Origin of the sequence: Thalassospira sp. GO-4 (assembly GCF_023588965.1) — a bacterium.
In the GTDB taxonomy this organism is placed as follows: domain Bacteria; phylum Pseudomonadota; class Alphaproteobacteria; order Rhodospirillales; family Thalassospiraceae; genus Thalassospira; species Thalassospira povalilytica.
Genome location: NZ_CP097807.1, coordinates 115343 through 346028, shown reverse-complemented (window position 1 = coordinate 346028; position 230686 = coordinate 115343). Strand labels below are relative to the sequence as shown.

The window sequence follows — 230686 nt, the reverse complement described above, 5'->3', positions numbered from 1 at the left end:
GCGAAGCATCGGTAATGCTTCCAGCGCTGCCTTGCGGCCGGTTTGGCCGAGAACGTCGCCAAGATGAAGTAAACGCATATTCTTTCCTGTGTTTTTTTACATACCTCAACTTGCAGGCATGATTTTAGCAATGCTCCCTGATCCGGGACGCACCGCATACTGCATTACGCAAAGGAGAAGGGATTTGTTCAATAAGATAAGCGGGAGCCGCCGCTGCCGTTGGCCATGTGGTAATTCCTCGTGACCTGCAGGTGCAGGTGGGCGCCGTATAACCAGACCACGGCCTGGCAAGGGACAGCTCCCTAGAGAAATGAGCATCGGCCCCGGGAATTAGCGAACCTGACGAACAGGGCAGCCCCCTTATGCTGGGTTCTTGATCGCCGCGTACGGCGCATCGCAAACGGTCAGCGACGGGAACTTAGTCCCCGGTCATTGGAATTTCAAGTGGATTACACGCATTTGTCAGCGTCCCCACCCCGCATCTGACCATCGTACGATCACGGATCGCAGATAATCGGCAATCAGCTTTGTGCAAGCTTGTCGGCGATGGCTTCGACCCGGGCGGCCATTGTTTCGATATTTTCAGCCAGCTCATCACTTTGCGCATCGGACAAACCGACCGGTTGTGGCTGTTGCGGGGTCTGGTTTGCGAGCTGTTCCTGCGCATTGCCAAGTTCATCGGCAATCAGCAGGCTGGTCATGACCAGCAAACGCTGTTCCCCGATCTGGCCGACCGCATCGGCAATTTCCTTAACACGGTCATTCACATAACCCGCAAGGGCGTGAATGCGATCTTCCTGCCCGTCATCACATGCGATGTCGTAGCTGCGACCATTAATGCGGATGGATACCTGTGCCATGGATTACGCCTGTTTCTTTACGGGGTCTTCGGCAAGAACGAATTTAAGCTGATCTACTGCACCGTCGAGCCGGGCGGAAACCGTTTCGGTTGCCTCGGTCAGACGATCATAATCCGCGCGCATCGCCGAAAGTTGCGCACGCAACGCTTCAACTTCCTGGGTGTCTGAAACGGCGGACTGATTTTTCTGACTGATGGCCGACTCCGCTGCCAGTTCCAGACGGTCCAATGCTGATTTCAGTCGATCACTTGCCTGTTGCAACCGCGACATGGATTATTACCCGATTGTTTGCTGTTTTTCCCTAGACCACAGAACGAATTGATCTGTGACGAATCACTATGGGCCTTATCAAGACCTGTGAAGATGTCATGATCATGGCTTTAACACCCGACACCCTGATCAACAACATTTTTGCCCGGCTGACGGCAAAAACACCGCAAGCCGACATTGGTGATAACATCAGGAAAACACGGGGTGCCAATCACAAACCGGTCAGCATGGCGATCCGCAGCCATGCACAACCGACACATCTGTTAGCCGGAATCCGGGTAACAGGCGTCGTTTTTTGACAGAAGCGGTTGACGGATGCCCCCCATAAGGGCATCTTCCGCGCGAATTCCGTTAATTATGGAATAACCGTATTTAAAGTGTTTTCATCGCCCGACCGCGAAACCCCCAGGAACCGCATCACATGACGACGCAAGTAGAACACAACCGCATGGCCAATGCCATCCGCTTCCTCTCGGCAGACGCTGTTGAGAAAGCCAACTCCGGACATCCCGGCATGCCGATGGGCATGGCAGACGTTGCGACTGTTCTTTACACCAAATTCTTGAAATTCGATCCGAAGCACCCGAACTGGCCGGACCGCGACCGTTTCATCCTGTCGGCTGGTCACGGCTCGATGCTTCTTTATTCGCTTCTGCACCTGACCGGTTACGAAGATTTCGATCTTGATCAGATCAAGAATTTCCGTCAGATGGGCTTCCGCACTGCCGGCCACCCGGAATTCGGCCATGGCGCAGGCATCGAAACCACCACCGGCCCGCTGGGTCAGGGTATTGCGACCTCGGTCGGTTTCGCACTTGGCGAACGCATCATGAATGCCCGTTTTGGCGATGATGTTGTTGATCACTACACCTATGTGATTGCGGGCGACGGTTGCCTGATGGAAGGCATCTCGCAGGAAGCCATTTCGATGGCCGGTCACATGAAACTTTCGAAACTGATCGTTCTGTTTGACGATAACGGCATTTCGATTGACGGCCCGACCTCGCTTTCGACGTCTGAAGATCACACCAAGCGCTTCGAAGCTGCTGGCTGGGATGTTCAGGAAATTGACGGCCACGACCCGGTCGCCATCGAAGCCGCCATTGCCAAGGCAAAAACCACCAACACCCCGTCGATGATCGCTTGCAAAACCCAGATCGGTTTTGGCGCACCGACCAAAGCTGGTAGTTCGGCAACGCACGGTGCTGCCCTTGGCGCCGAAGAACTTGCCGGCATGCGCAAGAAACTGAATTGGGATTACGAGCCGTTCGAAATCCCGGCCGACATTCGCGAAGCTTGGCTTGCAGCCGGTAGCCGCGGTGCGGATGATTTCAATGCCTGGGGTTCACGTTTCGAAGGTCTTGAAGCTGGTCTGAAAGACGAGTTCGAGCGCCGCGTCGAAGGCAAACTGCCGGAAAACTGGATCGAAGCGTTCAACGACTACAAAAAGCAGATCACCGCTGATCAGCCGAAAGTCGCGACCCGTAAGGCTTCGCAGAACATTCTTGAAGTTCTGACCAAAGCGATCCCGGAAATGATCGGCGGTTCTGCCGACCTGACCGGTTCGAACAACACCAAGACCGGCGTTCAGGCACCGATCACTGCCGAAGGCGGTTATGAAGGCGCGTATATCTATTACGGTATCCGTGAACACGGCATGGCAGCAGCCATGAACGGTCTGGCCCTGCATGGCGGCGTTCTGCCCTATGGCGGGACCTTCCTGGTCTTTACCGATTATTGCCGCCCGTCGATCCGCCTGTCGGCTTTGATGAACCAGCGCGTTGTTTATGTCATGACCCATGATTCCATCGGTCTTGGCGAAGACGGCCCGACCCATCAGCCGGTCGAACATGTTGCGTCGCTGCGTGCGATGCCGAACGTCACCGTGATCCGCCCGGCGGACGCAGTCGAGACGGCAGAAGCATGGGCAATGGCCATCACCAATGAAAGCGGCCCGACCGTTCTGGCACTGACCCGCCAGAACCTGCCGACGCTGCGTACCGATTATCGTGAAGACAACCTTGTCGCACGTGGCGGTTATGTGATTTCCGATTGCGATGGCGATCGTCAGGTTACCCTGATTGCGACCGGCTCCGAAGTCGAGATCGCAGTTGATGCGCAGGCCAAGCTGAAAGCAGACGGCATCAATGCCGCTGTTGTTTCGCTGCCGAGCTGGGAACTGTTTGACGCCCAGTCGCCGGAATACCGCAAGGACGTTCTGGGCAGCGCACCGCGCGTTGCCATCGAAGCCCTGTCGGTGTTTGGCTGGGAAAAATATGTTGGCGATAACGGAAAGGTTATCGGCATGCACGGTTTCGGTGCTTCGGCCCCGGCCCCGGTTCTTTACGAGCATTTCGGCATCACTGCCGACGCGCTGGTCAAAGCAGCCAAGGAACTGGTTTAATTTACAGGGCCGGATCGGTAACATGCCGATCCGGCCTTTTTTCTATGGGTTTTGAACCCTAAGCCGTGATTGATACTCCCCAGGTACCAATCATTATAATTTTGGAGGGATGAATGGCTATTCGCGTAGCGATTAATGGTTTTGGTCGTATCGGCCGTCTTGTTCTGCGTTCTATCGTTGAAAGCGGTCGCACCGACGTTGAAGTTGTTGCCATCAACGACCTGGGTGACGTCAACACCAACGCACATCTTCTGAAATATGATTCCGTTCATGGCGTTCTTGCCAACGAAGTCAAAGCCGAAGGCGATAACCTGGTCATTGACGGCAAAGCCATCAAGGTTTGCTCCGAACGTGACCCGGCGAACCTGCCGTGGGCAGCGCTGAATGTTGATATCGCATTTGAATGCACCGGTATCTTCCTTGACGAAGCCGGCGCAGGCAAGCACCTGACCGCTGGCGCAAAACGCGTTCTGATTTCGGCCCCGGCAAAGGGCGATATCAAGACCGTTGTTTACGGTGTTAACTCCGACACCCTGACGGCTGATGACGTCATCGTTTCGAACGCTTCGTGCACCACCAACTGCCTGGCACCGGTTGCAGACGTTCTGAACAAGACCGTTGGCATCACCAAAGGCTTCATGACCACTGTTCACGCCTTCACCGGCGACCAGAACACCGTGGACAGCCTGCACAAGGACCTGCGCCGTGCACGTTCGGCATCGCTTTCGATGATCCCGACCTCGACCGGTGCAGCCAAGGCTGTTGGTCTTGTTCTTCCGGAACTCAAGGGCAAACTCGATGGCACCGCCATCCGCGTTCCGACCCCGAACGTTTCCATGGTTGACCTGACCTTCGTTGCTGGCCGTGACACCACCGTTGATGAAGTCAACGCCGCCATCAAAGAAGCTGCAAACGGTCCGCTCAAAGGCGTTCTTGGCGTTTGCGAAGCACCGCTGGTTTCGGTTGATTTCAACCATAACCCGAACAGCTCGACCTTTGATGCGACCCAGACCCAGGTCATGGATGGCAACTTTGTTCGTATCCTGTCCTGGTATGACAACGAGTGGGGCTTCTCCAACCGTATGAGCGACACCGCTGTCGCCATGGCGAAGTTCCTCTAAGCTTCGTTTGATCCGAATTTGGAAAGAGCCCGAAGTATTCTGCTTCGGGCTCTTTTCTTTTGGTGGCCAATCGGTCAGTCTTGCCGTCACCCTGCCCGCCCGGTCAACGCAAAGGAACCAGACCGTGAGCCTATTGTTCAAGGAACTCGATTATCGACCGACCCCGATGGGGGTTTTGAGCCTGCGCCGACGTCGCGAGCTCAGCCTTGATATCGATGTTTATGAAATCAAGCTTGATGACGAATACCTGATGTCAAGCCTGTTTACCGATGCTGAAATCGCGCTGGCCGACCTTGGGCTGGCGGACCTTGCCGGTGACAACCTTGATGTTGTGGTTGGCGGACTGGGCCTTGGTTATACCGCAAAGGCGGCACTCGACAATCCGAAGACCGGAAAGCTTACGGTTCTTGATACCCTTCCCGAAGTCATCGAATGGCACCAGCAGGGATTGCTGCCACTTGGTGAACAGCTTTCGGGTGATCGGCGCTGCGAACTGGTTCATGCGGATTTCTTTGGCGCATCACTTTCCGGTATTGCGGGCATGAACCCGCAACGCCCCGATACCAGACATGATGCCATTCTGCTTGATGTTGATCATTCACCGGGCAATGTTTTGCATGACGATCACAAGCGCCTTTATACAAAGGACGGCTTGCAGAAACTTGCGACACATCTGGTGCCCGGCGGGGTCTTTGCACTTTGGTCCACGGAATTGCCCGAACCCTGGTTTGAAGAAAATCTGGCGGCGGCCTTTGACGACATTCGCGCCGAGGTCATTACATTCCGCCATCCGCTGATTGACCGTGAAGATATCAATACGGTCTATATCGCACGCAAAGCATCGTAAGACGGTCCTGCCGATGACGGTATTTCACGATCCGGTCATTCGCATTCATGGCATCAAAGGTGCCAAATCGGCCTGTCGTGTGTTGGCCGACCGGCCATTTGTTTTGCTGTCGCCTGAACATGCCGCCCAAATCAACGGGGCACAGTGGTTTGCCGATCTGGTCGGGCTGACACGCGATGAGTTTCCGACTGCGGCCTTTCGCGCCATTCTTGATTGTCGCGGGCGCATGTCGGGGGCTCTGGCGGCACTTGAAATCGGTCTGGATGGCGTGATCATTGATCCGCCGGGCGACAAACAAACCGAAAACCTGCGCGACATGGGTCGGCAACGCGGATGTCAGGTTTTCACAGCCCCGCCCCCGTCCGATGCGATATACGAGATGGAAGACCACCGGCTTCCCGATCATGAACTTGACCGGCGCCTTGGTGCCAGCCTTGGCTAGGCAATTGCCAAAAGCAGCGCCAGGCGTTACATAACACGCAGGAAATCATCAGGAATTATCACCGTGAACACTGACGAACTTGCCGGTCTTTATCTTTTGACCCCGCCGAAAATCGAACTTGCATCCTTTGGCGAGACGCTGAAGTCGGTTCTTGATACCGGTGCGGTTGATTGCCTGCAGCTTCGCCTGAAAGATGTCAGCGATGATGAAATCCGCAAGGCGATCGATACCATCCTGCCGATGTGTAACGACCGCGACATTCCGCTGATCCTTAATGATCGCCCCGACATTGCCAAAAAGGCCGGCTGTGACGGTGTCCATATTGGCGAAGAAGACGCCAGCTATGACGAGGCGCGCGCCATCATGGGCGAGGAACATATCGTTGGTGTATCGTGCTATGACAGCCGCCATCGCGCGATGATCCTTGGTGAAAAGGGTGCGGATTACGTTGCCTTTGGCGCGTTTTACCCGACCCAGACCAAAGAAGCCAAAACCAGCGTTACGCCGGAAATCCTTGAAATCTGGACGACCTTTACCACGGTGCCATGTGTTGCCATCGGCGGCATCACCGCGGACAATGTCGCCCCGATTGTTCTGGCCGGGGCGGATTTTGTCGCCGTGACCGGCGGGGTCTGGAACCATCCGGACGGCCCCGAAGCCGGTGCCAGGGCCATCAAGGCAGCAATTGCCGCAACCGAGGCCTGAGACAGACTGACATCGTAAAATGTCAGGGGTGGCAAAAGCTTGGCCCCAGCCATGCGGGAATGACGGGCTGTCATGCGCGATAACCCTGATCAATCTGCTTGCAGCAAAACAGCCAAACTGATAGTTAGAGCCCCTTAAATGGGGCGAGTGCCCCCTATTGCATTGTGAATCTGTGATCTGAAAGAACGGTTGGTGCCATGAAAATCAACGGCAACGAAATCCGTCCGGGTAACCTTATCGAACATAAAGGTGCCCTGTGGCGTGCAGTAAAATGCCAGGCTGTAAAGCCGGGTAAAGGCGGTGCTTTTAACCAGGTTGAACTTAAAGACATTCGTACCGGCACCAAGCTGAACGAGCGTTTCCGTGCATCGGAAACCGTCGAAAAGGTTCGCCTTGAGCAGAAAGAATACACCTACCTGTTCGCCGATGGTGACATGATCACCTTCATGGACACCGAAACCTATGATCAGATCACGATCAATTCCGACCTTGTTGGCGAACCCGCTGTTTATCTTCAGGATGGCATGGTTGTTACCATCGAATCCTTCGAAGGTGAGCCGCTTGGCGTGACCCTTCCGGAACATGTCGTCTTCCAGATTGTCGAAGCCGATGCTGTTGTCAAAGGTCAGACCCAGTCTTCTTCTTTCAAACCGGCCGTTCTTGAAAACGGTGTTCGTGTGATGGTGCCCCCGCATATTGAATCGGGTACGCGCATTGTCGTGAACACGGTTGAAGGCACCTATATCGAGCGTGCCAAGGACTAAGGGCGTTCCCTGCCCTTCGGTTTTTCTTTAATTCAAACACCGGGAGATATGCCGTGCGAGGCGCCGCCCGTCGTTCTGCGAATATCAACGTTATGTACAAGGCTGTCGAAAAGGCAGCCTATGGACTGAAACGCGACTTCGGTGAAGTCGAAAACCTTCAGGTGTCGATGAAAGGCCCGGCAGATTTCGTATCTGCGGCTGATCACCGTGCCGAGAAACGCCTGCGTGAAGAACTTGAACGTGCCCGTCCGGGTTACGGCTTCCTTCTTGAAGAAGGCGGTGAGGTCAAGGGTTCCGATCCGGAACATCGCTGGATCATTGATCCGCTTGATGGCACCACCAACTTCCTGCATGGCATTCCGCATTTTGCCATTTCGGTTGCCCTTCAGAAGGGTGACGAAATCATCGCTGGCATGATTTATGACGTTGCCAAGGATGAGTGCTTCTGGGCGGAAAAGGGCCTTGGTGCGTTTCTTGACAACCGTCGCCTGCGTGTTTCCGGCCGCCGTCGTTTGAACGAATGTGTTCTGGCTTGTGGCGTTCCGCATCTTGGTCATGGTGATCATGCTGCATTCGAAAAACAGCTGCATTCGGTCATGGACCGTTGTGCGGGTGTTCGTCGCATGGGTGCCGCATCCCTTGATCTGGCCTATGTCGCAGCCGGTCGTTATGACGGCTATTGGGAAGCACATCTCAATGCCTGGGACATTGCAGCGGGTCTTTTGATCGTGACCGAAGCTGGCGGTTATGTCCGCGACGCCAATGGCGGCACCAACATGCTTGGTACCGGCAGCGTGGTTGCAGCCAACGACTATATACAGCCGGTTCTGGCCAAAACGCTTAAGAAAGCGATCACGGACTAACATCCCGCTTTTATTACCGTTTTTTGAAAGGGGCACTTCGGAATTTACCGAAGTGCCCCTTTTGCTTTATCGGTCAAAGCGGTTGTCCATTATCTGTCTCTAAGCTATGGTGCATGGTACTGCGTAGCCATTTGACGGGCTGCCAGAAAACAGGGGTGGCATTCGATAATTTTTCCGGGTGCCTAACGATCGACACAAAACTGTGTAAAAAAGAAAAACGTTATAAGACGATTTCAAACACAGGGTATTAAGGGGCCTGCGATTTGATGAAGGGGTATTCCAAGATTTCCGTGCTTGCGATGTCGGCTGCACTGGGAACCACCGTGTTCTTTGCTGCGAACGCATCCGCACAGCAATACTCCCCCGTCTCGGTTGACAATAGCGTCCAGGTAAACTGGGACGTCGCAGACGGTTTTGGTGATCAGCCAACCGTCCCGCAATATCTTTCACCGTCCGTATCACGCGAACATATCGTGATGCCCGGTGGTGATCTGATCTTTCCGGAAACCAAACCGAAATCCGAATTTCTTGCCAGCAACCAGTTTGCCGAAACCGGCAGTGCAGGCACCTATGACAGCGACTTTGAGACGGTTGTCATTGATGGTTCGGCTGGCGGCAGCGCATTTCCGACCCAATCAGAATTTTATGGTGTTCCGGGTGTAAACCCGTCAGCCGCAATGGATGATGGTGCCAATCAGGTCATCGCCCTTGAACAGCCTGCACCGACGTCTGCGCCGCGCAGCAAGCCTGCCGCACCGGTCGCGGTTGCCAGCAGCACATCAAATGCAAATGCGCCCACACCGCTGACCAAACCGGCATCTGCCCCGGCACCGACATCGGCACCAGCCGCACCGGTCATGGCCGAAGCACCGGCTTCGAGCCCGGCACAGGCAACATCGGTGGCAGCAGCGTCCACATCTGCACCTGTATCATCACCGGCACCTGCCCCGGCGACAGAAACGGCCGAGATGGTCGAACCGCCAAAGGCCCCGCCGCTTTTGTCTGATGACAGTGGCGCATCGTCGGCACCAAGTGCACCGGTCGTCGAACCGATTGCCAAGGGCAACGAAGTTCCCCCGCCGCCGGCACCGTCACCCGACACCACACAATCAGCCGCCACCATGGCGGAAACAGCCCCAGCAGCGAAAGCAGAACCGGCACCGGCACCGGCCGCCGAGGAAGCAGCCATTCCCCCGGCAAACCAGTCCGCACCGGCCCCGATGCCGGCTGCTGGCAGTGACGAATACAGCCTTGGCTTTGCCGCAGACAGCTTTGAGCTGACCGGTCAGGCCAAAAGCGCGCTTGATCAGGTGATTTCGGCAATGAACAAGGATGACAGTCTTCGTATCCAGCTTCAGGCCTATGCCCAGGGCGATGGTGCCAATGCATCCAAGGCGCGCCGCCTGTCGCTGTCGCGCGCGCTTCAGGTTCGTTCCTATCTGATTGATCAGGGCGTGCGTTCAACGCGCATTGATGTTCGTGCCCTGGGTGCGAATGTTCCGTCCGGCCCTGCCGATCGCGTCGATATCAAAACCGTTCAACGCTAGGATTAATCCATCATGAGCAGTCAATCGGCCAATGGTGCAGGTACGCTCCTGCCCATTACCAAACCCGGAAGTTATCTGACACGTATGGCGATCTTTGTTGCCATCATCGTCGGGGTCGGCGCCCTGCTGTTCCCTGCATTGTCTGATGCCTTTATGGCCAATGCTGTTCTTAATGGCTTGATCCTTGGCGTATTTGTCGTCGGGGTGATTTACACCTTCCGCATGGCTGCCAGCCTGTCACCGGAAGTCACCTGGATCGAGGATTTCCGTCGGTCCCGCCCCGGTCTGACATCACAGGTTCCGCCGAAACTTCTGGCCCCGATGGCCAGCATGATGGCCGAACAGCGCCGCGATCGCCCGCAACTTTCGACGACATCGACCCGCACCATCCTTGATTCCATCCGGTCGCGCCTTGATGAAAGCCGCGAATTGTCGCGCTATATCGTTGGTCTTCTGGTGTTTCTTGGTCTGTTGGGTACCTTCTGGGGCCTGCTTCAGACCGTGAACTCGGTTGCCGACGTCATTGGCAATGTCAATGTCGGCAGCGGATCGAACATGGATCTGTGGTTCTCTGATCTTAAGGAAGGCCTGTCAGAGCCGCTGAGCGGCATGGGGACGGCGTTCTCGTCCTCGCTGTTTGGTCTTGCCGGTTCGCTGGCACTTGGTCTTTTGGATATGCAGGCCGGTCAGGCCCAGAACCGGTTCTTCAACGATCTTGAAGAATGGCTTTCAAGCTTCACCCGTCTGGGTTCGGGAAGCGCGCTTTCGGATGGCGAACAATCGGTTCCGGCCTATCTTTCGGCACTGATCGAACAGATGGCCGACAATATGGAAGGACTGCAAAATTCCATCCAGCGTTCGGAAAGTTCCCAAATCAAGTCGCACAATACCCTGATTGACCTGGCCGACAAATTGTCGACCCTGACCGATCAGATGAAGGCCGAACAGCAATTGATGGTCAAGCTGGCGGAAAACCAGATGCACCTGAAACCGGTGCTTGATCAACTGGCGGACTCCATGAAAATGGGCAGCTTCGGGATTGACGACAACACGCGCGCCCATATCCGTTCGCTTGATAACCAGCTTGGCCGTGTCGCCGAAGAACTGACCGTCGGCCGCCAGCAATCCACACAGGAAATCAGAAGCGAGATCAAGCTTCTGGCCCGTACCATCGCCGCCATCGCCGAGGAGGGCTGATCGCATGATCGGGCTTTCGCGCCGTCGTAACCGCGATGTGAATACCTGGCCGGGCTTCGTTGATGCGCTGGCAACGCTTTTGATGGTGATCATCTTTCTTCTGATGATCTTTGTCATTGCGCAGGTTTATCTGGGTGCCGCCCTTTCGGGACGTGACGAGGCACTGAGCGATTTGACCGCCCAGGTCAACGAGCTGACCAATCTTTTGTCGCTTGAACGTGGAAACAATCAGCGGATGGAACTGGAACTGACCCAGTTGACCACCGAGCTTTCCAATACCAGCGACCAGCGTGACGACTTGAAGTCCCGCGCAGCCGCCCTTGCGACCCAGCTTGCCGATGCCAAACTTTCGGCTGACGAGATCGAGAAGAAGCTTCTTGCTGCTTTGGCGACCCTTGAAACCAAGGAGACAGAGCTTTCGGAACTGCGCAGCAACAGCGAAGAAAAGATCGCCGATCAGGAAACCCGCATCGAAGAACTTTCTGCCCTGCTCGCCTCGCGGGCATCGGAACTTGAAACCCAGAAAAATCTGAGCGCAGAAGCACAGGCACAGGTCGCTGCCCTTAATCAGCAGATGCTTGCCCTGCGCCAGCAATTGCAAAAGATCGAAGCCGCACTTGAGGCGTCCGAACGCGAGAATGCCGACAAGGAAGCCCAGATCGTCAATCTTGGACAGCGCCTGAATGCGGCACTTGCCACCAAGGTTGCCGAGTTGCAGCGTTATCGTTCGGAGTTCTTTGGCCGCCTGCGCGAAGTTCTTGGCGACCGTCAGGATATCCGCGTTGTCGGTGACCGCTTTGTGTTCCAGTCCGAAGTTCTGTTTGGATCGGGATCAGCCGATCTTGGCGAAGAAGGTCAGGAACAGCTGGCAAAACTTGGTCAGACCCTGACGACGATTGCATCGGAAATTCCCGACGATATTGACTGGGTCATGCGTGTTGACGGTCATACGGACAAGGTTCCGATCCGTAACCTCAAATTCGCATCGAACTGGGAATTGTCATCGGCACGTGCCATATCGGTGGTCAAATTCCTGATCGATCAGGGCGTCCCGCCCAACCGGCTGGTAGCAGCAGGCTTTGGTGAATATCAACCCCTTGATAACCGCGACGATGAAATCGCCTATCGCCGCAACCGGCGTATCGAGTTCAAGATTACTGAACGCTGATATCAACCACACAGAAATCTTTGACAAGGCCCCGCGGCATATGCTTCGGGGCCTTAATTTTTCTGGTGGGATCAAGGACTTCCCGCTAGGGTCGAAAACCGCGTCACCTTGATATCAAAACATCCATATTTCGGAGCCACCATGCTGCGCGATATTTCGCCCCAGAGTATTTTCATGGGCCTGTTGGCAGGCTTTGTCGGGTCTGCCAGTTCGTTTGCTGTTGTCCTTCAGGGGCTGAGTGCGGTTGGTGCAACACCGCAACAAGCTGCATCGGGCCTGATGGCGCTTTCGATTTCCATGGGTCTGTGTGCGATTGTGCTGTCGCTCAAGACCCGTCTTCCGATCAGCATTGCCTGGTCAACGCCCGGTGCGGCTTTGCTTGCCACATCCGGTGCGATCGAAGGCGGCTTTGCGGTTGCGGTCGGTGCGTTTATCGTCTGTGCAATCCTGATCATCATAAGCGGCGTGTGGAAACCGTTGGGTCGGGCCGTTGCCGGCATTCCTGCGCCCCTTGCCAATGCAATGCTGGCCGGGGTGTTGCTGGGCCTGTGTCTGGCCCCGGTCAAGGCGGTTGCATTTGACCCGTTGCTTGGCCTGCCGATTGCGATTGCCTGGCTGGTGGTCGGGCGATTTAACCGCCTTCTGGCGGTGCCAGCGGCGTTGCTGGCTTTTATCGCCGTCATGATTTTCGGGGTCGACTTCCCGGAAAATGCGCTGTCGGATTTAAGCGGATCGATCGCCCCGCCGGTCGAATTTGTGATGCCGGTTTTCACGCTTGGTGGTCTGGTCGGCATTGCGCTTCCGTTGTTTATCGTCACCATGGCATCGCAAAACATTCCGGGCACGGCGGTCTTGCGCGCCAATGACTATGACACCCCGCCCGGCCCGCTTTTTACCGTGACGGGTATTTTTTCACTGCTTTCGGCCCCGTTCGGTGGTCATGCGGTCAATCTGGCGGCCATCACCGCGGCCCTGTGCGCTGGCAAGGATGCCCATCCTGATCCGGCCAAACGGTATTGGGCGGCGGTATCGGGCGGTGTTTTCTATATCGTGTTCGGATTGCTTGCCGGTCTTGTCACGGCCTTTATCAGCCTTGCACCGGGCATCCTGATCGAAGCGGTTGCCGGACTGGCCCTGATTGGCGCCTTTGCCGGATCAGCCGTTGCCGCCTTTCGCGAGGAAGACGCCCGCGAGGCCGCCGCCGTGACCTTTATCGTTACGGCCGCCGGACTGACATTCTATGGAATTTCCGGGGCATTCTGGGGATTGCTTGCCGGCGGTCTGATTTACCTTCTGACCCATCTCAGGAACCGCTAGACATCCTGAATTGCGAAAAGGCCCGGCATTGGATTTGCCGGGCTTTTTTTCTTTTCAGCCGGTTTTGGCAGATGAATTGTCATTCGTGTCAATCACATCAGACACCGATAATTTGCCAAGCAGCTCGCGCATGGCGTCATATTGCGACAGAAAAACCCTTCCGGTCAGATCATCAAGAAAATGGGCGCATTTCAGACGGTCCATCACCGGGCCTTTGACTTCTGACAGATGCAGGGCAATACCCATTTCATCAAGCCGGTGATTGATGGCTTCAAGCGATTCCAGTGCGCTCAGATCAATCTCGTTGATGGCCGAACACATCAGAATGACATGCCTGAGCCGGTCATCCCCGACCACACGATCAAAGATGTAATCTTCAAGAAAGCGGGCATTGGCGAAATAGAGGCTTTCGTCAATGCGGATCGTCAGGATCGATGGATCGGTAATCACCTTATGACGTTTGATGTTGCGGAAATGCTGGGTGCTTGGCACCAGTCCGACTTCCGCAATATGGGGCCGTGACGTTTTATACAGGAACAACCCGATCGACAGCACGACACCCGACGTCACCCCGACTTCAACACCGAAGCCCAGCGTCAAAAGGATCGTTGCCAGCACCGCGACGAAATCGGCCTTTGAATATTGCCAGCTGGTTTTAAGGATCGAAAAATCGACCAGCGACAGCACGGCCACAATGATCGTGGCGGCAAGCGTTGCCTTGGGCAGGAAATAGACAAGCGGCGTAAGGGCAATGGCCGCGATCGCCAAACCAATTGCGGTAAAGGCACCGGCCGCCGGGGTTTGCGCACCAGCATCAAAATTGACAACCGAACGGGCAAAGCCACCGGTCACCGGATAGCCACCGGTAAAGGCCGCCCCGATATTTGCCGCACCAAGGCCGATAAGTTCCTGATCCGGGTTGATGCGCTGGCGGCGCTTGGCCGCCAAGGTTTGCGCGACCGAGATCGATTCAACAAATCCGATTACAGAAATCAGAATGGCCGGCACCAGCAAATCCGACACCAGTCCGACCGAAAAATCGGGCATGGTCAGCGGCGGCAGACTTTGGGGCACGTCGCCGACAATTTTGACGCCACCATCGGCCAAATGAAACTGCCAAACCGCAAATGTCGTCACCATGACCGCGGCAACCGGTCCGGCCTTTGTCACGACATCGGCAAGTCGTGGCCCTATGCCGATCTTGTGCAAGGCGGGTTTAAGCCCCTTGCGCACCCAGAACAGAAACAGCGTTGCAAGCCCGCCAATCAACAGGGTCATCGGATTGGTTTGCGGAAGATGCACAACAAGGGATGTCACCATTTCCCAAAGATTATGCCCGCCGGCATCCACACCCAGAATGTGCCTGATCTGGCTTGTCGCAATCAGAATGCCCGATGCGGTGATAAATCCGGCAATCACCGGATGGGACAGAAAGTTGGCCAGGAAACCAAGCTTGAACACCCCCATCGCAAGCAGGATCGCCCCGGAAAGCGCCGCAAGTGTAAGGGCCGCCAACGCATAGCCCATCGTACCTGTCTCGGCCACATTGCCGATCGCCGCGGCCGTCATCAGCGAAACCACGGCCACCGGCCCGACGGCCAATGCGCGGCTTGTGCCGAAAATAGCATAAAGAATGATCGGGACAATCGATGCGTAAAGCCCGGCTTCCGGCGGCAATCCCGCCAGAAGCGCATAGGCCAGCGATTGCGGGATCAGCATGATCGTCACAATGATGGCGGCAACCATATCATTGCCGAACGCAGTCCGGTCATAGCTGCGGCCCCAGTCAAGGACAGGGATATATTTCCCAAGACGCGGCAAGGTCATGTTTGGCAACTTTCGATCATATTGCACAGGTTCAAGGCGCAGCCTTACAACCCGTTCAGGGGAACCTTGAGCATCAGGCGACCGCTTTGATCCTTGGGCAGTTGGCCCGCACGCATATTGACCTGCAGCGATGGCAGGATCAGACGCGGCATATCAAGCTGTGCGTCACGTTCAGTGCGGAATTTGATGAATTCTTCGCGCGTCTTGCCCGCGCCAACATGAATGTTGAACCGGCGTTCGTCGCCAACCGTGGTTTCCCAACGGATGTCACGGCCATTGGGTCCATAGTCATGGCACATGAACAGGCGCATCTCGTCGGGCAGTGACAGCACCTTTTGAATGCTGTCATACAAAACACCGGCATCCCCGCCCGGGAAATCGGCGCGCGCCGAACCGCCATCAGGCATGAACAGCGTATCGCCGACAAAGGCAGCATCCCCCATGACATGCACCATGCAGGCCGGCGTATGGCCCGGGGTAAAGATCGCAAAGCAGGTCATGGATCCAACCTGATAGGTATCGCCATCTTCAAACAGCTTGTCGAACTGGCTGCCATCACGCTGGAACTCGGTCCCTTCGTTGAAGATCTTGCCAAAGGTTTCCTGAACAACCCGGATATTGGCCCCGATGCCCAGCTTTCCGCCCAGCTGTTGCTGGATATAGGGGGCCGCAGACAGGTGATCGGCATGAACATGGGTTTCAATGATCCATTGCAGATCAAGTTCGCGTTCGCGAATGTCCTTGATGATGGCGTCTGCGTGATCAAAACTGATGCGGCCAGCGGCATAGTCGATATCCATGACGGAATCGACCACGGCACAGGCGTTACTTTCCGGGTCCTTGACCACATAGCTGATGGTGTTGGTTGCGTCGTCAAAGAATGCGCGAACGTCTGGCTTTACAGACATATTTACCGGATACGGGGACATGGTATCTCCTTCGGTCAGGCGCACAGATCCGGCGCCGTTAAACACTGTTGAGATCATCCTACCCAGTCATGGTGAAGCGCGTCTGTGACCAAGTCACCAAACACATTCAAATATTATAATTTTTTGATTTTATTGATGAAACAGAAGCCTGAAAGCAGGTGCCTTTACTGTTTAGCCAACGCCTTGATCTGATCACGGTCAAGAATATGGATGACTCCGCGCGCCTGTTCGATCCAGCCCCGACGCTGGAATTCGGCAAGCTGGCGGGAAATGACTTCGCGTGCGGTGCCAAGCTCGCCTGCAAGTTTTTGGTGGGTTGTCTGGATGGTTTGCTGTTCGGATGACAATTCGATCAGCTTTTGCGCCAGCCGGATATCAAGCCTGCGAAACGCGATTTCTTCGACCACTGCAAACAGATCGGTCATGCGGCGCGAATAGGCCATAAAGACGAACTGGCGAAATTCCGGTGAATCCGCAACCATGCGATCAAACACATCACGGGGAATGGCCACCGCCTGCAACCCGGTTTCTGCGATGCCTTCGGCGGAATAATCTTCATATGCCATCAGACAGGCTGTGGTTAACACACAGCTTTCACCGGCATGCACACGATACAGAACAATTTCACGCCCGGTTTCAGATGTTTTCTGAACCCGCACCGTACCACTTAGCAGCAACAATAACTGTTCGGGTGGCTTTCCCGGGCCAAAGATCACGGTATCGACCGGAATATCAATAACCCGGCTGTTATCGGTCAGATATTGGCGAAGCTCTGTCGACAAACGCGACAATCCGGGAAACTGCATGATCCAGTCTGCGTGCGACATATTTTATCCTGTCTGTTTCCCGCGCCATTCAAAACAACAAAAACCTTTTGTGTTTTGTCTTCTTGGCCCCGCAAATGCAAGCCCAAAGCACTGATCTGAAATCCGGGGGATGGTGGGCAGCCCCGGAACCCGCGGCCAGTTTCCGCCCTTACGGCAACCGGATACGGGGGCGCCCGTAAAATCTGATCATTCCTTGTTGGTCGGGATGATCAGATTGCCACGATCATCGATTTCCCAGAACGGGTTAAAGGCAACCTCCCAGGCATGCCCATCCGGGTCGCGGAAATATCCGGAATACCCGCCCCAGAAAACCTTTTCGGCCGGCTTCTGGATTTTGGCCCCGGCTTTCTCGGCCTCGGCCATGACATGATCGACTTCTTCTTCGCTGCGCGCGTTAAAGGCCAGGGTCAGACCGGCAAAGCTGGCGCCTGTATCATCATCGAACTTGCCGTCTTCCTTAAGCGCATCACGCCCGAACAGGCCAAGGGCAAGACCATTGGACAGTTGGTAAAACACAACCTGCCCTTCGACCATTTCGGTCATTTTCCAGCCAAGGCCGTTTTCATAGAACCGGCGCGAACGATCCAGATCGGCAACGCCCAAGGTAATCAGCGAAACACGCTGTTCCATCTTATGCCCCCACTGATTGCTGCATTAAAATCTGTCTGACCATAACACATTGTTTTTCCCGGCCAGAAGACAGACTCGATCATCGCTCGAATATCGCATCGCAACAGAGACGCAATTATATTGCGCGTAAATCGGTACCGGAATAAGTAAATAATAAGTTGACCCAACGTCAACCGATGCAATCGGGCGTTTTACGCATTGCGATGCGAGTTCATTTTGAAAAAAGGTCAGTATTCATTACCATTCTTGTATTCGGTGATGGTCCCGCAAACCGACCCGAATGAATGAGAGAACAGGTCATACCGAAACACTGCACCACATCCCATATAATAAAATGCAGTGCGTAAGACCCGAATGACCCGAATATCAGAGAGATCCCAAGGGAGACCGGTCATGGCACAATTGGCGGCAATCAGTCTGGACGACAAATATACCCTGGAAGAGGGTCGGGTTTACCTGACAGGCATTCAGGCCCTGGTGCGCCTGCCCCTGATGCAGCGCCAGCTTGACGCGCGCGCCGGGTTGAATACGGCAGGCTGTATTTCGGGATATCGCGGATCGCCGCTGGGCGGACTGGATCAGCAGCTTTGGCGGGCCAAGAAGTTCCTGACCAAACAACAGATCGAATTTCAGGCCGGAGTAAACGAAGACCTTGCCGCAACCGTCGTCTGGGGCAGCCAGCAGGTCAATATGTACAAGGACGCCAAATATGATGGCGTCTTTGGCATGTGGTACGGCAAGGGCCCGGGTGTTGACCGGTCCGGTGACGTGTTCAAACATGCCAACCATGCCGGCACATCCAAACATGGCGGTGTTCTGGTTCTGGCCGGGGATGACCATTCGTGCAAATCATCCACCCTGCCCCACCAGACCGAATATGCGTTTATTGACGCACAGATCCCGGTGCTGAACCCGTCAGGTGTGCAGGATATTCTTGATTTCGGTATTCATGGCTGGGCCATGAGCCGCTATTCCGGGTGCTGGGTGGCGATGAAAACCATTGCCGAAACGGTCGAAAGCTCGGCCGCGGTTGATGTTGCCCCGGACCGCATCACGCCCGTTATCCCGACCGATTTTGTCATGCCCGAAGGCGGGCTTCATATCCGTTGGCCCGATACGCCAAAGGAACAGGAACACCGCCTGATGAAGTACAAGCTGTATGCCGCGCTGGCATATGCGCGTGCCAACAAGCTCAATAAAACCGTGATCGACAGCCCGAATGCGCGGCTTGGCATCATTACCACCGGCAAGGCATATCTTGATGTCATGCAGGCGTTTGACGACCTTGGCATTTCCGAGGAAGACGCCGCAAAGATCGGCATCAAGGTTCTCAAGGTCGGGATGAGCTGGCCGCTCAACCGCGACGATGTGCGTGAATTCGCCATGGGTCTGGAAGAAATCATCGTTGTCGAGGAAAAGCGCGCGGTGATGGAAAACCAGGTCAAGGAACAGCTTTATAACTGGCGCGAAGATGTCCGCCCGACTGTGATCGGCAAATTCGATGAAAAAGGCGAATGGATACTGCCATCGATGGATGAACTGACCCCGGCACGTATTGCCGTGGTTCTGGCCGAACGCATCAAGCGGTTCTATGACAGTCCGGCCATTCATGAACGCATCGACTGGCTTGCCGAAAAGGAAAAGGAAATCGCCGAACCACGCCCGGATGTGGCCCGCATTCCGTGGTTCTGCCCGGGGTGTCCGCATAACAGTTCGACCAAGGTTCCCGAAGGAAGCCGTGCGATGGCCGGTATCGGGTGCCATTACATGGTCAACTGGATGGACCGTTCGACCGAAACCTTTACCCATATGGGCGGCGAAGGCGTGACCTGGATCGGTCAGGCACCCTTTACCAATGAAAAGCATGTATTCCAGAATTTGGGCGATGGGACCTATTACCATTCCGGGTCTTTGGCCGTGCGGGCCGCCGTCGCGTCGGGTGTGAATATTACCTACAAGATTCTGTTTAACGATGCGGTCGCCATGACAGGCGGACAGCCGGTTGACGGTCCGCTGACCGTACCGCAAATCACCCGGCAAATGTATGACGAGGGTGCAAAACGCATCATCGTCCTGTCGGACGAACCTGACAAATATCCGATGGGATCGGACTTTGCGCCGGGTGTTGATATTCGCCACCGCGATGAGCTTGATAATACCCAAAAAGAACTGCGTGAAATCGAAGGTGTTTCGATACTGATCTTTGATCAGACCTGTGCTGCGGAAAAACGCCGTCGTCGCAAACGCAAACTGATGGTCGATCCGCCCAAGCGCGTTTTCATCAATGATCTGGTTTGCGAAGGCTGTGGCGATTGCGGTGAAAAGTCCAACTGCCTTGCGGTTGTGCCGGTCGAAACCGAATTTGGCCGCAAACGTGCGATTGACCAGTCGGCCTGCAACAAGGATTTCTCCTGTCTGAATGGTTTCTGCCCAAGCTTTGTCACCATTGAAGGCGGATCATTGCGCAAACCCGAAGCCGCGGCCAAGGGCGATAAATCAGGTGATGCGGTATTTGCCAGCCTGCCACGTCCGACCCTGCCCGATATTGATGATCCGTGGTCGGTTCTGATCACCGGGGTTGGGGGTACGGGTGTTGTGACCATTGGCGCGTTGCTTGGCATGGCAGCCCATATCGAAGGCAAAGGTATTGTCGGGCTTGATATGGCGGGTCTGGCGCAAAAAGGCGGTGCGGTTGTCAGTCATATCCGCTTTGCCAATGACCAGAACAAACTGCATGCTGCCCGCATTCCGGCCGGTGAAGCCAATGTGGTTCTGGGCTGTGATCTTCTGGTTGCGGCAAGTTACGAAGGCCTTGCCAAGATGCGCCGCAACTTCACACAGGCGGTGATCAACACCCATGAAACCGTCACCGGTGCCTTTACCCGCAATCCGGACTTCCAGCTCAAGACCAACGAGCATATGAAAGTCATCAATGATGCGTGTGGGGCGGATGCGGTGCATTTTGTCGAAGGCAGTGACATTGCAACCCGCCTGATGGGCAATTCAATTGCGACCAACCTGTTCATGCTGGGTGTTGCCTGGCAGCGCGGTCTGATCCCGATCAGCGAAGAAGCCCTGATGCAGGCGATCGAGCTTAATGGTGTTGGTGTGGACATGAACAAGCAGTCCTTCCACTGGGGCCGCCTTTATGCTCACGATCCCAAACGGGTAATTGATGTGGTCGGCCCGAACGAAGCCGAAGCCCATCCGATCGCAACCGACCTTTCCGACATCGTTGCCAAACGTCGGGCCTTCCTGACCGACTATCAGAATGCTGCTTATGCGGATCGCTTTGTTGCGCTGGTTGACAAGGTTTCTGCTGCAGAAAAGCGGCTTGGTGGTGGTGATGAATTGTCACGCACGGTTGCCAAATATTACTTCAAACTGATGGCTTATAAGGACGAATACGAAGTCGCGCGTCTTTACACCGATCCAAGGTTCCTTGCCAAACTGGCGAAAAACTTTACCGGTGATTACAAGATCAACTTCCACCTTGCCCCGCCGGCCATTGCGACCCAGGACCCGGAAAGCGGTCAGCTGAAAAAATCGACATATGGCCCCTGGATGATGAGTGTTTTCCGCATACTTGCGAAATTCAAATTCCTGCGCGGATCATCGCTTGATCCGTTTGGCCGTACCCATGAACGCAAGATGGAACGCCAGCTGATTGCCGATTACGAGAAGCTTGTTACAGAAGTTATCGACGGCCTGACTTCGGATAACTTCCGCATTGCCAACGCATTGCTGGCGCTTCCGGAACAAATTCGCGGTTATGGACATGTCAAGGACGCCAATATCGCCAAGGTAAAGAAACGCGAAGCCGAACTGATCGAACAGTTCCGCAACCCGCCAGAGCACCTCAAGGCAGCGGAGTAAATCCCTGCAATCGACAAAAGGCCCCGGGTATTCTCCGGGGCCTTTTGTTTATGCCGCTCAGGTCACAAACACCGCGTCATTGCCCCCACCCTGAAGACGGGTCGCCGCCGTTTGACCAAACGAAATCAAAAGCTTTTTGCGCCTTGCTGCCGAAAGTGAGGATTCCTCACATTGGCGAATGATCGCGGCTTCAAATCGATCTGCGACAATCAACCCGACATCATCAGGGATCAGATCGCGCGGAAAATCCATCGGCACGGCAAAGAAAAAGCGGTCACAATAATCAAGATAGCTTTGCCATTTCTGATCAGCCCGGAAATCCTCGACCGAGGATTTGACTTCGACTGCCCACAATTCCCCCTTGGCCCCCAATGCCAAAACATCCAGCCGACGACCATTCCCCAACCGAAGCTCGGTCAGACAGGACATCTGATGATGATACAAAAGCCGACAGACACCATTGGTGACTTCGGCGGTGATTTGGGGACGGGTTTGCGTTTCCATGACGAAATCCTACAAAAACAAAAGCCCGCTCGAAAGCGGGCTTCTCGGAATCGTGAATGTCTCCTGACAGGAACTGTCAGCTCATTCCCAGTGCGCGTTTGTAAACTTCGAGGATTTCTTCCTGTTCGGTGCGCTCGTGATCTTCCATTTTGCGCAGACGGATGATCTGGCGCAGGATTTTCACATCATAGCCAAGGGCCTTGGCTTCGCCATAGACTTCCTTGATGTCGGCCATCAGGTTGGCCTTTTCTTCTTCGAGACGTTCGATACGCTCAACATAGCTCGCAAGCTGATCGGCTGCGATACCACCGACTTCGGTCATCAATTCTTCTCCGATGATGGATTGCACAGCGGATACCCGGTGCGCGAAATTTTCAATGCGGCGCGACGATACTCAATGCACTGGCCGCTGACAAGTGCCATCAGGACAGATTGCCTGATCCCGGCACGGTTCGTTCGATCAGACAATCAGCCACCGCCAGCAAGGCATCATTGACACTGGCCCCGCGTTCGATGGCGGCATTGTAGATCTCGCGCTGACGGCGTGCACTGGTGCCGCGATGGATGATTTCGCGGGCATGTTCGACCTCGGCAACACAGCCGAAATATTCAGCATCAGGGCGGATCAGTTCAAGGATTTCCTCGACCAGATCGGCATAGGGTACGATTTCCCCGCGCCCGAAATCAATCAGTCCCGCCTTGTCCCCGGCATCACTGCCATATCGGCAGGCCCGCCAGCGGTTTTCGCGCACCAGCATGTTCGAATAAATGCGCCAGCGCTGATTATTGCGCCGCAAACGATACAGCATCCGCATCACACAACGGGTAATCGATGCCACGCAAATCGCATCTTCCAGATCGGTACAAACATCGGCAATGCGCATTTCAAGCGTCGGCCAGCGATCAGAGGGACGCAAATCCCACCAAAGCTTGGTGCCATCTTCGATCACGCCTGCCTGGATCAGCATATCGACATGGCGACGATATTCCGCCCATGACCCGAAAACTTCCGGAAGGCCTGTGCGCGGCAGGTTGTCAAACACCGAAAGCCGGAAAGTCTGAAGGCCGGTATCCCTGCCCCGCCAGAACGGGGAGCTTGTCGTCAGCGCCAAAAGATGGGGCAGGAAGTAACTTGCCTGCGCCATCAATTCGATCCGAAGATCATCGTCCTCGATCCCGATATGGACATGCATCCCGCAAATCAGCAAACGATCAACCACGGTACGCAGATCACGCGCAATCGTGTTGTAGCGTTCACCGTCAGTATGTTTCTGACTGTCCCATTGCGCAAACGGATGGGTCGAGGCCGCAAGCAGCGCCATGTCATATTTCGCAGCCACCCCGGACAGGGTGGAACGCATATGGACAAGTTGCGCACGGGCCTCGGCCGCACTGTTGCAGACCGTGCTTCCGGTTTCGATCTGACAACGCATGAATTCGCTGGAAACCTGATCGCCAAGTTCTGCCTTGGCGTCTTTCAGGAAATCGGCGGGCGGGTCCTTGGCAAGATCGCGGCTTTGGCGATCAACAAGCCAGAATTCTTCTTCGATCCCGATGGAAAATCCCGGTTCGCGCGCACTGGACCCAACCAAATCAGTCTCTCCGAATCTTGTAAAGGTTCGGGTCGGCAAGAATATCGACAAAGGCATCGCCAAGGATCTTTGCCCATTTCTCGCAACCTTCGTCAGTATCAATCAGATCCTGACGGATTTCAATCGACACACAGGGAAGCCCGCCGGCTTCGCCGTGATGGTCAATGGTGTAATCGGCCATGTGTTGCCCGGAATAGGGTTCGTTATCACCAATAGTCAGATCGGGATTCTGTTCACGCAGCTTAGCCAGAAGCGGTACCGGAATACGATCATCCTGATCCCACAAAACACCGATTTCCCACGGGCGTTCAAAGCCCTGGAACACCGGGGTGAAGCTGTGGATCGCAATCAGGGCCGGGACGATTTTATGCGCGTGGAAATTGGCAATGCGTTCTTCGATGGCACCGTGATAGGGCAGGAAAATCTCGCGGATGCGTTTCATATGTTCGGTCGGCGAGACATTCTTGTTACCCGGAACAACCGTCTGATCGGCGATTTCCGGCATGCCGGTCGGATCCCAAAGTTGACGGTTGCAATCAATCACCAAACGGGAATACCCGCCAAGAACAGCCGGGCAATCGAACCGTTCAACCAGAATTTCGGTCACTTTGCGCGCACCGATATCCCAACCGATATGACGTTTGCGTTCCTCTTCGGGCAGGCCAAGGGTGCCGAGACTTTTGGGAATAGCGCGCGATGCATGGTCGCAAACAAAAAGCGAATGCCCTTTGCCATTTTCGTTGAGAACTTCAAACGGGGCCGGATCATCTTGGCCCAACAGGGCCCCTGCATGGTGAGACACGCGTATTCTCCTGAAGTCAGTATTTTGGGTAAAGGTGGCTGGTCAGGCTGAACAGTTCCAGACAGGGTGAAAACGGTACTGGCAATCGTTCAGGCACTTGTTGAACTATCAATTTATCGCCCAAGAGACAAGATAGCCCTGCAATATCGCATCACTTCACACATCGACGCTTTGCGTCGGCCCGCAACATCCCGTAAAGTGGTATGACCATTATGGTCAGAACCCGATATTCACCTGCGTTGGCGCCGAAGAACACGATTGGAGTAAACCCAACATGCCGTCTGCCAAATCAAGCCCGGCATCCGACAACCAGGACGCCAAACGTCCCAAACGGATTGCCGATCAGGTTGCTGATCAAATTCTTGAAAAGATTGCCGATGGTATCTTCCTGCCCGGGGACCGCCTGCCCGGTGAACGTCAGCTTGCCGAAAGCATGAAAGTCAGCCGGGTTTCGGTGCGTGCGGCCCTGCAAAAACTTAAGACCCGCGGCTATTTGCGCGCGGTTCAGGGGGGCGGCACCGAAATCCTGTCATCGACCGGGATCGATATGGATACGGCGATGACCGATCTTGTGCGCGATTCGATAAATAACCTGCGCGATTTGCAGGAAATTCGCTGCACGCTTGAAACATGGGCGGCACGGCGTGCGGCGATCAATGCCAGTGACGAGGATATCAAACTGTTGCGACTGGCCTTCCGTCAGGCCCATGACCCGCGACGTGCGGCCAAATATCGCGCCGATGATGACCATCGTCTCCATATGATGATCGGACGTGCCACCGGGTCGATCATTTATTATCACGTGATGAAGATGCTTCATGACGTGTTGCAGGCTGCCCTTACTGAAATCCGTTTCAATTCAATGAGCGGCCCGTCCTTTGACCGTATGGTTCAGGACCACCATCGCGACATCATCGAAGCAATCGCCGCCCGTGACCCGGATGCCGCCGAAAAGGCAATGTCCAATCACCTTCAGGCGGTGCTTGATTTCTTTAAAACGGCTTCGGACAAACAGGCGACCTGATCGCCACCCCGAAACAAGGCCGAAAACATCATAAAATACATTCAGGGAACCCCGATATGACGACGTCTCGCGAGAAACTTCTGGCTTTGATGGATGCGGCCCTTAAGGCGGCTGATCCCGGTGTTCAGATCCCCCGCAACATGCCATCCCCGCCAAAAGGAAAAACCATTGTTATTGGTGCTGGCAAGGCATCGGCCAACATGGCGCGCGCCTTTGAGCAGGAATGGAAAGCCGATCTTGAAGGACTTGTTGTCACACGTTATGGCCACGCTGTTCCCTGTGAGAAGATTGAAATCGTCGAGGCATCGCACCCTGTGCCGGATGCTGCGGGCGAAGAAGCCGCGAAACGCATTCTTGAAATCGTTCAATCGGCGGGCCCTGATGATCTGGTGGTCTGCATGATTTCGGGCGGCGGGTCGGCCCTGCTTGCCCTGCCCGGTCCGGGACTGACCCTTGATGACAAGCAATCGATCAACAAGGCATTGCTGCGCAGTGGCGCGACCATTTCGGAAATGAATTGCGTGCGCAAACATCTTTCGGCGATCAAGGGCGGACGCCTTGCCAAGGCCGCCGCACCGGCCCGCATGATTACCTATCTGGTTTCGGATGTGCCCGGCGACGATCCGGCGATCATTGCATCGGGACCGACCGTTGCCGACCCGACATCGGGTCAGGACGCGCTTGATATCATCCGCCATTACCAGATCGACATTCCCGCGGCCGCCGAAAAACTTTTGCGCAGTGCCGATGATGAAACGGTCAAACCCGATGATCCCTGCTTTGACGGGCATGAGACCGTGATGCTGTCACGCCCGCAAGACAGCCTTGAAGCCGCCGCAGAAGTGGCCCGCAAAATGGGTCTGAACCCGGTGATCCTTGGCGATGCAATCGAAGGGGAATCGCGCGAGGTCGCCATCATGCATGCCGGTATCGCCCATCAGGTCGCCAATCACGGGCAACCGGCCGCCAAGCCCTGTGTCCTGCTTTCGGGTGGGGAAACAACGGTAACAGTACGAAGCAAAGGCGGACGCGGCGGACGCAACAGCGAATTTTTGCTGTCGCTTCTGATCCAGTTGCGCGATCAGCCGGGGTTCAGCGCCATCGCCATTGACACCGACGGCATTGACGGCAGCGAAGACAATGCCGGTGCGATCATGGATGGGACAAGCTGGCAAAAGGCACAGAAAGCCGGTGTTGATTTGCGGCAATATCTTGCCAATAACGATGCCTATAGCGCCTTTGCACGGATTGATGATCTGATCATTACCGGCCCGACATTAACCAATGTCAACGACTTCCGGGCCATTCTGATCGAATAGCCAGCCTGACAAGACGGGCTCAGGCACCGGGTTTTGGCATCCATGGCCGAACCCAGCCAAGCCCGTCTTCGGTTTTGCCATGCGGCTTGTATTCGCAACCGATCCAGCCGTCATAGCCAATGCGATCAAGCATATAGAACAGGAACGGATAGTTCAGTTCCCCGCTATCAGGTTCATGACGGCCCGGCGCGCCGGCAACCTGCACATGGGCAATGCGATCAAGATGCTTGTCCAGGCGGGCTGCGATATTCCCGCCGACAATTTGTGCGTGATAGATATCAAATTGCAGCTTCAGGCGCGGATGACCCAGCTGTTCAAGGATCACGGCGGCCTGTTCGACGGAATTCAAAAGATATCCCGGCATATCAACCGGATTGATCGGTTCGATCAGGATATCGACCCCGGCCTGATCGGCAAGGTCGGCGGCATAAAGCAGGTTGTCGCAATAAAGACGCGCCAGTTCGCCGGAATTTTCGTTTTCCCCCATCACACCTGCCATGCAATGAAGCATCTTGCAGCCGGTTGCGGCCGCGTAATCAAGCGCCTTGACCACGGAATCGCGAAATTCGTCTTCGCGTCCCGGACGACAGGCAAGACCTCGGTCACCGGCTTCCCAGTTGCCGGCGGGAAGATTGAACAAGACCTGTTCAAGGCCGTTATCGGTCAGCAGTGATTTGACCGTCGATAACGGCATGTCATAGGCACCGATATATTCAACCCCGACAAATCCCGCATCGGCCGCCGCCGCAAATCGTTTTTCAAACGGAAGATCGGCAAACAGAAACGAAAGATTGGCGGCAAAACGTGGCATATCGCACCTGACGGGTGAATGGAAACGGGCACGTATGGTTTCCCAACTGCCTGATCAGGTCAATGATCAATCAGCGGATTTTCAGGATGCGGTTGGCAATTGGGCAACCTGGTTTGAAATCCAGTCGGCGAATGCATCGACCTCTGCCCGGTTGGTGCCGCGTCCGGTATGCAGGAAATGATACTGATGACCGTCCAGATGCTGATCAAAGGGCATGATCAGAAGACCGGCATCAAGTTCATCGCGTGCCATCGCCGGACTGGCAAGGACCACACCCTGCCCGGCAATTGCCGCCTGAATGGCGTGGGTATCATCGGAAAAACTGATGCCCCCCGATGTTTTAAGCCCCTTGATCCCGTTTGCCGCTGCCCAGCGTTCCCAAGTCGGCGTCACGTCATCGGGACTAAGCCAATCAAGATGCAGCAAGGTCGCATTGCAAAGATCATCACCGCTTTGAATGCCCAACATCGGGCTGCAAAGCGGGGCAAAGGTTTCACGAAACATCGTTTGGGCAACAAGCCCCGGATATGGACCACGCCCGTATCTGATCGCGGCATCCACCACCCCGCTGGCAAGATCAACTGCCGCAGCCGAGGTATGAAGACGCAGATGAATATCAGGATGGCGTTTCTGAAAATCCGGCAAACGGGGCAACAGCCATTTGGCGGCAAAAGACGGAAGAACCGAAACCGTCAAACCACGCGATGTCTTGCGATGGCGAATGGCATCAACCGCATTGGCAAAGGATACAAAACCGTCGCGCAGCACCGGGTACAGTTCCTGACCGGCCTGGGTCAATACGACCTGGCGTGGTTTGCGATCAAACAGACGCACACCCAGCGTTTCTTCCAGAAGGCGTATCTGATGGCTGATTGCCGTTGGTGTTACGGCAATCTCGCCAGCAGCTTTTTTAAAGCTTTGATGACGCGCAGCGGCTTCGAACGCGCGCAAGGCAGCAAGGGGCGGTAAAGACATATGGATGAATTTAACTCATCTATAACATGATGAATTCGATTTTGCCCGAGGCATCAAAACAAGGCAAGTCTTGGTCATCACATGATCACAGATGAAGTGATTTCATCAAGAACGGAGACCGCGATGACCAGAATTCTTCATATCGACAGCAGCGCCCGCCCCGGCCGATCCGATCAGAAACCGCACGGATCCCACAGCCGCCGTCTGAGCGCCAAATTCATCGAACATTGGCGTTCCGCGCGGCCCAATGACGAGATCATTTATCGTGATGTCGGTGCAAATCCGCCCGCACCGGTCACAGGCGACTGGGTCCATGCAGCGTTTACCAAACCCGATGATCGCGAAGACTGGATGCATGACGTTCTTCGTGAAAGTGACCTTTTGGTCGAAGAACTTTTGGGTGCCGATATTATTGTCGCGGGCGTTCCGATGTATAATTTCGGCATGCCCGCCCAGATGAAGGCATGGGTCGACAACATTGTGCGTGTCGGCAAAACATTCGGCTTTGACCGGTCCCGCGAAGGCGTTCCCTATTGGCCGATGGTGACGGACGGCAAATCGATTGTCGTTTTGTCATCGCGTGGCGATTACGGTTATGACGCGGGTGGTCGGGTCGCGCATCTGAACTTTGTCGAAGGCGGGATTTTTACCCCGCTTGAATATATCGGCATCACGGATCAATACGGAACCGCGATTGAATATGACGAGTTCGGTGATGACCGCACCCAAAAGTCGATCGCACTGGCCGAGGCCGAGACAATCGCAATTGCCGAAAAACTGATCCAAAAACACGCGACCAAAAATGACGCCTGAAACGCGCGACCGGGCACGGTTGATCGCCCTGCCCGGTCCGTTCACAAGGGGCGCTGTGCCGGATCATCCGGCTTTCTGTTTGGCAGGTGGCACGACCGCACGGGCATTGTCCTTGTCCAACCCGGTAATCAGACGCGCGCCTTTTTTGCGAAAAAGGTAGCTCCAGACCCATTGCACCATGACCAGTGCCGGGGCCCGAATACCGATCAGGAAGTAAATATGCGCAAGCCCCCAGAACCACCAGGCAAGCCAGCCTTTCAGCTTGAATCCGTTAAGGTCAATCACCGCACGGTGGCGTCCGATCGTCGCCAGATTACCGGCATGGCTGTATTTGAATGCCGGTGTTGATCGCCCATCCATCAGATCGAGAATACGACGCGCAACATACTTGCCCTGTTGCTTGGCTGCCGGGGCAATTCCCGGAACCGTCAGGCCATCCCGCCAGGGCACATGGGCCGCATCACCGATGACAAAAACATTCTGATGGCCCGGCACGGAAAGATCGGGTTCAACAATAATTCGCCCGCCACGATCAGCGGGTTTCTGTACCCAGTCCTTAAGATCGGGCACCTGAACCCCGGCCCCCCAGATCACATTGGCTGCCGGGATAAATTCGTCACCGATCTTAACCCCCTGTTCGGTGATGTCGGAAACCGGACTGCCAAGACGGACTTCAACGCCAAGACTTTCAAGGGATTGATGGGTATATTCCGACAGGCTGCGCGGAAATGCGCCAAGAAGCCGGTCGCTGCCTTCGACCAGAATGATACGGGCATCACGCGGATCAATCCGGCGAAAGTCGTCGGTCAGGGCCTTTTTCGCCAGTTCGGCAATTGCACCGGCCATTTCGACCCCGGTCGGGCCACCGCCCACGACAACGAAATTGAGAAGACGGCGTTTCTGTTCTTCATCCTCGCTGTTTTCGGCGCGTTCAAACGCCAAAAGCAGGTTTTTACGGATGTCGGTGGCCTCGGTAATGTTTTTGAGCCCCGGCGCCAAAGAAGCCCAATGGTCATTGCCGAAATAGGATGTGACCGCACCGGTCGCCAGGATCAGATAATCATATTCAAGATGATGATCCCCGGACAAAACACGTTGCCCGGCCAAATCGATCCCGGTGACCTCGCCCATGAAAACCGAAACATTCGGTGCGTGGCTGAAGATGCTTCGGGTTGGCCAGGCGATTTCAGCAGGCGAAAGGTCGGCTGTGGCGACCTGATATAACAGGGGCTGAAACAGGTGATGATTGCGCTTGTCAATCAGAACGACTTCGACATTCTTGCCCGCCAGTTTTTTGGCGGCACTCATTCCGCCAAATCCGGCCCCGACAATGACCACACGTTTCTGATCGGACATGCTGGCATACTCCGTTTTGTCCATAACCGGCCGGGCATGGCCCGGTCCCAGGCGAAAGCCTGGATCAGGACCTAGTGACAATATCGGGAAAGCGCAAGAAATCCAATGTGATCAACGGCACACGCAACCCAAGACAAGCAGGCACCTTGCCGTTATAAGAACGGTCTGTTGTCATCAAGATAGAGGCCCACATGAACAACGCCTTTTCGCTTCATCCCCAACTTGCCGCCGATACAACGCTGGTTACCGACGGCCCGCTTTCGCATGTGTTGTTGATGAATGATGCGCGTTATCCCTGGTTGATCCTTGTGCCCAAGCGCCCTGATCTTGTTAATTACGATGATCTGAGCCCAGAGGACCGCATCACGCTGGGCAATGAAGCCGCCGCTGTTTCACAGGTGATCAAACGCCGGTTTGATGCGCATAAGACAAATGTCGCGATGCTGGGCAATATGGTGCCGCAACTTCATTGTCATGTTGTCGGACGGTTCAAGGATGACCCGGCATGGCCCGGGCCGATCTGGGGCGTTGGCACGGCCGAACCCTATGACGAGGAAGCCGGGCGTGACCGGCTTGCGGCATTGCGCGCAGATCTGATTTCGGCCTTCAAGCATCTTTGATCATCGATGCTCTTTGCTTGACGCACATCAAGGCAGCGCAGATTGGAATGATGCAAAAGACGGATAGAACGAATTAATCGGGATATCCGTCATGCAGCTGGCTCTTTACGAAAAATACGATCTGCGACTGCCGCGTTACACCAGCTATCCGACAGCCCCCCATTTCCATGCCGGGATCAACGGCACCGTGTTTGAAGGCTGGCTTGGGGAACTTGACCCCGCACAGCCGCTGTCGCTGTATCTGCATGTTCCCTATTGCGAAGAAATGTGCTGGTTCTGCGGATGCAACACCAAGATCACCAAACATTACAAGCCGGTCACCAGCTATGTCGGGGCCCTGCTTGGTGAAATTGAAAGCACGCTTGGCAAGCTGCCAAAGGGTCAGCGATTTGTCGTTTCCCATATCCATTTCGGCGGCGGCAGCCCCACCATCTTAAAGGCCGATGACCTGCGCACGATCATGGCTGCGATCAGCAGCCGGCTGGATCTGTTGCCTGATGCCGAAATTGCCATTGAAATGGATCCGCGCACCGCAACGACCGACTTCATGGATGCCATGGTCGAATGCGGCTTTAACCGTGCAAGCATCGGTATTCAGGATTTTCATGACGACGTCCAACGGGCAGTCAACCGCATTCAAAGCATTGATCTGGTCCGTGATGTGATTAACGGGCTTCGGGATCGCGGGATTACGGGCATCAATGTCGATCTGATGTATGGCCTGCCCCATCAGACGATTGATACATTACGTGACACGGTTGATCAGACCGTTTCGCTGCGCCCTGACCGGCTGTCGGTTTTCGGATATGCCCATGTGCCATGGATGAAAAAGCACCAGCAACTGATCCCGACCGAAGTTCTGCCCGACACACAGGAACGCTGGGCACAGTATGAAGAAATCCAGAACCGGCTATCGGCCCATGGATATATCGCCATCGGGCTTGATCATTTCGCCCATGAAGCCGACAGCATGGCTGTTGCACTTCGCAATGGTGAATTGCACCGCAATTTTCAGGGTTACACAACTGATCGGGCCGAAGCCCTGATCGGGTTTGGTCCATCGGCGATTTCGTCGCTGCCACAAGGATATGCACAAAATGATCCGGCACTGGCGCGCTGGCAACGCAGTGTCGAGGCCGGAATGTGTGCGATTGAAAAAGGCGTGGCATTAAGCGGCGAAGACAAGCTGCGCCGCGAAATCATCAACGAATTGATGTGCAATCTTTCGGTCGATCTTGATGATATATGCGCCCGCTTTCAGACATCAGCCGACCGGTTCCGCCCGGAACTTGATCGCATCGACGCAATGAGTGCGGACAATATCGTCAAAGTTAACGGCCATAACATTATCTTGACCGAAACCGGGCGCCCGTTGGTACGTGCGATCTGTGCGGCCTTTGATACCTATCTTGACCCTGCGCATGGGCGCCATTCACAGGCTGTCTGACCGCACATTCGCGTAAAAAAAGGGGCCATTTGGCCCCTTTTTCGTTGAATGGTGCCTTGTGATCAATCCCAGTCCGGGGCCAGCCCGTCCGGGCTTACGATCCGGCCGTTTTCATCGGCAAGGTCATGGATGGCCTGCATCTGTTCACCGGTCAGTTCGAAATCAAAGATATCGAAATTCTCAACCAGGCGCTTTTCCCCGACGGTTTTTGACAGGGCGATGACGTTGTTTTGTTCAATCACCCAGCGCAACACGATCTGGGCCACGGATTTGCCCTGGTCTGCGGCAATCGCCTTAAGGGTATCGTTTTCAAACACCTTGCCATCGGCCATCGCAAAATAGCTTGTCAAAGACATGTCAAGCTTGTTCGCGGTTTCCATGACCACCGACTGATCGATGAAGGGATGATATTCGATCTGGTTGGTGACGATCGGCGCATCGGACAAGGCCACTGCTTCGTTCATCAGGGCGGTGTTAAAGTTGCTGACACCGATATGGCGCACCTTGCCGGCTTTGCGTACTTCGTTCAGCGCGCCAATCTGTTCGGCAAGTGGCACATCCTTGTTCGGCCAATGCAGCAACAACAGATCGACATAGTCGGTGCGCAGCTTTTTCAGGCTTTCATCAACCGATGCGATGAAATCATCATGGCGGTAGTTCGACACCCAGACCTTGGTCGTCAGGAAAATATCCTGACGCGGGACGGATGACAGTTCGATGGCTTCGCCAACGGCTGCTTCGTTCTCATAGATCTGGGCGGTATCGATATGACGAAAACCGGTTTCCAGTGCCTTGGGCACAATCCGCTTCACGTCATCTTCGGAAATGCGAAATGTCCCAAATCCCAGTGCCGGGATGGTGGCACCATTTGTCGTTACATCAAACATGTTTTCAAACCTCGTTGATTATGGGTCTGTCTGCGAAACATCCCGCGGATGGTTTCGTTCCGGACCCGATGAAAATTCTTTGGGAAAGGCCGATCATTCAGCCGGTTGCAAACGGGCAACGTCGCGACGGTCAAGCGACCCGCTCAGCACGGTCAGGCCAAGGGCAAGAACCACAAGAATCGCCCCGATCCACGGTGTTGCCGCCAGTCCAAGTCCGGATGCCACAACATGCCCGCCAATCCATGCGCCCAGCGCAATGCCAAGATTGAAGGCCGCAATATTGAGCGCGGATGCAACATCAACCCCACCCGGCCGGTGTTGTTTGGCAAGCTTCACGACATAAAGCTGCAAGCCCGGAACATTGGCAAATTGCAGGAAGCCAAGCGCACCAAGGGTCACAATAGTCGCAACCGGTGAAATCGCGGTAAAGCTGAACAGCACCAGCACCGCAGCCTGAAGCACGAACAGAACGGTCAGGGCGCGCACCGGGTTTCGATTGGCAAGTTTGCCCCCGGCAATATTACCGATCGCAATCGCCACACCGTAAAAGATCAGGATCAGACTGACCGAAGATTCGGTAAAACCGGTAATTTCCTGCAAGATCGCCGACAGATAGGTAAAGGCCACGAATGTGCCCCCATAGCCCAGGGCTGTCATGCCATACACAATCAGCAACCGCGAACTGCCAAGCACCCGCACCTGATCACCAAGACCGGCCGTTTCACCGCGTTTGAGGTTGCCCGGCAACAGCAACGCAATCCCGGCAAAGGAAATCACACCAAGCAGCGCAACACCCCAGAAGGTCGCGCGCCAGCCAAACATCTGCCCGATAAAGGTGCCAAGCGGCACACCGGTCACAATGGCAACGGTCAGCCCCATGAACATCATGGCAATCGCCGATGCCCGGCGGTCTTCCGGAACCAGATCGGCAGCAATGGTCGCCCCGACCGAGAAGAATACACCATGGGCAAAGGCCGAAATCACCCGCGCAACCAGAAGCAATTCATAACTCGGGCTTAGCGCGGCAACACCGTTGCCAATGATGAACAGGCCCATAAGCCCCAACATCAGGGATTTACGGTTCATGCGCCCGGTCAACGCCGTCAGGACCGGGGCACCAAAAGTCACCCCAAGGGCATAAACACTGACAATCAGCCCCGCCATCGGCAAGGTCACATCAAGATCGCTTGCAACTGTCGGCAACAGGCCGACAACCACAAACTCCGTTGTTCCGATCGCATAGGCCGCGATGGTCAACGCAAACAAGGCAAGTGGCATTCAAATTCTCCTTCCGCACTTAGCGCGGATAAACAGGTTTCATCGGGTTTTCCCCGGAATTTGGTGTGACTATGCCAATCAAAACCTTGCGCGATAATCCGGATTGCGCGACAACCATATTTGAATTCAATTCAAAGACGAGGATGCATTGGACAACCGTGCGGGCGAAATGGAGACCTTTATCAAGGTCATCGAACATGGCAGCTTTTCACAAGCCGGGCGGGATTTGCACATGTCGCCTTCCGCTGTCAGCAAGCTGGTCACACGGATCGAAGACCGGCTTGGCACCAGACTTCTTGTCCGTTCGACACGGCAATTGCAGCTTACCCCCGAAGGCGAGATGTATTTGCGCCGCGCCCGTACCATCCTTGACCAGATTGATGAAACCGAACGCCTGATTGGTGGTGGCGGTCAGGCAGCCCCGCGCGGCAAACTGAGCATCAATGCATCCGTGGCCTTTGCCCAGGTCTTTATCATCCCCTACCTGCCCGGCTTTTTGCGGCAATATCCCGATATCGAATTGGAACTGACCCAGACAGACGGCATTGTTGATCTGCTTGAAGAACGGGCCGATATCGCCATCCGTTCCGGCGGGCTTCCGGATTCCAGTTTGATGGCGCGCAAGCTTCTTGAAACCAAACGCAAGATCGTCGCATCCCCGGCCTATCTCGAACAGTTCGGGGTCCCGCAAACGCCTGCCGACCTTGCCGATCACAATTGCCTGCGTTTCAATTTTATCAAGGGACGCAATTTCTGGCCGTTTACCGATCCGCAAACCGGACGCCAGTTCGATCAGACGATCACCGGTGACTTTCTTGGCAATAATGGCCCATTGGTCAAATCGATGTGTTTGGCCGGTATCGGCATTGCACGCATTGGCAATTTCCACGTCCATAATGCGCTTGAAAAAGGGGATCTGGTGGAAATCCTGGCCGACTGGACCAAAGACGACATTGAAACCGTTCATGCCGTTTGGGCCGGTCACGACCATCTGGCGACACGCATCCGGGCCTTTATAGACTTTGTTGTCGATTGTGTGCGCAAAAGCCCGTCACGATGACTTGCGCAGGGTCAGGATCACAATCCCGCTGACCACGATCAACCCGCCCACCATCTGGATCGGGCTGATCATCTGATCAAGGATCACCCAACCAAACAACAATGTGGCAATCGGTTCAACATTCATCACCGACGCATTGCGCGCCATATCCAGACGCGGCACAGTGATGAACAGAACCGAAAAGGCACTGCCATAAAGGGCCACCAGAACGGTAAGCCCGATCCAGCCTGGTCCGGCCTGTGGCAAGGCCATTCCGCCCGGCAACACATCGCCCAATCCGGCAAAGATCATGGCGACAAACACCACCAGCATGGTGAACATTGAACGCACTGAACCGTTCAGTGCCGCCAGCTTGTGATCGGTCACCCAAAACGCAACCGACAGCGCCGTTGCCGCCGTCAGCGCAAAGGCAATGCCAAGCCACCATTCATCGGTAACCGTCACCCCGCCGCCGAGAATTCCCGGAAGATCAAGCGCCAGAACAAGCCCCGAAAGTATGAAAAGCATCAATGCTGCCGACTTTAAGGTCGGGCGTGCCCCGCCCAATCCCCAGGTCAAAAGAGCCAGAATGATCGGAAATGTGTTGGCCGTCAGCAACGCCAGTGCCACCGGCACGCGGGCAACCGCGGAATAAAGACACAGGCTTTGCACCGTGATCATCACCCCCAGCAATACTTGCCAGCGCCCGAGCCGCTTGGGCAGACGAATGGAATGATGCTGGAAAGTCACGATCGAAATCAGGATCAGCAAGGCAACGCCGGACCGGCACAAAACCGCCAGCAAAAGCCCCGTGCCGTTTTCAAATGCCAGTCGGGCGGCAACATGATTTCCGGCAAAGCTGCATGCCACAAGCGCAAGCACCATCACCGCAACGTGGCGGGGAAAAAGTGCGGGCGCACCATTCTGGCGTGTCGGGGACGAATTGGCGTTGGCGGCGGGCATTCGCAGACATCCTGACTGTTCGGGGCACCCCGAATAGACCTTATGGCCATAGAAGAATCAAGGCGTTATATGGAATCCTGATGTTCTGTTGCGCGAAGAAGTTCCAGACATCTTTGCGCAACCAGACGGGCTGGCTGCAAGGACGGATGGCGGAACGGCACAAGTTCGGTCCCGGTTTGCATCGGCCGGGCATAGTCGCCGTCATAAAGTGACTGGTGTAATCGTTGATGGCGCTCGGATGCCAGTCCGTCAGGGGCATAGATATACACCCCGCCCGGCGCGGCCGCGGCCTCGCAACACATGGAAACGGAATCCCCGGTAACAATCAGCACATCGGCCAGGGCCAGATACCCGAAATAGGGATTTTCATCCTGCGACGTCCAGTCATGGAGATGATAGCCAAGCCCCGACGCAGCGAGACGTTCGGCGATCAGTTCTTCGTTCTCCGGCCCGGTGCGCCGACTGGTCGTCACCAACAAACTGCCATCCACCGCGCGGGCAGCCTCAATCGCACGCGAAATCAGTTCATCGGCCATATCACGGGTAAAGGTGGTTTTCTTTGTGCTGCCCCCCACGATCACGGCAAAACGCGGCGCCGGCAATCCTTTGAAATGAGGACGCCAGGTATCAGCTTCGATCAGAAGACGCGTTTCTGTAACACGGTGCGGCGCGCCCGGAATTTCTAGGATGTTTTCACGAAGCGCCATCCGGTCATGGGCCGGAACAGCAATCAGATCAAATGCACTTTCACCACTATCGGGGCGCATGATCTGACAAATGCGGGTGTGGCCGCGGCTTTGTTTTTTGATCCATCTTGCCACCGGTGCGGTTCGACGTCCGGCCGAAATCACCAGATCAGGCCAGGGTGCCACCAGACGCATGCGCGAGGGCACATCAACCCCGATCAAACTCGCCCCGCGAATGATATTGGGCAGGCGCGCCAGTTTTGTATATCCGATATCAACACGTTTGAAGGGTTGCGCCAGTGCTTCGGCCACACCGATTGCCTGATTGATGTTTCCCGCACGGTCATCGGCCAGAACCCAGATCAGATGCGTATCTTGTTCGGACATTCAGGGAGACTTTCCTGATTTGATTATTGTTATTGGATTGCGGCCCCGAAGATCATAGTCGCTAATCCTGCATGCGTCGATGGTCTGGCATGATTGGTAGCGTCAGATCACGGCTTTATCAAGCACCGACGCCGGGTTATGAAATTGGCGCTGGGCTTCGAAACAGTTTTGTAATTTAATCTGCGCCCACCCACCTATTCTTTAGGGTGGGTTTTAACCGTCAGTGAAGTGTGGACAGAATGCTTGGGACATCCGTTTCCGTCAAAAGAACATCGCGCATTGTCCTGTGCGTCTTGCTTGCCTTGTTGCCCATTACGGTCTGGATGGTCACGGAATTCTGGCGCGAGACCAAACTTGTCGACATCACCGAAGACGGCCGCAACAAACTGGAACTGTACCGGTCCAACCTTCAGGGTGCGATCAAGGAACACGAATATCTGCCGATCACGCTGGCATCTGACAAACGTATTCTTGATCTTGCATTGTTTGCCGACCCGGCCAATGCGGCGGCGGTCAATGTCTATCTTGAAAAGCTGGCAGCCGACAGCGGCGCGTCCGACATCTATTTCATGGATCAGAACGGCACGACCATTGCCGCCAGCAACTGGAACAGTCAGGCATCCTTTATCGGGCGCAACTTTTCATTCCGTCCCTATTTTCAACAAGCCCAGGCCGGGCTGACCGGCCATTATTTCGCATTTGGCATCACATCAAACGTGCCGGGCTATTATATTTCGCATCCTGTGCGTCCGGACGGCACCACGTTTGAAGGCGCCGTGGTGGTCAAAACCCACCTTGAAACACTTGTCCAGCGCTGGGCACGCGGCAGTGAAAGCGTGCTGGTCACCGATGAAAACGGCATCGTGATCATTGCATCCCATCCCGAATGGCGTTTTCGCGATCTTGGTGGTCTGGCGGCCAAGGACCGCCCGCGAATTATCGCGTCGCGCAAATATGGGGATTACCCGCTTGCGCCGATGCCGTTGCTTTCGGGGCATTGGCCGTCCGATGATGATCTTGGCGTGTTGTCACTGGGGGGAACACCACGCAGCGCTGGGGATCGCAATACCGACCAGAATGCCCCTGCCCCGCGTGCACGCGGCGTCGCAAACACGCCATCAGGTGATAGCGCATCGGGAAAACCCGAACCGGCCAGGACGACCTATCTGGTGACAGGAAGCACGCTTCCTGTTCAGGGATGGCGAATGTATCTGTTGACCGACAAGTCATCGCTTGATCGTTCCGTGATCAGTGCAGGGTTGATGGGCGGGGCTGCGCATATCATTTTCACCGGCCTTGTCTTTATCATTTTGCAGCGCCGGCGCGCGATGCTGGAACAGCTTGAAATCCGGGACTGGTCGCAACGCGAACTGGAACGACAAGTCCGCCTGCGCACCGCCGACCTGATGAGCACCAATTTGCGCCTGGCCCAGGAAATTACCGAACGTTCGCGCACCGAAGATGCCCTGCGATCAGCACAGGCCGAACTGGTCCAGACCAGTAAACTTGCCGCCCTTGGCCAGATGTCGGCCGGGATCGCGCATGAAATAAACCAGCCGCTGACCGCCATTCGCAGCTATGCGGAAAACGCCCTTAAATTCATCGCACGCGGCAACGAGGAAACAGCGACCCGCAACCTGCAACGCATTTCGGAACTGACCGACCGCATGGGGCGGATTACCAACAACCTTAAAACGTTTTCCAGACGCCCGGAACAGGACAACCACCCGGTTGATGTTCCCAAACAGGTGCAGACGGCGATTGACCTGGTGCTTGAAACCGGTCGGGCCGGCGTTACCGACATTGCGCTGAGCCATGATGAACATGTGCGCCCGGTCATCGCCGAGGCCAATCAGCTGACACAGGTTTTCATCAACCTGATCAACAATGCTGCCGATGCCTGCCAGAATATCAGTGACCCGAAAATCGAAATTTCAATCACCGAACGCGAAGACCGCGTTCTGGTAAAGGTCAATGATAATGGCCACGGCATTCTGCCCGAAAACCTGCCAAAACTGTTTGATCCGTTCTTTACCACCAAACCGTTTGGTGACGGCCTGGGGCTGGGACTTTCGATCTGTTATGGCATCATCCGAAGCTTTGGCGGGACTATCCGTGCGGAAAACCGCCCAAATGGCGGATCCTCCTTTATCATCGAGTTGCGCCACGAAGGCATTGGCGAGGATACAGCGGAAAACAGCCTCTCGACGGCAATCGCCGGGCCTGATAGAAACTTCGGCCAAACCACGACCGTGCTTAATATGCACAGCGATCAGGCCGACCTGTGACCGGGTTTCCTGATCCCTGATCCGGGCAGAAGGATACGCCAGTGCCAACCACCGCCGATTGCGTTCTGTTTGTTGATGACGATGCCGATGTGCGTGAAGCCGCACAGCAAACGCTTGAACTTGCCGACATTCATGTCGAAGTCTTTGCCGATGCCGGATCCGCACTTGCCCGATTGCGCAAAGGCTGGCCCGGAGTGGTTGTTTCCGACATCCGCATGCCCAAGATGGATGGTCTGGAATTTCTGGGCGAAATCAAAAAGATCGATAATGACATGCCCGTCATCATGATCACCGGTCATGGCGATGTCGCGACCGCGGTCAAGGCGATGCAAAACGGCGCGTTCGATTTTATCGAAAAACCCTATTCCCCGGATCTGTTCATCGACATTACCAAACGTGCCATGGCCCACCGCAAGCTGATCCTGGAAAACAGGACGCTGCGTATCGAGTTGGCACGTCATACCAAAAATGCATCCGACTTTATCGGCCGCAATCCGGCGATGGAAAAGCTCCGCACCCTGATCGGCAATGTCGCCAGTACCAATGCCCATGTCCTGATCAATGGTGAAACCGGATCAGGCAAGGAAGTGATTGCGCGCAATCTGCATGAAATGTCGGGACGTCCCGGACCGTTTGTTGCGGTCAATTGCGGGGGCATGCCCGAAAACCTGATTGAATCGGAACTGTTCGGCCATGAAGCCGGGGCCTTTACCGGTGCGGACCATAAACGCATCGGCAAATTCGAATTTGCCGACAAGGGCACGATCTTCCTTGATGAAATAGAAAGCATGCCGCTTGCCCTTCAGATCAAGCTTTTGCGTGTCTTGCAGGAACGCGCCCTTGAACGGCTTGGCTCAAACCGGGTGCAGCCGATTGACCTGCGCGTTGTCGCCGCAACCAAGACCGACCTCAGAGAAGCATCTTCACGCGGCGAATTCCGCGAAGATCTTTATTACCGGCTTAATGTCGTGCAGCTCCATATTCCGCCACTGCGCGAACGCAAAGACGACATTCCGCTGTTGTTCGAACATTTCACCCGCGACGCCGCCAAACGGTTCGACCGTCCGGTCAAACTGGTCACCCCGGCTGAAATGGCACAATTCACCGCTTATGACTGGCCGGGCAATGTACGTGAATTGCGCAACGCCGCAGAACGGCGCGTTCTTGGCCTTGATCCGCTGGCGACCGGTAATGACATGGCCAGCCAGAACGGCATGACCCTGCCCCAACAGGTCGAAGCCTTTGAAAGAAGCCTGATTACCGAGGCCCTTCGCGAACATGGCGGCAATGTCACCGCCACGGTCAGCGCCCTTGGCGTACCGCGCAAAACCTTTTACGACAAGCTGACCAAATACGACATAACCCCCGCCGAATTCAGGCGCGCACGCAGCGCATCGGAATAATCCAAAGCCCGCCCTTCCGGCGGGCTTTTTCTTTGCCCTTTGCCCGCAAGACCAGCGCAGCCACAATGTGCGGACATCCACACATCAGACAAGATTTCATGTGTGAAATCGACAACAAAACAGCCGAATATGCTGCAGCGCAACAGCGACGAATACCGCACAAGTATATGATTTTAAGTCGTTATCCAGCATCCCTGAAAACTGGCCCGTACCTTGCTGATTACGGCACAGCGCCAAACGGCGTTTTAAAACGACGCCACAAAAGGCGCGCTTACGGGAAAACGCATAAGTTAGTAAAGGGAGACACTTTAATGCGTCCTATTACCAAGCATATCCTCGCAGCAGGCGTTGCCGCCGCAGCCCTGATGGGTGTTAATGCCGCTTCTGCACAGGAAGTCATCAAGTTCGCACACGTTGTCGCACCGAACACCCCGAAAGGTCAGGGTGCGGAATATTTCAAAAAGCGTGCGGAAGAAATCCTTGGCGACAAGGTAAAAATCGAAATTTACCCGAACTCCCAGCTGTTTGATGACGACAAGGTTCTGCCGGCCATCCTGCGTGGTGATGTTCAGTTCGGCGCACCGTCGCTTGCCAAATTCGGCAAATGGACCAAGAAACTTCAGGTCTTCGATCTGCCGTTCCTGTTCAAGGACATGGATGCTGTTTCGTGCTTCCAGGATGGCGAAAAAGGCCAGGAACTGCTGAATGCCATGTCTGGCAAAGGTCTGACCGGTGTCGGTTACTGGCACAATGGCCTGAAACAGCTTTCTGCGAACAAGCCGCTGCGCGTTCCCGAAGATGCCGCTGGCCAGAAATTCCGTATCCAGTCGTCTGACGTGATCGCAGCCCAGTTCGAAGCTGTTGATGCCGTTCCGCAGAAAATGGCGTTCTCGGAAACCTATTCCGCGCTTCAGACCGGCGTTGTTGATGGTCAGGAAAACACCTGGTCGAACATCTATTCGAAGAAATTCTTCGAAGTTCAGGATTACATCACTGAATCCAACCACGGTCTTCTCGACTATATGGTCGTGACCTCGACCAAATGGTGGGAAGGTCTGGATCCGGAAATTCGTGACGGCCTGACCCAGGCAATGAACGAAGCATCCGATTACGCAAACGGCCTGTCGGCTGAACTGACCGCAGAACAGCGTCAGGCAGTGATTGATTCGGGTGAAACCGAAATCCTTCAGCTGTCGGCAGACGATTTCGCAAAGTGGCAGACCGCAATGAAGCCGGTCTGGGATGAGTTCTCTGGCGATATCGGTCAGGACATCATCGACGCCGCTGCTGCGTGTAACTGATCCTTACTTTTTCCCAACATTATCGGAAAAGGGCCGTTTACGATGATCTCAACGGTCGTTAACCGGCTGGAGGAGGGCATTATTGCCCTCCTGCTTGCCTCCATGACTTCGCTGACCTTTGTTAACGTTGTCATGCGTTACGTCTTCAATTCCGGCCTGACCTGGGCCCTGGAAATTACCGAATTCCTGTTTGCCTGGCTGATCCTGTTTGGCATGTCATACGGGGTCAAGGTCGGCTCGCACATTGGTGTCGACGCGCTTGTGCGCCTGTTCCCGGACCGGGTTCAGCGCGTGATTGGCCTGTTCGTTGTTGCCACGGGCATCCTGTATTCAAGCTGGTTGATCATTGGTGGCTGGGAACTGGTCAGCTTCAACCACATGCTTGAAATGGAAGCCGAAGACAGCCCGATCATGCTGTGGTTCGTCTATCTGATCATGCCGGTTGGTGCTGCTTTGCTGGCGTTCCGTCTGGCACAGGTGGGCTGGCGCATCATTACCGGCAAACAGGTCGGCTTTAACCTGGCAGACGAAGCACGCGAAGCCATTGACCAGCTTAATCATGCTGGCAATGCCGCGGATGGCGACAAAACCGCCACACCGTCAAAGCCAAACGCATAAGCCGCGCGGGGGACATTTTTCATGACTATCGCATTTCTGTTTATCCTGCTGTTCGGCTTGATGGCACTGGGCGCACCGATCGCCATTTCGCTTGGTGTTTCTTCGCTTGCGACCATTCTGATGTTTGGCGAAGACAGCCTTGCCACGCTGGCCGAAAAGCTGTTTGGCGGGATGGAACATTACACCCTTCTTGCCATCCCCTACTTCATTCTGGCATCGGCATTCCTTTCGACCGGCGGGGTTGCCCGCCGTCTGATCCGGTTTGCCATTGATACCGTGGGCTGGTTCCCCGGTGGTCTGGCCATGGCATCGGTTCTGGCCTGCATGCTGTTTGCTGCTGTGTCGGGGTCAAGCCCGGCAACCGTGGTCGCCATCGGCTCGATTGTGATCGCCGGCATGGTGCGCGCAGGTTATCCGCAAAGTTTCGCCGCCGGTGTGATCTGTAACGCCGGGACGCTTGGCATCCTGATCCCGCCATCCATCGTTATGGTGGTCTATGCGGCCGCGACCGAAGTTTCGGTCGGGCGCATGTTCTTGGGCGGGGTCATTCCGGGCATCATGGTCGGCCTGATGCTGATGATTGCGATTTACATCGTTGCACGCATCAAGAAACTGCCAAGCCAGCCGCGTCCGTCACTTGCCGAATGGGGTGGTGCCCTGTTCTCGGCGTCTGGTGGGCTGTTGCTGGTGCTGCTGATTATGGGCGGCATTTATGGCGGGGTCTTCACCCCGACCGAGGCCGCGGCAGTTGCCGCCTTCTATGCCATGTTTGTCGCCGTACTGTTTTACCGTGATATGGGTCCGATCAAGGAAATGTCTTGGGTTCCGGAAAATGGCAATAAAAGCATTGGCAGCCTGATCGCCCACAACGTTCCGCAAATGGGCAAGGCACTGGCGTTGCTGCCATTTGACAAGGATGTGCGTCACGTTCTTCTGGATGCTGGCAAAGTCACCATCATGCTGATGTTCATCATCGCCAATGCGATGTTGTTTGCCCATGTCCTGACGTCTGAACGCATCCCGCACACCATTGCCGAAACCATCATCGGATGGGGACTTCCGGCATGGGGCTTCCTGATTGTGGTCAACATCGTCCTGTTGCTGGCCGGTAACTTCATGGAACCGAGCGCCATTCTTCTGATCATGGCACCGATCCTGTTCCCGATTGCCATGCAGCTGGGCATTGATCCGATCCATCTGGGCATCATCATGGTGGTCAATATGGAAATCGGCATGATCACGCCGCCGGTGGGTCTGAACCTGTTTGTGACATCCGGGATTACGGGCATGCCGTTGCTCAAGGTTGTCAAGGCAGCCCTGCCCTGGCTGATGATCCTGCTGGGCTTCCTTATCTTGATTACCTATGTCCCGGCGATATCGACCTGGCTTCCGACAACCCTTATGGGGCCGGAACGGATCATGACCCACTAGTCATCCCCGTTTCACGGCAACCGATCTTCCAAAGGGCGTCACCGAAAACCGGTGTCGCCCTTTTTGCATGCGCATGCATGGCTGCCATTCCACGCCTGACAAACTGTCGCGCTTGGAAAAAACAGCGATCTTGTGGATAATGATCTTTCTTCAATCGTTTCAGGTTGCTGTCCCTGATGGCGTGATCGACAATCGCGCAAGCCCGGACGCAAAGTTGCGCCGTTTATTTGCCTTTTCCTGTCCTGGTTCCGACCGTGACCCGCGTTCACATTTGTGCGCGGCCCTTTGCGCCCCACGCATTGGCAAATCAATGGCAACTTGCGCCGGCAATCAGGGATATGCGCCCTAAGCGCCCCTAATGAAACGGAATGCAGACATATGGCAAAGTCCATGCCCGATACCCGGCCCGATCCCAAACGTCTGGCCCTGCTTCTCGCAGCCCTGATTGCAACCGCGCCGTTTGCAATCGACACCTATTTGCCTGCGATCCCGGCCATGGCAGCCGATTTCGGTACCGCCACCCATGCGGTGGAAGTTTCAATCAGCACCTTTTTGATCGGCTTTGCACTGGGTCAGCTGATTGGCGGGCCGCTTTCCGATCGTGTCGGACGCAGACCGGTCGCCCTTGGCGGTCTTGTGATCTATATCGTGACCAGTGCGATCATTACCGGTGTCGACAGTGCGGCAACGCTGAATGTCATGCGGTTTGTTCAGGCGATTGGGGGTGGCTTTGCGCTTGTCGTGGTCGGGGCATCTGTCCGTGATCTTTACGAGGGCAAGGAAGCGGCAAAGATGTTTGCCCTGATTGCGGTGATCATGATGATCGCCCCGCTCGCCGCCCCGACGGTTGGTTCGGTGCTGCTGGTCTGGTTTAACTGGCAGGCGATCTTTGTTCTGTTGATTGTATATGGCAGCCTGATGCTGGGGGTTGTCTGGTTCAGAATGCCTGAAACCACCCGGTTCCGCCCGCATTATGCCGGCCCGACCCGGCGCGTCTGGTGGACCTATCTGGAAGTCTTGCGCACCCGGCGTGCCGTCGGTTTCATGCTGACCCATACCGGGGCAAGTGCGGTGATGTTCAGCTTTCTGACCGACAGCCCGTTCATGTATATCGATTTCTTTGGCGTCAGCCCGGCCCAGTTTCCCTACCTGTTTGGTGCCAATGTTCTGGTGATCGTTGTGTGCAACCGCTTGAACACGCCGTTGCTCAAACGTCTGGAACTCCATCAGATCCTTAAGATCGCAACCGCCATTCAGCTGGCAGCCGTCATCGGACTGTTTCTGGCGATCAATGTCTTTGAGCCAAGCCTTTATAGCGTCGTGCCGATGGTGATGATTTCGGTCGGGATGATCGGCCTGACCGCGCCCAGTGCGACCGCATCCTTCATGCAGTTTTTCCCCCATATTGGCGGGACCGCGACCGCATTGATGGGCACCATTCAGTTTGCAACCGGTGCCGTGGCGGGCATGGTGATTGGCCATTTCCACGACGGAACCCTGTTGCCGGTGACCTTGTCCATGCTGGGCTTCGGGATTTTTGCCAATGTGATGGTCCATTTCATCGCAGAGGCCCGACCATCGGAAATCACGGCGAATTTACATGAAACGCGCTCGACCGAAGCAGCGGGTTAAGACCTTTCCAAGGAGCACCATCAACCATGGCAAAGATGAATTTCAACGATTACGGGCGCTGCATGGCGACCTATAACAGTTGGCAGAATGCGGTTCTGTTTGATCTGTGCGAACAGATTGGCGACGAGGAACGCCGCCGTGATCGCAACATGTTTTTCACATCAATCCACAATACGCTGAACCATATTCTTTATATCGATCTGCGCATTCTCGACATCCTCAAGACCGGTCAGGCCGGCCCGTATGATGCACGCACCATTGTTGCCGATGATTTTGACGATCAGAAAGAACAGCGCATCCGGATTGATCGTGAAATCGGCGCCTTTGTCGATGCCAATGACCATGCCTGGCAGGACGGTATTCGCGAATTGCAGGGGCTGGACGGGATCAAGCGCAAACTGCCCCGTCAGCTTTTCCTGATGCAGCTGTTTAACCATCAAACCCATCACAGATCGCAAATCACCAGTGAATTGCACAAGATGGGCATTGATTACGGCATCACGGACGTTCCGTTAACGCCCGATCTGCCGCTGTAAAGCCGGGTCTATTTTCCGGTAAAGACAGCTTTGCGCTTTTCGAGGAAGGCGGTGTAGCCTTCCTTGAAGTCCGCACTGTCAAAGGCGCGATAGCCTTCGTCAAACTCGCGCGCATCAATAGCCCCGCCCTGACGCAGGCGATTGATCATTTTCTTGTGCAGGCGCTGGGTGATCGGCGCACCACCGGCGATACTACGGGCGGTTTTGTCGATCTCGGCATCAAAATCGGCAATCGGCACGTGACGGGCAACAAAGCCGATCTCGCGGGCGCGTTCGGCACCAAACACCTGTCCTTCAAGAAGAATTTCAAACAAGGCGGCCTCACCCAGAAGATCAAGCATGATCTCAAGCTCCGGATAGCCAAGTGTCGCGCCAAGCTTCATTGGCGGCACGGCAAATTTGGCGTTATCCGCCGCAATGCGCAGATCACAGGCCGATGCCAGGACAAACGATGCCCCCATGCACGGACCATCGATTGCCGCAATGACCGGATGAGTGCAATTCTGAATTGCTTGCAGGGCCTCGGCATGTAGCAACCCGTAATCACGGGCCTTTTCGAAACCTGCCCGTTCGCGGACAAATTCATGAATATCGGCCCCTGCGCCGAACCCGACCCCGTCGCCGCCGCGAATGACAATACAGCGCAGATCAAGATCGTCGGAAAGTTCCTGTGCGATATTGGCAAGCGTGCCCCACATCGGCTTTGTCAGCGCATTCTTGCGTTCAGGCTGACAAATGGTGACAGTCGCGATGCCATCTGCAATGGCAACATTCAATCCGGTCTGGTCGGTCATGACATTTCCTTTGGGGCTTGCTGTTTTGGCACAGCTTAAATCGGCATAACTATACCGAATAAACCGAAACAACCGATTTGCCAATATAAGACAACAACTTCATCGCAGTCGGGCATCAGGCGTGATGCTTGCCGGTCAGTTCGGTTTTTGCCGTGACCACGGGATCAAGCCGTTTGTTCAGCCAGGCGACCGCCTGATCAATATCGGCTTCATAATGTACCATTGGCGGCTTCATCCCGTGGACAAAAAGGTCACGCCGGATATCGTGTTTTGTCCCGCAAAAGACGATATTCCCGCCACGCCCGCGCACCTTCTGTACCAACCCGGCCAGCGTATTGGCTGCTGTTGAATCCAGAAATGGAACAGCGGAAAAATCGATCACAAGTGCCCGGCGCGTATCACCAATACGGTCCAGGACCGATCCGAACGCCGCCGTCGCACCAAAGAAAAATACCCCCGAAATACGAAAGACAACAATATCGGGATCGGCTGCCAAGGCGGTTCCATCCTGGGGCACTGAAACCTGACTGTCTGCGCGGTCTTCGGCAACAAATGGCGTGTCGCTTTCGACATCAGCGATATTGGACATCCGGCGGATAAACAAAACCGATCCCAGGGCAAATCCGACCACAATCGCTTCAAGCAGGTCGCGAAACACCGTCAGCAACAATGTCGTCAGCAAAACAGCCGCATCACCACGCGAAGACCGCAACAATGTGATGATCGCATGTCTTTCAATCATGTTCCAGGCAACCACCGCCAACACACCGGCAAGACATGCAAGCGGAATGAAGCTGGCCAGGGGTGCGGCAATCAGGATGAACAGCAACAGGAAAACCCCGTGCAAAATCCCGGCAACCGGTCCGTGTGCCTTCGAACGCACATTGGTTGCAGTCCGCGCAATCGTGCCGGTCACGCAGATGCCACCAAACAGGCCCGACGCAACATTGGCGACACCTTGTGCCACCAGTTCACAATTTGAACGATGCCGCCGCCCTGTCATCCCGTCCGCAACTACGGCCGAAAGCAAAGACTCAATCGCGCCCAGCAGCGCAAATGCAATGGCGTTGGGCAAAACGGCCTGTATTTTGGTTATCGAGATTTCCGGAAGCGACGGCACCGGCAATGAACCGGGAATGCCCCCAAAGACACTGCCGATCGTTGAAACCGGCAAATCAAGCATGGCGGTCGCCGTTGCCGCACAGGCCACCGCAATCAGCATCCCGGGCCAATGTGGCCGCAGATGTTTCAGACCGACAATTATCAGGATTGTAAGCCCCGACAGGACCACCGTGGTCAAATCCGTTCCGGGCAAGGCATTCCAGATGACCGGCAATTTTTCAAGAAGCGGTCCGGGCTCCGCCCCCGACAACTTCAATCCCAAAAGATCCTTGATCTGGCTTGCAAAGATAATGACAGCAATACCGGCGGTAAAACCGACCGTAACCGGATATGGAATGAACTTGATATAGGTGCCCAGACGCAGAAAACCGATCAGAACCAGCATCCCGCCAGCAAGGATTGTTGCCAGCAACAATCCATCCATTCCGTGTTGCTGAACCGTTGCCGCGACAAGCACGATGAAGGCCCCCGCAGGTCCGCCAATCTGAAAACGGCTTCCACCAAGAAGTGACACCAGAATACCGCCAATGATCGCGGTATAAAGCCCCTGGGCCGGGCTTGCCCCCGATGCGATGGCAATGGCCATCGACAAGGGCAAGGCCACGATTGCCACCGTCAATCCGGCAATCGCGTCGGCGCGCAACTGCGCAAGACCATAGCCTTCCCGTAAAACCGTGATGAGTTTCGGGGTGAAAAGCTCCACAAATCCCGGGCCGGTTGGGCGGCCCTTGTTTGGTGTTGCTGTCTTCATGGTGTCTGGCAACCTCGTGACAGTGATTGCACAAAACGGTTCCCCGTTCAGAAAACCGGGCAACCGCAATATTCGTCAATGGACTTTGGCCCTGAACAAGGGCGTCATTCTTAAACCGCGTTATCGTCGAGGGCAGGCTGTGACACGGGGTCCTTTAACCGAACGCCGCGCCCCGTGGCTGTGCTGGGTGCCTGTTCACCGATAAGTTCGATACCGGCACGATCAAGGGCCGTGACCACCTTTGACAATGTATCGACCACACCGCGAACGTTGCCCTGACTGGCTTCCATGCGCTGGATGGTAGGCACCGAGACCCCCGCCATTTCGGCAAGTGTTTTTTGATCAATCCCCAAAAGGGCACGCGCAGCCCGCATTTGTCCGGCTGTAATCATATCGGCACCTTTGTCTTCGTCGTCCTTGCACACGTCCCAAAGGACCCAATGCGCATAACTCCGATACTAAACCATAATATTGATGTTTAAAACATCAATATTGCTGCTTGTGATACCACATTATGCGCGGCATGCAGAAATCAGCACCGGTATAGACACAGGATCGGCCGGTACCACCGGTAAACCTGACCAAATGGTCAGCGGCTTTTCTTTGCGCTTTTTGGCAGAAAGCGTTAAGAGGTCGGCAAATATACGATCCGAGAAGGGTAAATTCGTCATGACCAACGCCAATCCGACCGCGCATTGCACATATGCCGCGAAAACCGTTGCCAAGATTTTGCTTGATATCGGAGCGGTGAATTTCCGCCCGGAAGAAGCCTATATCCTGACGTCCGGCTGGGCCAGCCCGGTCTATATCGATTGCCGCAAACTGATTTCATTCCCGCGTGCGCGCCGCAAGGTCATCGAACTTGCTGCCCGTCAGGTTTCTGATGCCGCCGGTTACGAGGCATTCGACGCGGTTGCCGGTGGTGAAACGGCTGGTATCCCCTATTCGGCGTGGCTGGCAGATGCCCTTGATCTTCCGATGCAGTATGTCCGCAAAAAACCCAAAGGTTTCGGGCGCAAGGCCCGCATCGAAGGGGATATTCACGAAGGTCAGCGTGTTCTTCTGGTCGAAGATCTGGCAACCGATGGCGCATCGAAAGTCAATTTCGTCAATGCGATCCGCGAAGCCGGTGCCGAGTGCAAACATGCCTTTGTCGTTTTCTTCTATGACATTTTCGAAGGCGCACTTGATGAACTGCGCAAAGACGACATCGAAATGCATTATCTGGCAACCTGGGCCGATGTTCTGGCCGTTGCCGAAGAAGGCGAATATTTCAGCAAGGAAGCCATCGAAGGTGTTCGTTCCTTCCTGAACGACCCGATCGGCTGGTCCAAGGCCAATGGCGGCAAGCACGACTAGGTCGTCCGAGCTTCCCGAATTCTTCAAAACGCCTGTCGGTTACCCGGCGGGCGTTTTGCTTTTTGCTTGATTGTCATCCCGCCTTTTCTGGACAGCGACATCAAGTCGGTTCAATATGTTCACAAGCAAAAGCAAAGTCATAGCACCAACTGTGACGGCCCCGGGACAACAGATGACGCGATGCGGGCAATCGCCCGACGGTCAAAGGAGCAACGCATGTCGACGCACAAGACGGCCAAATGCCTGACCATGATTGCAATGGGTCTTGCCTTGTCCGGGTGTTTGCTTGAGGCCAAGGAACCGGTCACTGTCACCAACGATTCCCAAACCCTTGTCACGCCATGGGGCGCACCATCCGGTGTATCCCGTGCCCCGGCGACGCCTTCGGGCATGGCGGTAAAACCGCCGGGCCAGGACAATCTGGTGATGATGGAAGACGCCAATCGCAAGGCACTTGACCAGATTCAGCAAAAACAGATCGACGAGGCACGCATAGCACTTGGCATCCTTGACCGCATGGCGCAACGCTGCGTTCAGGAAGGCGACAGTGCCGCCTGTGCAACGCTTCAGACCAATTGGGGCACCCTGTCCCAGCAGTTGCACAAAACTTTGTCGATGATGTCGGGCAACAATATGCAGATGCCCTCGCCCGGCCCGACCGGATCGTCTGCCATGCCTGCGATCGAGGACAGCGAACCCATGAAACCGGTTATGGACGCCCCGCCCGCCAACAACACCGCCCCTTCGATGGAAAAGGTCATCCCGATGACCCAGCCCGGCGTTGATGGTTGAAGATCTTTTATCCTCAATGACCTGCAATTTGAGATAGAACAAAGAAAACTTCCGATTACCCCGATATCTTGGTTGGCATGACGTTATGGCCTGTCGGGCTTGGCACCGTTCTGGTCTGCGCCACGTCTTTCACCCAACGGAGATCGCCCAATGTATCGGGATATTCTTGTTCATATCGACACCTCGCCAGCGTGCAAGGAACGTCTTTCGGTCGCATTGAAAATTGCAAAGGCACAAAACGCCCACCTTACGGGTCTGTTTCTTTTGCCCTATGCCGAAATTCCGCGCTTCATGGAAGTTCAGATCACCGAGGAAATCATCTCCCAGCAGCGCGCAGCCATGGCCGAAACCGCCAATGATGCGCGCAAGGAATTCGAAAACACCTGCAAGGAAGCCGGTATTGCCTTTAGCTGGCAGCAGACAGCCTGTGCGGCATCGGAAATTGCCGATACCGCTGCCATGTATGCCCGTCACCATGATTTGACGATCATGGGTCAGCATGATCCTGAAAGTTCAGATCCGTGTTCGGCATCGGACATGCCCGACAAGGTCATTCTGACATCGGGCGCACCGGTTCTGGTCGTACCCTATGTCGGGCGTTTCGATACGATCGGCGAACGTGTGATGGTGGCCTGGAAACCCTATCGCGAGGCCGTCCGTGCCGTGAATGACAGCATGCCGATCCTCGAAGGTGCGAAATCCGCGCTTATCCTGTGTGCCGACCCGAACAAGGGTGCACGCGATACCATGCCGGTACCCGGTGTGAATGTGACTGCGCGTCTTGAACGCCACGGCATCAAGGTGCGCCATGAAACCATGAATGCATCGGGTATCAGTGTTGGCGATCTGGTGCTGTCACGTGCGGCAGATGAAAGCATCGATCTGCTGATTTGCGGGGCCTATGGCCGCCCGCGCCTGCGTGAACTGATGATGGGTGGTGTGACCCAGCATCTTCTGCGCCACATGACGGTTCCGGTTCTGATGTCGCATTGATCCTCCATCATCACGTTTGACACAGAAACCACACAAAACCGGTCAGTCGATCTGACCGGTTTTGTCGTTTTGTGACCCGAACCGAACACGAACAGACCGGTCTGATCAGGAAAGAGTTGCGCCGCACACCGGTAAGCTTAAAGTGCGATGAACAGCTTTCGGGTTTCAGGGTCCCACATCAAGAATTAAGAGGTTCGAAATGACCATCGACGCCACCAACGTCAATCCGACCGTCCCGGGGAATTCGGATGCAAGCCGCGATGTCGCAAGCTATCTGCATCCCTATACCAATCTGGTCACGCATGAAAAAACCGGCCCGCATATCATTACCGGCGGCGACGGTATTTATGTCATCGATGACAGCGGTCGCAAGATCATCGAAGGCATGGCTGGCCTTTGGTGTGCGTCGCTCGGTTTCAGCGAAAAGCGCCTGGTCGAAGCCGCCACCAAGCAACTGAACACCCTGCCCTACTATCACACCTTTGCGTCCAAAAGCACCAACCCGGCGATTGATCTGGCCGAGAAGCTTCTGGAAATCGTCCCGGTGCCGATGTCCAAGGTCTTCTTTGCCAATAGTGGCTCGGAGGCAACGGATTCTGCGGTCAAGATGGTCTGGTACTATCACAACGCCATCGGCCAGCCCGAAAAGAAAAAGATCATCTCGCGCAAGAAAGGTTACCACGGTGTCACGGTTGCCGCGGCGTCGATGACCGGTCTTCCGGGCAACCACAAGCTGTTTGATCTTCCGATTGACCGGATTCTTCACACCGAAACGCCGCATTACTGGCGCGAAGCACAGCCCGGCGAAGAGGAAGAAGATTTCGCAACCCGCCTTGCCGAACAGCTCGAAGACCTTATTCAGGCCGAAGGCCCCGAAACCGTCGGTGCATTTATCGCCGAACCGATCATGGGGGCCGGTGGTGTCATCGTGCCGCCGCGCACCTATTTCGAAAAGATCCAGGACGTCCTGAAAAAATACGACATCCTGTTCATTGCCGATGAAGTGATCTGTGGCTTTGGCCGTACCGGTCGCATGTTCGCGACTGAAACCTTCAACCTCAAACCCGACATGATCACGGTCGCCAAACAGCTGTCATCGGCCTATCAGCCGATTTCGGCCCTGTTCATCAATGACAAGATTTATCAGGCGGTCAAAAAGGGTTCGAACGAGGTCGGAACATTCGGCCACGGATTTACCTATTCCGGTCATCCGGTGGCGGCAGCAGTCGCGCTTGAAACGCTCAGGATCTATGAAGAAGACAGCATCATCGAACATGTGCGCACCGTCATGTCGCCGTTCCAGAAACGGCTTAAAGACCTTAACAAGTTCGAACATGTTGGTGAAACCCGTGGGCGCGGCCTGATCGGAGCGTTTGAACTGGTTGCGGACAAATGCGCGAAAACGCCGTTTGAACCTTATGGCGCGGCGGGCAAGGCGGTTGCCGAGGCCTGCCTTGCACAGGGTGTGATCTTGCGTGCCTTGGGCGATACCGTTGCCTTCTGCCCGCCACTGATCATTACCGAACAGCAAGTCCACGAAATGTTTGACGCGGTCGAGGCCGGCCTGACTGCCTGGCACGCGTCCCGCTAAGCGGGTTCATCCCGCCAGAATGACATTCAAATCCCGCGCGACACGTATGGTTGCGCGGGATTTTTTGTTCCACGACTGCAAGTGACAATTTGGCGTCAGGGCGATAAATAGAAACCTATCAAGCACAATCGGACAATTGATCGATTTTATCTATATCTAAAATCAATATAATTGTGCGGCCAAATACGTTCAAATCCTTGCCAAATGAAGACAATAGGCCCAAATTGGGAACTGTATTGAGACGGGGCGCGTCCGCATTTGACGATACGGGACGCCTCTTGGGCAAGATCGACAAACGAGAGACGAAACACCTTCTCTGCTCGGACGGTTCCAAACAAAACTGGAATCGCTTTAATTTTTGACAAGGGTCAATGCCCGATCGGTTGCCATGTCCGATAAGGGAACAATCAAGCCCCGGTCAAAAGACGGATCGTCCGGATCCATGATCAGGTCGGGGCGCTGACAGAGCTTTGTGACCAGCCACCTTGGTCACACAGAGACAGGCGAAAGAACCAAAGATGAATTATAACAACTTCTTCAAAGACGCGTTGTCAGGCCTGAAAGCAGAAGGTCGCTATCGCGTGTTCGCCAACCTTGAACGTATTGTCGGCAAATTCCCCAAGGCCCTGTACCATCCGGGCAATGGTGACGCCCCGCGTGAAATTACTGTTTGGTGTTCCAACGATTACCTTGGCATGGGACAGCACCCCAAGGTGCTTGCCGCCATGCAGGATGCCATCACCGGCCAGGGCGGCGGTGCGGGCGGTACCCGAAACATTTCCGGCTCCAACCATCTTCATGTCGCGCTTGAGCAGGAGCTCGCCGATTTGCATGGCAAGGAAGCCGCACTTTTGATGACGTCGGGCTATGTTGCAAACTGGACGACGCTGTCGACACTTGGTTCCAAGCTGCCTGATTGCGTGATCATTTCGGATTCGCAAAACCACAATTCGATGATCGAAGGCATGCGCCATTCCAAGGCCGAACGCCGGATCTGGGAACATAACAATGTCGAAAATCTTGAAGCGATCCTGAAGGATATCGGCCCCGAACGCGCCAAGATCGTTGCCTTTGAATCGGTCTATTCGATGGATGGCGATATTGCCCCGATCGGGCAGATCCTTGATCTTTGTGAAAAATACAACGCCATTTCATATCTGGACGAAGTCCACGCGGTTGGCATGTATGGCCCGCGCGGCGGCGGTGTTGCCGAACGCGATGGCGTCATGGACCGTGTCGACATCATCCAGGGCACACTTGCCAAGGCCTTTGGCGTCATTGGCGGCTATATCGCGGCCAAACCCGAAATCGTTGATTTCGTGCGAAGCTTCGGCAACGGCTTTATCTTTACCAGCTCCCAGCCGCCAAGCATTGCGGCAGGTGCGCTTGCCTCTGTCCGTCATCTCAAGGAAAGCGATGCGGAACGCCAGGCCCAGAAAGAACGTGCAGAAACCCTGCGTCAGCGGATGCGTGCAGCCGGGCTTCCGGTCATGGACGCGCCAAGCCACATCGTGCCGCTGATGGTTGGCGATGCCGCCATGTGCAAGGAAGCCAGCGACCGCCTGTTGTTTGAACATGACATCTATGTTCAGCCGATCAATTACCCGACCGTGCCGCGCGGCACCGAGCGCCTGCGCTTTACCCCCGGCCCGCTTCATGATGACGAGCTGATTGATCATTTGATCGACTCGCTTCTGACGGTATGGGGACAGCTCGGTATCTCCAAGGCTGCCTGAGACTACCAGACAGACCAGATGACAAAGGCCGGTGGCATTTGCCCCGGCCTTTTTCGTGATCCGGTCAAAATGCAGGCCCGTACCGCTATGTGATTGATGTCCGACATTTGCTTTCGCACGCGTGCGTTCTATATTGAGGTCTGCATACGGGTTGCCCGTTTCGATACGGAAAATCCAACTTGCAATTAAGAACCGTTCGCGTTAACGTCGGGCCCGTTATCACACAGGGACCGCATCATGTATTCGGATAGAACCTTGCTTCCCAAAGAATGTCTGCGACTTTGCGCGCTTGGCACCCTTGCCCTTTCGGACAAACCGATCAGCTATGCCGATCTGGCCAATTCCGTGCGCCATTTCATGTCCCATATCATGGGGCCGTCGCTTGACATGATGGGAAGCTCGCTTCAGCTTCTGAAACTTGAAGGTCTGGTCAAGGAAGACACCGCGAACGGATCATTTTCCGACGCGCAACTGAGCCTGACGACAGCGGGTCATGAAAAATTCGTCGAACTGATGCAGGGCAACCTGCGCGATACATCAGGCGAACTTTCCCGTCTGATCATGGCGCTCAAAATGCGTTTTCTGCATCTTCTGGATGACGATATCCGTGCCGAGCAGATCGAGATTCTTCAGGATGTCTGCGAACTTGATCTTGACCGTGTTCTTGCCCTTCGCGAAGAGCATTCCAACGAGGCCGGAAATTTCACCGGCTGGCTTGAAATGGAAGTCAAACGACTTGAACAAAAGCGCGACTGGCTGAAAAGCCTGTTGGCCTGAGACATTTTCCCGTTATAGTCGTGACTGAAGACCAGCAGGAAGCCGGTCAAACGTCACAGGCAGGGACGGAAAATGTTGATACGTGAAGAAACCGAAAAAGACTTCGCGGCAATTAATGCGCTTTTGGCCAGTGCTTTTGAAACGGCCCCTCTTAGCCAACAAACCGAACATCTGATTGTTGATGCACTCAGAAAAAGCGGCAATCTGACACTTTCACTGATTGCCGAAGAAGACGACGAACTGGTCGGCTGCATCGCCTTTTCGCCGGTTCGCATCAACGGGGTACATTGCGATTGGTACGGCTTGGGACCGGTGGCCGTTACCCCGGACCGGCAAGGCATGGGAATCGGTTCCGAACTTGTCCAAAGCGGCATTCGTCATCTGCGTGCCAATGATGCGCGCGGCTGTGTGGTATTGGGGGAACCCAATTATTACAGCCGGTTTGGCTTTGCCCCCCTGCCCGGGTTGAAGCTTGACGGGGTGCCTGACGAATATTTCATGGCCCGGCCACTGATCAATGACGTCCCAACCGGCAATGTCGATTACGATCCGGCATTCGATATCAAACCATCTGCCTAGACACCGACGACAAGCACCAGGTCTTGCGCGCGCTGTTTGACACAGCCAACGCAGATGGGTCGTGCCTGGCCCGTTCAGACATTATGACATGATCTGAATGACTTGACCTTCCTCGCGCACCGTCATGTCAGCACCTAATAAAGGTGCTGACCGCCAGTGACAAAGATTTCGGTTCCCGTGACATAGCTGCTGTCATCGCCGACCAGATAATGTACTGCTGCGGCCACGTCTTCGGGGGTTCCCATGCGGTTCATCGGGATACGCGGCACCAGTGCCTCATATTCCGGGGAAATCATGTCGGTCTTGATTTCGCCCGGTGCCACCGCATTGACCCGCACGCCCAGTTCGGCAAATTCCACCGCCATTTCACGGGTCAGCCCGGACAGGGCGGCCTTTGACGTAGAATAGGCCGATCCGGCAAACGGATGCACATAATGCCCGGCGATCGAGGTGATGTTGCAAATCGCCCCCTTGCCACGGTGCAAAGCAGCGGCAAAACCGCGCGCCAGTGTCAGCGGCGTAAAGAAATTAAGCTCGAACACGTCGCGCCAGGCACCGATATCCCCGTTCAGGCAGCCCAAGCGTTCCTTATAGGGGGTCTTTGGTGACACCCCGGCATTATTGACCAGCGCATGCAGCGGATCATCGCCCAGAACTTCGTTGGCCTGTGCGATAAAGGATTCGACATCTTCGGGTTTGGAAAGGTCTGCCCGGATATGGATCCCCTGTGCCGGATCGCGCGGACAGCTTGGCGGCGGCGCTTCACGTGAACAGCAAATCACGCGCCAGCCACGCCGGGCAAAATATCCAACCGTGACATGACCGATGCCTCGGCTGGCACCTGTCAGGACAACTGTTTTCGGGGCGCTACTGGTCATTTATTCTGCTCACTTCGCGACTGGGGCATCTTCACCGGACCGGCCCTGATCGGGCCTGACGGGTGATTGCCTTCTTATAGCATTGCCACACCAAACCATTGAAGCAAAAGCCCGGAAAAGATCAATTTTTTAACAGCACATCGTGCATTTCGCCGCGTCACGCTGTTTGGCATGACATGCAATAGCCGTTATGATCGGGCCACGGCATCGGTGAAAAGATATGTGCAGTCGATTTGATCTTAATAGCGACATTCGGGCTTTTCAGGTTCAGCTTGGGCTGAATATGGAAGATATCCGGCGTATGGCAATGCAGGATCAAAACCGCACGGCCAATGGCAATGATGAGGTCGGAGATGACGTTTCAGATGATCTTGATGCCGCGTTTGAAGGGCTGACGGGTACACGCCGCCCGACAGACCCGATTGCCGTCATCCTGCCCGGCCAAAAAGTTGCGATACGGTCCTGGGGATTGACCGTGCCCGGCCTGAACAGTCCGATGATCAATGCGCGGGCCGAAACCCTTCGGGAAAAGCCGACCTTTCGCCCGCTGCTTGGACGGCGCTGTCTGATCCCGGCAACGGGCTGGTATGAATGGCGCAAGAATGGCACGGCCAAACACAAAAACCGGATCACCCTGCCCGATCATCAGCCGTTTCTGTTCGCAGGACTCGAAAATGGACGCGAAGCCACCATCATTACCTGCGCACCGTCACCCGCCATTGCCCATATTCATAACCGAATGCCCGCGATTATCGGCCCCAATCATATCGCACCGTGGCTGGACCCGATGATCGGTTTTGAAGATCTTGGTCACATGCTGGGCCCGTTGCCCGACCACATACTGGCCTGGCACGAAGAAACTCCGGGACCCCAAACATCCGGCCCGGATCGCAATCAGATTGATTTGTTTTCGAAATAGGATCACCCGCAAACGGGTTCGACCAGCACTTACATCCCGGCAGGATTAGTCGAGATCAACATCATTTGCCGCACAGGGCACTGCACCGCATCCACACATATCCTGTGCCAGACCGGCCTTGCCCGCAACAACGGCGCCAAGATCGGGAAGGCCGACCTTCGGGTTGTTGAGTTCATGTGCCAGATCCTCGGACATGGCTGCGAAATCAATGACATCGCGCAATGATAACATGGGAATTCCCCTGCCAGACGTTTCTCTTCCTCAATGCGAAACGCCTCGTTTATCGGGGTTTCGTCTTTGTAAGATTTCCGTAACCCTGTCGCGAATTGTTCGCGAGTGCAACAAAAAAAGGCGCATCAAGATGCGCCTTTCTTCCTTCTCGAACGCGAAACTGCCGGTTAGCGCCGCGAAATCATATGGTTAAGATGACCGTTGCGTCAGTGCATAATCCAAAGCGGCAAGGTGCATTTCGCCAGCATATCCTGGGTTACACCGCCAAGGATCATCTCCTTGAAGCGCGAATGGCTGTAAGCGCCCAGAACAATCGTATCCGCACCGCATTTTTCCGCCTCGGAAATCAAGGCATTAGCCACATTTGACGTTTCGGTATTGTCAACGACCCTGGCTTCGACTCCGTGCCAGCGGAACTGCTCGGCCAATGCTTTGCCACAGGCCCGGCCATACGGGACATCACCGATACTGACGATTGTCACTTCCTTGGCACTGCGCAAAAGCGGCATGGCCGAGGTCACGGCACGTGCGGCTTCGACCCCGCCATTCCAGGCGATCATGACTTTTTCGCCGACCGTTGCCGGGGCTGTTTCCGGCGCGACCAAGATCGGACGCCCGGTTTCCATCAGCGCGGCATCAAAGGTCAGCGACGCCGATGCTTCCTTGGGATCCCGACCGATCACCACAAGATCAAACAACCGCCCGCGGCGGGCAACGGTTTCGTCTTCGCGGCCGCTATCCTTGCGCCAGGCGCAGGTCGGCTTGGTTTCCCGGGATGGTGTATCGGATGTTTCGACACCCGATGCCTTAACAGCGGCCTCAAACGACGCCTTGCCGCTGACTTCGCGTTTTTCGGTTTCGTTTTCAGCAGCACGGATCATTTCTTCGATGATCAGACCCGACATGCCTTCGCCAACGATCGGGATGGCGTCCTGCGGTTCGGCGGCAACGAACAGCGCCTCAAGATGGGCGTCAAATCGCTTGGCCATCCGAAAGGCCGTTTCCATCACCCGTTCATCAATGGCAGTCCCTGCCACCGGTGCCAGAATTGTTCGTATTGCCATAGTACACACTCCCGCCAGTCAGTTTGATAACCGAGCGACCCGAAAGCCGAGCCCGGCCTTTTTCAGGTCTGTGTCAAGTTTGCAGCTTTTGGCCGCCCATTTCTTTGTTTAAGATCAAACTTCGGTCTATGTGATTGCCATTGTTACACATATCAAAGGCCCGATCCCGTTTTTCATTAAGCCTAACACATAAAATGATTGTATCATCTATGGTTGTGATTACGATGGCGGTTTCAATATCGAACCAAAAATTTCGTCCTTTAAAAATCGCAAAAGCACAACATCGGACGAACACACACACAGAACTTTGAATGGGTCATCTGGCGAATGGATTATGAAGCACTCCAGGAGAATGTCCGCGAAGCAGCGGAATTTCTCAAAACCCTTGGCAATGAGTGGCGCCTGATGATCCTGTGCTCACTCGGGGATCAGGAAAAGTCGGTCGGCACGCTGGAAAACGAACTGGGCATCAAACAATCCGCCCTGTCACAGCATCTGGCTCGTTTGCGCCGCGAAGGACTGGTGAAAACCCGTCGCGAAGCCCAAACGATCTATTATTCGCTGGCCAATCCCGACATCATGAAGGTGATCGTGATTTTGCAGGAAATCTTCTGCCCGCCCGAAGACAAAGCCTGACCAGACGGGACGCACAAGCTTGCCAAAGAAAAACGCACAAAGTCATCTGACCTTGTGCGTTTTGTTTTATCCGTTACAGCCCGGCTGGCTTATGGGAACAGCTTGTCGATGTCCCAGCCCGTATCGTTGGCATCACGGGTATAAAGTTTGCGATCATGCAGACGGAATTTTCCTTCGGACCAGAATTCAATTCGATCCGGGACAAGACGGAAACCGCCCCAGTGATCCGGGCGCGGCACTTTGCCAAGACCGAATTTGGCGGTGAATTCCGCCACCCGTTTTTCCAGATCAAAGCGGCCACTCATCGGGCGCGACTGGATCGATGCCCAGGCGCCAAGCTGACTGCCGCGAGGGCGGGATGCGAAATATTCATCCGATTCAGCGCCATCAACCTTCGATACCTTGCCCTCGATGCGGACGCATTTTTCAAGCGTCTTCCAGTGGAAACACAGCGCGGCATAGCTGTTTTCGGCAAGCTGGCTGCCCTTGCGGCTTTCATAGTTGGTATAGAAAACGAACCCGCGCGGATCAAACCCCTTAAGCAGGACAATCCGTGCTGATGGCCGCCCCTGTGCATCGGCAGTCGCCAGCGTCATGGCATCCGGATAGGCCTTTTCCGCAGATTTGGCCTCGTCAAACCATGACTGAAACTGTTCAAAGGGCGCTTCATGGGGTTCGTGCCCAAATTTTGGCGTATTTTTTTCGTCCATTGGGAAAAGAATTCCTTCGGCTGAGTGAATTAGTTGCCTTTCTGCGCAACTAATTCGGAACATCGGTGGCAGACGCATCGTTTGATTAACATATATACGCAAAGCATATCGGTTGGGACCGTAAAGACAAGATGGGCAAAACAAACATGAAATTCCGTCATATCGTAATTCCGGTCATCATGACCGCCTTTATCGCTGGCTGTGCCCAGGACCAGGGTCAGAAGCAGACCGCTGGCACCCTTCTTGGGGCTGTTGGCGGTGCGGTTGCCGGATCGCAGTTTGGTAAAGGCAAAGGCCAGCTGGTCGGTGTCGCACTTGGTACGCTTGCCGGTGCCTTCATCGGTAGCGAGGTCGGCCGTTCGCTTGATAACGCGGACCGGGCCATCATGGCGCAAAGCACGCAGCGGACGCTTGAAGCGACCCCGACAGGCCAGACTTCCACCTGGCAGAACCCCGATACCGGTGTTCAGGGCACGGTCACCCCGACCCGCACCTATCAGGAACCCAAAACCCAGGAATATTGCCGCGAATATCAACAGACTGTCATGATCGGCGGCCAGGAAGAAACCGCCTATGGCACGGCTTGCCGCAAACCCGATGGCAGCTGGCAGGTTGTGAACTGATCAATATCTGGCCGTCTGGCCAAAACACCGAACAAGGCGGCGCAATCAGTCTGATTGGCGTCGCCTTTTCGCATTCCGACATCTTAAAAGACACATGCAAACAGGACTTGCTGATCGCGAATAAGGTTCATATTTCACCGATCATGATCTAATAATGAACCAACGTGCTTTTTGTTTTTACAACCGGTCTGGACATGCAAGATCCCTACAAGACGCTTGGCGTTTCAAAAAACGCCAGTCAGGAAGAAATCAAGAAAGCCTATCGCAAGCTGGCGCGCGAACTCCATCCCGATGTAAATCCCGGCGACGCTAAAATCGAGGAACGCTTCAAAAAGGTATCAAGCGCCTATCACCTTTTGGGTGACGCCGAACGCCGCAAGAAGTTCGACAATGGCGAAATCGATGCCGAAGGCCGCGAAACAAGCCCGTTCGCACGTGGCGGCGGACGTTCCGGCGGCTTTGGCGGCGGCAATGGTGATCCGTTCGGCTTTTCCGGAGCCAATGCCGAGGATATCTTTGACGAGATATTCGGCAAGGGACGCGGTCGCGGTGGTGGCGGTTTCGGCGGCTTTGGCGGGGAACGCAAACCCCAGAAAGTCAAAGGCCCGAATATTTCCTATGAGCTGAGCCTTGATTTTGCCGAAGCCATTCTGGGAACGACCAAACGCATCAATCTTGCCAGTGGCAAAAGTCTTGAAGTCCGCATCCCGCCCGGAAGCGAGGATGAACAGACCTTGCGCCTCAAGGGGCAGGGCATGGCCGGCATGAATGGCGGCGAACCGGGTGATGCATTGATCAAACTGCATGTCCATCCGGACAAGACATTCCGTCGCGAAGGCAATGACATTCATTGTGATCTGGCAATCAGCCTGTCCGAAGCCATTCTTGGCGGCTCGATCGAAGTGCCGATCATTGACGGCAAGGTCAATATGAAGCTTCCCGCCAACGCCAATAGCGGCACCAAATTGCGGTTGCGCGGCAAGGGTGCGCCCTATGACCGTGGTAACAAGCGCGGTGATCAATATGTGCATCTGACGGTGAAGCTTCCCGATGAACGTGATGATGAACTGATCGATTTCATCCGGGAATGGTCAGAAAAGCATCCCTACAAGACGCGCTGAACATCATTTCAAAAGCCGGCATTTGCCGGCTTTTTTCTTGTTCCTGACCAACCGCCGGCCCTGGACCGCAATCATCTGACTGTAAATATGGTTTCGTGTTACCATATGGAATCAAAGGATTTTGGATCCCCATTCAGTTGGCAAAAGACCAAACAGCAATCAGGGCATGATGGAACAATTCACCAATCCGGACCAATACGCAAAGTGGCTTGAACAGGCTATCAACTGGCTTTCGGCCAATGTGTTGCTGATCCCGATCCTGATACAGATTGTCGCCTGTGTCACGGTGATCATTCCGGCATTGCTGTTGCGTTCGCGTCTGGAAAAGCTGTTGGCGCGGCTGCAAAAATGGAAACCGTTTTTGCAATATGCCGGCTTTCGGCGGTTCGCCAATGTTCTGCCCGATCTGGCCTTTCCCTTGTTGCTGGTGGTGTTTGTCTGGCTGCTTGATGCCATCGCGGTTCAGGCCGGATATCGTCACAATGTCATTCGACTGATTGCAAGCCTGCTGAATGCCTGGATCGTCATTCGACTGGCTGCTGCCATTGTCAATGATCCGGTGTGGTCGCGCACCATTGCCGCGGTTGCCTGGGGGCTGGCGGCATTGAACATTGTCGGATGGCTGGATCCGACGATTGAAATCCTTGACGGGCTGGCCATGCAGGTCGGCGAATTCCGGGTATCGGTTTACGGAATTATCAAGGCTGTGCTGTCACTTGCGGTATTGCTTTGGGTTGCATCATTTGCATCACGCCTGTTTGAACAGCGCATTCAGAAAGTCCACCGCCTGACCCCGTCGGTTCAGGTCCTGATGGCAAAGCTTCTGAAACTTGTGTTGCTTTCGGTTGCGGTCTTGTTTGCGCTGTCGACCATCGGGGTCGATTTAACCGCACTCGCCGTGTTTGGCGGTGCGGTTGGTGTCGGGATCGGGCTTGGCCTGCAACGGATTGTCGCCAACCTGATCAGTGGTGTGATCCTGCTTCTGGACCGGTCGATCAAACCCGGCGACGTCATTGCGATTGGCGAAACTTTCGGCTGGATCCAGTCGCTGGGTGCCCGATACACCGCCGTTCGCACCCGTGACGGGACAGAATTCCTGATCCCGAACGAAGACCTGATCACCACCCAGGTCGAAAACTGGAGCCATTCCGACGTCAAACTGCGTCTGAAAATCCCGGTTGGCATTTCCTATAACTGCGATCCGCATTTCGCGATCAAGCTGTGCAACGAAGCCGCCGCGAAGTGCCAGCGCGTTCTGGAAAACCCGGGGCCGAACACCCTTTTGCGCGGGTTTGGCGACAATTCGGTTGATCTGGAAATCCGGTTCTGGATCGATGATCCGCAAAATGGCCGGGGCAACATCATCAGTGAAATCCTGCTGAATGTCTGGGATGCCTTCAAGGAACACGATATCGAAATCCCGTTCCCGCAACGCGACCTGCATTTGCGCAGCGGCGACGCCCCGATCAAGATCGAAATGAGTTCCCCGCAATCCCCGCCGCAAACGCCAAAACCCGATGACGCGTCGCAGGACGCATAACCATAATCGTCACGGTTGGCTTGCCTTCAGGTTGCTGTCAGCTCGATCGGACAAAATGTGTCCGTACGCTGAACCATCCAACGCAAAAGCATCCAACGTAACCTGTGCGGAGCCACCGTGACCGATTTTGCCCATCTGTTTATTCCCGTGTTTATCACTCTGTCTATGACGCTGGCGCGACCGATCGGGCATCGCCATGCGGGTTGATGGCAAACGCGTCTTTCTGACCGGGGCAACCGGCGGTATTGGTCGTCCGCTTTCTGCGGTGCTGCGATCACGTGGGGCAATTGTTACGACCCATGACCATGCCGAACAGGGTGATCTGATGGAACAGATCGATACGGTCTGTAAGTCACTGCGCGAAAACACCCCGGATATTCTTGTCAATCTTGCGGCGATCAACGCGTTTGATCTTGCCGAACATCAGAATTACGACGCGTTGCTGACACTGGACCTTCTGGTGCCGATGCGCCTGTGTCAGGCGGTCTTGCCCGCCATGCGCAATCGCGGCCATGGTCAGATCGTCAATATCGGATCAATGGCCGGCCTTATCGCACCGGCACATCAAAGCGGATATGTCGCGGCCAAGGCCGGGCTTAAGGGATTTAGTGATGCCTTGCGCCGCGAAGTTGCCCGCAATGGCATCAAGGTATGCCACATCGCACCGCGCGCTACTCGCACAGGTATGAACAGTGCGAAACTTGGACTGCTTCATCGGCAAACCGCAACATCCGAAGATCGCCCGCGTGATGTCGCAATCCGGATCGCCAATGCCATTGAACGCAACCGGATCGACCTGCGCACCGGCTGGCCCGAACGGCTGCTGGCACAGATCAATGCCCTGTGCCCCGCCATCATGGATAAAATCCTGCACAGCCATACCCGAACCGGTTTGGATATTCTGCTTTCCGATCAACAAAATTCCAGGGTTGCGGATATCGCGAATACAGGCCCCGCACCGTCAGGTACAGTTACCCGCAAAACCATTGCCTAAGGCCTAAGGCCCAACGCCCAAATCCGGGCGGTCCCCAGATCAGCCGATGGTATCGGTCATGTCCTTTTGATCGATTTCGCGGGACTTTTGTTGATGCGGGTCGGCTTCGACCTGCTCGGGAACCTTGTCTTCGGGGCGCGGTGTATCAAGCAACTCACCAACACTGATATCAAGAACAGACTGGCGTTTCTTTTCCAACTCGACCAGCCGTTCGCGCATCACCACCGGCCAGCCGCCATCGGTCTGCACCAGCAACAACCGGTCATAATCAAGAAACAACCCAAGCCGCGTCATCAATTGCATCAGGCTGATCCGCGACAAATCCCCGGATAACAGCCAGCGATGGCTTTCTGATCGGTCAATCAGCTTTTCACGTCGCAGGGCGGCCAGCGCCCAGTTAAGGTCACGTCCGCCAAGCTTCAATTCCCGCATCATGCGACGATAGGTCGGCGGTTTCCCGGCTTCGTGGAAACGGTGTTGCAGATATTCCAGCACACGCAAGACCGCAATAATCCGTTCCATATGTCCCGGCACCGCCCCGCGCGGATCGGGAATCAGTCCGGCTGCGCGTGCGGCACGCCATTCCGACTGTGCGGCGGCCACCTGTGCGCCGAGCAAAATGACGATCCAGGTCAGATACATCCACAACAGGAAGATCGGCACCACCGCCACCGCCCCGTAGATCGTCTGATAGGTCGGAAAATTGGTGACGTAAAATCCGAACCCCTTTTTAAGGGCCTCGAACAGCAATGCGGCAACCATGCCCCCGACAGCCCCGTCGCGGATTTCCACAGACCGGTTTGGCATGCCGATAAACAGCAGTGAAAAGGCCGCTGCCGACAAAAAGAACGGTGCAATAAAGGTCAGTTGTCCGATCTGCTGGCCCAGTGCCTCGCCACCGACCAGATGGCGCATGGCAAAGATATAGGACGCCAATGACAGGCTAAGCCCCAAAAGCATCGGCCCGACCGTCAACAAGGTCCAGAAAACCACAAGCCGCGACAGCAATTTGCGCGGGCTGGTCACGCGGAAGACGTCATTCATCGCCCCTTCGATCGCGCCCAGCAACATCACCGCCGTCAGGCCAAGCACAATGGTGCCAACAGCGGTCATCTGACCGGTATTCTGAAGGAAACTTCCCAGATACCCGCTGACCTGTTCGCCGGTTTCAGGCAGAAAGTTATTCAGAACAACGTCCATGATCTGATCTTTGAACTGATCAAAAACCGGAAATGCCGAAAGAACCGTCAGCGCCACGGCAAGAAACGGAACCATTGCCAGAAGCGTCGTGTAAGACAGGCCCGCTGCGCGCTGCACCGATTTGTCATGGACAAAACGCATGGCGGCGTAGCGCCAGAATGCGGTCCGATCCGCGATCATTTTCTGAATTTCGACCATTAAACGCTTATCCCTACGCATTTTCCGGTTATACTGCACGTGATCAACAAGATAGCGTGCCCGCACACGTTAGGACAGGCCAGATTGACCTTGAGCCAGCTTTGTGTAGGATGCGCCGAATGTCTAATGCCTCCTGTGCCGGTCGCGGCTTTGATTGAATGCCTCCACCTGCCAGAGAGAGATCGTGGGAACGAGAGGAAAAATGAGCCTGTCCACCGAAAACATTTCGGGCCTGATGGCCGGTAAGCGTGGCCTGATTATGGGCGTCGCCAACGATAAATCCATCGCTTGGGGCATTGCACGTGCCGCTGCCGCCGCCGGTGCCGAAATTGCTTTTACCTTCCAGGGTGAGGCCCTCGAAAAACGTGTTCGTCCGCTTGCTGAATCTGTCGGCAGCGACATCGTCTTGCCATGTGACGTGTCGGACGCGGCCAGCATTGACGCTGTTTTTGACACGCTCAAGGAAAAATGGGGAAAGCTGGACTTCGTCGTCCACGCCATCGGCTATTCGGACAAGAACGAATTGCGTGGTCGCTATGTTGACACCTCGCCTGAAAACTTCGCCATGTCGATGAATATCTCGGTTTATTCGTTCACTGCTGTTGCCCAGCGTGCCGAAAAACTGATGTCTGCGGGTGGGTCGCTTCTGACCCTGTCCTATTACGGGGCAGAAAAAGTCATGCCGCATTACAACGTCATGGGCGTTGCCAAGGCAGCCCTTGAAGCCAGCGTAAAATATCTTGCCAATGACCTTGGCCCGGATGGCATTCGTGTGAATGCGATTTCGGCCGGCCCGATGAAGACCCTTGCGGCTTCGGGCATTGGCGATTTCCGCTATATCCTGAAATGGAATGAATACAATTCGCCGATGCGTCGCAACGTAACCCTTGATGATGTTGGCGGGTCCGGCCTGTACTTCCTGTCTGATCTGTCGACCGGTGTTACCGGCGAAACCCACCATGTCGATTGTGGTTATCACACGGTCGGCATGAAACAGGTTGATGCGCCTGACATCTCGGTTGTTAAAGGCTGATCAGCAAAAACGCTTATTTCCGGGCCGCCCAAAATCCTTTAAAGATCGGGCGGCCCGATTTGTCTCTGACCCTTGCATTCTGGAATTCGGATATGGCTGGCAACAGTTTTGGAACTCTTTTTCGGTTCACCACCTTTGGCGAAAGCCACGGCCCGGCAATTGGCTGTGTCGTTGATGGTGTGCCCCCCCTTCTGGAACTTTCCGAAGCCGACATTCAGGAATTCCTTGAAAAACGCAAACCCGGTCAGTCGCGCTTTACGACCCAGCGTCGCGAACCTGATCAGGTCAAAATCCTTTCGGGTGTGTTCGAAGGCAAAACCACCGGAACCCCGATCGGGCTTCTGATTGAAAACGTTGATCAGCGGTCCAAGGATTACGGCGAAATCAAAAACCAGTTCCGCCCGGGCCATGCCGATTACACCTATTGGGAAAAATACGGCACGCGTGATTATCGTGGCGGCGGCCGTTCTTCGGCCCGCGAAACGGCGATGCGTGTTGCCGCCGGTGCCATTGCCCGCAAGGTTCTTGGCGATGACATCCAGATCCGCGCTGCACTGGTCAAAATGGGCACCAAGGAAATCAATCGCGACAACTGGAACTGGAACGAAGTAGATAACAACCCGTTCTTCTGTCCCGATCCCGAAGCGGTGCCGGTATTCGAAGAATATCTTGATGACCTGCGCAAGGACGGATCATCGGTTGGCGCGGTGATCGAAGTCGTTTGTTCCGGCGTTCCGGTCGGGCTTGGGGATCCGGTTTATGACAAGCTTGATGCCGATCTGGCCAAGGCGATGATGACGATCAATGCGGTCAAGGGTGTCGAAATCGGCAACGGTTTTGAAGCCGCCGAACTGACCGGCATTGAAAATGCCGATGAAATGCGCCTTGGTAATGATGGCAAACCGGTTTTCGGCTCCAACCACGCAGGCGGCATTCTGGGCGGGATTTCATCCGGACAGGACATTGTGGTGCGTTTTGCGGTCAAACCGACCAGCTCGATCCTGACCCCGCGCAAAAGCATCGACATCTATGGCAAGGAAGTCGATGTCGTCACCAAGGGTCGCCATGACCCGTGTGTTGGCATTCGCGGCGTTCCGGTTGGCGAAGCCATGGCCGCCATCGTGCTTGCTGACCACCTTCTGCGCCACCGTGCACAATGCGAAGGCTGGAACACCAACAAACATTTCCCCAGCTGATAATTAGGGTCTTTGCCCAAGGTTTCCTGTCACAACCGGGTTGATGCCACGTCTTGATGGCATGAACCCAGTATTGCTCAAAACCCTGATCTCACTTGCTGCATCCAACAACAAGCCCGCCAAGAGCGGATCCCTTGGTGATGATGCACAACTGCGTGGCCGCACGATCCTCTATCCGGACGAGGCATTGGATCTGCCCGAATGGGGAATTGCCGGAATGCCCGGCATGGTCCTTGGCGCGGCACCGCAGACCTGTCTGTTTGTCAGTGATCTGCACATATCAGGCGCCAGTGACGATGCTCATAGCAGCGACATGGCATCTGGCGACAATGCATCCACGACAAACGACAGCAGCAATGATCAGGACAAGGACGCCGGCGAAATCGTTTCTTTCAGTCTGACGCTCAAATGCAATCCTGCACCTGAAAGCAATCTGAAATCCTGTACCATTGTCTGGAAGCTTGCCCTTCCGGTTGCCGGATATCGCGACATTCAGACCAGCAGCAACAGCGCAAGTGTACGCGCCCCGGTCATTCACACCCGGATGAAAATTGGCGGCATCGTGCGCGATGTTGAAATCGGCCTGTTGGAAATGGGCGGCCTAGAACAGCCACTGCTGATCGGACAGGACACCCTGGCTGACAAATTCCTGATCCGTCCGGACAGAACCGAAAAAGACAGGAAAGTCGCAACCCCGTCAGTCGATCTCAATCCGCAAAAACCGGTCGACAACCCCGCACCTGCGGCCAAGGACGGTTCAGCGCCGACCACACCGGCGACACCTGCTACGCCTGCGGTACCTGCTCCATCAAGCGACAGCACCGACAGCACGCCGACGCCTCAACCAGCCCCCGACGCAACACAGCAACCAGCAACGCCAGGCGCAACAGCGGATGCAACCTCGACCTCGACTACGGCAGCGTCCCCGACTACGGCGACGACCACGCCCGATACTCAGTCACCCCCCGTAACGCCGACACCAGATACAGCAGCGGCACCAGAAGCACAGCAGACCCCGGCAGCACAGCCGGACAGTATACCTGATGCATCCGGTGCGTCCGGTACATCCAGCGCACCCGGCACCAACGATCAAAGCCAGGAAACCCGGTCGGCCGACACAGCAACCAGGGCCGACGGCAACAACACACAAACCGGCCCGGCACCCGTCCCCGCGACTGGCACGGATACACCAACAACACCGGACACAACGAGCACCCCGGAAGTCACCCCGCAACCTGCAACAGATACCCCCGATACATCACAAGATGGATCCACCAATCCCGATGTATCCCCCGATCCCAAAGCCGCCCCAACGGCGGACAGCACGGAACAAACGCCCAACCCCGTCTGACGTTCCTGTGACATATCCCTGTATAAACTGCACCGTCCCGATTTGGACGGTGCTTTTGTTTTGGCAGCGATCTGGAAAACCCGGAAATCCGCCACCTTTTACCGATCAAAGGTCGATTTTTCCTTGAAATCCGGGTTTCCACCCGTTAATGTTAACTTAGTTAACATAAGAAAATCGAGATACGAGCTAATGGGGAAATACCATCACGGTGACGTCCGTAATGTTCTTTTGCAAAAAGCCGAAACCATCCTGACAGAAGAAGGCCCGACCGGGCTGTCATTGCGCCGTCTGGCCCGCATGACCGGTGTATCAGAAGCCGCACCCTATCGTCATTTTGACGGAAAGGATGGCATTTTGGCGGCAGTTGCAATTGCCGCGTTTGAACGCTTTGCCGAACAACTTGAATCTGTGGCGGCAAATGTTGCGCATCACGAAGAACGCATCATGAAGCTTGGTGCGGCCTATGTCGGCTTTGCCGTGGAAAATCCGCAACATTTCCGACTGATCTTTGGCCGTGAACGCCCGCCACTTGATCAGTATCCCGAATTGCGTGATGCCGCGGATAACGCCTTTGATGTGTTGCAACGCGCAGTGACCTCGGTCGATCGCAAGGCCGAAATGACCCTGACCGAGGCCGCAACGGCTTATAACCGTGCGCTTGCCGCTTGGAGCCGTGCGCATGGCATTGCCATGCTGGTGATTGACGGCATGATCGTGCCGCCCGCCGATCAGGAACTTGGCGATTTTGTTCTTGGCCTTCTTGCAGAAGACCTCACCGCCCCGACCGATCTGTAACCCTGCCTTTTCACCCGCCATCAAACCGGATCAACCGATGGAATATTTAACCGTTAAATTCATTCATGTTCTTGGCGTTGTGCTGTTTCTTGGCAACATCATTGTATCGGCACTGTGGAAGACACAAGCCGACAAAACCGGCAATCCCGTGATCATTGCCTTTGCCTGTCGGCTGGTGAATATGACGGATCTGGCCTTTACCGCATTGGGTGGTGCCTTGATCACCATTGGCGGGATCGGGCTTTTTCACGCGACCGGAATTGCGATTTCCGATGCGCCCCATCTGACAATCGGCATCAGCCTGTTTGGCATGGCCGCAATGCTGTGGGTGACCGGGTTGGTCCCCTTGCAAATCTATATGTCAAAGATCGCCAGCCGGACCATACAGGCGGGCGATCAAACCATGCCACCGGCCTATGAAAAATGCCGCAAACTTTGGAATATCATCGGGCTGATTGCCGTTATCTTGCCGCTGGCAACCCTGTATTTCATGATTTACCGCTAGGCAGAGCCAAGACGCTGGCATTTGGCGGGTATTGCCCATCGCATCCGCCACAGCGTGATGCCAACACCATGATTGCTAAGGTCATCACCGTCGGCCACGCCATTTGCGCCATGCCGCGCCGTATGGCGCCACATACCGGGCTTCATCACCTGCCCGACACGGCATTACCGCCCCCGCCATCAGTTGATATCAGCCTGATGGGGCGCGACCGTGCCGATCCGGTGCTACGCGAATTGGGCCTTGGTGCGATTGCCGCCTTGGTGCCTGATGACATTGCCATCAAAACGGTTCCGGCCTGATTAGCCGGGCAATCTTCCACCATGTGAAAAGACGTTTTATGTGATTGATCGGCTTTTGCGCCACCACATAAGATGCGCCAGCTTATTTCAAATCCCCGGAGACGTTCCATGCTGACCATCAAACGCCTGTCAATCGAAGACGCCTATATCCTGATTGAAGGTGCACGCAACCGCGCCAATGAAATCGGCGTTCCGATGTGCATTGCCATCACCGATGAATCCGGCGTCCTTATTGCTTTTGAGCGCATGGATGGCGGCAAGGTCACCAGCACCACCATCGCCCAGGACAAATCATTCACCGCATCGGGTGCACGCAAGGGCACGCATGAATATGCCGCCGCCGCACAGCCGGGCAAACCGGCCTATGGCATTGACAGTGAAATCGGCGGTCGCCTGTCGATTGTCGCCGGTGGTCTTCCGGTCTTTGTTGATGGTGAATGCGTTGGCGGCATCGGCGTCAGTTCCGGCACCCCGCCCCAGGATCAGGATTGCGCACAGGCCGGCATTGATTTCTTCATGAAGAAAATCGGCAAATAACGATACGGTTACAGGTTGGAAATTGGCCTGACTTCAGGCCGATTTCCGCCCGCAAATCAAAAACTCGACATTGCCTTCCGGCCCGGTGATCGGGCTTTTGGTGATGCCCAGCACTTTCCAGCCCGGCAAGTTTGCCAGCCAGTCGGAAATGGTGTCACAGACTTCCTGATGAAGTTCGGGTTCGCGGACGACACCTTTTTTGCCGACGCGTTCCTTGCCGACTTCAAATTGCGGTTTGATCAGCGCAATCAGATGCCCGCCGGGTTTCAGGCGTTCCATACTTGCCGGAAGCACGGTCCGCAACCCGATGAAGCTGGCATCGCACACCACGATATCAACAAGATCGGGAATTTGTTCATCGGTAAGATGACGGGCATTGGTCTTTTCCATGACCACGACGCGATCGTCATTGCGCAGCTTCCAGTCAAGCTGCCCCTGCCCGACATCGACGGCGTAAACCTTTGCCGCACCGTTTTGCAGCAAGACATCGGTAAAGCCACCGGTTGATGCCCCGACATCAATGCCGATAAAACCGGTCACATCAATCCCGAATTCGGCCAAGCCTTTTTCAAGCTTGAGCCCGCCGCGTGAAACCCACGGATGAGGTTGCCCGCGCAGCGTGATCGCCATGTCTTCCTTGCACTGCATGCCTGGCTTATCAAGCCGCTGCTCGCCACTAAAGACATTGCCTGCCATGATAAATGCCTGCGCCTTGGACCGGCTTTCCACCAATCCGCGTTCCACAAGCAACTGATCTAAACGTTTCTTTGCCATGGCTGCGTTTTAGCGCAACCGGACAAAAAGGTCACGCCCAATCACAGGCAAGTTTGCCCGCCGGACCAGCAGTTTTTGAAAGTCGTGAATAAGACGTCAGCTCGCCAGCGGCTCAAGATATCCGCGCGGGACGATCGCCAGAAGATCGTTCAGGGCCTCGCCCTGAACCGCAACATGCTGTTGCATCAGTTTGCCGGCAATATCGGCCTCGCCATTTGAAATGGCGCTCAGGATATCGGCATGTTCGTTGTTGGATTTTTTAACACGCCCCGGGCGATGAAGCTGCAAACGGCGATATGGCGCCAGCCGGTTGCGGACATTCTTGGTCTGGCGTTCCAGGAAACTGTTGCGGCACCCGGCATAGATCGCTTCGTGGAAACGCACATTGGCCTCGTAATAGGCATCAGCATCGGCATGTTCCTGAAGCGCGCTGCATTCATCGGCCAGTGCGATCAGGTTATCGATATCGACACGTGGCATCCGACGCGCGGCAAGGCGGGCACACATGGCTTCGAGTTCTGCCATGACTTCGAACATTTCAATCAGTTCGGCAACCGTGATCGAGGCAACAATGGTTCCGCGACGGGGCATGGTGGCAACAAGCCCGGATCCGGCCAAAGTCTGGAGCGCTTCGCGAACCGGGGTGCGTGAAACACCGAACCGTTCGCTCAGGGAACGTTCGTCAAGCTTGTCACCGGGTTTAAGAACACCGGTCACAATATCGCGTTCAAGTTTCTGCACCAGATCGGTGGCAAGCTTACCGTTTTGCGCCATAAAACGCCCTTTTCTACAATCGGCCACTGGTATACCAGAACACATAAAATGGTACTAATCAAAGCCTTTTCTGTGCTGCTGCGCAGGGTTTTCATATTGCATTGCAAAAGTTGAATGGGAAATTTCCGCGATTTTCAAGCAAACACTCACAGGCGGGTTTGTGGCACTGCAAAACGCATCTCTGGTATACAAAATTGCATAGACAGGATGCCAGAAATCTGTAACGCTTTCCTCCAATGCGAAAACCGCATCAATAAAAAGACGCGCAAAAGCCGTCACAATGCATCCAAAAACGCATGCTTCATCCGGGAGGAAAAGATGAAGATTTTTAAAAAGACCCTTTCGGCGTCTGTCGCCGCCATCACCATGTCTGTTGCCGCTTTTGGCATGTCCACATCTGCTGATGCGGAAACCCTGAAACTGTCGCACCAGTGGTCGACCAGCGACATCCGTCACAAGGTTGCACAGATTGTTGCCGACGAAGTCAAAGCGGCCAACGTCGATCTGGAAATCCAGATCTTCCCGTCCGGCTCCCTGTTCAAGGCGAAGGAACAGTGGACCCCGATGACCCGCGGGCAGCTTGACATGATTGTTTACCCGCTGGCGTATGCCGGTGGTCGTGTTCCGGCAACCAACCTTACCCTGATGCCGGCACTGGTCAAAAACCATGACCATGCAAACCGCATCAACGAATCCCCGTTCATGGCTAAAATCGAAGAGCTCCTGAACGAGGACGGTGTTGTCACCGTTGCCAAGGGCTGGCTTGCTGGCGGCTTTGCATCGACCAAAGGCTGCATTCACAAGCCTGAAGACGTAAAAGGCCTTCAGATCCGCGCTGCCGGTAAATCGTTCGAGCAGATGCTTGAAGGTGCCGGTGCCTCGATCGCTGCAATGCCGAGCTCGGAAATCTATCCGGCCATGCAGACCGGCGTTCTTGACGCAACCAACACCAGCTCGTCGAGCTTCGTTTCCTATCGTATCTACGAACAGGTCAAATGCTACACCCCGGCTGCCGGCAATGCGCTGTGGTTCATGTATCAGCCGGTTCTGATGTCGAAGAAAAGCTATGACAAGCTGAATGACGCGCAGAAAGCAGCCCTGGCTGCTGCTGCGAAGAAAGCAGAAGAATACTACACCACCGAAGGCCGCAAGCAGGATTCGGACAGCATCCAGGTCTTCAAGGATGCCGGTGTTGAAATCGCCGAACTCAGCGATGAAGATTTCGCAGCATGGCAGAAACTGGCCATGGAAACTTCTTACAAGAAGTTCGTCGAAGAGACCCCGAATGGTCAGGAACTTCTGGATATGGCACTTGCTGTAAAGTGATCCATACCTGATGTGCTGGTGGTGCCGACAAGTTCGGCACCACCCCATTTCCCAAAGAATACAAATAAACAGAACAATACGGTTCCGTCAGAGGAGTACGCGCGTGTCCAACGCCATGTCCCCGCACCCACTTCCGATTGATCTGCCCGATGATTTCGCGCAGACCCAAAGTGCGTCGCATTCCGTTAAGTCCGATATGCCGCCCCCGCCTGATGTCGAGCCGATCGACGACCACCACGCAAAGGCAGCCCGCCACCCGATGCCGCCCAAGGGGCCGCTTGATGCCTTTGTTGCGGTGATTCACTCCGCATCACGGATCTGCGGCATCGCGTCGGCAACCATGTTCGGGGTTGCCATGCTGATCATTTGCCAGCTGGTGTTCATTCGTTATGCGCTTAATGACTCCACTGTCTGGCAGACCGAGGCGGTCATTTTCCTGATGATTGGCGCAACCCTGATCGGCCTGCCTTATGTGCAGTTGCTGCGCGGGCATGTGAATGTGGATTTGCTGCCGCTCTATCTTAAAAGCGGCGCGCGCATGACGCTTGCCGTCCTGACCCTTTTGTGCGGCATGGCGATCAGTGCACTGTTTGGCTTCTATGGTCTTGAGCTCGTGCTTGAAGCCTATGATGGCGGCTGGCTGTCTGAAACCATCTGGGCGGTTCCGCTGTGGAAACCCTATTCGGCATTGCCAATCGGTTTCGGTCTTCTGTTCCTGCAGTTCCTGGCCGACTTCCTGACCCTTATCACCCGCCGGTCGACGCCATTCGACCTGCGTGACGACGCCCTTTAAGGAGGCCGCATCATGGATCCGTTGCTTCTTGCGGCCATCGTTGGCATCGCAACCACAGTTGTTCTTTTCTCCGGTATTCCGGTTGGTATCGGCCTGCTTCTGGTCAGTGTCGGCTTCATCATCATTTTTGATGGCACCGGTTCGCTGCCGCTTTTGCCGGAAATCCTGTTTGGCAAACTTGAAAGCTTTGAAGTTCTTGCCATCCCGATGTTCATCCTGATGGGGGCGGTTGTTGCGTCCTCACGCGCCGGGGGTGACCTTTATTCCGTTCTTGATCGCTGGTTGACGCGTGTGCCGGGGGGTTTGGTTATTTCCAACCTGGGGGCATGTGCGATTTTCTCTGCACTGTCGGGGTCTTCCCCGGCAACCTGTGCTGCGATCGGCAAAATGGGTATTCCGGCAATGCGCGAACGCGGTTTTCCTGACACGGTTGCCGCCGGATCGATTGCTGCGGGTGGTACGCTTGGCATTCTGATCCCGCCAAGTGTCACCATGATCGTGTATGGCATTTCGACCGAAACCTCGATTGGTCGTCTTTTCCTTGCCGGTCTTTTGCCGGGTCTTCTGGTCACCGCCCTGTTCATGGCATGGTCGCTTTATTCGACCTGGCGTCAGGGCAATGCCCAGGCTGCACTTGGCGTCGTCAAATACAGCTGGAAGGAAAAGTTTGAAATCCTTCCGCGTGTTCTGCCCTTCCTTGTGATCATCGGTGCGGTTCTGTTTGCGTTGTATGGCGGTGTTGCGACCCCGTCCGAGACGGCTGGTGTCGGGGCATTGTTCTGCCTGATCACCGCGATGATCATTTACAAGATGTGGAAACCCGGCCAGCTTTGGAATGTCTTCCGCGACACCACTAAAGAATCGGTCATGATCCTTCTGATCATCGGGGCGGCGGGTCTGTTCAGCTATATGCTGTCATCCCTGTTCATTACCCAGTCGATTGCACAGTGGATTTCAGCACTTGAGGTCAACCGTTGGGTTCTGATGGGCTTCATCAACCTGTTCCTGCTGATCAGCGGTTTCTTCCTGCCGCCGGTTGCCGTGATCCTGATGAGCGCCCCGATCCTGCTGCCTGTGATCATCAATGCCGGTTTTGACCCGTACTGGTTCGCCGTCATTCTTACGATCAACATGGAAATCGGCCTGATCACCCCGCCGGTCGGACTGAACCTGTATGTCATCAACGGCATTGCACCCGACATCCGCCTGCAAAGCATCCTTAAGGGCGCCTTTCCTTATGTCATGTGCATGATCGTGGCCATTATCATTCTTTGCTTCTTCCCTGAAATCGCCACCTGGCTTCCAGAAACGATAATCGGAGGACGCTAATGTCAGGCATCTCTGTCAGAAGCTGGATTTCAAGCATCGCCGACCGTGGGCGTGAACTGCTTGATCTGCCAATTTCCACCCCGCAGGATTCCTTCACGCAACTCGGTGCCATGTGCAAAGACCTTGTTTCGCAAAAGGGCGAAGCACGTGGCACCGCCGTTGCCCGCGAAGTGGTCCGGCTTTGGGAAAACCTGCCAGAAGAAGATCATCTGCGCTTTTTCCAGATGATGCAGAACGACTTCAGCGCAGACCGCACCAAAGTTTCAAAAGCGGCCGACGCCTTTGCCAAGGACCCGTCTGAAACCAATCTGGCGGCCCTGACCCAGGCATCGGAACCCGCACGTCAAGAACTTCTGCGCCGCATCAATATGGCACCGGGGGGCACCCGCGCCATTGTCGATATGCGTGAAACCCTGATCGGTCTTTTGAAAACCAACCGCGATCTGGAACCGCTGAATGCCGACATACAACATCTGCTGACCAGTTGGTTTAACCGCGGTTTCCTTGAACTGCGTCATATTGACTGGGATACATCGGCCGCCATCCTTGAAAAATTGATCCGCTACGAAGCGGTACATGAAATTCAGGGCTGGGATGATCTGCGTCGTCGTCTGGCAACCGATCGCAAATGCTTTGCTTTCTTCCATCCGGCGATCCCCGATGATCCGCTGATCTTTGTCGAGGTCGCCCTTGTCCATGGGCTGGCCGACAGTGTTCAGGCTCTTCTGGCGCCGGAAATCGACGAAAAGGCGCCCGAAACCGCCAAGACCGCGATCTTCTATTCGATCAGCAACTGTCAGGCAGGGCTCAAGGGGATTTCATTTGGCAACTTCCTGATCAAACAGGTTGTCGAAGAACTGAAACGTGAATTCCCGCAGCTCAAGCAGTTTGCCACCCTGTCGCCCATTCCGGGCTTCATGGGCTGGTTGCGGACACGCCAGAAAAGCAAGGCCGACGATGCTGATCTTGCCGGTCAGGTTCTTGAAGGCCTTAGTCAGGATGGCTGGATCGACGATCCGGAAAAGGTCGAAGCCCTGCGCAAACCGACTGTTGCGCTGTGTGCGACCTATCTTGCGACCTGCAAACGCGGTAAATCGCCACTCGATCCCACCGCACGGTTCCATCTTGGCAATGGCGCACAGCTCGAACGGCTTAACTGGTTGGGCGACACATCAATCAAGGGCCTGCGCCAGGCGGGCGGCATGATGGTCAATTATGCCTACCACCTTGACGATATTGAGAAAAATCACGAAGCGCTGATGAATGACGGAAAAATCGCAACATCGAAATCCGTCGCACAGCTTGCCGGCATTTAAGTAGGTATGACCATGTCCGATAATCTTTTTCAAACCTTTCTCGACCGTTTCCCGGCAGACAAATCGCGTACGTTCCTGATCGAACGCGATGGCACCGAACGCAGTTTCGCCTGGCTGCTGGACCGCACCGGTCGTTATGCCGCCGTGCTGGCATCCCATGGCGTGGTCAAGGGTGACCGCGTTGCCGCACAGGTCGACAAATCATCAGACGTGATCGCGCTTTATCTTGCTTGTCTGCAACTTGGTGCCATTCACCTGCCGCTCAATACCGCCTATACCGGTGACGAGATCGCCTATTTCCTTGGCGATGCCGCACCGCGCGTCTTTGTCTGCCGCCCGGCACATATCGATGCGGCCCAGACCCTTGGCGCGCAAAACAATGTCGGCGCGGTTCTGTCGCTTGGTGCCAACGGTGACGGCAGCCTGAATGACGAGGCCGCAACAGCCACCCCGATCACCGATATTGTCAGTGCCGACAAGGATGATGTTGCAGCAATCCTTTATACCTCGGGCACGACCGGCCGATCCAAGGGCGCGATGCTGACGCACAACAATCTGGGATCAAATGCCAAAACCCTGCATGCGGCATGGGGCTTCAAGCCCGGTGATACGCTGCTGCATGCTTTGCCGCTGTTCCATACCCATGGTCTGTTCGTTGCCATCAACATCATGCTGATGAATGGCGGCAAGGTCATCCTGCTTCCGAAATTCGATGCGGATGATGTGATCGAACGTTTGCCGCAATCAACCGTTCTGATGGGGGTTCCGACCTTCTATACCCGCCTTCTGTCACATCCGCAGTTTGACAAGGATGTTACCGCTAACATGCGGTTGTTTGTGTCGGGTTCCGCACCGCTTCTGGCCGAAACCCATGACGCGTTCTTTGAACGTACCGGGCACAAAATCCTTGAACGTTACGGCATGACCGAAACCTGCATGAACACGTCCAACCCGCTGGATGGCGAACGTCGTCCGGGTGCGGTTGGCCCGACGCTGCCGGGGATCGAAGCCCGTGTGTGCGACAAGGATGGCAATGTCCTTGGGGCCGGTGAAATCGGCGTTCTTGAAGTCCGCGGCCCGAATGTGTTCAAGGGCTACTGGCAGATGCCGGAAAAAACCGCATCCGAATTCCGCACTGATGGCTTCTTTATCACCGGTGACCTCGCCACCATTGGCGAAGACGGCTATGTCACCATTGTTGGTCGTGACAAGGACCTGATCATTTCGGGCGGCTTCAACGTCTATCCGAAGGAAGTCGAAGAAGTCATCGCCGAATATGACGAAGTCGAAGAAGTCGCGATCTTCGGCCTGCCCCATCCCGACTTTGGCGAAGCCGTTGCCGGTGTCATCGTGGCGGCAAATGGCGGTCAGGCCGACACCGACGAAATCATCAAACGCACCCAGGACAAGCTTGCAAAATTCAAGGTTCCCAAGCGCATCTGGGTGATCAAGGAACTGCCGCGCAACACCATGGGCAAAATCCAGAAAGCCCAACTGCGCAAGCAATATGCCGATACCTTTACCTCCCCAGCTGCATGATGCGATGTAGTCTGTATCTCCCGCTGTCCTGACGGGCAGCACCCAAAGGGTCTTTGACCCAACCTTCCTTCCGGTCAGAGCCGATCTGGCCGGAATTTTTTTTGCCTGAATGCAATTGGCCCTACCCCGCCCGGGCGCTATCCATGGTTGATCGTTTCCTTTTGTTATCAGCTTGTTAGGAATTGGAACGCAAAGATGCTAAATTAGACAAACAAACAACAAGCATAACGCCGGCACGTTTTCATGTGCCAATCAGGAAGTCGCTGGGATCAATGGCAGAACTTGATGAGGCCATAGACACAATAGCAGACAGCATCGCCCAGACCGGCGCGCTGACATTTGAAGCATCGCGCCGCTATGACGAGATGTTCCAGACATTTCGTCGCGTGCTTGAAGATGCCCTTGATGCGCAGCCAACCATGACGGATGCCGCGCGCGTTGCAATGTCGATGGTTGACACCGCATCCCGTGCCATCCAGTCAAGCTTCCCCAATCCCCAACATCGCGATTGCTGCGATCAATGCAGCGCCTGCTGCAACCTGTTTGTCAGCGTCCCGCCCGGGGTCACCAGCCTGATTGCCGACCATATCCGCAAAACATTCACCCACGAACAACAGGCTGATCTTTTGCAACGGCTGGCAATCGCCGCCGCAACCATTGAACAATCAACCACAACGGCCGAAGTACGGGTGCGCTGCCCGCTTCTTGGGGATGACAATCGCTGCACGATTTATGAAATCCGCCCGCTTTCATGTCGGGCCTTTACATCCTCGGATGCGCGCAAATGCCACAGGATGGTGTTCGGAACCCCCGAAGAACGCACCACCACCATTGATCAGGACCCGGGCCATTACCGCTTGCACATCGAAGCAACCGACGCCCTGCAACAGGCCGCGGCTCGGCGCAACCTGAACCCGCGCCAGAAGGGCTTTGTCCATGCCCTGCTTGATCAGCTGTCCCCGGCCACAACGTAAATTGGACCGTGATCAATCGATCATTCCGGCGGGCATGGCATTGCAATTGACGAAAAATATGCCCATTTTCCGCGTTCCGGCCCATCCGGCCACCTGAATTCATCCAACAGATACGGGGCAAATATGAACAACGCGTCTGATCAACCGGTTGCTTTTGTAACCGGCGCCGCACAGGGTTTGGGTCTTGGCATTTCAAAACACCTTCTTGATGCGGGCTGGCGGGTCACCTTGTTTGATCAGGACGCCGACGCCGGACAGGAAGCCTTCGATGACCTTTCCCCCGCCCGGCAGGATCGCGCGCTATTTATTGCCGGTGACGTCGCCAACGAAGCCGACGTCAAACTTGCCATTCAGCAAACCGTTGACCGGTTTGGCCGGATTGATGGTTTGGTCAATAATGCCGGCATTGCCGATCCCCATTCGGGCAGCATCGAAGACCTTGAATGGGATCGCTGGCAGCGGGTGATCAATGTCAATCTTGGCGGTGCCTTCCTTGCGGCCAAACACGCGGTTCAGCATCTGCGCCCGGTCAAAGGGGCGATTGTCAACATCGCCTCGACCCGCGCGTTTCAATCAGAAGCCAACACAGAATCCTATGCCGCGTCAAAGGGGGGCATTGTTGCACTTACCCATGCGCTTGCGGTCAGTCTTGGCGGTGATGTGCGGGTCAATGCAATTGCCCCGGGCTGGATCGAAGTCGGTAACTGGCAGAAATCGGACAAGCGCACCACACCATCCCACAGTGACATCGACAAATCGCAACATCCGGTCGGGCGTGTCGGCACACCAGAAGACATCGCACAGGCGGTAAGCTTCCTTCTGGACAGCACCAAATCCGGCTTCATGACCGGGGAAACCATCCGCATTGACGGCGGGATGACCCACAAGATGATTTATGCCGACTGACACCGACTGACACCAACTGACAATGCAAAACGCCGCCCCGGGGGACGGCGTTCTGTTTTAATACTGCGCGCTGGTATTTCGGCCAAATTCGATCAGGCGCGCGCCTTGCTTTCGCTAAGGCCAAGGGCACCAAGGGCCGTCTTGACGATGCTTTGCGCATCAAGACCGGCTTTCTGATACTGGATTTCCGGCTTGTCGTGGTCAATCAGTGCATCGGGCAATGCCATGGTGCGGATCTTGAGCCCGTTATCGAGCAATCCCTGCCCGGCCATATGCTGAAGAACCATGGCGCCAAAGCCATTGATCGATCCTTCTTCGATGGTGATCAGCACTTCGTGATTGCGCGCAAGATCGGCAATCAACTGATGATCAAGCGGCTTGGCAAAACGGGCATCGGCAACCGTCGCCGGAAGGCCACGCGCGGCAAGGTCTTCTGCGGCCAAAAGCGCCTCGGCCAAACGGGTGCCATAAGACAGAATGGCGATCTTGCTTCCTTCGCGCAGGATACGGCCCTTGCCGATTTCAAGAACCTGTCCTTCGGTCGGCATTTCAACACCAACGCCCTCACCCCGCGGATAGCGGAATGCGCTGGGCCGGTCATCAATCGCCCAGGCCGTCGTGGTCATATGGACCAACTCCGCCTCATCGGCGGCTGCCATCAGGACAAAGTTCGGAAGGCAGCCAAGATAGGCAATATCATAGGCCCCGGCATGGGTTGCCCCGTCCGCGCCCACCAGACCGGCACGGTCCATCGCGAAACGCACCGGAAGGTTCTGGATCGCCACATCATGAACAACCTGGTCATAACCGCGCTGAAGGAAGGTCGAATAAAGCGTGCAAAACGGTTTGTAGCCTTCGCACGCCATACCGGCGGCAAAGGTCACCGCATGCTGTTCGGCAATACCGACGTCAAACGCACGATCCGGGAAACGATCGGCAAAGATGTTTACCCCCGTGCCCGATGGCATGGCAGCCGTAATCGCCGTGACCTTTTCGTCCTTTTCGGCAATTTTGACCAGCGTTTCGCCATACACCTTGGTGTAACTCGGTGCATTCGGGGTCGGCTTGGCCTGCTTGCCGGTCACAACGTCAAACTTAGCAACGCCGTGATATTTGTCAGCGGCATTTTCCGCCGGGCCATAGCCCTTGCCCTTTTGGGTCACCGCATGGATCAGGATCGGTCCATCGACATCGGCATCGCGGACGTTTTTCAGAACCGGCAACAGATGATCCATGTTGTGGCCATCAATCGGCCCCACATAGAAAAAGCCCATTTCCTCAAACAGGGTGCCGCCCGTGACCATGCCACGGGTATATTCTTCAAGCTTGCGGGCCGCTTCTTCAATCTGGCGCGGCAGATGTTTGGTCAGCCCCTTGGCCGCATTGCGCAGGCCCTGATACCCTTTGCCCGAAATCAGACGTGACAGATACCCCGACATGGAGCCCACCGGCGGGGCAATCGACATGTCGTTATCATTCAGGATCACAATCAAACGCTGATCGGTGGCCGCGGCATTGTTCATGGCTTCATAGGCCATGCCCGCACTCATCGAACCGTCGCCAATGACCGCAATCACGTTCTTGCGCTTGTCATTTGAAAGCTGATTGGCAACCGCCATGCCCAGACCGGCCGAGATCGAGGTCGAACTGTGCCCGGCCCCGAACGGGTCATATTCGGATTCAGACCGTTTGGTGAACCCCGAAAGCCCGCCGCCCTGACGGAGCGTGCGAATACGATCCCGACGCCCGGTCAGGATTTTATGAGGATAGCACTGATGCCCGACATCCCAGATCACCCGGTCATAAGGCGTATCAAACAGGTAATGGATCGCAACGGTCAGTTCGACCACACCAAGACCGGCACCAAGATGCCCGCCTGTGACAGATACCGCATCAATCACCTCGGCGCGCAATTCATCTGCGACCTGCTTCATCTGGGCAGGCTGCAATTTGCGCAGCTCGTCTGGGGTGTTAATCGTATCCAATAGCGGTGTCTTGGAGGTCGTGCTCATACCGATCTCGATTTTCAATTTTTTATATGGCGTAGATTACAACAGAGTGACGTTTCCGGGTCGATGTTGCAAGCTGCGTAAAATAGCGGGGTTCAACCGATTTAGCGACCCTGAATTTCACCGCTTTGCACCTTCTCGAAGAAACGGTGAACAACCTGTTCGACAGTGCGGTGAATGGTGTCGCGATCCTGACCGAAATCACGGCACAAATAGCTAAAGTTTTCAGCAATATAAGGCGTGCATTTCGGCAGAAATGAATAATGTCCCGCCCCTTTGACCTTGATGAATTTCGCCCGGCCGCGCAACAGATTGCGAAAGTGGGCGGCATTAACATGGTCATGCAGAATTTCGTCTGTATCGGCCTCGACAAACAACATCGGCACCTTCACATCGGCAAGCCCGTCATCGGTTGCCGCCACCCCGAAGGCCGGGGTTACCGCAACAATGGCCGATATCCGGGGATCGTATTCCGAAACCACCGGCCCGCCATAGGTTTGATGCAGACGATCAATATGATCATCTGTCGGGGCATGCTGGCAAATGACCTTGTCGGTTTCGCCATTCACGGTGCAGTAACTTTGCCAGGCTCGGGCATCAAAATCCCACCCTGCCAGTTTAAGCACCGTGGCACCGCCCGCCGAATGGCCAAGCGCATAGATCCTGTCATGATCAATCTGCTCGGCGATGCCATCATGATCAAGCAACAGATCAAGCGCCAGCCGCATTTCGCGCGGGCGGCGTTCAATGATCGTGATCTGGCGGGCATCGGATGCATCAAGGTAGTTGTCACCTTCATGCTGCGGGGCTGCAACAATATAGCCCCGCCGTGCCAGATATTCCGCCAGCCAGAACTGATTGAAACGATGGCCTTCCGAACCGTGCGAAAACATCACGATCGGAAACGGACCATCCGTGGCAAAGGCCGCATTGCGCGCGGCACTTGATGCCACGCCCATATGGCGCACCGAACTTTCCGGCGCGGATGCGGGATACCAGATCGCCAGCGGAAACGGATCCTTGTCAAACAGCCGGTCACGAAAACCGGCTGTGTATTTGGGCTGTTCAGTCATTGTGGGGCGCTTTGACGATATCGGGCTTAACGGCCGCGTTCGACAACGAAACGCGCCACCGCGCGCAGCGGTTCGGCCTCGCCGTCAAAGCAGCTCAGATGGTTGATTGCCTGATCACACAGCATGGCGGCCTGATCACGGGCCTGATCAAGGCCCAGCAATTTGACAAAGGTCGACTTGTCCTGATCAAGGTCCTTGCCCGCTGTCTTGCCAAGCTCCTCGGAACTTGCTTCGACATCAAGCAGATCATCCTTGATCTGGAACGCCAGTCCCATGTCATGGGCATAGGATCGCAGCGCCATGCGAATGCTTTTGGGTGCCTTGCCAAGGATCGCCCCGGCTTCACAGGCAAAGGCAAACATGCGCCCGGTTTTCAGCAAATGAAGATGCGTGACCTGTGCCTGATCAAAGGACTGGCCTTCGCCCGCCAGATCAATCATCTGCCCGCCAACCATGCCATGCGGACCAGCCGCGCGGGCAAGGGCGCGAACAAGATCGGTACAGACGCGCGGATCGGGATGGGTATCTTCGTCGGCCAGAACTTCAAACGCCTGGGTCAAAAGCGCATCACCGGCAAGGATCGCGGTTGCCTCGTCAAACTGCTTGTGGCAGCTCGGCTTGCCGCGACGCAGATCATCGTCATCCATCGCGGGCAAATCATCATGGATCAGCGAATAGCTGTGGACCATCTCGACCGCCGCCGCAACCCGAAGGGCGGACTGGCGCGATACCTTGAACAATGACGCAGAACTCAACACCAGAAACGGGCGCAGACGTTTGCCTTCGCCCAAGGTGGAATAACGCATCGCCTGAAACAGGCGTTGCTCGATCTGGCCATTGGCACGCGGCAAAATATTATCCAGCGTCTCGCCAAGATCAGCAGACGCAGCACTCAGTCCGGCAAGCAGGTCGTAACTCACCATGGCCTCCGATTACTCGATTTCAGTCGGGGTTGCCGACGGGCGGCCATCCGCATTCAGGGTGATTTTTTCGATGCGTTCTTCGGCTGCACGCAATTTGTCCGCACAATGCCGTTTCAGGGCCGCACCACGCTCATAGGATGCGATTGCGTCATCAAGCCCGACCTGTCCCTGTTCGAGCTGACGAACAAGAGTCTCAAGCTGGCCCAGCGCCTCTTCGAAGCTGAGTTTTGCGATATCCTCGGGAATGGCGGAAGATGAAGTAGCCTCGGACATGTAAGCTCCATTTCTTTGATTGGCGCGGAGTTTACGCGCAAGTCCGGATCAGGGCAACCAGACAGAATGGAATTTCGTCACGCCGAAATATTCCTGTGCAACACAGATCGCCCTATCCGGTCATCAGGGTCCGGACATGTTGCAAAACACTGTCGGCAAGGGACGGCAAATCATATCCGCCCTCCAGCAACGAGACCAGCCGCCCCTGACATTGCGCATCGGCAAGCGCCATCAATTGCCGCGTCATCCAGACAAAATCGTCGGTCTCGAAACACAGCCCGGCAAGCGGATCATTCTTGTGGGCATCGAACCCCGCCGAGATGATCAGAAGTTCCGGCTTGAAGGCGGAAATTCCGGGCAAGACGGTCTGGTTAAAAGCAGCCTGCATTTCCGCAGTACCCGCCCCGGCGGTCAATCCGACATTCAGGATATTGTTGGCACAGCCGCGTTCGGTCTCGGCCCCGGTTCCGGGATAAAGCGGCCACTGATGGGTCGAACAGTAAAACAGGTCCGGATCATTATAAAAAAGATCCTGGGTGCCGTTGCCGTGATGCACATCGAAATCCATCACCGCAATGCGTTTAAGCCCATAGCGTTTCCGTGCGTGATGGGCGGCAACCGCCGCATTGTTGAACAAACAGAACCCCATTGCCCGGTCATATTCCGCATGATGCCCGGGGGGCCTGGTTGCGACAAAGGCGTTACTTTCATGCCCGTCAACAACCGCATCAACCGCAACGCATGCGCCGCCTGCTGCGCGCAAGGCCGCCTTGCCAGACTTCGCCGAAACATAGGTATCCCCGTCAAGCGACCTGATCCCGGTTTCGGGAATCGTTGCCATCACCTTGTCCACATAGGCCGGATCGTGCACCGCCTTGATCAGATCGATATCGGCAAGCGGGGCTTCCTCGCGGTGCAGGAACATGAATTCCTCGGCCTCGAATACGCGCTGGATCACGCGCAGCCGATCCGCGGACTCCGGATGTCCGGGGCCGGTATCATGTTCAATGCAATCGTGATGGGTAACGAACAAAGTCGCCATCTGTCTGGGTCGCCTTCCTGATTGGATCAGTTGTCTGATCGGTCTTGCGGGTTCATGGCCGACATGTCCCGCTTTTATGCGTGATTTTGATATTATAATCGCGATACGTGACGTCCCGCTTTGTTCTAAATCAGCATATCGGGCATGGGCGCTGCAAGTCCTTTGGTCCCGGATTCCGGACTCTTTGGTTATATAACAGTGCCAAACCTGTATAAGCGTTCACAGTTTTGCCCTTTTTTTAGTGTTATATTCTTGAAATCGGATCCATTGTTGTGCACAGAATAACAATCGAGGTTCGATGACAAATTGCCCGTAAATCGGCGCAATTTTGCCTTTAAACCCTGCGACAAGTCAGGGTAATTTGAACATGAGCTTATCGGATAAATTTCTGATATTTGGGCGAAAATCCGGAGTGACACGAAGTTTTCCAACCGATTCACATCCCGCAGAGGCACTGTTGAGAACAAACACCATCTTGACAGAAACTGCATATACTTGAGAATAAGAACGAACCAAACATTAGTGTTTGGCTGGTTCAAGAGCAACAGCCTCAAAGGTTGTAAAAGGAATGGAAAATCCGGTCACATGATCCCGTCAAAATTGTCGGAATCAAATGACAAAAAAATACGGATTTTCATTGGGACAATGGCCGCTTGCGGTCAGGCTTATAAGGAAGCCAAATGGAACTAAACCATCTAGAACAAAAGGCCCAGCAGGCGAGCACCCTGTTGAAGGCCATGAGCAATCAGAGCAGACTGCTAATCCTTTGCCAACTTAACGAAGGCGAAAAGTCCGTTGGTGAACTCGAACGTATCGTCGGGCTCAGCCAGTCCGCCCTGTCGCAGCATCTTGCACGCCTGCGTCGTGACAAACTTGTAAAAACGCGTCGCGAAGCACAGACCATCTTCTATTCGTTGCATGGTGATGAAGCACTGCGTGTTATCAAAACACTCTATGGGCTTTACTGCGATACCAGTAGCAATGCCGCTGCTGCGTGAAGATGACCAGGGTACTCCCCCACAAAAAAAGCCTGCCAATGTGGCAGGCTTTTTTTGTGGGTTGATGTACGCATCACCCGACACATTCACAAACCTCATCCGCAATCGGGTTGCGGCAACTTCGATACCTTGTCCAAAGTGCCGAACACTTCGAACTCGCCATAATCAAACCGCATGGCATGGGCCACACCGTTTTCCCCGAAATCAACCGCCATCTCGGTCGAAGGTCCGTTTTCCGCCTCGCCCAGCGGATAGAATGCCAGGCTCATGCGGTGAAACGGCGTATCGGCGATCCCGTCGGGATCATCGGCCTTGTGTTCGGGTTTCTTTTCACCGGAAATCACCACCGCAATCCGGTTGGTCGGGGTTTCCCCGCTGCCATCAAAGACCAGATCATTGCCAAATTTCTCGCCGGCAGCCGCCCGTTTTAATAGCTCGACCGAATGCTGTGTCGGGAACATGGTATCAGCCGGAAGTTCTTCGGTGACTTCGACCGGGATTTCATAGGTGACCGTCACCCCGTCGCTTTCACGCACGGCCTTGCCAACGATTTCGTCGACCTTGGTGCCATCAAGATAATCGCGCATTCTGAACCGGTATTGTGTCCCGGCGAAGTTTTCCCACTGGGTCATCGAATAGGCGGAATTGATTGACGCCCCTTCGGCCCCTTGCAGGATCATGATCTGCTGCATTTCTGTGACCCAGCCATCGCACATTTTTTCAAAGCGATAGCCCAGAACACCGGACGCATCGACCACCGAACTGCCCTGCTCGGACCGGGTCATCTTGAAATGATATTCTGCAACATGGGGCACCATCGTGCTTTCCATGGCGGAAATATTCCCCGCCTGTGCAGCACATCCGGCAAGGCCCGAACACAAGATCAGCGTTCCTGCAAAGGAACGCCGATTGACTTCAAACTTCGAAAACAAAACCGACAAAATCACTCTCCGGTGGCGCCAATCCCGACAATCCAGGGATCTTTAACACCCTTTTTGGCAGCAAGAAGGCGTAAATCATTTGCATGTTCTGCCGAAAGCGGCCCGACAGCGACCCGCATATAGGTGCGGCCACTGACAAGTGCATTCAAAAGTCGCGGCTGATATTCGTGATAAATCTCAAGCGCCTTCTGGGCACGCAGCTTGTCGGTAAAACTTGCCAGAATGACATAATCACCGGGCAGCGGCGCTGCAAGTACATCACCGGCCAATCCCTGGCCGTCTTTGGTCACATCAATCGGCGCGGAAACCGTTGTGCCATCATCGGTCATAACGGTGGTATCGACCAGGGCGGCCGTTACGGTTCCGTTCAGGGCCGGCTCGGCCGGTTTTGCATCGGGGACATATCCGGCAATTGCCGCATCGGCTTCGGCCTGGGGATCAAGCACATTCCCCTCGCGGCCATATGAATTCACATCACCAAGATCGAGTTGCTCGCTCGCAGATGCGACCTCAACCGGCTGTGCATCGGCAAGCCCGTCACTGGTTGCCATTTGATCGACCGGAACTTCATCGACCGGTGCGACAGGTGCATCAAGTGCGGCTTCGCTCACGCTTGCGCGCGGCGGAAGATCGGTTTTGATGATCGGGGTTGCCGTCATCTCGGCCGGGCGCGACCAGTTTTCAGCCGGTGCATTGACCGCATAGATTTCCGGGCGGGCGGCGCGAATTTCACGTTTGATTTCGGGCTCGCCCATCACTGCAAGGGCGGCGGCCTCTTCCTCAAGGATGGTGTCCTCATCCTTGCAAACATCCTGATCAAACAGCGGACGGTGCAAGGCGCAATCCTGCGCGGCGACGATTGAAACGGCGTGATCGGTGGTGCTTTTGCCGGTTGTGACATAACTGATCAGGTCACCTGCCAGTTTGGCGACGGTAAGTTCGATCGGCCCGCCACATGCGCCCAGCGCCAAAGGTGCCGCCACAACAAGTATCTTTTTCACAGCCCGTCCCCCGCAGGATCAAATTTGTTCTCTTGCGGGCACTTTGACGCATTGGCGGTTAATATTAGGTAACCAAAACCTGCCCGCATCATCCGGTCGGGCACAAGTTCAACGAAAAACGGCCCGGAAAACCGGGCCGCTCTTTTCGTTTGAAATCCGGGTCGGATGACCTGTCTTTCAATCAGTCTTTTTTCGCCTTCGGCGGCATCTGGACACGCAGATGCAGTTCCTTGAGCTGCTTGTCTTCGACATTCGACGGCGCATTCATCATAAGGTCCTGCGCCTGCTGGTTCAGCGGGAAGGCAATGACTTCACGAATGTTCGGCTCGTCTGCCAGCAGCATGACGATACGGTCAACACCCGGTGCGGAACCACCGTGCGGCGGGGCGCCGAATTTGAATGCGTTAAGCATGCCACCGAACTGTTCTTCGACAACATCCTTGCCGTAACCGGCGATTTCGAACGCACGATACATGATGTCCGGGCGATGGTTACGAATGGCACCCGACGACAGTTCGATACCGTTACAGACGATGTCATACTGCCACGCCTTGATATCGAGCGGGTTCATGGTCTCAAGTGCTTCAAGACCACCCTGCGGCATCGAGAACGGGTTGTGGCTGAATTCGATCTTGCCGTCGTCGTCTTCCTCATACATCGGGAAATCAACGATCCAGCAGAATTTGAACATGCCTTCTTCACGCAGTTCAAGTTCGTCACAGACCTTGTCACGGACCTTGCCGGCGAATTTGGCGGCTGCCAGTGCCTTGTCACAGACAAAGAAGACCGCGTCGCCATTGGCAACACCGGTAATTTCCTTGATCTGGGCGATACGGTCAGCGTCAAGGTTCTTGGCAATCGGGCCTTTTGCTTCGCCGTCTTCGCCATAAACGATATAGCCAAGACCAGCCGCACCTTCATCACGTGCCCACGAATTAAGCTTGTCAAAGAAGCTGCGCGGACGTGCTGCGGCACCGGTTGCCGGAATGGCACGAACGACCGAACCTTTTTCGATGTTCGACGCAAAGATGCCAAAGCTCGAACCACGGAACGGCTCGGTCACATCGGAAATGATCAGCGGGTTGCGCAGGTCCGGCTTGTCCGAACCGTATTTCGCCATCGATTCATCAAACGGAATACGCGGGAACGGGAACGGGGTCACATCGCGACCACCGCCGAACTCGACAAAGATTTCGTACAGAACCGGCTCAATCGCGGCAAACACGTCTTCCTGGGTGGCAAAGGCCATCTCGAAGTCGAGCTGATAAAACTCGCCCGGCGAACGGTCGGCACGGGCGTCTTCATCACGGAAGCACGGTGCGATCTGGAAGTAACGGTCAAAGCCCGAAACCATCAGAAGCTGTTTGAACTGCTGCGGGGCCTGCGGCAGGGCATAGAACTTGCCCGGATGCATGCGCGACGGCACCAGGAAGTCACGCGCGCCTTCCGGCGAACTTGCCGTCAGGATCGGGGTCTGGATTTCCAGGAAGCCCTGTGCGGTCATTTTCTGGCGCATGGCCGAAATGACTTTGGAACGCAGAACGATGTTGGAATGCACGCTTTCACGACGCAGGTCGAGATAACGGTGACGCAGGCGGATTTCCTCGCCATATTCGACATCGCCAAAGACCGGCATCGGCAACACTTCGGCCGAAGACTGAACTTCGACATTCGATGCGTAAACTTCGATTTCGCCGGTCGGCAGATTCGGGTTGATGGTTTCTGCGGTACGTTTGACAACCTTGCCATCCACCGTGATCACGCTTTCGGCGCGCGCTTTATCAAGCGTTTCAAACAGCGGGCTGGAAATGTCGATCACGACCTGGGTGATGCCGTAATGGTCGCGCAGGTCAACAAACAGAAGGTTGCCGTGGTCACGCTTACGGTGAATCCAGCCAGACAGACGAACTTCCGCATCTGCGTCAGTCGCGCGCAGCGCATTACAATTGTGTGAGCGATAAGGATGCATTGTCATTCCAGGTTGCTTTATATTTTGGGCCGCAAATTTGGCCGCAAAGGTGCATGCCAGACCCGCGCTGTCAAACAAAAAACGCACCACAACGTGCCCGGCCCGAACAATTCGGGACGTTTTGCTGTGATGTGTCGGTTGCCGTTCAGACGCGGCGTCAAAATTTCAGCGGTATAAAACGCTCTCGGGGGCTGCGCGTCAAGTGCTGTCACCAGAGACAGTCAAATCATTCCGATCCGATTTTGACAGCCTGCAATTCCTTGACCTTGGTAAAGCCGATCAGCCTGCCGGTGCCAAATGCAATATCGGTCCAGTTTTCAACATCAAATTCAAAATGCGCCAACGCACATGTCGGGAATTTTCGCGCCATCGCGTCGCGCGCGACCTCGTCCCCGTCGCCAAACAGTGCCTGGGCGAATTGTTCCATCCCCGGATTATGGCCGATGAACATCACGGAATTTGCGTCCTCATGGGTGTGATGCAAACTTTCAAGCAGCACCCTTTCCCCCGCCATATAAAGATCTTCGCTATAGATAACGTCCGCATTGCTGGCAAAATCACGCCCAAGAAGGCCAAGCGTCTGAACCGCACGGGCGGCTGTTGAACACCACACCAGATCAGGGATCAAAGCCTGCTCGCGCAAGTAACGCCCCATAAAGGGGGCTGCCTTCTCGCCACGGCGGTTCAATTCCCGATCATGGTCGGCCCGACCGGGATCGGCCCAGCTTGATTTGGCATGTCTGAGCAACAGCAACGTTTTCATGTCTTTGGTCTTTACGGCCATGAAGGATGATCAAACGGTGTTCTTCCATGCCATATCAACGCCCGCGATGCCATCAGAAAAACTGACACATAAATTTAAGAAAATTGCACGGGCGCAAACAGTTATCCTATACTCCATTTGCAACCGGGACCTGTCGCATAAATTCAAAGACATTCCCTCAATCCGCAGGAGGCATAGCGTGACTCACGCCGCTGCAGTTCAATCAAGCGCGATCACCATTGATTCGGAAAGCCGCTTTATCAATCGCGAACTTTCGTGGCTGGCTTTCAACAATCGTGTTCTTGAAGAAGCCCAGAACAGCGGGCACCCGCTGCTTGAACGTTTGCGCTTTCTGTCGATTTCGGCCAGCAACCTTGATGAATTCTACATGGTCCGCGTCGCGGGCCTTGTCGGGCAACTTCGTGCCGGCATGACCAAAGTCAGCCAGGATGGCATGAGCCCGTCCGAACAGCTGCGCGCCATTACCTTTGATGCCAACCAGTTGATGCAGGATCAGCAGCGCATCTGGCGTCAGCTCAGCCGTGAAATGGAACAACAGGGCATCTCGGTCATTGATCAATCCGATCTGACCCAGACCGATCGCAAATGGCTTGATGGCTATTTCATGCGGGAAATCTTCCCGACCCTGACCCCGCTTGCGATTGACCCGTCACACCCGTTCCCGTTCATTCCCAACCTTGGCTTTGCCATTGTGATGCAGCTGTTTGACCCGGCGGATGGTCACAATATGCGCGGTCTGATCCCGGTCCCGCAAAAGATCGGCCGGTTCCTGCGCCTGCCCGGCCGGACCGAACGCTATCTTCCGGTCGAACAGGCAATCTTGCTTTATCTCGGCAAGCTGTTCCCGGGCTTCGATATGATCGAACATGGCTTCTTCCGCGTCATCCGTGACTCGGATGTCGAGATCGAAGAAGAAGCAGAAGACCTGGTGCGCGTTTTCAAAACCGCCCTTAAACGCCGCCGCCGTGGCAGCATCATCCGCCTTAAGGTCAATGCCGGCATGCCCGAAGACCTTCTGGACTTTGTGATCGACGAACTTGATGTCGCGCTCGAAGAAGTCGTCAAGGTTGATGGTCTTTTGGGCGTTGTCGATGTCAAACAGCTGATCGATTCCGATCTGCATCACGACTTGCTGTTTGCGCCCTATGCCGCGCGCTATCCGGAACGGGTGCGCGACTTTGGTGGCGATTGCTTTGCCGCGATCAGCAAAAAGGACCTGGTGGTTCACCACCCGTTCGAAGATTTCGACGTGGTGGTGCAGTTCCTGCTTCAGGCAGCGCGTGATCCCGATGTCGTCACCATCAAACAGACGCTTTACCGTACGTCGGAAAACAGCCCGATCGTCAAAGCCCTGATCGCCGCGGCCGAGGCCGGAAAATCCGTTACCGCCATGGTCGAGCTCAAAGCCCGCTTTGACGAAGAAGCCAACCTGCGCTGGGCGGCCGACCTTGAACGTGCGGGCTGTCAGGTGGTTTACGGCTTCCTTGACTGGAAAACCCACGCCAAGGTGTCACTGGTTGTCCGCCGTGAAACCCACGGCCTTAAAACCTATGTCCATTTCGGGACCGGCAACTATCATCCGATCACGGCCAAATTCTATACCGATATTTCCTTCTTCTCGTGCGATCCGGCACTGGGGCGTGATGCGGCAAGCATCTTTAATTTCATGACCGGCTATGCCACGCCGCGTTCTTTGGAAAAGATCGCGATTGCCCCGCATACCTTGCGCCCGACCCTTCTGACCCACATCGATCAGGAAATCGAAAACTGCAAGGCTGGCAAACCGTCCGGCATCTGGGCCAAGATGAACAGTCTTGTCGATCCGGTGGTAATCGATGCACTTTATCGTGCAAGCCAGGCGGGCGTTCATGTCGAACTGGTGGTGCGCGGGATTTGCTGTTTGCGCCCGGGTGTGCCGGGGCTTTCGGAAAACATTCGCGTCAAATCGATTGTCGGCCGGTTCCTTGAACATTCGCGCATTGTGGTCTTTGCCAACGGGGCCAAACTTCCGTCGCGCAAGGCCAAGGCATTCATCTCCTCTGCCGACTGGATGCCACGCAATTTGAACCGCCGTGTTGAAACCCTTGTTCCGGTTGAAAATCCGACCTGTCAGCGCCAGATTGTTGAACAGATCATGATTGCCAATCTCAAGGACACTGCACAGGCCTGGTATCTTCAGCCAGATGGCTCTTACGAACGTTGTGAAGCTGATCAAAAGGCATTTTCATCCCATCAGTATTTCATGACCAACCCGTCCCTGTCAGGTCGCGGCAGCGCCCTGAATGAAGAGGACCCGAATGTCCCCGTTCTGCAACTTGATGACTGATGCCGTCAAAATGCAGACACACGACCAACAGGTGCCACCAACAGTATGCTAACTGACCAACGGGCTTCCAACCGCATCGCGATCATTGATGTTGGCTCCAACTCTGTGCGCCTTGTGATTTTCGACGGCATGACGCGTGCCCCGATCCCGATTTTCAACGAGAAAGTCATGTGCGGACTGGGGCGTGATCCGGAAGATACCGGCAAGCTCAATCCCGAAGGGGTCGAGCTTGCCGTGGTCGCCATGCACCGGTTTGCAACGCTTCTGCGGGCGATGAAAGTTACCCATGTCGATGTGCTTGCAACCGCGGCGGTCCGTGCGGCCAGTGACGGTCAGCTGTTTTGCGATCGCATCGCCAAGGAAACCGGATTGACCGTCAAGGTGATTGACGGCCTTGAAGAAGCAAGGCTTTCGGCACTTGGTATTATTTCCGGCGATCCGGTTGCGACCGGCATCATGGGCGATATTGGTGGCGGGTCGCTCGAACTGGTTCTTCTTGATCAGGGCGAAATCAAAAAACGCGTCAGCCTGCCCTTGGGGGCAATGCGCCTTCATGCGGTATTCGGGTCTGATCGCGCCCGCCTGACCAGTGAAATTACCCGCCATCTCGACAGTGTCGACTGGCTGGCAGAGGCCGCCGGGCAGCAGCTTTTTGCGGTTGGCGGATCATGGCGCTCGATCGCAAAACTGTTCATTGCGCAGGAAAACTATCCGATTTCGGTTGTCCATAACCTGGCAATGCCGCGTTCGGAAATGGATGAACTGACCCATATCATTTCCCAGCAAAGTCGCATCTCGCTTGAAAAGGTTGGCGGTGTTTCAAAACGCCGTATCGACAGCCTGCCCCATGCCGCCCTTGTCATGAATATGTTGATGGCCCGTATGCGCCCAAGCGAAGTGGTCTTTTCCGGGCACGGATTGCGCGAAGGCTGGATGTATGAAGTCCTGCCCGAAGACTTGCGTCAGCGCGATCCGGTACTTGATGCCTGTCTGAGCTTCGCCGAAGACGGCGAACGCTTCCACCAGCATGGCGAAGAACTTGCCCACTGGTGCGCCCCGATCTTTACCGCACTTCCGGTCAATATCGAACGGCTGCGTCTGGCGGCCTGCATTATCGGCGATATCGGATGGAACGAGCACCCCGACTACCGGGCCATCCAAAGCTATAACCGGATTTTGCGCCACCCCTATCTTGATCTCAATCACCATGACCGGGTGTTTCTCGCCTATACCATCGGGTCGCGCTATACCGGCAACTTCAAGGGTGATGAGTCAAGCGAACGCATCCTTGACGAGGATGACCGTTTGACCGGCCGACTGTTTGGTCATGCCATCCGTCTTGGCCATACGCTTTCGGGCGGGGTTGAGGGGATATTGCCCAAAACCCGTCTCGTCCTCGAAGCCGATAAATTGATCCTCGAATTCGACAAGCAGGTCGCCGCACTTTACGGCGAAGTGGTCGAACAAAGGCTTTCCAAACTGGCCAAGCTCATGAACCGCGAAAGTGAAGTCCGTCTGGTGTAAATCGGGAACGGTTTGCTTTCGCACCGAAAGCCGCTATGTTGGGGATGCTTCCAAGCACCCCGTCCGCGGAAAGGGCTGCGCCCGGTTTAACACATATGAAACACACGGTTTCCTTGCCTGTCTGGCGGACACAGGCGTTATGATCAGGGGAATCGTATGTCTGCATCACGCACAACGAAATCCGATAAAGCCAATTCTTCGCGCCCAAACCGCATCTTCTTTGACGGGCGCCTGAACCTTGAACAGCAACGAAAGCGCGCCAAGGACCTTTTGCGCGCCCTGCGTGCCGGAAACCAAACCGCGCAACAACGCTTTGTCGATGTAAATCATCCGATCGGGGCTGCGGGATTTGCCGATATCCGGCTTGCTGACGCCCAGCTGGTGATTGCACGGGAAAACGGCTTTGCCAGTTGGCCCAAACTGAAAAACCATATCGACCGCATCACCGAACAGAACCGTCAGATTTCCAGCGGAAAGCCGCCCGTGCTTGATACCAAACGCACCCTGCATCTGCGTTGCGGATCAGACATCCGGAACGGACTTGGCATTGCCGGCTTTGTCGGTGATTTTCTGGAATTTGCCGATCCGTTCTGTCAGGGGCCGGTGCCGGATCTGCCGCTTGATGAATTCATTTCTGTTCGCGCCAATTTCATCGCAAGCGGTTATCACATCACCCCAAAGGATGCATTAGCAAGAAGCAAACGCGAATATGCTGCGCTGAACCGCCTGGATCAATATGATCATGTGGTTTTATGGTTCGAACATGACGGCTACGACCAGCTTATTCTGGCCTTCCTGATGGACGTCATCGCCACCGCACGACCCGCGACAAGGATCGAATTGATATCGGTCGGTGCAATCCCCGGTGTGGAGCGTTTTATCGGTCTTGGGCAATTGTCCCCGGAACTGCTGATCTGGTGCTGGGAAAATCATCGGGTATCGGTGACTGACGCCATGCTTGAAACCGGTCGCACGGCATGGAAGGCCATTCGCTCCGCAACGCCCGACGCACTCGAAAAATTCATCCAAACCGTAACCAGCGCCCTGCCCCATCTGATCCCGGCCCTTGAACGCCACATCGCCGAATTGCCGGACCCGCAATCTGGGCTTGGCCTGACCCAGAAACTTGTCCTTCAGATCGCACGCGATCACGGCCCGCTTCCGGTTGGCAAAATCTATGCGCATCTCATGCAAAGCTACGATCCGCTCCCCTATCTGGCCGACCTGATGTTCTGGTCAGAAATCCAGACCATGATGCACTGCAAATCGCCGCTATTTACCCTGTCAGACAATCCGGACCAGCACTGGCCAACCCGCATCCTGACCATAACCGCGACCGGATCAGACACATTGGCAGGCAACCAAAACTTCCTCGACAATTTCACCACCACCCGCTGGGTCGGCGGGATCGAAATAACGCCGGAAACAGGCGGAGTTTTCTATTAAGAACGCCTGAGCGAATAACTTTGTTGGACGGGTTTCGCCTTTTTTGACAAAAGGCGAAACTGTCGTTGGACATTGTGACGGGATTGAATATGTTCACCGGCAACGGGACAGCATCAATTCTGCAGGATATTTTAATGGCAGCAAGAACAACTGTAATCACGATTACCCACAATGGTGGGCTGGTTATTGGTGGCCTTTTGAAATCGCTGCCTGCTGATCTTCCCTTGATCGTTGTTGATAACGCATCAAAGGACGATACCCTTGATATCGTTACGTCCTTGCGTCCCGATGCGAATATCATTCGAAACCCAGTTGGCTTGGGCTATGGCGCTGCTGCCAGTCAGGGGCTTTCAGAAGTCACAACCGAATTTGCCCTGCTTGCAAATCCTGACGCTTTGATGACGCAGGATGCTATTGATGCCCTTGTTCAAGCGGCCGATCAATATCCAGAAGCGGCAATGTTTGGACCGCTCCATAAGGATGGCAACGGAAATATAGAACCCAGCCACGACGTCGAATTATGGAAGCGCGGCATTTTCGGAAAACAGGCATACGAAATTACGCCTGAAGGTCCGATATGCGTTGAATTCTTGTCTGGCGCAGTGAACCTTGTGCGAATGAACGCGATGAAGGAAGTCGGGTTTTATGATCCCGAAATTTACCTTTATTTCGAAGACGACGACATGTGCATGCGCTTCCGACAGGCCGGATATGGACTTATTCTTGTTGCTGCATCCGTGGTCACGCATCTGAATGGCGGCTCTGTCCGTCCAAATCGGGCATATTACTGGGAAAAGTTCTGGAACATTGCATGGTCCAGAATATACTTTGAAACCAAATACAAAGGCCGTCTGGCCGGAAGCTGCCTTGGCATAAAATACGCATTGCGGTATGCCGGCAAGGCACTGGTGCATGGCATCGCGATGAAACGGGCAAAAGGCTGGCGTGATCTTGCCCGTTCGGCGGGGTCCTTGGCGGCCGTCTTCGGTGTCAGGGCCTCGAAACTTCCGCGCTGACACTTGAGTTCTGACGAACTGACGCATCAAACTGGATGAATGGGTACCTATTCTGATGAAGGCAGTAATTCTTGCTGGCGGTTATGGCAGCCGACTGAGTGAAGAAACCTCGGTCAAACCAAAACCGATGGTCGAAATCGGCGGCAAACCGATCCTGTGGCACCTGATGAAAATCTATTCCGCACACGGCGTGAATGAATTTGTCATCTGCCTTGGCTACAAGGGCTATGTGATCAAGGAATATTTTGCCAACTACTTCCTGCATCACGCTGATGTCACCATCGATATGGCATCCAATCAGCTTGAGTATCACAACGCCAATGCCGAGCCTTGGAAGATCACCCTTGTCGATACCGGCACCAACAGCATGACCGGCGGCCGTATCAAGCGGGTTGGTGATTATCTTGATGATGACAAACCGTTCTGCCTGACCTATGGCGACGGTCTTGGCGATGTCGATATTACGGCAAGCATCGAATTCCACAGAAAACAGGGCCGCAAGGCAACCATGACGGTTGTCTCGCCTCCTGGCCGTTTTGGCGCAACTGTTCTTGATGGCGACCAGGTAACGGCGTTTCAGGAAAAGCCGCTTGGTGACGGCGCGCGCATCAATGCCGGATTCTTTGTGTGCGAAAAATCCGTCCTTTCCGAAATCAAGGATGATCAAACCGTCTGGGAAGCAGAACCGCTGCGCAACCTGTCGGAAAGCAACGAACTGTCGGCATGGCGTCATGACGGGTTCTGGCAACCGATGGACACGCTGCGCGAAAAGCAGATGCTTGAAGGCCTGTGGGAAGGCGGAAACGCCCCCTGGAAGGTCTGGTAAAAACGATGCGTCCAAGTGAAAACCTTCGTTCTTTCTGGTCTGGCAAACGGGTCCTTCTGACCGGTCACACCGGTTTTAAAGGCAGTTGGGCCGCAGCATGGTTGATCAAGATGGGGGCTGAGGTTCACGGCTTTGCCCTGGCACCGGAAACCGATCCCAATCTGTATGACCTGCTTGATCTTGACTATGCCTCGGAAATGATTGCCGATCTTCGCGATCGTGCAGACGTGCAAAATATGGTCCATAAGGTCCGGCCCGATCTGGTTTTACATATGGCGGCACAGCCGCTGGTGCGTCGCGGTTACCGCGAACCGGTCGAGACCATGGCAACCAATATCATGGGCACCGCACATCTTCTTGATGCGCTACGCGACTGTGAAAGCGTCAAGGGCATTCTGGTCGTCACCAGCGACAAGGCCTATGATAATGACAGCTATGATCAGGCTCACGGCGAGATTGTCTTCCGCGAGGGCGATGCACTGGGCGGACGCGACCCCTATAGCGCGTCCAAGGGCTGTCAGGAAATTGTCGCGCGCAGCTTTGAACAAAGCTATTTCCGCGCCAAGGGTATCGCGCTTGTCACGGCCCGTGCAGGCAACGTCGTTGGCGGCGGCGACTGGTCCGAAGATCGTCTGATGACCGATATCATTCGCGCGGCCGCGAACAACAAGGCGGTCGAACTTCGCAATCCCGGCACCACCCGCCCCTGGCAACATGTGATTGAACCGGTGGCAGGGTATTTGATGTATCTTCAGGCTGTGGTCGAGAAAAAGGCATCGGTATCCGCACTGAACTTTGGCCCGAAAGAGTCCCATACCGTTGCGCATGTGACCGATCTGGTCCTGGATGCTTGGGGTTGCGATGCCGGAACCACACAACAGGATGTGTCGGCCGCCAGCAAGGAAGCTCTTACCCTTGCGCTGGACTCAAGCCTTGCAACGAATACCCTGGCGTGGCAACCACGCCTTACACTGCCCGAATGTGTGAACTGGATTGTCGAATGGCATAAGGCACATCTGGCAGGACAGAACATGCGTGACCTGACCGAAACGCAGATTACTTCGTTTGAAGCGATGATGGATAAAGAATGACAACGCCAAATTGCCGTGCTTGCGGCACCAACCTTGAACATACCCTTGTTGATCTTGGTCTTAGCCCGCTTGCGAACTCCTATGTTCCGCTTGATCACAAGTCTGATACCGACCCGGCTTATCCGTTGCACGCCCGTGTCTGTGGCAAGTGTTTTCTGGTTCAGGTTGATGACGTTGTTCCGCCATCCGATATCTTTAGCCACTATGCCTATTTCTCAAGCTATTCGAGCAGCTGGGTCGAACATGCTCGCAAATACTGCGCAAGCGCGACCGAACGGCTTGGCCTGAACGATAAGTCATTCGTTGTCGAAGTGGCCTCCAACGACGGTTATCTGTTGCAGCATTTTGTTGCCAACAGCGTTCCAGTTCTTGGTGTTGAGCCCGCGGCCAATGTCGCCGCCGAAGCCGAGAAAAAAGGCGTTCGCAGTCTGGTGGCGTTCTTTGGCAAGGAAACGGCAGAAAACATTGTCGCCGAACATGGCCATGCCAACTTGACGGCGGCCAACAACGTTCTGGCGCATGTACCTGACATCAATGATTTTGTCTCAGGCTTTGCCGCGATCCTCAAGGACGATGGCGTCTCGACATTCGAGTTCCCCCATCTTTTGAACCTTTTGGAAAAGACCCAGTTCGATACGATCTATCACGAACATTTCTCCTACCTATCGCTTTATGCGGTTGAGAAATGCTTTGCTGCGAACGGGCTTAAGGTCTTTGACGTCGAAGAACTGCCCACCCATGGCGGAAGCCTGCGTGTCTGGGCGCAAAAAACGGTTGGCACCCGTCCCGAAACGGACCGCCTGAATGCCGTCCGCGCCAAGGAATCCGATGCAGGTATTGCTACCCTCTCCTGCTACGAAGGGTTTGAAACCAAGGTTCAAGCAATTCGTGACAGCCTGCTTGCCTTCCTGAAAAAGGCCAAGGCCGAAGGCAAAACCGTTGCCGGTTACGGTGCTGCGGCCAAGGGCAATACCCTTTTGAATTATTGTGGGGTCGGAACAGATCTGATTGATTTCGTTGTCGATGCCAACCCGCACAAGCAAAACACCCTTCTTCCCGGAAGCCGTATTCCGGTTCATGCACCTGATATGCTTAAGGAACGCAAACCGGACTATGTCCTGATCCTGCCCTGGAACCTGCAGAACGAGATCATGGAAAGTGTCGGTTATATTCGAGACTGGGGTGGACAGTTCCTTGTCGCTGTGCCGGAAGTCACCGTTCTGCGATGAAGTTTACAAAGACAAATATCGCGGGTGTCGACCTGATCGAACTGGAAACACACGAAGATAACCGTGGTTTCTTTGCACGGTCATTTTGCGTTGATGAACTTGGCGATAATGGTCATGACTTCGCGGTCCATCAGGCGAACCTGTCTTTCAACCACCACGCAGGAACCTTGCGGGGAATGCATTATCAGGCAGCCCCGGTCGGGGATCCGAAAATCGTCCGCTGTATCGCCGGACGGATTTTTGATGTGGTAATTGACCTGCGTGCAGGATCTCCAACCTATTGCCAGTGGACCGGTGCGGAACTTTCGGCCCAAAACCGCAAATCTTTCATTATCCCCGAAGGCTGCGCACATGGTTTCATCACGCTCGACGACAATTCCGAGGTGATGTATCTGATGGGCGCCCCGTTTAAGGCAAATCTTGCCGCCGGTGTACGCTGGAACGATCGGGCATTCGCGATTGACTGGCCGATCATGCCATCCCTGATCAATGATCGTGACGCGAACTATCCCGATTATGAGCGCCAAGAATGAAAGTCCTTGTAACAGGTGCCAATGGCCTTATCGGGTCTCATACCTGCCGGGCATTACGGGCATCCGGGTATGATGTTCTGACCTGCGGTCGATCCGGTTCCCAATCATCAAACCATTATGTTGGCGACTTGCTTGACCCGGATTTTCGGTCCCGGATCATGCGGGTTGAGCGCCCCGATGGTCTGATCCATCTGGCATGGCAAACCAAGCATGGCTATTTCTGGAACGCACCGGACAATGCCGATTGGCGTGTCGCCTCCATTGAACTGCTTGATTGTTTTCTCGAAATTGGCGGAACCCGTGCCGTTCTTGCCGGAAGCTGTGCCGAATATGACTGGACCATATCGGAAATTGGCAAGAAAACCTGCGAAACGGATGCTTGTGTACCCGGCACCCTTTATGGGCAGGAAAAACTGAAACTGGCCCGACACTGTCAGAACCTGATTGATCAGGGCAGTTCAATTGCATGGGGACGATTGTTCCTTCTATGCGGACCGGGTGAATATCCAGCACGTTTTGTCCCGGCAGTAACCAAGGCCCTTCTTGCCGGGGAAACTGCAAAAATGAGTTCCGGAAAACAAGTCCGTGACTTCATGCATGTTGAAGATGCTGGCGCTGCCTTTGCGTCGGTATTTGAAAGCACATTCAATGGCATTCTCAATGTTGCAAGCGGCGAAGCGCATTCATTACTGTCGGTCGCAAACACATTGCAACAATTGATCGGACATGGACAGGTATCAGCCGGCAGCCTGCCGGATCGCCCTGACGATCCCCCATACCTCGTTGCCGATACGTCGATCCTTCATGATACAATCGGCTTTGAGCCGAAGTACGATCTGATCACGGCATTGGAAAGTTGCATTGAATGGTGGCGCAGTCAAACTGACTAGTCAGGCAGCCTATCGTCAAAATTAGCTGTTCACATCATTTGATGTACTCAGCTAGTCCAGGCCACGTGCAATCCTGAAAATCTCGCTGCGCAGCCATTTATGGGCTGCGTTTGCGGCGTTCCGAACATGCCAGTATTGGGCAAAGCCATATTCGGGAAATTCCAGCGGAAAGTCACAGGTCGCAAAGCCCCCCATTACGTTTTCCGCCAATCGCGACGGCAATGTCGCGATGACCTTGGTGCCGCGGATCAGGTTGGGAATGCTGGCAAAGGTTGAAACCTGCAACGCCGTGCGGCGTGATCGGCCAGTTGCACGCAGCAAATCATCAATCGCCGACACATCATTCGCCCCGATGATCACACGTGCATGATCGGCCGCACAGTACCGATCAAGGGTATCGGGTGCTGCATCATGGAATGCCGGATCGTAAAAGCAGCGCATCTGTTCACGAAACAGCGCCTGCATTGCGATATCGGCATGCTTGCCCGCCGACTGGATGCTGATGGCATGGTCAATCTTGCCACTGCGCAGCAAGCCGACAAAATGACCCTCGCCACTGATCGACAGAACCTTGAGACGAATATCTGCCTTGCAGGACTGCAATCGTTGCATCAATGCCGGCAAGACGACGCTGACTTCATAGTCATTACACCCAATCGTAAAATGCGCGCTATGAGACGGGTCATCCGGGTCAAACGCCACAACCCTGGTCAGATCACGCATCCCTTGTAACAAAGCACGGATCTGCGGCGCGATTTCATCGGCATGTGCGGTTGGCGCAACCGATCGCCCCGACCGCACAAAAAGCGGATCGCCGATAATCTGGCGCAGCCGGTCAAGCCCGTGACTGACGGTGGGCTGCCCAACACCAAGACGATGCGCCGCAGCCGTCACCGATCCTTCGTCATAGATGGTCAGGAACAGACGCAACAACCGATAATCAAGATCAAATTCATCGACATTGATGCATACTTATTATCATACCCATCGAATTGACCATATAGGTTTTAAAGATCACATTCTCCGTCATGAACAGGCGATGCCTGCCCCAAACTGGAGAATTCAAATGACCACACTGATTACCGGCGCAACCGGCCAGCTCGGCACCCTCGTTGTGAAACACATGCTTGATCGCCTTCCGGCCAGCGAAATTGCGGTAAGTGTCCGCACCCCGGCCAAGGCCGAAAATCTTGCCGCACTTGGCGTTGATGTTCGGCATGGTGATTTTGATGACCTCGCCCTGATGACCACTGCCTTCAAGGGCATCGAAACCGCCCTGATCATTTCAGCAGAAGCCGACAATGCAACCCGCATCGCCCAGCACCGCACAGCGGTTGATGCCGCCAAAGCCGCGGGCGTCATACATCTGGTTTACACCAGTATCATTGACCCGCGTGCTGATGCCGATTTCACCTATTCCGCCATTCACCTTGATACCGAAAATTACATCAAGGAAAGCGGCCTGAACTACACCTTCCTGCGCAACAGTTTCTATGCCGACCTTCTGCTTGCCGGTGTTCCCCATGCACTCGAAACCGGGGCTTATGGCGCACCGGCGGGCGATGCCAAAATCACCTATATCCCGCGCAATGATTTGGCCGAGGCCGCCGCAGTGGTTCTTGCCAATCCCAACAACCACATCAATGCGACCTATGACCTGACCGGTGCGAAAGCCGTGACCCATACCGAAATTGCCAGCTACATCGCCAAGGCGACTGGCAAGGACATTACCTTTGCCGACCTGCCGGGGGACGTCCACGTCGGGATCCTTAACAGCATCGGCCTTCCCGGCCATCTGGTCGAAGCCCTTGCCGGTCTTTATGTTGGCGCGAAAAAGGGCGATTACGAAACCGTCAGTGATGATTTCGAAACGCTGGTTGGCCGCAAGCCGCAATCTGTCGAAGATTTCATTTGCAAGGCGCTTGCGGCCTGAAGACTCCCCCTGCCCCGAACAAAAAACAGCCGCCCCGCATTCCGGGCGGCTGTTCTTGTTTCCAACACGCACAACAGATCAGCGCCAAAAAAAATGGACCCCAAACGGGGCCCGGCAAGTTTCAGGGAGGCATCGGAACAAGGGGCAATTCCGGTGATCTCGTCGCCCTGCTTTACGGTGCAAAACTCAGCAACGTCGAGACGAAAAGCACGGCGGTCGATGTGATCGAAAAGACAACATATTTGACAATCATGTTCAGGATCCTTTGCTGGCGGGGGTGACAGACAAGACAGCACCGGGGACGTGCCACCTTGCCTGCCGGGAGACGAATGTTTTCCGCCGGAATTTCCTGTCCGCTTCGCGACACGGAACATGGCGGTCAGGCATCAAAGCCCAAGATCGGACAATCCGGGATGATCATCGGGACGGCGTCCTTGCGGCCAATGGAACAATCGTTCCTGTTCCGTGATCGGTTTGTCATTGATCGATGCAACGCGATGACGCATCAGGCCATCTTCATCAAATTCCCAATTCTCGTTGCCATAGGCACGGAACCAGTTGCCGCTGTCATCGCGATATTCATAGGCAAAGCGCACGGCGATCCGGTTTTCATGAAACGCCCACAGCTCCTTGATCAGGCGGTATTCCATCTCTCTGGCCCATTTACGGGTCAGAAAAGCGACAATGTTTTCACGACCGGCAAACATTTCCGAACGGTTTCGCCACTGGCTGTCTGGCGTGTAGGCCAGGGAAACCTTTTGCGGATCACGGCTGTTCCAGCCGTCTTCCGCCAGGCGGACTTTCTGTTTGGCGGTCTCGATATTAAAGGGAGGAAGCGGCGGCCGTGACATCGATCTTGTCCTTTGGTGCTGGTTTGAAAAAGGAACCCCGGTCGGTTCGGAGCGATATGCGGAGGGGGGACCACCGACCGGGGCTTTGCCGGAAGCAGGCCTGCCCTTAGGCGGCAGATGCCGTCACGACCGGGAAATCAATCGGCGTATCGAACGCCTCGTTCAGGTAATTGGTCAGGGTATTCAGCGCGACATGTGCCACGATCTCGACCAGTTCGGCCTCGCTAAATCCGGCTTCCTTGACAGCCGAAACATCAGCAGCGGAAACCTGGCCACGGTTATGAACCAGTGCCACGGCAAAGCGCACGGCGGCATTGGCCTTCGGGTCGGTCGACGCCCCGTTGCGATTGGCGGCAATTTCCGCATCGTCAAGTTTCGCAAGGTTCTTGCCAAGATAGGTATGCGCCGACAGGCAATAGTCACAGCCATTAAGCTGGGCAACCGCAAGGGCGATGCGTTCACGGGTCTGGGGATCAAGCGCGCCTTTGGCCAAGGCACCGTTAAGACCAAGATAGCCTTCAAGTGCTGCCGGGCTGTTGGCCGTCAAACGAAACAGGTTCGGCACCGATCCAAGCAGTTTGTTCACGCCTTCAAGAAGCGGTTGGGCATTTGCCGGTGCGGCATCAATGGATGCAGGAAGCGTAATTCGGGTCATGGACTTTCTCCTTAAAGATTTTGCGTCATCAGCTGATGACCGATATATACAGACAAGTCTGTCTATTTGTCAAATATTTTTTGGACCGGTCGTTCTGAAACGTGCAATGCTTGCATTTCTGCGCCCTTCGCGGCACAAGAAGACAGACCGGTCTGACTATTGGAGAAGAAAATTGAGATCAAAACGCGACGATCTGATCGATACGGCGCTGCGCCTGTTCTACACACAGGGCTTCAACGCCACCGGCATTGACAAGATTCTTGCCGAGTCCGGCGTCGCCAAAATGACGATGTACAAACATTTCAAATCAAAGGACGAACTGATTGTTGCCGCCCTTGAACGTCGCGATGAACAGTTCAGGGACTGGCTGACCGGTGAAATGGAAAAGGCATCGTCCGAACCGCGCGCCAAATTGCTTGCCATGTATGATGCGCTTGAAATCTGGTTTACCGGGCGCGCCTTCAAGGGACTCGGTTTTGCCGGCTGTGCGTTTATCAATGCATCGGGCGAATTTTCAAAACTCGACCACCCTGCCCACCGCATTGCCGCCGATCACAAGAAAAAGATCCTCGACTATCTTGTCGAACTTTGCAGCGCGGCGGGTGCAACTGATCCGGTCGGACTTGCCGAACAGCTTGCCCTGCTTAAGGAAGGGGCGATTGTAACCGCACAGGTACGCGGCCTGTCTGATGCGGCCCAGATTGCCAAATCAATTGCCACCGGCCTTCTGGATGCGACCATACCGGCATAAGGCAGCCTGTTGCCTTGATCCGTGCGGCCAACAAAAACCCAACAAAAAACGGAGCCATCCGGCTCCGTCTTTTTGATCGGCAATGCGTAAGTCGTCAGGCGTCAAGATCGACCAGAACGACTTCTCCGTTTTTCAGCTTGAGACCAAGCTGACCGTGTTTGAGACGCAAGGCATATTGCCCGAACAATTCGCGACGCCAGCCATGCATGGCCGGAACATCGGCATTGTCGTCTGCGGCAATATTTTGCAAATCATCGCCGGATGCCACCAGTCGCTGGGCCACACCCTTTTCCTCGGCGCACAGCTTGAGCAACACCTTGAGAAGCTCGACCGTCGGGCCGATGCCGGCTGGCAATTCAATGCGCTGTTTTGGTTTGGGCCACTGATCCTGCGGCAAGGCCAAAGCCGCCTTGATTGCCTCGATGATTGCCTGACCGGGCTTGGAGCTTCCGAAATTGCGGCCAACACCGCGGGTCTTGTCCAAGTCCGCTTCGGTCATTGGCTGACGCGCGGCGATATCGAGCAACGTGTCATCACGCAAAATGCGATTGCGCGGCAGGTTCTTGCGCTGGGCCTCGGTCTCGCGCCATTCGCCAAGCGCGCGGGCAACGGCCAGAAACTTCGGGCTGTTTGACCGGGTCTTGAGACGCAACCAGGCATCTGCCGGATCAATCGAATAGATCGACGGATCGGTCAGACGTTCCATTTCTTCGAAAAGCCAGACCGCCCGGCCATTGGCCTCAAGCCGTTCGTGGAAATCTTCATAGATCACACGCAGATGCGTCACATCCGAAAGCGCATAATTGATCTGTTTCGAAGATAACGGACGACGTGACCAGTCGGTGAACCGCATGGATTTGTCGATGCTTTTGCGCGCGACCTTGTTGACCAGTGTCTCGTATCCGACCTGGTCACCATAGCCAAGCACCATGGCCGCCACCTGGGTATCAAACACCGGATGGGGCACCTTGCCCGACAAATGCACGAAAATTTCGATATCCTGACGGGCCGCGTGAAACACCTTGATCACGCTTTCATCCTGCATCAGCTCAAACAGCGGCGACAGGTCAATGCCTTCGGCAAGCGGGTCAACCGCCGCACCGTTGTCCGAATGTTCCGGACTCGCAAGCTGCACAAGACACAGTTGCGGCCAATATGTCGAGTCCCGCATGAATTCGGTATCGACTGTAACGTAATCGAACTTGCGCAAGCTATCGCACAAGCTTCGCAGTTCTTCTGTAGTTGTAATAGGTTCCATGTCGATTGCTATAACATTGCCCGGAACAATTCGCCAGTGGCTTAGACGCAGGTCAGACCACCGCATGGACGGAATGGCTGATCGCCAAAAGCCCCGCCCTAGATGATTTCATCTTCATCAAGCAGCGGATCGGATTGCAGGTGGGTTTCGATGGCGTCCATGCGTTCCTGGACTTCTGCCGGGCGTTTGATTGATGCGACATGAAACAGCGCATCGCCCTGATTGACGATCGGCAAATTGGTTCGCCCGATAATCAGGCCATCCTCGCGCGCCAGGACTTCTTCGTCGGTTTGCCCGAACGGATCGGCCACCGCTGCGACAACATCACCGGCATGCACGAATTCGCCTGCCAGCTTGAAGGTCCGCAAAATCCCGCCAACCGGCGCACGCAGCCAGTGACTGTTGGACGATTTGAACGATGGCACGCGCGGTGTCCGCACGGTGCGTTCCGATGTCATGCCAAGTTTGCGCATCACACGCAGCACACCTGACACACCAGCCCGGATCGACATTTCATCAAAACGAAGCCCCTCGCCTGCTTCATACAGCAGGATCGGCACCCCGATTTCACGCGCGGCCTGGCGCAGTGATCCTTCACGCAGCGGACTGGTCAGAATGATCGGCGCGCCAAAGGCCTCGGCATATTCCATGATTTGCGGGTCGTCTTCATTGACCCTGATCTGGGGCAAGTTAACGCGGTTAACAGCGGCCGAATGCAAATCAATCCCGAAATCGGACCGTTCGACAATTTCATGCAGGAAAAGATGCGCAAGCTGCGCGGCAAGCGATCCGCGCGCATGGCCCGGGAAACTGCGGTTAAGATCGCGACGGTCCGGCAGATATCGGGTGTGGTTCAAAAACCCGAATGCATTGACCAGCGGCACGGCAAGCAACGTGCCGCGCATCCCCTTCAATGCAGGGGATTTCAAGACACGGCGGATCACTTCGACCCCGACAATCTCGTCACCATGCACAGCCCCGCTGACAAACAGAACCGGCCCCGGCCGTTTGCCATGCACGACATTGACGGTCAGATTGACCGGCGTGTGGTTGGACAGAAGCGAGATCGGAATATCGACAATCTTGCGCGTCCCCGGAGCAACCTTTTTCCCGCCAATTTCAAAATCAGGTGTTTTGGGGGCCTTGGGAGTTTTTTCTTTTCCCTTGGTCGATCCGGTTTCGCTCATGCCGTTATCCTTTGCCTTTGGTTCGGACTTTTCCCGGACGGTAATCTTTTTCAAGGAATTCGATAATCATCCCGGCGATATCCTTGCCGGTTGCGCCTTCGATGCCTTCAAGCCCCGGCGATGAATTGACTTCCATCACAACCGGCCCGTGGTTGGAGCGCAAAATATCGACACCACAAACATTTAGCCCCATTGCCTTGGCGGCTTCAACTGCCGTTGCACGTTCCTGGGGGGTAATACGGACCGAACGGGCCGATCCACCGCGATGGATGTTTGACCGGAAATCGCCTTCGGCACCTTTGCGTTCCATGCTGGCGATTACCTTGCCGCCGATCACGAAACAGCGGATGTCGGTATTGCCGGCTTCCTTGATGAATTCCTGAACCATGATGTCGACGCTGGCGCCACGGAATGCCTCGATAACCGATTTGGCGGATTTCTCGGTTTCACCCAGAACCACGCCAATGCCCTGGGTTCCTTCCAGAAGCTTGATCACCACAGGCGCGCCACCCACGATCTGCAAAACCTCGTCGGTTTTCTTCGGATCATGGGCAAAGGCCGTCACCGGAAGGCCGACACCGCGACGCGACAGAATCTGAAGCGACCGCAACTTGTCACGCGAACGACCGATCGCAACCGACTCATTAAGTGGATATACCCCCATCATTTCGAACTGGCGCAATACCGCCAGTCCGAATGACGTCACCGACACACCGATACGCGGAATGACTGCGTCATAGCCCAGAAGTTTCTTGCCGCCGTAATAGATTTCCGGCTTGAGCGAGGTAATGTTCATCGTCACCCGCAAGGTGTTGATGATTTCAATCTCGTGCCCACGCGCTTCGGCAGCCTCGACCAACCGTTTGTGGGAGTAAAGATTTGGGTTACGCGCAAGCATCGCGATTTTCATAAAATGAACTCCCGTGGTCGGTCACAATGGCCGTGCAGACGATCAGATGTCGCATGCCCGGTCTTGGAATATTGTCAGAAAGAAAAAACGATCCTGTCGGGAATTTGTTCCGCCACATGATCGTTCTTCTGCGCATCTAACTCTGTTCGGGCTTCCCTGCAAGATAAGATTTCGATGGTTGCACCAAAAATCTTCCTGCCTTCATCGCTGTACGCCCCAAAAGCATGGGAAACCCCATGATTGACCGGTTGGCAAGCGACACTTCAACTTTCAATCTGTGATGCCCGACAACGATATGGGTCGATACAATGAACCGTTCTTCGGCATTTCCGTTCGAAGAACGAATCTCGCGAAGCTCGACCAGCGGAGCCAGGCATTGAATGCGTCCATGCCCGTCTCCGCGATAATGGGGCAACACGAACTGGACGTAATCCTGCCCGTCCCGGGTTACCTGTTTGGGATTAAGTGCATGAAGCGACGATGTCCGCGCCCCTGTATCAACCTTGGCCTTGATCAGCGGAACGTCAAGATCAGGAAGTCCGATCCATTCACGCCAGCCAAGAACATGTCCCCCCGCCACCAGGGCATCGGTATGGGATTTGAATGACGGTTTTGCTTTAAGTCGTTGTGGGCTCACATGCACAATCCGGTAATTGAAAGTGCCTTGAATATAGCCTGCAAAAGGCTGATCGGCCTATGATTTTAACAGTGCGGGCGAAATTAGTCGGCGCGATCGGTTCCCGATGCCACCTGCATTTCTTCCATCACGCTACGCACAAGTGGCAAGGTCACCGCCCGCTTTTCGGCAAGGGCACGACGATCAATCGCCGCCACCAGATCGGTCAGTGCGACAAAGGATCGCTCGATCCGGGGCAAAATATAGCTCACGGTTTGCGGCCCGGCCTGAATTTGTCGATCGGCAAACAGTTTAAGAAGAAGACCAACCATCAAATCGTCATCTGGCGGGGAAATTTCGCAGACCAGGGCTGCACCAAGACGGGATTTGAGATCGGGCAGCCCGACATTCCAGCGTGCCGGCGGCTGTGTCGCGGTAAGCAACAAATGCCCGTCCCGTTCCTTGAGCATGTTATAAAGATGGAAACAGGCGGTTTCATCAATGCCGCCATCGGCATCTTCGATCACAAGCCCCCTGGCATCACCCAGCAGCGCGTCGGGATCGCAACCGGCAAGATCGATTGCGGCAACACTCAGTGCAGCAGACCGGGCGCGCCAGACCTCAGCCAGATGGCTTTTGCCACAGCCCCTGGGCCCATAAAGACACAATGCCGGCACCGGCCATTTCGGCCACAGATCAATCCAGGCCACCGCATCACGGTTGCATTGCGCAACCATGAAATCATCGCGCCCCAAAGCCGGACGCAATTCAAGTGCAAGGGGCAATTGCTGCGGGCCGACATCGGGCGCGACACTGTCGCGCTCGGCCGCAAGTTCTGCCTCGGGCACCGGTTTGTCCGTGTGATGGGCCGGATTGTGTTTCGCCGGGGTCACTGTGGTCTCAATTCTCGCCGTCTTCGATCGCATCACCACGCGGGTGATCCGGTCCATGATCATATAAACGACTACTGAGATACTGCCTTAAACCGTAACGCACAAGTACGCCGATCACCGCAGCCACCGGAACGGCCAGCATCACACCAAGCAACCCGAAAACCGCACCACCGGCCAGCAAGGCAAACATCACCCAGACCGCATGCAGCCCGACCTTGTCACCGACAAGCTTCGGCGTCAGGAAATTGCCTTCAAGAATCTGGCCGATCCCGAACACCAGCGCCACCAGACCAAGATCAAGACCGAACCCGAACTGGGCAATCGCCACCCCCATGCCAACCGCAAATCCGGCGATCATCCCGAAATAGGGCACAAAGGAAACAAGACCGGTCATCAACCCGATGACAAAGCCGAATTCAAGCCCGACCAGCGTCAGGCCAAGCCCGTAAAACAGGCCCAGCAATACACAAACCGATGCCTGCCCGCGCACAAAGCCCGCCAGCGTGTCATCAATTTCACGCGCGCACTGGCGGATATCGGTGGCGGAATGCCGGGGCAGATAACTGTCGACCTTGGCAACAATCTTGTCCCAGTCCCGCAGCAAATAGAATGACACAACCGGTGTGATGAACAGCAAACTGATAAAGTTCAAAAGCGCCAGCCCGCCCGACAGCACATTGGTCAGCACATTGCCGATCCATTTCAGCGCATTGGCGCTTTGTCCCTTGACCGCATCAGACACACTTTGCAGGGTCTCGGGGGCCACCCGGTCCAGCACATGCTGAAGATAGGGCGCAACATTGGTGCGCAACGCATCGACATAGCCCGGCAACCGTTCCAGGAACCCGGCAAGCTGGCTTCCGATCATCGGAACAATCAGCAGCAGCACCAGAATGAAAACCAGGAAAAACAGCACCGTGATGATGCTGGTCGCGACCGTGCGGCTGGCGCCGCGCGCCTCAAGCTTGTCTGCCAGCGGATCCAGGAAATAGGCAATCGCCATCCCGGCAACAAACGGCAGAAGGATGCTTGAAAACAGCCACACCAGAAAGAAGAATCCGACAATGAAAATAAGCCAGAAACGTGCCTGTTGCCGTAATGTCATGTCCGGGTTCCCCTTTGTTGCCAGACTCCCGAAGGACGCCGATAAGACGCCCGAACCGGCCACTGACGATCAATATCGCGGACCGCCAATTCGCAGACAGTCATTATCGCGGACTGGCCGGTGTCACGGGTTTATGACCTAGCCGCCGATCGACAAGCCCTGCAAGCGGTCCGATCCGGTCGGCTGGATGAACCACAATTCCCCCATCCGCGTCAGGTTCAGGTTCTGCTGATTAAGTGCAGTCTGAAGCTGACTGGTTGACCCGACAAAGTCGAGTGACAGTTGCACTTCACGGCGCGACATCGCGACAACGCGCGAATTGCGCACCACCGGAAGACCGATCAGCTTGTCTTCGATCTTGGCCCAGTCCTGAAGCCCGGTAATCGGAATAAACACCATCAGGCTGCCGCCCGTGCTGTAATTGATCAGGTTGGCGCGTTTCCAGCCATCGGCAAGCTGATCCTGAACCGCCTTGGCCGCACGGACCAGCGTTTCATTAAGCGTCTCGTCAGGCAGCGTGTTTTCCTGAACACCAAATACCTGCGGGCCGCTATTGGGATCATAGCGGGTGACCGTCACATCAACGGTTTCCGCCCCCGTCGCCCCACTGACATCGGCACTGGCAACAACGGCAACATCCGCACCATAGCGTTTGGCCAATGCCGCCAGACGTTCCATTGATCCGTTTTCGGCCTGTTCGGCGGAAACGGTCCCGATATCGGTCAGATCACCAATCGGTGCCTTGATCGGCACCAGACCCGATGTGGCAACATTGCGTGCCCAGACATCGCGCCACGGGTTGGGATCATCCCACAAGGTGACATAGCCCGATGTCCGGTAAACCGGCACAATCATCACCGGCTTGGATTGCAGTTCGGCAAAGGAAATGTCGCGGAACCGCAAAAAGCGCCGCAACTCGTCATCCTTGAACCGCACGGTCATGTCCGCGATATAGCGAACCGATGACGTCTTTTCATTCGACACGCCGAAATCGCGCACCATATTGGTGATTTCCGAGCCCGCCGGCATCTGCAATCCGGCGCGATCTTCCGGCAGGGTCAAACGCGCAATCACTTCTTCGAATGCCTTGCGCTGGCCGATCTCGAGCGCCTTTTCACGGGCGGCGGCGGCTGTTTCCGCACTTTCATCAACGTGAACACCGGTCACGGTGAAAATGTCCTGCGCAAAAGCCGGAAAAGCCATCAGCGCAGAAACCGTAACAGCGCCAGCCAACATCTTGATGTTTTTCAATGAAGTAAGCACGTATGCCTCGTTGCCCTAATCGTGTCTTGTCGAATTATTTTGCAATCGCCCTTGTGGCATGTTGCACGCATTCTGGAAAGAAAACTCTGTCATGCGCAGGTGATCATTGCATATTGTCCGCGTTTGAGTATTTTCGCCCCAGCGGAAATTATCAAGCCCGCGTTTTTTATCAGTAGGACTGGCGGACATTCCTGCAACTGATTAAAGGCGTCAGTAAGGCGGATTGGTCAAACAGCAGCATATTTGCTGCGGCCCGGCCCGCAAATGCCCAGTGAACGTCGCTTGGAAGTCGGTACGTATTGATGAAAAACGCGGGTTGCCCCGCTGTTTTTTCATGCATGCGCGAAGCCAAGGATCACCAAAATGACCGCCTCCAATGGCCTTACCTATAAGGACTCCGGTGTCGATATTGATGCCGGAAATGCCCTTGTCGATCGAATCAAACCGCTTGCAAAAGCAACCTCGCGGTCCGGTGTTTCCGGCGGGCTTGGCGGTTTTGGTGCCCTTTTTGACCTCAAAGCCGCCGGCTACAACGATCCGGTTCTGGTTTCCTGCACCGATGGTGTCGGCACCAAGCTTAAAGTCGCCTTCCTCGCCGACAAACATGACACGGTTGGCATCGATCTGGTCGCCATGAGCGTCAATGACCTGGTCGTTCAGGGTGCCGAGCCGCTTCTGTTCCTTGATTACTTTGCAACCGGCAAACTGTCGGTCGACAATGCCGCCGATGTGGTTGCCGGCATTGCCGAGGGCTGCAAACAGGCTGGCTGTGCGCTGATTGGCGGGGAAACCGCCGAAATGCCGGGCATGTATTCGGATGGCGAATATGACCTTGCCGGTTTTGCCGTCGGTGCGGCCGAACGTGGTGAACTTCTTGATGGCAGCAACGTGGCCGAGGGCGACGTGATCCTTGGTCTGGCATCAAGCGGTGTTCATTCCAACGGTTATTCGCTGGTCCGCAAGGTTGTCGACAAGGCAGGCCTTGGCTATTCCGACGAAGCCCCGTTCGCTCCGGGCAAAACCGTTGGCGAAGCCCTGCTTGAACCGACCAAAATTTATGTCAAAAGCTGCCTCGCAGCGCACAAGGCCGGCATGGTCAAGGCCCTTGCCCACATTACCGGTGGCGGCCTGACTGAAAACGTTCCGCGTGTTCTTCCCGAAAACCTGACCGCTGTCTTTGATGCCAGCACCTGGGAATTCCTGCCGATCTTCAAATGGCTCGCAGCCGAGGGCGGCATTCCGGCCGTCGAAATGGCGCGGACCTTTAACTGCGGCATTGGCATGTGCGTCGTGGTTCCGGCTGACAAGGCTGATGCGGCCGAAGCATTGCTGCGTGAACATGGTGAAACCGTCAGTCAGATCGGTGTTATCGGCCCGCGCGCCGGTGATGGCCCGCAGGTCGTCATCAAGAACATGGGCCCTGCATGGGAAAAGTAAGCAAATTGAAACTCGCCGTTCTGGTCTCAGGCGGCGGGTCCAACCTGCAAGCCATCATTGATGCCTGCAATACGCCCGACTACCCGGCCGAAATCGTTCTGGTTTTCTCAAACAAGCTTGATGCAGGCGGGCTGGAACGCGGGCGCAAGGCCGGTATCCGGTCCGAGGCCATCTCGCACAAAGGCTATCCGGGCGGACGCGAAGCCTATGACACCGCCGTCAGTGCCCTGATCGAAGAAAGCGGTGCGGATCTTGTGGTTCTGGCAGGATACCTGCGACTGGTCAGTGAAAGCTTTGTCACCCGCTGGAAAGACAAGCTGATCAATATTCACCCGTCTCTTTTGCCAAGTTTCAAGGGATTGCATGTGCATCAGGCAGCCCTGGATGCCGGGGTCAAATTTGCCGGTTGCACCGTGCATTATGTCGTCCCCGAAGTCGATAGCGGCCCGATCATTGCCCAGGCCGTTGTCCCGGTCCTTCCGGGGGACGATGCCGGCAAACTGGCCCAGCGTATCCTCAAACAGGAACACCGCATCTATCCGCAGGTCATCCGCTGGATCGCCGAAGGCCGCGTTTCGGTTGATGACAAAGGCATCGTAACGGTTGCCGATGCCAAACCCGCCGAGTTTGCTGAAATCAATCCGGCGGTTGAACCGGCTTGAAAGAACCTTTGGCGCAGATTGCGCAGGCTGATTTAAGGGCGGCTTGATCCGCCCTTTTTTCATGGCAGCATCTTGCGCCCGACCGGTTTCAGACCAGATTACGCAAACGGTTTTCCATCCGTTTCCCCTGGTCCAAAGGCCCATCATGAACAAAACCATCCGCAACATCGTCCTTGGCGTCATGCTTGCAACCTTTATCGTGCCAATCGGTCTGGCGATCACCGAAAGCCACGCCCAGAACGCAAACTGGCGCGCAACCAAATGCGCACTTTATCAAACCCATCGGGATGATATCCGGGCACAAATGCCCGCAAACGCCACCAGCACTGCCTTTGACGATCAGGAAGACGAATTTGTCGCATCGGGCTGCACGGCACGCGCCTATGTCTGCCCGCAAAACCGGGCCGAACTCGAATATGCCAATCTGATGTCTGTCGTGATGATGAACGAAGGGGCCACCGGGTCGTTTCTGCCCTTTGCCTGCAAGGAAACCGGCAGATAGGACGCAGATAGGACGATGTGATCCTGTCCACACCCTTGGCCAAAGGGATGATATCCCCGGTTAATCTTACCCTTGCCCGCGCTCTACCTTGCGGATATACATTGGAAAAATCCCAAAACCCAGGAGGTAGATTTGCAGGGTAACGATTACGAACTGACCGAAACCCATGTTGCCATCTATGAAGGCTTCACCAGCTTTGTCAAATGGTCGACCATTTCGGTTATTGCCATTCTGATCCTGATGGCGATCTTCCTGCTGTGATCTGCCAAATGGCAGAACCGGAAATGTAAAAAGCTGCCGTTGACCGGCAGCTTTTTTTGTTTGTTAAGGCGCTTAAATCGTATCGGTGTCATAGGTGATGACGTCAAATCCCTCTGCCGCAATTGGTGGCTGAAACGCCGCACAGATTTGATGGAACTGAGCATCACTGGCAGCAAATTGATGTTCACCCGCCTGATTGCGGGCGTGCAGGCGCTGTTTGCAGATGTCTTCTTCCAGATCAAGGAAGTGCAATTTGTGCCCTGCCCCGACCTCTTCATAAATGCCGCGCATCCAGCCACGTAACGCGCGCGTGTTGGCCGGGAAATCCAGCACGACCGAAAGACCTGATAACAGCAACATGCTGACATGCGGCCCCATGACGTCACGCAGTTTTCGCGACGCACGGACATAATCCGACACTGTGTGCATCTGATCGCCAAACAGAACGGATAACCATTCATCTTCGGCAATCAGAACCGTTCCCGGTTTGCGCGCCAGTTCGGCGGCAAGAGTCGATTTCCCCGATGCAATTTTCCCGCATAACATATGCAGCACCGGTTGCCCTACCAATCCATGGGCCAAGGCATGGGCCATGGCATGGTCCGGTGACCTTCGATCCTGATCTGATGTGGATAATGACATTGCGATCTCCCTGTCGGAAAAGCCGGGAGACAGACACAAAAAACCCGCCTCACGCGGCGGGTGGTTTCATTTGGTCAAAATGTCACACCCCCGCCATCCTGTGAATGGCGGTAAAAATTCGTGCAGAACTGGTTACGACATTTTCCATGGCCTGATCATGGCATGGTCACCCAATGCTGTCCAGCACGCTGCGTCGCACAAAAAGACACAAACACAAAACTTATTCACCCATAGGTTAAATATCGGTAAGATCAATCTGTTGTCCTGATATGGATCCGGACCGCACCGGATGCAAAGGGCGATCCGAACGCCCGCAGCACCACAACCCTGAAATCCGAAACAATCGGACCCGCAATTGGGGAGGAAACAATGCAAGGAAGCGACTACGACGTCGAACTGGTCAAAATCCACGAAGCAGGCTGGCACCATTGGACCAAGTTCGTTTTGTGGAGCATTATCTCCATCTCTGTTTTGCTGCTGTTAATGGCAGCTTTCCTGATCGATTAACCGCGCCGTTCTGTCACACAGACACAAAAAAACGCCCCGCAATCTGCGGGGCGTTTTGATGCCGGATGAACCGGAATTCTGTATTCTAAGCTTAGCCGACGATTTCGGTCTGAGCGAAGAAGTAAGCAATTTCGATTGCAGCGTTTTCGAGCGAGTCCGAACCATGGACCGAGTTCGCTTCGATGGATTCTGCAAACTGCTTACGGATGGTGCCTTCCTCGGCGTTTGCCGGGTTGGTTGCACCCATAACTTCGCGGTAGGTCGCGACAGCGTTTTCGCCTTCCAGAACCTGGACGACGACCGGGCCGGAGACCATGAAGTCTACCAGTTCACCGAAGAACGAACGTTCTTTGTGAACTGCATAGAAACCTTCAGCCTGAGCGCGGGTCAGAGCGACGCGCTTCTGTGCGACAATGCGCAGGCCAGCTTCTTCGATGACGGCGTTGATTTTGCCGGTCAGGTTGCGGCGCGTTGCGTCCGGCTTGATGATCGAAAGAGTGCGTTCGACAGCCATTGGTTTCACCTAGCTACTTTAAAAATTTCGTTACCCCCCAAGAGGGCTTCCAAAAGGGCCTGCGGAACATAAAGGAGCCATACATAAGCACTCCCTTATCATCCACAGACCCAAAGGTTGGCGCTATATAAACGGGGTTGAAGCGCAACGCAACAGATAGTTCTGCCCGCGCAATACAGACTTGCAGTAGCTGCATTGACCTCAAAACCATCACGAAAATGCGCAAAAACGCATAAAACTGCGATTTTCCCGTCGGTTACTTTGTCACCCCCGGCCGCCAATTTCCGCCGGTTACAGTTTCAAGAAACCTTGCTTCAAATCGTACTCTGCCCTATTGAAAGCACAGAAATCCTTGCGATTCCCCCGGATCAAGGCGGGAAAGACCGGGAAACCCGATACCCAAGATCAAGAGAACGACCGATAAAATGCTGCAAATTACCGATCTCACCTATCGTATTGGTGGCCGTGTCATTCTTGACCAGGTTTCCCTGACCATTCCCGATGGCCACAAGGTCGGCCTGATTGGCCGCAACGGGGCGGGTAAATCCACCCTTTTGAAACTGATTTCCGGTGAACTGGCCACCGATGGCGGCGACATTCGCCTGTCCAAGCGGGCGCGCATGGGGGTTGTCTCCCAGGAAGCCCCGGCAGGCAGCCGTTCGCTGATTGAAACTGTTCTGGCCGCGGATACCGAACGCGCCAGCCTGCTTGAAGAAGCCGAAACAACCACCGATCCCCATCGCATCGCCGAAGTCCACACCCGCCTTGCCGATATTGATGCCCACACCGCCGAGGCACGGGCGGCATCGATCCTTTCGGGTCTGGGCTTTGATGCCGATGCCCAGCAACGCCCGTGTGATGATTTTTCCGGCGGCTGGCGGATGCGTGTCGCACTTGCCGCGACCCTGTTCCTGCGCCCGGATCTGCTGCTGCTGGATGAACCGACCAACCACCTTGATCTCGAAGCCACTATCTGGCTTGAAAACTATCTGATCAACTATCCCGGCACGATCATCCTGATCAGCCATGATCGTGATCTTTTGAACCGCGCGGTCAAATCGATTGCCCATCTGCATGACGGCACCGTCACGCTGTATGGCGGCAACTATGACAAGTTTGCCAAGACCCGGCGCGAACAGATGGAACTGGCGTCCAAACAATATGAAAAGCAGATAGCCCAGCAAAAGCATCTGCAGTCCTTCATCGATCGCTTCCGTGCGAAGGCCAGCAAGGCCAAACAGGCGCAAAGCCGTGTCAAGATGCTTGAAAAAATGGGGCCTGCGATCCCGGTGGTCGAAGACCGCGGCATTACCTTTGACTTCCCAAGCCCCAAGGAACTGCCACCGCCCCTGATCAATATCCATAACGGCGAAGTCGGCTATGAACCGGGCAAACCGGTCCTGCGCAATATCAGCCTGCGCATTGATATGGATGACCGCATTGCCCTTCTGGGTGCCAACGGCAACGGTAAATCGACCCTGGCGAAATTGCTCTCGGACCGGCTTGAACTGATGGCCGGTGAAAAGACCGCCTCAAGCAAACTGCGCATCGGCTATTTTGCCCAGCATCAGACCGACGAGCTGATCGGTGAACAGACCCCCTATCAGCATATGGCGGCCCTGATGCCCGATGCGATCGAAAGCAAGGTGCGCGCACAACTTGGCCGCTTTGCCTTCGAAGGGGACAAGGGCGACACCAAGGTAAAAGACCTTTCGGGGGGCGAAAAGGCGCGTTTGCTGTTTGCGCTGATGACCCTTGATGCACCGCATATGCTGATCCTTGATGAACCGACCAACCATCTTGATATCGACAGCCGCGATGCCCTGAACCATGCGCTTAACGCCTATGAAGGTGCCGTGATCATCATCAGTCACGATCCCTATCTGATCGAAGCCTGTGCCGATCGTCTGGTTCTGGTGGCCGATGGCACGGTAACCGCCTTTGACGGCGACGTATCGGAATATCGCCAGTATCTTCTCGATCGTGCACGTGCCGAACGCCGGGCCAACAAGGCCGGCGAAGACGACACCAATGGCAAGGACGCCAAACGCGACCGCAAAGCCGAACGCCAGCAGGCCGCCGAAAAACGCAAGGCCGCCGCTCCGGTCAAACGCGCGATTGAAAAGCTCGAATCCCAGATGGAAAAATTGTCCGCGCGCAAGGCCGCAATCGAAACCGAAATGGCCGATCCCAAACTCTATGAAGCTGCCAATGGCCAGAAGCTCGGCGACCTTCAAATGGAACTGGGCAAGATCGAAAGCCAGCTTGGCGACATCGAAATGCAGTGGATGGAAAAGCAGGAAGAATATGAGACGTTGGTTGCCTGAGCTTGTTGATTAAGATTTCTTGCAAAGCTGATCCAACATCAGGCAAGTGTAGGATGACCGGGTCAATTTCAGCCATAGATTTCACCCCATCAATCGAGCGACATCCACTTCCCTTAGCACTCGATATCTGTGGCTGTCAGGTTTTATGTACTCGTCCACTTACTTAAAGTGGCATTTTAAACTGCTGCCAATCCTCCATTTTAATTCAAAATATAATTATAGACGCAAATAACATCCCCACTTATGGTTGATGCAAGTGATATCAATCGAACGCTTGTCATCTTGCCGCCTGACCTGGCTACGAGTTCTATTGCGTCGGGTCAAATCTGCCCAATGATGTGTGACATGCGCCAAAATTTCGTTTCCATCTGCTCTGAAGCAACTTAACTGCTTCTTTCGTGCAGTGGGCATGGCGAAAGACGAAATACATCTCAGGAATTGAGACAAGCGAACTTCACTAGCCCCGTTCATTGCATAGGGAACATTGTTATGAGGCTAATAAAGATCGCAATTTGCATCTCGATTTTCACTTTCTCTAGCGTCGCAATCGCCCAAGAGAAAAGCACTCCTGCCCCTGTTTCCAAAGCTCTCGAAGGTTGGTCGGCTGAGGAAACGCTTGATAATATTCGCAACTTTTCTGTCAGTGACTTGATCATCACTAGTGAGCGAGCTCTTTGGTATCACCGTAACGCGTCGCAAACAAACAAGACCGCCATACTTGTTCGTCGACAGTCGATTATGGAGTTGCCAAGCGCTATCTTGCGCGAAATTGGCAGCATTCGCGCTGAGACAGCCCTTGGATCTATGACGCTTGACGAGTTCATGGCCAGCCCCGAAAGCTATGCTCAAGGACTTGTAGTCGTCCACAAGGGCAAGATCGCGTATGAAACTTATCCCGGCATGCACGAACTTGATCCGCATTTCACAGCTTCTGTGTCAAAGATACTGGGTTCCCTTGTGATCGATTTATTGATTGATGATGGCCTGATTGATGAAAGAAAGTCTCTTGGCAATTACGTGCCTGAGTTCGTCGGCTCTGCATGGGAAAATGTGCCAGTGAGAGATGCTCTTGATATGACCGTTGGCCTCAACGTATCTGAGTACGACCGAACCAGCGATATATCAATTATCTCGCGATTGATGGCCGCAGAACTTGGGGAACCGATCAACGGCAAACTTGAAAACATGCTTGATGTCATGCTGGACGCCCAACCACAGGGAAAGCCTGGCGACAGCTTTATTTACTCTTCAGTTGTCACTCAGTCGCTTGTCTTCCTTGCCGAAGCCGTTAGCAAGAAATCATGGTCAGATTACTTCGATGAACGTGTCTGGTCGAAAATGGGGGTTGAGGGCCCGCTACAAGTGCATTTGTCCCCCGATGGCATTGCGATTGTACATGGTCCAATGTCGATCAATTTAAGAGATCTTGCGCGATTGGGAATGCTTTACACCCCAAGCTGGAGTCAGATCTCAACCGAACGTATCGTCTCGCCAAAGGCGCTGGACAGAATTCAGAGCACGCCGCGAACCAACGAATTTTACCTTGCTGGAAATGGCCCGGCATTCATGGAACGTCTTGGAGACAACACTGTCAAAACAGCGGCCCGCCAATGGGATGCAATCTGGACAGACGGCGATTTTTTCAAGGCAGGCCTGAATACTCAAGGACTCTATGTCTCGCCAAAACGCGATCTAGTAATCGCCTATTTCTCGACAGAGCCATCACAACAAATGCAAAGATACCTGCGCCCTATCGCAACATCAGGACTGTTTGACTAAAATCTGAACTCAATGGATCGCATCTCAAAAGCCTTAGCGCCCATACAACAGAAAAGAACAGTCGACAATAAATCTGGACTTCTTCACAACCGGGTTTAACAGTAAAAAATTGGGTCCAGAATTTTATTCTGGACCTCAACCTCCGGGAGACTGAGTGCCTAAGGCAATTCGCTCCTGAACCGTCCCGCTATTAGCTCAATGCAGTGATCTCGCCGCATCACTGCCCTTTGCCTTGCGCACGCGCTTTTGCTGATACATTTTTTCATCGGCAAAGCCGATCAGCGCAACCGTTTCGTTGCAATCCCCGGGATAGACAGCAATCCCGATGCTGGCCCCGACCGTGATGCTAAGGGCATCAATCTCAATCGGGCGCTGGATGGATGCCGCGATTTTCTGGGCCACCCATTCGGCTTCATCGCGTCCGTTCACCGCATCGGCAATCACCGCAAACTCATCCCCGCCCAGTCGGGCAACCGTATCGCCCTGACGCACTGTATTCTTGATGCGCTCACCAACCTTGCGCAGGACCTGATCGCCGATTTCGTGACCATAACGGTCATTGACCGGTTTGAAACCATCCAGATCAATATAAAGAAGTGCGATCGAATGGCCTTCGTTTTCCGCATGACCACAGGCAACTTCAAGCCGGTCTTCAAACAGCAACCGGTTGGGCAACCCGGTCAGGGCATCATGATTGGCCTGACGCCACAATTCCTGTGCGTTTTCCATGTGGCGTGAAATGTCAAAACCCATCTCGACGAAATTGACATCCGATGTTGTCGGATCGGTAATCGCGCTGACCACGACATTGGAATAAAAGAAATCCCCGCTTTTGCGGCGGTTGCGCACTTCGCCTTCCCAGGTGCCATTGGCACGCGCCGCCATCAGGATCTCGTCGAGTGCCTCGGCATTTTCGCGCTGGGCACGCAGGAATGATAACGGCTTTCCAATTGCTTCGTTTGGCAAATATCCGGTCATCGCGGTAAAGCCCGGATTGACCTTAAGGATCGTGCCCGTGTCATCGGCGACAACCACACTGTTTTTTGATGCCCGCAAAACCTGTTCGGATAAGCGCGCATCAAAGCTTGCAACGATCTGGTTCTGACGGGTCCAGGCATAGGCCGCACTGCCGATCGCAATCAGGAAAATGAACGCGGTCGAAACAATCGTCAGCGTATCACGTTCGGGCGACAGCAACTGTTCAAGCACATCATTGGGCAACCGCGCCCCGACATACAGGTTCAACCGGCTGCTTTTTTCCTGATCACTGCCAAAGATCACCGACAGGGACCGGTTGGAATTGCGTGCCAGAAGAAGATCGGAAACATCAAGCCGCTGGACCGAATAGAAACCGCTATCAACCCGGAAACTTTGCAATCCCAGTTGCATGCTTTCCCAGGCTTTCGGGTAACGGTCACCGATCACCGCGGGCATACCGGTCAGTTCCTCGGCCCAGTTTTCGCCCGGCTTCCCGCCCAGCATCCAGCCGCCATCGCCATCGAGAACAAACGGCTCTGCCCCGTCAAGTTTCAGCGACTTGACCACTTCTTCTAGTGTCGATGCCGCCCGAAGGTTCAAGACCACAACGCCATGGCGTTCCCCGAACCGGTCAAAGACCGGCGCCGACAGCCGGATAACCGGCTTGATCGGCTTTTCGATCTGGCCGAATTCCTCGTTCAGATCGACACCCGATATATAGATCGTCCCGCGCGGCGCATTGCGGGCCAGCTGGAAATAGGGTCGCTCGCTTTTGTTCTGAAGTTCGCGTCTGGGCACGGAAAACGGAATGCCGCTGCCGTAATTGACGCGCACGATTTCCATGCCGTCATTGTCAAGCAGCCTGATCTGGTCATAAATCCCCCGCCGCAGCGAAAAGACCGCAAACTCGTCCGCCACCTGATCAAGACTGGCCGTCCCGGCGATCACCGCATCGATCTGCTGGCTTTCTGACAGGATCAAAAGATCGGAAACCACGATATCGATGCGTTCGCGCAATACCGATATCGATTTTTCCAGTGCATAACGCTGGTCATCAGAAATGACCTTTTCGCGCACGGCACTGCCTTCCCATGACAGCAACCCGACGACAGCCAGGAACACGGCACTCAGCGGTGCGAAACACACCAGAAATGACTTCACATGACCGAATCTGATCATCGTTTTCCCGCTGTTTGATGAACCATATTCCAAGCCGTTTCTGGCTGGCACCGTTATGGAAACCCTATTCATAACAATGATTTCAACAAATCATAACGCATCCACGGGCATTCGCATACCGCTTGTCGGGCTGATCACACGATATTGTCTCCATGCCCCGGCAACCAGACGCCACAATCGCGCAATGACGATGCCGCGCATTGGCAAATCATCCTGACATGATCCTGTCAGCAGCCCCCTGCTACCTTGCCCCCATTACAACCTTTATTCATCTGGCAAGGTCCCCTCCCCATGACACTCATGACACCCATGACATATGTTGAAAACCTCTGGCTCTTTTTCGTTCTGCTGTCGGGCATCATTATCGTGCCTGGCATGGACATGTTTTTTGTCATTGCCAATGCGCTGACCGGCGGCCGGCGTGCCGGGCTTTCGGCCACCGCCGGCATCATGCTGGGCGGTGTTTATCACACCCTGCTTGGCGCGATTGGCATCAGCGCCCTTCTGGCAATTGCGCCATGGCTTTTGAATGTCATGCTGTTTGCCGGTGCGGCCTATATGATCTGGATTGGTGTAACCCTGATCAAAAGTGCCATCACGGTCGGGGCCATCCGGGCGACCAGACCGTCTTCACTCTGGATCGCCTTTCGCCAGGGCATGATTACCTGCATGCTCAATCCCAAGGCCTATTTGTTTATTTTCGCCGTCTACCCGCAATTCATCCGGCCGCAATATGGACCACTTTGGTCACAGGCGCTGGTGATGGGGATCATGACGGCGGCAGTCCAGCTTGCGGTCTATGGCGCACTCGCACTTGCGGCGGGCACAAGCCGCACCCTGATCACCGGCAACCCGACCGCAACTATCTTTATCGGTCGCGCCGCCGGGGCATTATTCATCGGCGTCGCCCTTTTGACCGCCTGGCAAGGGGCAATGACCCTGAACTGAACTGAACTGAACTGAACTGAACTGGGCTGGGCTGGGCTGGGCTGAACTCAACTGGACTGGACTGAACCAAGCCGTGCCGGTCCGGACATCCCCCAACTTGCAGGCTGAACTGAAGGGCATCGGGCCGATCCGAGTCCGTGTCCGAGTGCGGGTCAGGCTGGGATTGGACTGAAGAGAGCTAAAGCACGCTTAAATGGGCAGAAATGGAAACAAACACCCATAACTGGCCGAACCCCTGACGCCGCCTTCCAATTCACGGTTCCTGCCCTGCCCCGGCCGATCAAGCCGTGGTCTGTCGTAAGTCATCCTGATCAGAGATAAGACAGGATGATGTCAAATGACATGCAGACCGGACGACGCGATCCGGTCCGGATCACGCGGATGGCTAGAACGTAAAACACCCGCGAACCGGATTGGCGCGCGGGTGTTTTGACTATTCAGCCAGATTTAATAATCAGGCTGATTATTCAGAAATTTTAAAGACCGGAAGCACCGAACCTTCGTATTTGGTTTCGATGAACTGACGGATCGCATCATCGTGATAGGATTCAACCAGGGTTTTGACCCACGGTGCGTCCTTGTCCTGGGTGCGAGTGACGATCACGTTGGCATACGGGCTGTCATTGCCTTCGATCGCGATCGAATCCTTGATCGGGTTCAGACCGGCTTCAAGCGCGTAGTTGGTGTTAATCGCCGAGGCATCGAGATCCGCCAGCGAACGCGGCAGCTGTGCAGCGTCCAGCTCGACAAAGCGAATGTTTTTCGGGTTTTCAATCACGTCAAGCGGGCTGACAACCAGACCGACAGACGGATCAACCTTGATCAGGCCCTGTGCCTGCAGCACCAGAAGCGCACGACCGCCATTGGTCGGGTCGTTCGGGATGCCGATTTCGGCACCGTCTTCAAGCTCGTCCAGGCTTTTGATCTTGTCGGAATAAATGCCCATCGGGGTCAGTATGTTGTAACCGACAACGGCCAGGTCATAGCCACGATCCTTGATCTGGTTGTCCAGATACGGCTTGTGCTGGAAGCTGTTGGCCTGAAGGTCACCGTCATCAAGCGCCTGGTTCGGAATGACATAATCCGAGAAGCTGACGATTTCGATATCAAGGCCTTTGGTCGCCGCAACCTTGACGACTTCTTCCATGACTTCTTCATGCGCACCCGGGGTAACGCCGATTTTGATTTTTTCGTTGGCAAGTGCCTGACCGGTCAGGGCCGATGCCAGAACGGCCGCAGCCGTCAGTTTAAGCAGAAACCGCATTGTAAAAACTCCTTGTTTTCGCTGTTTTTTGCGGGAATTTCAAAATATGAGGGTTCCTCATATATTCCGTTTGTCGGCTTTGCGCGCCATCCAGTCGCCGGAGCTCTGAACCGCCTGCACAACCACAATCAGGGTAATCACCACAGCCGCCATCACATCGGGGCGGAACCGCTGATAGCCATACCGAATGCCAAGATCACCAAGACCACCGGCACCAACCGCCCCGACCATCGCCGAATAGCCGATCAGGGTGACGGCAGTCAGGGTCAGACCATGAATAATGCCGGGCAAGGCTTCGGGCAGAAGCACCTTGGTCACGACCTGAACCGGGCGGGCGCCCATGGCCTGGGCGGCTTCGATCAGGCCGCTATCGACTTCGCGAATGGCGCCTTCGATGATGCGTGCGATGAACGGGATCGCCGCCACGGTCAGCGGGACAATCGCCGCAGATGTGCCGATCGAGGTGCCGACGACAAACCGGGTGAACGGAATGATCGCAACGGCCAGAATGATGAAGGGCACGGAACGGGTCGCATTGACGATCGGACCAAAGATGCGCTGGAACCAAAGGGCTTCAAACAGCTCCCCCCGGCCGGACGTCGCCAGAAGCACGCCAAGCGGTAACCCCATCGAGGTACCAAGCGCCAAGGCAGCCGCCACCATATAAAGAGTTTCGCCGGTTGCCTGAAGCAAGATCGGTGCGAGTGTTGAAAACATGATTAACCCTCCTGCCCGCTGGATTGGTCCCGGGATTGCGCACTATCCTGACCGGCGCGAAATTCGACGAATTCATCGGCCAGAAGCGATTTGGTGGTGTCATGGACCGGGTTGGCAAAGATGCCGTCAACCTGTCCTTCTTCGACAATCACCCCGCCATCCATCACCGCCACACGATCACAGAGCGCTTTGACCACTGCCATTTCATGGGTGATCACCACCATGGTCAGACCAAGGCGCTTGTTGATGTCTTTAAGCAGATTAAGGATCTGACGGGTGGTTTCCGGATCCAGGGCCGAGGTGACCTCGTCACACAGCAAAACCTTCGGGCTTGATGACAGCGCACGTGCAATGCCGACGCGCTGTTTCTGGCCACCGGACAGTTCGGCTGGATAACGGTCACGCTTTTCCTCAAGCCCGACCAGCGGCAACAACGGATCGACGGCGGCGGCAATCTCGGTCTTGCTGGCACCGGCCAGTTCAAGCGGCAATGCGATATTGTCATAGACCGTTCGCGACGACAGAAGATTGAAGTGCTGAAACACCATGCCCAGCTGACGCCGAAACAGCGGCAGGTCACGGTTGGAAAGCTTGGTAACGTCGGTGCCATCCACAATCACCGAACCCGAAGTCGGCGTTTCAAGCAGGTTGATGCAACGGATCAGGGTGGATTTCCCGGCACCGGAACGGCCAATGACACCAACAATCTCGCCGGCTGCGATATCAAGATCGATACCGCGCAGCGCCGTATGTTCGTCACTGCCACGTCGTGCAGGATAAGTCTTCTGGACGTTCGAGAGCCTGATCATGGACCTCAACCTTTCCGTAGATACAAAAAAACCGCCGCGGCTTCACCGAGGCGGTCGTACATACGGAGCATATACGCCCTCTCGCTTTAGCCGCATTTTTATCGCGCCCGCAAGCTGAGGAGCAAATCGGCGCGTTCGATGTAACCTGTGTACCCCACTGAACGCAGTTCATCAATGGCAATGATCATGCATTTTACGCATGGCTTTTATGATCGGCAAATATACAACACTAAAATTTTGTTTAAACCACTTCGCCGCCACAGCGTCACAAATGGCTGCTTCCCCCGTCTAGTTTTGGTCAACATCAATGCGGGATTGGACAGATGGCCTATGCCGACCGGATCAGTGACCTTGCCAGAACCCTGGCGCAATACCCGACCGTGGTAACGGTAACGGGCAACAAGGTTGATGTACGCACCAAGGCACAGCTTTCAACACTGTCCTCGGAAACAGCGTCGCTGCAAAAGCTCGCCGCCGAAGGGGACGCTGCCCTTGCCAGCGGCAAATGCCCGGATGCCGCCAACCTGTCATCGCGCCTGCAATCCGGCGCCGGTCAAATCGCAGCCACCCTGTCTGCCTTTGGCGCACAGGATGCAGAACGCCTGAAATCCATGAGCATCTTCAGCAAACAGAAATTCGATGCCAGCGCCACGTCACGCTATCAGGCAGAAAAACGCTTTGCAGATGAAGTCAACAGCCTGCTGACCCAGGAAGCACAGGCGGTTGCGAAATTGGAACGTGGCACCAAGCCAGCTCCTACACCGCAGCCCGATCCAAAACCCCAGCCAACCCCAGAGCCAACGCCGGCACCAAAACCTGAACCGAAACCGAAACCGACACCGACACCGACACCCGACCCCACACCTTCTCCGCAGCCGGAACCCGTACCCGTACCGTCCCTGAATGACGTGATTGGCGCAATGCCCGGTTACTTGCAGGCGAGCTATCCGGACATCGTAAGCGGTTACGATACTGACCAGCTTGCCGACTGGTGCTCTGCCACAGGGAAGCAAGCGATCAAACTGGGCGTGAAGACGAGCGACGGTGTTATGGATTTCATCGTCGCATCGGCTCTCAGCAAGGGCGACTTGCAAAAGCAGGATTGGGCCGAGGCCATTCTCAAAGACAGCACACTTGGCACGGTTGATGACCAGGCTGCGATCCTGCGCAATGCCGCCGAAGTGCGCAAAGAAATGGACCTGGTTCTTTCGATCTAGCCGTCCCTGTCTTTTGTCAGAATCTTAAAAACGATTGAGGTCGCCATGCCACAATACACAGTCCAGCTCACTGCACCGGCAGGCAACTATCCGTTCAGCTTGGTAACTGTTTCCCTGTTTTGCGCAGGCCAGCCACAGCAAAACTGCGACTTGCGGTTTCAACCCAACGCCCTTGTGCAGCAGCATGTTTTCAATATTGCAAACGGCATTTGGAGGCTGCGCGTATCTGGCCGGGGTTTTGTTCCGATTGATCAGCAAAACATCAATGTGAACGCCAATGCAGTGAACGCGCAAAACCTGACGGTGTTATACTACACCTTGCATACCGACAGGGATCGCGATGGAAATCTTGACGGGCCGGGACAACTCAACCAGAAAACCCCCAATGCAATCAGCTTTGGCGCACAGGGGCGCGGGGCGATAATTCCCGTTAACTGCAACCGTCAGGGTAACAATGCCGGTATTGGTTACACCGACAATCAGGACCAGAATATCAACGGAAATATTGATCTTGCGCATGATGTGGCCCAGATCGAAATTCGAAGGAACATTGTTGGTCCGCCGGCCGGTGTTCCCGGAAACTGGGGTCTGAGACTGAAACTTGACAAGGCCACGGATGACGACGACGACGCGGTTCGACATTTCCGGATTTTTGACGGCGTTGCGCATAACAGTGCCGAACTCATCGGACCGCAAACCGTTCAGGAAGTCGCCGTCACGACCAACAGTGTCGGAAATGCACGTACACTGGGCATTGAGGCCATCCGGTTTGCCGGCCACAACTTTCCCTCTGGCCAAGCTGTGCTGACACTTTTCACTATTCAGCCAGAAGTAACCGGCGCAGGTAACCCGACTTATTTCTATAGCGAACGACTTGCCGTTGCCCGCTGGATCGGCAGCCATCACCGTCAGGCCGTGTCATGGCTTTACGTTGCTGATGCTCCGAATGTTACACCCGATCCTGCAAACCCGGACAACCCGGACCCGGATCCGAATATTGCAAATTTCTGGACCAATTTGGGAGCCAATGCGACCAATAACGCTTTTAGAACTGCACTTGGAAATGCGGCGGCTGCGGACAATCCCGTCATCCAGGTCAATACAGCCGATCCCGTCCATACTGCCGCGACCCGCAACTATTTCCTTCATGGGAATAACTGGGTCAGCTATGCCCCGGAAAACCGGTATGATGATCGATGGCTCCGCGATACAATGATTTCCGGATTCAGCAAATGGCCTGGCGCGGCAGGGGCGGCTGAACTTCAAAATGTGTTTATGAAGACACATCGTTGCAGGCCACTGCAAAACTGGGTGTATCGGACGTTACTTGACCTACCTGCTCTTGTGAATCCGGGCAACCCGCCCCACCCGAAAGTTGGTGTCTATTACCCGGCTGCCAGTGATCCGGACGATCCGGTTTCGGCCAATTCCGGAGGCAATTTCGGTGTGACGCCACCGGTACAAAAAACGGTCAATGGTGCCACCACCAATTACCTGTATGGCCGGATTTACTATGGCCATAGCACCGCACACCAGAACTCGCATCAAGTGGACCCAAGCAGCCGGGAGTTCCTGTCCGCTCAGAACATTCAGGCGCCAATTCACCTTGATACGGACTGGCTTGTGGTCGGACATGTCGACGAGATGATGACCTTCGTCCCTGATGAAGGTCAGGCCGACCAATTCAAGAAATGGAAGCTTCTGGTTGCAAGTCCCAAAGCTGCCTATGACATTCTAACCGCAAACAATCAGGCCCATGGCAATGCAAGAATGCTGCAAAGACCAGCCTGGAATGCTGTTGGAAATACCTTCAACTATACCAATCTCAATCTCGCAAACTCGCAATGGAATGCAATTGCCGGACAACGCGAAGAGGTCGGCGTTGCAGTCAACGCAACCATTGCCGATTTCCTGGGTAATGGTCAGGCCCCGTTGCACAATCCGCGCCGCGATAAACAGCAGGTCATCCGTTACACGTATCAGGATCTTCGAAACTGGAATCTCAATGGTGTTGAAACCGTCATTGAACGCAATATCACCAAGCTGAAAAACGAGTTTGATCTGTCGGAGCAGGATATCATCCGCGTTCCCGTAATTTTTTATCCTGATGGTTTCCTGAGCGGCAATTTCACATTTGGCGATAAAATTTCCCCCTGGACGCCAGGACGCAACGAAGGCTTTAACGTCTTCCCGGGTAAACAGGGTGGTTTCCAATGCGGGGCCCTTACAGCAGACATGCCCAATATGTTTGTTGGCAATGACCGTTTGATTATTCCAAAGCCATTCGGCCCCTGGGTTGAGGCCCCCGGACATGACAATGACCCGAACAAAACCAACGAAGACAATAACGGGTATGACCTGTTCGAACGTGATCTGGTCACCAAACTTCAGCAGGCCGGTATCAATCTGAGATGCATCTTTATTGATGACTGGTACGATTATCATGTTGTCAGCGGCGAAATTCATTGCGGTACAAACGAGTTGCGCGCGCAATTCAACGGACAGGCCGCCTTTGGAAATGCCCGATATGCAAACTGGTGGACTGCAGTCAATGCTTAGAACAGCAAGACCCACCAGACAAAAGCTTGGAGCGATGTCATGACCGCACAATCAGACTATCAGACAGCCTTGCAGGAAGTCGGCAAGCTTGCCCAATGGGAATCTCGCCGGATTACAGGCCGTCCCTCCCCCAACGATACCAACCAGATATTTCGGCAGTATAAGGGAAGCATTGCCGCCCCGATGATTGATGACCTCAAATCGGGAAGCTGGAAGAAGCTTGAGAGCTGGCAACTGAACGGCATGCTTCAATATCTGTCGACCTATGGCACATCGGCTGCCGTCAGTCCGTTACGCGACATCGAAAAGGACTATCCAGTCGATCAGATCAAGCAACAGGCAAAGGAACTGGCCGATTTGCTGGCGACACTTGATGTTGCTGTTTCCGAGGCCCGCAAACTGAAATCCGTTTCAGATGCCATTTCTTCTGGCGACACGGACAAAATGGCGCGTGCAATGCTTTTGGCCCTTGCGCAACTTGATCCCGATTGGCCGGTTCGCGCATCTGCCATCCAGTCGGACCTGTTCAAGCTGTCCGCAGACAGCTTTCCGGCCATTAATGAACTGGCGTCGGGAAAATTAAGCGAAGATGATGTCACCAAGGCATTGGTCGAAATTCTGTTTGCAGAATTTCTAACCCCTCCGGGAACCACACCGTAACTGGTATCTCGGCTACAGATCAGGTCAAACGCACAGGAATATCAGCTTTCAGCCTTCTTCTCCCACGCGCCTTGCGGGGATTGCTGCCAGTAGGAAAGCTTGTGCCCAGCGTCTTTCCAGTCTTTCCAGCGGGTGCGGGCCTCGGCCACCGCGTCGTGGTCACGGTCATCAAACAGCATGATGACGCGTTCGTAATCGGCGACCTTGTCGCTCATCGCCCGGTCGGTCAGAAACAGGAACTGGGCGCCATTGGGGTTTTCATCATCCGTCGTCAGCCAGACCGGCTGCATTTCCGGATCGCCATCGGATTTGGACCCGTGCGGGAGCCAGCTTGCCGGATCATAGGTCCACAGAAGCGTGTTGATCGCATCAATGCGCTGTTCATTACCCGTCATCACCACAGCACGTTTTTCCCGCTCCAATGTTTTGGACAGCAGGGTCGGCAAGGCACGTTCCAGCGGCAAGCTGGTGAGATGATAGAACCAGATATCAGCCATAGCCAATTCAGTAGCGCGAAAGCAAAAACGGGGCAAGATGATCATCACCCTGCCCCGCATAAATCACATCACAAAACGTGATCAGTTTTCGTAGTTATCAGCCACAAAGCGATCAAGCAGGCGCACGCCAAAGCCGGTACCGCCTTTGGGTACGACTTCCTTGTCAGCGGTCGACCATGCCATTGCCGCGATATCAAGATGCGCCCACGGGCGGTCCTTGGTGATAAAGCGTTTGAGGAACTGGGCCGCGGTGATCGAACCGGCCGGACGACCGCCCACGTTTTTCATGTCGGCAATGTCGGATTTAAGCTGCTTGTCATAGGCCGGTGACAGCGGCAGACGCCATACACCTTCATCAACGGCAAGACCGGCCGTTGTGATCTGGGCGGCCAGATCGTCATTATTGGAAAACAGACCGGCATTTTCATGACCAAGGGCAATGATCACCGCCCCGGTCAGGGTCGCCAGATCAACGATCAGACGCGGATCGTATTTTTCCTGCACATAGGTCAGCGCATCACACAGAACCAGACGGCCTTCGGCATCGGTATTGATGACTTCAATCGTCTGCCCCGACATCGAGGTCACAACATCGCCCGGACGCTGTGCGGTCGAAGACGGCATGTTTTCAACCAGACCAAGAACCGCAACCACGTTGCATTTCGCCTTGCGCCCAGCCAGGGCCTTCATCAGACCGGAAACGACACCGGCACCGCCCATGTCCCATTTCATGTCTTCCATGCCCGCCGCCGGTTTAAGCGAAATACCGCCGGTATCAAAGGTCACGCCCTTGCCGACGAAGGCAATCGGTGCGTCTTTTTTCTTGCCACCGTTCCAGCGCATGACAACCATCGCCGGTTTCTTGGCCGATCCCATGGCAACGCCCAGAAGCGCGCCCATGCCGAGCTTTTTCATTTCCTTTTCATCAAGGACATCAATTTCGACACCGAGCTTTTCCAGTGCGGAGACTTCCTTGGCAAAGGTTTCCGGATAAAGAACGTTGGCCGGCTCAGACACAAGATCACGGGTGAAGAACACGCCTTCGACGACCTTTTTGGCGCTGTCGAACTGTTTCTTGGCGTCCTTGTGGTCGCGGGTGGCGATATCGAACGCCTTAAGAACCGGCTTGTCTTCCTTGGTTTCGGTGGTGCGGTATTTATCGAAGCGATAATCACGCAGTATGGCACCGGTTGCAAAATCACAAGCCAGGTTTTCCATATCGAACAGAACGGTAAGTTCCTTTTCCCCGGTCGCCAGGGCGCGCGCCGTAACCGACCCGCCAAGCTTCTGAGCTGCGATCACGTCAAATTCGGCTTCCTTGCCAATCCCGAAAATGATCACGCGCGACAGATCGACATTTGCCGGTGCAAGGATCTGGAGGCTTTGCCCCGACTTGCCCTTGAAGGTCGACGACTTGATCGCCTTGGTGATCGATCCACCGGTTGCTTCATCAAGCGCAACCGCACTTGGCATCAGATCAGCCCCCTCAGTCGCAAAGGCAATAACGGCACCGCTGGACGGAATGGCGAGATCGGAAAACGTGATCTTCATGGTGAACAGGACTCCTGTCATGTTTCGGGGCGCGCGGCCCTTTCAAAAGCAGCCGCGTTGAAATTCTGCCCCTAATCTAGCGTGAATAACGCGCTTGAAAAGCCTTATCATCGAAAAACACAGGGTTTTCACGTAAGAGCAACCTGTTGCCCCCGTGATTTGGCATGCGTCAAAATTGCGCAACGTCAAAGACAGCATTTCAAACACCGCTATGATCGCCCCATTACATTCAGGAGGCCGATCATGCCCGCCAAGCCCGCCCCGATTTCGATCACCGAACCGGCCGCCCGTTCCCACCCGTTCTGGAGCGGGGCGTTTCGCCCGCTTTTTCTGTTGGCCGGGATCCTTGCGCTTGTTGCCGTCGTCTGGTGGGTGGCGGGCTATGTCCACGGAATTACGGTGCCAAGCCTTGGCACGCCATCCTTCTGGCATGCCCATGAAATGATATTCGGATTTGGCGGGGCGGCGATTGGCGGGTTTTTATTGACCGCGATTGCCAACTGGACGGGACGACCACCCGTTGCCGGGTCGATGTTAATGGCCCTTACATCAACATGGATTTTGGGGCGTTTGGTCATTGGCTTTGCCGAAAACCTGCCGCCGCTTGCCGTGATTGTCGGGGCATTGGTCTATTTCGTGTTTCTGATTGCGTTGGGGGCGCGTGAGCTGATTGCGGCGCTTAACCTTAAGAACATGCGGGTTTTGGCGGTGATTGGCATCATCACGCTGTTTGACGGGCTTTTTGTTGCATCCTGCCTTGATGTCATTGCCCTTGATCCGGTGATGCTTTATCAAACGGCGATCCTGACGATCATTTTGCTGATTGCGCTGATTGGCGGACGGGTGATCCCGGCCTTTACGCGCAACTGGATGCAACGCGAACAGATTTCGGCGCCCCTGCCCGTCCTGTTTGGCCGGTTTGACATGGTGTGTCTGGCAAGTATCGCATTGGCCATCATCACCGTGATCATCACGCCTGATGCGGCCCTGTCCGGTTATGTGTTGCTGATTGCAAGTGTGCTTCATGGCGTGCGTCTGATGCGCTGGCGCGGGATTTACAGTTGGCGCGACCCGATTGTTGCCATGCTGCATCTTGGCTATTTCTGGGTGCCGGTCGGATTGGGACTTTTGGGGGCGTCGATGATCTGGCCCGATGCCATCGGATCGCGCGATGCCTTGCACGGGCTTACCGGCGGGGCGATGGCCTGCATGATCATTGCGATTGCCGGGCGGGCGGCCCTTGGCCATACGGGCCGCGAATTGCGTGCCAGCATGATGCTGAATGCCGCCTTTGGCCTGATCTGGTTTTCAACCGTGTTTCGGATAGTGGCCGGGCAAAGCAATGCGCATTATGTCACCATTCTTGCCATTGCGACCCTGATGTGGGTTGGCGGGTGGCTGGCTTTCCTGATCGGCTATGGTCCTGTTCTGCTGGGACCGTCGCAAAAGAAAACAGGCGGCATTCCGGTGCGTTAAACAACCGCACCCTAAAAATCAAACAGCGAAAGCGACGGGTTGGATTTGATATATTCGACATCGCCGTTATCGATATCCCCCGTGCTGTGCCAGCCATGCATTTCGTAAAAACCGTGCGCACGGTTTTTCGGATCCGCGCCGGTGGTCAGTGAAATGTCATTGCATCCCTTTGCAAACAGCCATTCCTCGGCCGTGCGCAGCAATGCCGCACCAACACCGCGCCCTTCGAAATCGGGATCAACAAACAGCGCCCAAAGCGTCGCCTCGCTTGGAATGGCGATGGCAAAACCGGCTGCTGATCCATCCAGATCGGCAATCCAGATGCCATACCCGTCGGCAAGCCATTTGCCAAAAGCCGCCTTGGTGACGCCGCGTTCGGCAAGCTCGGTCGCGGAAAGATGGTTTTCGCGTACACGGCTTCGAATGGCAAAAATGGCGCCGACATCACCCAACCGTGCTTTTCGAATTTTGATGCCAGCCATGCAGCGCTTCCAGATGCGTTAAAACCGCGCGCACTTTAGCCAAGCCGACGAATTACGCTACTAAAAACGTCATGATTGTCAGGCGCCGGTGCCAAGGTAATCTTCGTCACTGACCGGCTCCAGCCAGTCAACCGGCGATCCGTTCAGTTTTTCCTGAATGGCAATATGGGTCATGGCCGTTTCGGGCCCGGCACCATGCCAATGCTTTTCGCCGGGCTCGAACCAGACGATATCACCGGGGCGGATTTCCTCGACCGGGCCGCCTTCGCGCTGTGCCCGGCCAACCCCGGCCGTAACGATAATGGTCTGGCCTAGCGGATGGGTGTGCCATGTGGTGCGTGCACCGGGCTCAAACGTCACATTGGCCGCCGCCACCCGTGCCGGATCGGCAGCACTTATGATCGGTTCGATCCGCACACGCCCGGTGAAATATTCCGGCGATCCGGTGCTGGAGGCCTGTGACCCTGCGCGCTTGATATCCATGACGTTCCTGCCTTTTTGCCTATCACGTTTTTGAAAGAAGTTTCACCGGCTGGCGCTTTGGCCCCCAGGTTCCCGGATTTGCCTGAAACACCCCGCCGCAATGGGTGCCGCAAGTCTTGCAGGCCCCGTGAGCATCAAGGTTCCAGTCTGATAACTGATACCAGTCCCGCCCGATCAGGATATCGCCACAGCCATGGCAAAAGGTGCTGCTATGGGATTTGTCATGAACGTTGCCGACATAGGCATAGCGAATGCCGTTTTGCATGGCGATCTTGTGTGCGCGCACTAGGGTTTCGGGCGGGGTGCGGGGCGTGTCCATCATTTTCCAGTCCGGGTGAAAGGCCGAAAAATGCATCGGCACATCCGGGCCAAGTTCGGACTGCACCCAGCTTGTCATTTCATCAAATTCCCCATCCCCGTCATTCTCACCCGGGATGACCAGATTGGTCAGTTCAAACCACACCCCGGTTTCCTGTTTGAGGTATTTAAGCGTTTCAAGAACATCATCGAGATGGGCGGAACAAAGCTGATGATAAAAGCGGTCGGTAAAGCCCTTAAGGTCGACATTGGCGGCATCCATATGGCGGAAAAATTCCTCGCGCGCCTGATCCCCGATATAGCCCGCCGTCACCGCCACCGTGCGCAGTCCCATTTCCCGGCAGGCCTGGGCGACATCCACCGCATATTCTAGGAAAATCACCGGATCGTTATAGGTAAAGGCCACCGATGAACAACCATATGCCTTGGCCGTTTTGGCAATCATTTCCGGGGTTGCCAGCGATGAAAGCTTGTCCATCTGGCGGGCTTTGGAAATCTCGTAATTCTGACAGAACTTGCAGGTCAGGTTACAGCCCGCCGTACCGAATGACAGGATCGGTGTTCCGGGCAGGAAATGATTGAGCGGCTTTTTCTCGATCGGATCAATACAAAAGCCCGACGACCGCCCCCAAGTGGTCAGAACCATCTGATCGCCTTCGCGGGCCCGGACAAAACAAAGCCCCCGCTGCCCGTCATTGAGCTTGCAAAAGCGCGGGCAGACATCGCACTGAATACGTCCATCGTCGAGATGGTGCCAGTAGCGGGCGGGCACGGTGTCTAAGGTATTTGCCATCAAACAATACCCGTAAGGGGGAAATTCGCTATAATATACGACTGCCAAACATAATTTGACTGAGATCTGTCTACTTACGTTTTAGACTATTCATTTCTGCAATTGAGGCACGGATTTGTTTTTCTTCTATCTCGCCGACGTAACCAGTCCCCAATTCAAAATCACCGGTTATATCTACTAAAACTGCTTCCATATTTTTTGCCACTTCAATTAGCCTATCTGCCTCATGCTGTGGCCAAGGATCATGAAACATCCATGCATGCTGAGGGTAAAGCTCTTCTGGATGACGTAGTTTTGTATGCAAATCATAAACCCAATTGAACTGCTCAGAAGGCGGAGGCAATGATTCCTTCCCTGATAAACCGGCCAATTTACGCACCACTTGCCAAGCTAAGTCTAACATCAAGACAAGCGACAGTGCATGGTTTCTACTTCTTGATTTTTCAAAGAAATGCCGCCTCTCATCTAACACAGGTTCAACGTGAGAAAGTGTTTGTATGATTGGCCAACGTTCATCCCAAAAAAGTTGATCTACTCGGTCTTCCATTGGAAGAATGTAACGGGAAAAACTAATAGCTTGATGTCTGCGTGACATATTTTGGGCACCTGACGCCAAATTAACTTTGGTTTTGCTCACTTTATTTATCTAGTCCTGATCGCTATCTTTTTCAAAGGAACTCATGCGATTGGAACATGAATGAGCATTATTCGCCCCCCTGCCGTTGCCGGAACTTTTTATCCTGCGGATGCCGATATCCTGCGCAGCGAGATTGACGGGTTGATTGATGCGGCCCTGCATGCCGATGTCACGCAAAACGAAGCCATTCCCAAGGCAATCATTGTTCCCCATGCCGGTTTGATGTTTTCAGGAAGCCTTGCCGCCCTTGGCTTTGCCACCGTGCGTGCCCTTAAGGGGCAAATAAAGCGCATTCTGATCATTGGTCCGGCGCATCGCATGGCGTTTCAGGGCATTGCGCTGGCCAAGGCCGATGGTTTTGCCACCCCGCTTGGCACGATGCGGTGTGATCTTTTGGCCCTGCAAACTGCCCTGTCGCTGCCACAGGTTCAGATGCTTGATGATGCGCACAAGCTTGAGCACGGGCTTGAGATCGAATTGCCGTTTATTCAGCGCCTGTTTGGCGAAAATGCCGATATCGGGATTGTGCCGCTTCTGGTTAGCCGGTGCAGCCCGCGCCAGGTCAATGAAGTGATTGAAAAGCTGTGGGGTGGTCCGGAAACCCTGATTGTCATTTCATCGGACCTGTCACATTTCCATGATTATGACACCGCCCGGCGCATGGATGGTAATACGCGCAAAATGATCGAGAATTTCGATGCGGAAAATATCGGAAGCGATGATGCCTGTGGTGCGCTTCCGGTGGCGGGGATGTTGCTGTCGGCACGGATGCGCAAAATGCGGATCGAAACATTGGGCATGCGCAATTCCGGTGATGTCACGGGGGATAAATCCCGTGTGGTCGGCTATGGCGCCTGGGCACTTTATGAAGAAAGCAGCCAGCCGATGACCACACCAGACAACAGCGAAGACAATTTCGCCAAGGCGACCGAGGATCTGATCAAGGCCCATGGCCCGGTCATGCTTGATCTGTGCCGCAAATCGATCCTGCACGGGCTTGAAACCGGCGCACCATTGCATGTATCGCCGGGCGAAGTCGCACCGGCCCTTGCTGCACCGGGGGCATGTTTTGTGACGCTGAAGAAATCCGGGCAATTGCGTGGTTGCATCGGATCGATCATTGCGCACACCGATCTTGCCACCGATCTGTGTGAGAACGCGTTCAAGGCAGCGTTTCGTGATCCGCGCTTTGCCGGGCTCACACAGGACGAGATCAATGATGATCTTGAACTTTCGATCTCGGTCCTGTCGCCGCCCCACCCGTTCCCGTTCAGAAGCCAGGACGATCTGATTGCCAGACTGACCCCGTTTGAAGACGGCATCATCCTGTCGGATGGCAATCGACGAGGCCTGTTCCTGCCACAGGTTTGGGATCAGTTGCCCGATCCCGGGGACTTTGTCGCCCATCTTAAACGCAAGGCCGGATTGCCGATGGATTACTGGTCAGACAGCCTGCAAGCCCAGCGGTTTATCACGCGCGGCATCGCAGGCCGTGACGTGACGCCAAGCGGCTTCTGGGGCGATGCCTGATATGTCGAGCAGTCAGGCACGCGATCAAAGATATGACGACTTTCTTGAAGTGGCAGCGAAATGGGAAGGCTTCTGGGGCCTGTATCATCATGGCTGGTTGCTTCATACCAGTGATCGGCAAACATTCTGCCCTATCTTTTCCAGTCGCGAGGATGCGCAAAGCTGGGGGTCGAGCATTCAGACAAATCATGTTCCCGTGCCCATCACCCTGATTGATGCCATTGAACATATCGTACCCGATTGGCGGGAAAACGGGGTGATGGCCGGTGTTTCGCCCACACCCGCCCTTGCGCCGGTTATGGTCGCGCCGGGTGATCTGAGTGCGGATTTGCTGGGCGCGCTCAAGACAGCGATGGCCAAACAGTTTGGCCGGACATAGGTTAAATTGCCAGGCATGCCAAACGCGGGCTGGACCTTGGGCGTAAAATTCCCTATCCCCATCAATCATCATTTTCACGCCAACGAACGAGACAGCAATGACCATTGCCCTGCCTGCCAGCGCAGATGCGCTTGAAAACGGATTGATCGAGATCGCGCGCAAAGCCGGTGCGGCGATGATGGAAATCTACAAAGCCGATTTCGAAGTGCGTTCCAAGGATGATGCATCCCCGGTCACCGAAGCCGACGAAGCGGCCGAGGCCGTGATCCTGCCGGGGCTGCGCGCCCTTACACCGGATGTCAAAATCGTGTCCGAAGAATCTGCGGCCAAGGGCGACGTTCCCGATGTGAATGGCGAGACCGATTTTTTCTGGCTGGTTGATCCGCTTGATGGCACCAAGGAATTCATCAAGCGCAATGGCGAGTTTACGGTCAATATCGCACTGATCGCCAAGGGCCAGCCGGTTCTGGGCGTGGTCTATGCCCCGGCGATTGAAAAGCTGTATTACGGTGGCCCGGATGGCGCGAAACTGATCGAAGGTGACGCCGCCCCGGTCACGACCAACATCACCGTGCGCGACATGCCCGAGGACGGCGTGGTTGTCGTCGGGTCGCGTTCGCACGGCGATCCCGAAGCCATGAAGGCGTTTTTGGGCGATCTTCCGGTCAAGGAACTGCGCCCGGCGGGCAGTTCGCTTAAACTTTGTCTGGTTGCGGCGGGCGAAGCCGATCTTTATCCGCGCCTGGGCCCGACCATGGAATGGGATATCGGTGCCGGTCATGCGGTTCTGGCGGCGGCCGGCGGGGTTGTTGAAAATATGGACGGTTCCCGATTCCTTTACGGAAAAGGCGAATTTCGCAACCCGTTCTTCATCGCCCGCAGCCCGTCAGTGCCGGTAAAATACCAGGACTGATTTACTGCGCAGCACAGATATTTGCGAATTCATTCGTATGATCAGCGGCTTGTCATTTGTGCATTGCACCCGTGACAGGCCGCTTTGATTTTGAACAGTTCAAAACCACCCCTGTCCCGCAGTTTTGTTGACTTTTGCGCCATTTCGCAGTATACAGAATTTATCGCCACACAGAGTGTAGGTGACGTAAATAGCCGCCGGAATCACGGCGACGCGGTCCAGTTTCACCACCGCGGGGCGAAATTGGGCTAGAGCGTAAATTGGAGCCGCCATTTCATGGCGGCTCTGCGCTGTTTGGGGCCAAGTTTTGGGCCAAATTCATCCTTGATATGCAGTTCTTTTTTGGCTGTCATCGCACGGCAACGGGGCGTTCTTCCTTGTCATTGGCCATGATCGTAGCTAGGTATCTGAGTAGATTGTCTTTTCACGGATACTTGCATGTCACCCGCATTGACCATTCGACCCTATTCCGAAGGTGCCCTTAGCCAGGCTGCCGCGAAATTGCGCGCGGGCGAACTGGTGGCCTTTCCGACCGAGACGGTCTATGGGCTGGGTGCCGATGCCACCAATGCCGATGCGGTTGCCGGTATCTATGCCGCCAAGCAACGGCCAAGCTTCAATCCGCTGATCAGCCATTTCCCCGACCGGGATGCCGCCGCCAAACATGCCGTCTTTGATGAACGTGCCGACAAGCTGGCCGAAACATTCTGGCCCGGCGCGCTGACACTTGTTTTGCCGCGCCAGACTGACAGTGATGTGTGCGAGCTGGTAACGGCGGGCCTGCCCAGCATTGCGGTGCGCGTCCCCGCCCACCCGATGGCACGCCAGTTGTTGCGCGCGGTCGGCCGTCCGATTGCCGCCCCGTCTGCCAACCGGTCCGGACGCATCAGCCCGACCACGGCCGGTCATGTTGCCCATTCGCTGGGGAACGCGATTGGTATGATCCTTGATGGCGGGCCATGCGGGGTCGGACTTGAAAGCACGGTCATTGATCTGACCACGGACCGGGTGGTGATGTTGCGTCCCGGCGGGATTACCAGGGAACAGGTTGCGGAAATTCTTGGCTGTGACGTGGTGATGGCCGAAACCGATGATACAGCACCCAAAAGCCCCGGCATGCTGACCAGCCATTATGCGCCGGGCCTGCCGGTGCGTCTGGATGCCTCCACCGCCAACCCAGCCAAATATGGCAATGAAATCCTGCTGGCATATGGTGATTGCAACACCAAGGGTTTTGATGCGGTTTTGTGGCTTTCGAAAAGTGGGGATGACCGCGAAGCTGCGGCCAATCTGTTTGCCAAACTGCATGAAGCCGATCAGCCGCGTTTTGACGGCATTGCGATTGCGCCAATCCCCGAAGCCGGGCTTGGACTTGCGATCAATGACCGGATGAAACGCGCAGCGGCCCCGCGTACCCCCCATCCATCCCCCTGACCGGAAAGCTGAAAGCTGCCATGTCCCATCTGCCAGACGGCGTGATTGATGAATTGCAAACCCTGCTGGGTCCCAAGGGGATCAGCACGGACGCCGACATTCTGGCATCCCACAATGCCGAGGCCCGGGGCAAATTTGAAGGCAAGGCCGAAATCATCCTGTTTCCGGCCAGCACCGAAGAAGTCGCAAAATCCGTTGCGATCTGTGCGGCACATGATATCGCCATTGTGCCGCAGGGTGGCAATACCGGGCGCTGTGGCGGGGCAGTTGCCGAACCGCGACAGGTTTTGCTTAATCTCAAACGCATGAACCGGATCATTGAAATTGATGATCGCGATTTCACCGCGACGGTCGAAGCCGGTGCGATCCTGCAAACCATTCAGGACGCCTGTGCCAAACATGATCTTCTTTTCCCGCTGTCGCTTGGGGCGGAGGGCACCTGCCAGATTGGCGGCAACCTTGCGACCAATGCCGGTGGTTTGAATGTCATCCGCTATGGCAATGCGCGCGAATTGTGTCTTGGCCTTGAGGTTGTCCTGCCTGATGGCAGCATCTGGAACGGGCTTTCCAAACTGCGCAAGGACAATACCGGTTATGACCTGCGTGATCTGTTTATCGGGGCGGAAGGCACGCTTGGCATCATTACCAAGGCAACATTAAAGCTGTTTGCACAGCCCCAACATGTTGCCACCGCCTGGCTTGCCGTGCCATCACCGGCCTGCGCGATTGATCTTTTGGCACTGGCGCGCCGCCATACCGGCGACGGCATTGCCGCGTTCGAGCTGATCAGCGGCTTTGCCCATGATATGTCGGTCACTTACCTTAAGGGGCTGACACGTCCGCTTGCCACGCAAACCGACTGGCATGTTCTGATCGAACTGACGTCATCGCGCCCCAATGATGATTTGCAGACGCTTCTGGTTGATCTTTTAAGCAATGCGGTTGAAATCGGTCTGGCGACAGACGCCACCATCGCCCAGTCGGAAAAGCAGCGGGCCAATCTGTGGGCCATCCGCGAAGGCATCCCCGAGGCACAGGGGTTTGAAGGCGGATCGATCAAGCATGATGTGTCGGTTCCGGTGTCAAAGGTGCCTGATCTTCTCGATCGCGGTATCGCAGCCGCATCAGCGTTGATCCCGGGCATTCGCCCCTGCCCGTTCGGGCATGTCGGCGATGGCAATATTCATTTCAATTTCAGCCAGCCTGTCCAGATGGAGAAATCCGACTATCTGGCCCGCTGGGAAAGCCTCAACAGCGTCATTCATGACATCGTTGCCGATCTTGGCGGATCGATCAGCGCCGAACACGGCATCGGGCAGCTTAAACGTGACGAGCTTGCGCGCTATGCCAGTGCCGAGAAAATGAAACTGCTGCATGCGATCAAGGATGCGATCGATCCGGATCATCGCCTGAACCCCGGCAAGATCGTCTGAGCGGTCTTCTTCCCCCCATCCAACCGGCCCCATGGCCGGTCACGCAAAAAGGGCGCCCGATGAGGCGCCCTTTCATTTTAGTCAAGCTGATATGGGCTTATTCGCCCGGGCCTGCCCACGGATCCATGGCATTGAGCTTGTCCTGACGGCGTTCGCCACCGGATTTGCCCCAGTCACCACCAAAGGCCGCCGATTCCCACGAACCGTAGCTCGGATTTGGCAGCATGAACCAGCGTTCACCCCAATAGGTCGCGTATTTGTCCATGACGGCGAGACGTTCATCAATGGTGCCATCGATATCGTCGGTGAAGTCACCAAAGTTGTCGCCAAACATCATGATGACACGGTAATCATCGGCAACTGCCTGACGGCGCGGTGCCTTGGCCGAACCCCAGGTTTCGATCTCGCCGCGCAGCATCACGTGCTTTTCATCGGCATAGGGGAAACCGTATTTCTTGAGGTTTTCGATGGTCGGGGCTTCTTCCGGTGCCTTGCGGTTTGACACATAGAAGACTTCAACACCCTTGGCAGCAGCCGCCTTGGTGAATTCCAGCGCACCCGGGGTCGGGGTTGAAACCATGTCATGAACGAATTTCGCCCAGGTCTTGGAGCTGTAATAGGTGTTTTCCGTTACAACCCATGCCTGATATTTCGAGTTGTCCAGAACCGTTTCATCAACGTCAAGGATCACGGCCGGCGGTTTGGCCATATAGTTGCCGTCCTGCTCAAGGGCAGCGGTCCAGCTGTGATCGCCAATAGCAGCGTCCAGCAGACGGGTCGCACCGGCATAGACCGACATGGCGGTCGTTTTGTATTCGACCGAGGTCTGAAGCCAAAGCGTTCCGTTCAAACCGTCATTCTGTGCCGGTTCCTGCGCCTGCGCGCCAACCGCGCAAAAGGCGGTGGTCGCAACAATGGCAGCCACACCGAATGATTTCGCGATAAAGGTCATTTGTATTCTCCCTGTTGATTTCCCGACCAAATGGATGCTGACCATACAGACAGGATGCCGCTAGAATGCCATCGCACTGCATCAAAGAAAAAGCCTTTTTCGGCGATTGCACCGAAAAAGGCTGATTAAGTTATTTTGACAATAGCGCCACATGACCGCGTGGCGATGCGGTGTCAGGCGGTTGGCCGTTTTTCAAAACCGGTGAAACCGTCTTCCAGGGCGGGTTCTTCGTGAATGCGGTCAACACGGGCATGAAGCGGCCCTTCGTGACAGGCCCCAATCATCGATTGCACGCGGTCCACCGGCCCGCAAAAGACCGCCTCGACCGTGCCATCGGTGCGATTGCGCACCCAGCCGGTCAGGCCGCGCTTGCGGGCTTCTTCAACGGTCCAGGCCCGATACCATACCCCCTGCACCCGGCCTTCGATCCGGGCGTGAACGGATATGTTGCCTTTGCCGGTGGCTGGATCGGGGCGTGTATCGGTCATGGTCGCACTCCTTCCCCCGGACGCTGGTTACTTTGCACCGGGGATTTTGGCATGCAGATGGGCGGTATCGACGAATTTCTGTTTCTGTTCGTCGGTTGCCGGGGCCTGATGGTTATCTTTCCATTCGTCATAGGTCATGCCATAGACGACTTCGCGCGCACCGTCATAATCCATCGCCACACCGCGTTCACGGGCCGCGGCAAGATACCATTTCGACAGGCAGTTGCGGCAGAACCCGGCAAGGTTCATCAGATCGATATTCTGAACGTCCTTGCGGTCCTGAAGATGCTTCACAAGCCCGCGAAAGGCCGCGGCTTCGAGTTCCAGTTTGGTTTGCGGATCAAGATCGGCTGCCGGGCCATTGGCCAGGACGGCTGCCGTCGACATTTCAGAACCGGCGCAATCAGACATGTTCCATACTTCCCGCTGTTCGATGTTGTTCAAGTTGTTCAATCATGGCCGGAACATCAGCAATGCTTTCGGCGGTCACGACATTCTGGTTTTCAATCTCGGTCTGATCGACCATTTCATGAACCCAGGTGATTTCATAGGGAATGTGGATCGCAGACCCGCCACACGCAAGCACCGGCAGGATATCGGATTTCATCGAATTGCCGATCATGATCGCGTCTTCGGGCTCCACGCCATAGCGGCCAAAGATATTGCGATAGGTCAGCGGGTCCTTTTCCGAGACAATCTCGATCCCGTCAAACAGGTCTTCGAACCCGGACCGGTCGATCTTGAGCTGCTGGGCGATCAGATCCCCCTTGGTGATCAGGACCACCTTGTATTTCGGATCATGGGCATAGCGTTTAAGCACATCTTCGGCGCCATCAATGATGCGGGTCGGCGCACGCAGCATGGATTTGCCGATTTCGGCCAGCTTGTGGATGTCTTCGGCACTGATCTTGCGGTCGGAAAGTTCGATCGCGGTTTCGATCATCGACAGGGTAAAGCCGGTAACGCCATAGCCATAGATTGAAAGATTGGCCAGTTCGGCCTGATAGAGCCGGTCATCAACCTGATCGGCCGGGACATAATGGCTTAGCATTTCGCGCAGCTGCACATGGGCTTCGCGGAAAAGTGGCTCGTTGTGCCACAGGGTATCGTCGCCATCAAAAGCAATCAGTTTATACATTCTACGCCTCGTTTCTTGTTATTGGATGGCCGTATTCATCGGGAAGTACAGCCTCGATTTGCGACCATATGGCAGTGCAAACCCGGCGTAAAGCCCCGTTGTCTGTATTTAATATGCGTGATCGCCTTGCGAAAGGGGTTGAAAAAGCAAGCGGTTGAACAGGTTAAAAGAAAAGGCGCCAGCGATTTGATCGCCAGCGCCTTGTGCGGATATCACCCTTGAGGGATCGGGTGGCTTATTCGTCTTTTTCGAACTCGATGATGATGGCATCGACCGACAGGTTTGCGCCCTGTTCGGCATGGATTTTTTTGACCACACCTTTGCTTTCGGCTTTCAGCACGTTTTCCATTTTCATGGCTTCAAGGATGCAAAGTTCCTCGCCCGGCTGGACGGTCTGGCCTTCGGTCACGGAGACCTTGACCAGAAGTCCCGGCATCGGTGATTGCAGGAAGTTCGACATGTCTGGCGGGGCTTTGAACGGCATCAGTTTCTGAAGTTCTGCCACCCGGGGCAGAAGAACCTTGAAGCTGCGCTGCACCCCGTTTGATGACAGGCGGAAGCCAACACCTTCGATATCGATCTGCACACAAACCGGCGCGCCGTCGATTTCACCGACAAACATCGGATCACCGATTTTCCAGTCCGACACCACGCCATAGCTGCGATCGCCGATGGCAACGATGTAATCGCCGTTAACACCATCAAACTCGATATCAAACGGGGTATGTTCATCGCCACTTACCGCGACCCAACTTTCGGCGACCTTGATCGGGTGGTCGCTGACCTGTCCGGTGATGCCGGAATTGCGTTCGGCATAACGCTGATTAAGGTATGCCGCGACAACAACAAGCGTTGCCGGGTCTTCATTGGGAAGATCATCGGCCGAAAAGCCGTCCGGATATTCTTCGGCAATGAAGTTGGTGGTGATATTGCCGTCCTGGAACCGTTTGTTGGCCATCACAGCAGCCAGGAACGGGATGTTGTGCGAAATGCCGCGAATGTAATAGGCATCAAGGGCTGCGCGCATTTCCCCAATCGCCTGATCACGGGTTTCGCCATAGGTGATCAGCTTGGCGACCATCGGGTCGTAATACATCGAAATTTCGCCGCCTTCATAGACGCCGGTATCAACACGCACCGTCGCACTTTCGGCAGGCGGCTGATATTTCACCAGACGCCCGGTGGAGGGCAGGAACTCACGGAACGGGTCTTCGGCATAGACGCGGGTTTCCATCGCCCAGCCGGTCAAGGTTACGTCATCCTGTTTAAGGGTGAGTTCCTGACCATCGGCGATCCTGATCATCCATTCGACAAGATCCTGACCGGTGACAAGTTCGGTCACCGGATGTTCGACCTGAAGACGGGTGTTCATTTCAAGGAAGTAGAAATTCTTGTCCTTATCGACAATGAATTCCACCGTCCCGGCCGAGCAATAATCCACTGCGCGCGCCAGGGCCACGGCCTGTTCGCCCATGGCCTTGCGGGTTGCCGGATCGATAAAGGGTGACGGGGCTTCTTCGACGACCTTCTGATGGCGGCGCTGAATGGAACATTCACGTTCGCCAAGATAGATCGCATTGCCGTGCTTGTCGGCCAGCACCTGAATTTCAATATGGCGCGGTTCTTCGACGAATTTTTCAACGAAAACGCGGTCATCGCCAAAAGAGCTTGCGGCTTCGGAGGTTGCACGTTCGAACCCTTCGCGGCATTCGGCGTCATTGCGCGCAATGCGCATGCCCTTGCCGCCACCGCCAGCCGATGCCTTGAGCATCACCGGATAGCCGATTTCATTGGCGATCTTGATCGCTTCATCAGTGTCCTTGATGACACCCATATAGCCCGGAACCGTCGAGACCCCGGCGTCCGCGGCAATTTTCTTGGAGGTAATCTTGTCGCCCATGGCGGCAATCGCGCCGTTCGGCGGGCCGATAAAGGCGATGTTGGCGGCATCAAGGGCCTTGGCAAAGGCCTGGTTTTCCGAAAGGAAGCCATAGCCCGGATGAACGGCCTCTGCCCCGGTGGATTTGCAAGCCTCAATGATCTTATCAATGATCAGATAGGACTGGTTGCTCGGTGCCGGTCCGATATGCACGGCCTCGTCGGCCATCTGCACATGCAGGGCGGCTTTATCCGCATCGGAATAAACCGCAACGGTTTTGATGCCCATTTTGCGGGCTGATTTGATCACACGGCAGGCAATTTCACCGCGGTTGGCAATCAGGATTTTGCTAAACATTCTTTCTGTCTCCCAATTTGTCTTGGCGGCTTACAACGGAATGTTGCCGTGTTTCTTTTCCGGGTTCTTGATGTCCTTGTTGCGCAACATGCCAAGCGCCTTGCACACACGGCGACGGGTCCCGTGCGGCATGATGACATCGTCAATGAACCCCTTGCGACCAGCGACAAACGGGTTGGCAAATTTTTCGCGATATTCTTCGGTGCGGGCTTCGATCTTGGCCGGGTCGTTCATGTCGGACCGGAAAATGATTTCCACAGCACCCTTTGGCCCCATCACCGCGATTTCGGCGGTCGGCCAGGCATAGTTGACATCACCGCGCAGATGCTTGGACGCCATAACGTCATAAGCCCCGCCATAGGCCTTGCGCGTGATCACGGTGACCTTGGGCACCGTTGCCTCGGCATAGGCATAAAGAAGTTTGGCGCCATGCTTGATGATCCCGCCATATTCCTGTGCAGTACCCGGCATGAAGCCCGGAACATCAACAAGGGTGACAATCGGAATGTTATAGGCATCGCAGAACCGCACAAAGCGCGCGGCCTTTTTCGAACTGTCGATATCAAGGCACCCGGCCAGAACCATCGGCTGGTTGGCGACCACGCCAACGGTGCGGCCATCCATGCGTGCCATGCCGATGATGATGTTTTTGGCGTAGTCGGGCTGAATTTCAAAGAAGTCGCCTTCATCGACGATCTTTGTAATCAGCTCCTTCATGTCATAGGGCATGTTGGGGTTTTCAGGCACAAGCGTATCAAGCGAGAAATCATCACGCGTGATCGGGTCCTCGCACAGATGGGCGGGCGGGTCTTCCTTGTTACAAAGCGGCAGGAAATCCATGAAACGACGGGTCTGCAACAGCAGGTCCACATCGTTGTCAAAGGCCAGATCGGCAACACCGGAAATCTGGGTATGGGTCGATGCCCCGCCCAGCTGTTCATGGGTGACTTCTTCGTGGGTCACGGTTTTGACCACATCAGGCCCGGTCACGAACATATAGGAGCTGTCCTTGACCATGAAGATAAAGTCGGTCATGGCCGGGCTGTAAACCGCCCCACCAGCACATGGCCCCATGATCAGGGAAATCTGCGGGATGACGCCCGATGCCTCGACATTGCGCTGAAACACATCGGCATAGCCGGCAAGACTTTCGACCCCTTCCTGAATACGGGCACCGCCCGAATCATTCAGGCCGATGACCGGCGCGCCGACCTTCATTGCCTGATCCATGATCTTGCCGATCTTGCGTGCATGCGCGCCCGAAAGCGCCCCGCCAAAAACGGTGAAATCCTGTGAAAACACAAAGACAAGACGACCATTGATCGTGCCATGCCCGGTCACAACACCATCGCCCGGGATGCGGTTTTCGGTCATGCCGAAATCCACACAATCATGTTCGACAAACATATCCCATTCTTCGAAGGAACCTTCGTCAAGCAGCACATCAAGACGTTCACGCGCGGTGAGCTTGCCTTTGGCGTGCTGATTATCAATGCGGCGCTGGCCACCGCCCATGGCGGCTTCGGCGCGTTTCGCTTCGAGCTTGGCGACGATATCTTGCATTTGTGTTTTCCTTGCTGTGATCAGGCGTTTTGCACATTTCGCCCAATGTGCGCGTCCTGTGAAATGAAATAGCATTATTCGGTACTGGAATGCCAATTATTTTTCACACGATCGAACCACATCAAAAATAGCCGCAAATGCCTGATTTCCCTAACGTCATTGCGATATATCAGGATGGGCTGGACTAAAGTCTAGGCAACTGGCCGGATATGCCCGGCATTACAGACAGTTCTTGCCCTTGGGCGTTGGCGGCGACATGCTTCTTGCAGCCAAGCCGCCCACCGGAAATTCTGCCCAAACATATGAGTTAAGCTGTATGCCCAGATTTCATTTTTCTCCGCGCGCGCCCGAACGTACCGGCGATGACCGCCCTGCCCCGTCATTGTGGCGCTATGTCTGGCGCATGAGCGGCTGGCACCAGGTGGCGGTTTGCCTGATGGCGGTCAGTGTTGCTGCACTTGGCATCGCACCGATCGAGCTGCAACGGCGGATTGTCGATGATGCGATCACGCAGGAGAATTACCAACTTCTGACCATACTGGCGTCAATCTATCTGGCGATCATCATCGTACATGGCCTGATCAAGCTGGCGCTGCGCATGTATGAAGGCTGGCTGAGTGAAAGCGCCATCCGTTACAACAGACAACATCTGTCGCGGCTTCATGCCGACAATCAGACCGGTGACGAAGATGAAGGTAACGGACGCGCTGTCTCAATCATCGGATCGGAAATCGAAAAGCTCGGCGGCTTTGTCGGTGACGGGCTGTCTCAACCTGTCGTCAATAGCGGGATGCTGATATTCGGGCTGGGCTATATGATCAGTGTCGAGCCGGTGATTGGCGTGATCGGGCTGGCCGCCCTGATCCCGCAAGTCGCGCTGGTGCCGGTTATTCAGAAACGCATCAACGCCCTGATCGAAGATCGGGTCAACAAGATGCGATCTGTCAGTGACGAATTGTCCGAACTGTCACCCGGTGCGGAAAACCGCGACCGGCTGACAACCATCAATCGCGGGATTGATGACATATTTGACAACCGGATGCGGCTGTTCTTTCTGAAATTCGGCATGAAGGCGCTGATCAATTTTCTGAATGCGCTGGCACCGATTTGCGTGCTGTTTGTCGGGGGGTATCTGGTGCTTGAAGGGGCAACGTCGGTCGGCATTATCGTTGCATTCATATCCGGGTTTGACCGGATGTCATCGCCAATGCGCGAATTGCTGTCCTATTACCGAGTGGCGGCACAGGCCGCCGTTCAGCACAAGCTGATTGCGCGCTGGATGCACTAAGACACCACACACATTCAGGCACTCAAACCACGGCGTACCCAGACAACGACGCACCCAACACACGGCCCGCCGACAGAAACCCGGACCCTGTGAAACCCGACATTTACAGATCAAGGGATATCAAACCAGCCATCAGATGGCTGGCAACACTGCCCGGTGCCTAGCGACCGGCAAGAAGATCAAGATAACGACCGGTTGCCAGCAATTCCGCCCGATGACGGTCGCGGCGCGCGACGGCTTCGGCGTCTTCGCCCCATTGTTCGATCGCGTATTCTTCATCCAGCATGGCGCATTCAAAGGCCCGCTGGGCGTCGATCTGACGGTTCATCACGGCAAGACCGATAATCACCGACCCGGACACCGTGGTCAGGCTGTGCAATGCGGTCAGGTGATAGTCATCAAAGCTTTCGACATGATCCTGCAACCGCAGAAGCGATGCATCATCCTGGCTGATCGGCATCACGCCCTCGGTCACGGCAAGCGCGACACCAAGGCCGTCCTTTGCCCAGTCAAGCAACGGCTGCCATGCTTTGGCCTGACGTTCGATCAGATCTTCGGGGAAGGTTGCACGATAACATAACAGGTCAGACCGCCCGTACCCGGTCAGCTCGGCAATCACAGCAGCACGGTTTGGTGCGACCCGATCGATGGCGGTTGCCGCAAGCTGCATGATCGGCATGGTCGCGGGTTGAACTTTTTCCCCCTGCGCATCCCATTCCGCGGCAATTTCGCGCGCCAGAACTTCTGACGGCAGCAGGAATTCTGCCTTTGCCGGCGATTTCACTGCGCGCCCGTCAAGGTGCACGCGCCAACCCGAACCACTGTCATCTGCGACAGCTTCGGCTTTTTTGTAGAAGCGATTGATCGTTTTTGTAAGCATGATCGCCATATGCCTAAAAGCAGCGCGCTGCGCAAGGCCTTTTAATCGCGACTGGCCGTGAACAGAACGCTGATTGGGCGATTATCAAGAAATTCTGTATAATTTTTGATCAATTTACCCCATTGACCAAATAATAAACAACTCTACTCTGTTTCGTGAAGATTACAAATCCGCGGCAAAGCGGGTGCATTCGCGACATGGCATGTGAATTGCTGTGTCATCAGGGGATTATTCGGTTGCAGGGTCGGCATTATCGGCCCGAAACAGGAGGCTTCTTAACAAATGACGACTTTTACAAACCGACTTTTGGGTGCAGCACTTGGGGCGGCGGTTGCTTTTGGTGCGCATTCGGCAATGGCGCAAATGGCGATCAAGTTTTCGCTCGACTGGAAATTCGAAGGTCCGGCAGCCCCGTACCTTCTGGCCAAGAAGAACGGCTATTTTGACGAAGAAGGCCTGGATGTCACGATTGACTCAGGCAACGGTTCGGTTGGCGCGATTACCCGCGTTGCCAGCGGCGCCTATGACGTATCACTTGCCGATATCAACTCGCTGGTCGAATTCAACGCATCGAACCCCGATCGCGCCATGAAATCGATCTTCATGGTCTATGACCGCCCGCCATTTTCGCTGTTTATGCTCAAGAAATCGGGCATCACCAAACCCGAAGACCTGGTCGGCAAAACCCTTGGCGCCCCGGTTTTTGACGCGTCGCGCAAGCTTTATCCGGCATTTGCATCGGCAACCGGGCTTAAACTTGATGATGTGACCTGGGAAAGCATGGATCCGCCGCTGCGTGAGCCGATGCTGGTGCGCGGTGATGTTGATGCCATTTCCGGCCATTACTTCACCTCGATCCTCAATCTTCAGGCACAGGGTGTGACCAAGGATGATCTGACCGTTTTCCAGTATAAGGATTTCGGCATGGACTTTTATGGCAACGGTCTTCTGGCTTCGCCTGACATGATGGAAAACCATGCAGAAGAACTGCGCGGCTTCCTGCGCGGTGTTGTCAAAGGCTGGCGTGCGGCAATTGCCGATCCGGCATCGGCGATCGAAGCCCTTAAGGAAGTCGATCCGCTGATTGACCCGGCCTTGGAATTGCAGCGTCTTCAGATGGCGATTGATGAAAACGTCGTCACCCCCGATACGCTTGAAAACGGCATGGGTCTGGTCAAAACCGACCGTATGGCAAAGGCGATTGATCAGGTCGCACTTGCTTTTGGCTTTGAAAACAAGCCGACCGTTGGCGATGTCTTTACCGATATATTCATGCCCGGTGCCGAAGACCGCAGAATCAAATAAGTCACAATGCATTCCGGGGCGGTTTTCCGCCCCGGTTTCCTTTTGACCACATCCGATTTCACAAAAAAGAACGACCAAGACCAGGCAGGGGGACTAACTGCAGTGTCGAAGAGCTTTGTCGAACTCAACAACGTCAGGCTGCGCTATAGCGAAGGCGATGATCTGGCACTTGAAACCACCAATATGAAGATCGGCAAGGGCGAGTTCATTGCTGTTGTCGGACCGTCGGGCTGCGGCAAATCTTCGTTGCTGAAACTTGTATCCGGCCTGATGCCCCCGTCCGAGGGGACTGTCATTGTCGATAACAAGGAAGTCGCCGGACCGCTTAAGATTGTCGGCATGGCATTCCAGAACCCGACCCTTCTGCCATGGCGGACGACACTTGATAACGTGTTGCTGCCCATGGAAATCGTCAAACCGCACCGCAACCGGTTGCGCAAACACCGGGCCGAATACGAAGAACGCGCGCGCAAACTTCTGGCCAGTGTCGGCCTTGAAGGCCACGAAGACAAATATCCCTGGGAATTGTCCGGCGGCATGCAGCAGCGCGCATCACTGTGCCGGTCCCTGATCCATGAACCGGATCTTCTGATGCTTGATGAACCGTTTGGCGCGCTTGATGCCTTTACCCGTGAAGAGCTTTGGGACATTTTGCAAAACCTTTGGATGGTGCGTCCCTTTACCGTCATTCTGGTGACCCATGACCTGCGCGAAGCGGCCTATTTGGCCGACACCATTTATGTGATGTCCAAGCGGCCTGGCAAAATTCTGGTAGAGCGTGAAAATCCCCTGCCCCGCCCGCGCGATCAGGAAGCCACCTTTACCCAGCCATTCACCGACCTTGTCCATGAACTGCGCAGTCACATCCGTGACGTGCGAGAATCCTAAGAAGGGCGGGCAATTATCATGAAAAAGAAACCCAATCTTTCCAAAGCAGCCCCGTGGCTTAGTGCGATCGGTCTTTTTGTTCTGTGGGAACTGATCGTGCGGATCTTCAATATTCCGCCCTATGTCCTGCCGACCCCGTCCGAAAGCATCATTGTCGGCTGGCAATTCCATGAAGCGATCTGGATGCATGCGGTTCACACGCTTTATACGACCCTTGCGGGCTTTGCCATTGCTGTGGTGTTCGGGGTGATCCTGGGCGCGCTGGTGGGGTCCAGCCGGGCGATCTATGATGCGGCCAACCCGCTTCTGGTCGGGTTCAATTCGGTCCCGAAAGTGGCCCTTGTACCGGTACTGGTCATGTGGTTTGGCATCGGCACCGTGCCGGCCATCATCACCGCATTTCTGATTTCGTTCTTTCCGATCGTGGTCAATGTTGCCACCGGGCTTGCCACACTGGAACCGGAATTGCGCGATGTGTTGCGTTCCCTTGGTGCCACGCGCACCGACATTCTGGTCAAGGTCGGCTTCCCGCGTGCCATGCCCTATTTCTTTGCATCGCTCAAGGTTGCGATCACGCTGGCCTTTGTCGGGTCGGTGATTTCCGAGACCGTGGCATCGAATGTCGGTGTCGGATATCTGATGTTGTCCGCATCGTCGAAATTCAACATGCCGCTGGTCTTTGCCGGATTGCTGGTGATCGCGGTGATGGGCATTGCGATGTACGAGATCTTCAATGTCATTGAACGCCGTTCGACCAAATGGGCGAACCGCGGCAACCAGACCACCTGATCCAATCATCAGACCAATAAAAAGGCCGGGTCATCCCGGCCTTTTTTTCATCATACAAATGCGTCCGGGGACTATCCCAGATGCTGATCAAAGAACGCCATGGTGCGTTCCCAGGCCAGCATGGCGTCTTCGCTGTCATAGCGACCGCCACTTGGATTGGCAAAGGCGTGATCGGCATCATACCAGAAGAACTGATAGTCCGACTTGCCGGCAATGCGCAGGGATTCCTCGAAACCTTCGACCATTTCCTTGTTGATGCTTTTATCAAGGGTGCCGAAATGCCCCATCAACGGCGCATTGAGGGTTGCGACCTGTTCCGGGGTCTTTTTGACATTGCCGTAATAGACCACAGCAGCATCAATATCCGTGGCAAGGGCAGTATTAAGCGACCATCCGCCGCCAAAGCACCAGCCGACCGAGCCGACCTTGCCCGTTGAGTCCTTGTGATTTCGAAGGAACGCGACCGATGACTGCAACTTGCGGGTTGCGGCAACCGGATCAAGCCCTGCCATCAGTGCCTTCGCCCCGTCGGGCGTGGTTGCAGGCGGCTTGCCATACAGATCAACCGCAAGCGCGATATAGCCCTGTTTGGCATATTCCGCGGCAACCGCGCGGATCTGGTCATTCAGCCCCCACCATTCATGGATCAGAATGACCGTCGGTGCCGGAAGCGTTGCCGGCATGGCGATTTCGGCCATCATGGCGTCGCCTTCGGGGGTCGTAATCGTGACTTTTTCAAGCGTCGATCCAGCCGCATGGGCAAGCATCGGATCGGCAAGAATTACAGCAAGCGGCAGGGCAACAGCACCTTTGAGAAACAGTCGACGGTCTTCGTCGGTCGCCTTGGGCGGCGGACCAAGATGTTCGTGAGAACCACATCCATCAAGCGTACACATGTTCAGGCCTCCTCTGATTCTTGTTTTGCAGAACGTTTATCATTTGCAACCGCACCGGGTTTTGGCAAATGACAATCATGTCATCGACCGGCAAGACCAACCGCCTGGCGGGGCATGTTGGCACACCGGCCATCTGGAATGACCCTTATTACGTTCCCGTTCCCCGGCAAGATCATAGCGCATCTGCAATCTTTCAAGAAACTGCAGCTTGCGATTGCGCGTGCCAACTGGTTTAACCAACCCGTAACACGCAATCCATTGCCCCGGGGAGACATAGGGAAACATCATGCGCGATATCGAAACTGTCCTGTTTGATCTTGGTGGGGTTCTTGTCGACTGGGATCCCCGTCACCTGTATCGCAAGATTTTCAACGACCCCGCGGAAATGGAAAAATTCCTGACCGAAGTCTGCCATCCGCACTGGAACTTTTTGCATGACAAGGGCGCGCTGAGCTTTGCCAATTCGATCCCCGATCTTCAGCATCGCTATCCGCATTATCATGACGAAATTGCTGCATGGAACGAACGCTGGCCCGAAATGATGAAAGGCCCGATCGAACGCACAGTCGGCATTCTGGAAGACCTCAAAACGCGCAAGAAAGTCCGCCTGTTTGCCCTGACCAACTGGTCGGCGGAAACATGGCCGCATGCGCTGGCACGTTTTGACTTCCTAAATCACTTTGAAGGCATTCTGGTATCGGGGCAGGAAAAGCTTGCCAAACCTGACCCGCAAATTTTCGAACTGGTTTGTGCGCGTTTCAAACTTAACCCGCGCGAAACCCTGTTTATCGATGACAGCGAAAAGAACATTCAGCAGGCCCGCGAAATGGGCTTTATGACCCACTGGTTCCGCGATCCGGTCAAACTGCACCGTGAACTGATCGAAGACCGGGTCTTTTAACCCGACATCACCCCACATCAAATCGACATGACAAAGGGCACCACAGGGTGCCCTTTTGCATTTCAGTCCAAAGACCCGAAATTTATGGTCTGAGTTCGGGCTTAGCGGCGCGCTGTTCGCAGGTAATTGGCGAAACATTCACCAAACACGAATTCCCAGCCCGACAGATATCCGTCCCGCAATGCCGGTGCGATATCGCCGACATTTTCCCATGCCCCGTGCTCAAGACGAATGACGCAACGCCCGAAATCATTCAGGCCAAACCGCACATCAATCCGGGTGAAATCGCCAGCATCCCATCCCGGGTGCCAGGTAAAGGCAATCCGTTCACCCGGCTGCCAGATATCGATCCGGCCCCACGGAATGTCGTCCTTGCCTTTGACATGTTCGACAATTTCACCCCCGGCCGCCGGATCAAGGACAATCGCCAGGCAATCCTTTTTGGAAATGGAATGGCTGTCGGTCGGCCACCAGTCCCCGAAGCCTTTGGTAAAGGCATCAAAGGCATCCTCGGGATCGATTGCCATCGTCAATTCAAAACGGATCGGTGCCAGATCCGGGTTTTTAAGCGGCGTCACGGTCACTTTCCCATATTCTGTCAAGAACCACAGGCAAATCATCAAAATGGCTGATCACGGCATGTGCGCCGGATTTATGAAGGGTATCGACATCATGATAGCCCCAGTCGACACCAATCGCGATCATGCCCGCGGCACGGCCCATTTCGATATCATAGCTGGTATCGCCAACAATGACCGCATTGGGCGCATCCACACCGGTTTCCTCAAGGGCAGCCATCAGCATCGCCGGATTGGGCTTTGACGGGTGATTGTCACAGGTCTGAAGCGTTACGAACCGGCCTTCAAGTTCATTCCGGGCCAATACGGCATCGAGACCACGGCGGGCCTTGCCGGTGGCAACACCGCTCAGCCATTGGCGACGGTCAAGCTCGGCCAAAACTTCGCGCACACCGGGAAACAGCGGCTCGTGGAAATCAGGGGTCTGGCGCAGGGTAAAGAACGCCGTCTTGTAGGCCACGGTGATGGCATCAATCAGGGCATCGTCAATACGGTTGGGGGCGGCCAGTTTGGTGATGGCTTCGGGCAGACTCAGACCGATGATCGTGCGGGTATTTTCAAGCCCCGGGCAATCCAGCCCGTTTTGCGCAAAGGCATGGTCCATGCAATGGGAGATCGCATGCTGGCTGTCGACGAGCGTGCCGTCACAATCAAATACGACAAGTCTGAGCGGATCTGTGGTCATGTGGGGTCTTTCATCCTGTCTAACGGAAAGGCAGAACCTAATCCAAAGCCGATCAAAGATCGAGTCCCTGACATCTGCAACCAAGAACCATTTTTTGCTTTGCCCGAAGCATCGGAAACCAATGGTGAAATTTGAACTTCTTCTGATCACCTCAAAGGCGCGCCATACTGTGGTTCTGACCTTTATGACAGCGGAGGCAGGCGATGCTCACGCTACGGGACTGTATAGATTTCAGCGACCTTAAGGAGGAAGAAATTCTCGCGATTGCCGAGTGTGAGCAAATCCCGATTGTGACCGCACTCGAGGAAGGCGAGAGCATGGTTCACACGACGCAAGGCCGCAAGCGCATTGCGTTCATGATCAAAGGTCAGGCTGAAATGTGCGAACGCATGGGAAATACGGTTCATGCCCAGCATCTGAACCGGGTGTATGATGCCTTCATAAAACGTTTCGGCAAAAACTAACATACCGCTTGATAATAAGCTCGAATGTCATTCAACGCCTTTTGGTTTTGACTTCAGACAGGGACGAAAAAGCCGACGCACTGCGTCGGCTTTTCGCGTTATCGGGTCATTTGATCAGGCGTTATTTCTTGCGCGAACGCGACGGTTTGGCCTTGGGTTTCGGCTTTTCTTCCTTTTCACGGTGAATTTCCGGGGTCAGGAATTTGGTCGGCGTTTTCGGATCAAAATTCAGCTTTTTCAACGTTTCGGCAAAATGCAGCGGCACCGGTGCTTCGATCACCACACGATGACCGGTCACCGGATGGGGGAAATCAATCGCGCGCGCATGCAGATGCATCTGATTGGACAGACCATCGATGAATGCTTTGGCCCCGCCATATTTGCCATCCCCCAGGATCGGGCATTCGATTGCCTCGCAATGAACGCGCAGCTGGTGGGTACGACCGGTCAGTGGCGACAGCGCAAGCCAGGCAGCCTTGCGCCCGGCGCGATGAAGCTGCCGGAACACGCTTTGCGCCGATTTGCCGAGCTTTTCGTCAATGACCATCTTTTCCCCGCCCTTGCCGGCCAGCTTGGCAAGCGGTGCGTCAATCAGGCCTTCGCGTTCCGCCGGCGCGCCGGTGACAATCGCCCAGTAAAGTTTGCGGGTGGATTTATCCTTGAACGCCTTGGTCAGGGCATGGGCCGCAGACGCCGAACGGGCCAGCAACAAAACACCGCTGGTGTCCTTGTCAAGACGATGCACCAGTTTCGGACGTTCCTTGCTGTCGAGTTTCAGGGCATCGAGCATCCCGTCAACATGCAGACTGGTATTGGTCCCGCCCTGCACCGCCAGACCGGCGGGTTTGTTGATTGCCAGCACCATTTCGTCATAGAAAATGACGGAATCGCGCAGGGCCTGAAGCTCTGCCTCGCTGGCATCGGATTTTGACGGACCGGCCTGTTTGCGCTGCTGGACTTCGGCGGGGTTATAGGCACCGTCCTGGGCCCATGGTTCCGAACCGCCACCAGACATTACCGGCACCGGCGGGATACGGATTTCCTGTCCCGGCTCAACCCGCTGGTTGGCCTTGGCACGTTTGCCATCCACACGGATCTGGCCACCACGCAGAAACTTTTGAACCTGCCCGAATGTGAATTCCGGGCAGTTGCGCTTGAACCAACGATCAAGCCGGATATCGGCCTCGTCAGCTTTGACCTTGCGCAGAGTGACACCACTCATTGCAGAATACCCCTTACCAGCGCCATCGCGCCGAACAATGCCGAAATACCGACCACAACCGAAACAATGACATACAAGGCCGACAGGCCAAGATTGTTTCGTTCATATAGGGTCGCGACATCCAGCGAAAAAGTCGAAAAGGTTGTAAACGCCCCCAGAAAACCGGTCACAAGAAGCGCGCGCATTTCCGGTCCCATCGAAAGTTTCAGGGCCGAAAGTTCGATCAGCGCCCCCATCAGGAAAGACCCCACGATATTGACCGTAAGCGTCCCCCAGGGAAATCCATTGCCAAGCATCGAGCCCATCATGACAGACACACTGTGACGTGCGACCGCACCAACAGCACCCCCAAAGGCAATGGAAGCGATTAACAACGGTGAAAATTGCATGGCGCGGAACCTATTCTTTCAAACATCAAAAGTCACGTGTGAAAACGGCATGGGGCCATGGCAATATCTGAACCCTTTTTCACACCGTAACAAAGCACGCCCTGAAAGGTCATCAGACCCCAGAGCGCACGTATTTTCAATCTTTCAGAATCAGAACAATTCAGGCATCACCCGGACGGCCCCATCCTTCCGACAACATCCGCCAGCCAGGCGCGGGTGCGTTTTTCGTTTTGCTGGATATCATCAAGTCCGTACACCGACTGGGCAAACAGGCAGAATGTGATATCTCCGCCCTGTTCGGGCAGGATGAATTCGACTTCGACCCAGTCCGGGAAATGAAAGACCGGTGTTCTGGCAAGGAAGTAAAGCCGGCCCGGCTTGCCCCCGGGGACGCCGCTCATCAATTGCATGCCATGTGCCGGTGCGGTTTCGATCATCACATCGGCCAATGTGGCAGCCGTCGCATCAAATGACGGGCTTGGCATCGCGCGGTCGGTGCGCGGGGATCGTCCGGGCGGACAGACAATAAAGAAATTGCGGGCCTGTGGCACCGGTGTTTCCGGTGCAAAGGTGAAGTTGGGCGGGTCACCAGCCGGCAACATATGGTCAATCAGGCCGGTAAAGCGGATAACCACAAATATCCCGGCAAGGACGATCAAACCCCAAACAGCAAACATAACCAGTCGTCTCAATGGCACCACCTGTCTGTTAACGTGCTGTTGGCGGCAGACAACACACGCGGACACGGCACCACAATAATACGGATTGATCCGGAATCAAAATGCCCGACTGGGGAACAGTCGGGCATCACAGGATGCAAACACGGCAATCAGCGAACGGGGGGGGGAAGTTGCTTTCGCCGATCACCGGGTTGGCATGGATCGTCAGATCAGTGCGTTGACATCAGGCAACTGAAGGCAAGGCCACTGCTTCGACATTGGCAATCGCACGTTCCATGGCTTCTTCGGCATTTACCGCAAAGCCCGACGCGTCGATCACTTCAACATCGGAGATACCGACAAAAGCAAGAACCTGCTTGAGATACGGGGTTGCGAAGTCAGCCGGGCTGTTGACCGGCACACCACCGGTGGCAACCACCAGATAGGCCTTCTTGCCGTTCAGCAGGCCAACCGGGCCGTTTTCGGTGTATTGGAAGGTCACGCCAACACGTGCAATCAGGTCAACCCAGGCCTTAAGGGTCGAAGGCACGCTAAAGTTATACATCGGCGCGCCGATGACGATAACGTCGGCGGCCTGAACTTCGGCAACCATTTTGTCGGAAACGGCAATCACGTCCTTCTGTGCGTCGGAACGGGACTCTTCGGGGGTGTAGAAAGCGCCAACGGTTTCACCGGTCAGTGCGGTGATTTCCGCGTCATTGGCATCACGCTCAACGACTTTGGCGGACGGATCAGCTGCGACAATGCGCGCGATCAGTTTGGATGCGATCTGGCGGGAGTTGGAATTCTCACCATTCACAGATGCATTCACGTGCAGAATATTGGTCATTTGAGGTCTCCAAAAGCGTGTTCGTTTGTTGACCTGAACCTAACCCGTTCCCTGTTCGGTGTTTATCCCGATACTGGTCACCAGATTGTTTCCAAAATGACGCCATGCAGCATCAGTTCTTGTCCCGCTTTTGTTGCCGTTCCTGACGCAATCGATCGAAATATTCGACCCGTTTTTTCAGATCGCGTTCAAAACCGCGTTCGACCGGCTCATAGAAATTCTGCCGGCGCATGCCTTCGGGGAAATAGTTCTGCCCGGAAAAGCCGTCTTCCTGATCATGGTCATAGGCATATCCGGTCCCGTAACCGATATCCTTCATCAGTTTGGTCGGCGCATTCAGGATATGGGCCGGCGGCATCAGGGACCCGGTTTCACGCGCGATCTTGAGCGATTTCTTATAGGCCGAATATCCGGCATTCGATTTCGGCGCCAGTGCCAGGTAAATCACCGCCTGCGCCAGGGCAAGCTCGCCTTCCGGGCTGCCAAGCCGTTCATAGGATTCCCAGGCACCGATGCAAAATTGCTGGGCCTGCGGGTCAGCAAGGCCGATATCCTCGACCGCCATGCGCGTCAGGCGACGGGCGACGAATTTGGGATCTTCGCCCCCGGCCAGCATGCGGTTGAACCAGTAAAGGGCCGCATCCGGGTCCGAACCGCGAATGGATTTATGCAATGCACTGATCAGGTTGTAATGACTGTCATCGCCCTTGTCATAGATCGGCATGCGCTTTTGCACGGTGCGCGCCAGTTCGGCCACACCCAGCGGGCCATCATCGCTGGTGTCACTGGGCGGCATGGAAAACAGTTCTTCGGCAAGGTTCAGCAAATAGCGCCCGTCCCCGTCGGCCATGGCACGCAAGGTTTCGCGGGCCTCGGGCGTTACCGGAAGATCAAACCCCATTTCCTTTTCGGACCGCACCAGAAGTTCTTCAAGCCCCTGATCATCCAGACGCTTAAGGACAAGCACCTGACAGCGCGACAACAGGGCGGCATTCAGCTCGAATGACGGATTTTCGGTCGTCGCACCGATCAGGGTGATGGTGCCATCTTCGACATAGGGCAGGAAACTGTCCTGCTGGGCCTTGTTGAAACGATGGATTTCATCAATGAACAACAGGGTTGCACCACCGGTTGACCGGCGGCCGCGGGCGCGTTCGAACACCTTGCGCAGGTCCGACACCCCCGAAAAGATCGCCGAAAGCGGTTCAAACGCCATGTCGGCAACATCGGCCATCAGACGCGCCAATGTCGTTTTGCCGCAGCCGGGCGGCCCCCACAGAATGACCGAGGGCACCCGCCCGGTTTTGATCATGCGCGTGATCGGACCGTCATCGCCAAACAGATGCCCCTGCCCGACCACCTCGTCAAGCTTGGCGGGGCGCAGTCTGTCGGCCAAGGGCCGGGTTACCTGACTTTCAAACAGGGATGGCATGAACGGTCTTCTCGTTACGGGTGGCGGTTACAGGGTAAACTCGCCTGTCAAAACCTTGCCATCGCGTTTGACCGCGATTTTCCAGTCCCGACCGCGCTGGCCTGCTTTGACAACTTCCTTCAGGCGGGCGACCGAGTCAATCTTCTGACCATTGATTTCAACAATATAATCCCCGGCCTGAAGTCGTGCACGCCGCGCCAGACTGTCACGGGCAACGCCAAGGATCACCACCCCTTCGCTCAGCGTATCAACGCCAAGCTCATCGGCCAGTGCCGGGTTCATATTGGCAACCTTTGCGCCGCTGAACGGGTTGGTGCCTTCGATCACGCTTTCATCGCGTGCCGGCTCTTCCGGGGCGACTTCAAGCGGCATCGACAGGATGGTTTCCTTACCACGGCGCAGCACCGTCAGCTTGGCACTGCCATCAAGTTCCAGTGTCGCGATCCGGAATTTGAGTTCATTGGGATTGTCGACTGGAAGTCCATTGACCGCCACAACCACATCCCCCGCCAGCAGACCGCCACGCTGGGCCGGGCTGCCATCACGGATCGCACTGATCAAAACACCGTGCGGACGATCAAGTTCAAGCGAAGTTGCAAGGTCGGCCGTCACTGCCTGACCGGTGGCCCCAATCCACGGACGGCGCAAATCGCCACTGATCAGGCCACGCATCACGACTTTGACCATATTGACCGGCACGGCAAACCCGATGCCGTTTGATCCACCCGATTTGGTAAAGATCGCCGAGTTGACCCCGATCAGCTTGCCATCAATATCAATCAGCGCCCCGCCCGAGTTGCCCGGGTTGATCGCGGCATCGGTCTGGATAAAGGATTGATAATCCTGTCCGGTCACACCGGCACGTGCAAGGGCCGAGACAATCCCGCTGGTCACCGTCTGTCCAACCCCGAACGGGTTACCGATGGCAAGAACAAGATCACCGACTTCGACCGCATCGGAATCCCCGAAACTGATCGCTGGCAGTGCGGTTTCCACCCCGCGCAATTTCAGAACGGCCAGATCGGTACGTTCATCCGACCCGACAAGATCGGCATCAAATTCACGGTTGTCATGCAGCACAACACGAATTTCGCTGGCACCATCAATCACATGATGGTTTGTCACAATCGTCCCGTCACCGGAAACAATCACCCCGGACCCGAGTGACCGTTCAACCCGCTGGCGTGGCGCCCCGAAAGCACCGCCAAACCGTTCGCCAAAGAACTGCTTGAAGAACGGATCGTTGAAGAACGGAGTGCGCTGGCGCTGCTCGACCACCTTTTTGGTATAGATATTGACCACTGCCGGGGCCGTCTGTTTGACCAGTGGCGAGAAAGAAATTTTGATCTCGGCCTGGCTGGTGGGCAGGCGCCTGTCGTCATTCTGGATGTTGTTCTGGGCATGTGCCGGGTTCAGGGAACCGGCAACCGAACCAAGGGCCAGAACGGCGATTGTGAAAATGGTGGGAATCCATCTTGCCTGCACGACACACTCTCTCTTTTTCGTCAAACAGTTCGGGGATGCGACCGCATTCCGCGTAGCAAATGCTCAATTAGGAAAATAAGGACTGCCGCGCAACCTTGGCAGAAATATGAACAATGTCACAGCCTTGCGAGATTGCCCGGTGACCGGGCTATCCGGCGACAGCAAAGCGCCAAAAGAAAACGGGCGACACCGTATGGCATCGCCCGTTTCTGTTTCTTAAAGGCCGAAGCGTTGCTTATTCAGCAGCTGCTTCTTCGCCTTCGCCCTCTGCTTCGAGGCGAGCGCGGTCAGCCGCGCCTTTTGCTTCGACGTTGCGATCGACAAGTTCGATCACAGCCACCGGAGCCGCATCGCCGTAACGGAAGCCAGCCTTGAGAACGCGGGTGTAACCACCGGAACGCTCTTTGTAGCGGTCAGCGATTTCGCCGAACAGCTTGGCAACGACTTTATCGTCACGCAGGATCGAAATAGCCTGACGGCGTGCATGCAGGTCGCCCCGCTTGCCCAGCGTAATCAGTTTTTCGACATACGGGCGAAGATCCTTGGCCTTCGGAAGAGTGGTTTTGATCTGCTCGTGGGTGAGCAGCGAAACTGCCATGTTGGCAAACATCGCCTTACGATGGGACGAAGTACGATTAAGCTTACGGCCTTGCATACCGTGACGCATGGTAACTCTCCTAAATAGCCTGGCTTCGCTCACGAAACCGATTGTAAAACCGCGCCGCCACCCTGATCACTTTATGCAAAGGCCAGGTCATGCACGTGCGGTGTGGGCAACTCGCCCGCCGGATGCCCAAACAACTGGGTTATCCGGTTTGGAACAGGGATGTTCCGATAACGGCCCGAAGGCCGAAGACCCGTTCTTAGAACGGATCTTCGAACTTGCGAGCAAGTTCTTCGATGTTTTCCGGCGGCCAACCGCCGACTTCCATACCGAGATGCAGGCCCATCTGAGCCAGCACGTCTTTGATTTCGTTCAGCGACTTACGGCCGAAGTTCGGCGTACGCAGCATTTCTGCTTCGGTCTTCTGAACAAGATCACCGATATAGATGATGTTGTCGTTCTTCAGGCAGTTTGCCGAACGTACCGACAGTTCAAGCTCGTCAACCTTACGAAGAAGGTTACGGTTGAACGGCAGTTCGTCTTCTTTCTTCTCTTCGACAACCGCTTCCGGCTCTTCGAAGTTGACGAACAGAGACAGCTGGTCCTGAAGGATACGGGCAGCAAGTGCAACCGAATCTTCCGGGGTCAGTGCGCCGTTGGTTTCAACGGTCAGCGACAGCTTGTCAAAATCGGTATCCTGACCAACACGGGTGTTTTCAACCTTGTAGGCCACTTTACGGATCGGGCTGAAGATCGCATCGATCGGAATAAGACCGATCGGCGCATCCGAAGAGCTGTGTGCGCTGGCTGCGACATAGCCTTTACCGTTATCAACGGTAAATTCGATGTTCAGCGTAGCACCATCGTCAAGATGGCAAAGTTCGAGATCCGGGTTAAGGATTTCGATATCAGCGCCGGTTTCGATCTGACCTGCGGTGACGGCACCCGGGCCGGTCGCCTTCAAGGTCATTTTCTTCGGACCTTCTGCATGCATACGCACGCCCATGGTCTTGATGTTCAGGATGATGTCGGTAACATCTTCACGCACACCCGGAATCGACGAAAATTCGTGCAATACACCGTCGATCTGGATCGCAGTCACCGCCGAACCCTGGAGCGACGACAGCAGAATGCGACGCAGCGCGTTACCCAGAGTCTGACCAAAACCGCGCTCCAGCGGTTCCGCCACGATCGTACCGATGCGGCTGGCATCTGTACCCGGAGTAACATCAAGCTTCGTCGGCTTAATCAGTTCCTGCCAGTTCTTTTGAATCACGAGACCCACCTTCGCAACTGGAGCCTATGGTAAGGAGGACAAAAATCTGCCCTCGCGAGAAACGCGAAGGGGCCCGGCGTATCCGGGCCCAAACGCGGGGTCGTCCGCAAAGATCGACGCGATTAGACGCGACGACGTTTACGCGGACGGCAACCGTTGTGCGGAATCGGCGTTACGTCTTTGATCGACGTAATGGTGAAACCGACAGCCTGAAGCGCACGCAGTGCAGATTCACGTCCCGAACCCGGGCCTTTAACCTGTACTTCGAGGGTTTTCATGCCGTGTTCAGCAGCTTTTTTACCTGCGTCTTCGGCAGCCATCTGTGCAGCATACGGAGTCGATTTACGCGAACCGCGGAAACCCATACCACCAGCGGTCGACCAGGAAATGGTGTTCCCCTGAACGTCGGTGATGGTGATCATGGTGTTGTTGAAGGTCGCGTTTACGTGCGCGATACCATTCGTAATGTTCTTGCGCTCGCGGCGACGGACGCGAGTCTGAGGAGCTTTCGCCATTGTCGTTCCCCTACCTTACTTCTTCTTGCCAGCAATCGGCTTAGCCGGGCCCTTACGGGTGCGAGCGTTGGTGTGGGTACGCTGACCGCGTACCGGGAGACCGCGACGATGACGGAGACCGCGGTAGCAGCCCAGATCCATCAGACGTTTAATGTTCATTGCGGTTTCACGACGAAGGTCGCCTTCAACGGTGTAATCAGCGTCGATGACTTCACGAACCTTGAGAACCTGGTCATCAGAAAGCTGATGAACGCGGGTTGCTGCTTCGATTCCGACCTTTTCGCAAATTTCTTTAGCTTTCGCCGGGCCAATGCCGGTGATGTAGGTAAGCGCAATCACGACGCGCTTCGCGGTCGGGATATTTACGCCAGCAATACGAGCCACTGTGTGAGACTCCTGTTTCCTGTTAACAAACCCAAGGGCAGATCCGGTAGGGTAGAGCGTTGCAAAAGCGGGCCAGCATCACTGCCAACCCGCAAGCAAAAAGCGCCCTGCCCGGGAAATTACCCCAGGATGGCTTCAATCTCGCGCGTAACTTCGTCGATTTCGGCCATCCCGTCAACTGTTTTCAGCTTACCGACCTTTTCATAGTAAGGAATGATCGGTGCTGTCTGCTTGTGATAAGCTTCCAGTCGCGATGTGACCGTCTCGGCGTTGTCATCCGCACGGCGTTTGAATTCAGTGCCGCCACATACGTCGCAGACACCTTCTTCAGCGGGTTTCTGGAACTCGTCGTGATAGCCCTGCCCGCATTTTGCACAGGTATAGCGGCCGACAATGCGGGCCACCAGTGCTGCGTCATCGACGCGCAGTTCAATCACATAGTCAAGTGCCAGACCTTTGGCTTCCAGCATGATGTCCAGGGCTTCTGCCTGGGCGGTCGTGCGCGGGAAACCATCCAGAATGAAACCGCCTTTGGTATCATCCTGGTCAAGTCGTTCGGAAATCAGACCGATCATCAGATCGTCGGATACGAGCTGCCCCGCATCCATGACTTCCTTTGCCTTCAATCCCAGTTCCGTTCCGGCAGAAACTGCCGCGCGGAGCATGTCACCAGTCGAAAGCTGGATCATGCCGCGTCCCGTTTCGAGACGCTTGGCCTGGGTGCCTTTCCCTGCACCGGGAGGGCCAAGAAGGATAATGTTCATTGTCGTCCCCCTGAATTCCGTGGCCGCTCTTATCGGCGGCGACCACGCAGTTTGGATTTCTTGATCAGGCCTTCATACTGATGCGCCAGCATATGAGACTGAATCTGAGCAACGGTATCCATGGTTACCGTGACTACGATCAGGAGGCTAGTCCCACCAAAGTAGAAGGGCACAGACCATTCCGCGATCAGCAGTTCCGGCAGGATACAGACAAATGCGAGATACGCTGCACCAATCACCGTCAGGCGGGTCAGGATGAAATCAAGATAGTTCGCGGTATTTTTACCCGGACGGATGCCCGGAATAAAGCCACCGTGTTTCTTCAGGTTGTCTGCCGTATCTTCCGGGTTGAATACAACCGCGGTGTAGAAGAAGGCAAAGAAGACGATCAGACCGATATAAAGCGCGATATAAAGCGGCTGGCCACGGCCAAGCAATGCGGTCGCGGTCGTCAGCCATTCCGGCGCGTTGCCACCGGCGGTGAACTGTGCAACCGACAGCGGCATCAGCAGAAGCGAGCTTGCAAAGATCGGCGGGATAACACCGGCAGTGTTGATCTTGAGCGGCAGGTGCGAGCTCTGACCTTCCATGACCTTCATGCCGACCTGGCGTTTCGGGTACTGGATCAGAACACGGCGCTGCGCACGTTCAACAAAGACGATGAAGGCGATAACAGCAACCGCCAGAATGATGATTGCAACAATCACCAGAGCGGAAATCGCGCCGGTACGGCCCAGTTCCAGGGTGCCGGCAATCGCGCTGGGCAGACCGGCGACAATACCGGTGAAGATGATCAGCGAAATGCCGTTACCGATGCCGCGCTGGGTGATCTGTTCACCAAGCCACATCAGGAACATGGTGCCACCGACCAGCGTCACAACAGCGGTAAAGCGGAAGAACATGCCCGGATCATGAACAGCAGCACCGGTCGAACCGGTCATGCTTTCAAGACCAACGGCAATGCCCCATGCCTGAACCGTTGCGATCAGCACCGTCAGATAGCGGGTATATTGATTAATCTTTTTACGACCCTGCTCGCCTTCTTTCTTGAGCTGCTCAAGAGACGGCGAAACAGTCGTCATCAACTGAATGATAATGGAGGCCGAGATATACGGCATGATATTCAGCGCAAAGATCGTCATACGACCCAGCGCACCACCGGCGAACATGTCAAACATGCCCAGAACGCCGCCCGCATTCTGACGGAAAATGTCAGCAAGAATGGACGGGTCAACACCAGGAACCGGAATATAGGTTCCAAGACGGTAAACAATAAGCGCGCCCAAAGTGAACCAGATACGCTTTTTAAGCTCGGTCGACTTTGAAAAAGCAGACCAATTCAGGTTCGCGGCAAGCTGCTCGGCGGCGGATGCCATGCACTCATCTCCCAATACACATAAACTGGAGGGTCCGGTCCCGTAAATTAATGGAACCGGACCCTCACGAAGTCATTCTAGCTTATTCTGCGTTATCTGCAGCGACCGGAGCAAGAACCTTGACCGAGCCACCGACTTTCTCAACAGCTTCGACAGCTGCTTTGGAAGCACCGGAGATCTCGATGTTCAGTTTCGCTTTCAGTTCGCCTTTAGCCAGAAGGCGCAGACCGTCTTTCTGCGGACGGGCAAGACCTTTTTCCGCAAGAACAGCGATGGTGACATTTGCACCTTCTTCAAGAACACCGTTATCAACGGCGGTCTGAAGGGTACCAAGGTTCACAACACCGAACTGTTTCTTGAACGGGTTTTTGAAGCCGCGTTTCGGAAGACGGCGATAGACCGGCATCTGCCCGCCTTCGAAGCCATTGATGGCTACACCTGAACGGGACTTCTGACCCTTCTGACCTGCGCCAGAAGTTTTGCCTTTGCCCGAACCGATGCCGCGACCGACGCGGGTGCGCGCCTTGCGGGCACCCGGGTTATCGGCAAGTTCGTTGAGTTTCATCGTTCAACACCTTTTCGATCTGGGGTCAATCAAGCCTCGTCCACACGGACGAGGTGCTTGACCTTTGCGATCATACCGCGAACAGCTGGGGTATCTTCCAGCTCACGAGTCCGGTGCAGTTTGTTCAGGCCAAGACCAACAAGGGTCTGGCGCTGATCAGCCGGACGTCCGATCGGCGAACCCGTCTGGGTAACGCGAACGGTCGCTTTTTTCTTAGCAGCCATATCGAATTACTCCTTTTCGAGAACGGCGGCAGCAGCCGAACCGCTATCGCGACGGGCAACGACGTCACCGACTTTCAGGCCACGCTTTGCAGCGACCTGACGCGGGGATGCACCGTTGACCAGAGCGTCAAGGGTTGCGCGGATCACGTTATGCGGGTTGTTCGAACCGGTACATTTGGACACAACGTCCTGAACGCCCATGGTTTCGAAGACCGCACGCATCGCACCGCCGGCGATGATACCGGTACCAGCCGGAGCCGAGCGAAGGATAACCTTGCCTGCACCGAAATGGCCCTGCGTATCATGGTGAAGGGTACGACCTTCACGAAGCGGAACGCGGATCATGTTGCGTTTAGCAGCTTCGGTAGCCTTGCGGATCGCTTCCGGAACTTCACGGGCTTTACCCGTGCCGTATCCGACGCGACCGCGCTGGTCACCGACAACTACCATTGCGGAGAAAGCAAAGCGACGACCGCCCTTAACGACTTTCGCGACGCGGTTGATACCAACCAGCTTGTCGACGAGTTCGTTTTCTTCACGGGCTTTCGGTGCCTGCTGCTGTTGATTCTGGTTACGTGCCATGGTCGTGCTCCTTAGAAGTCCAGACCGCCCTCACGGGCGGCATCGGCCAGAGCTTTCACCCGGCCATGGAACAGATACCCGCCACGATCGAAAACGACCGTTTTCACACCAGCTTTCACTGCGCGCTCGGCAATGGCTTTGCCAACCAGAGCAGCGGCTTCGGCATTGCTGCCTTTCGCCTTCAGATCTTTTTCGGCGGTCGAAGCTGCTACCAGGGTGGTACCAGCGACGTCGTCGATGATCTGTGCATAGATGTGAGCGTTCGAACGGTGCACGCTGAGGCGCGGGCGACCGGCCGCTTTCTGGCGGATCGCAAAACGAACGCGACGCTTGCGGCGTTCGAAAAGGCTTCTCACGTTTTTCATCGTGCCAGTCCTTACTTCTTCTTGCCTTCTTTGCGCAAGATATACTCGCCTTCGTAGCGGACACCTTTGCCTTTGTAAGGCTCCGGACCGCGCCAGCCGCGTGCATTTGCAGCGAACTGACCGACAAGCTGTTTATCTGCGCCAGAGATGGCGATAAGGGTCGGCTTTTCAGCAACGACGTTCAGACCCGCAGGGATCTCCATTTCAACGTCGTGTGAGAAGCCAAGCTGCAGAACCAGGTTCTTGCCCTGTACCTGCGCACGGTAACCAACACCGGTGATTTCCAGTTTCTTGGTGAACCCTTCCGAAACCCCGGTGACGAGGTTGGCGATATTCGCACGGGTGGTACCCCAAAGGGCACGGGCGCGCTTGCTATCGTTGTTCGGTTTCACGAAGATCTGGTTATCTTCCTGGGTGACGGATACGTCCGAGGTCAGAGGCAGGTTAAGCTCACCGAGCTTGCCCTTTGCACTGATCTGCTCTTCGGTCAAGGTGATGGTAACGCCGCTAGGCACGACCACCGGATTTTTTCCTACTCGCGACATCGTTGGCTCCCCTTAGAATACTTTGCAGAGGATTTCGCCGCCGACATTCTGCTCGCGAGCTTCCTGATCCGAGAGAACCCCTTTCGGAGTGGACAGGACTGCGATGCCGAGACCGTTGTATACTTTCGGAAGATCTTTGATCTTCGAGTATACGCGACGGCCCGGGGTCGAGACGCGGTCGATCTGCTTGATCACTGCATCGCCCTCAAAATATTTGAGTTCGATGGTGATTTCGCTGACGCCCTTGCGAATTTCATTAACGTTATAACCGCGGATGTAACCTTCGCGCTGGAGAACATCCAGCACACCGGTACGCAGTTTCGAAGCCGGCGAGACAACGCTGGATTTACCAACGCGCTGACCGTTACGGATACGCGTGAGCATATCACCGACTGGATCAGTCATCGACATGTGATGTCCTCCTTACCAGCTCGACTTCACCATACCCGGAATCTGACCACGCGAAGCAAGTTCACGAAGGGCGATACGGGACAGGCGGAATTTGCGATAGACACCGCGCGGACGACCGGATACCTGGCAGCGAATACGCTGACGGATACGAGCCGAGTTACGCGGCAGCTGGGCGAGTTTCATCACAGCCACGATACGATCCTCAGGGGACGTCTCGCGATTTGCGATAACCGCTTTGAGGGCGGCACGCTTGGCAGCATAGCGCTTTGCCAGGCGTTCACGTTTGAGTTCACGCTCTACTGAGCTTTTCTTGGCCATGGGCCAACCTCCGTTAGTTTCCGAACGGAAGATCAAAACCCTTAAGAAGGGCAAGAGCTTCGGCGTCGGACTTAGCCGTGGTACAAATGATAATGTCCATCCCGCGGACAGAGTCGACTTTGTCATACTCTACTTCAGGAAAGACGAACTGTTCCTTCAAGCCCATGGCAAAGTTGCCACGGCCATCAAAGGATTTTTTGTTCAGGCCGCGGAAGTCACGAACGCGCGGAAGCGCGATGGTGACCAGGCGGTCCAGGAACTCAAACATACGGTCGCGACGCAGGGTCACTTTACAACCGATGTTCATACCTTCACGCAGCTTGAAAGCCGCAACCGACTTTTTCGCTTTGGTGAAGACAGGCTTCTGACCGGTGATGGCAGCGAGATCCGCAGCAGCACCTTCCAGCTTTTTGCGATCCTGGGTGGCGTCGCCGACACCCATGTTGATCACGATCTTTTCGAGGCGCGGAATCTCCATGGTGTTCTCGTAGGAGAACTCCTTCTGGAGTGCGTCACGCACCACTTCTTTGTAATGTTCGCGCAGGCGCGTCATTTTTCCGTCCCTCAGTTGTCGATGACTTCGCCGCTGAGCTTCGCGAAGCGAACCTTGCGACCGTCATCGAGGGTCTTGAAACCGACGCGGGTCGGCTTGTTTTCTTTCGGGTCGACAATCGCGATGTTGGAAACAGCAATTTTTGCTTCCTTCTCGACGATGCCACCGGCATCAGCACCGGTCGGGCGCTGGTGACGTTTCACCAGATTGATGCCCGATACCAGAACCTTGTTCTCGGCCGGGAAAGCGGCGAGAACCTCGCCGGTCTTCCCTTTGTCTTTACCCGTCAGAACAATGACGCGGTCGCCCTTTTTAATCTTGGCAGCCATTACAGCACCTCCGGAGCGAGCGAAATGATCTTCATGTAACCTTTGGAACGAAGTTCGCGGGTTACCGGGCCAAAAATACGCGTGCCGATCGGCTCGCCGTTCGCATTAATGAGAACGGCAGCGTTGCGGTCAAAGCGGATCGCCGAGCCATCGGCACGACGGATTTCCTTTGCGGTGCGAACGATGACAGCTTTGTGAACTGCACCCTTCTTTACGCGACCGCGCGGGATGGCTTCCTTGACGGAAACCACGATAACATCACCAACGTGAGCGGTTTTGCGCTTCGAGCCGCCCAGCACCTTGATGCACTGGACGCGGCGAGCGCCGCTGTTGTCGGCGACGTCCAGATTGGACTGCATCTGGATCATGGGTTTACCCCTTGACTATGATTGGGCTGAGGACTCACTCCTCGACCACTACTTCCCAAGACTTCAACTTCGAGATCGGCTTGCATTCGCGAATGCGAACTACGTCACCCGTTTTGAAGCGGTTCTCTTCATCGTGCGCGTGGAATTTCTTCGACTTACGCACGTACTTTTTATACAGCGGGTGCATGACCTGGCGTTCCACACGGACCACCACGGTCTTGTCGTTTTTGGTCGAAACGACTGTCCCCTGCAATACACGCCTCGGCATGTGTGTTTACTCCTCTGCGTGTCCAGTTTAGGCCGCGGTCGCACCCTTCTCGTTACCGAGAAGGGTTTTGATGCGGGCGATATCACGACGGACCTGGCGGACCCGCGCAGTGTTCTCAAACTGACCGGAAGCCTGCTGGAATCGCATGTTGAACGATTCTTTACGCAGGTCCAGCAGCAGCTGTTTCAGTTCGTCAGCGCTTTTAGCGCGGAGATCAGCAATTTTCATCACTAATTACTCCCCTTCACCAAGACGGGTGACAAACTTGGTCTTGATCGGCAGTTTTGCCGATGCCAGCTCGAAAGCGCGGCGTGCAAGATCCAACGGAACACCGTCGAGTTCAAACATGATCCGACCCGGTTTAACGCGTGCCGCCCAATATTCAGGCGAGCCTTTACCTTTACCCTGACGGACTTCGGCAGGCTTCTGCGAGACCGGGAGATCCGGGAAAACGCGAATCCACACACGACCCTGACGGCGGATGTGGCGGGTGATCGCGCGGCGAGCCGCTTCGATCTGACGCGCCGTTATACGCTCAGGCTCCAAGGCTTTCAAGCCATAAGCGCCGAAATTAAGATCCGTACCACCCTTGGCTTCACCTTTAAGGCGGCCTTTGTGGGCTTTACGGAACTTTGTACGTTTCGGAGAAAGCATATCTGGATCTCCTTACTTACGGCTGGAACCAGCCGACTCGAGAGCTTTACGCTCCGATGCCAGCGGATCATGTGCCATGATTTCGCCCTTGAAGATCCAGACCTTCAGACCGCAAACACCATAGGTGGTGTGTGCTTCCGAAGTTCCGTAATCCACGTCCGCACGCAGCGTGTGCAGCGGAACGCGACCTTCACGATACCATTCGGTACGGGCGATTTCTGCGCCACCAAGACGACCAGCAGCATTAATACGAATGCCACCGGCACCGAGACGCATTGCGTTCTGAACCGAGCGCTTCATAGCGCGACGGAACGAAACACGGCGCTCAAGCTGCTGGGCGATGTTGTCAGCGACCAGCTTGGCATCGATTTCCGGCTTGCGGATTTCGATGATGTTAACCTGCACTTCGGCATTTGCCAGCTTCTGCAGATCGTTCTTGAGCTTCTCGATGTCCTGGCCTTTTTTCCCGATCACAACGCCCGGACGAGCGGTGTGGATCGAAATGCGGGCTTTCTTCGCCGGACGTTCGATAATCACCTTCGAAACACCAGCCTGCTTGAGGCGGTCGAAGATGAATTTACGGATCGCAAGATCTTCATGAAGAAGACCAGCGAAATCGGACTTGTTGGCGTACCAGCGGGAATCCCAGGTACGGTTAATGCCAACGCGCAGACCGATCGGATTTACTTTCTGACCCATTACTCGGCCTCCTCACGTTCGCAAACGACGATGCGCATGTTGGAGAACGGCTTCAGGATCTTGCCAACACGACCGCGTGCACGGGCGCGCCAACGTTTCATCACGAAGGCCTTACCAACAGATGCCTCTTTAACATAGAGACGGTCGACATCGAGCTGATGGTTGTTTTCGGCGTTAGCAATTGCCGATTCCAGCAGCTTTTTGACGTCCTGCGAAATACGTTTGTTGGAGAAGGTCAGTTCTGCCAAAGCAGCTTCTGCCTTCAAACCACGGATCGACTCGGCGACGAGGTTGAGCTTACGCGGGGAAATGCGTACTGCCCGGAGCGAAGCCGCAGCCTCGTTATCCGCCAGCCGACGGATGTCAGCTTTCTTACCCATCGTTACTTCCTCTTCGCCTTTTTGTCGGCCGCGTGACCATAGTAGGTACGGGTCGGCGAGAATTCACCGAACTTGTGACCAATCATGTCTTCGGTCACCAGCACCGGCAAGAATTTCTGGCCATTGTAAACCCCAAAGGTGAGGCCTACGAATTGCGGCAGAATCGTCGAACGCCGCGACCAGGTCTTAATTACCTCATTCCGGCCTGAGGCACGGACAGTATCGGCTTTCTTAAGAAGGTATCCGTCAACAAACGGACCCTTCCAAACGGAACGCGCCATAGTCTAGCCTCCTCCGTTAGCTCTTGTGACGACGGCGCATGATGAGCGCGTCGGTCTTCTTGTTCGAGCGGGTACGCTTGCCCTTGGTAGGCTTGCCCCACGGCGTAACCGGGTGACGACCACCCGAAGTACGACCTTCACCACCACCATGCGGGTGATCGATCGGGTTCATGGCAACACCACGAACCGAAGGACGCTTGCCGAGCCAGCGATTACGGCCGGCTTTACCAAGGTTAGTGTTCTGATGGTCCGGGTTGGACACGGCACCGATGGTTGCCATGCATTCACCACGTACCAAACGTACCTCACCGGAGGACAGCTTAAGCTGGGCGTAACCCTGGTCCTTACCAACGAGCTGCACGTATGCACCTGCTGAACGTGCGATCTGGCCACCTTTACCGGCTTTCAGTTCGACGTTATGGACAATGGTACCGACCGGAATGTTCTTCAGCGGTGCGGCGTTACCCGGCTTAATGTCTACGCGTTCAGCGGCAACAACGTTGTCGCCGACAGCGAGACGCTGCGGTGCGAGGATGTAGGCCAGCTCGTCGTCGGAATAACGAACCAGTGCGATGAACGCAGTACGGTTCGGATCATATTCCAAACGCTCGACGGTACCGACGACGTCAAACTTGGTACGTTTGAAGTCGATGAGACGGTAACGACGTTTGTGACCACCACCAATACGGCGGGCGGTGATACGACCAGTGTTGTTACGGCCACCTTTCTTGCGAAGACCTTCAGTCAACGCTTTGATCGGCTTGCCCTTGTGGAGATCGGAACGATCCACGAGAACCAGCTGACGGCGACCAGGAGAGGTTGGTTTAAACTTCTTCAAAGCCATTGTCTTAGATTCCCGTAGTCACGTCGATGGACTGACCCTCTTCGAGGGTTACCATCGCTTTCTTGAAATCACTCCGACGACCGGAAACACCGCGAAAACGCTTGGTCTTTCCTTTTACCACAGAGGTATTGACCGCCTTGACCTTCACCCCGAACAGACCTTCCACAGCAGCCTTGATCTCCGGCTTGGTGGCGTCGATCGCAACTTTGAACGCAACTGCGTTGTGTTCAGAAATCAGCGTCGACTTTTCAGTGATATGCGGGGCGCGGATGACTTCGTACATCCGCTCTTTGCTGATGATCGTCATTTGAGACGTGCCTCCAACGCTTCGACCGCACCCTTGGTCAGCACCAGGGTGTCACGGCGCAGGATGTCATAGACGTTAGCACCGATCTCCGGGAGCACGTCAATCTGCGGGATGTTGCGCGCTGCGCGTGCAAAACCTTCGTTGACCTGCGCACCATCGATGATCAGTGCAGATTTCCAGCCGAGCTTACCAAAAGCTGCGACCAGATTCTTGGTTTTGGCGTCCGAGAATTCCGCGTTATCAAGAACGATAAGCTTGCCGTCCTTTGCTTTAGCCGACAGAGCGGTTTTAAGCGCGAGTTTACGGAACTTCTTGGTCAGATCGTGTGCGTGGTCGCGAACGCGCGGACCGTGCACGGTACCACCACCACGGAACTGTGCAGCCTTACGGGAACCGTGACGTGCACCGCCACTACCCTTCTGACGCACGAATTTTTTCGTGGTTGCGGAAACTTCCGACTTTTCCTTCACCTTGTGGGTACCGGCGCGGCGTTTTGCCAGCTGCCAGTTCACCATGCGGTGCAGGACGTCACGACGTACTTCCAGACCAAAGATCTCTTCTGCGAGATCGATGTTGCCTGCCTTGGAAGCGTCAAGTTTGAGAATGTCGAGCTTCATGATGCTTATTCCTTATCCTCGGCGACAGCTTCTTCAGCAGCCGGGGCAGCACCCTTGAGCGCGGCCGGGAACGGAAGACCTTCCGGTGCAGCACGCTTCACGGCATCCTTGACAAGGACGTAGGCGCCCTTGTGACCCGGGACTGCACCGTGGATCAGGATCAGGCCTTTGTCGGCGTCAGAAGCGACAACCTTAAGGGACTGAACAGTCACACGTGCGGCACCGAGGTGACCAGCCATCTTCTTACCTTTGAAGACGCGGCCCGGATCCTGGCACTGACCGGTGGAACCATGCGAACGGTGCGAAATCGACACACCGTGCGACGCACGCAGACCACCGAAGTTATGACGCTTCATCGCACCGGCAAAACCTTTACCGATGGAAGTGCCGATTACGTCAACGTACTGACCTTCAACGAAGTGAGCGGCAGAAAGTTCTGCACCAACTTCAATCAGACCATCTTCGCTAACGCGGAATTCAGCAAGTTTGGCTTTCGGCTCAACCTTGGCTTTGGCGAAGTGGCCACGCATCGGCTTGGATACGTTTTTCACTTTCGCTTTGCCATAACCAAGCTGAACAGCGACGTAGCCGTCGGTGTCGTTGGTACGGTTGGCGACAACCTGAAGATCTTCGACCTTCAGAACGGTTACAGGAAGGTGGGAACCATCGTCTTTGAAGACGCGGGTCATGCCAACCTTCTGGGTAATAAGTCCACTACGCATTGCGGCTTACTCCCGATTAAAGTTTGATCTCGACGTCGACGCCGGCAGCCAGATCGAGCTTCATCAAAGCATCGACGGTCTGCGGGGTCGGGTCGACAATGTCGAGAAGACGCTTGTGCGTACGGATTTCGAACTGTTCACGCGATTTCTTATCGATGTGCGGAGACCGCAGAACAGTGTATTTTTCAATGCGGGTCGGCAGCGGAATCGGGCCGCGGACCTCTGCGCCAGTGCGCTTCGCCGTATTGACGATCTCGCGCGTGGACTGATCCAGCACGCGATGGTCAAACGCCTTCAGGCGAATGCGAATGTTCTGACTATCCATGTAATTATGTACCGGAGCCCTCAAAAGGACACCGGCCCCTCAACTGGAGTTGACGATTGCCGCAAAAGTGTTGCGGGCGGCTTACATAGCCGCCCGCTTCACAAAGATCAAGAGAAAAAATTACTCGATGATCTTGGCAACAACGCCCGCGCCGACGGTACGACCGCCTTCACGGATTGCGAAACGCAGACCTTCGTCCATTGCGATCGGTGCAATGAGGGTCGCGGTCATCTGGACGTTGTCGCCCGGCATAACCATTTCGGTGCCAGCCGGCAGTTCGATCGAACCGGTAACGTCAGTCGTACGGAAGTAGAACTGCGGACGGTAGTTCGAGAAGAACGGCGTGTGACGGCCACCTTCATCCTTGGTCAGGATGTAAGCTTCTGCTTCAAACTTGGTGTGCGGGGTGATCGAGCCAACATGTGCCAGAACCTGGCCACGTTCGACGTCTTCACGCTTGGTACCACGAAGCAGCGCGCCGATGTTGTCGCCAGCTTCACCCTGATCGAGCAGCTTGCGGAACATTTCAACGCCGGTAACGGTCGTTTTGACGGTGTCTTTAATGCCGACGATTTCGATCTCTTCGCCAACTTTAACAACGCCGGTTTCAACACGACCGGTAACAACCGTACCACGACCCGAAATCGAGAACACGTCTTCGATCGGCATCAGGAACGGCTTGTCTTTCGGACGATCCGGTGCCGGGATGTAGTCATCAACAGCAGCCATCAGCTCGAGGATAGCGTTTTTGCCGATTTCGTCATCGCGACCTTCCAGAGCAGCAAGAGCCGAGCCCTTGATGATCGGAATATCGTCGCCCGGGAAGTCGTAGGACGACAGAAGTTCACGGATTTCCATTTCGACGAGCTCGAGAAGCTCTTCGTCGTCAACCTGGTCAACCTTGTTCATGAACACGACCAGTGCCGGAACGCCAACCTGACGTGCAAGCAGGATGTGCTCGCGGGTCTGCGGCATCGGGCCATCAGCTGCCGAAACAACCAGGATGCCACCGTCCATCTGTGCCGCACCAGTGATCATGTTTTTAACATAGTCAGCGTGGCCCGGGCAGTCGACGTGCGCGTAGTGGCGGTTTTCGGTCTCATATTCGACGTGCGCGGTCGAGATCGTGATACCACGAGCTTTCTCTTCCGGTGCCTTGTCGATCATGCTGTAGTCTTGGAACGATGCGCCACCCTGTTCTGCCAGAACTTTGGTGATCGCTGCGGTCAGCGTGGTTTTACCGTGGTCAACGTGGCCGACGGTGCCAACGTTAACGTGCGGTTTTGTACGCTCAAACTTTTCTTTAGCCATTTCTAACTCCGTTTATTCTGGCTTGGCCTTAGCCGGCCGATTTGGCTTTGACTTCGTCCGCAACTGCCTGCGGAACGTCTGCATAGTGATCAAACTGCATCACGAACTGGGCACGACCCTGGGACATGGAGCGCAGCGTGTTGACGTAACCGAACATGTTCGCCAGCGGTACGAACGCGTTAACAACGCGTGCGATGCCACGGGAGTCCATGTCACGAACCTGGCCACGACGGCTGTTCAGGTCGCCAATGATGTCGCCCATATACTCTTCCGGGGTCACTACTTCGACTTTCATGATCGGCTCGAGCAGCTTCGGAGAAGCTTTCGACAGACCTTCTTTGAAAGCTGCACGGGCAGCGATTTCGAAGGCCATGACGCTCGAGTCAACGTCGTGGTAGGCACCGTCGGTCAGCTTGATCGACAAGTCGGTTACCGGGAAGCCTGCGATAACGCCGCTCTGCAGCGAGCTTTCGAGACCTTTGGCAACACCCGGGATGTATTCCTTCGGAACGTTACCGCCAACAACGGTATCGGTGAAGGAGAAGCCCGAACCCGGTTCACCCGGGGTGAAGGTGAGCTTGATACGCGCGAACTGACCCGAACCACCCGACTGTTTTTTGTGGGTGTAGTCGATATCGACTTCTTTCGAGATGGTTTCGCGATAAGCAACCTGCGGCGCGCCGATGTTAGCTTCGACTTTGAATTCACGCTTCATACGATCGACGATGATGTCGAGGTGAAGTTCGCCCATACCCGAAATGATGGTCTGGCCGGATTCGTGGTCGGATTTAACGCGGAACGACGGATCTTCCTGTGCGAGACGTGCAAGGGCGAGACCCATTTTTTCCTGGTCGGCTTTCGATTTCGGCTCAACAGCGATTTCGATAACCGGATCCGGGAATTCCATACGCTCAAGGATGATCGGCTTGGCCGGGTCACAAAGGGTATCACCAGTGGTGGTGTCCTTCATGCCAACCAGAGCAACGATGTCGCCCGAGCAAGCGTATTTGATTTCTTCGCGGTTGTTCGAATGCATGAGAAGCATACGGCCGATACGTTCTTTTTTCTCTTTGACAGAGTTCAGAACATACGAGCCGGCATCGAGGATACCGGAATAGATACGAATGAAGGTCAGCGAACCAACGAACGGATCCGACATGATCTTGAATGCAAGAGCCGAGAACGGCGCTTCATCGGTCAACGGACGGGAATCCGGCTCGTCTTCGGTGTTCGGCTTGACGCCACGAACATCGTCGATGTCGTCCGGTGCCGGCATGAAGTCGATAACGGCATCAAGAAGCGGCTGAACGCCTTTGTTCTTGAACGCGGTACCCAGAAGGACCGGGACCAGATCGCCGGCGATGGTGCCTTTACGGATGCACTTCTTGAGAACTTCCTCGGTCGGCATTTCGCCTTCGAGGTAAGCTTCCATTGCTGCTTCGTCGCACTCAACAGCCTGTTCGATCAGAGCTTCACGGTATTCTTCAGCCTGGTCTTTCAGGGAATCGCGGATGTCGCGATACTCGAACTCTGCACCAAGGGATTCGTCTTTCCAGACGATTTCCTTGTTGCGAACGAGGTCAACAACACCTTCGAACTCACCTTCGGAACCGATCGGCAGCTGCATGACAGCGGCGTTGGCACCGAGGCGTTCCTTGATCATTTCGACGCAGCGGAAGAAGTCTGCACCGGTACGGTCCATCTTGTTGACAAAGCACATACGCGGAACGTGGTACTTGTCAGCCTGACGCCACACGGTTTCGGTCTGCGGCTCAACGCCGGAAACGGCGTCGAAAACAGCGCAGGCACCATCGAGAACACGGAGCGAACGTTCAACTTCAATGGTGAAGTCAACGTGGCCCGGGGTATCGATGATGTTAATACGGTGGTCGTTCCAGAAGCAGGTCGTCGCAGCAGACGTAATCGTAATGCCACGTTCCTGTTCCTGTTCCATCCAGTCCATGGTCGCGGCGCCGTCATGGACTTCGCCGATTTTGTAGGACTTGCCGGTGTAGAAAAGAATTCGCTCGGTGGTCGTCGTTTTACCGGCATCAATGTGCGCCATGATGCCGATGTTGCGATACCGAGAGATCGGAGTACGTTGTACCATAATCGACTCTTGATCTTGAGGTCTGAATTACCAGCGATAATGAGCGAAAGCCTTGTTGGCTTCGGCCATACGGTGGGTGTCTTCGCGCTTCTTGACAGCACTGCCGCGGTTGTTGGCAGCATCCATCAATTCACCGGCGAGACGACCGATCATGGTCGTTTCGGAACGCTTGCGGGCAGCGTCAACCAGCCAACGAATGGCCAGAGCCTGACGACGCTCGGAACGAACTTCAACCGGAACCTGGTAAGTAGCACCACCAACACGGCGCGAACGAACTTCGACGTTCGGCTTCACGTTATCCATGGCTTCGTGGAACTGGGCAACCGGGTCTGCACCCTTGCTTTCCATTACTTCCAGGGCACCATAAACGATTTTTTCGGCGGCAGATTTTTTGCCGTCGAGCATAAGACCGTTCATGAACTTGGTAAGAACCTTGTCGCCATATTTGGCGTCAGGGAGTACTTCGCGCTTTTCAGCAGCGTGACGACGTGACATCTGAGCTGCTCCTTATTTCGGACGCTTCGCGCCGTATTTCGAACGACGCTGCTTACGGTCTTTGACACCCTGTGTATCGAGGGTACCGCGAATGATGTGGTAACGAACACCCGGCAAATCTTTTACACGGCCGCCGCGGATCATCACGACAGAGTGTTCCTGCAGGTTGTGGCCTTCACCCGGAATGTAGGAGGTTACTTCGTAGCCGTTGGTCAAACGGACACGGGCAACCTTACGAAGTGCCGAGTTCGGCTTCTTCGGGGTCGTGGTGTAGACACGGGTGCAAACGCCGCGTTTCTGCGGGCATGCTTCCAGTGCCGGAACCATATCGCGCTGGGTGCGCGGAGTCCGCGATTTGCGGATCAACTGGTTAATAGTGGGCATTAACTTTCCCTTTTACTTCAACGGACGCCACTAGGGCGCTGCTCTTATCGACGCACGACGAGCGACCACGCGTCCCCATACACAGTACGGAAACACGCGCGGACGCCCATAAATGCAGGAGTTCCTGCCTCGACGGCCGTCAGAGTCGCACTCAAGCGATGGGGGGCGAAAACCGCCCGCTACCGCACAAAACGGTACCGGCACAGCTACACCCCCCTAGATTCGGTGGGCGCATACTAGTGACGGCCCCCTTTTGCGTCAAGCAAAACCATATGGACCTTCGAGTTGGCGCTTCAAACGCCGAGACGAACCGGTGCGTCGATAAGAGTTCCGGTTCGCCTCTGATTCTTTAACTGTCTGGCGCGACGAAGTTATTCGCCTGCCGGCAGTGAAGCGGTGTCGGCATCGGCCTGCGGACCGAAATTGTCGCCGATTTCTTCTTCTGCCTCGATCTGTACCGATTTGTCGCGTTCGGCAGCCAGTGCACGGAAGCGGTTCATCACCGCACCGGTACCAGCCGGGATCAAACGACCCACGATGACGTTCTCTTTCAGACCGATAAGGGTATCGGTCTTGCCCGAAACGGCTGCTTCGGTAAGAACGCGCGTGGTTTCCTGGAACGACGCGGCCGAGATGAAGGAATGCGTCTGCAGGGATGCCTTGGTGATCCCCTGGAGGACCGGTGCACCTTCTGCGAGTTCGCCGCCTTCTTTAAGCGCACGCTCGTTTTCGGCATCGAAGTCAACGCGGTCAATGATTTCACCAACCAGAAGAGTCGTGTCACCCGGTTTGGTGATTTCGACTTTCTGAAGCATCTGGCGAACGATGACTTCGATATGCTTGTCGTTAATCTTCACGCCCTGCAGACGGTAGACTTCCTGGATCTCGTTGACCAGGTAATCTGCCAGTGCCGGGACGCCCATGACGCGCAGGATATCGTGCGGAACCGGCGAACCATCAAGGAGCTGATCGCCCTTCTCGACGAAGTCCCCTTCCTGAACGGCAAGATGCTTGCCTTTCGGGATCAGGTATTCGACCGGTTCGGTCAGGCCCGAATCCTCGAGCGGGTGAACGATGACACGGCGCTTGTTCTTGTAGTCCTTGCCGAATTCGACGCGACCCGGAATATCCGAGATGATTGCGTGTTCTTTCGGTTTACGGGCTTCGAACAGCTCGGCAACACGCGGCAGACCACCGGTGATGTCACGGGTCTTCGAACCTTCGCGCGGGATACGTGCAAGCACGTCACCAGCATGAACTTTCTGACCGTTCTCGACCGAGAGAATAGCGTCAACCGACAGGAAGTAACGGGCTTCAAGACCGTTATCCAGGTTGATGACCTCGCCGGCTTCGTTACGCAGGGTAACGCGCGGCTTAAGGTCGGACGCCTTGGGCATGCTCTTCCAGTCGATAACCGTTTTCGAGGCAATACCGGTCGCTTCGTCATAGACTTCGCGAATGGTTACGTTCTCGAGAAGGTCGACATAGTTCACATAACCTTCTTTCTCGGTGATGATCGGCAGGGTGTACGGATCCCACTCGGCCAGTTTCTGACCACGCGTGACCTGTGCACCTTCATCGGTGAGAAGTTTTGCACCGTACGGAACGCGATATTTCGCACGCTCGCGACCGGTTTTGTCGATCAGGAGAATCTCGAGGTTACGCGCCATCACGATGTTGACGCCTGCCGAGTTCTCAACGACCGCACGGTTTTTCAGTTTCACGGTTGCATCGAAGTTCGCTTCGACACCGGAGACCTCTGCACCACGCTGTGCCGCACCACCAATGTGGAACGTACGCATGGTCAGCTGGGTGCCCGGCTCACCGATCGACTGTGCGGCGATAACACCGACAGCTTCACCGATGTTCACCGTGGTACCGCGTGCCAGGTCACGACCATAGCAATGGCCGCAAACACCGGTTTCGGCGTCACAGGTCAGAACCGAACGGATACGTGCGGTTTCAACACCGGCTTTCTCGATGAGATCGAGGTGATCTTCTTCAACCATCTCGTTCTTCGGCACGATGACTTCGCCGGTCGACGGATCAACGATCTCGTCGGCGGTGAAACGACCGAGGATACGATCAGACAGGGTTTCGATAACCTCACCGGAATCGACGACGGCTGCGATGTCGAGGCCACGATCCGTACCGCAATCATGCTGGGTGATGATGCAGTCCTGGGCCACGTCAACCAGACGACGGGTAAGGTAACCCGAGTTCGCCGTTTTCAGTGCGGTATCAGCCAGACCTTTACGAGCACCGTGGGTGGAGTTGAAGTACTCCTGCACGGTCAGGCCTTCTTTAAAGTTCGAAATAATCGGGGTCTCGATGATCGAGCCGTCCGGTTTCGCCATCAGGCCACGCATAGCAGCCAGCTGACGCATCTGGGCGGCAGAACCACGAGCACCGGAGTGCGCCATCATGTAAACCGAGTTCACATTGTCACCTTCTGCCGTCGCCGAGATGACTTTCATCATCGCTTCGGAAACGTCGTCGGTGCACTGCGCCCAGGCGTCAACAACCTTGTTGTATTTCTCACCACGGGTGATGAGACCGTCCTGGTACTGCTGCTCGTATTCCTTGACCTTGTCGTGGGTACCACCGACCAGCGGTTCCTTGGCGTCCGGAATGATCATGTCATCCTTGCCAAACGAAATGCCGGCTTTACATGCCCAGTTGAAACCAAGGCCCATCATGCGGTCAGCAAAGATAACGGTCTCTTTCTGGCCACAGTGACGGTAAACGACATCGATAACGTTCGAGACGTCTTTTTTGGTCAGCAGCTTGTTGATGGTCGAGAACGGAATGCGCGGATGACGCGGCAGAAGTTCCGACAGCAACATGCGGCCCGGGGTGGTTGCAACACGAACGGTGATGCGTTCGTTGTTTTCATCAACCGTGTGGTAACGGGCATTGATCTTGGAATGCAGGGTGACAACACCCTCGTCCAGTGCCTGTTCGATCTCCGCGATGTTGACAAACGACATGCCCTCGCCCGGCTGACCGTCACGCTCCATGGAGATGTAGTACAGACCAAGGACAATATCCTGCGACGGCACGATGATCGGTTTACCCGATGCCGGCGAAAGGATGTTGTTGGTCGACATCATCAGGGTACGTGCTTCAAGCTGGGCTTCAAGCGACAGCGGTACGTGGACAGCCATCTGGTCACCGTCGAAGTCCGCGTTGAACGCAGTACAAACGAGCGGGTGCAGCTGGATGGCCTTACCTTCGATCAGGGTAGGCTCGAACGCCTGGATACCAAGACGGTGCAGGGTCGGTGCACGGTTGAGCATGACCGGATGTTCACGGATAACCTGTTCAAGGATATCCCAAACTTCGGCGCGCTCTTTTTCCACCATGCGCTTTGCAGCCTTGATGGTGGTGGCCATCCCGTACAGTTCCAGCTTCGCGTAAACGAACGGCTTGAACAGTTCGAGCGCCATTTTCTTCGGCAGACCGCACTGATGCAGTTTCAGGTTCGGACCCACGGTAATAACGGAACGACCGGAATAGTCGACGCGTTTACCCAGAAGGTTCTGACGGAAACGACCCTGCTTGCCTTTGAGCATGTCCGACATCGATTTGAGCGGACGCTTGTTGGCACCGGTGATCGGACGACCGCGGCGACCGTTGTCAAACAGCGCATCAACCGATTCCTGAAGCATACGTTTTTCGTTACGCACGATGATGTCAGGCGCACGAAGCTCGATCAGGCGCTTCAGACGGTTGTTACGGTTGATGACACGACGGTAAAGGTCGTTCAGATCCGAGGTTGCGAAACGGCCGCCATCAAGCGGAACCAGCGGACGCAGTTCCGGCGGAATGACCGGAATCACTTCAAGGATCATCCATTCCGGGCGCGCGCCGGATTCCTGGAAGGCCTCAATCAGCTTGAGACGCTTGACCAGCTTCTTGCGCTTGGCTTCGGAATTGGTTTCCTTGAGGTCGATTTTTGCGGTTTCGCGTTCTTCATCAAGGTCGATTGCCGCAAGCATATCGCGGATGGCTTCGGCACCGATACCGGCACGGAAGCTGTCTTCGCCATATTCTTCCTGGGCAGTCATATACTGGTCTTCGGACAGGAGCTCACCCATTTTAAGCGGGGTAAGGCCCGGTTCGATAACCACATAGTTTTCGAAGTACAGAATGCGCTCAAGATCCTTGAGCGTCATGTCCAGCAGCAGACCCAGACGGCTCGGCAGCGACTTCATGAACCAGATATGGGCAACAGGTGCCGCCAGTTCGATATGGCCCATACGTTCACGACGTACTTTGGCCAGAGTCACTTCGACGCCGCATTTTTCACAGATAATGCCGCGATACTTCATACGCTTGTACTTGCCGCACAAGCATTCGTAATCCTTCACCGGACCAAAAATGCGCGCACAGAACAGGCCGTCGCGCTCCGGTTTGAAGGTCCGGTAGTTGATGGTTTCCGGTTTCTTGATCTCGCCGAACGACCAGGAGCGGATACGCTCCGGGCTGGCAATCTGAATCCGGATCTGATCGAAGCTCTGGGTGCCCTGCGGCTGCCCGAAGATCTTCATCAACTCGTTCATAAAGGCTCTCCCGCTATGCCCGGTCTCGCCGGGTTTCGCCAATTTCAGGCCGAAAGATGCGAAATGGCGACCGGGATGCCCGGATGGGCACCCCTGTCAGCCACACACTTAGTATTCGTTCTGCTCAAGTTCGACATTGAGACCAAGCGAACGGAGTTCTTTAACAAGAACGTTAAACGACTCCGGAATGCCTGCCTCGAAGGTGTCTTCACCACGAACAATGGCTTCGTAAACCTTGGTACGGCCCGAAACGTCGTCCGACTTGACCGTAAGCATTTCCTGAAGGGTGTATGCAGCACCGTAAGCTTCGAGTGCCCACACTTCCATCTCCCCGAAACGCTGGCCACCGAACTGCGCCTTACCACCCAGCGGCTGCTGGGTAACAAGAGAGTACGGACCAATCGAACGTGCGTGGATCTTGTCATCGACCAGGTGGTGCAGTTTGAGCATGTAGATATAGCCCACTGTCACCTTGCGATGGAATTTCTCACCGGTACGACCGTCATAGAGGTCAACCTGGCCAGAACCATCAAGGCCGGCTTTTTCAAGCATACGAACAACATCCGGCTCACGAGCGCCGTCGAAGACCGGGGTGGCCATCGGAACGCCGCGACGCAGGTTGTTGCCAAGCTCGATGACTTCACCATCGGACAGCTCTTTGATGCCGGCGATGTATTCTTCGCCTTCATAGACATCATTAAGCTTGTTACGCAGGTCTTCCATTTCGCCACGACCGTCAGCAACAGCATCGACAAGTTCGCCGATCTGTTCGCCAAGACCACGTGATGCCCAACCAAGGTGGGTTTCAAGGATCTGGCCGACGTTCATACGCGACGGAACACCCAGCGGGTTCAGAACGATATCGACCGGCGTACCGTCTTCGAGGTGCGGCATGTCTTCAACCGGCATAATGCGCGATACGACACCCTTGTTCCCGTGACGGCCGGCCATCTTGTCACCCGGCTGCATTTTACGTTTAACCGCGACAAAGACTTTGACCATCTTCATCACGCCCGGCGGCAGTTCGTCACCAGCCTGCAGCTTGTCGACCTTGTCGTCGAAACGAGCCTGAAGAACAGCAATCGATTCCTCGAACTGCTTTTTCAGAGCTTCGATGTCAGACATGACATTGTCATCAGCAACTGCAATCTGGCGCCACAGACCACGTGCGACACCCGACAGGCTGTCTTCGGTGATCTCGCCCGACAGGCCCTTCGGACCATCAACGAGCAGCTGACCCAGCAGAAGGTTTTTCAGACGACCATAGAAGTTGCGCTCAAGAATGGCGCGTTCGTCGTCACGGTCCTGTGCGAGACGCTCGATCTCGGCGCGCTCGATGGCCAGGGCACGTTCGTCCTTGTCAACGCCACGACGCGAGAACACGCGGACTTCAACAATGGTACCGAACTGTCCCGGCGGGACACGCAGCGACGTATCACGGACGTCGGATGCTTTTTCACCGAAGATGGCACGCAGAAGTTTTTCTTCCGGCGTCATCGGGCTTTCGCCCTTCGGCGTTACCTTACCGACAAGGATATCGCCCGGCTTGATTTCCGCACCGATGTAGACAATGCCCGCCTCGTCGAGGTTTTTGAGCGCTTCTTCACCGACGTTCGGAATATCACGGGTGATTTCTTCCTGACCCAGCTTGGTATCGCGGGCCATGACTTCGAATTCCTCGATATGGATCGAGGTATAAACGTCATCACGGGCGATACGCTCGGACAGAAGGATGGAATCCTCGAAGTTGTAACCGTTCCAAGGCATGAACGCGACCAGCACGTTACGGCCAAGGGCAAGTTCACCCATATCGGTACACGGACCATCCGAGATGATGTCGCCTTTTTTGACAACATCGCCAACTTTCACCAGCGGACGCTGGTTGATGCAGCTGCCCTGGTTGGAACGCTGATATTTCAGCAGGGTGTAAATATCGACACCCGATTCCGACGCGGCAATGTCACCGGTTGCGCGAATAACCATACGGGTCGCGTCAACGGATTCAACAACACCGTCACGGCGTGCGATCAGGGTTGCACCCGAATCACGTGCCACCGGAACTTCCATACCGGTACCGACATACGGCGCTTCAGAGCGGATCAACGGAACCGCCTGACGCTGCATGTTCGAGCCCATCAGTGCGCGGTTCGCGTCATCGTTCTCAAGGAACGGAATGAGCGCGGATGCGACCGATACCAGCTGCTTCGGCGAGACGTCCATAAGGTCGATCTCTTCGGAGCGGGCCATATAGTGGTCACCGGCTTTACGGGTGTTGATCAGTTCGTTGGTAAAGCTGAAATCACCGTTAAGCGGTTCGTTCGCCTGTGCGATGACATAACGGCCTTCCTCGATCGCCGACAGATAGATCACCTCGGCGGTCACCTTGCCGTCGACAACCTTGCGGTACGGGCTTTCGATGAAGCCGTACTGGTTGACACGTGCAAAGGTCGCCAGCGAGTTGATCAGACCAATGTTCGGACCTTCCGGCGTTTCAACCGGGCAGATACGACCATAGTGGGTCGGATGAACGTCACGAACTTCAAAGCCGGCACGCTCACGGGTCAAACCACCCGGGCCAAGCGCCGAAAGACGACGTTTGTGGGTAATTTCCGAAAGCGGGTTGGTCTGGTCCATGAACTGCGACAGCTGCGAAGAGCCGAAGAATTCACGCACAGCAGCCGCAACCGGCTTGGCATTGATCAGGTCATGCGGCATCACGTTGTCGATCTCGACCGAGCTCATACGCTCGCGGATCGCACGTTCCATACGCAACAGACCAACACGGAACTGGTTTTCCATCAGCTCGCCGACCGAACGCAGACGACGGTTGCCAAGATGGTCAATATCGTCAATCTCGCCACGACCGTCTTTCAGGTCGATCAGAACACGGACGACTTCCAGAATGTCTTCACGGCGCAGGATACGAACAGTATCCGGGCATTCCAGATTCAGACGCGCATTCATCTTCACACGGCCAACAGCCGAAAGATCATAACGCTCTGCATCGAAGAACAGGCCTTTGAACATGGCTTCCGCACCCTCGAGGGTCGGCGGTTCGCCCGGGCGCATCACGCGATAGATGTCCACAAGGGCTTCTTCGCGGTTGCTGTTCTTGTCCAGTGCCATGGTGTTGCGCAGATACGGACCAACCTGGTTGTGGTCGATCATCAGCAGACGGATGGAATCAACGCCCCATTCCTTAAGCTGCTCGAACACTTCCTCGGTCAGTTCGTGACCGGCTTCTGCCAGGATCTCACCGGTTTCGCCGTCAATCAGGTCATCGGCCATGAACCAGCCATTAAGCTGATCTTCCGGAACCAGGATTTCCTTGACGCCCTGTTCGGTGATTTTGGCAGCAGAACGCTTGGTGATTTTCGAACCGGCTGCTGCAACAACTTCACCGCTGTTGGCATCAACAAGATCGTGAACCAGCTTCTGGCCGATATAACGGTCTGCACTGAAATCGGTAACCCAACCATCTGCGGTACGGCGGTATTCAGCCGACTCATAGTAATAGTTGAGGATCTCTTCCGGGGTCAGGCCTTCGATTTCCGACGGATCGACAGAGCGCCCTTCTTCGGCACGCTGGGCACGCAGCTGTTCGGACTCTTCGTTTTCAAGAGCCATAAGCAGCGTGGTCGCCGGCAGTTTGCGGCGACGGTCGATACGGACATAAAGAATGTCTTTTGCGTCGAATTCGAAATCGAGCCACGAACCACGATAAGGAATCACACGCGCGGCAAACAGATATTTGCCCGAGCTGTGGCTCTTACCTTTGTCATGGTCAAAGAAGACGCCCGGCGAACGGTGCATCTGAGAAACGATCACACGCTCGGTGCCGTTCACGATAAAGGTACCGTGTTCGGTCATGAGCGGCATGTCGCCCATATACACGTCTTGTTCCTTGATATCGCGGATCGAACGGGCACCCGTGTCCTCGTCGATATCCCAAACAACCAGGCGGAGTGTTACGCGCAGCGGTGCGGCAAAAGTCATGCCACGCTGGCGACACTCTTCGGTATCGTATTTCGGCTGCTCAAGCTCATACGAAACGAATTCAAGAGTTGCGCGTTCCGAAAAATCTTTAATCGGAAAGACGCTCTTGAACACTTCCTGGAGACCTGCATCGTCCCGCTGCTCCTGCGGGGTTCCGGTCTGCAAAAACTTGTCGTAGGAATTCTTTTGAACCTCAATGAGATTCGGGAGCGGAGCGACTTCGCTGATCCGTCCAAAGCTTTTGCGGATGCGCTTTCGACCAGTAAAGGACTTATCCATCATCGTTCCTTTAATCGCGCCTCCCCACACCGTCCGAACTCGTTCGTCCCTGCCCTGATACGTTTCCGACTTGCGCAAAACGCATACAGCACAACGACGCCCGAGCCCCGTACGGGGCGGGCGTTCACTTGATTATGACCGTGGATGTGTTTTGACATCCAACTTGATTGAGATCACTGATCCCTCGGCTGTCGACGCCGTCAAAGATAACCTCTGACCTAAACGGCCTTACGTTATGTACGATTACCTTTGGCAGCGTCAACCGTTAAATTCCTGTTCGCGCCCCTGCACATATCCCGGCCCGATTGCCAGGGAGCACAGAGACGGAAGGGCCGGCGCCCAGAGGACGCCGACCCAGACCTTGGCAAGAAGCCGTCGATTACTTGAGTTCGACGGTTGCGCCGGCTTCTTCCAGCTTCTTCTTGATTTCTTCGGCTTCGTCCTTAGCAACGCCTTCTTTGACGGCTTTCGGAGCGCCTTCAACCAGTTCTTTGGCTTCTTTGAGGCCAAGACCGGTGATGCCGCGTACTTCTTTAATGACGTTGATTTTCTTGTCGCCAGCAGAAGCGAGGATAACGTCGAATTCGGTTTTCTCTTCAGCAGCAGCACCGCCGGCAGCAGCGCCACCAGCAGCAGCAACAGCTACCGGAGCAGCGGCGGAAACGCCCCACTCTTCTTCGAGCATTTTGGAAAGTTCTGCAGCTTCAAGAACGGTGAGCTTGGAAAGCTCTTCAACGAGTGCCTTAAGATCGGCCATTTTGTATAACTCCTAGGCTTGAACTTAGATATCTGAGATATCTGGATAATTTGGTTTACGCGGCTTCGCCTTTGTCGGCATATGCCTTCAGCACCTGGGCGATCTGAGCCGCCGGCTTGGAGGTCAGCGTAGCGATACGCTGTGCCGGGGTCTGGATCATACCAACCAGTTTCGCACGAAGTTCGTCCAGCGACGGCAGTTCTGCCAGAGCTTTAACGCCCTGTTCATCGAGAACCTGTTCGCCGATGGCACCAGCAACAAGAACCAGCTTGTCGTTGGATTTCGCGAACTCGGAGGCTACCTTTGCGACCGAAGCCGGATCAGCTGAATAGCCAATCGCGGTCGGGCCGGTGAAGTAGTCTGCAAGACCAGCAAATTTGGTGCCTTCCAGAGCAAGTCGCGTAAGCCGGTTTTTGGTGACCTTGAAGCCCGCACCAGCTTCACGCATCTGCGCACGAAGAGCGGTAATTTCAGCAACCGTCAGACCCTTATACTGGGTGATGACGACGCCTTCCGCAGCTTCGAACACTTCGCGCATCTCTGCTACGAACTGTTGTTTATCATCGCGGTTCACTTTTAGTCTCCGACATTGCTTATTGCCCTGAACCCCACAAGGAGGTTCACAGACGCGACCAGTCCTTTCGAACCGGTCTGTGACGCCCGTCCGTTTGCCAGATGTCCAAGCCTTGTGTGATGCCCCGTTCGGGGAAAAACTAAGTACCGGAACCTCTGCCTATGCAGGAGATTAAGAGCGAATGATTTCGCCCACCTGCAGTCTGGGACAGACAGGTAGAGAGGGCCTGGGCCCTCTCCGGTCCTGACCGGTCCGAAAACCGGTCAGAATTCGAAAAACTTCTTACTTCGAAGCGATGTCAGCAATCGACAGTTTCACGCCAGCACCCATGGTGGAGCTGATCGCAGCGCGCTGAAGGTACTGACCTTTTGCGCCTGTCGGTTTTGCTTTAACGATTGCTTCGACGAATGCTTTTGCGTTCTCGAGGATCTGCTCTTCGCTGAACGAAGCCTTGCCGATACCGGCATGGACGATACCGTTTTTCTCGGCGCGGAACTGGACCTGGCCAGCTTTTGCGTCGGAAACTGCGGTTGCAACATCCATGGTAACGGTGCCGAGTTTCGGGTTCGGCATCAGGCCGCGCGGGCCGAGAACCTTACCGAGACGGCCGACAACAGCCATCATGTCCGGGGTTGCAATAACGCGATCGTAGTTCAGATCGCCTTTCTGCATTGCTTCCATCAGGTCTTCTGCACCAACAGCGTCGGCACCAGCTTTCTGGGCTTCTTCTGCTTTGGCGTCTTTTGCGAAGACAGCAACGCGCATGGTTTTACCGGTACCATGCGGAAGGGAAACAACACCACGGACCATCTGGTCAGCGTGACGCGGATCAACACCAAGGTTCATGGCAATTTCGATGGTTTCATCGAATTTTGCTTTTGCACCTTCTTTGACGAGTTTGACAGCAGCTGCCAGTTCGTACTGGGTGTTACGGTCGATGCCCTCATAGGCCTGGGCAAGGCGTTTACCAGTCTTGGCCATCGTCTTACTCCACAACCTCGAGACCCATCGCACGGGCAGAGCCCTCGATCATTGCCATCGCGCCATCAATGTCGAATGCATTGAGGTCAGCCATTTTGGCTTCTGCGATTTCTTTGACCTGTGCTTTGGTCACCTTGCCAACATAACCTTTACCGGTGGTACCGGAACCTTTGGCAATGCCTGCTGCCTTTTTCAGGAAGTAGGATGCCGGCGGGGTTTTGGTTACGAACGAGAAGGAACGGTCGGAATAAACGGTGATGACGACCGGAATCGGCATACCAGGTTCCATCTGCTGGGTCGCTGCGTTGAACGCCTTGCAGAATTCCATGATGTTCACGCCGCGCTGACCAAGAGCCGGGCCGACGGGCGGCGACGGGTTGGCTTTGCCGGCGGGAATCTGCAGCTTAAGATAGCCGTCGATTTTCTTCGCCATTAGAGTACCTCTTAAAGAAGCGCGCGGTCCGGCCATGGCTGACCTCCCGCGCCTTGATTGCTGCCTGCGTATACAGGCAGCGACTTAAATTTTCAAGATCGTTTTTTAAAGCTTCTCGACCTGGGTATATTCCAGCTCGACCGGAGTTGAACGACCGAAGATCGAAACAGACACCTTCAGGCGTGCACGTTCTTCATCAACTCCTTCGACGACACCGTTAAACGATGCAAACGGGCCATCGGAAACACGCACTTCCTCGCCAACCTCGAATGCGATGGTCGGCTTCGGACGATCAACACCTTCCTGCACCTGATGCAGAATGTGCTGAGCTTCCTTTTCGGAAATCGGCATCGGCTTGCCACGGCTACCGAGGAAATCGGTGACCTTGGCAGTATTTTTGACCAGATGCCAGCTTTCGTCAGTGAGATCCATCTTCAGCAGGACATAGCCCGGGAAAAACTTCCGCTCGGCATTGACCTTGGTGCCGCGACGCATCTCGACAGTTTCTTCAGTCGGAACCAGGACTTCTTCGATCTCGCCTTCAAGACCTTTCTTGATGGCTTGTTCGCGGATCGACTGGGCGACCTTTTTCTCGAATCCGGAGTGAACGTGCAATACGTACCAGCGATGCGCCATTGACTTAGCCCCCAACACCAAAGACCAGCTTAACACCCCATGCGAGGAGCTGATCGACAACAAAGAAGAAAACGGACGCCAAAGCAACCATCACGAAAACCATGATGGTCGAAACAGTCGTTTCCTTACGGGACGGCCACGAGACTTTCTTTGCCTCGGAGCGAACCTGCTGTACGAATTGTGCTGGCGACGTTTTAGCCATTGTCGGGGTTACACCGCTTTCTAATGCTTTGTTTCACGACCCGGAAAAATTGGCAGGAGAGGAGGGACTCGAACCCCCGACACTCGGTTTTGGAGACCGATGCTCTACCAACTGAGCTACACTCCTACAAGATCGTCAGAAAGTTGAAAAGCTTATCTTCTTTCTGGCTCATCCCCGCCCGGGTGGCGGGGTGTGCGGGCGGTTTATAGCCGCCCGCACATCCAAGATCAAGCACTCAATCGTGCAAAATCTTAAAAATTATTCGATGATTTTCGCAACAACGCCTGCGCCGACGGTACGACCGCCTTCACGGATTGCGAAACGCAGACCTTCGTCCATTGCGATCGGTGCAATGAGGGTCGCGGTCATCTGGACGTTGTCGCCCGGCATAACCATTTCGGTGCCAGCCGGCAGCTCGATCGAACCGGTAACGTCAGTCGTACGGAAGTAGAACTGCGGACGGTAGTTCGAGAAGAACGGCGTGTGACGGCCACCTTCATCCTTGGTCAGGATGTAAGCTTCTGCTTCAAACTTGGTGTGCGGGGTGATCGAGCCAACATGTGCCAGAACCTGGCCACGTTCGACGTCTTCACGCTTGGTACCACGAAGCAGCGCGCCGATGTTGTCGCCAGCTTCACCCTGATCGAGCAGCTTGCGGAACATTTCAACGCCGGTAACGGTCGTTTTGACGGTGTCTTTAATGCCGACGATTTCGATCTCTTCGCCAACTTTAACAACGCCGGTTTCAACACGACCGGTAACAACCGTACCACGACCCGAAATCGAGAACACGTCTTCGATCGGCATCAGGAACGGCTTGTCTTTCGGACGATCCGGTGCCGGGATGTAGTCATCAACAGCAGCCATCAGCTCGAGGATAGCGTTTTTGCCGATTTCGTCATCGCGACCTTCCAGAGCAGCAAGAGCCGAGCCCTTGATGATCGGAATATCGTCGCCCGGGAAGTCGTAGGACGACAGAAGTTCACGGATTTCCATTTCGACGAGCTCGAGAAGCTCTTCGTCGTCAACCTGGTCAACCTTGTTCATGAACACGACCAGTGCCGGAACGCCAACCTGACGTGCAAGCAGGATGTGCTCGCGGGTCTGCGGCATCGGGCCATCAGCTGCCGAAACAACCAGGATGCCACCGTCCATCTGTGCAGCACCAGTGATCATGTTTTTAACATAGTCAGCGTGGCCCGGGCAGTCGACGTGCGCGTAGTGGCGGTTTTCGGTCTCATATTCGACGTGCGCGGTCGAGATCGTGATACCACGAGCTTTCTCTTCCGGTGCCTTGTCGATCATGCTGTAGTCCTGGAACGATGCGCCACCCTGTTCTGCCAGAACTTTGGTGATCGCTGCGGTCAGCGTGGTTTTACCGTGGTCAACGTGGCCGACGGTGCCAACGTTAACGTGCGGTTTTGTACGCTCAAACTTTTCCTTGGCCATTGCCCTCAGATCCTATATCCGAACCAAAAAAACACGTAGAAACCCACCGCACGAGCCGACGGGTTGCATCATAAAATTGGAGCGGGTGAAGGGAATCGAACCCTCGTCGTAAGCTTGGAAGGCTTCTGCTCTACCATTGAGCTACACCCGCATATTTTTATCTGCGAGCTCTCGCGAGGGCGAGAGAGTGGTGGAGGGGGCAGGATTCGAACCTGCGTAGACTAAGTCGGCGGATTTACAGTCCGCTGCATTTGACCGCTCTGCCACCCCTCCATCAGGGTCTTAACGCCGTCCGGGTTTTGAGCCCGGCCTCGTTGCGGCGAGGGAGGGAATACGGTGGAGGGGCATGTGTTGTCAACAGCAAAAAAAGCACGAAATCGTATTTCCTTTCCTATATGTTCCCCAAGCTCTGCTTTCAGAGTCAAACAAAGTGCATTCAGTTCCTTACGGCCCGGAGGTTTCCGCCATTATGTCGCGTCGCAACAAATCACGTTCAGGAAATCGTCATCAAGGTGACAGCGGGCAGGACAACCTCCCGCACAACGATGAAAACCGCGAAGGCAATTCGCGCCGTGGACGAAAGCGCGGCCGCGATGGCGGATCATCGGGTGGAAATTCGCGCCTGATTCTCTTCGGGCGTCACCCTGTGATGATGGCAATTGCCAATCCGCAACGCACGATTCACAAAATCTGGGCGACCGAAAATGTCCGCGATGAAATTGTCGCCGCCCTCGCCGAGGCCGATCGCAATGATGTTGCCGTCGATGCCGCCGGCCGTACCGACCTTGATGAAATGCTGCCGCCGGGCACAGTTCATCAGGGCATGGCCATGCATTGTGCCCCCCTGCCCCAGATTTCAGTCGAAGAACTGATTGCCGATCACAGGGATTCGGAACAATGCACCGTGCTGGTTCTTGATCAGGTCACCGATCCCCACAATGTCGGTGCGATTCTGCGCAGTGCGGCGGCCTTTGGGGCCGCGGCCGTCATCGTACCGGACCGGCACGCCCCGCCTGAAACCGGTGTGCTTGCCAAATCGGCCAGTGGCGCGCTTGAAACCGTGCCCTATATTCATGCCGGCAACCTTAATCAGACACTTGATAAACTCAAAGGCGCGCATTTCTGGCTGGCCGGTATGGATGGCTATGCCGAACAGACCCTGGCCGAAGCCAAATTGCATGGCCGTGTGGGTATTGTCATGGGGTCGGAGGGCGAAGGCCTGCGTCGCCTGACCCGCGAAAGCTGTGATTTTCTGGTCAAGCTTCCGATGTCTGACCGCATCGAAAGCCTTAATGTGTCCAACGCCGCCGCGGTTGCGCTTTACGAGCTGTATCGCACCAAAAGCTGACCGCCCATCCACTTGCCGTCCTAGCGTACGGGGAATGCTGTTGTGCTCAAGCTGGACCACCTTACTGTGATCGCGCCGACCCTGGCGGAAGGAGTCGATCACGTTAAAAGCTGCCTTGATCTGGATATTCCGTTTGGAACCCGTCACGATTACATGGGTACGCACAATCATCGTGTTCAGCTGGGCGACACTGTCTATCTGGAAATCATCGCATCCGATCCGGTCGCCCGTCGCCCGGATCGCCCGCGATGGTTTGGCCTCGATAACCCGAAACAGGTCCGGGCCGATTGGGATACGGGCAAGCGCCTGCGTGGCTGGGTTGCCAGCACCACCAGCATTGACAGTGTTCTTGCGCAATATGACGGCATTTTCGGCGAACGTGTTGACCTTCCGTTCGACGATCCGACGTTCTGTTTTGCCATCCCGGCAGACGGATCGTTGCCGCTGGCCGGTGCCGCGCCGTCTCTTATTGATCACCGCAATGATCCGACCTCGATGGCCGAGATTCCCGACCTTGGCGCCAGACTGCAATCAATAACACTGGCGCACCCTGATCCGGATGCGATCAGGACACTTTATAACGGTCTTTCGATTGATCGTCCGCCTGCGGTCATCAAGGGCCCCGATCTTTGCTATCGGGCGCAGATAACCACCCCTGCCGGTCAGAAGGAACTGCGATAAACACGGGGATTGCAGGGGCACGAAAACCATTTGTCAGTTTCGGCCGACAAGCACTTGATTTCCCCGGCGGCCCGGATTATGTTTCGCGCCGCTCACGCCGGCATAGCTATAATTGGTAGAGCAGCTGATTTGTAATCAGAAGGTTGGGAGTTCGAGTCTCTCTGCCGGCACCATTAAAAGAAACCCCGCAAGCACATGCTTACGGGGTTTTCTTTTGTCTGGGCGGTCCGGTTATTCCGGCAAGCCGTCAAGCCGCCCGATTTCGTGCAGATCATCATCCCAGCCAGCCTTGCTGCCCAGCATGATATGCGCATCAGGGCGCTTTATCAGGTCACTATCAAGACATCCCGCCGGCACGACAACCAGACGACCGCCAAACTGTTCGCGCGGCACCGCCGCACCGCATGTCTGACAGAATGATTTTTCGTGACGTGTATCGGGCACAGTATAGGTCACAACCTTGTCCCTGCCAGAACGCCAGTCGAGCTTTGCCTGCCGGGAAAACAAGTTCGCGGCATATGCCGATCCCGTGTCTTTGCGGCAATATTGGCAATGACACAAAAAGAAACTGTCAAAGCGACCGGAGACCTCGAATGTTACCGCCCCGCACTGGCAACTGCCGTGATGTTTCTCTGTCATCTGCTGATCCCTGAATGTCTGTTGCCCGCAATTTGTCCGCAAACAGTTCGGGCGGTGCATGATATCAATATTCGCACCGCCCGTCGAAAGACCATTCTGTTCAGGATGCCGCGCTGTCAGCCATCCCGTCTGGATGACGCATAGCGTTCCGATTCTTTATAATAATCATCGAACCCGATGCGGTTGCGCAAATCAGCCCAGTTCATCAATTTTTCATCGCGTGGCTGACCGGCCTTCATGGTTTGCAGGCATTCCACCATCGCCTTCATGGCGGCTGCCATCAGGGATAACGGATAGGCAGCAATCTGATAGCCGATATCCTTGAGTTCTTCGGGCGACAGATCCGGGGTTTCACCACCTTCGACGATATTGGCCATTTTCGGCCCCGGCAGTTCGGCACAAAGGGTCCGCATTTCATCAACACTTTTGGGTGCTTCGACAAACAGAATATCTGCCCCCAGTTCCTTGAACTTCGCCGCACGGTCAATCGCCTCGGACAGGCCATGCTGATGACGGGCATCGGTGCGCGCCAGAATTAGGATATCGGCCCCGGCATCCCTGGCATCCACCGCCGCACGGATACGGTCAAAGGCCTCGTCGCGGCCGACAACTTCCTTGCCCTTGGTATGGCCACAACGTTTGGGCGCCAATTGGTCTTCGATCATCACAGCCGCACAGCCCGCCTTGGCAAAGCCGGTCACGGTGCGCCGGACATTCATGGCATTGCCATAACCGGTATCGCCATCGCCAATCAGGGGGATCGAAATGGCATCGGTAATGTTGCGCGCCTGATCGAGAACCTCGCCATAGGACATCAGGCCAAGATCGGGTTCGCCAATCCGGGCGGCCGATGTTGCGAATCCGGACATGAAGGTCAGGGCAAAGCCTTCCTGTTCGATCAGCTTGGCAGAAAGCGCATCAAAACAGCACGGCATGGTGATCAGATCGCCGGTGGCAAGCAGCGCACGCAATTGATCGGCAGGTGTCTTTATATGTGTCATCGGTCTTTACAGCTTGAATGGGATATAGAGTGCAAGGTCGTGCCAGACGTACAGAATAGCCGCTGTCACGAACATCAGGATCAGGAACGGTGCGACGCCACTTGCGACCTCACCCAGCCGGGCCTTGGCCACCGACTGGATGACATAAAGGTTCAGCCCGACCGGCGGCGTAATCAGGGCACATTCAACCATGATCACCATATAGACGCCGAACCAGATCGGATCGAATCCAAGCGCAAGGGCGGCTGGCAGCAGAACCGGCGTCATGATCAGCACCATCGACAGTGCTTCGAACACCAGCCCCATCACCAGCAGAACCGCCGTCACCACCAGAATGAAACCAAGATCGGTGTCGATTCCCTGGGTGATCATCATCGAGATGTCCTGGGGGATTCGGTAAAGCGTGATCGCCTTGCCAAAGATTTTGGCCCCGGCAATGATCAGAATGATCGCAACCGTGGTTGCCATGGAATCGAATACCGCCTTTTTAAGCGCATCCCATGTCAGAACCCGCATGATCGGGCCGGTAATAATCAGCGACGCGGCAAAGCCGATCGCCGCGGCCTCGGTCGGGGTAAAGGCCCCCGAATAGATCCCCGAAATAATCAGAACCGCAAGGATCACGGCAGGCAGCGCCTTGAGCGTGGCCCGACGGCGTTCTGCCCATCCCTGTTTGGGTTCGCGTTCCTGCCCGCCCATGCGGGCATAGACCATCGAAAACAGGATGAAGAAAACCAGAAGCGCGATGCCCGGACCGATCCCGGCAAGAAACAGCGAAATCACCGATTCTTCGGTCACAAAGCCGTAAATGATCATCGGGATCGATGGCGGGATCAGAATGCCCAACGTGCCGCCCGCCGCCAGAAGCCCATAGACAAATTTCTTGTTATAGCCGCGATTGATCATTTCCGGGATGGCGACCGTGCCGATGGTGGCTGCTGTTGCGACCGACGATCCGGAAATGGCGGCAAACACACCGCATGACAGGATGGTTGCCACCGCAAGACCGCCCGGCCAATGCCCGACCCAGGCGCTGACCGCTGCAAACAGGTCATTGCCCACCCCGGCACGCAACAGGATATTCGACATCAAAAGAAACAGCGGCACCGCCAGAAGGATAAAGCCATCAAGCGTTGACAGAATCGCCTGTGGCGCCATCAAGGGCGAAAAACCGCCCAGCAACAGCATGGCAAGCCCGAGCCCGCCAAGGGCAAAGGCCACCGGAACACGCGCCAGCAACAGCGCAAACATCGCCGCAAGGGTCAGAAGAATGGTCATTCGTGTGCCCCTTTCGGAATATCCTTGCCGCGCAGAAGGCCGACGATTTCAATCACCGCTTGAATGGCCAGAAGCGCAAAGCCGATGGCAACGGGAAGCTCTGCCACCCAGGCCGGAAGATCAAGCATGGTGCCGCTGGTGCGCCCGCGCTCGAAGCTTTCATAAAAGATTTCCCAGCCCTTGTAGGTCACCATCACCGAAAAGGCGAAAATGCACGCCATCGCGGCAATTTCGATTCCGCGCTGGGCTGTGGGTGAAAACAGACGGGTGACCGCATCAACCGCAATATGGCGGCGCGCAGCCAGCGCCCAGGGCATGCCAAGCAACGCCCCCCAGATCAGGCAAAGCTGTGAAAGCTCAGCCGCCCAGATCGTCGGACGGATAAAGAAATAACGGGCAATAACTTCATAAGTCAGCATGCAGCCTGCCAACACGAACAGGATGGCGGCAGCCCATGCCAGAAAAAGCATAAAACGATCAAACATCGTAAAACAAATGCCGTTACCCGGGTGGCTGATCATGCGCGACCGTGAAACGGACATCTCCTGATCTCGATAAAGGGGCGGGAAATCATCATCAATTGCCGACCGGGTGACGGAAGCGCGAAACATGGATCGTCATGATCGGCGGCACGGCAAGTGATGACATGATCACATTCAAAAAGATCATCCGGTCCCGCACCGGAAATTGGGCGGGACCGGCTTTATGATCAGAACTTCTGCGCAGCTTCAAAGACCTGCTTGCCAAGATCACCGGTATGGGCAAGGAACGCCTCGTAAACCGGTTTCGCAGCTTCGCGCCATGCAGCCATTTCTTCCTCGGTCGGATGGTAAATGGTCATGCCGTTGGCCTTGGCTTCGTCAAAGGCAGCAGCTTCGATTGCCGACATGCGATCACGCACGTCGTTTTCGGCATTTACCGCCGCGGTCGAGATGATTTCGCGCTGCTCATCGGTCAGACCGTTCCAGAATTCGGTATTCACAACCACGATGAATTCGATATCGGCATCGTTGGTGGTGGTTACGGTGTCCATGACTTCCCAAAGCTGACGGGATTTGACGCCCGACATGCCGGTCATGCCGACATCAACCGTGCCACGCTGATAGGCGATATACTGCTCGGACCCGGAAATCAGGGTCGGCGCACCACCAGCCGCAGAGATGAAATCACCCTGGGTTTTCGAGAATACGCGAACTTTCTGACCTTTGAGGCCATCCGGACCTTTGATCGGGCCGCCATTCGACAGCATGATCGATCCGCCATATGCCTGCCACCACAGAACCGTGGCACCGGTATCGGCAATCGCCGCATCAAGCGGTGCGCGAACCGGGGAATCCGGGGCAACGGCCTTGCGGACCTTTTCTTCGGTATCGAGAAGGAACGGCTGATAGAACACGTCAACGGCCGGAACGTCACCGACATAACGGGTCAGCGATGCCACACCCATTTCGATCGCGCCAGAACCGACGGCTGCTGGGACTTCTTTATCCTTGTAAAGCTGGGCCGAGTCATAAATCTGAACTTCGATATCGCCGTTCGATTTTTCCTCGACCTCGTTCTTGAACATCAAAAGGTTCTGGCCAAGGTGGCTTTTCATCGGCAGTTGCAGCGAAATGCGCAGGGTCAGATCAGCCGCATGCACAGCACCGGAAAATCCGACGGCCGTCATCAGGGCCGCGGCGAGGGCAAATTTCTTCATAATAGACTTCCTCCAGGAACTTTTATTCTAATTCTTAATGCCGGACCGCAAAGATGCGCCTATTTTTTGGCGCGGTTCAACATGTTTCGCACGGTATGGGCGATCTATCAGAAAACCCTTAGTGCGGCGCACAACCTGCTGAAACCATGGAATAAAGGGAGTCCGGGCCGTTCCGGGTAGAAATTTCCGCAACGCAACAATGTAATTCGCTCCGCACGGTCAGGACCGGCAGTCGAATGTGGCATGCCACAATGTTTGTTTTGAATACAAATCAGAGAATCGCGCCCAGTTTCAAACGGCTAGGCAAGCTTCTATTTGCCCTGCTCACCCGGCCCGGGACGTTGATATTGGCAGGCGTTTATACATCACGGTTGTCGCACTGAGCTTTTCGGAAAACGGATCGCGGGCAAATTGCGGAATGACCCCGGCAGTTTCAAAGCCAAGCGATGCATAAAGTGTCTCGGCACTGTCGCCGGTACGGGTATCAAGGGTCAGCAAACTGCGCCCCAGTTCCCCTGCCCGCCTTTCTGCGGCCTGCATCAAAAGACGGGCAATGCCGCGTCGACGACAGTCAGGATGGACCATCAGTTTGCTGATATCTCCGCGATGGGCCTGATTGGGCATGGTATCGATATCAAGCTGCACCGTGCCAACCACCCGATCATCATCAAGGGCGACGAAAAGCGTTCTTTTGCCCCCGGCCACTGCCGGGATGATCCGGTCGCGCCAAAATGCCACCGCCTCGGATATCGGGAAAGGCTCGATAAAACCGATGCTGGCCCCGTCATGCACACAGGCATGCAGCATCGCACCAAATGCCTCAAGACGATCGGCAAGCGCATCCGCATCAAGGGTGATGATGCGTGGTGGGGTAATCCGGTTGGTCTGGCCCATGATCGCGATGCTTTCAGATTGGTTATTCGACAATAAACAGGTGATAGCGCGCCCCGGAGGTGGACGGGGTTTCAAACACATTGCCGCCGCGCAGCTGATAGCGCAGGCAATCCCCCGCCCCCAGTTCATGGCGCTTGCCATCCACCGTCAGGCTCAGCATGCCGTCAAGCATTACAAGATGATGTTCCAGCCCGTCGCGTGGCGATCCGCCATATTCAATCCGCGTGCCCGGATCGATTTCGACTTCCAGGACTTCACCCGCCAGATTGCGCGATGTTGGCGATACCAGACGGCGGCGATATCCGGTTTCCGGATCGGTCCAGATTTCCTGATCCTGGCGTTTGACCAGTGGCGTGAAATCATCTTCGACCATCTGCATCAAACGCGACAGCGTGACGCCAAAGGCAACGCACAGCTTGCTCAATACACTGGCGGTCGGGCTGACATCACCATTTTCAATGCGCGACAGGCTGGCGCGACTGACCCCGCTGCGCTTTGCCAGCTCATCAAGCGACCAACCGCGTTCGGTTCGCAGTTGTGACAGGCGTCGGGCAAGGCGTGTTTCGATTTCTTCCATCTTGAACCTCGAATCTCAATATCGGGATATTTTTCCATTTATGAGAATTCGTCAAGACAGAAAACCGGCCCTGCATTCACCACGCAGGGCCGGTTTTAATTTGATCAAATCACGCCAGTTTTGCTGTGTGGATCAATTGCGTCGTCAAACCTGCCCATCGGGAATACGCGCAACAACCTTGATCTCGAAATCAAAACCGGAAAGCCAGGTCACCCCAACGGCCGTCCAGTTCGGATACGGGGCCCGATCAAAGACCGCCCCTTTGACCGCCATGATATCGCCAAACTGGTTTTCCGGATCGGTGTGGAAACTGGTGACATCAATAATGTCATCAAAGCTGCAACCAGCCGCCTCAAGGATCGCTCTTAGGTTTTCAAACGCCAGTTCGACCTGCTTTTTGAAATCCGGTTCCGGGGTTCCGTCTTCGCGACTGCCAACCTGACCGGAAACAAACAGAAGATCGCCAGACCGGATGGCCGGGGAATAGCCATGCGCCTCATAAAGGGCATGACGGTTCGGGGGAAAGATTGCTTGGTTTGCAAGGGACATAAAGCCCTCCTGTTCAGATAAATTCAGTTGATGTGGCGTTTTAGACTCAATTCAGATACGCTGCGTATGTGAAGCAAAGATATATTCACATACATCACGTATGTCAATTAACATACGTGCCGTATGTTAAAATCGGAGTGCCTGATGACTGCCAAGACCCGTGCTGAAAAAATGGAAGAAACGCGCGCTAAATTGATCGCTGCGGGGCGCAAGGCCTTTGCCCACAAGGGATATGCAGATGCGTCAATGGATGAACTGACAGCATCCGCCGGCCTGACGCGTGGCGCGCTTTATCATAATTTTGGTGACAAGCTTGGGTTGCTTGCGGCTGTTGTCGATGAAATTGACTCGGCCATGGCCCAAAAGGCCAAAGATGCCGGTGATGCCGCCGGGGGTGGCTGGAACGGATTATTGGCCGAAGGCAGGACATATATCGAACTGGCCCTTGATCCCGAGATCCAGCGCATCGTCCTTCGCGATGGTCCGGCTTTCCTTGGCGATCCGTCAAACTGGCCAAGTCAAAATCGCTGCTTGCAGGCGACGATTGCAACACTTGGGGAACTGGCCGATCAGGGCGCGATCAAATCTGTGGATATTGAAGCCCTGGCAAGAATGCTGAACGGCGTGGCATTGAATGCGGCCCTGTGGGTTGCAACAAGCGATGATCCGCAAGCAACCCTTCACAAGGCAATTTCAGCATTCGAATGCCTTGCATCTGGGGTTCTGGTCAACAACGAACACAGATAATTCACGGGTGGCCCCGGCAGATCGGGCGGATTGGGCAAACTGGGCGTTCCGGACGGACCAAGCTACGGGTCTGGCGAAAGGCAGCATTAAACAGCCTTCCCTGCCCGACGACCAATTCCGGGCTTATTTGCCACCTTCAAGATCAAATCCGGCCCGGGTCCAGCTTTGGATGCCGCCCTTAAGGTTGCTGACCGCGCAATCAACATGGGGCAGAACGGCATTGGCCGCGCCAAAGGATCGCTGTCCCACCGCACAGACAAACACCAGGTCGGTGTCATTTTCATCGGTCAGGTCAACCAGTGCCGAAATGTCAAAATTTGATGTCGGCATATTGATCGCGGTTTCGATATGGCCGGTGGCGAATTCATCGGGTTCACGCACGTCGATGACAGTCACCGCGTCCTGGCCGATCAGAAGATCAAGCTCGTGGGGTTCGACAAATTTTACAGCACCATCGGTCATTTCATTCTTCCTGCTGGGCGGCGCGACCATAACCGCCGCCGGTTTCGCGATTGGTGCAGTGATAACGTCCGACCCGCCGACTGTGCAAACGCAAAATAATTTTGACAGGTCGGATCACGGGCAACTGCCTTGCCCACAGCCCGTTCCGGTCACTCAACCGTGATCACCCGAATGGAAATTCTTTCGCCAATACCTTTATCTTACCTTGCGGAACAGGTCGCTGCTTCCCAAGTCTTTTAATAGGACATTTTCCAGCGGCAACGATCCGGGTCATGGCGACAGGTCGACGCCCATTCAGGTCTGAAGTCTTTATCAAAGGGCTGCCGAAACGGGGCCAAAAGACAGCAACCCAAAGTAGCAAATATTAACTTGCGAACCGGCAAAGACAACAACTTCAAACTCTTGGCATCTTCTGCCGATTTTAACCAGAAGCTAAATAGTCTTCGTTAAAATATTTACTGTCTGGCAAATGAACTTTTGTACCATTTGCTGACGTATACAGAATCAGGCGGCCATCAACAGGTCTGCTGCAATGCAAAACAGGCAGGACAGGAAACGATCGTTCGATACCAAAGGGATAACGTTTGAAAGGAGACCGCGCCATGGCTGAAGACAAGGACATCTTCGAGCTGTATGCGGAAGGGTATGACGGAAAGCAAGAAACCGAACTGACCATCCGTGACTACCTTAATCTATGTCGCGAAGATCCAACGGCCTATGCCTCGGCCGCGGAACGCATGATCACGGCGATTGGCGAACCGGAACTGATCGATACATCGACCGATCCCCGCCTTGGCCGTATTTTCCTGAACCGAACCATCAAACGTTACCCTGCCTTTGCCGATTTCTTTGGCATGGAAGAAACCGTCGAACGCATTGTCGGCTTCTTCAAATATGCGGCACAGGGGCTAGAAGAACGCAAACAGGTTCTTTATCTGCTCGGCCCGGTTGGCGGCGGCAAAAGTTCGCTTGCCGAACGGCTCAAGGAGCTGATGGAACGCGAACCGATCTATGTTCTGAAGGCTGGCGACCAGATCAGCCCGGTATTTGAAAGCCCGCTTGGCCTGTTCAACCCGGCCAAAATGGGTGACGCCATCCAGGACAAATACGGTATTCCCAAACGTCGTCTGACCGGGCTTATGTCGCCCTGGGCGGTCAAGCGTCTTGACGAATTTGGCGGTGATCTTTCCAAATTCTCGGTGGTCAAGCTGATCCCGTCGCGCCTGCGTCAGATCGCAATCGCCAAAACCGAACCGGGTGATGAAAACAATCAGGATATCTCGTCACTGGTCGGCAAGGTCGATATCCGCAAACTTGAATATTTCAGTCAGAACGACCCGGATGCCTATAGCTATTCCGGTGGTCTGAACCGCGCCAATCAGGGCTTGCTTGAATTTGTCGAAATGTTCAAGGCCCCGATCAAGATGCTGCATCCGCTTCTGACCGCAACCCAGGAAAGCAACTATATCGGCACGGAAAACCTTGGCGCCATCCCGTTCCAGGGCTTGATCCTTGCGCATTCGAACGAAGCCGAATGGCAGACCTTCAAATCCAACAAGAACAACGAAGCCTTCATTGATCGTATCTCGGTGATCAAAGTCCCCTATTGCCTGCGGGTTACCGAAGAAACCATGATCTATGAAAAGCTGCTTCAGGGATCCGAACTTGAACAGGGTGCCTGTGCGCCCGGAACGCTCAAGATGCTGGCACAGTTTTCGGTCCTGTCGCGGTTGCAGGAACATGAAAACTCCAACCTTTATTCCAAAATGCGGGTCTATGACGGCGAGACATTGAAGGATGTCGACCCCAAAGCCAAATCCATGCAGGAATACCGCGATACCGCCGGTGTCGACGAAGGCATGGACGGCATTTCCACCCGGTTTGCCTTCAAGGTTCTGTCTGAAACCTTCAACCATGACACCCACGAAGTCGCCGCCGATCCGGTGCATCTGATGTATGTGCTTGAACAGGCGATCCGGCGTGAACAATATCCCGAAGAACGCGAAAAGGATTATATGGACTTCATCAAGTCCGAACTGGCACCGCGTTATGCCGAATTCATCGGGGCAGAAATCCAGAAGGCCTATCTCGAAAGCTATTCCGATTACGGTCAGAACCTGTTTGATCGCTATGTGTCCTATGCCGATGCCTGGATCGAGGATCAGGACTTCAAGGACCCCGATACCGGACAGCTTCTTGATCGCAAGATCATTGATCAGGAACTTTCGAAAATCGAAAAACCGGCCGGCATCGCCAATCCCAAGGACTTCCGTAACGAGGTCGTCAAATTTGCCCTGCGCGCACGTGCGAATAACAAGGGCAAAAACCCGTCCTGGACGTCTTATGAGAAACTGCGTGATGTGATTGAAAAACGCATGTTCAGCCAGGTCGAGGACCTTCTGCCGGTGATTTCATTCGGCTCGAAAAAAGACAGCGAAACCGAGAAGAAACATAACGAGTTCGTCAAACGCATGATCGATCGAAGCTATACCGAACGTCAGACCCGCCGTCTGGTCGAATGGTATATGCGCGTCAATAAGGCCGGCTAAGCCACGCCCTCGGCTTACCGACCCTGCCGGGCGGTTTCTCCCTTGTCCGCCCGGCTTTTATCCCGTCGCAGGATGGGCACCCGTTCGCCCATCCTGTCAAAGACCAAAGGCCCAAGCGACCTGCACATGACATGACGGCCCCTTATCCCGGCATGTCGGTCCAAGGATGTGAATGCCCATGCTGTATATCGTTGACCGCCGCAAGAACCCGACAGGCAAAAGTCTTGGCAACCGACAGCGTTTCATGCGCCGGGCCAAGGCCCAGATCAAAAAAGCCGTCGAAGACACCATCCGGTCGCGCGGCATCACCGATATCACCAGCGGCGATCAGATCACCATTCCCGGCAAGACATTGAAAGAACCGGGCTTCCACCACGCCGGACGGGGCGGCAACCGCAACTATGTCCTGCCCGGTAACAAGAAGTTCGTTCAGGGCGACCGCATCGCCCGCCCGCAAGGTGGTGACGCCGGGGCCGGCGGGTCACAGGCAAGCCCCGATGGCGACGGCGAGGATGATTTCCAGTTCACCCTGACCCGCGATGAATTCCTTGATATCTTTTTCGAAGATCTCGAACTGCCCGACCTTTTGAAAAAAAGCCTGAAACAGACCACCGCGTTTCGCAATGCGCGTGCGGGCTTTTCGGTTGAAGGCACGCCCGCCAACCTGAGCCTTGTGCGCACCATGCGCAATTCACTGGCCCGGCGCATCGGCCTGAGACGGCCCAAAACCGCCGAAGTCCGCGAACTCGAAGAAAAGATCGCAGCCCTTCAGGCCAAGGCCGAAAAACGCCCCAATGGCAAACTGACCAAGGCCGACGAAGACAGCCTGCACGGATTGCTGGCCGATCTTGAAGAAGCCAAACGCCGCATGAAGGCGATCCCGTTCATTGATCCGATCGATACCCGCTATAACCAGTTCCAGCAAATCCCCGATCCCAACACCCAGGCGGTGATGTTCTGTCTGATGGATGTATCGGGATCGATGTCCGAACAGATGAAGGAACTGGCCAAGCGGTTCTTCATGTTGCTGCATCTGTTTTTGCATCGTCGCTACGAACATGTCGAAGTGGTGTTCATCCGCCATACATCACGCGCCGCCGAAGTTGATGAAGAAACCTTTTTCTATTCGCGCGAAACCGGTGGCACCATTGTTTCCACCGCCCTTGAAGAAATGAAAAAGGTGCTCAAGGACCGCTATCCCACCGATCAGTGGAACATCTATGCCGCACAGGCATCCGATGGCGACAACTATTCCAATGACGGCGCCAAATGCACCAGCCTGCTGGCCGAAGACCTTTTGCCGAAATGCCAGTATTACGCCTATATCGAAATCACTGATGAGCGTGAGGCCGAGATTTTCGCCGCTGCCGAAGGCGAAACCGCCCTGTGGAAGGCCTATGCCCCGCTGGCGTCGCACAATCCGCGCTTTGCCCTTAAACGGGTGACAAAGGCCGCCGACATCTTCCCGGTATTCCGGGAACTCTTTGCCAAAAACCGCACGGAGGCACGGCTATGAGCACCAAAACCAAATCCTCCGAAGCTGATAATGGCAAACTGCTTTTCACCAGTGCCGACTGGGATTTCGAAACGCTCAAGGCGACCTATGACGCGATTGAAGACATCGCGATCAATGAACTCAAACTTGATGTCTATCCCAACCAGGTCGAAGTCATCACCTCCGAACAGATGCTTGATGCCTATTCATCGATCGGCATGCCCTTGATGTATCACCACTGGTCGTTCGGCAAACGGTTCGTGCGCGATGATGTCATGTATCGCAAGGGCTATCAGGGGCTGGCCTATGAAATCGTGATCAATTCGAACCCCTGCATTTCCTATGTGATGGAAGAAAACACCATCGTCATGCAGGCGCTGGTCATGGCCCATGCCGCGTTCGGGCATAACCATTTTTTCAAAAACAACTATCTGTTCAAACAATGGACCGATGCCGAAGGCATTCTGGATTACCTGCAATTCGCCAAGGGCTATATCGCCAAATGCGAAGACCGGTACGGCTTTGACGCGGTTGAACGCGTACTTGATGCCGCCCATGCCCTGATGGAACAGGGGGTTAACCGTTATTCCCATCCGGAAAAGCCCAATCTTGCGGTCGAACTGGAACGTGAACGCGAACGGGCCAAATACGAAGACGAAACCTATAACGATCTGTGGCGCACCCTGCCCCAGCCTGATCAGGGCGATCAGGATATGGACGAGCTCAAACGCAAAATGCGGATCGAGGAACGCCGCGCCCAATTCGGCCTTCCGGAAGAAAACCTGCTTTATTTCCTGGAAAAAAATGCACCGTCGCTTCAGGCATGGGAACGTGAAATCCTGCGGATTGTGCGCAATATCGGTCAGTATTTCTATCCCCAGAAACAGACCAAAATGATGAATGAAGGCTGTGCGTGCTATGTGCATTACGCCATCATGAACAGCCTGTATGACAGGGGCCTGATTTCAGAAGGCGCGATGATGGAATTCATCGATTACCATTCGCGCGTCGTGTTTCAGGCCGAATATGATGATCCGCGTTATTCCGGGTTCAATCCCTATGCGCTGGGCTTTGCCATGATGCAGGATATCCACCGCATCTGTGTTGATCCGACCGACGAGGACCGCAAATGGTTCCCCGATATCGCCGGGAATAATGAGCCGGTGGAAACGCTCAAGGAAGCCTGGGCACATTACCGCGATGAAAGCTTCATCCTGCAATTCCTGTCGCCCAAACTGATGCGCGACATGCGAATGTTCATGATCGATGATCAAAGCACATCCCCGCATCTCGAAGTCGCAGCCATTCATGATGATAACGGCTATCGCAAGGTCCGCCGGTCACTGGCCCGGATGCATGACATTTCGGTGCGTGAACCCGACATGCAGGTGGTCGATGTCGATATCCGCGGCAATCGCCAGCTTTATGTCCAGCATACCGAACATGAAGGCATCCGCCTTGAAAAAGCCGAAGCCCAGATGACGCTTGGCTATATCGGGCAATTGTGGGGATATGGCGTGACACTTCAGGCGGTTGATTATGAAACCGGCGAAATCCTTCATGAAATGAATTACACGCCCGAAGATCTGGCGACTTCCTGATCTTGTGACCGGCGGTCTATGCCCCGCCGTCCAACTGGGCCGCCCAACTGGTTTCAAGCCCGCCTAATAGCCTTCCCAATAGCTGTTGGCCACCGCATGGGTTTGCGACGACATATAGGGATTTGGGATGCGAAATACCTTGCGCTTGCTGTCACGGATCAGGCGCAATGACCGGGCAATTCCCGGATCGGAATAGAAATTGCGCATGAAGGCCCCGTTCTCATAGGCCGCCTGCAACCCTTCTGTGATGATTGCATGGCGGGCCCGGTCATCGGCCCGCACATAGAAAAAGAAATCCAGCGGATAGATCAGAAGGATATTCTGATCAACAACCAGATCCATCCCCGCATCAAGGGCCAGACCGATTTCGGCATGAACTTCATGGGCCCCGCGATTCAAAAGATCGAACCGCCCGTGATCAAGCATCCGCCACAGATTTTCGTATGTCGCCTTTTCAACACAAAATCCGTTGGTTTCAAGGATTCTGGTATCCAGCCAGTCCGCGCCCGACCCGATGCAATGACCTTTCAGATCATCCAGCGTCTCGACTTCATTAAGCGCCTGGGCCATATCGGGCCGGGTCACAAAAACCCGATGCCCCAGAATACCGCGGGTCAGTGGCACATAGACCTGGGAAAAATCCTGTTCGAATTCGGGGCGATAGCCCGCAAACATCACATCGATCTGGCCATCTTCCATTTGCTGCATGATGCGTTTGGCCGTCGCCCCGTCAAAGGCGATATATTCGACCTGATGGTCCCCGCCCGCATGATCAAGGGCAAGTTCAAGCAACTTGTACTGATAGGAAAAAGGCCCGCTTTTCGGGTCACCGACAAGTGCGATGCGGAATGTCTCGGCCTGCGACGGCTTTGAAATTGCAATGCCAATAACAAACAATCCCAGCACCGGGAAAATCAACCATTTGCAAAATTTAAGCACGCCGTTCCTCAAACCCGAAAACATGAACAACATCTACCTCTGGTAGATTGGGATCACACACCATCAATTAAAGTCCCGACCGGTCGCACAGTCTTATGTTTTGGGCATCTGTTTTGGGCCGACAACACCGCGGTCCAGGGCACGGATCGCCGCAACTCCATTCGCAGATTTTTTGTTTCGACTGTGCAATTGTTCTGTTTGGATCAATTGGTAAATTCTAATTGGATCAAATTTCACCTAGTAACGTCGATTTTGGTCCTTTCGCGCGGAATGATTTTCCTATTTCCATATTTATCTTCGACAGGTCCGGCCCCGTCCGTCACGCTTCTTTCGGCTGAAATCGGTAATTCAAAGCGGTCTCCTGTCGCTTGATCACAGTGGTCTGCTTCACAGTCGGTCGGTCATTTCCATCCTGAAATGAGTACCGGTATCGAGTTTTCGCTTGACCGATTGTTATGTTATATCATAACAACATCGGGTCATCGAAATCTTCCCCACTCCAGACCGGATCGGTTACATGCCTGACTTCTCCCCAATGTTTCGCCGCGCGTTTTTTGCCGCGTCCCTTGCCACCTTGCCGCTGATTGCCATCCCGGCCGGGTCGGCATCGGCCCACGGTGATGATGCCCCCAAGGTTGTCACATCCATCAAGCCGATCCATTCGATCGCCAGTGCCATCATGAAGGATATCGGCGAACCGGCCTTGCTGGTTGACGGGGCATCTTCCCCGCATGCCTATTCCCTGCGCCCCAGCGAAGCACGTGCGCTTAGCGAGGCCGATCTGGTTGTTTATGTTTCCCATTCGCTGGAAGGTTTCCTGCAAAAACCGTTGCAGACACTGTCCAAATCCAGCCATCAGCTTGAACTGGTCGCCGTCGAAGGCATGGCGCTTCGTAAAATGCGCGATGGTGGCGCATGGGAAGCCCACCAGCATGGCGATCACGATGAAGATCATGCCGGCCATGATGATGATCACCATGACCATGACGAACATGATGATCACGCGCACGGCGACCATGATGACCACAATGAGCATGCTCATGATGATCATGACAAAGACCATCATCATGACGACGCCAAAGAAGCAGATGATCACGACCACGATCACGCGGCGGGCACCCTTGACAGTGACGAAGATCACCATCACGAACATGGCGGCATAGATCCGCATATCTGGATGGATCCGGCCAATGGCGCAAGCATTGCCATCGCAATCACCGATGAACTGGTCGAAATCGACCCGGAACACGCCGATGCCTATCGCGACAATCTGAAAACGTTACTTGCCAGCCTGACCAGTCTTGGCAATGATCTGCGCCAGAAGGTCGCCCCGATTCAGGGCAAACCCTATGTCGTTTTCCATGATGCCTATCAGTATCTGGAAGCCGGATTTGGTTTGACAGCGGTTGGGTCGATCACCGTGTCCCCCGACCAGAAGCCCGGAGCCAAGCGCCTCCATGAGATCGAAGACAAAATTCGCGATACCGGTGCCGTTTGCATCTTTGCCGAACCGCAATTCCGTCCGGCAGTTGTTCAGGCTGTTGTGTCAGATACCGGCATCCGTACCGGCACGCTTGACCCGCTGGGTGCCGATCTCAAAGCGGGGCCGGACACCTATCAGCAAATCCTTGCACAGAATGTTGACGCCCTTGTCGATTGCCTCGGACAGGGTTCGTAAAACCGTTATGACTGCTCTGGTTGCCAGCACCTCGTTGCTGGCAACCGGTCAGGCGGCGTTGGCGCATCCCCATGTATGGATTGATGCCAGCGCCGAATTTGTGTTTGAAAACGACCGGATTACCGGAATTCGTGTGCACTGGCTGTTTGACGATCTGTTCAGCATGACGCTGATTGATGAATTCGACCATAACCATGACACCCGGTTCTTTGGCGACGAAAACACCAATCTGCGCGACAATGCCTTTGCCGCCCTTGCCGAAGTTTCCTGGCTGACCCATCTGCGCCGCAACGAAGAACTTCTTGCCTTTGCCGGTGCGACCGATTTCAAGGCCGACATTACCGATGACCGGCGCGTGACATATGATTTCACGCTGACCCTTGACCAGCCGCTTGACCCCAAAAACGACAAAATCAGCCTGTCTGTCTATGACGCCGAATATTACATCGATGTCGCTTTCACACAGGTTGATCCCGTACTGTTTGTCGGCACCAAGAACCTGTCCTGCCATTTCGAGATGAGCGAAGATGAAAAGAACCGCATCTATTTTGACCTTGTCGCACCGGTCCGCGCCGATCTTGTTTGCGCCGGCAAGGTGGCGGATGGCGGCAGTTCTGGCGGCCTTGCTCCTGGTGATTTCGTTCGCGTCGAGTAATCCGGCAGCCGCCCAATCATCAAACCTTCTGGGCCGCGGTGCGTCGGACAGTACCGACACCGCCCCGACCGCACCGTCCGCACCATCCCGGGCAGAAGACAGCATGATCACCCTGCCCGGCTGGTTGTCAGATATTGTCGGTCAAACCGTCATCATCCAGACCAAACTGAACCGCGAAATCACCGCCACCCTGCGCGAAGCCAAATCCGGTGACAGTTTCTGGCCCGGACTGATGATCATTGCCCTGTCTTTTGCCTATGGCGTTTTTCATGCGGCGGGTCCCGGTCATGGCAAAATGATCACCACCACCTATTTCCTGTCGCGCGATGCCGGCTGGAAACAGGGTGTCGCCATGGGCAGCCTGATCGCAGCCGTGCAGGCCGTCTCGGCGATCATTCTTGTCGGGTCGCTTACGCTTGTTCTCAATCTTGGCCCGGCGGCCATTACCCGCAACGGACTGGTGATGGAGGCCGTGTCATATGCCCTGATCGCCCTTCTGGGCGGGCTGATGTGCCTGCGCATTCTTCAGGGCCGGGATGATTGCTGTGACCATGGCGGGCACACGCATCAACATCACGACCATAATCACAACCACGATCATCATCACCACCATGATGACACCCACTCCCACCATGCCTGTGACCATACCCATCACGTGCATCACGCCCACACCGGCCATACCGATCACCACAGTCACGGGCATGACGGGCTCGGGCATGACGAACACAGACATGACGACCGCCATCAACACACACATGAACATGAACATGCACATGCACATGCACATGCGCATCAAAACGCCCCTGCTCCGACGGCGCAAACACGCTGGCAGATGATTGCAAGTGGCGTGGTTGTCGGGCTGCGTCCCTGTACGGGTTCGATTCTGGTGCTGCTCTTTACCCTTGCCAACGGCATGTTTCTGATTGGCATCGGGGCTGCCTTTGCCATGGCTGCCGGGGTGGCATTGACCATCAGCCTGATCGGGCTTGCCGCAATCGGCATTCGCACCGGCACCCGGCATCTGTTTGATCTGTCCGACAGCACATCGGGGATCGTGCGGCGTGGTGTCGGCTTTGCCGGTGCCGCGACCATTACCCTTTTCGGGGTCATGCTGTTGCTGGCATCAGCCCGCCAGATGGGATGGCTTTGACCCGCCTTGCCTTCTGCTGATCGGTCTTGCTGCGGTTCGACCTTTGCCTGCTGGGGTTTGAACGTTCAGGATTTGAATTGGGCCGGGATGCTTTCCGTTGCCTTGATCAGGGCATCCATCACCATGCGGACCCCGGGTGACCGGCGCATATCGGGATGGACCACCAGCCAGACCGGCTTGCTGACCTCGCCCAGTTTGTCATCGAAAACCAGTTCCAGACGATCATCAAGATCGGCCATATAGCGCGGCAACAATCCCAGCCCATGCCCGGCGGCAACAAAGGCCAGAACCGTCTGGCTGTCATCGGCCTTGACCCGCATCGGCAATTCCTGTTCCAGCGTTTCCCAGACCCAGCCTTGCTGGTAATCGCCAAATGTGTTGCGCCCGTCCGCACAAAATTCCCAATCCTTGCGCGGGACCCGGTCGGTATAACCCTTGGCGGCATAGACCGCAAACCGCAGATTGGTCAGCTTGCGCACGATCAGGCCGCTTTGATCCGGGGTTGCCATGCGCACCGCCACATCCGCCTCGCGGCGGGCAAGGTTGGCGATGACGCTTGATCCCAAAATCTCGTATTCCAGATTTTTCTGGTCACGCAGCAGCTCGGCCAATCGCGGCGCAAACAGCAAACGTCCGGCGGCGGGCGGGACCGCAATGCGCACAACGCCGTGTGCGGTTTCATCACCGCGGGCCTGACGTTCAAACGCCAGAACATCTTCTTCAATCCGGCCTGCCACCGGCACCAGATTCTCGCCCGCTTCGGTCAATTTCCAGCCGGTCGCCAGACGATCAAACAGATGTGCGCCAAGATCGGCTTCCAGCGCCTCGATCCGCCGGGCAACGGTGGTGTGATCCTTTCCCAACCGGCGTGCTGCCCCGGAAAGGGTGCCGGCCTGTGCCACCGCGACAAAAAACCGCAAATCATTCCAGTTCATCGATCCCCCCCTGTCTTGCCATTGTCTTGCCATTGCCATTGCCTTTGCCAGTGCCATCGCCTTCGACCGCCATCACCAGCAGCCCGATAGTCAGGCAAGCCCATGCCGTCGCTCCCAAAACCGAGCTGCCCTGATAACCTGACCACGTGACGTGACACAAAGTGACACGACGTCACCTGAGCTGCTCTGACCGGCACCAATCAGGCCAGCCTCGATGACCCCGATCAAACTTTCCAGCACCAAGTCGAACCGACCCTCACCTGTGCCAAACCGCCATATCCGAACGGAGCAGCCCCCTTCGCGATGATGATCACCGGCGCGCAGCTTATTCACTTTGCTCTATTGCCTGACGGCCGATGGCTCAACTGCGCAATATTGCACAACTATAGCGCATTTTATCGGAATTCCTTGGCATTTCTGCGCATGGCAATGTTGGTGCATCACAACAGCCCCCACGATCAAGGAGCAACAGAATGGCTATCCATAACCAGATCGATTGCAATCCCGTCGTCGGTTGCGTTTCGGCAAAAAGCCTGTCGGTGATGGCTGCGTCACGCCAGACCACCCCGCCCTCGCGCCCCAGCATTTCCAAGGGTGTTAGCGCTATCATCACGGCAATTATTGGAACTCTGGCGGCATCCTATAAGCGGTATCAAAGTCGCGTTGCCCTGACCCGTCTCAGCGACACCCAATTGCGCGACATCGGTCTTGAACGGTCCGACGATGGCCGGATCAACCGGCGGTCCGCATAACCAGATCAAAGCGGCCAAGGGTCCGACCTGCGGCAATCGACACGCTTTGATACCGGCCTCAGAACCGATAGGGGTATCGGCTTTGGGGCAAATGCCTCCCTCAGGGCATGGAAAAGGCCTCCGCCAGTCGGAGGCCTTTGTCTTTGACGTTGTAACTGTTACTCGGCCCATACCGAAACGCGCGATACCGAAATGCCCGCCGCAAGTTCCGAACTCGGAACTCAGACCTTTCAACGCGGAACTCAGAACTTCTGGCTCCCAACTCGCAACCCCGATGCCGGAGAAAGACGGGGGGCTGGATGACGGCTTTAAATCTGGAATTCTTCGGCGATTTCATCTGCGGCCTTGATCAGCGCATCCATCACCAGCCGTACACCGGGGGAACGGCGCATGTCGGGATGGACGACCAGCCAGCCGGTTTCACGACCATGCCCGTCAGTATCGGCATGGATCAGTTCCAGCCGGTCATCCTTGTCACCCAGATAGCGGGGAAGGACGCCAACCCCGTGGCCGGCTGCGATGAACTGGCGAACCGTTTCGGTATCATCGGCACGAAAACGGCAGGGCAATTCCCGTCCCAGAACCGTGCGCACCCATTCCTTTTTCGAGGCCCCATAGGCCGTATCTTCATAGCCGCAGAATTCCCAATCGGGTTCCGGCACCTGGTCACGATATCCCGCCGCCCCATACAGCCCGACGCCAAGTTCCAAAAGCTTGCGCGTGATCAGGCCGGGTTCACGCGGGGTCACCATGCGCACGGCAATATCGGCTTCGCGCCGTGCCAGATTGACCACATTCGCCGCCCCGATGATTTCAAATTCAAGCCCCTTATGCGCGGTCAGCAGCCGCGCCAGCCGCGGCGCAAACAGCACACGCCCGGCAACCGGCGGCACGGAGATCCGCACCACCCCGTGGGCGCCTTCATCGCCCTTGGCCTGACGTTCGAAACTCAGTGCTTCCTGTTCGACCCGCTCGGCAACCGGCACAAGGTTCTGCCCCGCCGTGGTCAATTGCCAGCCGCGCGGCAGACGATCAAACAGCTTGGTCCCGACATCGCTTTCAAGGGATTCGATGCGGCGCGCAACAGTTGTGTGTTCCTTGCGCAGCCGTCTGGCCGCCCCGGAAAGGCTGCCTTCTTCGGCCAGAACAAGAAAATAGCGTAAATCGTTCCAGTTCATCCCTGCACCCTGTCAGTCACAATCCATTTCATTCTGGTTATTTTTGCACATTAACTCTGCGAAACAACCGAATTCCTGTTTTATTTTGCATATGGGACGATCAAACCATCAACAAGACAACTCAACCAGAGATATCAGGAGGCCGATATGGCGCACCAGATTTCGACCCAAAAACCATTCGATGTCGCGACCGATCCCTTTGCCAAACGCATGCCGTTTGGCGCCCTGATCGACAGGATCGTCAATTATTCGATCGAAGCCCGCAAACGCAAGAACCAGCGCGAAGTGCTCAGCACGCTTAGCGACGCGCAACTTGAAGATGTCGGTCTGCAACGGAAATTTGATGGCGAACGCTGGTATGTCGAACGGATCACCGATCGTCCGTTCCCGAACCGGAACCAACTGCGAAGCCGCTAATCCCCCGCGCGCCCACCACCGCACAATGGTTGCCCCGCAAATGCAAAAAGGGACCCGAACGGGTCCCTTTTTATTTGTATGATGATTTGATTGTCGTCAGCCGCGAAGGGCGTTGACCCGGTCGGTTGCTTCCTGGGCCAGCTTGGTAATCCGGTCCCAGTCACCGGCCTTGACCGCATCCTTGGGGGCCACCCAGGACCCGCCGACCGTGATAATATTAGGCAGCGCCAAATAATCGGCGAGATTATTAAGCGAAACCCCACCCGTCGGGCAGAATTTGACCTGGGGCAGCGGACCCGAAATTGCCTTGAGCATCGAAACACCGCCCTGCTGTTCGGCCGGGAAGAATTTCAGCGTGTCATAGCCATGATCAAGCAGGTTCATGATTTCGGACGGCGTACCAGCCCCCGGAAGCAACGGGCATCCGGTATCGGCTGCGGCCTTGAGCAAGCCTTCACTATGGCCCGGCGACACGGCAAAAGCACAGCCGATTTCAGCCATGCGTTCCATCTGCTTGGCATTGATCACGGTACCCGCACCGGTGATGGCGTCGGGGACTTCGGCGATGATGCGCTTGATGCTTTCTTCGGCGGCATCGGACCGCAAGGTAATTTCAAGCACCGGCAAACCACCGGCAACCAGTGCCTTGGCCAAAGGAACGGCGTCGTTGGCGTCTTCAATCACCAGAACCGGCACAACCGGGGCTTTGGACAGAATTTCACGCGATGAAAGGCTCATAAATATTCCTCCTGTTTCCTGATCAGGCCGTCAAAATCTTGGCACAGCCAATCAGGGCCGGGTATTTCGCCGTCATCAGACGTACCGGCACATCATTCATCAAATCACGGAAGCGGCCCTTGGCGATCATGCGCTCTTTCAGGCCGCTTTGTTTCATGTAATCGGCAATACGCGGACCAATGCCGCCACCAATAAAGACCCCGTCAAAGGCACCGAGCGTCAGGACAAGATCACCGGCAACCCCGCCCATAAACAGGCAGAAACGTTCAAGCACCTTAAGACACAGGGCATCCCCGTCCTTAAGTGCGCCATCGACAACTTCGGCTGCTGTTTTGGGGGTTACTGCAATACCGTCAATCGCTGCCAGCGCCCGATACAGGTTTTCAATCCCCATGCCTGACAGGATGCGTTCGGCCGAAACACGGCCCAGTTCACCGGTCAGGAATTTGACGATCTCGTAATCAAGATCATCCACCGCAGGCAGGGACACATGCCCGCCTTCGCCCTGGATCGGCAACCAGTGACCTTCGTGGGGCAACAGACCCGAAACACCCAAACCGGTGCCCGCCCCGATCACCGCCAATGGCAGCCCCGGACGGCCCGGCCCGTCAAACAGCGTAATCAGGTCTTCCGGCCCCAGATAGGGCACCGACATGGCAAGGCCGGTGAAGTCATTGACCACGACAAGACGGTCAAGATTGAACTCGGCCTTGAGCGCCTCCTTGGAGAATACCCACGGATTATTGGTGAACTTGATGGTATCGGCCATGGCCGGACATGCCACGGCCACCGCGAATTCACGCAAGTCCGAACAGTCGGTCCTGACCATAAAGTCCCGCATGGCATCGCCGATGGTCGCATATTCGCGCACCGGCAATGTCATCGGCGTATGGGGATTGCCCGCATCGTCAAGCCAGGCAAAGCGGGCATTGGTCCCGCCAATATCACCAACCAGCTGCATTACGCGACTTCTGCCTCCCCCGGGAAGGCAGCACTGGCACCCAATTCTGCCAGACCAACATGTTCACGGAACACGCCAAACATTTCACGGCCAAAACCGTCCTGATGTTCGGCCTTGTTGTCAAAGGTCGCAAAGTCGCGTTTGGCCAGTTCGGCATCAGAGACATTCAGGATCAATTCGCCGGTTTCGGCATCCAGACGGACGATATCGCCGTCTTTGACCTTGGCAATCGGGCCGTTCATCATGCCTTCCGGCGTGACGTGGATCGCAGCGGGAACCTTGCCCGATGCACCCGACATGCGGCCATCGGTAACAAGGGCAACCTTGTAACCAAGATCCTGAAGCACGCCCAGCGGCGGGGTCAGTTTATGCAGTTCCGGCATGCCGTTGGCTTTCGGCCCCTGGAAGCGCACAACGCAAACAACGTCACGATGCAGCTTGCCTTCCTTGAAGGCATCCATCATGGCTTCTTGCGATGTAAACACCGCAGCCGGAGCTTCGATCACGCGGTTTTCCGGCTTGACGGCAGAAACCTTGATCACGGCACGGCCAAGATTGCCCGACAGCATGCGCAGACCGCCATCGGCACTGAATGCCTTTTCGGTCGGACGCAGGATTTCTTCATCATGGCTGTTGGCCGGCGCATCACGCCAGGCAAGTTTGCCATTATCAAGATACGGCTCGGTGCCATAGGCCGCCATGCCCCCGGTATGGATGGTTTCCAGATCCGGATGCAGGATGCCGTTCTTCAGAAGATCGGAAATGACAAAGCCCATGCCGCCAGCAGCATGGAAATGGTTCACATCGGCCTGGCCGTTCGGATAAACACGGCACAGCAGCGGCACGACACGCGACAGTTCGTCAAAGTCATCCCAGCGCAGTTCGATCCCGGCGGCACGTGCCATCGCCGGAAGATGCAGGGTATGGTTGGTCGAACCACCGGTCGCCAGAAGACCGACGATACCGTTCACAAAGGCCTTTTCATCAAGGATCTTGCCAATCGGGCGATAGTCATTGCCAAGCTTGGTGATGGCAAGTGCGCGGCGCGCGGCTTCTTCGGTCAGGGCATCGCGCAGTTCGGTATTCGGATTGACAAACGCCGCACCGGGAAGATGCAGCCCCATGACTTCCATCAGCATCTGGTTGGAGTTCGCGGTCCCATAGAAAGTACAGGTACCCGGGCTGTGATAGGACGCGGTTTCGGCTTCCAGCAGTTCCTTGCGGCCAACCTTGCCCTGGGCATAAAGCTGACGAATGCGGGCCTTTTCATTGTTGGGCAATCCCGATGGCATCGGACCGGCCGGAACGAATACCGCCGGAATATGACCATAGGAAAGTGCCCCCATCACAAGACCGGGAACGATCTTGTCACAAACACCAAGATAGAGCGCGCCGTCAAACACATCATGCGACAGCGAAACCGCCGTCGACATCGCGATGACATCGCGCGAAAACAGGCTGAGCTCCATGCCCGGGCGGCCCTGGGTCACGCCATCACACATGGCAGGCACACCACCGGCAACCTGTGCGGTTGCCCCGGCTTCGAACACGGCCTTTTTGATCAGGTCGGGATAGACGCCAAGCGGCTGATGGGCCGAAAGCATATCGTTATAGGATGTAACGATGCCAAGGTTTGCGCCCTCGTCCCCGTTGATGCGGGCCTTTTCAGCCGCACCACAGCCCGCCGATGCGTGGGCAAGGTTGCCACAGGACAGGGAAGAACGATGCGGACGATCAGACGCAGCAGCCTCGATCTTGGCCAGATAGGCTTCGCGGGTTGGTTTTGAACGCTCGATAATGCGTTTTGTAATCTGTTCTATTTCACGTTTCATGGGGTTCAGCCTTTCGGGTTCTCGGCGCTCCACCACAGATCGACGGGGACGTCAGTCTGTTGCAAAATTGCGCGAACCGGCATTTCTTCAATATCGGTGCCGTTTTTCGCGGTTTCAAAGGTCGACCATTTGGATTGTCCGGTAATATGGATCCCAATATACCGGGCGTTGAGAATGGCAGGTAACGTCATGCTGATGCGCGGAACCGGGGATACGGTCGGGCGTGCAGCGGCGACGACCTCGCCATGTTCGGGATAAAGCCCTTTGCGCAGGGCTTCGGGGGTTGAGGACGGGAAAAGTGATGCGGTATGGCCGTCATCCCCCATCCCCAAAAAGACAATATCAAGCGGCCAGTGCATTTCGGTTCGCAAACGCGCACTGACGGTGGCAACCGCGTCTTCGGGGCTGCTATCGGATGTTTTAAGCGACACAAAGCGGGCATTCTGTGCTTCGTTGATGAACAGATTGTCGCGCACCAGCTTTTCATTGGACTGATCATCATCAAGCCCGACCCAGCGATCATCGCCAAGAGTGACAGTTACCTTTGACCAGTCCAGACGGACGGTCGACAGGGTCTGGAAAAGCGGTTTGGGAAACCGGCCACCAGCAACAGCAATGCTGGCATGGCCGCGGGTCGCGATGGCAAATTCCAGTCGTTCGACGGTTTCCTTGACCAATGCCGCGAGCATGTCATCGCCGCTTTTGAAAATGCGTTCGTTAATCATGTTTTCTTCCCGAATTGGGGTCATGCTGAATATGTGGTGCCCCGGCCTTTTGGCCAGGGCCGCACCATCCTAGAACCCGGCTTCTTCGTTCCAGGTCCGTCCATCACGTTCGATCAGCGCAATGGCCGCAGACGGGCCCCACGTTCCAGAAGTGTAGCCTTTGGGCGTGATATGATTGTTTTTCCAGGCTTCCTGGATCGCATCGACCCACTGCCATGCAATGTCCTGTTCATCGCGACGTACGAACAGCGTGTTATTGCCATCAATCGCATCAAGCAAAAGACGTTCATAGGCGTCAGGACTACGGCCCCCGAATGCCTCGGCAAAGGACAGGTTAAGGGCTGTCGGACGCAACCGGACAAGCCCCGGCCCCGGGTTCTTGTTGTTCAGAACCAGATGAATGCCGTCATCAGGCTGCAACCGCAGAACCAGCTTGTTGGCCTGATAGTTGGTCATGGATTTGGCCAGCGGGAAAATCTGATGCGGGACGTCACGGAACTGGATCACGATTTCCGAATGACGTTTGGGCAACCGTTTGCCTGTGCGCAGATAGAACGGAACCCCCGCCCAGCGCCAGTTGTTCAACTCGGCCCGGATGGCAACAAAGGTTTCGGTCGTGCTGTCGACATTGGCACCTTCTTCTTCAAGGTAGCCCGGCACTTCCTTGCCGCCCACCGCACCCTTGCGGTACTGGCCGCGCACGGTGGAACTGTCGATATTGCTGTCATTGATCGGTTGCAGCGCCTTGAGAACTTTTACCTTCTCATCACGCACCGCGTCCTGATCAAGAACATAGGGCGGTTCCATCGCAACAAGGCACAGCAACTGCAACATATGGTTCTGAACCATGTCGCGCATCGCACCGGCATCATCATAATAGGACCAGCGCCCTTCGACCCCGACTTCCTCGCCGACCGTGATCTGAACATGGTCAATATGCGCACTGTTCCAGAGCGGTTCGAACATCGCATTGGCAAAGCGCAGGATCATAAGGTTCTGCACCGTTTCCTTGCCAAGATAGTGGTCGATACGGAAAATCTGGTTTTCCTCGAACACTTCGCCGATCTGGCCGTTGATTTCACGGCAGCTTTCAAGATCGTGGCCCAGCGGCTTTTCAAGCACGACACGGGAATTGGGCGTCACCAGCCCGACCTTTTTGAGGTTAAAGGCCATGTCGGCAAACAGGGACGGACTGGTCGAGAAATAATAGACACGATCACGATCGGGCTGATCGGAAAGCTTTTCATACAGGACTTTGAAGCCGGCCTCGTCGCCGGCGGAAACCTGCACATAAGCGATGCGGCTTGCGAATTTTTTCCAGATTTCGGCGTCAAATTCGCCCTTGGGGATGAATTTTTGCCCGGCTTCTTCCAGCTTGGAGCGGAATTCCTCGTCGCTATGTTCGCTGCGCGAAGCGCCAAAGATGCGGGTTTCATCGTCGAAACGCCCGGTACGTTCCATTTCATAGAGTGCGGGGAACAGTTTCCGTAACGCCAAATCTCCGGTCCCACCGAAAATCACGATATCAGCGATACGATGCTTAAGCCTTTGTTTCATTCTGCCCTTAGCCTTCCAACGTTTCCTTCCTGTCGCCAAGGTGGGACCCCGGATCAGTCGATCCTGGCAGGCGACGGGAACACGGCATTTTTACCGTGATAACACCATCGGCATTCCCGATGGTGCTTGTGCATTTGCTGGCAAAACCATTCTGACGGGTGCCCAAATGGTTCAAAGCCGGCTTGTTTATCATGACCAGACAACGCGCATTTCTGCGATTTTGAACATCTGCCAGCGGGATTTGGTCATGGCAGTATTCTGTTATCTGACCAATTGTACCGATTCAAACAGCAATGCTGTGTCCTGATCAACAGTGCTGCGCCAGACCGGTCGCAAAGCGCACTGTTACACGATCTCAGGGGGTAAGACCACTGCGATCAAGCGCGAAATGGACCGTTTTACCGGAATCCGGTTTAACCGTAACAATTTGTTGCGAAACGGCTTCAACAACCACCGGGTTGGGCCCCATTTTAGGCCTGTCAGAATATCGTGCAACAAATTGATTTTGACCACATTGACCGGTTCCGGACAATGTCTTGTCAAACCAG

At 55.2% G+C, this 230686-nt stretch carries 233 protein-coding genes, 4 tRNA genes, 1 other RNA gene and 1 riboswitch (1 of these 239 only partly in view); of the genes, 100 read left to right on the top strand and 138 right to left on the bottom strand.

Annotated features, from left to right (window positions below; translation table 11 throughout):
- From M9H61_RS01735 to M9H61_RS01720, 4 genes are all read right to left on the bottom strand, one after another.
- On the bottom strand, positions 1-78 hold the beginning of the coding sequence (locus M9H61_RS01735; protein ID WP_068518123.1) for a TIGR00282 family metallophosphoesterase. It extends 738 nt beyond the left edge of the window; the window shows 78 of its 816 coding nt (coding positions 1-78); the start codon lies at positions 76-78; its stop codon lies off the left edge, out of view.
- Between the two features lie 122 nt (positions 79-200).
- Positions 201-361, bottom strand: a non-coding RNA gene (ssrS, locus tag M9H61_RS01730) — 6S RNA.
- Between the two features lie 160 nt (positions 362-521).
- Positions 522-860 (bottom strand): cell division protein ZapA, encoded by a 339-nt coding sequence (locus M9H61_RS01725; protein WP_068518124.1) that lies wholly within the window; start codon positions 858-860, stop codon positions 522-524.
- 3 nt (positions 861-863) lie between these two features.
- Positions 864-1130 (bottom strand): hypothetical protein, encoded by a 267-nt coding sequence (locus M9H61_RS01720; protein WP_068518125.1) that lies wholly within the window; start codon positions 1128-1130, stop codon positions 864-866.
- A 68-nt stretch (positions 1131-1198) separates the two neighbouring features.
- On the opposite strand from M9H61_RS01720, the gene M9H61_RS01715 reads away from it, so the two are divergent.
- The 12 genes from M9H61_RS01715 to M9H61_RS01660 all read left to right on the top strand — a co-directional run bounded on the left by M9H61_RS01715 (position 1199) and on the right by M9H61_RS01660 (position 13505).
- Positions 1199-1429, top strand: a complete 231-nt coding sequence (locus M9H61_RS01715) for a hypothetical protein (RefSeq protein WP_206927344.1) — start codon at positions 1199-1201, stop codon at positions 1427-1429.
- A 122-nt stretch (positions 1430-1551) separates the two neighbouring features.
- The gene (gene tkt / locus M9H61_RS01710; RefSeq protein ID WP_068518127.1) at positions 1552-3534 is read left to right on the top strand and encodes a transketolase; all 1983 of its coding nucleotides are present in this window, start codon (positions 1552-1554) and stop codon (positions 3532-3534) included.
- Positions 3535-3647: 113 nt separating this feature from the next.
- Positions 3648-4655, top strand: a complete 1008-nt coding sequence (gene gap, locus M9H61_RS01705) for a type I glyceraldehyde-3-phosphate dehydrogenase (RefSeq protein ID WP_068518128.1) — start codon at positions 3648-3650, stop codon at positions 4653-4655.
- Positions 4656-4779: 124 nt separating this feature from the next.
- Positions 4780-5502: a spermidine synthase gene (locus tag M9H61_RS01700; RefSeq protein ID WP_250283022.1), complete on the top strand. Its 723-nt coding sequence runs from the start codon at positions 4780-4782 to the stop codon at positions 5500-5502.
- Positions 5503-5515: 13 nt separating this feature from the next.
- A complete protein-coding gene (locus M9H61_RS01695; protein WP_250283020.1) occupies positions 5516-5944 on the top strand; it encodes a hypothetical protein in 429 nt (142 codons plus the stop codon).
- A gap of 63 nt (positions 5945-6007) precedes the next feature.
- Positions 6008-6649, top strand: coding sequence for a thiamine phosphate synthase (thiE, locus tag M9H61_RS01690; RefSeq protein WP_250283019.1), 642 nt, complete (start codon positions 6008-6010; stop codon positions 6647-6649).
- 197 nt (positions 6650-6846) lie between these two features.
- Complete coding sequence (gene efp / locus M9H61_RS01685; RefSeq protein WP_068518132.1) at positions 6847-7413, top strand: elongation factor P; 567 nt, start codon at positions 6847-6849, stop codon at positions 7411-7413.
- Between the two features lie 53 nt (positions 7414-7466).
- Positions 7467-8276, top strand: a complete 810-nt coding sequence (locus M9H61_RS01680; protein WP_206927340.1) for an inositol monophosphatase family protein — start codon at positions 7467-7469, stop codon at positions 8274-8276.
- Between the two features lie 266 nt (positions 8277-8542).
- Entirely contained in the window at positions 8543-9823 is a 1281-nt protein-coding gene (locus M9H61_RS01675; protein WP_250283018.1) for an OmpA family protein, read from the top strand.
- A gap of 12 nt (positions 9824-9835) precedes the next feature.
- Positions 9836-11020: a flagellar motor protein MotA gene (locus M9H61_RS01670; protein WP_068518135.1), complete on the top strand. Its 1185-nt coding sequence runs from the start codon at positions 9836-9838 to the stop codon at positions 11018-11020.
- A gap of 4 nt (positions 11021-11024) precedes the next feature.
- Positions 11025-12188 (top strand): peptidoglycan -binding protein, encoded by a 1164-nt coding sequence (locus tag M9H61_RS01665; protein ID WP_068518136.1) that lies wholly within the window; start codon positions 11025-11027, stop codon positions 12186-12188.
- A 141-nt stretch (positions 12189-12329) separates the two neighbouring features.
- Positions 12330-13505: a benzoate/H(+) symporter BenE family transporter gene (locus M9H61_RS01660; protein WP_068518137.1), complete on the top strand. Its 1176-nt coding sequence runs from the start codon at positions 12330-12332 to the stop codon at positions 13503-13505.
- A gap of 54 nt (positions 13506-13559) precedes the next feature.
- Here the strand turns inward: M9H61_RS01660 and M9H61_RS01655 are convergent, their stop codons facing one another.
- The 4 genes from M9H61_RS01655 to M9H61_RS01640 all read right to left on the bottom strand — a co-directional run bounded on the left by M9H61_RS01655 (position 13560) and on the right by M9H61_RS01640 (position 17718).
- A complete protein-coding gene (locus M9H61_RS01655) occupies positions 13560-15332 on the bottom strand; it encodes a SulP family inorganic anion transporter (protein ID WP_250283016.1) in 1773 nt (590 codons plus the stop codon).
- Positions 15333-15376: 44 nt separating this feature from the next.
- Positions 15377-16261 carry an MBL fold metallo-hydrolase gene (locus tag M9H61_RS01650; RefSeq protein ID WP_082817751.1) on the bottom strand — a complete coding sequence of 295 codons (885 nt, stop codon included), beginning with the start codon at positions 16259-16261 and terminating at the stop codon, positions 15377-15379.
- A 164-nt stretch (positions 16262-16425) separates the two neighbouring features.
- Positions 16426-17088: a Crp/Fnr family transcriptional regulator gene (locus tag M9H61_RS01645; protein WP_250283014.1), complete on the bottom strand. Its 663-nt coding sequence runs from the start codon at positions 17086-17088 to the stop codon at positions 16426-16428.
- Between the two features lie 186 nt (positions 17089-17274).
- Positions 17275-17718 carry a VOC family protein gene (locus tag M9H61_RS01640; protein WP_250283012.1) on the bottom strand — a complete coding sequence of 148 codons (444 nt, stop codon included), beginning with the start codon at positions 17716-17718 and terminating at the stop codon, positions 17275-17277.
- 393 nt (positions 17719-18111) lie between these two features.
- Here M9H61_RS01640 and M9H61_RS01635 point away from each other — a divergent pair, with 393 nt between their 5' ends.
- Positions 18112-21594: an indolepyruvate ferredoxin oxidoreductase family protein gene (locus M9H61_RS01635; RefSeq protein ID WP_250283010.1), complete on the top strand. Its 3483-nt coding sequence runs from the start codon at positions 18112-18114 to the stop codon at positions 21592-21594.
- Positions 21595-21651: 57 nt separating this feature from the next.
- Here the strand turns inward: M9H61_RS01635 and M9H61_RS01630 are convergent, their stop codons facing one another.
- From M9H61_RS01630 to M9H61_RS01615, 4 genes are all read right to left on the bottom strand, one after another.
- Positions 21652-22098, bottom strand: a complete 447-nt coding sequence (locus tag M9H61_RS01630) for an MmcB family DNA repair protein (RefSeq protein ID WP_250283008.1) — start codon at positions 22096-22098, stop codon at positions 21652-21654.
- A 76-nt stretch (positions 22099-22174) separates the two neighbouring features.
- Positions 22175-22420 (bottom strand): DUF2312 domain-containing protein, encoded by a 246-nt coding sequence (locus M9H61_RS01625; protein WP_007090950.1) that lies wholly within the window; start codon positions 22418-22420, stop codon positions 22175-22177.
- A gap of 100 nt (positions 22421-22520) precedes the next feature.
- Positions 22521-23690, bottom strand: coding sequence for a carboxylate-amine ligase (locus tag M9H61_RS01620; protein ID WP_250283005.1), 1170 nt, complete (start codon positions 23688-23690; stop codon positions 22521-22523).
- Between the two features lies 1 nt (position 23691).
- Positions 23692-24492, bottom strand: coding sequence for an N-formylglutamate amidohydrolase (locus tag M9H61_RS01615; RefSeq protein WP_068518146.1), 801 nt, complete (start codon positions 24490-24492; stop codon positions 23692-23694).
- A gap of 274 nt (positions 24493-24766) precedes the next feature.
- Here M9H61_RS01615 and M9H61_RS01610 point away from each other — a divergent pair, with 274 nt between their 5' ends.
- The gene (locus M9H61_RS01610; RefSeq protein ID WP_068518147.1) at positions 24767-25516 is read left to right on the top strand and encodes a FadR/GntR family transcriptional regulator; all 750 of its coding nucleotides are present in this window, start codon (positions 24767-24769) and stop codon (positions 25514-25516) included.
- A gap of 56 nt (positions 25517-25572) precedes the next feature.
- Positions 25573-26835, top strand: coding sequence for a glycerate kinase (locus M9H61_RS01605; protein ID WP_250283003.1), 1263 nt, complete (start codon positions 25573-25575; stop codon positions 26833-26835).
- A 19-nt stretch (positions 26836-26854) separates the two neighbouring features.
- Here M9H61_RS01605 and otnI read toward each other — a convergent pair whose 3' ends face one another.
- Both otnI and gcvA read right to left on the bottom strand, forming a co-directional pair.
- Positions 26855-27646 (bottom strand): 2-oxo-tetronate isomerase, encoded by a 792-nt coding sequence (gene otnI / locus M9H61_RS01600; RefSeq protein ID WP_068518149.1) that lies wholly within the window; start codon positions 27644-27646, stop codon positions 26855-26857.
- Positions 27647-27727: 81 nt separating this feature from the next.
- A complete protein-coding gene (gene gcvA / locus M9H61_RS01595) occupies positions 27728-28621 on the bottom strand; it encodes a transcriptional regulator GcvA (protein ID WP_250283001.1) in 894 nt (297 codons plus the stop codon).
- A 123-nt stretch (positions 28622-28744) separates the two neighbouring features.
- Here gcvA and M9H61_RS01590 point away from each other — a divergent pair, with 123 nt between their 5' ends.
- Positions 28745-29434, top strand: coding sequence for an FMN-dependent NADH-azoreductase (locus tag M9H61_RS01590; RefSeq protein ID WP_250283000.1), 690 nt, complete (start codon positions 28745-28747; stop codon positions 29432-29434).
- Positions 29435-29497: 63 nt separating this feature from the next.
- Here M9H61_RS01590 and M9H61_RS01585 read toward each other — a convergent pair whose 3' ends face one another.
- On the bottom strand, positions 29498-30790 hold the full coding sequence (locus tag M9H61_RS01585) for an NAD(P)/FAD-dependent oxidoreductase (RefSeq protein WP_101248074.1): 1293 nt from the start codon (positions 30788-30790) through the stop codon (positions 29498-29500).
- A gap of 191 nt (positions 30791-30981) precedes the next feature.
- Here M9H61_RS01585 and M9H61_RS01580 point away from each other — a divergent pair, with 191 nt between their 5' ends.
- Both M9H61_RS01580 and hemN read left to right on the top strand, forming a co-directional pair.
- Positions 30982-31410: an HIT family protein gene (locus tag M9H61_RS01580; RefSeq protein WP_250282998.1), complete on the top strand. Its 429-nt coding sequence runs from the start codon at positions 30982-30984 to the stop codon at positions 31408-31410.
- A 91-nt stretch (positions 31411-31501) separates the two neighbouring features.
- On the top strand, positions 31502-32857 hold the full coding sequence (gene hemN, locus M9H61_RS01575) for an oxygen-independent coproporphyrinogen III oxidase (protein WP_250282996.1): 1356 nt from the start codon (positions 31502-31504) through the stop codon (positions 32855-32857).
- A gap of 62 nt (positions 32858-32919) precedes the next feature.
- On the opposite strand, the gene M9H61_RS01570 is transcribed toward hemN, so the two are convergent.
- Together M9H61_RS01570 and M9H61_RS01565 are read right to left on the bottom strand one after the other, a co-directional pair.
- Positions 32920-33744 (bottom strand): aldo/keto reductase, encoded by an 825-nt coding sequence (locus M9H61_RS01570; protein WP_250282994.1) that lies wholly within the window; start codon positions 33742-33744, stop codon positions 32920-32922.
- Between the two features lie 93 nt (positions 33745-33837).
- Positions 33838-35022 (bottom strand): MFS transporter, encoded by a 1185-nt coding sequence (locus M9H61_RS01565; RefSeq protein ID WP_206927323.1) that lies wholly within the window; start codon positions 35020-35022, stop codon positions 33838-33840.
- A 148-nt stretch (positions 35023-35170) separates the two neighbouring features.
- On the opposite strand from M9H61_RS01565, the gene M9H61_RS01560 reads away from it, so the two are divergent.
- Complete coding sequence (locus tag M9H61_RS01560; RefSeq protein ID WP_250282992.1) at positions 35171-36082, top strand: LysR family transcriptional regulator; 912 nt, start codon at positions 35171-35173, stop codon at positions 36080-36082.
- Here the strand turns inward: M9H61_RS01560 and M9H61_RS01555 are convergent.
- Positions 36074-37024, bottom strand: a complete 951-nt coding sequence (locus M9H61_RS01555; protein WP_250282990.1) for an EamA family transporter — start codon at positions 37022-37024, stop codon at positions 36074-36076. The genes M9H61_RS01560 and M9H61_RS01555 overlap by 9 nt on opposite strands.
- Before the next feature lie 65 nt (positions 37025-37089).
- The gene (locus M9H61_RS01550) at positions 37090-38097 is read right to left on the bottom strand and encodes a mitochondrial fission ELM1 family protein (protein WP_250282987.1); all 1008 of its coding nucleotides are present in this window, start codon (positions 38095-38097) and stop codon (positions 37090-37092) included.
- Between the two features lie 239 nt (positions 38098-38336).
- Between M9H61_RS01550 and M9H61_RS01545 the strand changes: the two genes are divergently transcribed.
- From M9H61_RS01545 to M9H61_RS01515, 7 genes are all read left to right on the top strand, one after another.
- Positions 38337-40385: an ATP-binding protein gene (locus tag M9H61_RS01545; RefSeq protein WP_250282985.1), complete on the top strand. Its 2049-nt coding sequence runs from the start codon at positions 38337-38339 to the stop codon at positions 40383-40385.
- Between the two features lie 41 nt (positions 40386-40426).
- A complete protein-coding gene (locus tag M9H61_RS01540) occupies positions 40427-41788 on the top strand; it encodes a sigma-54 dependent transcriptional regulator (protein WP_068518160.1) in 1362 nt (453 codons plus the stop codon).
- A gap of 311 nt (positions 41789-42099) precedes the next feature.
- Positions 42100-43089: a TRAP transporter substrate-binding protein gene (locus M9H61_RS01535; RefSeq protein WP_068518161.1), complete on the top strand. Its 990-nt coding sequence runs from the start codon at positions 42100-42102 to the stop codon at positions 43087-43089.
- A gap of 42 nt (positions 43090-43131) precedes the next feature.
- Positions 43132-43707, top strand: a complete 576-nt coding sequence (locus tag M9H61_RS01530; protein ID WP_250282983.1) for a TRAP transporter small permease — start codon at positions 43132-43134, stop codon at positions 43705-43707.
- Between the two features lie 21 nt (positions 43708-43728).
- Positions 43729-45138: a TRAP transporter large permease gene (locus M9H61_RS01525; protein WP_250282981.1), complete on the top strand. Its 1410-nt coding sequence runs from the start codon at positions 43729-43731 to the stop codon at positions 45136-45138.
- 378 nt (positions 45139-45516) lie between these two features.
- Positions 45517-46770, top strand: coding sequence for a multidrug effflux MFS transporter (locus tag M9H61_RS01520; protein ID WP_114112634.1), 1254 nt, complete (start codon positions 45517-45519; stop codon positions 46768-46770).
- A 26-nt stretch (positions 46771-46796) separates the two neighbouring features.
- The gene (locus M9H61_RS01515; RefSeq protein WP_250282979.1) at positions 46797-47306 is read left to right on the top strand and encodes a DinB family protein; all 510 of its coding nucleotides are present in this window, start codon (positions 46797-46799) and stop codon (positions 47304-47306) included.
- A gap of 8 nt (positions 47307-47314) precedes the next feature.
- Here the strand turns inward: M9H61_RS01515 and M9H61_RS01510 are convergent, their stop codons facing one another.
- From M9H61_RS01510 to M9H61_RS01500, 3 genes are all read right to left on the bottom strand, one after another.
- Positions 47315-48100, bottom strand: a complete 786-nt coding sequence (locus tag M9H61_RS01510; RefSeq protein ID WP_250282976.1) for an enoyl-CoA hydratase/isomerase family protein — start codon at positions 48098-48100, stop codon at positions 47315-47317.
- A gap of 115 nt (positions 48101-48215) precedes the next feature.
- Entirely contained in the window at positions 48216-49973 is a 1758-nt protein-coding gene (locus M9H61_RS01505; RefSeq protein ID WP_250282974.1) for a SulP family inorganic anion transporter, read from the bottom strand.
- A 110-nt stretch (positions 49974-50083) separates the two neighbouring features.
- Positions 50084-50398 (bottom strand): helix-turn-helix domain-containing protein, encoded by a 315-nt coding sequence (locus M9H61_RS01500; RefSeq protein WP_371922199.1) that lies wholly within the window; start codon positions 50396-50398, stop codon positions 50084-50086.
- Between the two features lie 244 nt (positions 50399-50642).
- Between M9H61_RS01500 and M9H61_RS01495 the strand changes: the two genes are divergently transcribed.
- From M9H61_RS01495 to M9H61_RS01465, 7 genes are all read left to right on the top strand, one after another.
- Positions 50643-51332: an orotate phosphoribosyltransferase gene (locus tag M9H61_RS01495; RefSeq protein WP_101248029.1), complete on the top strand. Its 690-nt coding sequence runs from the start codon at positions 50643-50645 to the stop codon at positions 51330-51332.
- A gap of 216 nt (positions 51333-51548) precedes the next feature.
- Complete coding sequence (locus M9H61_RS01490; protein WP_250282972.1) at positions 51549-52124, top strand: hypothetical protein; 576 nt, start codon at positions 51549-51551, stop codon at positions 52122-52124.
- A 150-nt stretch (positions 52125-52274) separates the two neighbouring features.
- Positions 52275-53117, top strand: coding sequence for a universal stress protein (locus M9H61_RS01485; RefSeq protein ID WP_068518171.1), 843 nt, complete (start codon positions 52275-52277; stop codon positions 53115-53117).
- A gap of 199 nt (positions 53118-53316) precedes the next feature.
- Entirely contained in the window at positions 53317-54708 is a 1392-nt protein-coding gene (locus tag M9H61_RS01480; RefSeq protein ID WP_250282970.1) for an aspartate aminotransferase family protein, read from the top strand.
- Positions 54709-55226: 518 nt separating this feature from the next.
- Positions 55227-56444 carry a 5-aminolevulinate synthase gene (gene hemA, locus M9H61_RS01475; protein ID WP_068518173.1) on the top strand — a complete coding sequence of 406 codons (1218 nt, stop codon included), beginning with the start codon at positions 55227-55229 and terminating at the stop codon, positions 56442-56444.
- A 237-nt stretch (positions 56445-56681) separates the two neighbouring features.
- A complete protein-coding gene (locus M9H61_RS01470; protein ID WP_228195861.1) occupies positions 56682-57221 on the top strand; it encodes a hypothetical protein in 540 nt (179 codons plus the stop codon).
- A 72-nt stretch (positions 57222-57293) separates the two neighbouring features.
- Entirely contained in the window at positions 57294-57800 is a 507-nt protein-coding gene (locus M9H61_RS01465; protein ID WP_250282968.1) for a GNAT family N-acetyltransferase, read from the top strand.
- Positions 57801-57934: 134 nt separating this feature from the next.
- On the opposite strand, the gene M9H61_RS01460 is transcribed toward M9H61_RS01465, so the two are convergent.
- Entirely contained in the window at positions 57935-58678 is a 744-nt protein-coding gene (locus M9H61_RS01460) for an SDR family NAD(P)-dependent oxidoreductase (RefSeq protein WP_068518176.1), read from the bottom strand.
- 220 nt (positions 58679-58898) lie between these two features.
- On the opposite strand from M9H61_RS01460, the gene M9H61_RS01455 reads away from it, so the two are divergent.
- Positions 58899-59597 carry an SOS response-associated peptidase gene (locus tag M9H61_RS01455; protein ID WP_250282966.1) on the top strand — a complete coding sequence of 233 codons (699 nt, stop codon included), beginning with the start codon at positions 58899-58901 and terminating at the stop codon, positions 59595-59597.
- A gap of 45 nt (positions 59598-59642) precedes the next feature.
- Here the strand turns inward: M9H61_RS01455 and M9H61_RS01450 are convergent, their stop codons facing one another.
- Complete coding sequence (locus M9H61_RS01450) at positions 59643-59828, bottom strand: hypothetical protein (RefSeq protein ID WP_250282964.1); 186 nt, start codon at positions 59826-59828, stop codon at positions 59643-59645.
- 206 nt (positions 59829-60034) lie between these two features.
- Positions 60035-60892 (bottom strand): universal stress protein, encoded by an 858-nt coding sequence (locus M9H61_RS01445; protein WP_101248020.1) that lies wholly within the window; start codon positions 60890-60892, stop codon positions 60035-60037.
- Between the two features lie 327 nt (positions 60893-61219).
- Between M9H61_RS01445 and M9H61_RS01440 the strand changes: the two genes are divergently transcribed.
- The gene (locus tag M9H61_RS01440; protein WP_068518179.1) at positions 61220-61528 is read left to right on the top strand and encodes a helix-turn-helix transcriptional regulator; all 309 of its coding nucleotides are present in this window, start codon (positions 61220-61222) and stop codon (positions 61526-61528) included.
- 89 nt (positions 61529-61617) lie between these two features.
- On the opposite strand, the gene pdxH is transcribed toward M9H61_RS01440, so the two are convergent.
- A complete protein-coding gene (gene pdxH / locus M9H61_RS01435) occupies positions 61618-62238 on the bottom strand; it encodes a pyridoxamine 5'-phosphate oxidase (RefSeq protein WP_250282961.1) in 621 nt (206 codons plus the stop codon).
- 146 nt (positions 62239-62384) lie between these two features.
- Between pdxH and M9H61_RS01430 the strand changes: the two genes are divergently transcribed.
- The 4 genes from M9H61_RS01430 to M9H61_RS01415 all read left to right on the top strand — a co-directional run bounded on the left by M9H61_RS01430 (position 62385) and on the right by M9H61_RS01415 (position 66516).
- On the top strand, positions 62385-62861 hold the full coding sequence (locus tag M9H61_RS01430; protein ID WP_250282959.1) for an RT0821/Lpp0805 family surface protein: 477 nt from the start codon (positions 62385-62387) through the stop codon (positions 62859-62861).
- Between the two features lie 194 nt (positions 62862-63055).
- Positions 63056-63982 (top strand): DnaJ C-terminal domain-containing protein, encoded by a 927-nt coding sequence (locus M9H61_RS01425; protein WP_114112725.1) that lies wholly within the window; start codon positions 63056-63058, stop codon positions 63980-63982.
- Positions 63983-64148: 166 nt separating this feature from the next.
- A complete protein-coding gene (locus M9H61_RS01420; protein ID WP_250282957.1) occupies positions 64149-65522 on the top strand; it encodes a mechanosensitive ion channel family protein in 1374 nt (457 codons plus the stop codon).
- A gap of 196 nt (positions 65523-65718) precedes the next feature.
- The gene (locus M9H61_RS01415; RefSeq protein ID WP_250282955.1) at positions 65719-66516 is read left to right on the top strand and encodes an SDR family NAD(P)-dependent oxidoreductase; all 798 of its coding nucleotides are present in this window, start codon (positions 65719-65721) and stop codon (positions 66514-66516) included.
- A 39-nt stretch (positions 66517-66555) separates the two neighbouring features.
- Here M9H61_RS01415 and M9H61_RS01410 read toward each other — a convergent pair whose 3' ends face one another.
- A complete protein-coding gene (locus tag M9H61_RS01410; RefSeq protein ID WP_250282953.1) occupies positions 66556-67914 on the bottom strand; it encodes a YihY family inner membrane protein in 1359 nt (452 codons plus the stop codon).
- Positions 67915-68116: 202 nt separating this feature from the next.
- On the opposite strand from M9H61_RS01410, the gene fabI reads away from it, so the two are divergent.
- The 7 genes from fabI (at position 68117) to M9H61_RS01375 (ending at position 73630) form a co-directional block, all read left to right on the top strand.
- Positions 68117-68947, top strand: coding sequence for an enoyl-ACP reductase FabI (gene fabI, locus M9H61_RS01405; protein ID WP_068518183.1), 831 nt, complete (start codon positions 68117-68119; stop codon positions 68945-68947).
- A 92-nt stretch (positions 68948-69039) separates the two neighbouring features.
- Complete coding sequence (gene aroC, locus M9H61_RS01400) at positions 69040-70143, top strand: chorismate synthase (protein ID WP_250282951.1); 1104 nt, start codon at positions 69040-69042, stop codon at positions 70141-70143.
- 43 nt (positions 70144-70186) lie between these two features.
- Positions 70187-71494, top strand: a complete 1308-nt coding sequence (locus tag M9H61_RS01395) for a hypothetical protein (RefSeq protein ID WP_250282948.1) — start codon at positions 70187-70189, stop codon at positions 71492-71494.
- Positions 71495-71683: 189 nt separating this feature from the next.
- Positions 71684-72289 carry a TetR/AcrR family transcriptional regulator gene (locus M9H61_RS01390; RefSeq protein WP_250282946.1) on the top strand — a complete coding sequence of 202 codons (606 nt, stop codon included), beginning with the start codon at positions 71684-71686 and terminating at the stop codon, positions 72287-72289.
- 37 nt (positions 72290-72326) lie between these two features.
- Entirely contained in the window at positions 72327-72794 is a 468-nt protein-coding gene (locus M9H61_RS01385; protein ID WP_250282944.1) for a DUF2269 family protein, read from the top strand.
- A gap of 68 nt (positions 72795-72862) precedes the next feature.
- Complete coding sequence (locus M9H61_RS01380) at positions 72863-73093, top strand: hypothetical protein (RefSeq protein ID WP_250282942.1); 231 nt, start codon at positions 72863-72865, stop codon at positions 73091-73093.
- A 108-nt stretch (positions 73094-73201) separates the two neighbouring features.
- Entirely contained in the window at positions 73202-73630 is a 429-nt protein-coding gene (locus M9H61_RS01375; RefSeq protein WP_008891292.1) for a heme-binding protein, read from the top strand.
- A gap of 33 nt (positions 73631-73663) precedes the next feature.
- Here the strand turns inward: M9H61_RS01375 and M9H61_RS01370 are convergent, their stop codons facing one another.
- The 3 genes from M9H61_RS01370 to M9H61_RS01360 form a co-directional block, all read right to left on the bottom strand.
- A complete protein-coding gene (locus M9H61_RS01370) occupies positions 73664-74404 on the bottom strand; it encodes a TlyA family RNA methyltransferase (RefSeq protein ID WP_250282940.1) in 741 nt (246 codons plus the stop codon).
- 96 nt (positions 74405-74500) lie between these two features.
- Positions 74501-75178 carry a GntR family transcriptional regulator gene (locus M9H61_RS01365; RefSeq protein WP_068518189.1) on the bottom strand — a complete coding sequence of 226 codons (678 nt, stop codon included), beginning with the start codon at positions 75176-75178 and terminating at the stop codon, positions 74501-74503.
- A 54-nt stretch (positions 75179-75232) separates the two neighbouring features.
- Positions 75233-75457, bottom strand: coding sequence for a hypothetical protein (locus M9H61_RS01360; protein WP_147250602.1), 225 nt, complete (start codon positions 75455-75457; stop codon positions 75233-75235).
- A 39-nt stretch (positions 75458-75496) separates the two neighbouring features.
- Here M9H61_RS01360 and dctP (M9H61_RS01355) point away from each other — a divergent pair, with 39 nt between their 5' ends.
- From dctP (M9H61_RS01355) to M9H61_RS01325, 7 genes are all read left to right on the top strand, one after another.
- Positions 75497-76504 (top strand): TRAP transporter substrate-binding protein DctP, encoded by a 1008-nt coding sequence (dctP, locus tag M9H61_RS01355; protein ID WP_228195850.1) that lies wholly within the window; start codon positions 75497-75499, stop codon positions 76502-76504.
- A 103-nt stretch (positions 76505-76607) separates the two neighbouring features.
- Positions 76608-77297, top strand: a complete 690-nt coding sequence (locus tag M9H61_RS01350; RefSeq protein ID WP_250282938.1) for a TRAP transporter small permease — start codon at positions 76608-76610, stop codon at positions 77295-77297.
- A gap of 12 nt (positions 77298-77309) precedes the next feature.
- On the top strand, positions 77310-78626 hold the full coding sequence (locus M9H61_RS01345) for a TRAP transporter large permease (RefSeq protein ID WP_068518190.1): 1317 nt from the start codon (positions 77310-77312) through the stop codon (positions 78624-78626).
- Positions 78626-79942 (top strand): malonyl-CoA decarboxylase, encoded by a 1317-nt coding sequence (locus M9H61_RS01340; protein WP_250282936.1) that lies wholly within the window; start codon positions 78626-78628, stop codon positions 79940-79942. The genes M9H61_RS01345 and M9H61_RS01340 overlap by 1 nt, the downstream gene beginning before the upstream one ends.
- A gap of 12 nt (positions 79943-79954) precedes the next feature.
- On the top strand, positions 79955-81481 hold the full coding sequence (locus tag M9H61_RS01335) for a malonyl-CoA synthase (RefSeq protein WP_250282934.1): 1527 nt from the start codon (positions 79955-79957) through the stop codon (positions 81479-81481).
- A gap of 272 nt (positions 81482-81753) precedes the next feature.
- On the top strand, positions 81754-82455 hold the full coding sequence (locus M9H61_RS01330) for a YkgJ family cysteine cluster protein (protein ID WP_250282932.1): 702 nt from the start codon (positions 81754-81756) through the stop codon (positions 82453-82455).
- A 123-nt stretch (positions 82456-82578) separates the two neighbouring features.
- Complete coding sequence (locus tag M9H61_RS01325; RefSeq protein ID WP_250282930.1) at positions 82579-83361, top strand: glucose 1-dehydrogenase; 783 nt, start codon at positions 82579-82581, stop codon at positions 83359-83361.
- Between the two features lie 92 nt (positions 83362-83453).
- On the opposite strand, the gene dxs is transcribed toward M9H61_RS01325, so the two are convergent.
- The 5 genes from dxs to M9H61_RS01300 form a co-directional block, all read right to left on the bottom strand.
- Entirely contained in the window at positions 83454-85373 is a 1920-nt protein-coding gene (gene dxs / locus M9H61_RS01320; RefSeq protein WP_068518193.1) for a 1-deoxy-D-xylulose-5-phosphate synthase, read from the bottom strand.
- Positions 85374-85474: 101 nt separating this feature from the next.
- Complete coding sequence (locus M9H61_RS01315) at positions 85475-86443, bottom strand: alpha/beta fold hydrolase (RefSeq protein WP_250282928.1); 969 nt, start codon at positions 86441-86443, stop codon at positions 85475-85477.
- 26 nt (positions 86444-86469) lie between these two features.
- Complete coding sequence (locus tag M9H61_RS01310; RefSeq protein ID WP_068518195.1) at positions 86470-87366, bottom strand: polyprenyl synthetase family protein; 897 nt, start codon at positions 87364-87366, stop codon at positions 86470-86472.
- Between the two features lie 9 nt (positions 87367-87375).
- Complete coding sequence (locus tag M9H61_RS01305; RefSeq protein ID WP_068518196.1) at positions 87376-87639, bottom strand: exodeoxyribonuclease VII small subunit; 264 nt, start codon at positions 87637-87639, stop codon at positions 87376-87378.
- Positions 87640-87751: 112 nt separating this feature from the next.
- Complete coding sequence (locus tag M9H61_RS01300) at positions 87752-88681, bottom strand: histone deacetylase family protein (RefSeq protein WP_068518197.1); 930 nt, start codon at positions 88679-88681, stop codon at positions 87752-87754.
- A 680-nt stretch (positions 88682-89361) separates the two neighbouring features.
- On the opposite strand from M9H61_RS01300, the gene M9H61_RS01295 reads away from it, so the two are divergent.
- A complete protein-coding gene (locus M9H61_RS01295) occupies positions 89362-89679 on the top strand; it encodes a helix-turn-helix transcriptional regulator (RefSeq protein WP_068518198.1) in 318 nt (105 codons plus the stop codon).
- 95 nt (positions 89680-89774) lie between these two features.
- On the opposite strand, the gene M9H61_RS01290 is transcribed toward M9H61_RS01295, so the two are convergent.
- From M9H61_RS01290 to M9H61_RS01275, 4 genes are all read right to left on the bottom strand, one after another.
- Positions 89775-90626, bottom strand: coding sequence for an EipB family protein (locus M9H61_RS01290; RefSeq protein ID WP_231856695.1), 852 nt, complete (start codon positions 90624-90626; stop codon positions 89775-89777).
- Positions 90623-91621, bottom strand: coding sequence for an SPOR domain-containing protein (locus M9H61_RS01285; protein ID WP_250282926.1), 999 nt, complete (start codon positions 91619-91621; stop codon positions 90623-90625). The genes M9H61_RS01290 and M9H61_RS01285 overlap by 4 nt, the downstream gene beginning before the upstream one ends.
- Before the next feature lie 181 nt (positions 91622-91802).
- Positions 91803-93590, bottom strand: coding sequence for an aspartate--tRNA ligase (aspS, locus tag M9H61_RS01280; protein WP_101248067.1), 1788 nt, complete (start codon positions 93588-93590; stop codon positions 91803-91805).
- A 226-nt stretch (positions 93591-93816) separates the two neighbouring features.
- Positions 93817-94374: a histidine phosphatase family protein gene (locus M9H61_RS01275; RefSeq protein WP_250282924.1), complete on the bottom strand. Its 558-nt coding sequence runs from the start codon at positions 94372-94374 to the stop codon at positions 93817-93819.
- A gap of 178 nt (positions 94375-94552) precedes the next feature.
- On the opposite strand from M9H61_RS01275, the gene M9H61_RS01270 reads away from it, so the two are divergent.
- From M9H61_RS01270 to M9H61_RS01230, 9 genes are all read left to right on the top strand, one after another.
- Positions 94553-96700 (top strand): RNA degradosome polyphosphate kinase, encoded by a 2148-nt coding sequence (locus M9H61_RS01270; RefSeq protein WP_068518200.1) that lies wholly within the window; start codon positions 94553-94555, stop codon positions 96698-96700.
- A 45-nt stretch (positions 96701-96745) separates the two neighbouring features.
- Positions 96746-98224, top strand: coding sequence for a Ppx/GppA family phosphatase (locus M9H61_RS01265; RefSeq protein ID WP_101248002.1), 1479 nt, complete (start codon positions 96746-96748; stop codon positions 98222-98224).
- Positions 98225-98380: 156 nt separating this feature from the next.
- Positions 98381-99670 carry a DUF1835 domain-containing protein gene (locus M9H61_RS01260; protein WP_250282921.1) on the top strand — a complete coding sequence of 430 codons (1290 nt, stop codon included), beginning with the start codon at positions 98381-98383 and terminating at the stop codon, positions 99668-99670.
- Positions 99671-99804: 134 nt separating this feature from the next.
- Positions 99805-100686 (top strand): glycosyltransferase family 2 protein, encoded by an 882-nt coding sequence (locus tag M9H61_RS01255; protein ID WP_250282919.1) that lies wholly within the window; start codon positions 99805-99807, stop codon positions 100684-100686.
- A gap of 55 nt (positions 100687-100741) precedes the next feature.
- Complete coding sequence (rfbF, locus tag M9H61_RS01250; protein WP_250282917.1) at positions 100742-101512, top strand: glucose-1-phosphate cytidylyltransferase; 771 nt, start codon at positions 100742-100744, stop codon at positions 101510-101512.
- 5 nt (positions 101513-101517) lie between these two features.
- Positions 101518-102603 carry a CDP-glucose 4,6-dehydratase gene (rfbG, locus tag M9H61_RS01245; RefSeq protein ID WP_250282915.1) on the top strand — a complete coding sequence of 362 codons (1086 nt, stop codon included), beginning with the start codon at positions 101518-101520 and terminating at the stop codon, positions 102601-102603.
- Positions 102600-103832, top strand: coding sequence for a class I SAM-dependent methyltransferase (locus tag M9H61_RS01240; RefSeq protein ID WP_250282914.1), 1233 nt, complete (start codon positions 102600-102602; stop codon positions 103830-103832). Before rfbG ends, M9H61_RS01240 begins: the two co-directional genes overlap by 4 nt.
- On the top strand, positions 103829-104365 hold the full coding sequence (rfbC, locus tag M9H61_RS01235) for a dTDP-4-dehydrorhamnose 3,5-epimerase (protein WP_250282911.1): 537 nt from the start codon (positions 103829-103831) through the stop codon (positions 104363-104365). The genes M9H61_RS01240 and rfbC overlap by 4 nt, the downstream gene beginning before the upstream one ends.
- Complete coding sequence (locus M9H61_RS01230; protein WP_250282909.1) at positions 104362-105255, top strand: NAD(P)-dependent oxidoreductase; 894 nt, start codon at positions 104362-104364, stop codon at positions 105253-105255. The genes rfbC and M9H61_RS01230 overlap by 4 nt, the downstream gene beginning before the upstream one ends.
- Before the next feature lie 51 nt (positions 105256-105306).
- Here M9H61_RS01230 and M9H61_RS01225 read toward each other — a convergent pair whose 3' ends face one another.
- The gene (locus M9H61_RS01225) at positions 105307-106188 is read right to left on the bottom strand and encodes a LysR family transcriptional regulator (protein WP_250282907.1); all 882 of its coding nucleotides are present in this window, start codon (positions 106186-106188) and stop codon (positions 105307-105309) included.
- Between the two features lie 133 nt (positions 106189-106321).
- Between M9H61_RS01225 and M9H61_RS01220 the strand changes: the two genes are divergently transcribed.
- Positions 106322-107188, top strand: a complete 867-nt coding sequence (locus tag M9H61_RS01220) for an SDR family oxidoreductase (RefSeq protein ID WP_250282905.1) — start codon at positions 106322-106324, stop codon at positions 107186-107188.
- Positions 107189-107574: 386 nt separating this feature from the next.
- Here the strand turns inward: M9H61_RS01220 and M9H61_RS01215 are convergent, their stop codons facing one another.
- Together M9H61_RS01215 and M9H61_RS01210 are read right to left on the bottom strand one after the other, a co-directional pair.
- Positions 107575-108039, bottom strand: a complete 465-nt coding sequence (locus M9H61_RS01215; RefSeq protein ID WP_114112656.1) for a DUF1348 family protein — start codon at positions 108037-108039, stop codon at positions 107575-107577.
- Between the two features lie 106 nt (positions 108040-108145).
- The gene (locus tag M9H61_RS01210) at positions 108146-108694 is read right to left on the bottom strand and encodes a carboxymuconolactone decarboxylase family protein (protein ID WP_228195829.1); all 549 of its coding nucleotides are present in this window, start codon (positions 108692-108694) and stop codon (positions 108146-108148) included.
- A gap of 172 nt (positions 108695-108866) precedes the next feature.
- Between M9H61_RS01210 and M9H61_RS01205 the strand changes: the two genes are divergently transcribed.
- Positions 108867-109445, top strand: a complete 579-nt coding sequence (locus M9H61_RS01205) for a TetR/AcrR family transcriptional regulator (protein WP_206927282.1) — start codon at positions 108867-108869, stop codon at positions 109443-109445.
- A gap of 94 nt (positions 109446-109539) precedes the next feature.
- Here the strand turns inward: M9H61_RS01205 and rnd are convergent, their stop codons facing one another.
- The 7 genes from rnd to M9H61_RS01170 all read right to left on the bottom strand — a co-directional run bounded on the left by rnd (position 109540) and on the right by M9H61_RS01170 (position 116677).
- A complete protein-coding gene (rnd, locus tag M9H61_RS01200; RefSeq protein WP_068518208.1) occupies positions 109540-110703 on the bottom strand; it encodes a ribonuclease D in 1164 nt (387 codons plus the stop codon).
- Between the two features lie 98 nt (positions 110704-110801).
- On the bottom strand, positions 110802-111890 hold the full coding sequence (locus tag M9H61_RS01195) for a succinylglutamate desuccinylase/aspartoacylase family protein (protein ID WP_170310300.1): 1089 nt from the start codon (positions 111888-111890) through the stop codon (positions 110802-110804).
- A gap of 4 nt (positions 111891-111894) precedes the next feature.
- On the bottom strand, positions 111895-112800 hold the full coding sequence (gene rimK, locus M9H61_RS01190; RefSeq protein ID WP_068518209.1) for a 30S ribosomal protein S6--L-glutamate ligase: 906 nt from the start codon (positions 112798-112800) through the stop codon (positions 111895-111897).
- A 136-nt stretch (positions 112801-112936) separates the two neighbouring features.
- Positions 112937-113437, bottom strand: a complete 501-nt coding sequence (locus M9H61_RS01185) for a RimK/LysX family protein (RefSeq protein ID WP_068518210.1) — start codon at positions 113435-113437, stop codon at positions 112937-112939.
- 83 nt (positions 113438-113520) lie between these two features.
- Positions 113521-114309: a DnaA ATPase domain-containing protein gene (locus M9H61_RS01180; RefSeq protein ID WP_318271641.1), complete on the bottom strand. Its 789-nt coding sequence runs from the start codon at positions 114307-114309 to the stop codon at positions 113521-113523.
- Positions 114310-114316: 7 nt separating this feature from the next.
- The gene (locus M9H61_RS01175) at positions 114317-115414 is read right to left on the bottom strand and encodes an AI-2E family transporter (RefSeq protein ID WP_114112728.1); all 1098 of its coding nucleotides are present in this window, start codon (positions 115412-115414) and stop codon (positions 114317-114319) included.
- A 138-nt stretch (positions 115415-115552) separates the two neighbouring features.
- Positions 115553-116677 carry a DUF2066 domain-containing protein gene (locus tag M9H61_RS01170; RefSeq protein ID WP_228195827.1) on the bottom strand — a complete coding sequence of 375 codons (1125 nt, stop codon included), beginning with the start codon at positions 116675-116677 and terminating at the stop codon, positions 115553-115555.
- Between the two features lie 363 nt (positions 116678-117040).
- On the opposite strand from M9H61_RS01170, the gene purM reads away from it, so the two are divergent.
- From purM to M9H61_RS01150, 4 genes are all read left to right on the top strand, one after another.
- Positions 117041-118114, top strand: a complete 1074-nt coding sequence (gene purM / locus M9H61_RS01165) for a phosphoribosylformylglycinamidine cyclo-ligase (protein WP_250282904.1) — start codon at positions 117041-117043, stop codon at positions 118112-118114.
- Positions 118102-118776: a phosphoribosylglycinamide formyltransferase gene (purN, locus tag M9H61_RS01160; protein WP_250282892.1), complete on the top strand. Its 675-nt coding sequence runs from the start codon at positions 118102-118104 to the stop codon at positions 118774-118776. The genes purM and purN overlap by 13 nt, the downstream gene beginning before the upstream one ends.
- 145 nt (positions 118777-118921) lie before the next feature.
- Entirely contained in the window at positions 118922-119278 is a 357-nt protein-coding gene (locus M9H61_RS01155) for a hypothetical protein (protein WP_250282891.1), read from the top strand.
- Between the two features lie 132 nt (positions 119279-119410).
- Entirely contained in the window at positions 119411-119539 is a 129-nt protein-coding gene (locus M9H61_RS01150; protein WP_101247983.1) for an aa3-type cytochrome c oxidase subunit IV, read from the top strand.
- Between the two features lie 72 nt (positions 119540-119611).
- Here M9H61_RS01150 and M9H61_RS01145 read toward each other — a convergent pair whose 3' ends face one another.
- A complete protein-coding gene (locus tag M9H61_RS01145) occupies positions 119612-120181 on the bottom strand; it encodes an ATP-binding protein (protein WP_250282889.1) in 570 nt (189 codons plus the stop codon).
- 369 nt (positions 120182-120550) lie between these two features.
- Between M9H61_RS01145 and M9H61_RS01140 the strand changes: the two genes are divergently transcribed.
- The gene (locus M9H61_RS01140; RefSeq protein WP_156480846.1) at positions 120551-120688 is read left to right on the top strand and encodes a hypothetical protein; all 138 of its coding nucleotides are present in this window, start codon (positions 120551-120553) and stop codon (positions 120686-120688) included.
- Between the two features lie 91 nt (positions 120689-120779).
- On the opposite strand, the gene ndk is transcribed toward M9H61_RS01140, so the two are convergent.
- Positions 120780-121202 (bottom strand): nucleoside-diphosphate kinase, encoded by a 423-nt coding sequence (gene ndk, locus M9H61_RS01135; protein WP_068518216.1) that lies wholly within the window; start codon positions 121200-121202, stop codon positions 120780-120782.
- A gap of 425 nt (positions 121203-121627) precedes the next feature.
- Here ndk and M9H61_RS01130 point away from each other — a divergent pair, with 425 nt between their 5' ends.
- Both M9H61_RS01130 and M9H61_RS01125 read left to right on the top strand, forming a co-directional pair.
- Complete coding sequence (locus tag M9H61_RS01130; protein ID WP_250282887.1) at positions 121628-123529, top strand: ABC-F family ATP-binding cassette domain-containing protein; 1902 nt, start codon at positions 121628-121630, stop codon at positions 123527-123529.
- 489 nt (positions 123530-124018) lie between these two features.
- On the top strand, positions 124019-125308 hold the full coding sequence (locus M9H61_RS01125; protein WP_250282885.1) for a serine hydrolase: 1290 nt from the start codon (positions 124019-124021) through the stop codon (positions 125306-125308).
- A 195-nt stretch (positions 125309-125503) separates the two neighbouring features.
- Here M9H61_RS01125 and M9H61_RS01120 read toward each other — a convergent pair whose 3' ends face one another.
- On the bottom strand, positions 125504-127465 hold the full coding sequence (locus M9H61_RS01120) for a diguanylate cyclase domain-containing protein (RefSeq protein ID WP_250282882.1): 1962 nt from the start codon (positions 127463-127465) through the stop codon (positions 125504-125506).
- 291 nt (positions 127466-127756) lie between these two features.
- Here M9H61_RS01120 and M9H61_RS01115 point away from each other — a divergent pair, with 291 nt between their 5' ends.
- Positions 127757-128413, top strand: coding sequence for a LysE family translocator (locus M9H61_RS01115; RefSeq protein ID WP_250282880.1), 657 nt, complete (start codon positions 127757-127759; stop codon positions 128411-128413).
- A gap of 463 nt (positions 128414-128876) precedes the next feature.
- On the opposite strand, the gene M9H61_RS01110 is transcribed toward M9H61_RS01115, so the two are convergent.
- From M9H61_RS01110 to M9H61_RS01100, 3 genes are read right to left on the bottom strand one after another with little or no spacing between them, the layout of a single operon-like run.
- The gene (locus M9H61_RS01110; RefSeq protein WP_101247979.1) at positions 128877-129677 is read right to left on the bottom strand and encodes a MetQ/NlpA family ABC transporter substrate-binding protein; all 801 of its coding nucleotides are present in this window, start codon (positions 129675-129677) and stop codon (positions 128877-128879) included.
- Positions 129678-129734: 57 nt separating this feature from the next.
- Positions 129735-130394 (bottom strand): methionine ABC transporter permease, encoded by a 660-nt coding sequence (locus M9H61_RS01105; protein WP_068518220.1) that lies wholly within the window; start codon positions 130392-130394, stop codon positions 129735-129737.
- A gap of 2 nt (positions 130395-130396) precedes the next feature.
- Positions 130397-131203 (bottom strand): methionine ABC transporter ATP-binding protein, encoded by an 807-nt coding sequence (locus M9H61_RS01100; protein ID WP_068518221.1) that lies wholly within the window; start codon positions 131201-131203, stop codon positions 130397-130399.
- Positions 131204-131268: 65 nt separating this feature from the next.
- A riboswitch (SAM riboswitch) is annotated at positions 131269-131346 on the bottom strand.
- 180 nt (positions 131347-131526) lie between these two features.
- Here M9H61_RS01100 and M9H61_RS01095 point away from each other — a divergent pair.
- The 3 genes from M9H61_RS01095 (at position 131527) to M9H61_RS01085 (ending at position 135639) form a co-directional block, all read left to right on the top strand.
- Positions 131527-132420, top strand: coding sequence for a hypothetical protein (locus M9H61_RS01095; RefSeq protein WP_250282878.1), 894 nt, complete (start codon positions 131527-131529; stop codon positions 132418-132420).
- 267 nt (positions 132421-132687) lie between these two features.
- The gene (locus M9H61_RS01090) at positions 132688-134979 is read left to right on the top strand and encodes a protein-arginine deiminase family protein (protein WP_250282876.1); all 2292 of its coding nucleotides are present in this window, start codon (positions 132688-132690) and stop codon (positions 134977-134979) included.
- 39 nt (positions 134980-135018) lie between these two features.
- Positions 135019-135639, top strand: coding sequence for a hypothetical protein (locus tag M9H61_RS01085; RefSeq protein ID WP_250282875.1), 621 nt, complete (start codon positions 135019-135021; stop codon positions 135637-135639).
- A gap of 41 nt (positions 135640-135680) precedes the next feature.
- On the opposite strand, the gene M9H61_RS01080 is transcribed toward M9H61_RS01085, so the two are convergent.
- Both M9H61_RS01080 and M9H61_RS01075 read right to left on the bottom strand, forming a co-directional pair.
- Positions 135681-136136: a DNA polymerase III subunit chi gene (locus M9H61_RS01080; protein ID WP_068518225.1), complete on the bottom strand. Its 456-nt coding sequence runs from the start codon at positions 136134-136136 to the stop codon at positions 135681-135683.
- Between the two features lie 81 nt (positions 136137-136217).
- Positions 136218-137687 carry a leucyl aminopeptidase gene (locus tag M9H61_RS01075; protein ID WP_250282873.1) on the bottom strand — a complete coding sequence of 490 codons (1470 nt, stop codon included), beginning with the start codon at positions 137685-137687 and terminating at the stop codon, positions 136218-136220.
- A gap of 243 nt (positions 137688-137930) precedes the next feature.
- Between M9H61_RS01075 and M9H61_RS01070 the strand changes: the two genes are divergently transcribed.
- The gene (locus tag M9H61_RS01070; protein WP_250282870.1) at positions 137931-139163 is read left to right on the top strand and encodes an NnrS family protein; all 1233 of its coding nucleotides are present in this window, start codon (positions 137931-137933) and stop codon (positions 139161-139163) included.
- An 11-nt stretch (positions 139164-139174) separates the two neighbouring features.
- On the opposite strand, the gene M9H61_RS01065 is transcribed toward M9H61_RS01070, so the two are convergent.
- From M9H61_RS01065 to M9H61_RS01050, 4 genes are all read right to left on the bottom strand, one after another.
- Positions 139175-139645 carry a GNAT family N-acetyltransferase gene (locus M9H61_RS01065; RefSeq protein ID WP_101247972.1) on the bottom strand — a complete coding sequence of 157 codons (471 nt, stop codon included), beginning with the start codon at positions 139643-139645 and terminating at the stop codon, positions 139175-139177.
- A 78-nt stretch (positions 139646-139723) separates the two neighbouring features.
- Positions 139724-140128, bottom strand: coding sequence for a cupin domain-containing protein (locus tag M9H61_RS01060; protein WP_250282867.1), 405 nt, complete (start codon positions 140126-140128; stop codon positions 139724-139726).
- Positions 140129-140150: 22 nt separating this feature from the next.
- Complete coding sequence (gene amrS / locus M9H61_RS01055; protein WP_250282865.1) at positions 140151-141239, bottom strand: AmmeMemoRadiSam system radical SAM enzyme; 1089 nt, start codon at positions 141237-141239, stop codon at positions 140151-140153.
- Between the two features lie 70 nt (positions 141240-141309).
- A complete protein-coding gene (locus tag M9H61_RS01050) occupies positions 141310-141876 on the bottom strand; it encodes a hypothetical protein (protein ID WP_250282863.1) in 567 nt (188 codons plus the stop codon).
- Between the two features lie 60 nt (positions 141877-141936).
- On the opposite strand from M9H61_RS01050, the gene amrB reads away from it, so the two are divergent.
- The 5 genes from amrB (at position 141937) to M9H61_RS01025 (ending at position 147565) form a co-directional block, all read left to right on the top strand.
- Positions 141937-143406, top strand: a complete 1470-nt coding sequence (gene amrB / locus M9H61_RS01045; protein ID WP_250282860.1) for an AmmeMemoRadiSam system protein B — start codon at positions 141937-141939, stop codon at positions 143404-143406.
- A 1-nt stretch (position 143407) separates the two neighbouring features.
- The gene (locus tag M9H61_RS01040) at positions 143408-143785 is read left to right on the top strand and encodes a DUF2750 domain-containing protein (RefSeq protein ID WP_250282858.1); all 378 of its coding nucleotides are present in this window, start codon (positions 143408-143410) and stop codon (positions 143783-143785) included.
- A gap of 97 nt (positions 143786-143882) precedes the next feature.
- Entirely contained in the window at positions 143883-144698 is an 816-nt protein-coding gene (cysQ, locus tag M9H61_RS01035; protein ID WP_250282856.1) for a 3'(2'),5'-bisphosphate nucleotidase CysQ, read from the top strand.
- A 438-nt stretch (positions 144699-145136) separates the two neighbouring features.
- A complete protein-coding gene (locus tag M9H61_RS01030; protein WP_250282854.1) occupies positions 145137-146132 on the top strand; it encodes an L-threonylcarbamoyladenylate synthase in 996 nt (331 codons plus the stop codon).
- Between the two features lie 20 nt (positions 146133-146152).
- Positions 146153-147565 (top strand): FAD-binding oxidoreductase, encoded by a 1413-nt coding sequence (locus tag M9H61_RS01025; protein ID WP_250282852.1) that lies wholly within the window; start codon positions 146153-146155, stop codon positions 147563-147565.
- Between the two features lie 97 nt (positions 147566-147662).
- Here the strand turns inward: M9H61_RS01025 and M9H61_RS01020 are convergent, their stop codons facing one another.
- The 6 genes from M9H61_RS01020 to M9H61_RS00995 all read right to left on the bottom strand — a co-directional run bounded on the left by M9H61_RS01020 (position 147663) and on the right by M9H61_RS00995 (position 153942).
- A complete protein-coding gene (locus M9H61_RS01020; RefSeq protein WP_068518234.1) occupies positions 147663-148517 on the bottom strand; it encodes a 5'-nucleotidase, lipoprotein e(P4) family in 855 nt (284 codons plus the stop codon).
- Positions 148518-148690: 173 nt separating this feature from the next.
- Complete coding sequence (locus tag M9H61_RS01015; protein ID WP_068518235.1) at positions 148691-149005, bottom strand: acylphosphatase; 315 nt, start codon at positions 149003-149005, stop codon at positions 148691-148693.
- Positions 149006-149032: 27 nt separating this feature from the next.
- Positions 149033-149416 (bottom strand): DUF1244 domain-containing protein, encoded by a 384-nt coding sequence (locus M9H61_RS01010; protein WP_197460795.1) that lies wholly within the window; start codon positions 149414-149416, stop codon positions 149033-149035.
- Positions 149409-150143: an HAD family hydrolase gene (locus M9H61_RS01005; protein WP_068518236.1), complete on the bottom strand. Its 735-nt coding sequence runs from the start codon at positions 150141-150143 to the stop codon at positions 149409-149411. Before M9H61_RS01005 ends, M9H61_RS01010 begins: the two co-directional genes overlap by 8 nt.
- Positions 150144-150378: 235 nt before the next feature.
- Positions 150379-152379 (bottom strand): acetyl-CoA carboxylase biotin carboxylase subunit, encoded by a 2001-nt coding sequence (gene accC / locus M9H61_RS01000; protein ID WP_250282850.1) that lies wholly within the window; start codon positions 152377-152379, stop codon positions 150379-150381.
- Positions 152380-152409: 30 nt separating this feature from the next.
- The gene (locus M9H61_RS00995) at positions 152410-153942 is read right to left on the bottom strand and encodes an acyl-CoA carboxylase subunit beta (protein WP_068518238.1); all 1533 of its coding nucleotides are present in this window, start codon (positions 153940-153942) and stop codon (positions 152410-152412) included.
- A 316-nt stretch (positions 153943-154258) separates the two neighbouring features.
- On the opposite strand from M9H61_RS00995, the gene M9H61_RS00990 reads away from it, so the two are divergent.
- Positions 154259-155230: an ABC transporter ATP-binding protein gene (locus M9H61_RS00990; protein ID WP_250282848.1), complete on the top strand. Its 972-nt coding sequence runs from the start codon at positions 154259-154261 to the stop codon at positions 155228-155230.
- A gap of 160 nt (positions 155231-155390) precedes the next feature.
- Here the strand turns inward: M9H61_RS00990 and M9H61_RS00985 are convergent, their stop codons facing one another.
- Positions 155391-156110, bottom strand: a complete 720-nt coding sequence (locus M9H61_RS00985; RefSeq protein WP_250282847.1) for an ATP12 family chaperone protein — start codon at positions 156108-156110, stop codon at positions 155391-155393.
- Positions 156111-156392: 282 nt separating this feature from the next.
- On the opposite strand from M9H61_RS00985, the gene M9H61_RS00980 reads away from it, so the two are divergent.
- The 3 genes from M9H61_RS00980 to M9H61_RS00970 all read left to right on the top strand — a co-directional run bounded on the left by M9H61_RS00980 (position 156393) and on the right by M9H61_RS00970 (position 159092).
- Complete coding sequence (locus tag M9H61_RS00980) at positions 156393-157415, top strand: ABC transporter substrate-binding protein (protein ID WP_250282845.1); 1023 nt, start codon at positions 156393-156395, stop codon at positions 157413-157415.
- 102 nt (positions 157416-157517) lie between these two features.
- Positions 157518-158303, top strand: a complete 786-nt coding sequence (locus M9H61_RS00975) for an ABC transporter ATP-binding protein (protein ID WP_068518241.1) — start codon at positions 157518-157520, stop codon at positions 158301-158303.
- Positions 158304-158321: 18 nt separating this feature from the next.
- Complete coding sequence (locus M9H61_RS00970; RefSeq protein WP_068518242.1) at positions 158322-159092, top strand: ABC transporter permease; 771 nt, start codon at positions 158322-158324, stop codon at positions 159090-159092.
- A 71-nt stretch (positions 159093-159163) separates the two neighbouring features.
- On the opposite strand, the gene M9H61_RS00965 is transcribed toward M9H61_RS00970, so the two are convergent.
- A complete protein-coding gene (locus M9H61_RS00965; RefSeq protein WP_068518243.1) occupies positions 159164-159988 on the bottom strand; it encodes a dienelactone hydrolase family protein in 825 nt (274 codons plus the stop codon).
- A gap of 286 nt (positions 159989-160274) precedes the next feature.
- Between M9H61_RS00965 and M9H61_RS00960 the strand changes: the two genes are divergently transcribed.
- On the top strand, positions 160275-160889 hold the full coding sequence (locus M9H61_RS00960) for an HAD family phosphatase (protein WP_250282843.1): 615 nt from the start codon (positions 160275-160277) through the stop codon (positions 160887-160889).
- 101 nt (positions 160890-160990) lie between these two features.
- Here the strand turns inward: M9H61_RS00960 and M9H61_RS00955 are convergent, their stop codons facing one another.
- Together M9H61_RS00955 and M9H61_RS00950 are read right to left on the bottom strand one after the other, a co-directional pair.
- Positions 160991-161467 carry a hypothetical protein gene (locus tag M9H61_RS00955; protein ID WP_068518245.1) on the bottom strand — a complete coding sequence of 159 codons (477 nt, stop codon included), beginning with the start codon at positions 161465-161467 and terminating at the stop codon, positions 160991-160993.
- Positions 161454-162152: an HAD-IA family hydrolase gene (locus tag M9H61_RS00950; protein ID WP_068518246.1), complete on the bottom strand. Its 699-nt coding sequence runs from the start codon at positions 162150-162152 to the stop codon at positions 161454-161456. Before M9H61_RS00950 ends, M9H61_RS00955 begins: the two co-directional genes overlap by 14 nt.
- A gap of 203 nt (positions 162153-162355) precedes the next feature.
- On the opposite strand from M9H61_RS00950, the gene M9H61_RS00945 reads away from it, so the two are divergent.
- A complete protein-coding gene (locus M9H61_RS00945) occupies positions 162356-162616 on the top strand; it encodes a hypothetical protein (RefSeq protein ID WP_068518247.1) in 261 nt (86 codons plus the stop codon).
- 121 nt (positions 162617-162737) lie between these two features.
- On the opposite strand, the gene M9H61_RS00940 is transcribed toward M9H61_RS00945, so the two are convergent.
- The 49 genes from M9H61_RS00940 to M9H61_RS00700 form a co-directional block, all read right to left on the bottom strand.
- Positions 162738-163838 (bottom strand): RluA family pseudouridine synthase, encoded by a 1101-nt coding sequence (locus tag M9H61_RS00940; protein WP_250282842.1) that lies wholly within the window; start codon positions 163836-163838, stop codon positions 162738-162740.
- On the bottom strand, positions 163835-164227 hold the full coding sequence (crcB, locus tag M9H61_RS00935) for a fluoride efflux transporter CrcB (RefSeq protein WP_068518249.1): 393 nt from the start codon (positions 164225-164227) through the stop codon (positions 163835-163837). The genes M9H61_RS00940 and crcB overlap by 4 nt, the downstream gene beginning before the upstream one ends.
- A 167-nt stretch (positions 164228-164394) precedes the next feature.
- A complete protein-coding gene (locus M9H61_RS00930) occupies positions 164395-164904 on the bottom strand; it encodes a DUF1499 domain-containing protein (protein ID WP_250282841.1) in 510 nt (169 codons plus the stop codon).
- A 226-nt stretch (positions 164905-165130) separates the two neighbouring features.
- On the bottom strand, positions 165131-165736 hold the full coding sequence (locus tag M9H61_RS00925) for an FMN-dependent NADH-azoreductase (protein WP_250282839.1): 606 nt from the start codon (positions 165734-165736) through the stop codon (positions 165131-165133).
- 112 nt (positions 165737-165848) lie between these two features.
- Positions 165849-167168: a replication-associated recombination protein A gene (locus tag M9H61_RS00920; protein ID WP_101247953.1), complete on the bottom strand. Its 1320-nt coding sequence runs from the start codon at positions 167166-167168 to the stop codon at positions 165849-165851.
- 27 nt (positions 167169-167195) lie between these two features.
- Positions 167196-168653 carry a DegQ family serine endoprotease gene (locus M9H61_RS00915; RefSeq protein ID WP_250282837.1) on the bottom strand — a complete coding sequence of 486 codons (1458 nt, stop codon included), beginning with the start codon at positions 168651-168653 and terminating at the stop codon, positions 167196-167198.
- Between the two features lie 235 nt (positions 168654-168888).
- Positions 168889-169320: a 50S ribosomal protein L17 gene (gene rplQ, locus M9H61_RS00910; protein ID WP_101247951.1), complete on the bottom strand. Its 432-nt coding sequence runs from the start codon at positions 169318-169320 to the stop codon at positions 168889-168891.
- Positions 169321-169516: 196 nt separating this feature from the next.
- Positions 169517-170533, bottom strand: a complete 1017-nt coding sequence (locus M9H61_RS00905; RefSeq protein WP_068518255.1) for a DNA-directed RNA polymerase subunit alpha — start codon at positions 170531-170533, stop codon at positions 169517-169519.
- A gap of 122 nt (positions 170534-170655) precedes the next feature.
- Positions 170656-171048, bottom strand: coding sequence for a 30S ribosomal protein S11 (gene rpsK / locus M9H61_RS00900; RefSeq protein WP_044828432.1), 393 nt, complete (start codon positions 171046-171048; stop codon positions 170656-170658).
- A gap of 15 nt (positions 171049-171063) precedes the next feature.
- Positions 171064-171432, bottom strand: a complete 369-nt coding sequence (gene rpsM / locus M9H61_RS00895) for a 30S ribosomal protein S13 (RefSeq protein ID WP_068518256.1) — start codon at positions 171430-171432, stop codon at positions 171064-171066.
- Between the two features lie 119 nt (positions 171433-171551).
- Positions 171552-172196 carry an adenylate kinase gene (locus M9H61_RS00890; protein ID WP_068518257.1) on the bottom strand — a complete coding sequence of 215 codons (645 nt, stop codon included), beginning with the start codon at positions 172194-172196 and terminating at the stop codon, positions 171552-171554.
- A gap of 29 nt (positions 172197-172225) precedes the next feature.
- Positions 172226-173572 (bottom strand): preprotein translocase subunit SecY, encoded by a 1347-nt coding sequence (gene secY, locus M9H61_RS00885; protein WP_068518258.1) that lies wholly within the window; start codon positions 173570-173572, stop codon positions 172226-172228.
- Positions 173573-173654: 82 nt separating this feature from the next.
- Positions 173655-174137, bottom strand: a complete 483-nt coding sequence (rplO, locus tag M9H61_RS00880) for a 50S ribosomal protein L15 (RefSeq protein WP_101247950.1) — start codon at positions 174135-174137, stop codon at positions 173655-173657.
- Between the two features lie 29 nt (positions 174138-174166).
- Positions 174167-174361 carry a 50S ribosomal protein L30 gene (gene rpmD / locus M9H61_RS00875; protein ID WP_007091489.1) on the bottom strand — a complete coding sequence of 65 codons (195 nt, stop codon included), beginning with the start codon at positions 174359-174361 and terminating at the stop codon, positions 174167-174169.
- Between the two features lie 6 nt (positions 174362-174367).
- The gene (gene rpsE, locus M9H61_RS00870) at positions 174368-174943 is read right to left on the bottom strand and encodes a 30S ribosomal protein S5 (RefSeq protein WP_008892191.1); all 576 of its coding nucleotides are present in this window, start codon (positions 174941-174943) and stop codon (positions 174368-174370) included.
- Between the two features lie 11 nt (positions 174944-174954).
- Positions 174955-175308, bottom strand: a complete 354-nt coding sequence (rplR, locus tag M9H61_RS00865) for a 50S ribosomal protein L18 (RefSeq protein ID WP_068518260.1) — start codon at positions 175306-175308, stop codon at positions 174955-174957.
- An 11-nt stretch (positions 175309-175319) separates the two neighbouring features.
- Positions 175320-175853 carry a 50S ribosomal protein L6 gene (gene rplF, locus M9H61_RS00860; protein ID WP_068518261.1) on the bottom strand — a complete coding sequence of 178 codons (534 nt, stop codon included), beginning with the start codon at positions 175851-175853 and terminating at the stop codon, positions 175320-175322.
- Positions 175854-175865: 12 nt separating this feature from the next.
- Positions 175866-176264: a 30S ribosomal protein S8 gene (gene rpsH / locus M9H61_RS00855; RefSeq protein ID WP_068518262.1), complete on the bottom strand. Its 399-nt coding sequence runs from the start codon at positions 176262-176264 to the stop codon at positions 175866-175868.
- A 12-nt stretch (positions 176265-176276) separates the two neighbouring features.
- Positions 176277-176582 carry a 30S ribosomal protein S14 gene (rpsN, locus tag M9H61_RS00850; protein ID WP_068518263.1) on the bottom strand — a complete coding sequence of 102 codons (306 nt, stop codon included), beginning with the start codon at positions 176580-176582 and terminating at the stop codon, positions 176277-176279.
- A 13-nt stretch (positions 176583-176595) separates the two neighbouring features.
- Complete coding sequence (gene rplE, locus M9H61_RS00845) at positions 176596-177135, bottom strand: 50S ribosomal protein L5 (RefSeq protein ID WP_068518264.1); 540 nt, start codon at positions 177133-177135, stop codon at positions 176596-176598.
- Positions 177136-177146: 11 nt separating this feature from the next.
- The gene (gene rplX / locus M9H61_RS00840) at positions 177147-177464 is read right to left on the bottom strand and encodes a 50S ribosomal protein L24 (protein WP_068518265.1); all 318 of its coding nucleotides are present in this window, start codon (positions 177462-177464) and stop codon (positions 177147-177149) included.
- On the bottom strand, positions 177464-177832 hold the full coding sequence (gene rplN, locus M9H61_RS00835; RefSeq protein ID WP_033067181.1) for a 50S ribosomal protein L14: 369 nt from the start codon (positions 177830-177832) through the stop codon (positions 177464-177466). Before rplN ends, rplX begins: the two co-directional genes overlap by 1 nt.
- A 34-nt stretch (positions 177833-177866) precedes the next feature.
- A complete protein-coding gene (gene rpsQ, locus M9H61_RS00830) occupies positions 177867-178100 on the bottom strand; it encodes a 30S ribosomal protein S17 (RefSeq protein WP_008892183.1) in 234 nt (77 codons plus the stop codon).
- A gap of 27 nt (positions 178101-178127) precedes the next feature.
- The gene (gene rpmC / locus M9H61_RS00825; RefSeq protein ID WP_008892182.1) at positions 178128-178328 is read right to left on the bottom strand and encodes a 50S ribosomal protein L29; all 201 of its coding nucleotides are present in this window, start codon (positions 178326-178328) and stop codon (positions 178128-178130) included.
- Positions 178329-178334: 6 nt separating this feature from the next.
- Positions 178335-178754 carry a 50S ribosomal protein L16 gene (gene rplP / locus M9H61_RS00820; protein WP_068518266.1) on the bottom strand — a complete coding sequence of 140 codons (420 nt, stop codon included), beginning with the start codon at positions 178752-178754 and terminating at the stop codon, positions 178335-178337.
- 12 nt (positions 178755-178766) lie between these two features.
- Positions 178767-179453, bottom strand: coding sequence for a 30S ribosomal protein S3 (gene rpsC / locus M9H61_RS00815; protein WP_068518267.1), 687 nt, complete (start codon positions 179451-179453; stop codon positions 178767-178769).
- The gene (gene rplV / locus M9H61_RS00810; protein ID WP_068518268.1) at positions 179453-179833 is read right to left on the bottom strand and encodes a 50S ribosomal protein L22; all 381 of its coding nucleotides are present in this window, start codon (positions 179831-179833) and stop codon (positions 179453-179455) included. Before rplV ends, rpsC begins: the two co-directional genes overlap by 1 nt.
- Positions 179834-179835: 2 nt before the next feature.
- A complete protein-coding gene (gene rpsS / locus M9H61_RS00805) occupies positions 179836-180114 on the bottom strand; it encodes a 30S ribosomal protein S19 (protein WP_008892178.1) in 279 nt (92 codons plus the stop codon).
- Positions 180115-180130: 16 nt separating this feature from the next.
- Positions 180131-180958, bottom strand: a complete 828-nt coding sequence (rplB, locus tag M9H61_RS00800) for a 50S ribosomal protein L2 (RefSeq protein ID WP_068518269.1) — start codon at positions 180956-180958, stop codon at positions 180131-180133.
- 4 nt (positions 180959-180962) lie between these two features.
- Complete coding sequence (locus M9H61_RS00795) at positions 180963-181265, bottom strand: 50S ribosomal protein L23 (RefSeq protein ID WP_068518270.1); 303 nt, start codon at positions 181263-181265, stop codon at positions 180963-180965.
- Complete coding sequence (gene rplD / locus M9H61_RS00790) at positions 181262-181882, bottom strand: 50S ribosomal protein L4 (RefSeq protein ID WP_068518271.1); 621 nt, start codon at positions 181880-181882, stop codon at positions 181262-181264. Before rplD ends, M9H61_RS00795 begins: the two co-directional genes overlap by 4 nt.
- A gap of 5 nt (positions 181883-181887) precedes the next feature.
- Positions 181888-182604, bottom strand: coding sequence for a 50S ribosomal protein L3 (rplC, locus tag M9H61_RS00785; protein ID WP_101247949.1), 717 nt, complete (start codon positions 182602-182604; stop codon positions 181888-181890).
- Between the two features lie 16 nt (positions 182605-182620).
- Positions 182621-182929 carry a 30S ribosomal protein S10 gene (rpsJ, locus tag M9H61_RS00780; protein WP_007091508.1) on the bottom strand — a complete coding sequence of 103 codons (309 nt, stop codon included), beginning with the start codon at positions 182927-182929 and terminating at the stop codon, positions 182621-182623.
- A gap of 120 nt (positions 182930-183049) precedes the next feature.
- Positions 183050-184240: an elongation factor Tu gene (gene tuf / locus M9H61_RS00775; protein WP_206927257.1), complete on the bottom strand. Its 1191-nt coding sequence runs from the start codon at positions 184238-184240 to the stop codon at positions 183050-183052.
- Positions 184241-184268: 28 nt separating this feature from the next.
- The gene (fusA, locus tag M9H61_RS00770; RefSeq protein ID WP_068518441.1) at positions 184269-186350 is read right to left on the bottom strand and encodes an elongation factor G; all 2082 of its coding nucleotides are present in this window, start codon (positions 186348-186350) and stop codon (positions 184269-184271) included.
- 27 nt (positions 186351-186377) lie between these two features.
- Positions 186378-186845 (bottom strand): 30S ribosomal protein S7, encoded by a 468-nt coding sequence (gene rpsG, locus M9H61_RS00765; RefSeq protein WP_068518440.1) that lies wholly within the window; start codon positions 186843-186845, stop codon positions 186378-186380.
- A gap of 12 nt (positions 186846-186857) precedes the next feature.
- The gene (rpsL, locus tag M9H61_RS00760; RefSeq protein WP_007092427.1) at positions 186858-187229 is read right to left on the bottom strand and encodes a 30S ribosomal protein S12; all 372 of its coding nucleotides are present in this window, start codon (positions 187227-187229) and stop codon (positions 186858-186860) included.
- A 371-nt stretch (positions 187230-187600) separates the two neighbouring features.
- A complete protein-coding gene (gene rpoC, locus M9H61_RS00755) occupies positions 187601-191794 on the bottom strand; it encodes a DNA-directed RNA polymerase subunit beta' (RefSeq protein ID WP_068518439.1) in 4194 nt (1397 codons plus the stop codon).
- A gap of 108 nt (positions 191795-191902) precedes the next feature.
- Positions 191903-196069: a DNA-directed RNA polymerase subunit beta gene (gene rpoB, locus M9H61_RS00750; protein ID WP_250282835.1), complete on the bottom strand. Its 4167-nt coding sequence runs from the start codon at positions 196067-196069 to the stop codon at positions 191903-191905.
- A 379-nt stretch (positions 196070-196448) separates the two neighbouring features.
- The gene (gene rplL, locus M9H61_RS00745; RefSeq protein ID WP_068518437.1) at positions 196449-196826 is read right to left on the bottom strand and encodes a 50S ribosomal protein L7/L12; all 378 of its coding nucleotides are present in this window, start codon (positions 196824-196826) and stop codon (positions 196449-196451) included.
- A gap of 55 nt (positions 196827-196881) precedes the next feature.
- Positions 196882-197400, bottom strand: a complete 519-nt coding sequence (gene rplJ / locus M9H61_RS00740; RefSeq protein ID WP_068518436.1) for a 50S ribosomal protein L10 — start codon at positions 197398-197400, stop codon at positions 196882-196884.
- A 282-nt stretch (positions 197401-197682) separates the two neighbouring features.
- Entirely contained in the window at positions 197683-198381 is a 699-nt protein-coding gene (gene rplA / locus M9H61_RS00735) for a 50S ribosomal protein L1 (RefSeq protein ID WP_068518435.1), read from the bottom strand.
- Positions 198382-198385: 4 nt separating this feature from the next.
- The gene (gene rplK / locus M9H61_RS00730; RefSeq protein ID WP_068518434.1) at positions 198386-198814 is read right to left on the bottom strand and encodes a 50S ribosomal protein L11; all 429 of its coding nucleotides are present in this window, start codon (positions 198812-198814) and stop codon (positions 198386-198388) included.
- Between the two features lie 105 nt (positions 198815-198919).
- The gene (nusG, locus tag M9H61_RS00725; RefSeq protein ID WP_068518433.1) at positions 198920-199450 is read right to left on the bottom strand and encodes a transcription termination/antitermination protein NusG; all 531 of its coding nucleotides are present in this window, start codon (positions 199448-199450) and stop codon (positions 198920-198922) included.
- Between the two features lie 4 nt (positions 199451-199454).
- Positions 199455-199652, bottom strand: a complete 198-nt coding sequence (gene secE, locus M9H61_RS00720; RefSeq protein WP_040824880.1) for a preprotein translocase subunit SecE — start codon at positions 199650-199652, stop codon at positions 199455-199457.
- A 50-nt stretch (positions 199653-199702) separates the two neighbouring features.
- Positions 199703-199778: transfer RNA gene (locus M9H61_RS00715), tRNA-Trp, on the bottom strand.
- Positions 199779-199910: 132 nt separating this feature from the next.
- Positions 199911-201101, bottom strand: a complete 1191-nt coding sequence (tuf, locus tag M9H61_RS00710) for an elongation factor Tu (RefSeq protein WP_206927257.1) — start codon at positions 201099-201101, stop codon at positions 199911-199913.
- A gap of 77 nt (positions 201102-201178) precedes the next feature.
- Positions 201179-201252 (bottom strand) — tRNA-Gly (locus M9H61_RS00705).
- A 37-nt stretch (positions 201253-201289) separates the two neighbouring features.
- A tRNA-Tyr gene (locus M9H61_RS00700) sits at positions 201290-201374 on the bottom strand.
- Between the two features lie 196 nt (positions 201375-201570).
- Between M9H61_RS00700 and rlmB the strand changes: the two genes are divergently transcribed.
- From rlmB to M9H61_RS00685, 3 genes are all read left to right on the top strand, one after another.
- Positions 201571-202449: a 23S rRNA (guanosine(2251)-2'-O)-methyltransferase RlmB gene (rlmB, locus tag M9H61_RS00695; protein ID WP_101247921.1), complete on the top strand. Its 879-nt coding sequence runs from the start codon at positions 201571-201573 to the stop codon at positions 202447-202449.
- Positions 202450-202491: 42 nt separating this feature from the next.
- Positions 202492-203130 carry a VOC family protein gene (locus M9H61_RS00690; RefSeq protein WP_250282833.1) on the top strand — a complete coding sequence of 213 codons (639 nt, stop codon included), beginning with the start codon at positions 202492-202494 and terminating at the stop codon, positions 203128-203130.
- Positions 203131-203226: 96 nt separating this feature from the next.
- Positions 203227-203303, top strand: a tRNA-Thr gene (locus tag M9H61_RS00685).
- Between the two features lie 58 nt (positions 203304-203361).
- Here M9H61_RS00685 and M9H61_RS00680 read toward each other — a convergent pair.
- The 8 genes from M9H61_RS00680 to M9H61_RS00645 form a co-directional block, all read right to left on the bottom strand.
- On the bottom strand, positions 203362-203769 hold the full coding sequence (locus M9H61_RS00680; RefSeq protein ID WP_101247919.1) for a GFA family protein: 408 nt from the start codon (positions 203767-203769) through the stop codon (positions 203362-203364).
- A gap of 116 nt (positions 203770-203885) precedes the next feature.
- On the bottom strand, positions 203886-204770 hold the full coding sequence (locus tag M9H61_RS00675) for an oxaloacetate decarboxylase (protein WP_170310296.1): 885 nt from the start codon (positions 204768-204770) through the stop codon (positions 203886-203888).
- Between the two features lie 6 nt (positions 204771-204776).
- The gene (locus M9H61_RS00670) at positions 204777-206048 is read right to left on the bottom strand and encodes a TRAP transporter large permease (RefSeq protein WP_068517153.1); all 1272 of its coding nucleotides are present in this window, start codon (positions 206046-206048) and stop codon (positions 204777-204779) included.
- Entirely contained in the window at positions 206045-206659 is a 615-nt protein-coding gene (locus tag M9H61_RS00665) for a TRAP transporter small permease (protein WP_228195796.1), read from the bottom strand. Before M9H61_RS00665 ends, M9H61_RS00670 begins: the two co-directional genes overlap by 4 nt.
- Positions 206660-206757: 98 nt before the next feature.
- Positions 206758-207747 carry a TRAP transporter substrate-binding protein DctP gene (gene dctP / locus M9H61_RS00660; RefSeq protein ID WP_068517152.1) on the bottom strand — a complete coding sequence of 330 codons (990 nt, stop codon included), beginning with the start codon at positions 207745-207747 and terminating at the stop codon, positions 206758-206760.
- A 324-nt stretch (positions 207748-208071) separates the two neighbouring features.
- On the bottom strand, positions 208072-208641 hold the full coding sequence (locus M9H61_RS00655; RefSeq protein WP_250282831.1) for a GNAT family N-acetyltransferase: 570 nt from the start codon (positions 208639-208641) through the stop codon (positions 208072-208074).
- A gap of 22 nt (positions 208642-208663) precedes the next feature.
- Positions 208664-209218 carry a helix-turn-helix domain-containing protein gene (locus M9H61_RS00650; protein ID WP_250282829.1) on the bottom strand — a complete coding sequence of 185 codons (555 nt, stop codon included), beginning with the start codon at positions 209216-209218 and terminating at the stop codon, positions 208664-208666.
- 144 nt (positions 209219-209362) lie between these two features.
- Complete coding sequence (locus M9H61_RS00645) at positions 209363-209767, bottom strand: RidA family protein (RefSeq protein ID WP_206927252.1); 405 nt, start codon at positions 209765-209767, stop codon at positions 209363-209365.
- A 144-nt stretch (positions 209768-209911) separates the two neighbouring features.
- Between M9H61_RS00645 and M9H61_RS00640 the strand changes: the two genes are divergently transcribed.
- The gene (locus M9H61_RS00640; RefSeq protein WP_250282827.1) at positions 209912-210514 is read left to right on the top strand and encodes a TetR/AcrR family transcriptional regulator; all 603 of its coding nucleotides are present in this window, start codon (positions 209912-209914) and stop codon (positions 210512-210514) included.
- Between the two features lie 123 nt (positions 210515-210637).
- On the opposite strand, the gene M9H61_RS00635 is transcribed toward M9H61_RS00640, so the two are convergent.
- Positions 210638-210976, bottom strand: a complete 339-nt coding sequence (locus M9H61_RS00635; protein WP_206927250.1) for a rhodanese-like domain-containing protein — start codon at positions 210974-210976, stop codon at positions 210638-210640.
- A gap of 602 nt (positions 210977-211578) precedes the next feature.
- Here M9H61_RS00635 and M9H61_RS00630 point away from each other — a divergent pair.
- The 3 genes from M9H61_RS00630 (at position 211579) to M9H61_RS00620 (ending at position 216621) form a co-directional block, all read left to right on the top strand.
- Entirely contained in the window at positions 211579-213525 is a 1947-nt protein-coding gene (locus M9H61_RS00630; protein ID WP_250282825.1) for a PrkA family serine protein kinase, read from the top strand.
- A 178-nt stretch (positions 213526-213703) separates the two neighbouring features.
- Positions 213704-215041: a YeaH/YhbH family protein gene (locus M9H61_RS00625; RefSeq protein ID WP_250282823.1), complete on the top strand. Its 1338-nt coding sequence runs from the start codon at positions 213704-213706 to the stop codon at positions 215039-215041.
- Positions 215038-216621: a SpoVR family protein gene (locus M9H61_RS00620; RefSeq protein WP_250282821.1), complete on the top strand. Its 1584-nt coding sequence runs from the start codon at positions 215038-215040 to the stop codon at positions 216619-216621. Before M9H61_RS00625 ends, M9H61_RS00620 begins: the two co-directional genes overlap by 4 nt.
- Before the next feature lie 63 nt (positions 216622-216684).
- On the opposite strand, the gene M9H61_RS00615 is transcribed toward M9H61_RS00620, so the two are convergent.
- Positions 216685-217560, bottom strand: coding sequence for a hypothetical protein (locus M9H61_RS00615; protein WP_250282819.1), 876 nt, complete (start codon positions 217558-217560; stop codon positions 216685-216687).
- Positions 217561-218077: 517 nt separating this feature from the next.
- On the opposite strand from M9H61_RS00615, the gene M9H61_RS00610 reads away from it, so the two are divergent.
- Genes M9H61_RS00610 through M9H61_RS00600 form a run of 3 tightly spaced genes read left to right on the top strand, consistent with a single transcriptional unit; the run spans position 218078 to position 221043 of the window.
- Positions 218078-219238 carry a zinc ABC transporter substrate-binding protein gene (locus tag M9H61_RS00610; RefSeq protein WP_305879848.1) on the top strand — a complete coding sequence of 387 codons (1161 nt, stop codon included), beginning with the start codon at positions 218078-218080 and terminating at the stop codon, positions 219236-219238.
- A 7-nt stretch (positions 219239-219245) separates the two neighbouring features.
- A complete protein-coding gene (locus tag M9H61_RS00605) occupies positions 219246-219893 on the top strand; it encodes a DUF1007 family protein (protein ID WP_250282817.1) in 648 nt (215 codons plus the stop codon).
- A complete protein-coding gene (locus tag M9H61_RS00600) occupies positions 219841-221043 on the top strand; it encodes a nickel/cobalt transporter (RefSeq protein ID WP_305879847.1) in 1203 nt (400 codons plus the stop codon). The genes M9H61_RS00605 and M9H61_RS00600 overlap by 53 nt, the downstream gene beginning before the upstream one ends.
- A gap of 65 nt (positions 221044-221108) precedes the next feature.
- Here M9H61_RS00600 and M9H61_RS00595 read toward each other — a convergent pair whose 3' ends face one another.
- Together M9H61_RS00595 and M9H61_RS20640 are read right to left on the bottom strand one after the other, a co-directional pair.
- Positions 221109-221978 carry a LysR family transcriptional regulator gene (locus tag M9H61_RS00595; protein ID WP_068517142.1) on the bottom strand — a complete coding sequence of 290 codons (870 nt, stop codon included), beginning with the start codon at positions 221976-221978 and terminating at the stop codon, positions 221109-221111.
- Positions 221965-222096: a hypothetical protein gene (locus M9H61_RS20640; RefSeq protein WP_256469473.1), complete on the bottom strand. Its 132-nt coding sequence runs from the start codon at positions 222094-222096 to the stop codon at positions 221965-221967. Before M9H61_RS20640 ends, M9H61_RS00595 begins: the two co-directional genes overlap by 14 nt.
- Before the next feature lie 355 nt (positions 222097-222451).
- Between M9H61_RS20640 and M9H61_RS00590 the strand changes: the two genes are divergently transcribed.
- Complete coding sequence (locus M9H61_RS00590) at positions 222452-222730, top strand: DUF1127 domain-containing protein (protein ID WP_206927244.1); 279 nt, start codon at positions 222452-222454, stop codon at positions 222728-222730.
- 308 nt (positions 222731-223038) lie between these two features.
- On the opposite strand, the gene M9H61_RS00585 is transcribed toward M9H61_RS00590, so the two are convergent.
- A complete protein-coding gene (locus M9H61_RS00585; RefSeq protein WP_250282814.1) occupies positions 223039-223908 on the bottom strand; it encodes a LysR family transcriptional regulator in 870 nt (289 codons plus the stop codon).
- 147 nt (positions 223909-224055) lie between these two features.
- On the opposite strand from M9H61_RS00585, the gene M9H61_RS00580 reads away from it, so the two are divergent.
- Entirely contained in the window at positions 224056-224325 is a 270-nt protein-coding gene (locus M9H61_RS00580; RefSeq protein WP_250282812.1) for a DUF1127 domain-containing protein, read from the top strand.
- 96 nt (positions 224326-224421) lie between these two features.
- Here the strand turns inward: M9H61_RS00580 and M9H61_RS00575 are convergent, their stop codons facing one another.
- From M9H61_RS00575 to zwf, 5 genes are all read right to left on the bottom strand, one after another.
- The gene (locus tag M9H61_RS00575) at positions 224422-225063 is read right to left on the bottom strand and encodes a bifunctional 4-hydroxy-2-oxoglutarate aldolase/2-dehydro-3-deoxy-phosphogluconate aldolase (RefSeq protein ID WP_101247906.1); all 642 of its coding nucleotides are present in this window, start codon (positions 225061-225063) and stop codon (positions 224422-224424) included.
- A 22-nt stretch (positions 225064-225085) separates the two neighbouring features.
- Complete coding sequence (gene glk, locus M9H61_RS00570) at positions 225086-226024, bottom strand: glucokinase (RefSeq protein WP_101247905.1); 939 nt, start codon at positions 226022-226024, stop codon at positions 225086-225088.
- Positions 226024-227856, bottom strand: a complete 1833-nt coding sequence (gene edd / locus M9H61_RS00565) for a phosphogluconate dehydratase (protein ID WP_068517137.1) — start codon at positions 227854-227856, stop codon at positions 226024-226026. The genes glk and edd overlap by 1 nt, the downstream gene beginning before the upstream one ends.
- A 5-nt stretch (positions 227857-227861) precedes the next feature.
- Positions 227862-228581, bottom strand: coding sequence for a 6-phosphogluconolactonase (pgl, locus tag M9H61_RS00560; RefSeq protein WP_101247944.1), 720 nt, complete (start codon positions 228579-228581; stop codon positions 227862-227864).
- A 69-nt stretch (positions 228582-228650) separates the two neighbouring features.
- Positions 228651-230138 (bottom strand): glucose-6-phosphate dehydrogenase, encoded by a 1488-nt coding sequence (gene zwf, locus M9H61_RS00555; protein WP_068517136.1) that lies wholly within the window; start codon positions 230136-230138, stop codon positions 228651-228653.
- Positions 230139-230686: the final 548 nt, after the last annotated feature.

Excerpts from the sequence above, each read along its gene's own strand:
- M9H61_RS01725 (WP_068518124.1), bottom strand. The coding sequence starts at position 860 with ATGGCACAGGTATCCATCCGCATTAATGGTCGCAGCTACGACATCGCA.
- M9H61_RS01720 (WP_068518125.1), bottom strand. The coding sequence starts at position 1,130 with ATGTCGCGGTTGCAACAGGCAAGTGATCGACTGAAATCAGCATTGGAC.
- M9H61_RS01715 (WP_206927344.1), top strand. The coding sequence starts at position 1,199 with ATGGGCCTTATCAAGACCTGTGAAGATGTCATGATCATGGCTTTAACA.
- tkt (WP_068518127.1), top strand. The coding sequence starts at position 1,552 with ATGACGACGCAAGTAGAACACAACCGCATGGCCAATGCCATCCGCTTC.
- gap (WP_068518128.1), top strand. The coding sequence starts at position 3,648 with ATGGCTATTCGCGTAGCGATTAATGGTTTTGGTCGTATCGGCCGTCTT.
- M9H61_RS01695 (WP_250283020.1), top strand. The coding sequence starts at position 5,516 with ATGACGGTATTTCACGATCCGGTCATTCGCATTCATGGCATCAAAGGT.
- efp (WP_068518132.1), top strand. The coding sequence starts at position 6,847 with ATGAAAATCAACGGCAACGAAATCCGTCCGGGTAACCTTATCGAACAT.
- M9H61_RS01675 (WP_250283018.1), top strand. The coding sequence starts at position 8,543 with ATGAAGGGGTATTCCAAGATTTCCGTGCTTGCGATGTCGGCTGCACTG.
- M9H61_RS01670 (WP_068518135.1), top strand. The coding sequence starts at position 9,836 with ATGAGCAGTCAATCGGCCAATGGTGCAGGTACGCTCCTGCCCATTACC.
- M9H61_RS01665 (WP_068518136.1), top strand. The coding sequence starts at position 11,025 with ATGATCGGGCTTTCGCGCCGTCGTAACCGCGATGTGAATACCTGGCCG.
- M9H61_RS01660 (WP_068518137.1), top strand. The coding sequence starts at position 12,330 with ATGCTGCGCGATATTTCGCCCCAGAGTATTTTCATGGGCCTGTTGGCA.
- M9H61_RS01655 (WP_250283016.1), bottom strand. The coding sequence starts at position 15,332 with ATGACCTTGCCGCGTCTTGGGAAATATATCCCTGTCCTTGACTGGGGC.
- M9H61_RS01650 (WP_082817751.1), bottom strand. The coding sequence starts at position 16,261 with ATGTCCCCGTATCCGGTAAATATGTCTGTAAAGCCAGACGTTCGCGCA.
- M9H61_RS01645 (WP_250283014.1), bottom strand. The coding sequence starts at position 17,088 with ATGTCGCACGCAGACTGGATCATGCAGTTTCCCGGATTGTCGCGTTTG.
- M9H61_RS01640 (WP_250283012.1), bottom strand. The coding sequence starts at position 17,718 with ATGGAACAGCGTGTTTCGCTGATTACCTTGGGCGTTGCCGATCTGGAT.
- M9H61_RS01635 (WP_250283010.1), top strand. The coding sequence starts at position 18,112 with ATGGCACAATTGGCGGCAATCAGTCTGGACGACAAATATACCCTGGAA.
- M9H61_RS01630 (WP_250283008.1), bottom strand. The coding sequence starts at position 22,098 with ATGGAAACGCAAACCCGTCCCCAAATCACCGCCGAAGTCACCAATGGT.
- M9H61_RS01625 (WP_007090950.1), bottom strand. The coding sequence starts at position 22,420 with ATGACCGAAGTCGGTGGTATCGCAGCCGATCAGCTTGCGAGCTATGTT.
- M9H61_RS01610 (WP_068518147.1), top strand. The coding sequence starts at position 24,767 with ATGCCGTCTGCCAAATCAAGCCCGGCATCCGACAACCAGGACGCCAAA.
- M9H61_RS01605 (WP_250283003.1), top strand. The coding sequence starts at position 25,573 with ATGACGACGTCTCGCGAGAAACTTCTGGCTTTGATGGATGCGGCCCTT.
- otnI (WP_068518149.1), bottom strand. The coding sequence starts at position 27,646 with ATGCCACGTTTTGCCGCCAATCTTTCGTTTCTGTTTGCCGATCTTCCG.
- gcvA (WP_250283001.1), bottom strand. The coding sequence starts at position 28,621 with ATGTCTTTACCGCCCCTTGCTGCCTTGCGCGCGTTCGAAGCCGCTGCG.
- M9H61_RS01590 (WP_250283000.1), top strand. The coding sequence starts at position 28,745 with ATGACCAGAATTCTTCATATCGACAGCAGCGCCCGCCCCGGCCGATCC.
- M9H61_RS01585 (WP_101248074.1), bottom strand. The coding sequence starts at position 30,790 with ATGTCCGATCAGAAACGTGTGGTCATTGTCGGGGCCGGATTTGGCGGA.
- M9H61_RS01580 (WP_250282998.1), top strand. The coding sequence starts at position 30,982 with ATGAACAACGCCTTTTCGCTTCATCCCCAACTTGCCGCCGATACAACG.
- hemN (WP_250282996.1), top strand. The coding sequence starts at position 31,502 with ATGCAGCTGGCTCTTTACGAAAAATACGATCTGCGACTGCCGCGTTAC.
- M9H61_RS01570 (WP_250282994.1), bottom strand. The coding sequence starts at position 33,744 with ATGTTTGATGTAACGACAAATGGTGCCACCATCCCGGCACTGGGATTT.
- M9H61_RS01565 (WP_206927323.1), bottom strand. The coding sequence starts at position 35,022 with ATGCCACTTGCCTTGTTTGCGTTGACCATCGCGGCCTATGCGATCGGA.
- M9H61_RS01555 (WP_250282990.1), bottom strand. The coding sequence starts at position 37,024 with ATGCCCGCCGCCAACGCCAATTCGTCCCCGACACGCCAGAATGGTGCG.
- M9H61_RS01550 (WP_250282987.1), bottom strand. The coding sequence starts at position 38,097 with ATGTCCGAACAAGATACGCATCTGATCTGGGTTCTGGCCGATGACCGT.
- M9H61_RS01545 (WP_250282985.1), top strand. The coding sequence starts at position 38,337 with ATGCTTGGGACATCCGTTTCCGTCAAAAGAACATCGCGCATTGTCCTG.
- M9H61_RS01535 (WP_068518161.1), top strand. The coding sequence starts at position 42,100 with ATGCGTCCTATTACCAAGCATATCCTCGCAGCAGGCGTTGCCGCCGCA.
- M9H61_RS01530 (WP_250282983.1), top strand. The coding sequence starts at position 43,132 with ATGATCTCAACGGTCGTTAACCGGCTGGAGGAGGGCATTATTGCCCTC.
- M9H61_RS01525 (WP_250282981.1), top strand. The coding sequence starts at position 43,729 with ATGACTATCGCATTTCTGTTTATCCTGCTGTTCGGCTTGATGGCACTG.
- M9H61_RS01520 (WP_114112634.1), top strand. The coding sequence starts at position 45,517 with ATGGCAAAGTCCATGCCCGATACCCGGCCCGATCCCAAACGTCTGGCC.
- M9H61_RS01515 (WP_250282979.1), top strand. The coding sequence starts at position 46,797 with ATGGCAAAGATGAATTTCAACGATTACGGGCGCTGCATGGCGACCTAT.
- M9H61_RS01510 (WP_250282976.1), bottom strand. The coding sequence starts at position 48,100 with ATGACCGACCAGACCGGATTGAATGTTGCCATTGCAGATGGCATCGCG.
- M9H61_RS01505 (WP_250282974.1), bottom strand. The coding sequence starts at position 49,973 with ATGAAGACAGCAACACCAAACAAGGGCCGCCCAACCGGCCCGGGATTT.
- M9H61_RS01495 (WP_101248029.1), top strand. The coding sequence starts at position 50,643 with ATGACCAACGCCAATCCGACCGCGCATTGCACATATGCCGCGAAAACC.
- M9H61_RS01490 (WP_250282972.1), top strand. The coding sequence starts at position 51,549 with ATGTCGACGCACAAGACGGCCAAATGCCTGACCATGATTGCAATGGGT.
- M9H61_RS01485 (WP_068518171.1), top strand. The coding sequence starts at position 52,275 with ATGTATCGGGATATTCTTGTTCATATCGACACCTCGCCAGCGTGCAAG.
- M9H61_RS01480 (WP_250282970.1), top strand. The coding sequence starts at position 53,317 with ATGACCATCGACGCCACCAACGTCAATCCGACCGTCCCGGGGAATTCG.
- hemA (WP_068518173.1), top strand. The coding sequence starts at position 55,227 with ATGAATTATAACAACTTCTTCAAAGACGCGTTGTCAGGCCTGAAAGCA.
- M9H61_RS01470 (WP_228195861.1), top strand. The coding sequence starts at position 56,682 with ATGTATTCGGATAGAACCTTGCTTCCCAAAGAATGTCTGCGACTTTGC.
- M9H61_RS01465 (WP_250282968.1), top strand. The coding sequence starts at position 57,294 with ATGTTGATACGTGAAGAAACCGAAAAAGACTTCGCGGCAATTAATGCG.
- M9H61_RS01460 (WP_068518176.1), bottom strand. The coding sequence starts at position 58,678 with ATGACCAGTAGCGCCCCGAAAACAGTTGTCCTGACAGGTGCCAGCCGA.
- M9H61_RS01455 (WP_250282966.1), top strand. The coding sequence starts at position 58,899 with ATGTGCAGTCGATTTGATCTTAATAGCGACATTCGGGCTTTTCAGGTT.
- M9H61_RS01450 (WP_250282964.1), bottom strand. The coding sequence starts at position 59,828 with ATGTTATCATTGCGCGATGTCATTGATTTCGCAGCCATGTCCGAGGAT.
- M9H61_RS01445 (WP_101248020.1), bottom strand. The coding sequence starts at position 60,892 with ATGGCAATACGAACAATTCTGGCACCGGTGGCAGGGACTGCCATTGAT.
- M9H61_RS01440 (WP_068518179.1), top strand. The coding sequence starts at position 61,220 with ATGGATTATGAAGCACTCCAGGAGAATGTCCGCGAAGCAGCGGAATTT.
- pdxH (WP_250282961.1), bottom strand. The coding sequence starts at position 62,238 with ATGGACGAAAAAAATACGCCAAAATTTGGGCACGAACCCCATGAAGCG.
- M9H61_RS01430 (WP_250282959.1), top strand. The coding sequence starts at position 62,385 with ATGAAATTCCGTCATATCGTAATTCCGGTCATCATGACCGCCTTTATC.
- M9H61_RS01425 (WP_114112725.1), top strand. The coding sequence starts at position 63,056 with ATGCAAGATCCCTACAAGACGCTTGGCGTTTCAAAAAACGCCAGTCAG.
- M9H61_RS01420 (WP_250282957.1), top strand. The coding sequence starts at position 64,149 with ATGATGGAACAATTCACCAATCCGGACCAATACGCAAAGTGGCTTGAA.
- M9H61_RS01415 (WP_250282955.1), top strand. The coding sequence starts at position 65,719 with ATGCGGGTTGATGGCAAACGCGTCTTTCTGACCGGGGCAACCGGCGGT.
- M9H61_RS01410 (WP_250282953.1), bottom strand. The coding sequence starts at position 67,914 with ATGGTCGAAATTCAGAAAATGATCGCGGATCGGACCGCATTCTGGCGC.
- fabI (WP_068518183.1), top strand. The coding sequence starts at position 68,117 with ATGAGCCTGTCCACCGAAAACATTTCGGGCCTGATGGCCGGTAAGCGT.
- aroC (WP_250282951.1), top strand. The coding sequence starts at position 69,040 with ATGGCTGGCAACAGTTTTGGAACTCTTTTTCGGTTCACCACCTTTGGC.
- M9H61_RS01395 (WP_250282948.1), top strand. The coding sequence starts at position 70,187 with ATGCCACGTCTTGATGGCATGAACCCAGTATTGCTCAAAACCCTGATC.
- M9H61_RS01390 (WP_250282946.1), top strand. The coding sequence starts at position 71,684 with ATGGGGAAATACCATCACGGTGACGTCCGTAATGTTCTTTTGCAAAAA.
- M9H61_RS01385 (WP_250282944.1), top strand. The coding sequence starts at position 72,327 with ATGGAATATTTAACCGTTAAATTCATTCATGTTCTTGGCGTTGTGCTG.
- M9H61_RS01380 (WP_250282942.1), top strand. The coding sequence starts at position 72,863 with ATGATTGCTAAGGTCATCACCGTCGGCCACGCCATTTGCGCCATGCCG.
- M9H61_RS01375 (WP_008891292.1), top strand. The coding sequence starts at position 73,202 with ATGCTGACCATCAAACGCCTGTCAATCGAAGACGCCTATATCCTGATT.
- M9H61_RS01370 (WP_250282940.1), bottom strand. The coding sequence starts at position 74,404 with ATGGCAAAGAAACGTTTAGATCAGTTGCTTGTGGAACGCGGATTGGTG.
- M9H61_RS01365 (WP_068518189.1), bottom strand. The coding sequence starts at position 75,178 with ATGGCGCAAAACGGTAAGCTTGCCACCGATCTGGTGCAGAAACTTGAA.
- dctP (WP_228195850.1), top strand. The coding sequence starts at position 75,497 with ATGAAGATTTTTAAAAAGACCCTTTCGGCGTCTGTCGCCGCCATCACC.
- M9H61_RS01345 (WP_068518190.1), top strand. The coding sequence starts at position 77,310 with ATGGATCCGTTGCTTCTTGCGGCCATCGTTGGCATCGCAACCACAGTT.
- M9H61_RS01340 (WP_250282936.1), top strand. The coding sequence starts at position 78,626 with ATGTCAGGCATCTCTGTCAGAAGCTGGATTTCAAGCATCGCCGACCGT.
- M9H61_RS01335 (WP_250282934.1), top strand. The coding sequence starts at position 79,955 with ATGTCCGATAATCTTTTTCAAACCTTTCTCGACCGTTTCCCGGCAGAC.
- M9H61_RS01330 (WP_250282932.1), top strand. The coding sequence starts at position 81,754 with ATGGCAGAACTTGATGAGGCCATAGACACAATAGCAGACAGCATCGCC.
- M9H61_RS01325 (WP_250282930.1), top strand. The coding sequence starts at position 82,579 with ATGAACAACGCGTCTGATCAACCGGTTGCTTTTGTAACCGGCGCCGCA.
- dxs (WP_068518193.1), bottom strand. The coding sequence starts at position 85,373 with ATGAGCACGACCTCCAAGACACCGCTATTGGATACGATTAACACCCCA.
- M9H61_RS01315 (WP_250282928.1), bottom strand. The coding sequence starts at position 86,443 with ATGACTGAACAGCCCAAATACACAGCCGGTTTTCGTGACCGGCTGTTT.
- M9H61_RS01310 (WP_068518195.1), bottom strand. The coding sequence starts at position 87,366 with ATGGTGAGTTACGACCTGCTTGCCGGACTGAGTGCTGCGTCTGCTGAT.
- M9H61_RS01305 (WP_068518196.1), bottom strand. The coding sequence starts at position 87,639 with ATGTCCGAGGCTACTTCATCTTCCGCCATTCCCGAGGATATCGCAAAA.
- M9H61_RS01300 (WP_068518197.1), bottom strand. The coding sequence starts at position 88,681 with ATGGCGACTTTGTTCGTTACCCATCACGATTGCATTGAACATGATACC.
- M9H61_RS01295 (WP_068518198.1), top strand. The coding sequence starts at position 89,362 with ATGGAACTAAACCATCTAGAACAAAAGGCCCAGCAGGCGAGCACCCTG.
- aspS (WP_101248067.1), bottom strand. The coding sequence starts at position 93,590 with ATGCATCCTTATCGCTCACACAATTGTAATGCGCTGCGCGCGACTGAC.
- M9H61_RS01275 (WP_250282924.1), bottom strand. The coding sequence starts at position 94,374 with ATGGCCGTAAAGACCAAAGACATGAAAACGTTGCTGTTGCTCAGACAT.
- M9H61_RS01265 (WP_101248002.1), top strand. The coding sequence starts at position 96,746 with ATGCTAACTGACCAACGGGCTTCCAACCGCATCGCGATCATTGATGTT.
- M9H61_RS01260 (WP_250282921.1), top strand. The coding sequence starts at position 98,381 with ATGTCTGCATCACGCACAACGAAATCCGATAAAGCCAATTCTTCGCGC.
- M9H61_RS01255 (WP_250282919.1), top strand. The coding sequence starts at position 99,805 with ATGGCAGCAAGAACAACTGTAATCACGATTACCCACAATGGTGGGCTG.
- rfbF (WP_250282917.1), top strand. The coding sequence starts at position 100,742 with ATGAAGGCAGTAATTCTTGCTGGCGGTTATGGCAGCCGACTGAGTGAA.
- rfbG (WP_250282915.1), top strand. The coding sequence starts at position 101,518 with ATGCGTCCAAGTGAAAACCTTCGTTCTTTCTGGTCTGGCAAACGGGTC.
- M9H61_RS01240 (WP_250282914.1), top strand. The coding sequence starts at position 102,600 with ATGACAACGCCAAATTGCCGTGCTTGCGGCACCAACCTTGAACATACC.
- rfbC (WP_250282911.1), top strand. The coding sequence starts at position 103,829 with ATGAAGTTTACAAAGACAAATATCGCGGGTGTCGACCTGATCGAACTG.
- M9H61_RS01230 (WP_250282909.1), top strand. The coding sequence starts at position 104,362 with ATGAAAGTCCTTGTAACAGGTGCCAATGGCCTTATCGGGTCTCATACC.
- M9H61_RS01220 (WP_250282905.1), top strand. The coding sequence starts at position 106,322 with ATGACCACACTGATTACCGGCGCAACCGGCCAGCTCGGCACCCTCGTT.
- M9H61_RS01215 (WP_114112656.1), bottom strand. The coding sequence starts at position 108,039 with ATGTCACGGCCGCCGCTTCCTCCCTTTAATATCGAGACCGCCAAACAG.
- M9H61_RS01210 (WP_228195829.1), bottom strand. The coding sequence starts at position 108,694 with ATGACCCGAATTACGCTTCCTGCATCCATTGATGCCGCACCGGCAAAT.
- rnd (WP_068518208.1), bottom strand. The coding sequence starts at position 110,703 with ATGGAACCTATTACAACTACAGAAGAACTGCGAAGCTTGTGCGATAGC.
- M9H61_RS01195 (WP_170310300.1), bottom strand. The coding sequence starts at position 111,890 with ATGAGCGAAACCGGATCGACCAAGGGAAAAGAAAAAACTCCCAAGGCC.
- rimK (WP_068518209.1), bottom strand. The coding sequence starts at position 112,800 with ATGAAAATCGCGATGCTTGCGCGTAACCCAAATCTTTACTCCCACAAA.
- M9H61_RS01175 (WP_114112728.1), bottom strand. The coding sequence starts at position 115,414 with ATGACATTACGGCAACAGGCACGTTTCTGGCTTATTTTCATTGTCGGA.
- purM (WP_250282904.1), top strand. The coding sequence starts at position 117,041 with ATGACCGCCTCCAATGGCCTTACCTATAAGGACTCCGGTGTCGATATT.
- purN (WP_250282892.1), top strand. The coding sequence starts at position 118,102 with ATGGGAAAAGTAAGCAAATTGAAACTCGCCGTTCTGGTCTCAGGCGGC.
- M9H61_RS01155 (WP_250282891.1), top strand. The coding sequence starts at position 118,922 with ATGAACAAAACCATCCGCAACATCGTCCTTGGCGTCATGCTTGCAACC.
- M9H61_RS01145 (WP_250282889.1), bottom strand. The coding sequence starts at position 120,181 with ATGTCATTATCCACATCAGATCAGGATCGAAGGTCACCGGACCATGCC.
- M9H61_RS01140 (WP_156480846.1), top strand. The coding sequence starts at position 120,551 with ATGCAAGGAAGCGACTACGACGTCGAACTGGTCAAAATCCACGAAGCA.
- ndk (WP_068518216.1), bottom strand. The coding sequence starts at position 121,202 with ATGGCTGTCGAACGCACTCTTTCGATCATCAAGCCGGACGCAACGCGC.
- M9H61_RS01130 (WP_250282887.1), top strand. The coding sequence starts at position 121,628 with ATGCTGCAAATTACCGATCTCACCTATCGTATTGGTGGCCGTGTCATT.
- M9H61_RS01125 (WP_250282885.1), top strand. The coding sequence starts at position 124,019 with ATGAGGCTAATAAAGATCGCAATTTGCATCTCGATTTTCACTTTCTCT.
- M9H61_RS01120 (WP_250282882.1), bottom strand. The coding sequence starts at position 127,465 with ATGATCAGATTCGGTCATGTGAAGTCATTTCTGGTGTGTTTCGCACCG.
- M9H61_RS01115 (WP_250282880.1), top strand. The coding sequence starts at position 127,757 with ATGACACTCATGACACCCATGACATATGTTGAAAACCTCTGGCTCTTT.
- M9H61_RS01110 (WP_101247979.1), bottom strand. The coding sequence starts at position 129,677 with ATGCGGTTTCTGCTTAAACTGACGGCTGCGGCCGTTCTGGCATCGGCC.
- M9H61_RS01105 (WP_068518220.1), bottom strand. The coding sequence starts at position 130,394 with ATGTTTTCAACACTCGCACCGATCTTGCTTCAGGCAACCGGCGAAACT.
- M9H61_RS01100 (WP_068518221.1), bottom strand. The coding sequence starts at position 131,203 with ATGATCAGGCTCTCGAACGTCCAGAAGACTTATCCTGCACGACGTGGC.
- M9H61_RS01095 (WP_250282878.1), top strand. The coding sequence starts at position 131,527 with ATGGCCTATGCCGACCGGATCAGTGACCTTGCCAGAACCCTGGCGCAA.
- M9H61_RS01085 (WP_250282875.1), top strand. The coding sequence starts at position 135,019 with ATGACCGCACAATCAGACTATCAGACAGCCTTGCAGGAAGTCGGCAAG.
- M9H61_RS01080 (WP_068518225.1), bottom strand. The coding sequence starts at position 136,136 with ATGGCTGATATCTGGTTCTATCATCTCACCAGCTTGCCGCTGGAACGT.
- M9H61_RS01075 (WP_250282873.1), bottom strand. The coding sequence starts at position 137,687 with ATGAAGATCACGTTTTCCGATCTCGCCATTCCGTCCAGCGGTGCCGTT.
- M9H61_RS01070 (WP_250282870.1), top strand. The coding sequence starts at position 137,931 with ATGCCCGCCAAGCCCGCCCCGATTTCGATCACCGAACCGGCCGCCCGT.
- M9H61_RS01065 (WP_101247972.1), bottom strand. The coding sequence starts at position 139,645 with ATGGCTGGCATCAAAATTCGAAAAGCACGGTTGGGTGATGTCGGCGCC.
- M9H61_RS01060 (WP_250282867.1), bottom strand. The coding sequence starts at position 140,128 with ATGGATATCAAGCGCGCAGGGTCACAGGCCTCCAGCACCGGATCGCCG.
- amrS (WP_250282865.1), bottom strand. The coding sequence starts at position 141,239 with ATGGCAAATACCTTAGACACCGTGCCCGCCCGCTACTGGCACCATCTC.
- amrB (WP_250282860.1), top strand. The coding sequence starts at position 141,937 with ATGAGCATTATTCGCCCCCCTGCCGTTGCCGGAACTTTTTATCCTGCG.
- M9H61_RS01040 (WP_250282858.1), top strand. The coding sequence starts at position 143,408 with ATGTCGAGCAGTCAGGCACGCGATCAAAGATATGACGACTTTCTTGAA.
- cysQ (WP_250282856.1), top strand. The coding sequence starts at position 143,883 with ATGACCATTGCCCTGCCTGCCAGCGCAGATGCGCTTGAAAACGGATTG.
- M9H61_RS01030 (WP_250282854.1), top strand. The coding sequence starts at position 145,137 with ATGTCACCCGCATTGACCATTCGACCCTATTCCGAAGGTGCCCTTAGC.
- M9H61_RS01025 (WP_250282852.1), top strand. The coding sequence starts at position 146,153 with ATGTCCCATCTGCCAGACGGCGTGATTGATGAATTGCAAACCCTGCTG.
- M9H61_RS01020 (WP_068518234.1), bottom strand. The coding sequence starts at position 148,517 with ATGACCTTTATCGCGAAATCATTCGGTGTGGCTGCCATTGTTGCGACC.
- M9H61_RS01015 (WP_068518235.1), bottom strand. The coding sequence starts at position 149,005 with ATGACCGATACACGCCCCGATCCAGCCACCGGCAAAGGCAACATATCC.
- M9H61_RS01010 (WP_197460795.1), bottom strand. The coding sequence starts at position 149,416 with ATGTCTGATTGCGCCGGTTCTGAAATGTCGACGGCAGCCGTCCTGGCC.
- M9H61_RS01005 (WP_068518236.1), bottom strand. The coding sequence starts at position 150,143 with ATGTATAAACTGATTGCTTTTGATGGCGACGATACCCTGTGGCACAAC.
- accC (WP_250282850.1), bottom strand. The coding sequence starts at position 152,379 with ATGTTTAGCAAAATCCTGATTGCCAACCGCGGTGAAATTGCCTGCCGT.
- M9H61_RS00995 (WP_068518238.1), bottom strand. The coding sequence starts at position 153,942 with ATGCAAGATATCGTCGCCAAGCTCGAAGCGAAACGCGCCGAAGCCGCC.
- M9H61_RS00990 (WP_250282848.1), top strand. The coding sequence starts at position 154,259 with ATGCCCAGATTTCATTTTTCTCCGCGCGCGCCCGAACGTACCGGCGAT.
- M9H61_RS00985 (WP_250282847.1), bottom strand. The coding sequence starts at position 156,110 with ATGCTTACAAAAACGATCAATCGCTTCTACAAAAAAGCCGAAGCTGTC.
- M9H61_RS00980 (WP_250282845.1), top strand. The coding sequence starts at position 156,393 with ATGACGACTTTTACAAACCGACTTTTGGGTGCAGCACTTGGGGCGGCG.
- M9H61_RS00970 (WP_068518242.1), top strand. The coding sequence starts at position 158,322 with ATGAAAAAGAAACCCAATCTTTCCAAAGCAGCCCCGTGGCTTAGTGCG.
- M9H61_RS00965 (WP_068518243.1), bottom strand. The coding sequence starts at position 159,988 with ATGTGTACGCTTGATGGATGTGGTTCTCACGAACATCTTGGTCCGCCG.
- M9H61_RS00960 (WP_250282843.1), top strand. The coding sequence starts at position 160,275 with ATGCGCGATATCGAAACTGTCCTGTTTGATCTTGGTGGGGTTCTTGTC.
- M9H61_RS00950 (WP_068518246.1), bottom strand. The coding sequence starts at position 162,152 with ATGACCACAGATCCGCTCAGACTTGTCGTATTTGATTGTGACGGCACG.
- M9H61_RS00945 (WP_068518247.1), top strand. The coding sequence starts at position 162,356 with ATGCTCACGCTACGGGACTGTATAGATTTCAGCGACCTTAAGGAGGAA.
- M9H61_RS00940 (WP_250282842.1), bottom strand. The coding sequence starts at position 163,838 with ATGAGTGGTGTCACTCTGCGCAAGGTCAAAGCTGACGAGGCCGATATC.
- crcB (WP_068518249.1), bottom strand. The coding sequence starts at position 164,227 with ATGCAATTTTCACCGTTGTTAATCGCTTCCATTGCCTTTGGGGGTGCT.
- M9H61_RS00930 (WP_250282841.1), bottom strand. The coding sequence starts at position 164,904 with ATGTTTGCTGTTTGGGGTTTGATCGTCCTTGCCGGGATATTTGTGGTT.
- M9H61_RS00925 (WP_250282839.1), bottom strand. The coding sequence starts at position 165,736 with ATGACCAATATTCTGCACGTGAATGCATCTGTGAATGGTGAGAATTCC.
- M9H61_RS00920 (WP_101247953.1), bottom strand. The coding sequence starts at position 167,168 with ATGCCATCCCTGTTTGAAAGTCAGGTAACCCGGCCCTTGGCCGACAGA.
- rplQ (WP_101247951.1), bottom strand. The coding sequence starts at position 169,320 with ATGCGTCACGGTATGCAAGGCCGTAAGCTTAATCGTACTTCGTCCCAT.
- rpsK (WP_044828432.1), bottom strand. The coding sequence starts at position 171,048 with ATGGCGAAAGCTCCTCAGACTCGCGTCCGTCGCCGCGAGCGCAAGAAC.
- M9H61_RS00890 (WP_068518257.1), bottom strand. The coding sequence starts at position 172,196 with ATGAACATTATCCTTCTTGGCCCTCCCGGTGCAGGGAAAGGCACCCAG.
- secY (WP_068518258.1), bottom strand. The coding sequence starts at position 173,572 with ATGGCATCCGCCGCCGAGCAGCTTGCCGCGAACCTGAATTGGTCTGCT.
- rplO (WP_101247950.1), bottom strand. The coding sequence starts at position 174,137 with ATGAAACTCAACGAACTTGCCGATAACCCGGGTGCCCGCAAGGCGCGC.
- rpmD (WP_007091489.1), bottom strand. The coding sequence starts at position 174,361 with ATGGCTGCTAAGAAAAAAGCGACCGTTCGCGTTACCCAGACGGGTTCG.
- rpsE (WP_008892191.1), bottom strand. The coding sequence starts at position 174,943 with ATGGCACGTAACCAGAATCAACAGCAGCAGGCACCGAAAGCCCGTGAA.
- rplR (WP_068518260.1), bottom strand. The coding sequence starts at position 175,308 with ATGAAAAACGTGAGAAGCCTTTTCGAACGCCGCAAGCGTCGCGTTCGT.
- rplF (WP_068518261.1), bottom strand. The coding sequence starts at position 175,853 with ATGTCGCGAGTAGGAAAAAATCCGGTGGTCGTGCCTAGCGGCGTTACC.
- rpsH (WP_068518262.1), bottom strand. The coding sequence starts at position 176,264 with ATGTCGATGACTGATCCAGTCGGTGATATGCTCACGCGTATCCGTAAC.
- rpsN (WP_068518263.1), bottom strand. The coding sequence starts at position 176,582 with ATGGCCAAGAAAAGCTCAGTAGAGCGTGAACTCAAACGTGAACGCCTG.
- rplE (WP_068518264.1), bottom strand. The coding sequence starts at position 177,135 with ATGACGCGCCTGCGCGAACATTACAAAGAAGTGGTGCGTGACGCACTC.
- rplX (WP_068518265.1), bottom strand. The coding sequence starts at position 177,464 with ATGGCTGCCAAGATTAAAAAGGGCGACCGCGTCATTGTTCTGACGGGT.
- rplN (WP_033067181.1), bottom strand. The coding sequence starts at position 177,832 with ATGATCCAGATGCAGTCCAATCTGGACGTCGCCGACAACAGCGGCGCT.
- rpsQ (WP_008892183.1), bottom strand. The coding sequence starts at position 178,100 with ATGCCGAGGCGTGTATTGCAGGGGACAGTCGTTTCGACCAAAAACGAC.
- rpmC (WP_008892182.1), bottom strand. The coding sequence starts at position 178,328 with ATGAAAATTGCTGATCTCCGCGCTAAAAGCGCTGACGAACTGAAACAG.
- rplP (WP_068518266.1), bottom strand. The coding sequence starts at position 178,754 with ATGCTTTCTCCGAAACGTACAAAGTTCCGTAAAGCCCACAAAGGCCGC.
- rpsC (WP_068518267.1), bottom strand. The coding sequence starts at position 179,453 with ATGGGTCAGAAAGTAAATCCGATCGGTCTGCGCGTTGGCATTAACCGT.
- rplV (WP_068518268.1), bottom strand. The coding sequence starts at position 179,833 with ATGGGTAAGAAAGCTGACATCCGTCGGCTGGCGGATAACGAGGCTGCG.
- rpsS (WP_008892178.1), bottom strand. The coding sequence starts at position 180,114 with ATGGCGCGTTCCGTTTGGAAGGGTCCGTTTGTTGACGGATACCTTCTT.
- rplB (WP_068518269.1), bottom strand. The coding sequence starts at position 180,958 with ATGGCTTTGAAGAAGTTTAAACCAACCTCTCCTGGTCGCCGTCAGCTG.
- M9H61_RS00795 (WP_068518270.1), bottom strand. The coding sequence starts at position 181,265 with ATGACGATCATCAGCAAAGAGCGGATGTACGAAGTCATCCGCGCCCCG.
- rplD (WP_068518271.1), bottom strand. The coding sequence starts at position 181,882 with ATGAAGCTCGACATTCTCAAACTTGACGCTTCCAAGGCAGGCAACATC.
- rplC (WP_101247949.1), bottom strand. The coding sequence starts at position 182,604 with ATGCGTAGTGGACTTATTACCCAGAAGGTTGGCATGACCCGCGTCTTC.
- rpsJ (WP_007091508.1), bottom strand. The coding sequence starts at position 182,929 with ATGGATAGTCAGAACATTCGCATTCGCCTGAAGGCGTTTGACCATCGC.
- tuf (WP_206927257.1), bottom strand. The coding sequence starts at position 184,240 with ATGGCTAAAGAAAAGTTTGAGCGTACAAAACCGCACGTTAACGTTGGC.
- fusA (WP_068518441.1), bottom strand. The coding sequence starts at position 186,350 with ATGGTACAACGTACTCCGATCTCTCGGTATCGCAACATCGGCATCATG.
- rpsG (WP_068518440.1), bottom strand. The coding sequence starts at position 186,845 with ATGTCACGTCGTCACGCTGCTGAAAAGCGCGAAGTACTCCCTGACGCC.
- rpsL (WP_007092427.1), bottom strand. The coding sequence starts at position 187,229 with ATGCCCACTATTAACCAGTTGATCCGCAAATCGCGGACTCCGCGCACC.
- rpoC (WP_068518439.1), bottom strand. The coding sequence starts at position 191,794 with ATGAACGAGTTGATGAAGATCTTCGGGCAGCCGCAGGGCACCCAGAGC.
- rpoB (WP_250282835.1), bottom strand. The coding sequence starts at position 196,069 with ATGGATAAGTCCTTTACTGGTCGAAAGCGCATCCGCAAAAGCTTTGGA.
- rplL (WP_068518437.1), bottom strand. The coding sequence starts at position 196,826 with ATGGCCGATCTTAAGGCACTCGTTGAAGAGCTTTCCAAGCTCACCGTT.
- rplA (WP_068518435.1), bottom strand. The coding sequence starts at position 198,381 with ATGGCCAAGACTGGTAAACGCCTTGCCCAGGCCTATGAGGGCATCGAC.
- rplK (WP_068518434.1), bottom strand. The coding sequence starts at position 198,814 with ATGGCGAAGAAAATCGACGGCTATCTTAAGCTGCAGATTCCCGCCGGC.
- nusG (WP_068518433.1), bottom strand. The coding sequence starts at position 199,450 with ATGGCGCATCGCTGGTACGTATTGCACGTTCACTCCGGATTCGAGAAA.
- secE (WP_040824880.1), bottom strand. The coding sequence starts at position 199,652 with ATGGCTAAAACGTCGCCAGCACAATTCGTACAGCAGGTTCGCTCCGAG.
- tuf (WP_206927257.1), bottom strand. The coding sequence starts at position 201,101 with ATGGCCAAGGAAAAGTTTGAGCGTACAAAACCGCACGTTAACGTTGGC.
- rlmB (WP_101247921.1), top strand. The coding sequence starts at position 201,571 with ATGTCGCGTCGCAACAAATCACGTTCAGGAAATCGTCATCAAGGTGAC.
- M9H61_RS00680 (WP_101247919.1), bottom strand. The coding sequence starts at position 203,769 with ATGACAGAGAAACATCACGGCAGTTGCCAGTGCGGGGCGGTAACATTC.
- M9H61_RS00675 (WP_170310296.1), bottom strand. The coding sequence starts at position 204,770 with ATGACACATATAAAGACACCTGCCGATCAATTGCGTGCGCTGCTTGCC.
- M9H61_RS00670 (WP_068517153.1), bottom strand. The coding sequence starts at position 206,048 with ATGACCATTCTTCTGACCCTTGCGGCGATGTTTGCGCTGTTGCTGGCG.
- M9H61_RS00665 (WP_228195796.1), bottom strand. The coding sequence starts at position 206,659 with ATGTTTCGCGCTTCCGTCACCCGGTCGGCAATTGATGATGATTTCCCG.
- dctP (WP_068517152.1), bottom strand. The coding sequence starts at position 207,747 with ATGAAGAAATTTGCCCTCGCCGCGGCCCTGATGACGGCCGTCGGATTT.
- M9H61_RS00655 (WP_250282831.1), bottom strand. The coding sequence starts at position 208,641 with ATGGGCCAGACCAACCGGATTACCCCACCACGCATCATCACCCTTGAT.
- M9H61_RS00650 (WP_250282829.1), bottom strand. The coding sequence starts at position 209,218 with ATGGAAGAAATCGAAACACGCCTTGCCCGACGCCTGTCACAACTGCGA.
- M9H61_RS00645 (WP_206927252.1), bottom strand. The coding sequence starts at position 209,767 with ATGTCCCTTGCAAACCAAGCAATCTTTCCCCCGAACCGTCATGCCCTT.
- M9H61_RS00640 (WP_250282827.1), top strand. The coding sequence starts at position 209,912 with ATGACTGCCAAGACCCGTGCTGAAAAAATGGAAGAAACGCGCGCTAAA.
- M9H61_RS00635 (WP_206927250.1), bottom strand. The coding sequence starts at position 210,976 with ATGACCGATGGTGCTGTAAAATTTGTCGAACCCCACGAGCTTGATCTT.
- M9H61_RS00630 (WP_250282825.1), top strand. The coding sequence starts at position 211,579 with ATGGCTGAAGACAAGGACATCTTCGAGCTGTATGCGGAAGGGTATGAC.
- M9H61_RS00625 (WP_250282823.1), top strand. The coding sequence starts at position 213,704 with ATGCTGTATATCGTTGACCGCCGCAAGAACCCGACAGGCAAAAGTCTT.
- M9H61_RS00620 (WP_250282821.1), top strand. The coding sequence starts at position 215,038 with ATGAGCACCAAAACCAAATCCTCCGAAGCTGATAATGGCAAACTGCTT.
- M9H61_RS00610 (WP_305879848.1), top strand. The coding sequence starts at position 218,078 with ATGCCTGACTTCTCCCCAATGTTTCGCCGCGCGTTTTTTGCCGCGTCC.
- M9H61_RS00605 (WP_250282817.1), top strand. The coding sequence starts at position 219,246 with ATGACTGCTCTGGTTGCCAGCACCTCGTTGCTGGCAACCGGTCAGGCG.
- M9H61_RS00600 (WP_305879847.1), top strand. The coding sequence starts at position 219,841 with ATGGCGGCAGTTCTGGCGGCCTTGCTCCTGGTGATTTCGTTCGCGTCG.
- M9H61_RS00595 (WP_068517142.1), bottom strand. The coding sequence starts at position 221,978 with ATGAACTGGAATGATTTGCGGTTTTTTGTCGCGGTGGCACAGGCCGGC.
- M9H61_RS00590 (WP_206927244.1), top strand. The coding sequence starts at position 222,452 with ATGGCTATCCATAACCAGATCGATTGCAATCCCGTCGTCGGTTGCGTT.
- M9H61_RS00585 (WP_250282814.1), bottom strand. The coding sequence starts at position 223,908 with ATGAACTGGAACGATTTACGCTATTTTCTTGTTCTGGCCGAAGAAGGC.
- M9H61_RS00580 (WP_250282812.1), top strand. The coding sequence starts at position 224,056 with ATGGCGCACCAGATTTCGACCCAAAAACCATTCGATGTCGCGACCGAT.
- M9H61_RS00575 (WP_101247906.1), bottom strand. The coding sequence starts at position 225,063 with ATGAGCCTTTCATCGCGTGAAATTCTGTCCAAAGCCCCGGTTGTGCCG.
- glk (WP_101247905.1), bottom strand. The coding sequence starts at position 226,024 with ATGCAGCTGGTTGGTGATATTGGCGGGACCAATGCCCGCTTTGCCTGG.
- edd (WP_068517137.1), bottom strand. The coding sequence starts at position 227,856 with ATGAAACGTGAAATAGAACAGATTACAAAACGCATTATCGAGCGTTCA.
- pgl (WP_101247944.1), bottom strand. The coding sequence starts at position 228,581 with ATGATTAACGAACGCATTTTCAAAAGCGGCGATGACATGCTCGCGGCA.
- zwf (WP_068517136.1), bottom strand. The coding sequence starts at position 230,138 with ATGAAACAAAGGCTTAAGCATCGTATCGCTGATATCGTGATTTTCGGT.